Source organism: Streptosporangium sp. NPDC020145 (assembly GCF_040631275.1).
Classification (GTDB): domain Bacteria; phylum Actinomycetota; class Actinomycetes; order Streptosporangiales; family Streptosporangiaceae; genus Streptosporangium.
This window is the reverse complement of record NZ_JBEXZT010000006.1, coordinates 56,895-281,520: the sequence shown is the minus strand read 5'-3', so window position 1 is coordinate 281,520 and position 224,626 is coordinate 56,895. Positions and strand designations below refer to the sequence as shown.

212 protein-coding genes, 1 tRNA gene, 1 pseudogene and 1 riboswitch (2 of these 215 only partly in view) are annotated in these 224,626 nt (G+C 71.2%); of the genes and pseudogenes, 113 read left to right on the top strand and 101 right to left on the bottom strand.

Going from position 1 to position 224,626, the window contains the following annotated elements; all coding sequences use genetic code 11:
- Both cseB and ABZ463_RS14715 read right to left on the bottom strand, forming a co-directional pair.
- Positions 1-185, bottom strand: partial view of a two-component system response regulator CseB gene (gene cseB / locus ABZ463_RS14720; RefSeq protein WP_362776271.1) — the 5' end (the start) only. It extends 481 nt beyond the left edge of the window; the window shows 185 of its 666 coding nt (coding positions 1-185); the start codon lies at positions 183-185; its stop codon lies off the left edge, out of view.
- Between the two features lie 29 nt (positions 186-214).
- Positions 215-919, bottom strand: a complete 705-nt coding sequence (locus tag ABZ463_RS14715) for a DUF2306 domain-containing protein (protein WP_362776269.1) — start codon at positions 917-919, stop codon at positions 215-217.
- Positions 920-1,234: 315 nt separating this feature from the next.
- Here ABZ463_RS14715 and ABZ463_RS14710 point away from each other — a divergent pair, with 315 nt between their 5' ends.
- Positions 1,235-2,014: a TetR/AcrR family transcriptional regulator gene (locus ABZ463_RS14710; RefSeq protein WP_352011820.1), complete on the top strand. Its 780-nt coding sequence runs from the start codon at positions 1,235-1,237 to the stop codon at positions 2,012-2,014.
- A 105-nt stretch (positions 2,015-2,119) separates the two neighbouring features.
- Positions 2,120-4,267: an NB-ARC domain-containing protein gene (locus tag ABZ463_RS14705; RefSeq protein WP_362776266.1), complete on the top strand. Its 2,148-nt coding sequence runs from the start codon at positions 2,120-2,122 to the stop codon at positions 4,265-4,267.
- Position 4,268: 1 nt separating this feature from the next.
- Here ABZ463_RS14705 and ABZ463_RS14700 read toward each other — a convergent pair whose 3' ends face one another.
- Entirely contained in the window at positions 4,269-5,948 is a 1,680-nt protein-coding gene (locus ABZ463_RS14700) for a translation initiation factor IF-2 (RefSeq protein WP_362776262.1), read from the bottom strand.
- 276 nt (positions 5,949-6,224) lie between these two features.
- On the opposite strand from ABZ463_RS14700, the gene ABZ463_RS14695 reads away from it, so the two are divergent.
- The 3 genes from ABZ463_RS14695 to ABZ463_RS14685 all read left to right on the top strand — a co-directional run bounded on the left by ABZ463_RS14695 (position 6,225) and on the right by ABZ463_RS14685 (position 8,450).
- Positions 6,225-6,572, top strand: coding sequence for a cupin domain-containing protein (locus tag ABZ463_RS14695; RefSeq protein WP_352011823.1), 348 nt, complete (start codon positions 6,225-6,227; stop codon positions 6,570-6,572).
- Positions 6,573-6,668: 96 nt separating this feature from the next.
- A complete protein-coding gene (locus ABZ463_RS14690; protein WP_362776260.1) occupies positions 6,669-7,088 on the top strand; it encodes a YciI family protein in 420 nt (139 codons plus the stop codon).
- A gap of 84 nt (positions 7,089-7,172) precedes the next feature.
- Positions 7,173-8,450 (top strand): DUF6596 domain-containing protein, encoded by a 1,278-nt coding sequence (locus tag ABZ463_RS14685; protein ID WP_352012081.1) that lies wholly within the window; start codon positions 7,173-7,175, stop codon positions 8,448-8,450.
- Between the two features lie 19 nt (positions 8,451-8,469).
- On the opposite strand, the gene ABZ463_RS14680 is transcribed toward ABZ463_RS14685, so the two are convergent.
- Positions 8,470-9,696, bottom strand: coding sequence for an amidohydrolase family protein (locus ABZ463_RS14680; RefSeq protein WP_362776258.1), 1,227 nt, complete (start codon positions 9,694-9,696; stop codon positions 8,470-8,472).
- Positions 9,697-9,840: 144 nt separating this feature from the next.
- On the opposite strand from ABZ463_RS14680, the gene ABZ463_RS14675 reads away from it, so the two are divergent.
- A complete protein-coding gene (locus tag ABZ463_RS14675) occupies positions 9,841-10,296 on the top strand; it encodes a MarR family winged helix-turn-helix transcriptional regulator (RefSeq protein WP_352011826.1) in 456 nt (151 codons plus the stop codon).
- 96 nt (positions 10,297-10,392) lie between these two features.
- On the opposite strand, the gene ABZ463_RS14670 is transcribed toward ABZ463_RS14675, so the two are convergent.
- From ABZ463_RS14670 to ABZ463_RS14660, 3 genes and pseudogenes are all read right to left on the bottom strand, one after another.
- A complete protein-coding gene (locus ABZ463_RS14670; RefSeq protein WP_362776255.1) occupies positions 10,393-10,662 on the bottom strand; it encodes a hypothetical protein in 270 nt (89 codons plus the stop codon).
- A gap of 22 nt (positions 10,663-10,684) precedes the next feature.
- Positions 10,685-10,855: pseudogene (locus ABZ463_RS14665) on the bottom strand (RNA-guided endonuclease TnpB family protein); the annotation flags it as partial.
- Positions 10,856-11,048: 193 nt separating this feature from the next.
- Complete coding sequence (locus ABZ463_RS14660) at positions 11,049-12,146, bottom strand: aldo/keto reductase (RefSeq protein WP_352011828.1); 1,098 nt, start codon at positions 12,144-12,146, stop codon at positions 11,049-11,051.
- 126 nt (positions 12,147-12,272) lie between these two features.
- Between ABZ463_RS14660 and ABZ463_RS14655 the strand changes: the two genes are divergently transcribed.
- The 5 genes from ABZ463_RS14655 to ABZ463_RS14635 all read left to right on the top strand — a co-directional run bounded on the left by ABZ463_RS14655 (position 12,273) and on the right by ABZ463_RS14635 (position 16,640).
- Complete coding sequence (locus ABZ463_RS14655; protein WP_362776253.1) at positions 12,273-12,878, top strand: TetR/AcrR family transcriptional regulator; 606 nt, start codon at positions 12,273-12,275, stop codon at positions 12,876-12,878.
- A 110-nt stretch (positions 12,879-12,988) separates the two neighbouring features.
- Complete coding sequence (locus tag ABZ463_RS14650; RefSeq protein WP_352011830.1) at positions 12,989-13,381, top strand: nuclear transport factor 2 family protein; 393 nt, start codon at positions 12,989-12,991, stop codon at positions 13,379-13,381.
- 1 nt (position 13,382) lies between these two features.
- Positions 13,383-14,894, top strand: coding sequence for an aldehyde dehydrogenase family protein (locus ABZ463_RS14645; RefSeq protein ID WP_362776251.1), 1,512 nt, complete (start codon positions 13,383-13,385; stop codon positions 14,892-14,894).
- Between the two features lie 40 nt (positions 14,895-14,934).
- Entirely contained in the window at positions 14,935-16,146 is a 1,212-nt protein-coding gene (locus tag ABZ463_RS14640; RefSeq protein WP_352011832.1) for an acyl-CoA dehydrogenase family protein, read from the top strand.
- A complete protein-coding gene (locus tag ABZ463_RS14635) occupies positions 16,143-16,640 on the top strand; it encodes a flavin reductase family protein (protein ID WP_362776248.1) in 498 nt (165 codons plus the stop codon). The genes ABZ463_RS14640 and ABZ463_RS14635 overlap by 4 nt, the downstream gene beginning before the upstream one ends.
- A gap of 251 nt (positions 16,641-16,891) precedes the next feature.
- Here the strand turns inward: ABZ463_RS14635 and ABZ463_RS14630 are convergent, their stop codons facing one another.
- A complete protein-coding gene (locus tag ABZ463_RS14630) occupies positions 16,892-18,076 on the bottom strand; it encodes a transposase (RefSeq protein ID WP_362776246.1) in 1,185 nt (394 codons plus the stop codon).
- 179 nt (positions 18,077-18,255) lie between these two features.
- Between ABZ463_RS14630 and ABZ463_RS14625 the strand changes: the two genes are divergently transcribed.
- Complete coding sequence (locus ABZ463_RS14625; RefSeq protein WP_362776244.1) at positions 18,256-19,302, top strand: LuxR C-terminal-related transcriptional regulator; 1,047 nt, start codon at positions 18,256-18,258, stop codon at positions 19,300-19,302.
- A 24-nt stretch (positions 19,303-19,326) separates the two neighbouring features.
- Here ABZ463_RS14625 and ABZ463_RS14620 read toward each other — a convergent pair whose 3' ends face one another.
- Positions 19,327-20,307: a WYL domain-containing protein gene (locus tag ABZ463_RS14620; protein WP_362776242.1), complete on the bottom strand. Its 981-nt coding sequence runs from the start codon at positions 20,305-20,307 to the stop codon at positions 19,327-19,329.
- A gap of 107 nt (positions 20,308-20,414) precedes the next feature.
- On the opposite strand from ABZ463_RS14620, the gene ABZ463_RS14615 reads away from it, so the two are divergent.
- Positions 20,415-20,810: a RidA family protein gene (locus ABZ463_RS14615; protein ID WP_352012082.1), complete on the top strand. Its 396-nt coding sequence runs from the start codon at positions 20,415-20,417 to the stop codon at positions 20,808-20,810.
- A 97-nt stretch (positions 20,811-20,907) separates the two neighbouring features.
- Here the strand turns inward: ABZ463_RS14615 and ABZ463_RS14610 are convergent, their stop codons facing one another.
- Positions 20,908-22,341, bottom strand: a complete 1,434-nt coding sequence (locus tag ABZ463_RS14610) for a M4 family metallopeptidase (RefSeq protein ID WP_362776240.1) — start codon at positions 22,339-22,341, stop codon at positions 20,908-20,910.
- Between the two features lie 389 nt (positions 22,342-22,730).
- Here ABZ463_RS14610 and ligA point away from each other — a divergent pair, with 389 nt between their 5' ends.
- Both ligA and ABZ463_RS14600 read left to right on the top strand, forming a co-directional pair.
- Complete coding sequence (gene ligA, locus ABZ463_RS14605; RefSeq protein ID WP_362776238.1) at positions 22,731-24,827, top strand: NAD-dependent DNA ligase LigA; 2,097 nt, start codon at positions 22,731-22,733, stop codon at positions 24,825-24,827.
- A 180-nt stretch (positions 24,828-25,007) separates the two neighbouring features.
- The gene (locus tag ABZ463_RS14600) at positions 25,008-25,823 is read left to right on the top strand and encodes an inositol monophosphatase family protein (RefSeq protein ID WP_362776236.1); all 816 of its coding nucleotides are present in this window, start codon (positions 25,008-25,010) and stop codon (positions 25,821-25,823) included.
- A 240-nt stretch (positions 25,824-26,063) separates the two neighbouring features.
- Here the strand turns inward: ABZ463_RS14600 and ABZ463_RS14595 are convergent, their stop codons facing one another.
- Positions 26,064-26,489 (bottom strand): low affinity iron permease family protein, encoded by a 426-nt coding sequence (locus ABZ463_RS14595; protein ID WP_362776234.1) that lies wholly within the window; start codon positions 26,487-26,489, stop codon positions 26,064-26,066.
- A 166-nt stretch (positions 26,490-26,655) separates the two neighbouring features.
- On the opposite strand from ABZ463_RS14595, the gene ABZ463_RS14590 reads away from it, so the two are divergent.
- Positions 26,656-27,828: a hypothetical protein gene (locus ABZ463_RS14590; RefSeq protein ID WP_362776232.1), complete on the top strand. Its 1,173-nt coding sequence runs from the start codon at positions 26,656-26,658 to the stop codon at positions 27,826-27,828.
- A 58-nt stretch (positions 27,829-27,886) separates the two neighbouring features.
- Here ABZ463_RS14590 and ABZ463_RS14585 read toward each other — a convergent pair whose 3' ends face one another.
- Both ABZ463_RS14585 and ABZ463_RS14580 read right to left on the bottom strand, forming a co-directional pair.
- Positions 27,887-28,246, bottom strand: coding sequence for a ferredoxin family protein (locus ABZ463_RS14585; protein ID WP_362776230.1), 360 nt, complete (start codon positions 28,244-28,246; stop codon positions 27,887-27,889).
- 19 nt (positions 28,247-28,265) lie between these two features.
- Positions 28,266-29,258: an NAD(P)/FAD-dependent oxidoreductase gene (locus ABZ463_RS14580; protein WP_352011843.1), complete on the bottom strand. Its 993-nt coding sequence runs from the start codon at positions 29,256-29,258 to the stop codon at positions 28,266-28,268.
- Positions 29,259-29,490: 232 nt separating this feature from the next.
- On the opposite strand from ABZ463_RS14580, the gene ABZ463_RS14575 reads away from it, so the two are divergent.
- From ABZ463_RS14575 to ABZ463_RS14560, 4 genes are read left to right on the top strand one after another with little or no spacing between them, the layout of a single operon-like run.
- Positions 29,491-30,663, top strand: a complete 1,173-nt coding sequence (locus ABZ463_RS14575) for a Rieske 2Fe-2S domain-containing protein (protein ID WP_362776227.1) — start codon at positions 29,491-29,493, stop codon at positions 30,661-30,663.
- 9 nt (positions 30,664-30,672) lie between these two features.
- A complete protein-coding gene (locus tag ABZ463_RS14570) occupies positions 30,673-31,620 on the top strand; it encodes a hypothetical protein (RefSeq protein WP_362776225.1) in 948 nt (315 codons plus the stop codon).
- Entirely contained in the window at positions 31,617-32,495 is an 879-nt protein-coding gene (locus tag ABZ463_RS14565; protein WP_352011846.1) for an alpha/beta hydrolase, read from the top strand. The genes ABZ463_RS14570 and ABZ463_RS14565 overlap by 4 nt, the downstream gene beginning before the upstream one ends.
- A gap of 21 nt (positions 32,496-32,516) precedes the next feature.
- Positions 32,517-33,374 carry an alpha/beta hydrolase gene (locus ABZ463_RS14560; protein WP_362776223.1) on the top strand — a complete coding sequence of 286 codons (858 nt, stop codon included), beginning with the start codon at positions 32,517-32,519 and terminating at the stop codon, positions 33,372-33,374.
- A 4-nt stretch (positions 33,375-33,378) separates the two neighbouring features.
- Here ABZ463_RS14560 and ABZ463_RS14555 read toward each other — a convergent pair whose 3' ends face one another.
- The 5 genes from ABZ463_RS14555 to ABZ463_RS14535 all read right to left on the bottom strand — a co-directional run bounded on the left by ABZ463_RS14555 (position 33,379) and on the right by ABZ463_RS14535 (position 38,871).
- Positions 33,379-34,167: an IclR family transcriptional regulator gene (locus ABZ463_RS14555; RefSeq protein WP_352011848.1), complete on the bottom strand. Its 789-nt coding sequence runs from the start codon at positions 34,165-34,167 to the stop codon at positions 33,379-33,381.
- Positions 34,168-34,255: 88 nt separating this feature from the next.
- Positions 34,256-35,584, bottom strand: a complete 1,329-nt coding sequence (locus ABZ463_RS14550) for a hypothetical protein (protein ID WP_362776221.1) — start codon at positions 35,582-35,584, stop codon at positions 34,256-34,258.
- A 460-nt stretch (positions 35,585-36,044) separates the two neighbouring features.
- Positions 36,045-36,824: an ABC transporter ATP-binding protein gene (locus ABZ463_RS14545; protein WP_362776413.1), complete on the bottom strand. Its 780-nt coding sequence runs from the start codon at positions 36,822-36,824 to the stop codon at positions 36,045-36,047.
- Positions 36,824-37,735 carry an iron ABC transporter permease gene (locus ABZ463_RS14540; RefSeq protein ID WP_362776411.1) on the bottom strand — a complete coding sequence of 304 codons (912 nt, stop codon included), beginning with the start codon at positions 37,733-37,735 and terminating at the stop codon, positions 36,824-36,826. Before ABZ463_RS14540 ends, ABZ463_RS14545 begins: the two co-directional genes overlap by 1 nt.
- Before the next feature lie 149 nt (positions 37,736-37,884).
- Entirely contained in the window at positions 37,885-38,871 is a 987-nt protein-coding gene (locus tag ABZ463_RS14535; RefSeq protein WP_362776219.1) for an ABC transporter substrate-binding protein, read from the bottom strand.
- A gap of 192 nt (positions 38,872-39,063) precedes the next feature.
- A riboswitch (cobalamin riboswitch) is annotated at positions 39,064-39,190 on the bottom strand.
- Positions 39,191-39,328: 138 nt separating this feature from the next.
- On the opposite strand from ABZ463_RS14535, the gene alaS reads away from it, so the two are divergent.
- Positions 39,329-41,974 (top strand): alanine--tRNA ligase, encoded by a 2,646-nt coding sequence (alaS, locus tag ABZ463_RS14530; RefSeq protein WP_362776217.1) that lies wholly within the window; start codon positions 39,329-39,331, stop codon positions 41,972-41,974.
- Positions 41,975-41,989: 15 nt separating this feature from the next.
- On the opposite strand, the gene ABZ463_RS14525 is transcribed toward alaS, so the two are convergent.
- Positions 41,990-42,727 carry a class I SAM-dependent methyltransferase gene (locus ABZ463_RS14525; RefSeq protein ID WP_362776216.1) on the bottom strand — a complete coding sequence of 246 codons (738 nt, stop codon included), beginning with the start codon at positions 42,725-42,727 and terminating at the stop codon, positions 41,990-41,992.
- A 105-nt stretch (positions 42,728-42,832) separates the two neighbouring features.
- On the opposite strand from ABZ463_RS14525, the gene ABZ463_RS14520 reads away from it, so the two are divergent.
- Complete coding sequence (locus ABZ463_RS14520) at positions 42,833-43,120, top strand: winged helix-turn-helix domain-containing protein (protein WP_362776214.1); 288 nt, start codon at positions 42,833-42,835, stop codon at positions 43,118-43,120.
- On the opposite strand, the gene ABZ463_RS14515 is transcribed toward ABZ463_RS14520, so the two are convergent.
- The 16 genes from ABZ463_RS14515 to ABZ463_RS14440 form a co-directional block, all read right to left on the bottom strand.
- Positions 43,080-43,841, bottom strand: a complete 762-nt coding sequence (locus ABZ463_RS14515; RefSeq protein WP_362776212.1) for a metallophosphoesterase family protein — start codon at positions 43,839-43,841, stop codon at positions 43,080-43,082. The genes ABZ463_RS14520 and ABZ463_RS14515 overlap by 41 nt on opposite strands.
- A gap of 138 nt (positions 43,842-43,979) precedes the next feature.
- Complete coding sequence (locus ABZ463_RS14510) at positions 43,980-45,197, bottom strand: ATP-grasp domain-containing protein (protein ID WP_352011857.1); 1,218 nt, start codon at positions 45,195-45,197, stop codon at positions 43,980-43,982.
- 5 nt (positions 45,198-45,202) lie between these two features.
- Positions 45,203-46,000, bottom strand: coding sequence for an inositol monophosphatase (locus ABZ463_RS14505; protein ID WP_362776210.1), 798 nt, complete (start codon positions 45,998-46,000; stop codon positions 45,203-45,205).
- Between the two features lie 7 nt (positions 46,001-46,007).
- A complete protein-coding gene (locus ABZ463_RS14500) occupies positions 46,008-47,249 on the bottom strand; it encodes a hypothetical protein (protein ID WP_362776208.1) in 1,242 nt (413 codons plus the stop codon).
- The gene (locus tag ABZ463_RS14495; protein ID WP_362776206.1) at positions 47,246-48,400 is read right to left on the bottom strand and encodes a hypothetical protein; all 1,155 of its coding nucleotides are present in this window, start codon (positions 48,398-48,400) and stop codon (positions 47,246-47,248) included. The genes ABZ463_RS14500 and ABZ463_RS14495 overlap by 4 nt, the downstream gene beginning before the upstream one ends.
- Complete coding sequence (locus ABZ463_RS14490; protein ID WP_352011861.1) at positions 48,397-49,470, bottom strand: amidohydrolase family protein; 1,074 nt, start codon at positions 49,468-49,470, stop codon at positions 48,397-48,399. Before ABZ463_RS14490 ends, ABZ463_RS14495 begins: the two co-directional genes overlap by 4 nt.
- 51 nt (positions 49,471-49,521) lie before the next feature.
- Positions 49,522-50,361, bottom strand: a complete 840-nt coding sequence (locus ABZ463_RS14485) for a nucleotidyltransferase domain-containing protein (protein ID WP_362776204.1) — start codon at positions 50,359-50,361, stop codon at positions 49,522-49,524.
- Entirely contained in the window at positions 50,358-51,194 is an 837-nt protein-coding gene (locus ABZ463_RS14480) for a hypothetical protein (protein ID WP_352011863.1), read from the bottom strand. Before ABZ463_RS14480 ends, ABZ463_RS14485 begins: the two co-directional genes overlap by 4 nt.
- A complete protein-coding gene (locus tag ABZ463_RS14475; protein ID WP_352011864.1) occupies positions 51,191-52,459 on the bottom strand; it encodes an MFS transporter in 1,269 nt (422 codons plus the stop codon). Before ABZ463_RS14475 ends, ABZ463_RS14480 begins: the two co-directional genes overlap by 4 nt.
- The gene (locus ABZ463_RS14470; RefSeq protein ID WP_362776201.1) at positions 52,456-53,178 is read right to left on the bottom strand and encodes a class I SAM-dependent methyltransferase; all 723 of its coding nucleotides are present in this window, start codon (positions 53,176-53,178) and stop codon (positions 52,456-52,458) included. Before ABZ463_RS14470 ends, ABZ463_RS14475 begins: the two co-directional genes overlap by 4 nt.
- The gene (locus ABZ463_RS14465) at positions 53,175-55,130 is read right to left on the bottom strand and encodes an alpha-hydroxy-acid oxidizing protein (RefSeq protein ID WP_362776199.1); all 1,956 of its coding nucleotides are present in this window, start codon (positions 55,128-55,130) and stop codon (positions 53,175-53,177) included. The genes ABZ463_RS14470 and ABZ463_RS14465 overlap by 4 nt, the downstream gene beginning before the upstream one ends.
- Complete coding sequence (locus tag ABZ463_RS14460; protein ID WP_352011867.1) at positions 55,127-55,717, bottom strand: thiamine pyrophosphate-dependent enzyme; 591 nt, start codon at positions 55,715-55,717, stop codon at positions 55,127-55,129. Before ABZ463_RS14460 ends, ABZ463_RS14465 begins: the two co-directional genes overlap by 4 nt.
- A 7-nt stretch (positions 55,718-55,724) precedes the next feature.
- On the bottom strand, positions 55,725-56,252 hold the full coding sequence (locus ABZ463_RS14455) for a thiamine pyrophosphate-binding protein (protein WP_352011868.1): 528 nt from the start codon (positions 56,250-56,252) through the stop codon (positions 55,725-55,727).
- A 61-nt stretch (positions 56,253-56,313) separates the two neighbouring features.
- A complete protein-coding gene (locus ABZ463_RS14450; protein WP_362776196.1) occupies positions 56,314-57,432 on the bottom strand; it encodes a GNAT family N-acetyltransferase in 1,119 nt (372 codons plus the stop codon).
- Positions 57,417-58,172, bottom strand: a complete 756-nt coding sequence (locus ABZ463_RS14445; protein ID WP_362776194.1) for a YqcI/YcgG family protein — start codon at positions 58,170-58,172, stop codon at positions 57,417-57,419. Before ABZ463_RS14445 ends, ABZ463_RS14450 begins: the two co-directional genes overlap by 16 nt.
- A complete protein-coding gene (locus tag ABZ463_RS14440; RefSeq protein ID WP_352011871.1) occupies positions 58,165-59,052 on the bottom strand; it encodes a nucleoside-diphosphate kinase in 888 nt (295 codons plus the stop codon). The genes ABZ463_RS14445 and ABZ463_RS14440 overlap by 8 nt, the downstream gene beginning before the upstream one ends.
- 509 nt (positions 59,053-59,561) lie before the next feature.
- On the opposite strand from ABZ463_RS14440, the gene ABZ463_RS14435 reads away from it, so the two are divergent.
- The 4 genes from ABZ463_RS14435 to ABZ463_RS14420 all read left to right on the top strand — a co-directional run bounded on the left by ABZ463_RS14435 (position 59,562) and on the right by ABZ463_RS14420 (position 62,804).
- On the top strand, positions 59,562-60,050 hold the full coding sequence (locus tag ABZ463_RS14435) for a hypothetical protein (RefSeq protein WP_352011872.1): 489 nt from the start codon (positions 59,562-59,564) through the stop codon (positions 60,048-60,050).
- Between the two features lie 42 nt (positions 60,051-60,092).
- Entirely contained in the window at positions 60,093-61,295 is a 1,203-nt protein-coding gene (locus ABZ463_RS14430) for a cytochrome P450 (protein ID WP_362776191.1), read from the top strand.
- A gap of 137 nt (positions 61,296-61,432) precedes the next feature.
- A complete protein-coding gene (locus ABZ463_RS14425; RefSeq protein WP_362776189.1) occupies positions 61,433-61,849 on the top strand; it encodes a DUF2795 domain-containing protein in 417 nt (138 codons plus the stop codon).
- Positions 61,850-61,895: 46 nt separating this feature from the next.
- Positions 61,896-62,804, top strand: a complete 909-nt coding sequence (locus tag ABZ463_RS14420) for a glycosyltransferase (RefSeq protein ID WP_362776187.1) — start codon at positions 61,896-61,898, stop codon at positions 62,802-62,804.
- A 25-nt stretch (positions 62,805-62,829) separates the two neighbouring features.
- Here ABZ463_RS14420 and ABZ463_RS14415 read toward each other — a convergent pair whose 3' ends face one another.
- The 3 genes from ABZ463_RS14415 to ABZ463_RS14405 all read right to left on the bottom strand — a co-directional run bounded on the left by ABZ463_RS14415 (position 62,830) and on the right by ABZ463_RS14405 (position 65,183).
- Entirely contained in the window at positions 62,830-63,783 is a 954-nt protein-coding gene (locus ABZ463_RS14415; RefSeq protein ID WP_362776185.1) for a glycosyltransferase, read from the bottom strand.
- On the bottom strand, positions 63,780-64,340 hold the full coding sequence (locus ABZ463_RS14410) for an HAD-IIIA family hydrolase (RefSeq protein WP_352011877.1): 561 nt from the start codon (positions 64,338-64,340) through the stop codon (positions 63,780-63,782). Before ABZ463_RS14410 ends, ABZ463_RS14415 begins: the two co-directional genes overlap by 4 nt.
- Before the next feature lie 87 nt (positions 64,341-64,427).
- Positions 64,428-65,183 carry a glucose 1-dehydrogenase gene (locus ABZ463_RS14405; RefSeq protein ID WP_362776183.1) on the bottom strand — a complete coding sequence of 252 codons (756 nt, stop codon included), beginning with the start codon at positions 65,181-65,183 and terminating at the stop codon, positions 64,428-64,430.
- Between the two features lie 79 nt (positions 65,184-65,262).
- On the opposite strand from ABZ463_RS14405, the gene ABZ463_RS14400 reads away from it, so the two are divergent.
- Entirely contained in the window at positions 65,263-65,880 is a 618-nt protein-coding gene (locus ABZ463_RS14400; RefSeq protein ID WP_352011879.1) for a TetR/AcrR family transcriptional regulator, read from the top strand.
- Positions 65,881-65,893: 13 nt separating this feature from the next.
- Here the strand turns inward: ABZ463_RS14400 and ABZ463_RS14395 are convergent, their stop codons facing one another.
- Positions 65,894-66,337, bottom strand: a complete 444-nt coding sequence (locus tag ABZ463_RS14395) for a DUF6098 family protein (RefSeq protein ID WP_362776181.1) — start codon at positions 66,335-66,337, stop codon at positions 65,894-65,896.
- Between the two features lie 378 nt (positions 66,338-66,715).
- On the opposite strand from ABZ463_RS14395, the gene ABZ463_RS14390 reads away from it, so the two are divergent.
- On the top strand, positions 66,716-67,300 hold the full coding sequence (locus tag ABZ463_RS14390; protein ID WP_362776179.1) for a hemerythrin domain-containing protein: 585 nt from the start codon (positions 66,716-66,718) through the stop codon (positions 67,298-67,300).
- Positions 67,301-67,401: 101 nt separating this feature from the next.
- On the opposite strand, the gene ABZ463_RS14385 is transcribed toward ABZ463_RS14390, so the two are convergent.
- Positions 67,402-68,613: a hypothetical protein gene (locus tag ABZ463_RS14385; protein WP_362776177.1), complete on the bottom strand. Its 1,212-nt coding sequence runs from the start codon at positions 68,611-68,613 to the stop codon at positions 67,402-67,404.
- A gap of 282 nt (positions 68,614-68,895) precedes the next feature.
- Here ABZ463_RS14385 and ABZ463_RS14380 point away from each other — a divergent pair, with 282 nt between their 5' ends.
- Positions 68,896-70,149, top strand: coding sequence for a PP2C family protein-serine/threonine phosphatase (locus tag ABZ463_RS14380; protein WP_352011883.1), 1,254 nt, complete (start codon positions 68,896-68,898; stop codon positions 70,147-70,149).
- Positions 70,150-70,156: 7 nt separating this feature from the next.
- Here the strand turns inward: ABZ463_RS14380 and ABZ463_RS14375 are convergent, their stop codons facing one another.
- On the bottom strand, positions 70,157-70,816 hold the full coding sequence (locus ABZ463_RS14375; protein WP_352011884.1) for a DUF2071 domain-containing protein: 660 nt from the start codon (positions 70,814-70,816) through the stop codon (positions 70,157-70,159).
- Between the two features lie 88 nt (positions 70,817-70,904).
- The gene (locus ABZ463_RS14370) at positions 70,905-72,482 is read right to left on the bottom strand and encodes an enolase C-terminal domain-like protein (protein ID WP_362776174.1); all 1,578 of its coding nucleotides are present in this window, start codon (positions 72,480-72,482) and stop codon (positions 70,905-70,907) included.
- 178 nt (positions 72,483-72,660) lie between these two features.
- On the opposite strand from ABZ463_RS14370, the gene ABZ463_RS14365 reads away from it, so the two are divergent.
- Entirely contained in the window at positions 72,661-74,424 is a 1,764-nt protein-coding gene (locus ABZ463_RS14365) for a thiamine pyrophosphate-dependent enzyme (RefSeq protein WP_362776172.1), read from the top strand.
- Positions 74,425-74,554: 130 nt separating this feature from the next.
- Here the strand turns inward: ABZ463_RS14365 and ABZ463_RS14360 are convergent, their stop codons facing one another.
- Positions 74,555-74,698 (bottom strand): hypothetical protein, encoded by a 144-nt coding sequence (locus ABZ463_RS14360; protein ID WP_362776170.1) that lies wholly within the window; start codon positions 74,696-74,698, stop codon positions 74,555-74,557.
- 203 nt (positions 74,699-74,901) lie between these two features.
- Here ABZ463_RS14360 and ABZ463_RS14355 point away from each other — a divergent pair, with 203 nt between their 5' ends.
- The gene (locus tag ABZ463_RS14355) at positions 74,902-75,069 is read left to right on the top strand and encodes a hypothetical protein (RefSeq protein ID WP_362776168.1); all 168 of its coding nucleotides are present in this window, start codon (positions 74,902-74,904) and stop codon (positions 75,067-75,069) included.
- A 123-nt stretch (positions 75,070-75,192) separates the two neighbouring features.
- Complete coding sequence (locus ABZ463_RS14350; RefSeq protein WP_352011889.1) at positions 75,193-75,402, top strand: hypothetical protein; 210 nt, start codon at positions 75,193-75,195, stop codon at positions 75,400-75,402.
- Positions 75,403-75,470: 68 nt separating this feature from the next.
- On the opposite strand, the gene ABZ463_RS14345 is transcribed toward ABZ463_RS14350, so the two are convergent.
- Both ABZ463_RS14345 and ABZ463_RS14340 read right to left on the bottom strand, forming a co-directional pair.
- Entirely contained in the window at positions 75,471-76,910 is a 1,440-nt protein-coding gene (locus tag ABZ463_RS14345) for a nitronate monooxygenase (RefSeq protein WP_362776166.1), read from the bottom strand.
- A gap of 44 nt (positions 76,911-76,954) precedes the next feature.
- Positions 76,955-77,446: a hypothetical protein gene (locus tag ABZ463_RS14340; RefSeq protein WP_352011891.1), complete on the bottom strand. Its 492-nt coding sequence runs from the start codon at positions 77,444-77,446 to the stop codon at positions 76,955-76,957.
- A 348-nt stretch (positions 77,447-77,794) separates the two neighbouring features.
- Between ABZ463_RS14340 and ABZ463_RS14335 the strand changes: the two genes are divergently transcribed.
- Together ABZ463_RS14335 and ABZ463_RS14330 are read left to right on the top strand one after the other, a co-directional pair.
- Positions 77,795-80,428, top strand: a complete 2,634-nt coding sequence (locus ABZ463_RS14335; RefSeq protein ID WP_362776164.1) for a multicopper oxidase domain-containing protein — start codon at positions 77,795-77,797, stop codon at positions 80,426-80,428.
- Positions 80,425-80,862, top strand: a complete 438-nt coding sequence (locus ABZ463_RS14330; RefSeq protein WP_352011893.1) for a hypothetical protein — start codon at positions 80,425-80,427, stop codon at positions 80,860-80,862. Before ABZ463_RS14335 ends, ABZ463_RS14330 begins: the two co-directional genes overlap by 4 nt.
- 73 nt (positions 80,863-80,935) lie before the next feature.
- On the opposite strand, the gene ABZ463_RS14325 is transcribed toward ABZ463_RS14330, so the two are convergent.
- Complete coding sequence (locus tag ABZ463_RS14325) at positions 80,936-81,256, bottom strand: helix-turn-helix transcriptional regulator (RefSeq protein WP_362776161.1); 321 nt, start codon at positions 81,254-81,256, stop codon at positions 80,936-80,938.
- 69 nt (positions 81,257-81,325) lie between these two features.
- Here ABZ463_RS14325 and ABZ463_RS14320 point away from each other — a divergent pair, with 69 nt between their 5' ends.
- The 11 genes from ABZ463_RS14320 (at position 81,326) to ABZ463_RS14270 (ending at position 95,213) form a co-directional block, all read left to right on the top strand.
- Entirely contained in the window at positions 81,326-82,459 is a 1,134-nt protein-coding gene (locus ABZ463_RS14320; RefSeq protein WP_362776159.1) for an NADH:flavin oxidoreductase/NADH oxidase, read from the top strand.
- Positions 82,460-82,839: 380 nt separating this feature from the next.
- Entirely contained in the window at positions 82,840-84,600 is a 1,761-nt protein-coding gene (locus ABZ463_RS14315) for a TauD/TfdA family dioxygenase (RefSeq protein ID WP_362776157.1), read from the top strand.
- A 29-nt stretch (positions 84,601-84,629) separates the two neighbouring features.
- On the top strand, positions 84,630-85,877 hold the full coding sequence (locus ABZ463_RS14310; protein ID WP_362776155.1) for an ATP-grasp domain-containing protein: 1,248 nt from the start codon (positions 84,630-84,632) through the stop codon (positions 85,875-85,877).
- A 2-nt stretch (positions 85,878-85,879) separates the two neighbouring features.
- On the top strand, positions 85,880-87,052 hold the full coding sequence (locus ABZ463_RS14305; RefSeq protein ID WP_352011898.1) for an MFS transporter: 1,173 nt from the start codon (positions 85,880-85,882) through the stop codon (positions 87,050-87,052).
- 177 nt (positions 87,053-87,229) lie between these two features.
- Complete coding sequence (locus tag ABZ463_RS14300; protein WP_362776153.1) at positions 87,230-88,477, top strand: ATP-grasp domain-containing protein; 1,248 nt, start codon at positions 87,230-87,232, stop codon at positions 88,475-88,477.
- Entirely contained in the window at positions 88,474-89,700 is a 1,227-nt protein-coding gene (locus ABZ463_RS14295; protein WP_362776151.1) for a SidA/IucD/PvdA family monooxygenase, read from the top strand. The genes ABZ463_RS14300 and ABZ463_RS14295 overlap by 4 nt, the downstream gene beginning before the upstream one ends.
- A complete protein-coding gene (locus ABZ463_RS14290; RefSeq protein WP_352011901.1) occupies positions 89,697-90,029 on the top strand; it encodes a cupin domain-containing protein in 333 nt (110 codons plus the stop codon). Before ABZ463_RS14295 ends, ABZ463_RS14290 begins: the two co-directional genes overlap by 4 nt.
- Positions 90,029-91,120: an FAD-binding oxidoreductase gene (locus ABZ463_RS14285; protein ID WP_362776148.1), complete on the top strand. Its 1,092-nt coding sequence runs from the start codon at positions 90,029-90,031 to the stop codon at positions 91,118-91,120. The genes ABZ463_RS14290 and ABZ463_RS14285 overlap by 1 nt, the downstream gene beginning before the upstream one ends.
- Positions 91,117-92,763, top strand: a complete 1,647-nt coding sequence (locus tag ABZ463_RS14280) for a class I tRNA ligase family protein (protein WP_352011903.1) — start codon at positions 91,117-91,119, stop codon at positions 92,761-92,763. The genes ABZ463_RS14285 and ABZ463_RS14280 overlap by 4 nt, the downstream gene beginning before the upstream one ends.
- 27 nt (positions 92,764-92,790) lie before the next feature.
- The gene (locus ABZ463_RS14275; protein ID WP_362776146.1) at positions 92,791-94,005 is read left to right on the top strand and encodes a hypothetical protein; all 1,215 of its coding nucleotides are present in this window, start codon (positions 92,791-92,793) and stop codon (positions 94,003-94,005) included.
- Positions 93,996-95,213, top strand: a complete 1,218-nt coding sequence (locus tag ABZ463_RS14270; protein ID WP_362776144.1) for an MFS transporter — start codon at positions 93,996-93,998, stop codon at positions 95,211-95,213. Before ABZ463_RS14275 ends, ABZ463_RS14270 begins: the two co-directional genes overlap by 10 nt.
- Here the strand turns inward: ABZ463_RS14270 and ABZ463_RS14265 are convergent.
- Positions 95,161-98,064, bottom strand: coding sequence for a BTAD domain-containing putative transcriptional regulator (locus tag ABZ463_RS14265; protein ID WP_362776142.1), 2,904 nt, complete (start codon positions 98,062-98,064; stop codon positions 95,161-95,163). The genes ABZ463_RS14270 and ABZ463_RS14265 overlap by 53 nt on opposite strands.
- A 556-nt stretch (positions 98,065-98,620) precedes the next feature.
- On the bottom strand, positions 98,621-99,910 hold the full coding sequence (locus ABZ463_RS14260) for an MFS transporter (protein ID WP_352011907.1): 1,290 nt from the start codon (positions 99,908-99,910) through the stop codon (positions 98,621-98,623).
- Between the two features lie 143 nt (positions 99,911-100,053).
- Between ABZ463_RS14260 and ABZ463_RS14255 the strand changes: the two genes are divergently transcribed.
- From ABZ463_RS14255 to ABZ463_RS14245, 3 genes are all read left to right on the top strand, one after another.
- The gene (locus ABZ463_RS14255; protein WP_352011908.1) at positions 100,054-101,046 is read left to right on the top strand and encodes an Lrp/AsnC family transcriptional regulator; all 993 of its coding nucleotides are present in this window, start codon (positions 100,054-100,056) and stop codon (positions 101,044-101,046) included.
- Positions 101,033-102,331 carry a M20/M25/M40 family metallo-hydrolase gene (locus tag ABZ463_RS14250; protein WP_352011909.1) on the top strand — a complete coding sequence of 433 codons (1,299 nt, stop codon included), beginning with the start codon at positions 101,033-101,035 and terminating at the stop codon, positions 102,329-102,331. The genes ABZ463_RS14255 and ABZ463_RS14250 overlap by 14 nt, the downstream gene beginning before the upstream one ends.
- A 162-nt stretch (positions 102,332-102,493) precedes the next feature.
- Positions 102,494-103,489: a DMT family transporter gene (locus ABZ463_RS14245; protein WP_362776139.1), complete on the top strand. Its 996-nt coding sequence runs from the start codon at positions 102,494-102,496 to the stop codon at positions 103,487-103,489.
- Positions 103,490-103,494: 5 nt separating this feature from the next.
- Here ABZ463_RS14245 and ABZ463_RS14240 read toward each other — a convergent pair whose 3' ends face one another.
- From ABZ463_RS14240 to ABZ463_RS14225, 4 genes are all read right to left on the bottom strand, one after another.
- On the bottom strand, positions 103,495-103,953 hold the full coding sequence (locus tag ABZ463_RS14240; RefSeq protein ID WP_352011911.1) for a hypothetical protein: 459 nt from the start codon (positions 103,951-103,953) through the stop codon (positions 103,495-103,497).
- Position 103,954: 1 nt separating this feature from the next.
- Complete coding sequence (locus ABZ463_RS14235) at positions 103,955-106,381, bottom strand: molybdopterin oxidoreductase family protein (protein WP_362776137.1); 2,427 nt, start codon at positions 106,379-106,381, stop codon at positions 103,955-103,957.
- A gap of 324 nt (positions 106,382-106,705) precedes the next feature.
- Positions 106,706-107,179 carry an OsmC family protein gene (locus ABZ463_RS14230; protein WP_352011913.1) on the bottom strand — a complete coding sequence of 158 codons (474 nt, stop codon included), beginning with the start codon at positions 107,177-107,179 and terminating at the stop codon, positions 106,706-106,708.
- A gap of 31 nt (positions 107,180-107,210) precedes the next feature.
- On the bottom strand, positions 107,211-108,821 hold the full coding sequence (locus ABZ463_RS14225) for an FAD-dependent monooxygenase (protein ID WP_362776135.1): 1,611 nt from the start codon (positions 108,819-108,821) through the stop codon (positions 107,211-107,213).
- A gap of 179 nt (positions 108,822-109,000) precedes the next feature.
- Here ABZ463_RS14225 and ABZ463_RS14220 point away from each other — a divergent pair, with 179 nt between their 5' ends.
- On the top strand, positions 109,001-109,693 hold the full coding sequence (locus ABZ463_RS14220; protein ID WP_352011915.1) for a helix-turn-helix domain-containing protein: 693 nt from the start codon (positions 109,001-109,003) through the stop codon (positions 109,691-109,693).
- Positions 109,694-109,875: 182 nt separating this feature from the next.
- The gene (locus ABZ463_RS14215) at positions 109,876-111,057 is read left to right on the top strand and encodes a homogentisate 1,2-dioxygenase (RefSeq protein ID WP_362776132.1); all 1,182 of its coding nucleotides are present in this window, start codon (positions 109,876-109,878) and stop codon (positions 111,055-111,057) included.
- A 124-nt stretch (positions 111,058-111,181) separates the two neighbouring features.
- On the opposite strand, the gene ABZ463_RS14210 is transcribed toward ABZ463_RS14215, so the two are convergent.
- The 6 genes from ABZ463_RS14210 to ABZ463_RS14185 all read right to left on the bottom strand — a co-directional run bounded on the left by ABZ463_RS14210 (position 111,182) and on the right by ABZ463_RS14185 (position 116,974).
- Complete coding sequence (locus tag ABZ463_RS14210) at positions 111,182-112,231, bottom strand: branched-chain amino acid ABC transporter permease (protein ID WP_362776130.1); 1,050 nt, start codon at positions 112,229-112,231, stop codon at positions 111,182-111,184.
- A gap of 73 nt (positions 112,232-112,304) precedes the next feature.
- Positions 112,305-113,204 (bottom strand): branched-chain amino acid ABC transporter permease, encoded by a 900-nt coding sequence (locus ABZ463_RS14205; RefSeq protein ID WP_352011918.1) that lies wholly within the window; start codon positions 113,202-113,204, stop codon positions 112,305-112,307.
- 11 nt (positions 113,205-113,215) lie between these two features.
- On the bottom strand, positions 113,216-114,025 hold the full coding sequence (locus tag ABZ463_RS14200) for an ABC transporter ATP-binding protein (RefSeq protein ID WP_352011919.1): 810 nt from the start codon (positions 114,023-114,025) through the stop codon (positions 113,216-113,218).
- Positions 114,022-114,825, bottom strand: a complete 804-nt coding sequence (locus tag ABZ463_RS14195) for an ABC transporter ATP-binding protein (RefSeq protein ID WP_352011920.1) — start codon at positions 114,823-114,825, stop codon at positions 114,022-114,024. The genes ABZ463_RS14200 and ABZ463_RS14195 overlap by 4 nt, the downstream gene beginning before the upstream one ends.
- Positions 114,822-116,084: an ABC transporter substrate-binding protein gene (locus tag ABZ463_RS14190; protein ID WP_352011921.1), complete on the bottom strand. Its 1,263-nt coding sequence runs from the start codon at positions 116,082-116,084 to the stop codon at positions 114,822-114,824. The genes ABZ463_RS14195 and ABZ463_RS14190 overlap by 4 nt, the downstream gene beginning before the upstream one ends.
- A gap of 233 nt (positions 116,085-116,317) precedes the next feature.
- A complete protein-coding gene (locus ABZ463_RS14185) occupies positions 116,318-116,974 on the bottom strand; it encodes a peroxiredoxin-like family protein (protein ID WP_362776126.1) in 657 nt (218 codons plus the stop codon).
- Positions 116,975-117,153: 179 nt separating this feature from the next.
- Here ABZ463_RS14185 and ABZ463_RS14180 point away from each other — a divergent pair, with 179 nt between their 5' ends.
- From ABZ463_RS14180 to ABZ463_RS14165, 4 genes are all read left to right on the top strand, one after another.
- On the top strand, positions 117,154-118,296 hold the full coding sequence (locus ABZ463_RS14180; RefSeq protein WP_362776124.1) for an alpha/beta fold hydrolase: 1,143 nt from the start codon (positions 117,154-117,156) through the stop codon (positions 118,294-118,296).
- Positions 118,293-119,378, top strand: coding sequence for a mandelate racemase/muconate lactonizing enzyme family protein (locus ABZ463_RS14175; protein WP_352011924.1), 1,086 nt, complete (start codon positions 118,293-118,295; stop codon positions 119,376-119,378). Before ABZ463_RS14180 ends, ABZ463_RS14175 begins: the two co-directional genes overlap by 4 nt.
- Positions 119,379-119,407: 29 nt before the next feature.
- A complete protein-coding gene (locus ABZ463_RS14170; protein ID WP_352011925.1) occupies positions 119,408-120,364 on the top strand; it encodes an MBL fold metallo-hydrolase in 957 nt (318 codons plus the stop codon).
- 284 nt (positions 120,365-120,648) lie between these two features.
- Positions 120,649-121,203, top strand: coding sequence for a hemerythrin domain-containing protein (locus ABZ463_RS14165; protein ID WP_362776121.1), 555 nt, complete (start codon positions 120,649-120,651; stop codon positions 121,201-121,203).
- Positions 121,204-121,300: 97 nt separating this feature from the next.
- Here ABZ463_RS14165 and ABZ463_RS14160 read toward each other — a convergent pair whose 3' ends face one another.
- Together ABZ463_RS14160 and ABZ463_RS14155 are read right to left on the bottom strand one after the other, a co-directional pair.
- Positions 121,301-122,440 carry an ROK family protein gene (locus ABZ463_RS14160; RefSeq protein ID WP_352011927.1) on the bottom strand — a complete coding sequence of 380 codons (1,140 nt, stop codon included), beginning with the start codon at positions 122,438-122,440 and terminating at the stop codon, positions 121,301-121,303.
- 243 nt (positions 122,441-122,683) lie between these two features.
- Positions 122,684-123,844, bottom strand: coding sequence for an ROK family transcriptional regulator (locus tag ABZ463_RS14155; RefSeq protein ID WP_352011928.1), 1,161 nt, complete (start codon positions 123,842-123,844; stop codon positions 122,684-122,686).
- 276 nt (positions 123,845-124,120) lie between these two features.
- On the opposite strand from ABZ463_RS14155, the gene ABZ463_RS14150 reads away from it, so the two are divergent.
- From ABZ463_RS14150 to ABZ463_RS14135, 4 genes are read left to right on the top strand one after another with little or no spacing between them, the layout of a single operon-like run.
- On the top strand, positions 124,121-125,521 hold the full coding sequence (locus ABZ463_RS14150) for an extracellular solute-binding protein (RefSeq protein ID WP_352011929.1): 1,401 nt from the start codon (positions 124,121-124,123) through the stop codon (positions 125,519-125,521).
- A 15-nt stretch (positions 125,522-125,536) separates the two neighbouring features.
- Positions 125,537-127,357: an ABC transporter permease subunit gene (locus ABZ463_RS14145; RefSeq protein ID WP_362776117.1), complete on the top strand. Its 1,821-nt coding sequence runs from the start codon at positions 125,537-125,539 to the stop codon at positions 127,355-127,357.
- On the top strand, positions 127,354-128,181 hold the full coding sequence (locus tag ABZ463_RS14140; protein ID WP_362776115.1) for a hypothetical protein: 828 nt from the start codon (positions 127,354-127,356) through the stop codon (positions 128,179-128,181). Before ABZ463_RS14145 ends, ABZ463_RS14140 begins: the two co-directional genes overlap by 4 nt.
- Positions 128,178-128,945 carry a 3-oxoacyl-ACP reductase family protein gene (locus ABZ463_RS14135; RefSeq protein ID WP_352011932.1) on the top strand — a complete coding sequence of 256 codons (768 nt, stop codon included), beginning with the start codon at positions 128,178-128,180 and terminating at the stop codon, positions 128,943-128,945. The genes ABZ463_RS14140 and ABZ463_RS14135 overlap by 4 nt, the downstream gene beginning before the upstream one ends.
- A gap of 122 nt (positions 128,946-129,067) precedes the next feature.
- Here ABZ463_RS14135 and ABZ463_RS14130 read toward each other — a convergent pair whose 3' ends face one another.
- Complete coding sequence (locus ABZ463_RS14130) at positions 129,068-130,855, bottom strand: ATP-binding protein (protein WP_362776112.1); 1,788 nt, start codon at positions 130,853-130,855, stop codon at positions 129,068-129,070.
- Complete coding sequence (locus ABZ463_RS14125) at positions 130,852-131,538, bottom strand: response regulator transcription factor (protein WP_362776110.1); 687 nt, start codon at positions 131,536-131,538, stop codon at positions 130,852-130,854. The genes ABZ463_RS14130 and ABZ463_RS14125 overlap by 4 nt, the downstream gene beginning before the upstream one ends.
- Positions 131,539-131,628: 90 nt before the next feature.
- On the opposite strand from ABZ463_RS14125, the gene ABZ463_RS14120 reads away from it, so the two are divergent.
- From ABZ463_RS14120 to ABZ463_RS14110, 3 genes are all read left to right on the top strand, one after another.
- The gene (locus tag ABZ463_RS14120) at positions 131,629-132,405 is read left to right on the top strand and encodes a L,D-transpeptidase (protein WP_362776108.1); all 777 of its coding nucleotides are present in this window, start codon (positions 131,629-131,631) and stop codon (positions 132,403-132,405) included.
- A gap of 30 nt (positions 132,406-132,435) precedes the next feature.
- Complete coding sequence (locus ABZ463_RS14115; protein WP_362776106.1) at positions 132,436-132,699, top strand: hypothetical protein; 264 nt, start codon at positions 132,436-132,438, stop codon at positions 132,697-132,699.
- Positions 132,700-132,882: 183 nt separating this feature from the next.
- Positions 132,883-133,926 (top strand): hypothetical protein, encoded by a 1,044-nt coding sequence (locus ABZ463_RS14110; RefSeq protein ID WP_362776104.1) that lies wholly within the window; start codon positions 132,883-132,885, stop codon positions 133,924-133,926.
- Positions 133,927-133,972: 46 nt separating this feature from the next.
- Here the strand turns inward: ABZ463_RS14110 and ABZ463_RS14105 are convergent, their stop codons facing one another.
- Positions 133,973-135,277: a M14 family zinc carboxypeptidase gene (locus tag ABZ463_RS14105; RefSeq protein WP_362776102.1), complete on the bottom strand. Its 1,305-nt coding sequence runs from the start codon at positions 135,275-135,277 to the stop codon at positions 133,973-133,975.
- Positions 135,278-135,358: 81 nt separating this feature from the next.
- Between ABZ463_RS14105 and ABZ463_RS14100 the strand changes: the two genes are divergently transcribed.
- The gene (locus tag ABZ463_RS14100) at positions 135,359-135,970 is read left to right on the top strand and encodes a TetR/AcrR family transcriptional regulator (protein WP_352011939.1); all 612 of its coding nucleotides are present in this window, start codon (positions 135,359-135,361) and stop codon (positions 135,968-135,970) included.
- A gap of 62 nt (positions 135,971-136,032) precedes the next feature.
- A complete protein-coding gene (locus ABZ463_RS14095) occupies positions 136,033-137,457 on the top strand; it encodes an MFS transporter (protein ID WP_362776099.1) in 1,425 nt (474 codons plus the stop codon).
- 92 nt (positions 137,458-137,549) lie between these two features.
- On the opposite strand, the gene pruA is transcribed toward ABZ463_RS14095, so the two are convergent.
- Together pruA and ABZ463_RS14085 are read right to left on the bottom strand one after the other, a co-directional pair.
- Positions 137,550-139,175 (bottom strand): L-glutamate gamma-semialdehyde dehydrogenase, encoded by a 1,626-nt coding sequence (gene pruA, locus ABZ463_RS14090; protein WP_362776097.1) that lies wholly within the window; start codon positions 139,173-139,175, stop codon positions 137,550-137,552.
- Positions 139,175-140,101, bottom strand: a complete 927-nt coding sequence (locus ABZ463_RS14085) for a proline dehydrogenase family protein (protein WP_352011942.1) — start codon at positions 140,099-140,101, stop codon at positions 139,175-139,177. The genes pruA and ABZ463_RS14085 overlap by 1 nt, the downstream gene beginning before the upstream one ends.
- Positions 140,102-140,194: 93 nt before the next feature.
- Between ABZ463_RS14085 and ABZ463_RS14080 the strand changes: the two genes are divergently transcribed.
- Complete coding sequence (locus ABZ463_RS14080) at positions 140,195-141,262, top strand: helix-turn-helix domain-containing protein (RefSeq protein ID WP_362776095.1); 1,068 nt, start codon at positions 140,195-140,197, stop codon at positions 141,260-141,262.
- 76 nt (positions 141,263-141,338) lie between these two features.
- Here the strand turns inward: ABZ463_RS14080 and ABZ463_RS14075 are convergent, their stop codons facing one another.
- The gene (locus ABZ463_RS14075) at positions 141,339-141,803 is read right to left on the bottom strand and encodes a MarR family transcriptional regulator (RefSeq protein ID WP_352011944.1); all 465 of its coding nucleotides are present in this window, start codon (positions 141,801-141,803) and stop codon (positions 141,339-141,341) included.
- Positions 141,804-141,860: 57 nt separating this feature from the next.
- On the opposite strand from ABZ463_RS14075, the gene ABZ463_RS14070 reads away from it, so the two are divergent.
- A complete protein-coding gene (locus tag ABZ463_RS14070) occupies positions 141,861-142,277 on the top strand; it encodes a glyoxalase/bleomycin resistance/extradiol dioxygenase family protein (RefSeq protein ID WP_362776092.1) in 417 nt (138 codons plus the stop codon).
- 10 nt (positions 142,278-142,287) lie between these two features.
- Here ABZ463_RS14070 and ABZ463_RS14065 read toward each other — a convergent pair whose 3' ends face one another.
- The 3 genes from ABZ463_RS14065 to ABZ463_RS14055 form a co-directional block, all read right to left on the bottom strand.
- Positions 142,288-142,905, bottom strand: coding sequence for an FMN-binding negative transcriptional regulator (locus tag ABZ463_RS14065; protein WP_362776090.1), 618 nt, complete (start codon positions 142,903-142,905; stop codon positions 142,288-142,290).
- 94 nt (positions 142,906-142,999) lie between these two features.
- A complete protein-coding gene (locus tag ABZ463_RS14060) occupies positions 143,000-144,151 on the bottom strand; it encodes a glycosyltransferase (protein WP_352011947.1) in 1,152 nt (383 codons plus the stop codon).
- Between the two features lie 148 nt (positions 144,152-144,299).
- Complete coding sequence (locus ABZ463_RS14055) at positions 144,300-146,159, bottom strand: SpoIIE family protein phosphatase (RefSeq protein ID WP_362776087.1); 1,860 nt, start codon at positions 146,157-146,159, stop codon at positions 144,300-144,302.
- A gap of 133 nt (positions 146,160-146,292) precedes the next feature.
- Here ABZ463_RS14055 and ABZ463_RS14050 point away from each other — a divergent pair, with 133 nt between their 5' ends.
- Positions 146,293-146,997: a GAF and ANTAR domain-containing protein gene (locus ABZ463_RS14050; protein ID WP_352011949.1), complete on the top strand. Its 705-nt coding sequence runs from the start codon at positions 146,293-146,295 to the stop codon at positions 146,995-146,997.
- 30 nt (positions 146,998-147,027) lie between these two features.
- Here the strand turns inward: ABZ463_RS14050 and ABZ463_RS14045 are convergent, their stop codons facing one another.
- Positions 147,028-147,399, bottom strand: coding sequence for an STAS domain-containing protein (locus ABZ463_RS14045; protein WP_352011950.1), 372 nt, complete (start codon positions 147,397-147,399; stop codon positions 147,028-147,030).
- A gap of 191 nt (positions 147,400-147,590) precedes the next feature.
- Between ABZ463_RS14045 and ABZ463_RS14040 the strand changes: the two genes are divergently transcribed.
- Positions 147,591-148,367: a SigB/SigF/SigG family RNA polymerase sigma factor gene (locus ABZ463_RS14040; protein WP_352011951.1), complete on the top strand. Its 777-nt coding sequence runs from the start codon at positions 147,591-147,593 to the stop codon at positions 148,365-148,367.
- A 121-nt stretch (positions 148,368-148,488) separates the two neighbouring features.
- Positions 148,489-148,944 (top strand): ATP-binding protein, encoded by a 456-nt coding sequence (locus ABZ463_RS14035; RefSeq protein ID WP_352011952.1) that lies wholly within the window; start codon positions 148,489-148,491, stop codon positions 148,942-148,944.
- 237 nt (positions 148,945-149,181) lie between these two features.
- On the opposite strand, the gene ABZ463_RS14030 is transcribed toward ABZ463_RS14035, so the two are convergent.
- The 4 genes from ABZ463_RS14030 to ABZ463_RS14015 all read right to left on the bottom strand — a co-directional run bounded on the left by ABZ463_RS14030 (position 149,182) and on the right by ABZ463_RS14015 (position 151,131).
- Positions 149,182-149,355 (bottom strand): hypothetical protein, encoded by a 174-nt coding sequence (locus ABZ463_RS14030; RefSeq protein WP_352011953.1) that lies wholly within the window; start codon positions 149,353-149,355, stop codon positions 149,182-149,184.
- A gap of 3 nt (positions 149,356-149,358) precedes the next feature.
- The gene (locus ABZ463_RS14025) at positions 149,359-149,925 is read right to left on the bottom strand and encodes a hypothetical protein (RefSeq protein WP_362776083.1); all 567 of its coding nucleotides are present in this window, start codon (positions 149,923-149,925) and stop codon (positions 149,359-149,361) included.
- Positions 149,926-149,931: 6 nt separating this feature from the next.
- The gene (locus ABZ463_RS14020; RefSeq protein ID WP_352011955.1) at positions 149,932-150,537 is read right to left on the bottom strand and encodes a hypothetical protein; all 606 of its coding nucleotides are present in this window, start codon (positions 150,535-150,537) and stop codon (positions 149,932-149,934) included.
- Between the two features lie 171 nt (positions 150,538-150,708).
- Entirely contained in the window at positions 150,709-151,131 is a 423-nt protein-coding gene (locus tag ABZ463_RS14015; RefSeq protein ID WP_352011956.1) for a hypothetical protein, read from the bottom strand.
- 99 nt (positions 151,132-151,230) lie between these two features.
- On the opposite strand from ABZ463_RS14015, the gene ABZ463_RS14010 reads away from it, so the two are divergent.
- Positions 151,231-151,307: transfer RNA gene (locus ABZ463_RS14010), tRNA-Pro, on the top strand.
- Positions 151,308-151,490: 183 nt separating this feature from the next.
- Entirely contained in the window at positions 151,491-151,871 is a 381-nt protein-coding gene (locus ABZ463_RS14005; RefSeq protein WP_352011957.1) for a peptidase inhibitor family I36 protein, read from the top strand.
- A gap of 134 nt (positions 151,872-152,005) precedes the next feature.
- Here ABZ463_RS14005 and ABZ463_RS14000 read toward each other — a convergent pair whose 3' ends face one another.
- From ABZ463_RS14000 to ABZ463_RS13950, 11 genes are all read right to left on the bottom strand, one after another.
- Positions 152,006-153,601 carry a helix-turn-helix domain-containing protein gene (locus tag ABZ463_RS14000; RefSeq protein ID WP_362776079.1) on the bottom strand — a complete coding sequence of 532 codons (1,596 nt, stop codon included), beginning with the start codon at positions 153,599-153,601 and terminating at the stop codon, positions 152,006-152,008.
- A 55-nt stretch (positions 153,602-153,656) separates the two neighbouring features.
- Positions 153,657-154,805, bottom strand: coding sequence for an ABC transporter ATP-binding protein (locus tag ABZ463_RS13995; protein ID WP_362776077.1), 1,149 nt, complete (start codon positions 154,803-154,805; stop codon positions 153,657-153,659).
- Positions 154,802-155,833: an ABC transporter ATP-binding protein gene (locus ABZ463_RS13990; protein ID WP_362776075.1), complete on the bottom strand. Its 1,032-nt coding sequence runs from the start codon at positions 155,831-155,833 to the stop codon at positions 154,802-154,804. Before ABZ463_RS13990 ends, ABZ463_RS13995 begins: the two co-directional genes overlap by 4 nt.
- A gap of 5 nt (positions 155,834-155,838) precedes the next feature.
- Positions 155,839-156,747 carry an ABC transporter permease gene (locus ABZ463_RS13985; RefSeq protein ID WP_362776073.1) on the bottom strand — a complete coding sequence of 303 codons (909 nt, stop codon included), beginning with the start codon at positions 156,745-156,747 and terminating at the stop codon, positions 155,839-155,841.
- Positions 156,744-157,751, bottom strand: a complete 1,008-nt coding sequence (locus ABZ463_RS13980; RefSeq protein WP_352011962.1) for an ABC transporter permease — start codon at positions 157,749-157,751, stop codon at positions 156,744-156,746. Before ABZ463_RS13980 ends, ABZ463_RS13985 begins: the two co-directional genes overlap by 4 nt.
- Before the next feature lie 65 nt (positions 157,752-157,816).
- Positions 157,817-159,481, bottom strand: a complete 1,665-nt coding sequence (locus ABZ463_RS13975) for an ABC transporter substrate-binding protein (protein WP_362776070.1) — start codon at positions 159,479-159,481, stop codon at positions 157,817-157,819.
- A 2-nt stretch (positions 159,482-159,483) separates the two neighbouring features.
- Positions 159,484-160,404, bottom strand: coding sequence for a hypothetical protein (locus tag ABZ463_RS13970; protein WP_362776068.1), 921 nt, complete (start codon positions 160,402-160,404; stop codon positions 159,484-159,486).
- On the bottom strand, positions 160,401-161,321 hold the full coding sequence (locus tag ABZ463_RS13965) for a hypothetical protein (RefSeq protein ID WP_362776066.1): 921 nt from the start codon (positions 161,319-161,321) through the stop codon (positions 160,401-160,403). Before ABZ463_RS13965 ends, ABZ463_RS13970 begins: the two co-directional genes overlap by 4 nt.
- Position 161,322: 1 nt before the next feature.
- A complete protein-coding gene (locus ABZ463_RS13960) occupies positions 161,323-162,213 on the bottom strand; it encodes a polysaccharide deacetylase family protein (RefSeq protein ID WP_352011966.1) in 891 nt (296 codons plus the stop codon).
- A 22-nt stretch (positions 162,214-162,235) separates the two neighbouring features.
- Positions 162,236-162,835: an isochorismatase family protein gene (locus ABZ463_RS13955; protein WP_352011967.1), complete on the bottom strand. Its 600-nt coding sequence runs from the start codon at positions 162,833-162,835 to the stop codon at positions 162,236-162,238.
- A gap of 30 nt (positions 162,836-162,865) precedes the next feature.
- Positions 162,866-164,053, bottom strand: coding sequence for a four-carbon acid sugar kinase family protein (locus tag ABZ463_RS13950; protein ID WP_362776063.1), 1,188 nt, complete (start codon positions 164,051-164,053; stop codon positions 162,866-162,868).
- A 74-nt stretch (positions 164,054-164,127) separates the two neighbouring features.
- Here ABZ463_RS13950 and ABZ463_RS13945 point away from each other — a divergent pair, with 74 nt between their 5' ends.
- Positions 164,128-164,364 (top strand): hypothetical protein, encoded by a 237-nt coding sequence (locus ABZ463_RS13945; protein ID WP_362776061.1) that lies wholly within the window; start codon positions 164,128-164,130, stop codon positions 164,362-164,364.
- Here ABZ463_RS13945 and ABZ463_RS13940 read toward each other — a convergent pair.
- Positions 164,345-164,932, bottom strand: a complete 588-nt coding sequence (locus tag ABZ463_RS13940) for a helix-turn-helix domain-containing protein (protein WP_352011969.1) — start codon at positions 164,930-164,932, stop codon at positions 164,345-164,347. The genes ABZ463_RS13945 and ABZ463_RS13940 overlap by 20 nt on opposite strands.
- Before the next feature lie 138 nt (positions 164,933-165,070).
- Between ABZ463_RS13940 and ABZ463_RS13935 the strand changes: the two genes are divergently transcribed.
- The 8 genes from ABZ463_RS13935 (at position 165,071) to ABZ463_RS13900 (ending at position 173,828) form a co-directional block, all read left to right on the top strand.
- Complete coding sequence (locus tag ABZ463_RS13935; protein WP_352011970.1) at positions 165,071-166,477, top strand: MFS transporter; 1,407 nt, start codon at positions 165,071-165,073, stop codon at positions 166,475-166,477.
- A 360-nt stretch (positions 166,478-166,837) separates the two neighbouring features.
- Positions 166,838-168,127: a helix-turn-helix transcriptional regulator gene (locus tag ABZ463_RS13930; protein WP_362776057.1), complete on the top strand. Its 1,290-nt coding sequence runs from the start codon at positions 166,838-166,840 to the stop codon at positions 168,125-168,127.
- 14 nt (positions 168,128-168,141) lie between these two features.
- The gene (locus tag ABZ463_RS13925; RefSeq protein WP_362776055.1) at positions 168,142-168,876 is read left to right on the top strand and encodes a toll/interleukin-1 receptor domain-containing protein; all 735 of its coding nucleotides are present in this window, start codon (positions 168,142-168,144) and stop codon (positions 168,874-168,876) included.
- A complete protein-coding gene (locus ABZ463_RS13920; protein ID WP_362776053.1) occupies positions 168,873-170,846 on the top strand; it encodes a hypothetical protein in 1,974 nt (657 codons plus the stop codon). The genes ABZ463_RS13925 and ABZ463_RS13920 overlap by 4 nt, the downstream gene beginning before the upstream one ends.
- Before the next feature lie 36 nt (positions 170,847-170,882).
- Positions 170,883-171,902, top strand: a complete 1,020-nt coding sequence (locus ABZ463_RS13915; RefSeq protein ID WP_352011974.1) for a hypothetical protein — start codon at positions 170,883-170,885, stop codon at positions 171,900-171,902.
- A 22-nt stretch (positions 171,903-171,924) separates the two neighbouring features.
- A complete protein-coding gene (locus tag ABZ463_RS13910; RefSeq protein ID WP_362776051.1) occupies positions 171,925-172,353 on the top strand; it encodes a hypothetical protein in 429 nt (142 codons plus the stop codon).
- A gap of 82 nt (positions 172,354-172,435) precedes the next feature.
- Entirely contained in the window at positions 172,436-173,098 is a 663-nt protein-coding gene (locus ABZ463_RS13905) for a phosphoribosyltransferase (protein ID WP_362776409.1), read from the top strand.
- Between the two features lie 40 nt (positions 173,099-173,138).
- Positions 173,139-173,828: a dienelactone hydrolase family protein gene (locus ABZ463_RS13900; protein WP_362776049.1), complete on the top strand. Its 690-nt coding sequence runs from the start codon at positions 173,139-173,141 to the stop codon at positions 173,826-173,828.
- Positions 173,829-173,838: 10 nt separating this feature from the next.
- Here ABZ463_RS13900 and ABZ463_RS13895 read toward each other — a convergent pair whose 3' ends face one another.
- Entirely contained in the window at positions 173,839-174,546 is a 708-nt protein-coding gene (locus ABZ463_RS13895; RefSeq protein ID WP_362776047.1) for an SDR family oxidoreductase, read from the bottom strand.
- Between the two features lie 307 nt (positions 174,547-174,853).
- Between ABZ463_RS13895 and ABZ463_RS13890 the strand changes: the two genes are divergently transcribed.
- Complete coding sequence (locus ABZ463_RS13890) at positions 174,854-175,381, top strand: MarR family transcriptional regulator (protein ID WP_362776045.1); 528 nt, start codon at positions 174,854-174,856, stop codon at positions 175,379-175,381.
- A gap of 80 nt (positions 175,382-175,461) precedes the next feature.
- Here ABZ463_RS13890 and ABZ463_RS13885 read toward each other — a convergent pair whose 3' ends face one another.
- From ABZ463_RS13885 to ABZ463_RS13870, 4 genes are read right to left on the bottom strand one after another with little or no spacing between them, the layout of a single operon-like run.
- A complete protein-coding gene (locus ABZ463_RS13885) occupies positions 175,462-176,175 on the bottom strand; it encodes an ABC transporter ATP-binding protein (RefSeq protein WP_352011979.1) in 714 nt (237 codons plus the stop codon).
- Positions 176,172-177,890, bottom strand: a complete 1,719-nt coding sequence (locus tag ABZ463_RS13880) for an ATP-binding cassette domain-containing protein (RefSeq protein WP_352011980.1) — start codon at positions 177,888-177,890, stop codon at positions 176,172-176,174. The genes ABZ463_RS13885 and ABZ463_RS13880 overlap by 4 nt, the downstream gene beginning before the upstream one ends.
- The gene (locus ABZ463_RS13875; RefSeq protein WP_352011981.1) at positions 177,877-178,734 is read right to left on the bottom strand and encodes a branched-chain amino acid ABC transporter permease; all 858 of its coding nucleotides are present in this window, start codon (positions 178,732-178,734) and stop codon (positions 177,877-177,879) included. The genes ABZ463_RS13880 and ABZ463_RS13875 overlap by 14 nt, the downstream gene beginning before the upstream one ends.
- Positions 178,727-179,932 carry an ABC transporter substrate-binding protein gene (locus ABZ463_RS13870; RefSeq protein ID WP_352011982.1) on the bottom strand — a complete coding sequence of 402 codons (1,206 nt, stop codon included), beginning with the start codon at positions 179,930-179,932 and terminating at the stop codon, positions 178,727-178,729. The genes ABZ463_RS13875 and ABZ463_RS13870 overlap by 8 nt, the downstream gene beginning before the upstream one ends.
- Positions 179,933-180,410: 478 nt before the next feature.
- Between ABZ463_RS13870 and ABZ463_RS13865 the strand changes: the two genes are divergently transcribed.
- From ABZ463_RS13865 to ABZ463_RS13840, 6 genes are all read left to right on the top strand, one after another.
- The gene (locus ABZ463_RS13865) at positions 180,411-180,770 is read left to right on the top strand and encodes a BlaI/MecI/CopY family transcriptional regulator (RefSeq protein ID WP_352011983.1); all 360 of its coding nucleotides are present in this window, start codon (positions 180,411-180,413) and stop codon (positions 180,768-180,770) included.
- A 220-nt stretch (positions 180,771-180,990) separates the two neighbouring features.
- On the top strand, positions 180,991-182,010 hold the full coding sequence (locus ABZ463_RS13860) for a hypothetical protein (RefSeq protein ID WP_352011984.1): 1,020 nt from the start codon (positions 180,991-180,993) through the stop codon (positions 182,008-182,010).
- A 125-nt stretch (positions 182,011-182,135) separates the two neighbouring features.
- Complete coding sequence (locus ABZ463_RS13855) at positions 182,136-182,954, top strand: phytanoyl-CoA dioxygenase family protein (protein ID WP_362776041.1); 819 nt, start codon at positions 182,136-182,138, stop codon at positions 182,952-182,954.
- A gap of 742 nt (positions 182,955-183,696) precedes the next feature.
- Positions 183,697-184,962 (top strand): extracellular solute-binding protein, encoded by a 1,266-nt coding sequence (locus ABZ463_RS13850; RefSeq protein WP_352011986.1) that lies wholly within the window; start codon positions 183,697-183,699, stop codon positions 184,960-184,962.
- 81 nt (positions 184,963-185,043) lie between these two features.
- Complete coding sequence (locus ABZ463_RS13845) at positions 185,044-185,949, top strand: sugar ABC transporter permease (protein WP_352011987.1); 906 nt, start codon at positions 185,044-185,046, stop codon at positions 185,947-185,949.
- Positions 185,946-186,827 (top strand): carbohydrate ABC transporter permease, encoded by an 882-nt coding sequence (locus ABZ463_RS13840; RefSeq protein ID WP_352011988.1) that lies wholly within the window; start codon positions 185,946-185,948, stop codon positions 186,825-186,827. Before ABZ463_RS13845 ends, ABZ463_RS13840 begins: the two co-directional genes overlap by 4 nt.
- Positions 186,828-186,908: 81 nt before the next feature.
- Here the strand turns inward: ABZ463_RS13840 and ABZ463_RS13835 are convergent, their stop codons facing one another.
- Positions 186,909-187,874 (bottom strand): NADP-dependent oxidoreductase, encoded by a 966-nt coding sequence (locus ABZ463_RS13835; protein ID WP_362776035.1) that lies wholly within the window; start codon positions 187,872-187,874, stop codon positions 186,909-186,911.
- Positions 187,875-188,072: 198 nt separating this feature from the next.
- Between ABZ463_RS13835 and ABZ463_RS13830 the strand changes: the two genes are divergently transcribed.
- The 3 genes from ABZ463_RS13830 (at position 188,073) to ABZ463_RS13820 (ending at position 190,437) form a co-directional block, all read left to right on the top strand.
- Complete coding sequence (locus ABZ463_RS13830) at positions 188,073-189,002, top strand: Ppx/GppA phosphatase family protein (RefSeq protein ID WP_352011990.1); 930 nt, start codon at positions 188,073-188,075, stop codon at positions 189,000-189,002.
- A 37-nt stretch (positions 189,003-189,039) separates the two neighbouring features.
- The gene (locus ABZ463_RS13825) at positions 189,040-189,855 is read left to right on the top strand and encodes a DUF1206 domain-containing protein (protein ID WP_362776032.1); all 816 of its coding nucleotides are present in this window, start codon (positions 189,040-189,042) and stop codon (positions 189,853-189,855) included.
- A gap of 141 nt (positions 189,856-189,996) precedes the next feature.
- Entirely contained in the window at positions 189,997-190,437 is a 441-nt protein-coding gene (locus ABZ463_RS13820) for an ATP-binding protein (RefSeq protein ID WP_352011992.1), read from the top strand.
- A 4-nt stretch (positions 190,438-190,441) separates the two neighbouring features.
- On the opposite strand, the gene ABZ463_RS13815 is transcribed toward ABZ463_RS13820, so the two are convergent.
- Positions 190,442-191,719 (bottom strand): M20/M25/M40 family metallo-hydrolase, encoded by a 1,278-nt coding sequence (locus ABZ463_RS13815; protein WP_362776030.1) that lies wholly within the window; start codon positions 191,717-191,719, stop codon positions 190,442-190,444.
- 91 nt (positions 191,720-191,810) lie between these two features.
- On the opposite strand from ABZ463_RS13815, the gene ABZ463_RS13810 reads away from it, so the two are divergent.
- Both ABZ463_RS13810 and ABZ463_RS13805 read left to right on the top strand, forming a co-directional pair.
- The gene (locus tag ABZ463_RS13810; RefSeq protein WP_362776028.1) at positions 191,811-192,197 is read left to right on the top strand and encodes a hypothetical protein; all 387 of its coding nucleotides are present in this window, start codon (positions 191,811-191,813) and stop codon (positions 192,195-192,197) included.
- 1 nt (position 192,198) lies between these two features.
- Entirely contained in the window at positions 192,199-192,792 is a 594-nt protein-coding gene (locus tag ABZ463_RS13805) for a helix-turn-helix domain-containing protein (RefSeq protein ID WP_362776026.1), read from the top strand.
- Between the two features lie 193 nt (positions 192,793-192,985).
- Here ABZ463_RS13805 and ABZ463_RS13800 read toward each other — a convergent pair whose 3' ends face one another.
- Positions 192,986-193,633, bottom strand: coding sequence for an NAD(P)-binding domain-containing protein (locus ABZ463_RS13800; RefSeq protein ID WP_352011996.1), 648 nt, complete (start codon positions 193,631-193,633; stop codon positions 192,986-192,988).
- Positions 193,634-193,699: 66 nt separating this feature from the next.
- On the opposite strand from ABZ463_RS13800, the gene ABZ463_RS13795 reads away from it, so the two are divergent.
- The 7 genes from ABZ463_RS13795 (at position 193,700) to ABZ463_RS13765 (ending at position 198,411) form a co-directional block, all read left to right on the top strand.
- The gene (locus ABZ463_RS13795; protein WP_362776023.1) at positions 193,700-194,065 is read left to right on the top strand and encodes a helix-turn-helix domain-containing protein; all 366 of its coding nucleotides are present in this window, start codon (positions 193,700-193,702) and stop codon (positions 194,063-194,065) included.
- Positions 194,066-194,185: 120 nt separating this feature from the next.
- On the top strand, positions 194,186-194,812 hold the full coding sequence (locus tag ABZ463_RS13790; RefSeq protein WP_362776021.1) for a hypothetical protein: 627 nt from the start codon (positions 194,186-194,188) through the stop codon (positions 194,810-194,812).
- Positions 194,809-195,111 (top strand): transcriptional regulator, encoded by a 303-nt coding sequence (locus tag ABZ463_RS13785; RefSeq protein WP_352011999.1) that lies wholly within the window; start codon positions 194,809-194,811, stop codon positions 195,109-195,111. The genes ABZ463_RS13790 and ABZ463_RS13785 overlap by 4 nt, the downstream gene beginning before the upstream one ends.
- Before the next feature lie 12 nt (positions 195,112-195,123).
- Positions 195,124-196,008, top strand: coding sequence for an ABC transporter ATP-binding protein (locus ABZ463_RS13780; RefSeq protein WP_352012000.1), 885 nt, complete (start codon positions 195,124-195,126; stop codon positions 196,006-196,008).
- 63 nt (positions 196,009-196,071) lie between these two features.
- Positions 196,072-196,812, top strand: a complete 741-nt coding sequence (locus tag ABZ463_RS13775; protein ID WP_362776018.1) for an ABC transporter permease — start codon at positions 196,072-196,074, stop codon at positions 196,810-196,812.
- 437 nt (positions 196,813-197,249) lie between these two features.
- On the top strand, positions 197,250-197,438 hold the full coding sequence (locus tag ABZ463_RS13770; RefSeq protein WP_352012002.1) for a hypothetical protein: 189 nt from the start codon (positions 197,250-197,252) through the stop codon (positions 197,436-197,438).
- 649 nt (positions 197,439-198,087) lie between these two features.
- On the top strand, positions 198,088-198,411 hold the full coding sequence (locus ABZ463_RS13765) for a hypothetical protein (RefSeq protein ID WP_352012003.1): 324 nt from the start codon (positions 198,088-198,090) through the stop codon (positions 198,409-198,411).
- Between the two features lie 74 nt (positions 198,412-198,485).
- On the opposite strand, the gene ABZ463_RS13760 is transcribed toward ABZ463_RS13765, so the two are convergent.
- The 3 genes from ABZ463_RS13760 to ABZ463_RS13750 form a co-directional block, all read right to left on the bottom strand.
- On the bottom strand, positions 198,486-198,962 hold the full coding sequence (locus ABZ463_RS13760) for a hypothetical protein (protein WP_362776015.1): 477 nt from the start codon (positions 198,960-198,962) through the stop codon (positions 198,486-198,488).
- Between the two features lie 109 nt (positions 198,963-199,071).
- Positions 199,072-200,184 (bottom strand): DUF5925 domain-containing protein, encoded by a 1,113-nt coding sequence (locus tag ABZ463_RS13755; protein WP_362776013.1) that lies wholly within the window; start codon positions 200,182-200,184, stop codon positions 199,072-199,074.
- Positions 200,185-200,230: 46 nt separating this feature from the next.
- Complete coding sequence (locus ABZ463_RS13750) at positions 200,231-201,736, bottom strand: serine/threonine-protein kinase (protein WP_362776011.1); 1,506 nt, start codon at positions 201,734-201,736, stop codon at positions 200,231-200,233.
- 46 nt (positions 201,737-201,782) lie between these two features.
- Between ABZ463_RS13750 and mtnA the strand changes: the two genes are divergently transcribed.
- From mtnA to ABZ463_RS13685, 13 genes are all read left to right on the top strand, one after another.
- A complete protein-coding gene (mtnA, locus tag ABZ463_RS13745) occupies positions 201,783-202,763 on the top strand; it encodes an S-methyl-5-thioribose-1-phosphate isomerase (RefSeq protein ID WP_362776009.1) in 981 nt (326 codons plus the stop codon).
- Between the two features lie 153 nt (positions 202,764-202,916).
- Complete coding sequence (locus tag ABZ463_RS13740; protein WP_352012008.1) at positions 202,917-203,696, top strand: N-acetylmuramoyl-L-alanine amidase; 780 nt, start codon at positions 202,917-202,919, stop codon at positions 203,694-203,696.
- Positions 203,697-203,893: 197 nt separating this feature from the next.
- The gene (locus tag ABZ463_RS13735) at positions 203,894-205,660 is read left to right on the top strand and encodes a methylmalonyl-CoA mutase subunit beta (RefSeq protein WP_362776007.1); all 1,767 of its coding nucleotides are present in this window, start codon (positions 203,894-203,896) and stop codon (positions 205,658-205,660) included.
- Entirely contained in the window at positions 205,657-207,837 is a 2,181-nt protein-coding gene (gene scpA / locus ABZ463_RS13730; protein WP_362776005.1) for a methylmalonyl-CoA mutase, read from the top strand. Before ABZ463_RS13735 ends, scpA begins: the two co-directional genes overlap by 4 nt.
- Entirely contained in the window at positions 207,821-208,798 is a 978-nt protein-coding gene (gene meaB, locus ABZ463_RS13725) for a methylmalonyl Co-A mutase-associated GTPase MeaB (RefSeq protein ID WP_352012011.1), read from the top strand. Before scpA ends, meaB begins: the two co-directional genes overlap by 17 nt.
- 414 nt (positions 208,799-209,212) lie before the next feature.
- A complete protein-coding gene (locus tag ABZ463_RS13720) occupies positions 209,213-210,595 on the top strand; it encodes a cytochrome P450 (protein ID WP_362776003.1) in 1,383 nt (460 codons plus the stop codon).
- Positions 210,592-211,491: a terpene synthase family protein gene (locus ABZ463_RS13715; protein WP_362776001.1), complete on the top strand. Its 900-nt coding sequence runs from the start codon at positions 210,592-210,594 to the stop codon at positions 211,489-211,491. Before ABZ463_RS13720 ends, ABZ463_RS13715 begins: the two co-directional genes overlap by 4 nt.
- A complete protein-coding gene (locus tag ABZ463_RS13710) occupies positions 211,488-213,278 on the top strand; it encodes a prenyltransferase/squalene oxidase repeat-containing protein (protein ID WP_362775999.1) in 1,791 nt (596 codons plus the stop codon). The genes ABZ463_RS13715 and ABZ463_RS13710 overlap by 4 nt, the downstream gene beginning before the upstream one ends.
- A 279-nt stretch (positions 213,279-213,557) precedes the next feature.
- Entirely contained in the window at positions 213,558-216,029 is a 2,472-nt protein-coding gene (locus ABZ463_RS13705) for a nitrate- and nitrite sensing domain-containing protein (RefSeq protein ID WP_362775997.1), read from the top strand.
- Between the two features lie 98 nt (positions 216,030-216,127).
- Positions 216,128-216,556 (top strand): roadblock/LC7 domain-containing protein, encoded by a 429-nt coding sequence (locus ABZ463_RS13700; RefSeq protein ID WP_352012016.1) that lies wholly within the window; start codon positions 216,128-216,130, stop codon positions 216,554-216,556.
- Positions 216,553-216,942 (top strand): DUF742 domain-containing protein, encoded by a 390-nt coding sequence (locus tag ABZ463_RS13695; RefSeq protein WP_362775994.1) that lies wholly within the window; start codon positions 216,553-216,555, stop codon positions 216,940-216,942. The genes ABZ463_RS13700 and ABZ463_RS13695 overlap by 4 nt, the downstream gene beginning before the upstream one ends.
- The gene (locus ABZ463_RS13690) at positions 216,923-217,552 is read left to right on the top strand and encodes an ATP/GTP-binding protein (protein ID WP_352012018.1); all 630 of its coding nucleotides are present in this window, start codon (positions 216,923-216,925) and stop codon (positions 217,550-217,552) included. Before ABZ463_RS13695 ends, ABZ463_RS13690 begins: the two co-directional genes overlap by 20 nt.
- 491 nt (positions 217,553-218,043) lie before the next feature.
- A complete protein-coding gene (locus tag ABZ463_RS13685) occupies positions 218,044-218,775 on the top strand; it encodes a UDP-galactose-lipid carrier transferase (protein ID WP_362775992.1) in 732 nt (243 codons plus the stop codon).
- 135 nt (positions 218,776-218,910) lie between these two features.
- Here ABZ463_RS13685 and ABZ463_RS13680 read toward each other — a convergent pair whose 3' ends face one another.
- From ABZ463_RS13680 to ABZ463_RS13665, 4 genes are read right to left on the bottom strand one after another with little or no spacing between them, the layout of a single operon-like run.
- Positions 218,911-219,534: a hypothetical protein gene (locus tag ABZ463_RS13680; RefSeq protein ID WP_352012021.1), complete on the bottom strand. Its 624-nt coding sequence runs from the start codon at positions 219,532-219,534 to the stop codon at positions 218,911-218,913.
- Positions 219,521-221,095: a VWA domain-containing protein gene (locus ABZ463_RS13675; RefSeq protein WP_362775990.1), complete on the bottom strand. Its 1,575-nt coding sequence runs from the start codon at positions 221,093-221,095 to the stop codon at positions 219,521-219,523. The genes ABZ463_RS13680 and ABZ463_RS13675 overlap by 14 nt, the downstream gene beginning before the upstream one ends.
- Positions 221,092-222,246: a toxic anion resistance protein gene (locus tag ABZ463_RS13670; protein ID WP_352012023.1), complete on the bottom strand. Its 1,155-nt coding sequence runs from the start codon at positions 222,244-222,246 to the stop codon at positions 221,092-221,094. The genes ABZ463_RS13675 and ABZ463_RS13670 overlap by 4 nt, the downstream gene beginning before the upstream one ends.
- 2 nt (positions 222,247-222,248) lie before the next feature.
- Entirely contained in the window at positions 222,249-223,442 is a 1,194-nt protein-coding gene (locus ABZ463_RS13665; protein WP_362775988.1) for a hypothetical protein, read from the bottom strand.
- A gap of 131 nt (positions 223,443-223,573) precedes the next feature.
- Here ABZ463_RS13665 and ABZ463_RS13660 point away from each other — a divergent pair, with 131 nt between their 5' ends.
- Both ABZ463_RS13660 and ABZ463_RS13655 read left to right on the top strand, forming a co-directional pair.
- The gene (locus ABZ463_RS13660) at positions 223,574-224,179 is read left to right on the top strand and encodes a phosphatase PAP2 family protein (RefSeq protein WP_362775986.1); all 606 of its coding nucleotides are present in this window, start codon (positions 223,574-223,576) and stop codon (positions 224,177-224,179) included.
- Positions 224,180-224,231: 52 nt separating this feature from the next.
- On the top strand, positions 224,232-224,626 hold the 5' end (the start) of the coding sequence (locus ABZ463_RS13655; protein WP_352012026.1) for a hypothetical protein. The gene runs 577 nt beyond the window's last position; only the first 395 of its 972 coding nucleotides appear in the window; its start codon is at positions 224,232-224,234; the stop codon falls past the right edge of the window.

The window sequence follows — 224,626 nt, the reverse complement described above, 5'->3', positions numbered from 1 at the left end:
CCGATGCCGTCGAGCCCGGGGAGCATCACGTCGAGCACCAGCAGGTCGTGGTCACCGGCCAGGAAGGACTCCAGGCCGCCCAGGCCGTCCGAGGCGGTGGCCATGCGGTAGCCGTACCGCTCAAGGGCCATCGAGACGCCTCTGCGGATCACGTCGTCGTCCTCGACGAGCAGGATGGAGGTCACGATGTACCTTACGCCTCGGACCGCCCTGTTCACCGCCGCAGCGGGTCGCGGTCGGGGAGGCCTGCCGACGCTGCTCGGCGGGCCGGCGACGCCAGTGTGCGCTGGATGATGAAGTACTCGGCCACGACCACGTTGACCAGGATGGACGCCCAGCCACTGGCGTCGTAGATCTCGTCGAACGGCAACGAGACGAACGACTGCTTCAGCTGCAGGCCGACGGCCAGATAGACGCGCAGGGAGACGGCGGCGAAGGTCAGGGCGTAGTTACGGATCATCCAGATCCGATGCAGTTGCACGTCGCCGCGGCGAATGCTCCGGTACGCCTCGGCCAGCGTGTACAGCCAGGCCGCGACGAGCAGGTAGAACGCGACCTGGATCGAGAAGCCGCTGAGTGAGAACGTCGCGGCGAACGCCGCCGCGCCGGAGGCGATCAGGACGGAGATCATGTAGACCCGGCCCATCACCCGGTGCAGCCCGGGCCTGCGGACGCGCGGCCAGGTCATGAACTGCAAGGGGCCGATGATCAGAGCAAGACCGCCGGGAACGGCGTGCACGGCGAGGGATAGGTAGTGCAGCGCCACGTTCGGGTCGATCGGCACGCTGCTGTCGGCCGGGTTCCCCGACAGGTAAGGGGGCACCGCGTAGGCGGTGATGCCGATCGCGGACACGGCCATCAGCCCCCACAGTGCCCACCACCGGCGGCGGCTGGTCCTGGGGGCGGGCGAGGCGGTCATAGGGGTACTCCAATACCGGTGGACGAGTGGGCCTGCCGACGGGGTTCGGGTCCGGCCGGACGGATATCGCGTTGAGGACGGCGCCGCCGCCCGGATGCCTCTTCGGCGGAGCGCTCCACCACATGTCCGGCACCGCAGGGGCGGCGGATCCCGGCGTCCCGGGTCGGTGCCGGTCACCACCCCTCCTGTGGGCTGGGCCGTTTCCCGTGGGCGTTCATCACGCTAGTGAGCGGAAAGAGAATTTGGCAGTGTTAGATTTTCCGAACGGGGCGCGGTTTCCTTGGAGCAGTGAAGGGGATGCCGTACGGTCACCGCATGACATCCGACGAAGCGGCTACCGACGTACCGCCACTGCGCCGGCGGCGCCGGGCCGTCGCCGTCCAGGAGATCGTGACCGCCGCCGAGCGCCACCTCACCGAACACGGGCCCGCCGCGATGTCCCTGCGAGCGGTCGCCCGAAGTCTCGGAATGACCGTGCAGGCGCTCTACCACTACTTCCCGAGCCGGGACCACCTCGTCACGACACTCATCGCCAAGGCGTACGACGACCTCGCCGACGCCGTGCAGGGTGCCGTCGACGCCGCCCCGGACAGGACGACGGTGCCGCGTGCGGTGCTGGCCGCCGAGGGCTACCGGCGCTGGGCCATGGTCAATCCCGAGCGGTTCCAGCTCATCTACGGAACGCCGCTGCGGCACTACGAGGCGCCTGCCGAGGGGCCGACCACCCAGGCCGTCCGTCGGATGAGCGCCATATTCATGCGTGAACTGTTCGGTGAGTTCTCCACGGAGCAACTGGCCGCGGCCGACACCCCGGAACTCTCACCTTCGTTCAGGGCGCACCTGGAACACCTGCCCCCGGACGGCCTCGGAGCCCTGCCGCCCCCCGCGGTGTCCCTCTTCCTGGACGCGTGGGGGCGCATGCACGGTCTCGTGGCCCTGGAGGTGTTCGGGCACACCACGTTCATCGGCGCCCACCAGGCCGAGGTCTTCCACGTGGCGATGCGGAACATGTGCAGAGACGTTCACCGCCGGATTCCGGCGGACCGGGCCGGTCTTCGAGAAGCGGGAGACGCACGGCAGGCTTCGAGGCCCTGAGCCACTCGTGAAGTGGCGTCGTGGTTGCGATCATTTACCCCAGGCGTGTTCCCGGTGGCGGGCCGCCGTCCGAAGTGTGACCAGACCTGAGGCGGTTGCTTGAGCATGGTGATCGAATCCGATGACGAGCGGTCAGGGGCGGGCGGGACGCGCAACGAGCTTTCCGGCCAGGTCGCGGGCAACGTCGTGCAGGCCGGAGTCATCCAGCACCTCACGTTCGCGGCCCAGGAGCCGCCCGTCGCCGAGATTCCCCGGCAGCTGCCTCCCGAGCCGCGCGACTTCGTCAACAGGGTCAGGGAACTGGACGAGCTGGACCGGCTCCTCGACGAGGGCGGTGACGGTTCCGCGCCCCTGGTGGCCGTCGTGAACGGCCTCGGCGGGGTGGGCAAGAGCGCGCTGAGCCGCCGCTGGGCGCACCGGGTGCGTGAGCGGTTCACCGACGGTCAGCTCTACGCCAGCCTGGGCGACCTGCGTCACGGGGGCGGGGTCGCGGTGAGCGACGTGCTCGGCGGTTTCCTGCGGGCCCTGGGCGTCCGCGAGGCGGGCATCCCCGCCGACCCGTCCGAGCGGGCGGCCCTGTTCCGCTCCAGGACCGCCGACCTGCGGCTTCTCATCCTGCTCGACGACGTCGAACACGCCGCCCAGGTGACGCCGGTGCTTCCGGCGTCCGCGAGCGGCGTCGTGGTGGTGACCAGCCACAGCAGACTCGGCGAGCTGGTCGTCACCGGCGCGGTCCCGGTCCCGCTCGCACCACTCGACGAGGAGCAGGGGGTACGGCTGCTCGCGGGCGTGCTCGGTGAGGAGCGCGTCCACGCGGAACCGGAGGCCGCCGGGGAGCTGGCGCGGCTGTGCGGAGGGCTGCCGGTCGCGCTGCGGGTGGCCGCCGCCCGCCTGGCGCAGCGGCGCGGACGGCCGATCGCCAGGCTGGTGACGGAGCTGACCGACGAGCGCCGCAGGCTGGAACGCCTGGCGGTCGGGGGGAAGACGATCGTGGAGGCGGTGTTCGAGACGGCGTGCCGGGCGCTGCCGCCTGGGGCGGGACGGCTCTACCGGCTGCTTGGCGCGGTCCCGGTCGCCGACCTCTCGGTCCAGGCCGTGCAGGTCGTGGCGGGAACGGGGGAGCGGGAGACGGAGGAGTCGCTGGAGCTGCTCCTTGAGGCCAACCTCCTTGAGGAGACCGCGCAGGAGCGTTACCGGTTCCACGACCTGGTCAGGCTGCACGCGGCCCGGCTCGCCGAGCGGGAGGAGGCCCCCGGGGAGCGGGAGGCGGCGCTCGGCCGGATGGCCCGCTGGTACCGGGCGTGCGCCATGGCGGCCGACCGGACGGTCACGAGGTCCCGGCTGCGTCTTGCCCCCGTCCCCGAGCCGGTCGAGCCCGAGGTGACGTTCTCCTCGGCGCGGCAGGCCCTGGACTGGCTGGACGGTGAGCGCGGCAACATGCTCGCCGTCCTCCGCCTCGCGGAGCGGGCCGGATGGGACGACGTCGTCTGGCAGACGGTCGAGGCGCTGTGGGTGCTGCACCACAGCCGCAAGCACTACGCCGACTGGATCGAGGCGGGCAGGCTGGGCACCCTGGCCGCGGGCCGCCTCGGGAACCGGGCCGCGGAGGCCCGCATGCGCAACCAGACGGCCAGGGCGTTCGTCGAGCTCGGCGAGCTCGGGCCCGCGGACGAGGAACTGCGCCTGGCCAGGTCACTGGCCGTGGAGTCCGGCGACCGGCGGCTTGAGGCGGCGGTGCTCGAGTCACTCGGCCAGGTCGAGCTGGCCCGAGGGGCCTTCGACGCCGCGATCGGGCACTTCACCGAGGCCCTGGTCGTCAACGAGGCGCTGGGCAGGACCCGGGGCGCGGGGCTGCAGTCCTACCATCTCGGCCTGACCCACACCGCGGCGGGCCGCCCCCGGGAGGCGTTCGAGGCGTTCGAGCGGGCCAGGGGGCTGATCGGGGCCGAGGACGAGACAAGCCAGGCGAAGATCGACATCGAGCTGGGACTCGTCCACCGGATGCTCGGCAGGCCGCAGGAGATCGTGGGGAGGGTGACGGAGGCGGCGCGCACCATGCGGGCCAGGGGAGTCCCCCTCAAGGAGGCCAGGGCCTGGGAGATCCTGGCCGGCCTCACCGCCGACCTGGGAGACGAGCGGGGCTCGGAGGAGCACCTGCGCCGGGCGATCGCCGTCTACCTCGACCTGGGGAAGACGGCGAAGGCCGACGAGCTGGGCGGACGCCTGCCCCCTCCGGCCCCGGAGGACTCCTGACTCACGGCCGGACGGGGGTGACGTCGACGCGACCCTCGACGGCTCCGAGCCGTAGCCGCAGCACGGACGGAGGCTCCCCGGCGCGGCGCTCGGAGACCAGCCAGCCGTACAGCGCGGAGGGCAGGCACGAGACGTCCGTCACCTGGGAGGTCTCCGGCAGACCGAGGACGAACTCCCGCCCGTCACGCCGCAGGACGACGTGGACCCGGCGCCCGTCGACGACCGCGGCGGCCAGCGCGCAGCCCGGGTGGCGCCGTACGGCCTCCCGCGCCCACTCCGGTGAGCCGTCGCGGTGCACGATGACGGCCGCGCTTTCCAGCAGCCGCCGGTTCAGCTCCTCGGCGTCCACGGTGAGGTGCGTCTCGCGTGGCTCCCCGTCGAGGGGGCGGGTGACGGCCGCCGGGAAACGCCGCATCGTCACGGCCCCGTCCTCGCCGGCCCACGTCTCCACCAGGAACGAGGCCGGAGCCGGCTCCGCCCCGTACGGCTCGGCGAACGGCACCCCCGGCGCGGAACCGGGCGGATGGGCGAGGTCCATGAGCCGGTAGGCCACCTCGCGCAGCGACTCGCCCGCGTGGCCGAGGTTGCCCAGCGTACGGCCCGTCACGCGGTCGTAGGCCCCGGGCACGTGCGCGGAGAGGGCCTCCTCCACCTGTTCGAGCAGGCCGCGGCGCCGGTCGAGCCGGGGCAGGACCCCGCACAGCTCGGCGGTCGGGGAGGACGGGTCGAGCTCCTGCGCCTCCCGCCCCGAGGAGGCCAGCAGCACCGGCCGCCCGAGCGCCGCCCCGTAGAAGGTGACCGACCCGTGGTCGCCGACGACCACGTCCGAGGCGATCAGCGCCGCCTGCCACCCCCGTTCCGGGGGGATCACCGTCAGGCCCGCGCTCCGCTCACGCGCCAGCCACAGCCGTAACTGCAGCTCGCCGTGGTGGAGGGGGATGTTCGGATGCGTCACAAGCGCCACGCGGTACTCGTCGAGGGGAAGCTCGGCCAGCAGACGGGGCAACACGTCGCCGTTGGCCCCGTACAGGGAGTGCTCACCCCAGGTCGAGCTGACCAGCACCAGCCTGAGACCGTCGGGAACGCCGAGCGCGCGCCGGTAGCGCCTCCTGCGCGGCAGGTGCGCGACCAGCCGGTCGAAGGACGGGTCCCCGGTGACCGTGGCGACGGTCACGGCCTCGGGGCAGTAGCGCGCCAGGCGTCCCAGCTGCTCCTGGTGGGACAGGGCGATCGCGGCGGGCACCACCCGGCCGTCGCGGACCAGCTGGCTGCGCGCCAGGCCCGAGACCTCGGGGCCGTAGCCGTTCCCGGTGCGCAGCAGGCGGTTGTGACCGGCGCCGTGGGGCATCAGCAGCAGCGGGGCGTCGATCCGGTGCAGGTCCCCGTTGGCGCTGGCGGACAGCGCCAGGTCGAACCGCGTCGCCACCGCCTGCGCCCACGGGATGGTCCTCGCCCCCGCCGCCCGCAGGTAGACGTCGAGCCCGTCGTCGAAGGCCGACCCCTCGACGGTCGTGAACAGCGTCCGGACACGCAGGTCGGAGCCGAACATGGGCAGCACGTCGAGCAGCCGGCCCGCCGAGGTCATGTTCCTGGCCACGGCCAGGACGCTGCGGCGGGTGCGGACGGTGCCCCAGGTGCCCGCCGGAGAATCCCCCGCCCACGGCCGGTCCTCGCCGCTCACGATCCTCCGACCGGGTAATCCAGACACTCGGGCCAGCAGTGATTTTCAACGAGCATGTACCATACCGCCTGATCCTTCGGCGCCGGAAACGAGAAGAGTTCCCGCCGCCAAGCGGTTTCCCCTTTTCCGTGAACACGCTTCCCGGCGCCATATGAATGGCAGGGAAAAGAACCGCGGTTCCGGAGCGCCCGGATATGTGGCCGAGGAAGGGGGGAAGTACCGTCTGCGTGGGAGATCGGACGCCCACCGCCTCGTCCGTACCGTTCAGGGGAACGAATGAACAAGCTGTCATTGACCGCACTGGCCTCCCAGCAGCTCGACCTCGCCCGTGCCGCGTCGAGCGGGCGCAGCGCGCACACCGTGTACGGCGGGCACGAGCACTCCCTCCGCCAGACGCTGATCGCGCTCGACGCCGGACAGCGGCTCGGCGAGCACGAGAACCCCGGTGAGGCCACCGTGCACGTCCTGCGCGGGCGGGTCCGGCTGAGCGCGGGCGACGACTCCTGGGACGGTTCGGCCGGTGACCTGCTGATCGTGCCCGACGCCCGGCACGACCTTGAGGCGGTCGAGGAAGCCGTCGTCCTGCTCACCGTCTCCCTCAGCCGCCAGGGCTGGGACGCCTGAGAAAAAAGTTCGCCCGCCGTGTCGATCCGCCGTCACGCCGTTCGACCTGTGGGTGAGAGGGCCGAAGGACGGCCCCGACAGCGGAGGAGACCGGAGATGGCGAAGTACATGCTGATCATGAGGGGCACGGACGAGAGCCTCGCCGAGATGATGAAGACGCCCTTCGAGGAGATGCTCGAAACGGTCGGGCGTTTCAACGACGAGTTGATCAAGGCGGGCGTGCTCGTCGCCGCCGAGGGCCTGGACGACCCGGCCCAGGGCGTGGTCGTCGACTTCAGCGGACAGACGCCGGTGGTCACCGACGGCCCGTACGGCGAGACGAAGGAGCTGTTCGGCGGCTTCTACCTGATCGACGTGGCCTCCAAGGAGGAGGCGGTCGAGTGGGCCAGGCGGATCCCCATGATGGCCGGCGCCAAGTGTGAGATCCGCCGGGTGCCCGGCATCGACGAGTTCCCCCAGGACAACGAGTGGGTCGCCAAGGAGCGGGAGTGGCGCGAGCGGACCGGCCAGCTCTGACCGCCGGGACGGGCCCAGAAGACGAGCGCGGCAGGCGAGCACGGAAGACGAGCACAGAGGATGAGCGCGGAAACAGCGGAAACAGTGGGTGAGCCGGTACGGCGGGCCGTCGAGGCCGTCTGGCGGATCGAGTCGGCCAGGATCGTCGGCGCGCTGGCCCGCTACACCGGTGACTTCGCGCTGGCCGAGGACGTCGCGCAGGAGGCGGTCGCCGAGGCGCTCGTCGCCTGGTCGCGCGACGGCACGCCGGACAACCCGGTGGGCTGGCTGCTGACGACCGCGCGGCGGCGCGCCATCGACGGCTTCCGCCGCGGGGCGGCGCTGGGCGAGCGCTACGCCATGCTCGCCGGGCAGCTCACCGAGGGGGAGGCCACCTCGGGCGCGCGGGTCCCGCCGGACCGGGACGACCTGCCGTGGGATCCAGAACGGATCGACGACGACGTCCTGGCGCTGATGTTCGTGGCCTGCCACCCGGTGCTCTCCCCGGAGGCACGGGTGGCCCTGACCCTGCGCGTGGTCGGCGGCCTGTCGAGTGAGGAGATCGCCAGGGCGTTCCTGGTGCCCGTGCCGACGGTCCAGGCGCGGATCACCCGGGCGAAGAAGACGATCGCTGCGGCGGCGGTGCCGTTCGAGCTGCCGCCGCCGGAGGATCGGCGCGAGCGGCTCGGCGGCGTCCTGGGCGTGCTCTACGTGATCTTCACGGAGGGCTCGACGGCGACGGCCGGTGACCACCTGTTGCGCACCGACCTCGCCTACGAGGCGATCCGCCTGGCCAGGACGCTGACCGCGCTGCTGCCCGCCGAGCCGGAGGCGCACGGGCTGCTCGCCCTGTTCGAGCTCACGGCCGCGCGTTTCCCCGCGCGCACCGGCCCCGACGGGGAGGCGGTGCTCCTGGAGGACCAGGACCGGCGGCTGTGGGACCGTTCGGCGATCCGCCGGGGACTGGCCGCCCTCACCCGCGCGGCGGGGGCCGGGCGAGGGCTCGGGCCGTACGGGCTCCAGGCGGCGATCGCCGCCTGCCACGCGTCGGCCCCCTCGGTGGCGGAGACCGACTGGAGACGGATCGTGATCCTCTACGAGGCGCTCGGCCGGGTGGCGCCCTCACCCGTCGTGGAGCTCAACCGCGCGGTCGCCGTCGCGATGGCGGACGGGCCGGGGCAGGCGCTGGGCATCGTGGACGACCTGGCCGTCGCCGGCCGCCTGCCGGGTTCGCACCTGCTGCCGGGGGTGCGCGGCGAACTGCTGGCCAGACTCGGCAGGGCCGCCGAGGCACGCGCGGAGTTCGAACTGGCCGCCCGCCTGTGCGGCAACGTCCGCGAACGGTCGGTACTGCTGCGCAAGGCGGCGGCGCTGCCGGGGTGACCCGGTCCGGCGGGGGCGCTCAGGCGGCCAGCAGGGTGCCGCGGCGCCAGACGGCGCGGATGTCCAGGGTCGCGGAGATGTCGGTCGTGGGGTCGCCGTCCACGAGGAGCAGGTCGGCGCGGGCGTCCACGGCGATCCTGCCCCGGTCGGTGAGGCCGAAGCGGCGTGCCGTGACGCTGGTCGCGGCACGCAGGGCCTCGACGGGCGTCAGTCCGGCCTGGACGAGGTAGCGCAGCTCACGGTGGAGGCTGGCGCCGTGGGCGACACCGCCGAGGAAGGGCAGCGGGAAGGCGGCGTCGGTCCCGGCGAGGATGTCCACGCCCGCGGCGCGCAGGGCGCCGACCGTGTCCAGGACGTCCTCCAGCCTGCCCTGGGGGTAGCGGCCGTAGCAGCGGCGCAGCGTGGTGAGCCAGGCCTCGTCCAGGCGGGAGCCGACGCGCGGGTCCTCGGCGAGGTCGGCGCCGGTGATCCCCGTCATGGAGGCGTTGAGGACCACGCAGGGGACGACGAACGCGCCGGAGCGGGCGACGAGATCGATGATCTCGTCGTCGTGCGGCCGGTCCATGAACAGGTGGGCCAGGCCGTCGACGCCCGCCTCGACGGCCATGCGCGTCGCCTCGACGGTGAGGACGTGGGCGAGGGTGAGCATCCCGTGCCGGTGGGCCTCGGCGACCCCGGCGTTCAGGGTCGCCTGGTCGAGCATGGGCAGGCCGGGGTGGCCCTCGACCGTGCCGTCGTCGACCATGAACTTGATGTAGTCGGAACCCGTCTCGACGAGCTTCGGCACGAAGTCCCTCGCCTCCTGAGGGGTGGTCGAGAGCGGCTTCACCGGGGCCTGGCCGCCGGTCGGCCCGCCGGCGGGGCCACTGTCGCCGAAGTGTGTGCCCGGTGGGAACAGCTCGCTGGGGTGGCCGCCGGGCGGGGTGATGGCGAACCCCGCGGAGCGCACGTCGGCGAGGGCGTCGTCGCCGTCGAGGCGGGCCCTGTTGGGCTTGGTCCACAGCCCCTGCATCTCCAGTTCGGTCGTGACCCCGAACCTCAGCGCGAACGCCAGCGCCTGCTCGGAGGTGTGGACATGGGCGTCGATCAGGCCGGGCAGCAGCGTGCCGCCGCCCGCGTCGACGACGTTCGCCCCTGCGGGCACGTCGCCTCCGACGGCGGTGACGACCCCGCCGTCGATCACGACGGTGGTCTCCCGCAGAACGTGTTCGCCGTCGAAGACGCGGGCGTTGGTCACGGCGGTCATGGGCACTGTGCCTCCCTGGGCGGTGCGGACGGTAGGGGCGGTCCGGGTGCCGCCCATGCCCAAGAAAATACATGACTAATGACATGCATGTGCGTGTCATAAAGCATATGTATGTTTGTTTGTCGTGAAGGTTAGGATGTCTCCATGACCAGCGGTGACGACATGACCCCGGAGGAGGAGGCCCTCCTCGACGGCATCGGGCCCATCTTCGCCCGGCTGCGGCGGCGCGTGCCCGCCTCACGCAGGGACGCCTCCCGCAACCTGGTGCTCAACATCGTCGCCGACAGCCGCGACGAGATGACCGTCGGCGGCGTCGCCGAGGAGCTCGGGGTCGACCAGTCGGTCGCCAGCCGCATGGTCTCCGACTGCATCTCCTCCGGATACCTGCTGCGCGCCGCCTCACAGGAGGACGGCAGACGGACCGTGCTCAAACTCACCCAGCAGGGCGCCGACCTGCGCGAGTGCTTCGCCAAGGGGCAGCGCGAGGCGTTCGAGCAGATCACGGAAGGCTGGCCGAGGAGGGAACGGCTCCAGTTCGCCAGGCTGCTGCTCAGATACGTCGAAGACGCGGCCCTCCTGCGCGAGCGGGAGCGAACCTAGGACCTGTCTGGCAATTCGAAGTCGCGGAGCCAGAGCATGACAGACGCCAGGGTGACGCCTGTCAGGTAGCGGGCGGCCAGATCCACGGACCCCTTGTCAGGAGGCGGGGTGGTCGGAGCTGAGGGTGAGGTCGCGCCAGGTGTCGAAGGTAGTCCTGAGGGTGCCAAGACGGGCGGAGGCCACGTCGTAGGCGGCCCTGCCCGGCAGCAGGCGCAGCGGTGGCCGCTCCGACCCGACGGCGGTGATGATCGCCTCGCTCGCGCGGACCGGGTCGCCGGGCTGCCTGCCGTACGTGGCGAGGGTCGAGGCCCGTCGCGCGCCCGCCGTCTCCGCGTAGTCGTCGATGTGGACGCCGGACTGACGCATGGAGGGGCCCGACCAGTTCGTCCGTGAAACGAACCGTCTGTCGGCTGTCCTTCCTCGACCGGAACCGGGGCGGTGCGATCTTTCGCCCCTTGCGCTTGCCTGTGACCGAGGAGAAGAAGTTGCGGTAGGCGGCGTTCAGGTCCGCCAGCGCCTGCTGCAACACCACGGCCGAGACCTCGCTCAGCCAGGCACGCGACCCGGCGGCGAGTGCCGTACGGTATGCCCGCGTCCTCGGGGCTCAGGCGCTCGCGGCGGGCGCGCAGGAACCGGCCGAGCGGGTTGTCCCGGGCCGTGGCCGCGCCCGTGGTCTCAGGGTCCATGCCTTCGAGGCCAGGCCCTGCGCCGGGGCTGAAGGGGGGCCGTGCCACTCCCCACCCTGACGGGCGTCAGGCCACCCAGTTCCGTACGGCGGGGGCGTATCCGGCGGGCTTGTCCCCGACCTTGACCCCCGGGCTGACCAGATTGCCCTGATACTCCGGGGTGAACATGCCGTAGACCAGCGGGGGCGTCACGGCGCTCGCCTCGTCGAGGACGGCGCGCAGCTCCGGCGGGATCTCGAAGCCGAGGGCGGCCATGGTGCCGTCGAGCTGCCGCACGTCGCTCGCCCCGACGATCGCCGAGGCGATCCCGGGCTGGGTGGCGACCCAGTTGACGGCGACCTGGGCCGTCGTCACCCCGAGCTCGGCGGCGACCTTCTCGGCCGCCGTCAGGATCCGCCACTCCCGGTCCGTCCACGACCGCCAGGCCGAGCCCGAGCGGTCGAGCCTGCCCGGCCCGGTCAGACCCTGTCCGTCACGCCGGTACTTGCCGGTCAGGAAGCCGCCGCCGAGGGGGCTCCACGCCGTGATGCCGACTCCCAGGTCGCGTCCCATCGGGACGTGTTCGAACTCGATCGCCCGGTCGATGAGGGAGTAGGGCAGCTGCACGCAGAGCACCGGAGGGAAGGCGCCGGTCTCGGCGAGGGTCTGGGCGCGGGCCGCGTACCAGGCGGGCACGTCGGACAGGCCCGCGTAACGGATCTTCCCGGCCCTGGTGAGGTCGTCGAAGGTCCGCATGACCTCCTCGACGGGGGTGATCCGGTCCCAGGTGTGCAGCAGGAACAGGTCGACGTGGTCGGTGCGCAGGCGGCGCAGCGACGCCTCGACCGCCCTGATCATGTGCTTGCGGCCGTTGCCGCCCGCGTTCGGGTCTCCGGGCTCGACGCTGTTGGTGAACTTGGTGGTGAGCACCACCCTGTCGCGCACCCCGGCCTCGGCGATGAGGTCGCCGAGGATGGTCTCGCTCTCTCCGGCGGTGTAGAAGTCGGCCGTGTCGATGAGGTTCCCGCCCGCCTCCAGGTAGCGGCGGAAGACGGGGCGGATCTCGTCCCGGGCCTTGCCGTACGCGGCGTGGAAGCCGCCGGTGCCGAAGTTCATCGTGCCGAGCGCGAGCCTGCTGACCCGCAGCCCGGAACGTCCGAGCAGGTAGTACTGGTCGAGAGACATGGGGGTCCTTCCCGTTCTGAGATGGGCGGGTGGGTTTCGCGACCCACCTTGCGCGGCATAAAATGGACTGTCAAGTCCAAAACTGGCGCGATAATATGGACTGAAAAGTCCAATCTGGAGGTGGTCATGCCCACGCTCACCCGCAAGGGGGCCGCGACCCGGCGGCGCATCCTGGACGGCGCCGCCGCGCACATCCGCGAGTTCGGCGTGGCCGCGACGACCCTCGACGACGTGCTGGCCAGGACCGCCACCAGCAAGAGCCAACTGTTCCACTACTTCCCCGGCGGCAGGGAGGAGCTGCTGCTGGCCGTGGCGCGCCTGGAGGCCGACCGGGTGCTTGAGGACCAGCGGCCCCAGCTCGGCGACCTCACCTCCTGGCCCGCCTGGTGGTCGTGGCGCGACACCGTCGTCGAGCGTTACCGCAGGCAGGGCGGCCTGTGCCCGCTCAACGCCGTCACCTCGCACCTGGGCGAGGGCACCCCCGGCGCCCGCGCCGTGGTCACCGGGCTGATGGGCCGCTGGCAGGCCGAGCTCGCCGCCGGAGTACGGCACATGCAGGGCGCCGGCGAGATCGACCCCGCCGTCGACCCCGACCGCGCCGCGGCGGCCCTGCTCGCGTGCGTCCAGGGCGGAGTGCTGATCCAGATGTCCACCGGCGAGACCACCCACCTGGAGGCCGCCCTCGACATGGGCATCGCCAGCCTGCGCGCGGGCTCCTTCCCCGCGAACTGACGGGCATCCCCCGAACAGGGGACGCCCGCGAACCCCGTCCCGGCGGGATGTGGCCGCCCGCGGCCGAACCTACGTTGAGGGAAACGCACCCCCCTCACCAAGGAGTAACCGTGGGTTCGCACAACAGCGTCACCGAGCTCAACGAGTTGTTCGTCGAGGCAATGAACGCCGGGGACCTCGACCTGGCCGTGTCCTGCTGGGACGAGAACACCGTCTTCCAGACCGCGCCGGGGACGGAGCCCGTCCGAGGGCTGCCCGCCCTGCGGGAGGCGCTCCAGCGGTTCATCGACACCAAGCCCCACCTGACGATCGAGGAACTGCACCGGGTCGAGGCGGGGGACGTCGCCCTGGTCGCGCTCAGGTGGCACCTCACCGGGACCGGTCCCGACGGGGAGCCGATCGAGATGGGCGCCGTGGACAGCAACGTCTTCTGCCGCCAGGCCGACGGCACCTGGCGCATCCGCATCGACAACCCCTTCCACTCCCAGCACATCGGCTTCTGACATGACCACGACCGAAGCCACCACGGCAGTCACGGCCGGCCGGCTCTCGCTGGCCGCCCCGCAACCCCTGCTGATCGGCGGCGAGGAGGTCGGGGCCGCCCGGACCTTCCCCGCCGTCGACCCCAGCACCGGCCGCGTCTGGGCGCAGGTCGCCGAGGGTACGGCGGGCGACGTGGACCGCGCGGTCGCCGCGGCCAGGAGCGCCTTCGACACCTGGCGGCGGACCTCGCTCGACACCCGGCAGGCCCTGCTGTGGGCCGTCGCCGAGCGGCTGACCCAGGACGCCGGACGCTGGCCCGCCCTGCTCGCGACCGAGAACGGCAGAGCCATCCGCGAGGGCGGCCTGATCGACGTGCCGACGGCCGCGGAGATCTTCCGGTTCTTCTCCGGCGTCGTCCGCGACCTGCACGGGCGGACCGTGCCCTGCGGCCCCGGCGCCCACGTCTCCACCACCCCGCGCCCGCTCGGCGTCGTCGCCGCGATCGTCCCGTGGAACTCGCCGCTGATCTCGGTCGCGCACAAGCTGGCGCCCGCCCTGGCCGCGGGCAACACCGTCGTGGTGAAGCCGTCGGAACTGGCCTCGGTCAGCACGGTGGAGTTCGTCCGGCTCGTGCAGGACCTGTTCCCGCCCGGCGTCGTCAACGTCGTCACCGGGTTCGGCCCCGAGGCCGGGCACGCGCTCGTCTCCCACCCCGACGTCGCCAAGGTCAGCTTCACCGGCGGCACCGAGACCGGGCGCCGCATCCTCGGGGGCGTCTCGGAGCGGCTGGTCCCGGCGCTGATGGAACTGGGCGGGAAGGGGGCCATGGTGGTCTGCCCGGACGCCGACCTCGACACCGTCACCGAGGACGTGCTCACCGGCGTCTTCGCCGCCAACGGCGAGGTGTGCTTCGCCTCCTCACGGCTCATGGTGCACCGGGACCGCCACGACGAACTCCTCGAAAGGGTCGTCGCCCGCGCCGAGTCGATCGTCGTCGGCGACGCCCTCGACCCGGCCACCCAGCTCGGCCCGCTGGTGACGGCCGGGCACCGCGACCTGGTCGCCGCCAGGGTGCGGGCCGCGCTCTCCGAGGGAGCGGGGCTCAGGGCGGGCGGGCACGTCCCGGAGATGTCCGGCGAGCTGGCCGGGGGCAGCTACTACCGGCCGACCGTCCTGGCCTCCCCGGACGGCACGACCAGCGCCTCGTGCGAGGAGTTCTTCGGCCCCGTGCTCACCGTGGAGTCCTGGACCTCGGAGGAGGAGGTCGTCGAACGGGCCAACAGGGTCGCCTTCGGGCTGGCCAACGGGGTGTGGAGCACCGACCTCGCCCAGGCCTACCGGCTGGCGGACCGCCTCGACTCCGGGATGGTCTGGATCAACACCTGGTTCGCGACACCGCTCGGCCAGCCGCAGGGCGGCGTCAAGGCCAGCGGCTTCGGCAGGGAGGGGGCCACCTCGACCCTCCTGGAGTACACCTCGACCAAGGTCGTCCACGCCAGCCTCGACACCGCCCGTCCACCGATGTGGACCTGAGACCCTTCAGAACAGATCGACCAGGAAGACAGGCACCACCATGCGCTTCGACCTCGACGAACACAGCGCGCAACTGGCCGAGCTCGGCGCGAGACTCGCCGCCGGGTTCGCCCCCCACGCCGGGGAGCACGACCGCGACCGCAGCACCGCGACGGAGAACCTCGCCAAACTGCGCGAGGCGGGCCTGTACGGCGTCGCGCTCCCGCGCGACCTCGGCGGCCTCGGGGCCAGGACGACCCAGTGGCTGGCCACCGTCGAGGCGCTCGCCAAGGGCGACGCCTCGACCGCGCTCGGCTTCAACATGCACTACGTGGCCACCCGCATCATCGCCACACTCGACGCCGTACCGGCCGACGCCAGGAAGCGGGTGGCCGACCTGGTGGTCCGGGACGGCGCGCTGATCTGCGCGCCGCTGTCCGAGCCGTCCGCGTCGAGCCTGCTGCCCGCCACCTACATGCCCACCCTCTCCGCGCGCCGGGTGCCCGGCGGCCTGGAGGTCAGCGGCACGAAGATGTTCGCCTCCCTGTGGGAGGCCAGCGACTACGCCTTCATGTTCGCCCACCCGGAGTGGGCGGACGACCCGACCCACGTGGTCGGCTTCCTGATGCCGACCCGCCAGGACGGCGCGATCACGGTCACCGACGACTGGGACACGCTGGGCATGCGCTCGACCCGCAGCAACCAGGTCCGCATCGACGGGGCGTTCGTGCCGGACGACCTCGTCCTGTGCGAGTTCGGCGACTTCCTCGGCAACTGGATCGTGGCCCAGGCCCATATCGCGTGGGGCGGCTACACCGGCGTCTACCTCGGTGTCGCCGAGGCGATGGCGGAGTGGCTGCGGAACGCCCTCGGGACGCGCACGGCCAAGGGCCACGCCCAGCCGATGGGCTACCACCCGACGATCAGCACCGCGATGGGGCACATCGCGGCCCAGATCGAGGCGGCCAGGCTGATGATGTACCACGCGGCCTGGGAGGCCGACGAGAACAGCGGGCCGAGCCTGAACACCTGCGCCGCGTTCCTGCGGGCGAAGCTGATGGTCGGCACGGCGATCCACACGATCTCCACGCTCGGCACGACGGCGGGCGGCCTCAACTCGCTGATGCGGGCCAAGGGCTACGAGCTGATGCTGCGGGACGCCATGACCGGCCCGATCATGCCGCCGAACGCGCTGGCATGCGCGGAGATGGCCGGTCTGATCTCGATGGGGCTCGACCCGGGCCAGGCACCGGCCCTGCGCACGGCGTCATGAACGGGGCCACCTCGTGCGAGCCGTCGACCGAGCCGACTCCCGAGGCCTTCAGATCGGCGTGCGCCCAGTTCCCCACCGGGGTCGTGGTCGTCACGACGACCCTGGACGGCACGCCGTACGGCAGCACCGTCAACGCCTTCACCTCCCTCACCCTGCACCCGCCCCAGGTGCTGGTCTGCCTGGCGGCGACCTCCCGCACCTGGTCGGCGATCGAACGCTCCGGGGTGTTCGCGGTGAACGTGCTCTCCTCGGGGCAGGCGGCCACGGCCCGGCTGTTCGCCTCGAAGGACTCCGACAAGTTCGAGCACGCGGACCACGTCCCCGGCGCGGTCGGCGCGCCGCTGCTCGCCGGGACCACGGCGAGCTTCGAGTGCCGCCTGGCGGGGACGCTGCGCAACAACTCACACTGGATGCTCATCGGGCGGGTGGTCTCACTGGCCGCCGAACCCGAGCGTGAGCCGTTGCTCTTCCTCCACGGCCGTCTGGCCGGATGACGGCCCCGGCGGACCCGGCCGGACAGCGGCTCGGCGGACCCGGCCGATGACGGCCCGCCGGACCCGGCCGGATGGCGAGCCGCCGGGCGCGGGTCCGCTGAGCGGACCCGACGCTTGGCGGCCACGGCCGTCCTCCTGGAAGGTGGGAGGAAGCCGGTCCGGGCGGGACGCCTCGGCGGGCCGCCCGGCCGAGCGTGTCGAGAGTGGAGCACGTCGTGACTCCTCCGTTCCCTGAAGGAAGCGGCTTCTCGCTAAGCCGCTTCCGCGGCCTGGCGAAGGGCAAGCCCTGCCCTCAAGACGTTGACCGCCGCGTTCACATCGGCGTGCGCGGCATGCCCGCACTCCCGGCATCGGAACTCGGTTTGGGTGAGGCGGTTCTCCGCAGCGCGGTGCCCGCAGGCGGCGCAGGTGCGGGAGGTGTGGGCGGGGTTCACCGCGATCAGCTCTCGACCGGCGCTCTCAGCCTTGTACGACAGAATCGTCAGGAACACCCCCCACCCCGCATCCAGAATGCTCCGGTTCAGCCCGGACTTGGCGGCGATGTTCCGTCCGGGCCGCTCGACCGTGCCCGAGGCCGAGCGGGTCATGTTCGCGATCCGCAGGTCCTCGTGCACGATCACGTCGTAAGTGCGGACCAGGGCGAGCACGGCCTTGTGCCCGTGGTCGAGGCGCTGACGGCGGACCTTGCCGTGCAGGGCGGCGACCCGCGCGACCGCCTTACGGCGCCGCGTGGAGCCTCTCTTCTTACGGGCCAGTGCCCGCTGAGCCTGCGCGAGACGATCGGCGGTCGCGGCCAGGTGGCGCGGGTTGGCGACGTGCTCGCCGCCGGAGGTGGTCACCAGCGAGGTGACGCCCATGTCGATGCCGACCGCCGTGCCCGTGGCGGGAAGTGGTTCGGCGGGCACGTCGTCGCACGACAGCACCACATACCAGCGGTCGCCCTCCCGTTTGACGCCGATCGTCTTCACGCGGCCCTTGACCGGCCGGTGCCGGTGCGCCCGGACCTGCCCGACACCCTGAAGGCGGACATAGGTGGCGCTGGGGTGTCCGGGCTGGGAGTCCCACCGGCAGCCGTCACCGTCCCTGGGCCACTCAACGGTGTCGAACCGGCCCCGCCCCTTGAACCGCGGGAAACCGGGCGTGCGGCCTGCTTTGACGCGGTCGAAGAACGCACGGAACGCCTTGTCGAGCCGTCGAAGGGTGGCCTGCTGGGAGGAGAAGGACCAGGGCCCCTGCCCGTCCGGGTCGTCGGCGCGGATGTGCTTCAGTTCGGCCGACTGCTCGCCGTAGCGGATGTTCACGCCCGCCTTGGCATAGGCGGTGCGGCGATGCTCCAGAGCGGCGTTGTACAGGACCCGGTGATCGTCCAGGCACGCCGCCAGCGCGATCTCCTGGTGGCGGGTGGGACGCAACAGGAATTTGAACGATCTGCGCACACCCCACCCCCATCACGTTCGGTAACTAAACCGTCACGATATCGGCCGGCACCGACAAAACCAGGAAGGACATCCGCGATGCGCGGACCAGGCGGGTCACTGCACGCCCGGGCCTTGGCGGCCCTCCCGCTCCCGATTCCCCCGTCACCTAAAGGCGACAGTCCCCTCGGGAGAATCTGATGGGCAGTCCCGCCGCCGATCCGGTCCGATCGCTGCCGCCCGCGCTCGTCGCCGAGCTGGTCGCCTCGCCCTCCCTCGACCGGCTGCTCGACCGCTTCCTCGACTTCCTCGAAGAGGCGCCGGGCAGGTTCGGCTCCTTCGCCGCGGGCGTCTACGTGCACGACAACGTGACCGGGCGCCCCGCCGCGGCCAGGGTGCGGGGACTGGGCGACTACTACGTGCGCAGCTACGAGCGCCACGGCCGCGACCGGGACCCCGTCGTCCAGCGAGCCCTGCGCGAACGCCGGGTGTGCGACAGCGACTCGCTGATGCCGAGGGAGGAGTGGCTGAAGCTGCCCATCGTGCACGACGTGTTCGCCCCGCACGCCATGGCGCGGGTGCTGTGCGCCCCGTTCGTCGTCGGCGCCGAGGTGGCGGGCACACTGAACCTGGCCCGGCGGGACGGGCAGCCCGAGTTCACCGAGGCCGACCGCGACGCCGCCCACGTGGCGGCCATGGTGCTGGGCATCGCGGTGTCCGCGGTGCGGGAGCGGTCCTCGATCGAGCGTGAACGCCACCAGCTGGCCGAGGCGCTCGACCGGTGCGGCACGCCGGTCGTGCTGACCGACCTGGCGCTGGCGCGGCGCCACCTCAACGCGCCCGCCCTGTCCCTGTTCGCCAGGCTCGGCGATGCCCGCCCGGAGGTGGAGCGGCTGCTCGACTGCGACGGGGACAGGACGGTCGTCTCCTGGAGCGCGGACGGCGCCCTGGAGACCGGGCCGCACCTCACCGTCACCTCGCAGCGGCTGCCCGGCCAGCCGGACGTGATCGTCTCGGTCATCACCGTACGGGACGGTACGGCGCGCCTGGTCGCCCCGTACCGGCTGGCGTCCCTCACCCCGCGCGAGGCCGAGATCGCCACCCGCGCCCTCACCGGCCGCAGGGACGGTGAGATCGCGGCCGAGCTGTTCATCAGCCCGCACACGGTCAAGCACCACCTCAAGTCGATCTACGCCAAGCTCGGCGTGCACACGCGCGCGGAACTGCTCGACCGCCTGCTGCGCTGAGCCCGCCGTACGGCCCGGCACCCGTCAGTCCTCGGGGCGGTCCTCGTAGCGGGTGGCGATCGCGGTGGCGCGCTCGCGCAGCCAGGCGCGCAACCACCGCGGGGCCAGGGCCTCGGCGTCCAGGGCGAGCTGCCACAGTGCCCACTTGGCGTGTCTCGCGTCCTGGAAGGTCACCTCCATCCGCAGCAGGCCGTCCGGGTCGGCATCCTCGGCGAGGACGGCCAGCGCGGTGCCCACCAGCTCCTCCCGCCTGGCCGGGGCCAGCCGTACCAGTACGGCGACCTGGTCGCCGCCGGCGCGGAACCGCGTGCCGCGCTCCTGCCAGGCCCGGTCCAGATCGACCCGGTCCGGCCGCCGCGCGGGCTCGGCGAGCCTCTCGGCGGCCAGGACCCGGGACAGCCGGTAGGTGCGGTCGGCGCCGGACCGCGTGGCCAGCAGGTAGCCCTGGTCGCGTACGGTGACCAGGCCGATCGGATCGACGGTGCGCCACCTCGGGGCCTGGCCGACGGCCGCGTAGTGGATGCGCAGCCTGTGCCCGGCGAGCACCGCGCGCCGGATCTCGGCGACCACGGCGTCCGGCACCTCCTCGGCGACCGACCGGCGCGAGAGGAGGTCGGTCTCCGGGTCGATGAGCAGCCGCTCGGCCGCCTCGGCCGCGATGCCCTGATGACTTTCCGGCAGCGCGTCGATCACCTTGAGCATCGCCGAGGCGAGTGCGGAGCCGAGGCCGAACGCCTGCGCGCCGCGCCGGGACCCGGCGATCAGCAGGGCGAGGGCCTCGTCGTGGTTCAGCCCGGTCAGCTCGGTCCGGAAACCGGGCAGCAACGAGAACCCGCCGTGCCTTCCGCGTTCGGCGTAGACCGGGACACCGGCCGCCGACAGCGCCTCGATGTCGCGCAGCACGGTGCGGGTGGACACCTCAAGCTCGCGGGCCAGCGCGACCGCGGACAGCCGGCCGTGCCGCCGCAACAGCAGCACCAGCGAGACCAGCCGATCGGCACGCACGCAAAAACACTACTGGAATACACGACACAAGATGTCGTGATTTGCCGGGAGGCTTGGTGACATGGCCATCAGGCCGATGAATGTAACCGAATGGAGCTGACATGGCAGTGGAGCGAACGGCGGTCAACCCGTGGGCGTGGTCGACGGAGCTGGGATACAACCAGGGGGAACTCGTCTCCGGGCAGACCCGGACCCTGTACTGCGCCGGGCAGACCGCGATGGGCGGCGACGGCAGGCCCCGGCACGCCGGTGACATGGCGGCGCAGCTGGCGCTGAGCCTGGACAACCTGGAGGCCGTGCTCGGCGAGGCGGGCATGTCCCTCGCCGACCTCGTCCGGCTCAACGTCTACACCACCGACGTGGACCGGCTCTTCGAGCACTACGGCGTGCTGGCGTCGCGGCTGGGTGCCGCCGGGGTGGCGCCGTCGACCACGATGCTCGGGGTGACACGGCTGGCGATCCCCGACCTGATGGTCGAACTTGAGGGAACCGCCGTCGCCTGAGGCACCCGTGCGACACCACCGGAGTGTCCCGGCGGCCGGAGGGGCGGACGGTCTCCGCGTCCGCCCCTCCTCCGGCCGCACCCGTGGCGGTCGTTCGTCAAGGCGTCGCCTGATCGCCCTCCCCCATGACCGTGAGGGTGAAATGGGCCGTCTTGGCGGAGCCGCCGGAGGTGGCGACGAAGGTGATGGTGTGGGTACCCAGGGGGGCGCCGGCCGAGACGTTGATGGTCGCCGTGATGGTTTGACCGGCCTGGACGATGTTGACGGTCGTTCCCGCGGGGGTGCCGGTGGCCGACAGGGTCACCGGCTGGGCCATGTCGGGAGACAGCCTGATCTGGACGGTGGTGGACCCGCCGGGGCTGACCGTGGCCGAGGGCGGGTCGACCGTGATCCCGCTGGGATAGGGGGAGGGCGGGGGAGTGGGCGTCGAGCAGGTCGGCTCGCCGGCCTGGGCGGGGACGCGGATGGCGGTCCACGCGGCCTTGGTCGCGTTCATCTCGGGGCAGCCGTAGAGGTTCTTCGCGGCCAGCATGGTGGCCACGCGTGCCCTGCCGTACGACCAGCCGAGGGACTTGCGCTGGATCCCCTGATAGAAGATCCGGGCGGCCTTCTGGATGCCGACGCCGGTCAGCGTGGACGGGCCCGCGCAGACCGGGCTGGCGGGTTTGCCCGGCGGGTTGGTGCCCTCGGCGAGTAGGTAGAACCAGTGGTCCTGCGGTCCGCCGTCGGCGGGCGGGATCATGGAGAGGGGGTAGCAGTTCCGGTTACCCGTCAGTGAGGGGTCGTACATGTTCCTGAGCGGCCCACCGCCCACGATGTTCACCTCCTCGCCGATCAGGTAGTCCGGTTCGTCCAGGGCAGGGGGGTGGTTGGCGTAGTGCTCGGTCAGGGTGCCGAAGATGTCGGCGGCGGACAGGCGGAGGGACTGCGCCTCCGGGCCGTTGCCGTCGTCGTAACCGGTTTTGGCGTAGACGGCCAGGCCGTAGTGGTATCCGACCAGGTCGAGTGAGGTGAGCTGGTCGGTGCGGGCGCTGTTGTGGCCGAAGACGGCGCGGGCGCCGTCCCAGTAGGCGTTGACGTCGTTCAGGCCGACGGAGGCCGGGTAGGAGTGGCCGGCTCCGTCGACGCCGTTGCGTCCCAGCCAGTCACGCAGCATGTCCCAGTGCTTCTGCGCGGCGAACATGACGTCGACGCAGGCGGTCTCCAGACTGGTGCCGGTTCCGTCGCCCCAGGTGTCGGTCGGCTTGGTGAGGACGGGGCCGTTGAGACGGCCGCAGCTCAGACCGGGGCGGGTGGGGTCGTTCAGGGAGTACAGGCCCCCGGAGTACGTGGTCTGGACGGCCACCGGGTTGCCGTTGAAGTGACTGTTGCCCGAGCCCAGGAGCGCCCGGCCGGCCGTTCCCGCACCGCTGTGCACCGTGGCGAGCCGGGGCGCCGTGCTCGTGGTCTCCGCCCCGTTCACCGGCGCCGTCGTGCCCATGGTGACGACCGTCATGAGAGCGAACGCTCCCAGCGTGGTTTTGAGGTTCATACGCGATGACTCCTTGTCCGCAGGCGCAAGGAGCCGTGGCCGGCCAGGGCTGCCCCAACGGTGCCATCGACATGGGGGGCGGAGAACCCTACAAATCCTTATATTTCGGGCGTATGGCGTGCATAGCGCTCCCGGTGGGCGCACGGGCCAGGGACCGGAAAACACGTTCCGGTCCCGAGGGGGTCCTCGTGGCCCCGGCCGTGAATCGACGGGGCAGGGCCTGACGTGCGCGCGCAGGGAACCGGCCCGGCTTGGGCCGTCCGGCCTTCCGCGAGGAGCACGTGGGCTCCGCGTGATCGTTCGGACGACGCGCACGGCCGGTTGACCACCCCTGTTCACCGCACGCTCGCGGTCCGGAGAATGTCGGTTCCGTTCGACAGGATGTCCTCATGAGCGACACGCCTCCTCTCACCGTCCCCGCTGACCGGGCCGCCTACGCCGCGGCGGTCCAGCTGGCGGTCGACGCCGCCGCCGCCTACTACGGCGACGGCACCTCCTCCCTCGACGACGACGACTACGACCGGCTGGTCCGCGGCATCGAGGCCTACGAGGCCGAGCACCCGGGCGACGTGTCGCCGGATTCGCCCACGGGAAAGGTCGCCGGAGGCGCCGTCGTCGGCGACGTCCCGCACAGCACCCCGATGCTGAGCCTGGACAACGTGTTCTCCGCCGACGGCCTGGCCAAGTGGGCCGCCGGGCTGGAGCGCCGCCTGGGCCGTCCGGTCACCGCCTGGAGCGTGGAGCCCAAGCTTGACGGCCTGGCGATCTCGGCCCGTTACCGCAACGGCCGCCTGGTCCAGCTCATCACGCGCGGCGACGGCACGGCCGGGGAGGACGTCAGTCACGCGATCGGGACGGTCGTCGGTCTGCCGGGCACGCTCACCGAGCCGGTCACGGTCGAGATCCGCGGCGAGGTGATGATGACCGCCGCCCAGTTCGAGGCGGCGTGCGCCAAACGTCAGGCCCACGACGGCACCACGTTCGCCAACCCGCGCAGCGCGGCCGCCGGCACGCTGCGGGCACAGGACCGGCCGTATGTGTGCGAGCTGACCTTCTTCGGCTACGGCGCCCTGCCGCTGCCGCCCGGTGACGGCTCCGAGGTGGCCGTACGGCTACGCGAGCTGCCGCACAGCCGGATCATGGGCCTGGTCGCCGCGTGGGGCGTGCAGACCACCGCCGCCACGCCGGTCGCCGGCGTCACGGCCACCGGCGTCGAGGAGATCCAGGCCCGCGTCGAGCAGATCGCCGCCCAGCGAGCGGATCTGGCCTTCGGCATCGACGGCATCGTGATCAAGTGCGACCTCGCGGAGGACCAGGCGCAGGCCGGGTTCAGCTCGCGCGCTCCCCGGTGGGCGGTCGCCTACAAGCTGCCCGCCGTCGAGAAGATCACCAAGCTGGTCGCGGTGGAGTGGAACACCGGCCGTACGGGCATCATCGCCCCGCGCGCGGTGCTGGAGCCGGTCGAGCTCGACGGGTCGATCGTCACCTACGCCACGCTGCACAACCCCAGCGACATCACCCGGCGTGGTCTCATGCTGGGCGACTCGGTGACCGTCTACAAGGCCGGAGACGTCATTCCGCGGGTGGAGGCGCCGGTGGTGCACCTGCGCACCGGCGACGAGCAGCCGATCGTCTTCCCCGAGACGTGCCCGAACTGCGGAGACGTCATCGACACCGGTCAGGAACGGTGGCGATGCGTGCGGGGCAGGGCCTGCCGGGCGCTGGCCCCCATCGCCTACGCGGTCGGCCGCGACTGCCTCGACATCGAGACCCTGGCCGAGTCCCGCATCGTCCAGCTGCTGGACGCCGGGTTCATCGCCGACTTCGCCGACCTGTTCCTCCTGACCCGCGACCAGGTCCTCACCCTGGAGCGGATGGGGGACACCAGCACCGACAAGCTGCTGGCCGCCATCGAGACCGCCAAAACCCGGCCGCTCAGCAGGGTGTTCTGCGCACTGGGCGTTCGCGGCACGGGCCGGTCGATGAGCCGCCGGATCGCCCGGCACTTCGCCACCATGGAGGCCGTTCTCGCCGCGTCCGCCGAGGACCTGCAGGCGGTGGAGGGCATCGGCCCGGAGAAGGCCCCGGTCGTGGTCGCCGAGCTGGCCGAGTTGCGTCCGCTGATCGACAAACTCATCCAGGCAGGGGTGAACATGGTCGAGCCCGGCGTCACACCGGCTGTGGCGGTCGACGGGGCGGGCGACGGCCAGGAGGACGAGAAGGGCGAGGGCTCCGCGTTGCCGCTGGCCGGGATGACGGTCGTGGTCACCGGCGCGATGAGCGGTCCCCTGCAGGACCTGTCGCGCAACCAGGTGAACGAGCTCGTCGAACGGGCGGGAGGCAAGGCGTCGTCCGCGGTCTCGGCCAAGACGTCGCTGCTGGTCGCCGGAGACAAGGCCGGGTCCAAGAAGGCCAAGGCCGAGGGCCTGGGCGTACGGATCGCCTCACCGGAGGAGTTCGCCGCACTCGTCGGCGCGTTCCTGTGACATCCTCCCCCGCCTGAAGGACGGGGCGTCCACGCTGCGGGCGCTCGGCGATCGAACACCGTCCTTGGCCCGGAAGAGCCACCTGCCGTCGACCGTCCACGGCCTTGTCCGGTGGCGGCCGGCCGCAGGGGTGACGTCCGATCCGGCCGACGGAGACCGGCTCCCGGTACCCTGCACGGCGTGATCGACTCCAACGCGGGTCCCGACGACGCCGAGGTCGCGATAGCCGCGGCGTGTGCCGGCGCCGACGTGGTGCGTGGCCTGTACGGCCGGCGGCTCGCCCGCATCGACAAGGGCGCCGGAGACTTCGCCACGACCGCCGATGTGGAGGCCGAGAAGGCGATCCTCCGCGTCCTCCGTGCCGCCCGGCCCGATGACGCGGTGCTCGGCGAGGAAGGCGGGCGGCAGGGCGCGGCCGGCGCCGAGCGCCAGTGGTTGGTCGACCCCTTGTGCGGCACGCTGAACTACGCCGTCGGCGGCATGCTGGTGGCGGTCAACGTGGCGTTGCGCGACGGGGCGGCGGCGGTGGCCGACCCGTTCGGCGGCGAGGTCCTCTTCACCGACGGCGAGTCCGCCTGGACGCGGCACGACGGAGCCGACGCGCGGCTGGTGCCCACTTCCGCCAGCCGGTTGGTGGACGTCAACCTGGACCCGCCGTTCCCGAGCGCGCCCGGGTTCCGGGCCGTTGACCTGCTGGCCCACGCCGAGTTCGCCGAGCGGTTCCGGCCGAGGGTCGTGTCCACGACGCTGGCGTTGGCCTGGGTCGCGGCCGGCAAACGCGCCGCGTACGTCACCGACGGTGGTGACCTGTCCGGGAGCGTGCACTTCGCCGCCGGGATCGCCGTGTGCCGGGCCGCCGGTTGTGTGGTCACCGGGATCGACGGCGCCCCGATCGGGCGGGCGGGCCGCGGGCTTGTGGTGGCCGCCGACGCCGAGGCCCACGGGCTGCTGATGTCGATGATCCACGGCCGAAAAAAGGAGAGGCCGCTCTCCTGATCGGCCGCCGCGATCGCTCGGCCGGCCCGATCGCTCGGCCGCCACGATCGCTCGGCTGGCCCGATCGCTCGGCCGCCGCGATCGCTCGGCTGGCCCGATCGCTCGGCTGGCCCGATCGCTCAGTCGCCATGATCCGAAGAGGTGTCTGCCGGAGATCGGCTACGCCACGACGCCGGCGGGCGTCGTCGTGATCGGCCGGTGTCGGCGCTCGCCACGGTGCGTGAGAACCGCGGGCCGGGATCAGGTGCCTTCCTTGTTCTCCAGGCCGACGGCGGCACGCAGCTCGCGCATGTCCTCGTGCAGCTGCTTCAGCTGCCGGTCGGCGGCGACCTGCTTCATCAGGTCGGCCAGCGCGTCGGCGATCGCGTTCAGCTTGTGCTGCAGGGCCTCATCGGCCCGCCTCTGCGTGTTCTGCAGCAGGGCCACCAGCAGGAACGTCACGATGGTGGTGGCCGTGTTGATGATCAGCTGCCAGGTGTCGACGTCACCGAAGAGGAAGTACGACGGAGCCCAGACCAGGACCAGCAGCACGCACATCGCAAAGAACCAGGCGCCGGAGACGAAGGCGGCGGCCTTGGTGGCGAAGCGGTCGAAGAACGACAGGCGGGCGTTCACGTCCGTCGGCATGGTGGCCGTGTCGCCGCTGCCGGAGTGATGTGTCGTCATCGCCGCCCCCTTTACTCCACCAAAACGCGAGAAAGGACAGCTATCCAGGAGAACGTTCTGGAATCATCGCCGTCCGTAATTTTTATGTGGTGCTTCGCGCCGGTCACCGCCACCGCCGCCTCACCGGACGAACAGCATCCGATCGGGATGCGTAGGCTTCTGCTCCATGGCACGGTTCCCGCGCAATTCGCTCGTGATCGGGTCGCTGGCCGTGCTCGCGGTGCTGGGCGTCGCCGCGGCGGGATGTTCGGGCGGCGGCGCCGCGGACTCGCGGGGCGCCTCGGGGAGAGCACCGGGGCACGGCACTCCGGCCGAGGGAGACCCGCCCCTGTCCGCGGGAGTGTGGACCGAGACGGTCCATGGAGGCTCCGAGGTGACCAGGGTCGTCGCGGTCGCGCCCGGCGAGGCGTGGGCGGTGGGTACCGACGGTGAGCCCGTCGGCCCGTACGGCGGCAGCCTGTGGCGCTGGGACGGACACGAATGGCGGTCCACCCGCCCGCCGAGGACCCTGCGGTATCCCACGGTCGTCTCCGGAACGGCCGCGACCAATGTCTGGATCTTCGACCAGGACGCGGACATGTGGCGCTGGGACGGCCGCCGGTGGACAAGCCGGGGAAGACCACCCTGGCCGCGCTCGGCCCGCCTGAACGACGCCGTCGTCGCCGGTCCCGAGGACGTGTGGATCGCCGGCGGCCAGATCACCGGGACACGGCAGAATCCGCGCTGGCGCCCCCTCCCTCTCGCGCACTGGTCTCCGTCGGGCTGGGCCGAGGTTCCTGTTTCCTCGGCCTCGTCCGTGAAGAGATTGAGCGCGGCGGCCCCGGACGACCTGTGGGCACTCACCCGCGATGATCTGGGGGAGGTCTCCGCGATCGAACGCTGGGACGGCCGCCGCTGGAGAGCCGTGCCCGCACCGCCGTCGCTCAGCGGTGCGAAGGCCTCGTTCCGCGACGTCGTGGCGGTGTCGGCGCGGGAGGTCTGGGTCGCGGGCACGATCATGCGGCCGGGCCGCCGCCAGGCCGCACTGCTGATGCGCTGGGACGGCAGCCGATGGGACCTGCCCGGCGGCGTCCCGGAGGAGGCGATCTCGTTCGGATCCGTGGCGCCGGACGGCCATGGCGGGGTATGGCTGGGCGCTTCCAACTACGCCTACGACGAGCATCGCATTCTGCTCCACTTCGACGGCCGGTCCTGGACCCGCGAGAAGGCGCCCAAAGCCAACAACGCACCCGAGGTGTTCGACATGGCCAAGGTCCCCGGGGGAGACCAGGTGTTCGCGGTCGGTGGCAGCCCCTCCCACGACGAGGACAGCAGGGGATGGGTCTGGACGAGGCGCTAGCCTCGGCTGAGGAACTGCTCGTCCGGCCCCGGCCACCGGCTCGGCGGGCCCGGGCGGGTCACGGAAGGCCGCCGTTTCGCTTCGGGTGCGCGGCGACCAGGGGGGTGTCCACGCCGATCTCGCCGGTCGGCAGCGCGCCGCCGGGGTCGCCGAGGGGCCGGTCACGGCCGGGCAGCACCTCAAGGAAGAAGGCGCGGGAGTCCTCAAGGTGGGCGTTCAGCGTCTCGTCCCCTCGGGCGCGCCGATCCACGACGATCGCGGAGACGGGGCACTCGACCTCGCACGCGCCGCAGTCGATGCACGCGCTCGCGTTGATGTAGCTCTTGCGTTCGCCGACATATATGCAGTCGACGGGGCAGACGTCGACGCAGGAACGGTCGAGGACGTCGATGCAGCCGGGGCCGATCACATAGGTCACGGTGGTGTCCTTTCGGGGGTCAGGGGCCGTCGGTGGAGTGGCCGGGGAACAGGGACAGGCCGGGGTCGAGGTCGACGGCCACGTGGTTCACGGCGGTGGCGGCCTCGCCGAAGCCGACGGACATCAGCCGCACCTTGCCCTCGTAACCGGCCAGGTCGCCCGCGGCGTACACCCTGGGCAGGTTGGTCCGCATCGACCGGTCGACGGCGACCGTGTGCCCCCGCAGGGTGAGCCCCCAGTCCCGCAGCGGGCCCAGGTCGCTGACGAAGCCGAGCGCGGCGATCACGTGGTCGGCCGCGACGACCGTCTCCTCGCCGGAGCGGGCCCGCAGCCGTACCTTCGCCAGGCGGCCCGCGGTGAGGTCCCCTTCGAGCGCGGTCACGCGTGTCTCGGTGTGGACGCGCGCCCGCCCGGCCCTGACGCGGTCGAGGGTCGCCGCGTGCCCGCGGAAGACGGCCCCCCGGTGCACGAGGGTCACCGAACGCGCGATCGGGCCGAGCGTGTCCGCCCAGTCCAGGGCGCTGTCGCCGCCGCCGACGACCACCACGTCCCGGCCGGTGTGCGCCCGGGGGTCGGTCACGAAGTACGACAGGCCCGTGCCGAGCCACTCCTGGCCGCACTCCAGCGGGCGCGGGGTCGGTGTGCCGATCCCGGAGGTCAGCACGACGGCGCGGGCGTTGACGACCGTGCCGTCGTCCAGCGTCACGACCGGCTCGCCGTCGCGGTGTTCGAGCCGTACGGCCCGCCTGCCCATGAGGCGGGTCGCGCCGAAGGCCGAGGCCTGCTCCACCAGGGCGGCGACGAAGTCCCTGCCCCTGACCGCGGGGAGGGCGGCGACGTCGCGGATCTCCTTCTCCGGATACAGGGCCGTCACCTGGCCGCCCGCCTGCGGCAGGGCGTCGACGACGACGGTGGACAGGCCGCGGAACCCGGCGCAGTAGGCGCCGTACAGTCCCGCAGGTCCCGCGCCGACGACGAGGACGTCGGCCGAGACGGGTGTGGGGGTGCTCACCACGGGCTCCCTGGGGGTCGGTGCGTTCTCGCAGCAGAACGTAGGCCGGGCACCCCGGTCAGGTCCCGCGGCGGGGACCGCTCACCGGACCGCCGTGCGCTTCGCCGCGCGGTCCGCTGGGTGAACCGGGTTCCTTCCCCGGGCCCCGGGCCGGATGGTCTGCTCCCGGCACCGGCGTGAGGCGACTGGAGCAGACATGACCGAAACCGTTGATCCAACCGTGAATCCGACCGTGAGTCCGGCGAGGGGGCACCGCGCGGGCAGGCTGCCGGGCCGTCAGGACTGGTCGAGCTGGCCGCACTACCAGGCCGCGGCGGCGGGCTTCCGCGGCTACTGGTACCCGGTCTGCTTCTCCTCGCAGGTCGGTGAGAAGCCGCGCCCCGTCACCCTGCTCGGCGAGCGCCTGTTCGTCATCCGCGACCGGGGCAGGGTGTACGGCATGCGGGACCGGTGCCCCCACCGGGGGGTTCCGCTGAGCCACGGCGACAAGCAGTTCCCCGGGACGATCTCCTGCGTCTACCACGGATGGACCTTCGACCTGGAGACGGGCGTCCTGAAGGCCGCGATCACCGACGGCCCGGGATCGCCGATCTGTGGCAAGGTCACCCAGCCGACCTACGACGTCGAGGAGCGCCTGGGCCTGGTCTGGGTGTACGTCGGCGACGGCGAGAGGCCGCACCCGATCGACGAGCAGCTGCCGGAGGAACTGGTCGGCAACCCGGCGGTCGTGGGCCAGCGGATCCAGGCGCGCGCGGGCAACTGGCGGTTCGCCTGCGAGAACGGCTACGACGAGGGGCACGCCAAGTATCTCCACCGCACCGCGCTGTGGCGGCTGTTCAAACCGATGCCGGTCTGGAACACCACGAGCATCGTCAGGCGCGGACGCTGGATCTACCGGGTGCAGCGGGAACAGTTCTGGGAGGCGGACTTCCCCGGCCTCGGCAGGTGGTCGGGGACGGCGTGGTACAAGGCCCGCCCCCCGAGGACGGTCCAGAACATCGGCAACACCGCCTCGCACCGCCGGGTCAACCCGACGATCGCGGCCCAGGAGTTCCCCGGGTTCGCCTCGGTCGGCATGCCGGGCGTCCTGCGGATCGTCTACCCGACCTTCATCCACTACGAGTTCTACGTGCCGGTCGACGCGGAGAACCACCTGTACGTCGGCATGCTGGCCGACTTCAGCAGGGGTGTCCGGGCGCTGCCGTTCTACGCCAAGTATCTCGGCGCGGTGCGCTGGCTCTTCCACGGCCAGTTCTCCGGCCAGGACAAGTGGATGGTCGAGGTCACCGACGCGCCGCCGGAGAAGCTCTACCGCCCCGACGACTCCCTCCTGCGGTGGCGCAAACTCGCCGAGGACACCACCGAGGAACGCCTCGAACGGCTGCGCGCAGGGAACACGGACTGAGGGCCGGATATGTCCGACATCGTGCTCGGGGTCGGGGCGTCCCACTCGACCCTGATGAACACGCACTGGGACCGGGTCGTGCACACCGACCGGGCCGAGGCCTTCCGCGACGCGCTGGAGACCGCCAGACACCAGGTGGCGCTGGCGCGCCCCGACGTGGTGGTGATCGTCGGGTCGAACCACTTCCGCGGCCTCTGGCTGGACCTGGTCCCGGCCTTCACCGTGGGCGTCGGCGAGGTCGTCGCCACGGGGGAGGCGGGCACCCCCAAGGGGCCCCAGCGGACCGACCCCGCCTTCGCGCGGGCGCTGGCGGCCGACCTGGTCGAGGCGGGCACCGAGGTGGCGATCTCGGCCCGGCTGCAGATCGACCACGGGCAGTCGCACGCGATCCAGTACCTGCTCGGTGACCTGGAGGTGCCGGTCGTCCCGCTGGTCGTCAACGTCTTCGCCCGGCCGCTGCCCACACTGGCGCGCTGCGTCCGGCTGGGGGAGAACCTCGCCGGGGCCGTGGGGCGGATCACGGGGGACCGGCGCGTGGTGGTGGTCGCCTCGGGCGGGCTGTCCCACCGGCTGCCGTGGCCGAGCGACTGGGCGGACCCCCGGGGCGACGACGAGGCCTTCCTGGTGGACGCATGGACCAACGGGCGGGGCGAGTGGGAACGCTACGACAGGCGGCGCCGGGAGATCATCGTGGCCGCCCGCCCGACGATCTTCCCCGAGTTCGACCGGGCCTTCCTCGACGACCTCGCGGGCGGCCGTCTGCGCCGTTACGCCTCGCTGACGACCGCCGAGGTGGAGGAGGCGGCGGGCAACGGCGGCCAGGAGCTGCGGACCTGGCTGGTGATGGCCGCCGCGCTCGGTTTCGTGCCGGGCACGCCGCTGGTCTACGCGCCCATGCCCGAGTGGCTCACCGGGATGGGCGTGGCCGTACTCGACCCCGCGGGAGGTCACCGATGACCGGCACGCCCTCACCGGCGGCGGGCGTCCCGCCCGAGAGCCGCTTCGCCGACGCGGACGGCGTCAGGTACCACTTCCACGAGCTGGGGGAGGGGCCGGACACGATCTTCCTGCACGGCGGTGGCCCCGGGTGCACCGGCTGGAGCGACTTCGGGCCCGTCGCGCCGTACTTCTCGGCCGGCCGGAGGTGCCTGATCGTGGACATCCTCCAGTACGGCAAATCCGAAAAATGCCGAATCAGTGGGCCGATGTGGGACTTCCATGCCGCGAAGACCGTCGCGTTCATGGACGTCCTCGGCGTCGAGAGGGCCGACTTCGTCTGCAACTCCTGGGGCGGCACCATCGCGCTGTGCCTCGCGGCCCGATACCCCGATCGTGTCCGCTCCCTCGTGGTGACCGGCAGCATGCCCGTCTTCTACGGTCCTCTGGCGCCCCTGCCGGAGCGCGGGCACCGGGGCCGCGCCGCCCGCGACGTCTACTACGGCGGGCGGGGACCGACCCGGGAGAAGATGCGCGAGCTGATCACCCGGCTGGAGTGGTACGACGCCGCGCGCCTGCCCGAGGAGACCGTGGACATGCGCTGGCGGCAGAGCCTCGACCCCGGGGAGCGCGAACTCGCCGCGATGACGGACTCGCCCCGGGGCGACTGGCAGGACCTCACCGCCGAGCTCGGGCTGGTCGAGGCGCCGGCGCTGTTCATCTGGGGACGTGAGGACGCCTTCCTCACCCCCGACTACCCGCTCATGCTGTCGCGGATGCTCAGGCGCGGAAACCTGCACGTCATGGACCACGTCTCGCACCACCTGCAGGAGGAACGGCCCGCCGCCTACCACGCCGTCGTGGACGGCTTCCTGCGATCCGTCGACCACCCCTGAACGACCATGGAGGAGAACCCCATGACCACCACCATCTGGACCGAACTGACCGGTCTCGACTTCCGGGTCACCACCGTCGACGCCGGGGGCGTCCCCACCCGCTCCCTGCAGGCGGGGACCGGTGAGCCGGTGATCTTCCTGCACGGAACCAGCGGCCACCTGGAGGCCTTCGCCCGCAACCTCGGCGCCCACGCGGACCGCTACGCCTGTCACGCGATCGACATGCTCGGCCACGGATACACCGGCATGCCGGACTACCCCTACGAGATCCCCCGCTACCGCGACCACCTGCTCGCCTACATGGACGCGGCCGGGATCGAGAGCGCCCACGTCGTCGGAGAGTCCCTCGGCGGCTGGGTCGGGGCGCGCACCGCGATCGACGCGCCCGGGAGGGTGGCCTCCCTGCAGCTGCTCTGCGCCGGGGGCACCGTGGCCAACCCGAAGGTCATGGAGCGCATCCGCACCTCGACCAGGCAGGCGGTCACCGGTGACGACATCGACCTGACCAGGCGGCGGCTGCGGCTGCTGATGGCCGACGCGAAGGACGCGACCGAGGAACTGGTCGCGGTCAGGCACGCCGTCTACCACCGGCCGGGCTTCGCCGCCAACATCGGCAACCTGCTGTGCCTGCAGGACATGGAGACCCGGCTGCGGAACATCCTGCGCCCGGAGGACCTCGCCAGGCTCGACGTGCCGACCCTGATCGTGTGGGGCCGTGACAACCCCTTCGGCGAGGTGCCGGAGGCGGCCGCCATGCACAGGGCCATCGCGGGCTCGGAGCTGGTGCTGTTCGACGAGTGCGGCCACTGGCCCCAGCACGAGCAGGCCGTACGGTACAACGCGCTCAGCCTCTCCTTCCTCGGAAAGCACCCGATCTGAGCGGTCAGCCCGTCGCCTGGAGCGTCCTGGAGACACCGAGCGCCGCGGTGCGCAGCGCGGCCGTGAACCGGCCGTGGTTCATCCTGAAGGTGGGCGCCGTGATCGACAACGCGCCCGCGAGCGCGCCGGTGTCCCCGAAGACGGGCACGGCCAGGCTCGTGTAACCGAGCCTGGTCTCCTCGGCCTCGACCGCGAGGTGCTCCGCCCTGACCCTGGCGATCTGGGCCTGGAGCAGCCCCGGCTGGGTGATCGTCCGGTGCGTCATGGGGGTGAGGCCGCGCCGTACGACCTCGTGGAAGAGGGCCGGAGGGGAGAAGGCGAGGATCACCTTCCCGGTCGCGGTGCAGAACAGGGGGAGCCGCCCGGCGACCCGGGACTGCTTGCGCAGGCCCCGGTGCACCATGAGCTTCTCGACGTACAGCACGTCGAGGCCGTCGTGGATGGCGAAGTGGACGGTCTCGTGCGTGGCGAGCAGCAGATCCTCCATGTACGGCAGGGCCGCCTCCCGCAGGATCCGCTGCCTGGGCACCCGCTGGCCGATCTCGAAGAGCCGCAGCCCCAGGCGGTAGTGGCTGCCCGCCCGTTCGAGCACTCCCCAGCCGAGCAGCTCCTGGGCGAGCCGGTGCACACTCGCCTTGGCCACCCCGGTGCGCCTGACCAGCTCGGACAGGGACAGGGCGTCGTCCTCGGCCGTGAAGGCCTCGATGATCAGACGGGCCTTGCCCAGGACGGAGTTCATCGCCTCGGCGTTGCCCGGCGTCGATCCGGCGCGGGCGAACGGGAGCACCGTCATCGCAGGGACCTCCCAGGTGGTTCGGAGACCTGTGAGGAGTAGTTTGGTGCGTTCCATTCGAAATAGCTACCCTCTGTGACCGATGTGGTCATATGCCCACCTCCGTGCGGGACCTGGTGACCGTGTTGACGGCGACGCGGACCAGCAGCCGGGTGAGCCGCTCCATCTCCCTGACGTCGGCGGTGTTCATCCCCAGGGAGAAGTCGAGCCCGGCGATCTTGGGCATGCCGATCCGCACGGTCGGCACCCCCCGCCCCCGCAGGATGTTGGCGTCGGTGGCGCCGCTGTTGCCGAGGGCCACCTCGTGCGGACGCCCCTCGGCGGCCTCCCAGGCGGCGACGGCCTCCCGGGCCACCCAGCCCCCGGGGTCGGAGGCGGTGCCGGGTACGGCGAGCACCATCTCGAACGTCACCGGGGCGCCGGGCAGTTCGGCGCGGATCTCCTCGATCGCGGCGCCGAACTCCCGCTTGGCCTCCATGGGGGTCGTGCGCGGGCTCAGCCGCAGGTCGACGAGCAGCCGGCACACGGCCGGGGTCACCGCGGCCCGGTACGGCCAGCCCCCCTCGATCGCGGCGACGACGCCCTGCGGGGCGACCGTCCCCTCGGTGTGCCGCTCGGCGTACCCGGCGAACCACCGCTCAAGCCGTACGGCCACCTCGCCCGCCCTGGCGACCGCGTTCTCGTACGGCAGGCGGTGCCGTGAGCCGGCGTAGGTGTGGACGCCGTGGACGACGACCTCGAACCAGGCCAGCCCGACCTCCTCCCAGGAGACCGTCCACCCCGGCTTGGCGATCACCGCGAAGTCCGCCCAGAACCCCTGTTCGAGCAGGTAGGAACAGCCGACCCCCTGCCCGACATTGCGCCGTCCGGCGCCGGGCGCCGCGTTGGCGGGCATGCCGCCCGACCCGAAGGCGACCAGCAGGTCCCCGGCCAGCGGCAGCCCGGCCCGGTGGACGGCCTCGGCGGCCATCAGCACGCAGGCGGCGTGCCCCTTCGGGTTGCCCGCGCCGAGCCCGGTCACCAGGTCGCCCTCGACGCGGGCGGCGGGGCGCATGTCGGGGCGCAGCGCGGGGCCGATCCACGGGACGTCCTCGTCCTCGCGGCCGGTGGTCAGCGTGTCGATCGGCGCGTACAGCATGAGGTCGGGGCCGCCGCCGTCGCCGCGCAACCGGCCCCACGCGTTGGCCTGCCGGTCGTCGAGCGGCTGGACGGCCGCCGTGACACCGGCGGCGGTCAGGGTGGCGGCGATGTGCTCGGCCAGGGGACGCTCGCCGCCGGTGGGGCTGGGGATGTCCACCAGGCCGCGCAACAGCTCCCGCAGCCGGTCACCGGTGACGTGCCGCCAGGCCGCGGCGACCAGGTCGTGCCGGTCCCCGTCGAGCCCGTCGAGTCCGGCGAGCCCGTCGGGCGCGTTCACCGGTTGATCCGGCGGACCTGGGTGTTGACCCGCCTGGCGAGCAGGCGCCACAGCGGCGGCAGCGCCGCGACGACGGCCGCGCAGACCAGCAGGACCAGCAGGGGACGTGGCATGGGGATCTCCTTGACTCGTCCCGCGTGGAGCCCCGGCGCGTGGCCGGGGGTCCCACGCGGGAGCCGTTTCCGCCCTGCCGAGATGATCCGCCGGCCGGAGGGGAACCGCCCATGGAAACGTCCCGCTCAGCGGGACGCCCACACGGAATCGGCGTACGGCGACGCCATGGTGGACCCCTTATCCCGAAATTGAAAGGCGGCGTCGTTCTCCGTACGGGCGCCCCTGTCACGTGGTGAGCTGTTCGAGGAAGGTGAGGGCGAAGAACGCCTCGACCTCCTCGCCACGCTGGCCGTCCCCGAGACCGTCGGCCACACCGTCTCACTGGGCTACTGAGGCGCGGAGCCCCTCACGGCGCGTCCCCCTCGGTGATCAGCGTCACCTGGGGGACCCCCGTCCTCGGATGCGCACCGACTTCGGCGTCCACCCGGTAGACGTCCCGCAGCAGCTCAGGCGTCAGCACCTCGCGCGGGGTCCCGAGCGCCACGATCGCGCCGCCGTCCATGACGCACAGGCGGTCGCAGAACGCGGCGGCCAGGTTGAGGTCGTGCAGTGCGATCACCGCGGTGATCCCGAGCCCGCGCACCAGGCGCAGCGCGTCGAGCTGGTGGCGCAGGTCGAGGTGGTTGGTCGGCTCGTCCAGCACCATCACCTCCGGCCGCTGCGCCAGCGCCCGGGCGATCAACACCCGCTGCCGCTCCCCGCCGGAGAGCCGGTCGAAGGGCGCGTGGGCCAGATCGGCCACGTCCAGCCGCTCCAGCGCCTCGGCGACGATCGCCCGGTCGGCGGGGGAGTCACCGTCGAAGGCCCGTTTGTGCGGGGTACGTCCCATGGACACCACGTCGTGGACGCTCAGCCCGAAGTCGCCGCCGCCATCCTGAAGCACCGCGGCCAGCCGGCGGGCCAGCCATCTGCCCGGCATCCGCCACACGTCGTGCCCGTCGAGGAGCACCTGCCCGGCGGTGGGGCGCAGCACCCGGTAGAGGGTCCTCAGCAGGGTCGACTTGCCCGCGCCGTTGGGCCCGGCCAGGCCGAGCACCTCACCGGGGGCCACCTCGAACGTCACCGCGCGCACCAGGTCCCTGCCGCCGATCCGCATCGAGACCTCCCGTACGGCCAGAGCGCCCATCAGGTCCTCCTGCGCATCAGCCACAGGAAGAACGGCCCGCCGACCAGCGCCGTGATGATCCCCACCGGGATCTCCTCGGGGGTGATCAGCGTCCTGGCGACCAGGTCGGCCGTGATGAGGAACGCCGCCCCGAGCAGCGCCGTGGCCGGAAGCGCCCGCCGGTGGTCGGCCCCGACGAGCAGCCGTACCACATGGGGCATGATCAGCCCGACGAACCCGATGGCCCCGCTGACCGCGACGACGGTGCCGATCACCATGGCCACCAGCACGAACAGCGCCGCCCTGAAGCGGTGCACGTCCAGCCCCAGGGAGGCGGCTGCCTCCTCCCCGGCCAGCAGCAGGTTCAGCGGGCGTGAGACGCCCAGCAGGACGACGGTGCCCGCCGTCACGGCCGCCGCGGGCACCCACACCGTCGTCCACGTCGTCCCGGCGACGCCGCCGAGCATCCAGCGGACGGCCGACTGGGCCCGGTGCGGGTCGTCGGAGGTCACCACCAGGAAGCTGGCCGCCGCCGAGAGCACCTCGGCCGTCGCCACCCCGGCCAGCACCAGCCGTACCGTGGTCATCCGCCCGCCGGACCGGGCCAGGAAATAGACCGTGACCAGCGCCGCCAGCGCCCCCGCGAACGCGGCGACCGGCAGTGAGAACGGTCCGAGGAAGGTCAGGCCGAACACCGTCACGCTCACCGCGCCCACACTGGCGCCGGAGGAGACGCCAAGCAGCATCGGATCGGCCAGCGGGTTGCGCACCAGCGCCTGCAACGCCATCCCGCAGACCGAAAGACCGGCGCCGATGACCCCGCCCAGGATCACCCGCGGCAGCCGTACGTCCATGACGACGGTCTCCCTGACCGGGGACCAGACCGGTTCGGCCAGCGCGGGGTGGAGGCGGTGCAGCAGGATGCCCCACACCTGTTCGGCGGGCAGGCTGATCGAACCGGCCGCGACCCCCGCCGTGACCGCCCCGCCGAGCAGCAGCGCGCACAGCGCGAGCGTCAGCGGGTACGGCAGGCCGGGGCGCCGGGTGACGGGCGTCGTCCGGGAGAGCCCGGTCAGGCCGCTCACTCGAACCGGTCGGGGTGGATCTGCCGGGCCAGCGACTCGACCGCCGACGGCGCCCGGACCCCGAGCACGACCGACGACAGCGGCAGCACCGCGAACCGCCTGTGCCTGATCGCCGGAACGTCGGCGAGCGCCGGGTTCGACAGCAGGAACCTCTTCTTGTCCTCGACCTTCTCCTCGCCGTAGTCGTAGACGACGATCCAGTCGGGCGCGCGCTCGGCGACCTGCTCGAACGACACGTCGGCCCACGTCTTGTCCACGTCGGTGAAGACGTTCCGCGCGCCCGCCAGCGTGATGATCTCGTCGCCGACGCCCTTGCCCCCGGCGGTGAAGGCGGTCTTGTCGCCGCTGTCGTAGACGAACAACCTGACCGGCTCGACGTCGGCGAGCCTCTCCCTCACCCGCGTCAGGGGCTCGTGCAGCCGGGTGATGAGCGCCTCGGCCCGTTCGCGCACGCCGAAGATCGTGGCGACGTTGCGGATCTCCCGGTCCATCAGGTCCATGTTCACCGGGCCTGACGGGCACTGCTCGACGTTGAGGTAGGTGTCGATCCCGGCCTTGCCCAGCGCGTCGCGGCCGCGGCCCTCCTTCTCGTCGAAGGCGCTGGAGAAACCGCCGTAGACGAAGTCGGGCTCCTCGGCCAGCAGCGCCTCGTAGGAGGGGTACTGCCTGGAGAGCACCTTCACCCCGTCGTAGGCGGCCTGGTACTCGGGCAGGACCTTGTCGTCGAGATATCCGGTGCCGGCCATCGACCCCTGCAGTCCCAGCGCCAGCATCACCTCGGTCGCGTGCTGGTTGAGCGAGACCGCCCGCCGCGGCGGGCGGTCGTAGGTCGTCCTGACGCCGCAGTCGTCGAGGGTGACCGGGAAGCCCGCGACGGCCCCGGCAGGGGCTTCAGCCGGGGCTCCGGAGGAGGCGCCGCAACCGGCCAGGAGCACGGCGCAGGACAGGGCGAGCAACAGGGACAGGGGACGTCTGACCGTCACGGACGGTTCCTCTCACGGGATCTGCACCATGGGACGGCCCTGCCGGAAGGTCACGGAACCGGCCAGGAGGTCGTCTCCGGGCACACGCCGGCGCGGAGGGCTCGTGCGGTCGTCGCCACGCGAGGTCATCCATCGGCCGACCCGCTCCTCTCCGGGGAGATCCGCCCCAGTTCGTCGAGGAGGCGACCGCGTGAGTCTCCTGGCTCTCGGGTCGATGCTCGCCCCCGTCTTCCCACCCCGCAGGGGGCGGTGACCTCGTGGGGGTCCGCTCGCCGATCACAGTGGCGGGACCGCGCCGGATTCGCACCGGCTTCCTCGTCCGCGCTCGCCTTCGCCGGTCATCATTGCACGAAGCCGTTGATGCGCTGAAGATGGCCTCCGGTTCCGGCGGCGGCTGTACGATGCCTTGTTGCAACAAATTTGCAATTGCAAAGTCTGGCGGTATTCGGGAGGGCAAGTGCGGACGGCGGAGGTCAAACGGCGGTTCCTTGAGCACTTCGCGGCGGCGGGGCACACCGTGGCCGCCAGCGCGCCGCTGCCCGCCGACGACCCGACGCTGCTGTTCGTCAACGCGGGCATGGTGCCGTTCAAGCCCTACCTCCTCGGGCAGCGGACACCGCCGTCCCCCCGGGCGGCCAGCGTGCAGAAGTGCATCCGCACCCTCGACATCGACGAGGTCGGCAAGACCACCAGGCACGGCACGTTCTTCCAGATGAGCGGCAACTTCTCCTTCGGTGACTACTTCAAGGAGGAGGCGATCAGGCTCGCCTGGGACCTGACGGTCAAGCCTCGGGCCGAGGGAGGCTACGGCCTCGACCCCGACCGGATCTGGGCCACCGTCTACCTGGACGACGACGAGGCCCACGCCCTGTGGCGGGACGTGATCGGCCTGCCGGAGGCCCGCATCGTACGGCGCGGCAAGGCCGACAACTTCTGGTCCATGGGCGTCCCCGGGCCGTGCGGGCCCTGCTCCGAGCTCTACTACGACCGTGGCCCGGCCTACGGGCGAGAGGGCGGGCCCGAGGTCGACGAGGACCGTTACCTCGAATTCTGGAACCTGGTCTTCATGCAGTACGAGAGGGGCGAGGGCGTCGGCAAGGAGGACTACCCGATCCTCGGCGAGCTGCCCTCCCGCAACATCGACACCGGCATGGGCCTGGAACGCATGGCGGCGCTGCTCCAGGGTGTCGACAACCTCTACGAGACCGACGAGACCCGGCCCGTCCTGGACGCCGCGGCGGCGCTGACCGGAACCAGGTACGGCGTGCGCTCCGGGCCGTCCGCGGCCGAGAGCCACCCCGACGACGTCCGGCTCCGGGTCGTCGCCGACCACGTCCGCACCGCGCTCATGCTGATCGGCGACGGCGTCACCCCCTCCAACGAGGGACGTGGCTACGTGTTGCGCCGGATCCTGCGCCGGGCGATCCGCGCCGTCCGGCTGCTCGGTTACGAGGACCCGGTCCTGCCCGAACTGCTGCCGGTGGCCCGCGACTGCATGGCGCCCTCCTACCCGGAGCTGGCCGCCGACTTCGACCGGATCTCGGCCTACGCCTACGGCGAGGAGGAGACCTTCCGTTCGACGCTGCGCCAGGGCAGCGCGCTGCTCGACCGGGCCATCACCCGGACCGGGGAACGGCTGCCCGCGGGCACGGCCTTCAAGCTGCACGACACCTACGGCTTCCCGATCGACCTGACCGTCGAGATCGCCGCCGAACACGGCCTCGACGTGGACGTCACCGGGTTCAGGGAGCTGATGGCCGAGCAGCGGCGCCGCGCCCGTGAGGACACCCGCGCCAGGAAGACCGGCCACGCCGACACCGGACTGCACCGCGCCCTCCTCGACGAGCACGGCCCCACCGACTGGCAGGCGTACACGACGCTGACCACCGACTCGACGGTCCTGGCCGTGCTCCGCGACGGGGCGCCCGTGGCCACGGCCGTCGCGGGCCAGATCGTCGGCGTCGTCCTCGACCGCACCCCGTTCTACGCCGAGTCCGGCGGCCAGGAGAGCGACGCGGGAACCCTGCACGGCCCGAGCCTGTCCGCCGAGGTGCTGGACGTGCAACGCCCCGTCCCCGGGCTGGTCGTGCACCAGGTGCGCGTCCTGGACGGGGAACTGGCGCCGGGACAGCCCGTACGTGCCCAGGTCGACCCCGAGTGGCGCGCGGGCGCCCGCCAGGCCCACTCGGCGACCCACGTCGTGCACGCCGCGCTGCGCGCCACGCTCGGCCCGGCCGCCCTGCAGTCCGGCTCCTACAACCGGCCCGGCCACCTGCGCCTGGACTTCTCCTGGCGCGGCGCCCTGCCCGCCGGAGCCCGCGGGGAGATCGAGGACGCCGCCAACGTCGCGATCCGCGGGGACCTGCCGGTCGAGGTGCGCCACATGCCCCTTCGGGAGGCCCGTGAGATCGGGGCGCTGGCGCTGTTCGGCGAGACCTACGACGAGACGGTCCGGGTCGTCGAGATCGGCGGCGCCTGGTCACGGGAGCTGTGCGGCGGCACCCACGTCGACCGCTCCTCCCAGATCGGCGGCGTCGCCGTCACCACCGAGTCGTCGGTCGGCTCGGGGCAGCGCCGCATCGAGGCCGTCACCGGCATCGAGTCCTTCCGCTACCTCGCCCGCGAGCGCGACCTCGTCTCCCGGATCGCCGAGCAGTTCAACGCCCCCCGCGCGGAGGTCGCCGACCGGGTCGCCGCCCTCGCCGAACGCCTCAGGGAGAGCGAACGTGAGACGGCCAGGCTCCGCGACCGGCTCCTGACCGTCGAGGCCGGTCAGGTCGCCGCGACCGCGACCGTCCACGGCGACGTCCTGCTGGCCACCGGCACCACGGAGACCGACGCCCGTCTCCTGGCGGAGCGCGTCGGCACGGCGCTGCCCGAGGACCGGCCGGGCGTCGCCGCGGTGCTGTCAGGAACGGCCCTCGTGGTCACCGTGAACGCCGCGGGCCGTACCCGGGGACTGGCCGCCGCGGACCTGGTCAGAGCGCTGCCCGAGGGCCGGGGCGGCGGCAACGCCGAGACGGCCCAGGGCCGCAGGCCCGCCGACCCGGACAAGGCCCTGGCCGCCCTCGCCGCCCTCCTCACGGACCGGACGCCGGCGTGACCGGACCGCCCCGGCTCACCCGGCGTGTTCGTAGACGCTGACGTGCCGCCGGCTCGTGGCCGTGTACGGCTCGTGTTCCCAGCCTCCCCAGCGCTCGCGCAGCCGGAGACCCGCGATCCGGGCCATGAGGTCGAACTCCGGCGGATGGGCCAGGCGGAGCCTGATGGGACTGAGGACGATGCCCTCGGCGCTGATCCTGACGTGGTTCTCGTCGAGGATCTGCGTCACCGGGTCGTAGCGGCACACGTCCAGGCCGACGTGGTCGACCCCGACGTGCTCGGCGTCGACGTACTGGTGACGAGGGCGCGCCGGGGCGGTCGGTATCCGGCACTCCACGACGAACACCCCGTCCTCGGCCAGGTGCCGGGCCGCGTTCTCGAAGCAGCGGACCTGGCCGTCCTGGGTGAGGAGGTTGCCGATCGTGTTGTACACCAGGTAGACCAGGCCGTAGCGGCGTCCGGTGGTGACGGTGGACATGTCGCCCATGGTCACCTCGATCAGGTCGCCGCCCGGCTTCTCGCGCATCCGGTCCACCATGTCCGGTGAGAGCTCGACGCCGTCGACCCGTATCCCGCTTCCGGCCAGCGGCAGGGCGACGCGGCCGGTGCCCACCGCGAACTCCAGTGCGTCGCGCCCGGCAGCGAGCCCGGCCAGGAACGCGACCGTCCGCTCCTCGTCACCACGGGTGTCCTCGGCGTCGTAGCGCATGGACACCTCACGGCCGAAGCTCGTGCGCGGATCGAACCCCTCCATGTCCTCTTCCTCTCGCTCGGTCCGGCGCTCCCCGCCCCGGAGGAGCCCACGTGAGAAGTCCACGCCACCCGGCGCGAACGGCCAAGCAACGCAGGGTGGGACTTAATGGGATCGGCTCCACCCCCGGACGCCACCGCCCTGGCGGCGCTGCTGGGCGCGCCCAGGGCCACGTTGCTCGGCCTGCTTGAGGAGCCGTCGCCGACGGTCGAACTCGCCCGCCGCATGGGGGTGACCCCGAACGCCGTCTCCCAGCACCTGCGCGTGCCGTACGGCACCGGCCTGGTCACCCGGGTCCGTGACGGGCGGCACGTCCTGTACCGCAGAAGTCCCCTCGGTGACCGGCTGGTGGCGTTCAACAGGCCGTACGGCCGTCGCGCGGGCCGAAGGCGGTGACGGCCTCGGCGTCCGTCGTGACGGCGTGGATGTAGTGCTCGGCCCACGAGCGGCAGTCGTGGTAGCCCGACCTGCGCACCACGGACTCCACGGCGTCGTCGAGGTCGAACGGGGTGCGGCGGATCTGGACCTGGCCGTCGCGCAGCAGCAGCCAGTGACCGCCGGTGCGGCCGTAGGGCATGCCGATGCTTCCGGCGTTCACCACGAGACGCTCGTCCACGAGCCGCATGTACGGCATGTGCGTGTGCCCGCACACCACGGTGCGCACGTCGCCGGGCAGGTCGGCGAAGACCTCCGCCCAGCGCTCAAGCCGGGTGTCGACCAGCACGACCTCGTTGTCGTCGCGCGGGGTCCCGTGGCAGAAGACGACCTTGCCGAAGCCCTCGACCTCCATGGTGACCGGGTGGGGCAGGTCGGCCAGGAGCTTGACGTCCTCGTCGCGGAGCTGCCGCGCGGCCCACAGGTCGATCTCCCAGGCGTCCTCGACGCCCTCTCCCCGCGCGAACGCGACCAGGTCGCGGTCGGCGTTGCCGCGCACCAGGACCGCCCTGTCGCCCAGCTCGCGGAGCCGGTCGAGCACCTCGACGGGCTGGGGGCCCGCGGCGTGGTCGCCGGTGACGACGATCCTGTCGGCGGTCATCACCTCGGGTTCGGCGAGCACGGCCTCAAGCGCGGGCAACACCCCGTGAATATCGGACAGAACAGCGACACTTGCCACCATCGAATGTCCTTTCTGGCCGCGTCGGGTACGGGTCTCAGGTGCTTTTCTACACGGCCGCCGCGGCCGGTCGCCAGCGGACCGGCCGACCGGCCGGAAAAAGCCCTGAACGACACATGTGACGATGATTTATCGGTGGAATCATTCTGTTGTCACCAGACGATATTCGGACAGCGCGTTTTCCATGCGCTCCCTGACCTCTTTCGAATCCCTTCCCGCTATGTGCAGATATCCGGTGCAGGCGTTCGAGGCGCGCGCCGGTTCGAGACGGTCGCCGACCGAGGCCGTGACCTCGCCGGAGATGACCCCGGGAAGGGAAAGAAGGTCTTCTATGGGGGAGATGTCCAGCACGCGGCCACGGCGGGCGGGAAGGAGAAGATCCCCGACCGACCTGTCGAGGGTGTACGCCAGTTTCGGACGCCGTCCCACATAGACGTCCGCGACGGCGGCCAGCATGTCGAACCCGTGGGAAAGGCCGTGGTTCTCCGGCAACCAGGCCCCGCTCAGCCGCGCCGCGATCTCACCCATGACGTGGGAACCGTCCGGCCGGAGAAAGAACTCCGCGTGGAGATAACCGTCGCGATAACCCAGCGCGTCGGAGATCCGCTGCGCCACCTTCCTCGGGTCGAGGGGCTTGGGCTCCGACGGCGCCAGGGTGATGTCGGCGTTCATCGCGCCCTCAAGCGTCTCCAGCATGGGGGCCGGGTTGACGGCGACGAAGGCGTCCTGGACCTCGCCGCGGTGCACGAGGGCGCACAGCTGGTGCTCGGTGCCCGCCACGTGTTCCTCGACGATCCACCGCCGCCGGGGCCGTACCGCCATGATCCGGGCGGCCGAGGTCATCTCGTGGGAGTGGAACCTCCAGACGTCCACGCTGGAGCCGGAGACGGCCGGTTTCACCACGACGGGCCATCCGTGCCGGTCGGCGAACGCCCGTACCTCCTGCGCCGAGGTGACGGCGCGCCAGCGCGCCGCGGGCAGCCCGGCGGCGGCGAACAGCTCCTTCATCGCCACCTTGTCCGTGACCAGGCGGACCTGGTCCCGGGTCATGTGCGGCAGCCCGGCGAACGCGGCGAAGCGGTGCGTCAGCGGCTGGAGCGTCTCGTCGGGGTTGCAGAAGTGGGTGGGGACGGCCCCGAGCCCGGCGGCCCACTTCTTGTAACGGGTCACCTCCCCGGCCAGCGGCCGGTCCTCGTCGATCACGAAACAGGGCACGCCGTCCGGCACCGTACCCGCCGTGGCCCCTGTGCACAGCAGCACCGTGCCGATGTCCGGCCGCTCCAGCAGGTGACGGGTGAAACGCCGCCTGCGGCTCGTCACGAGCAGCAGCACGGGCCGCCCGGCGCGGGTGTGGGCCATTCCCGTCACCCCACCACGTGGCGGTGCTCGGTCAGGAGGCCGAGCAGCGCGCGCACCACGGCCGGTTCCCCGGCGATGTCGATCCGGGTGCGCCGCAGGGAGCGGCCGCGTGTCACGGTGCCGCCGCCCGCGCGGACCAGGCCGTGTCCCGCCGCCGTGTCCCACCACGGGAGGGCGACCGCGATGTGGGCGTCGAGGGTCCTGGCCGCCACCCTCAGCAGGTCACAGGCCGCCGAACCGGTCCGCACCACCTGGTAGCGCCTGCCGACGAGCCGGAGGATGCCGTGGGCCTCCTTGAGCTCCTCGGCCCCGTACGGCAGCGCCACGGCGACCCGGACGTGCCGCTCCGCGGGGCCCGGCGACCGGGTGAAGCTGCCGTCGAGCGAACCGTCGAGCGTCGCCATCCACTGCCCGTCGGCGGGCCGGACGATGACGGAGGCCAGCCAGCGCTCGCCGGAGACCGCCGCGACGCTCACCGCGTAGTGGGGCGAGGCCCGCACGAAGTTGGCGGTGCCGTCGAGCGGATCGACGATCCAGGTGACCCCGGAACGCCCGGCCTGGTAGCCGGACTCCTCGGCCAGGACCGCGTCGTCCGGCCTGGCCGTGCGCAGCAGGTCCATGATGACCGACTCCGACCTCAGGTCCGCCTCGGTCAGCAGGTCCTGCTCGGTGCTCTTGCGCGTGACCCGGTAGGTCTCCCGCGCGGTGTCCTCGATCTCCGCCGCCGCGCGCCGGGCCACGACGAGAGCGAGCCTTTCGATGTCCAACCCGGTGTCCAACCCGGTGTCCGACTCGGTGTCCAACGCCGTCTCACCTCCGCTCCTGGCCGCGCAGCCGCCTCAGCGTCAGCTCGATCACCTCGTCGAGCCGGGCCTGGACCTGCGCCTCCGTCTCACCGCGTACGGTCACCGTCACGGCCGCCTGATTCCACGCCGCGGGCCGCGGCATGACGTCGCCGACCTGGAAGCGCAGCTGGGTGTCGATGATCCAGTCCTCGGCCGGGGGCGTCAGGTCCGTGTCGAGCCGTCCTGCGGGGGCGTAGACCAGCGCGTAACCGGTCAGGTGCGGGGCCGGGTCAGGGGGCCGGGGAACCTCAAGCCCCAGCTGGGAGCGGATGACGACCTCGTCGAGGTTGACACCGGTCCGGGACCGGAACCCCGGGATGATGCCGCCGCCGCCCGCGCGGCCGCCGATCTCACAGAAACAGACCTCGTCCCCGGAGCCCCCGGAGTCCTGAGTGAGGAAGACCTCATGGTGGGTGACGCCGCTGAAGTCGGGGTAGCAGGCGAGGACCCGGCGGTTGAAGGCGAGCAGCCGATCGAGGGTCGCGCCCGGCCCGACGGCCACGTCGCGGAACGCCTCCAGGCGGCGGTAGGACGTCGTCTCCTCCACGCTCCGCCCGGCCACCGCGGCGAGCGGCACCCCGTCACGGACGACGCTGTCGATGTGGAACAGCCGCCCGTCGACACGTTCCTCCACCTCGTAGCGGGCCAGCTCGTCCTTGGAGGTCGTGGCGGCGAACCGGCGGACGTCCTCGGCGTCGTCGAGGAAGACGATCCCGGCGGAGCTCTCCCCGCGCCGCGGTTTGGCCACCACGGCGCCGTGCCTGCGCAGCAGCTCCAGGGCGTTCGCCTCGGTGAAGGGAGCGAAGTCGGGGACGCGCACGCCGCGCTCCCGAAGCCGCTCCTTCATGACCACCTTGTCCCGGTACCCCAGGACCTGGTGCTCCGTCGGGCCGGGCACGCCCAGCCGGTCCCGCATCCTGGCGGCGGTCAGCAGCAGGCCCTCGCTGATGGCGACGATCCGCTGGGTCGGGCGTTCCGAGACGCCGTCCAGGAAGTGCGCGGCGGCCTCAAGGAGGGTCTCGTCACCGCGCGGGACGCCGACGACGCCCGCGAGTTCGTCACCGCGGGCCTGGTCCAGCTTGCGGATGTCGGTGACGAGCCGGACGCGGTTGCGGGAGGCGGGCAGGAAGGCACGGCCGTCGGTGTCCCGGTAGTACCGGTAACCGATGTGGTCGAGGACGAGGGTCTGTACCGGCTCATCGCTCATCGTCGGCTGTACTCCGCGTATCGGGCGGCGAGTTCCGCCGCGGCCTGCCCGGCGTCGTCGAGCGCGAGCTGCTTGCAGTGGTATCCGAGCTCCGCCCGCATGATCTCCGTCGACTCCTCGGTGAACTCCACCAGGCCGTCGGCCCCTATCCGGGCGATTCCGTCGTGACGCTGGCCGTCGAGGTTGATCTCCACGGCCTCCTTCTCCGACAGCCGGGGCGGCAGGTCGAGCTCCGTGCCGTCCGGGGTGATCCTGACCGGGTAGCCGCCGGGCAGGCCCGCCCAGCCGGGGGCGTGCACCTCGGCGCCGGTGCCGGTGGCCAGAGGCTCCAGCACGCTCAGGGCCGACGCCGCGGTCATGACCTGCCCCTCCCGGCCGCCGGTACGGCGGTACTGCGTACGCATCAGGGCGAACATGACGTCCTCGGGAGGCAGCGCCGCCGTGACGTCGGCGCCGTCCCGCCAGAACGTCAGGTGGTAGGCGGCGCCGCCGCCGTCCCCGGTCCGGGAGAGCCGGTGCCCGACGAAGTGGTGCGCCACGAAACGCGGCCGTACCTCCTCCGGCGGGCAGCCGAGGTGCCGGGCCGCGATGACCCGCAGCGCGGGGACCGAGTTGGCCACGTTGCCGATGCCCAGGTGGGGGCTCAGCCCCACCCCGGCGAGCGCCGGGTGCACGGCGTCGGGGTAGGCCGCGTTGACCACGACCGCCGGACTGCCGGCGAGCCGTACGGCTCTCATGAGGCCGAGCACCGGGGACAGGTGCATCGGGAGCCAGGGTCCGAAGCGGGCGGCGCCGACACGGGCGAAACGGTCCCGGGGCAGTTCGGAGAGCACGTGCCAGGACTGCAGGCTGGCCGCGGCGAACACGATGTCCGGGGCGAACCCGGCCAGGGCCTCCGCCGTGCGCGCGGTGTCGTCCAGGTCCGCCACCAGGGGCTCGACCGGCCAGTGCCTGCCCAGCTGGGCGGCCGAGAGCGCCACCATGTTGGCCGTACGGACGACAGCCTCCCCATCACGTCCGAGGATCGCGAGACGACGGGGGGACGGCGCGTTCGCCAGCCCGTGCAGCACCCGTACGGCGAGGTCGCCGCAACCGGCCACCAGGACACGGACGGGGCGGTCCCCGGCGGGGACGAGGGGCGGGGGCGTCATCGCGGATCACCCGCCGCCCGCCCGACCAGGCGCGGGACGAACCGCGAGGTGTTGGCGGCCAGCAGGTCAGGGGGGCAGAGGCCCGAGAACTTCGCCAGCCAGCCACCGGACTCCACGGTGTCCCAGTGGGGGTAGTCCGAGCCGAACAGGATGCTCTCCGCGCCGAGCTGACGAGCGGCCCACAGCACGTGCTCCTCCCCGGGGTCGGGCACCACGGCGAAGTGCTCGCGGAAGGTCTCGACCGGGTCCGGCACGTCCCCCGCCAGCCGCCTGGTGTGGCTCGCGAGCCGTCCGAGCACGCTGGGAATCCAGGCGATGCCGGACTCCAGCATGACCACCCGCAGGCCGTCGGGCAGCCCGTCGGGGCGGGTGACCAGGTCGGCCAGCGCGATCATCTGCTCGCCCATGTGCCCGAAGGCGTGGGTCATCGCGTAGTCGTCGTAGGCGTCCGCCAGCGGCGACCACTGGTGGCAGCCGGTTCCGCCGTGCACGGCCAGCGGGAGCCGCAGCCGCGCCGCCGTGCCGAGCAGCGGGGCGAGGTCCGGGGAGTTCAGCCGCGCCGTGGCGGTGCGGGCGGTCGGCCGTACCACGACGGCGACCAGGTGCGGGTCGTCGGCGTACCCCCGCAGCGTCTCCTCGCTCCACTTCGGGTCCTCGGCGGAGGCGAGGAAGGCCCACTTCAGGGTCAGGCGGGACCGGGCGCAGGCCCGCGAGGCCAGCCGGTTGTACCCGTCGAGCAGGCGCAGGCGCGTCTGCTCGTCCTCGACGGCCTGTACCGACAGGCCGACGAACCCGGGCTGGAGGACGGCCGCGGCGATGCCGTGTTTGCCGGTGAAGGCGGCCCTGTCCTCGTCCTGGCCCGGCCCGATGAGGTGGCCCAGGCCCTTGGGGTTGCCGTGCCCGGGGCCGCTCGGCTTGGGGAAGACACGGTCTCCGAGCCGGAGCCGTGTCACCCCCGCCTCGACGACCACCTCGGGGCGTTCGGCGGCGGTGAACCCGATGTCCTCCCAGATCTCGGGAAGGTGGTCGGTGAAGTGCGTGTCACAGTCGTACAGTCCGGCGTCGGGCACGAGATCTCCAGCTTCTGTGGTCGCGGGTCGTCGATGTGCTTTTCGCGGGCATCACTCGACTCCCATGTGCCGGCCCTGGGCCAGCCATTCGAGCCCGTCCTCCGGGTCGAGGGCCATGTCCCCGGCGATCCGGTCGACCGAGGCCGTGGTCATCAGGCCGGCGGACAGGTCCTCAAGGCCGCGGCGGGCGCCGTCGGGCAGCGCGCCCGGTTCGTCGAGCAGGCGTTTCGTGATGGGGTACCAGTACCCCCGGCCGATGAGCCGCGCGTGCGCGAGGGAGGTGGCGGCGGCGAGCACGTGCCCCAGGGCGCCGATCGTCTCTCCCGCCCTGACGTGGTCGGTCGCCAGCAGCAGGCAGCACGCCGCGCGCCCGCGCCACCAGGCGGCGGCGTTGTCCCGCAGCGCGACGGGGCAGGGGGGCCGCCCGACCTCACCGTGCACGGAGACCGAGAGCGCGGCCTCGCTCAGCAGGATGTAGGACGGCACACCGCTGTGGATCTTGGGGTAGGAGTGGACGAGGAAGGCCCCCCTGTCCGCCCGTTCCCGCTCGGCCTCCAGGTTCGCCAGCGGGCGCAGGCAGACGTCGATCCTGGGGGAGACCGGCACCGAGAACTCCGACTCCTGGAACGGGTGGCCGAGGTTGGCGGTGACGAGCTCGACCGGCTCGCTCCCCGAGGGGAGAGCGGGCAGCAGGCGGCGCAGCTCCGCCTCGGAGGGCACCTCCTCGACGTAGACGAGGATGTCCCAGTCACTGTCCGGGCTGGTCGGCCTGCCGCGGGCCCGTGAGCCCGCGATCCGGACGGAGCGGACGACGGGCGAGCCGGCGAGGCCGTCCACGACCTGGCGGACGACGGGCGGAAGCGCGGGGACGTGGGAGGCCGGCGTGGTCACGGACGCCCCCCGAGCCCCTGACCGCGCAGGTAGCGGGCCGCGGTCGCGCCGTGCTCCGTGCCGGGCAGCCAGTCCAGCAGGCCCGCCGCCAGCTCCTCGATCCGTGCGAAGAGCTCGGGTACGGCCGTCATGTCCCGGCGCAGCAGGGCGCCGGCCTCCACGAGCAGCCGGGGCCTGTCCACGGCGGCCGACAGGTCCGCGGTGAGGTGCCTGCCGAGGTTCTTGACCTCGTGCAGCACACGGTCGTCGGCGGCCAGGGCGCTGACGAGCAGGTGCTCGACCGCCAGGCGCAACTGGACCGAGGCGTCGAGCGGCAGCCCGTCGGCCTGGGCGGTCGCGGCCTTGCGATGGAAGTGGAGCGCGGTCAGGTAGGTGGTGGCGCAGTGGAACGCGGGCAGCCACCCCAGCTCCATCCGTTTCCGCCAGCGTTCGACCGTCTCGTCCCCGTGCAGGACCAGGCCGCCCCGAAGCCGGGACAGGAGCCTGATCTCCAGCACGTCGAGGACGGGCAGCTCCAGATCCGGGGTGCCCGGGTCCCCGACGCGGGACATCCCGGCCGCGAGCTCGGCCAGGCCGTCCAGCGGACGCAGCACCTCAAGGCTGATCACCGGGTCGCAGGAGTAGATGTGGTTCAGGCACAGGCTCATCGGCCGCACCACGCACGGCGTGCCGTCACCGGGTGGCGCCCAGCCGTACGGCGCGTCCACCACCAGCACGTTGACGTTGGAACCGCGCATGGCCACGCCCTCGGCCGTGGAGCCGGCCAGCACCACGCCGCAGCCGTCCGGCCAGGAGAAACGCCGTGCCAGCGCCTCAACGAGTGTGTCGCTCATACACCCCTCACCTCCGGCATCCGCCGGGCCGACTTGACGATCAGCATCGCCGGGACACAGACCAGGCCGCCCACCGCGGCCACCAGCAGGGCCGTACGCGTGGACGTCGTGTCCGCGAGCGCCCCCGCGACGGAGTACGAGATGGGCACCAGCACCTGGGACAGGGCCCAGTCGATGCCGAACACGCGCGCCACCTGGTCGCGTGGCACGGCGCTCTGCAACAGCGCCCCCCACAGGACCGTCGAGACGGCGAGCGCCGCGTTGATCACGAAACTGCCGGCCAGCGCGGGCCACGGCGACGAGTGGACGGCGAATCCCGCCAGGCCGCCCGCCATCACCCCCCACGCGAGGTAGAGCAACGGCAGCGTCCGCCTGTCGAGTGGCCTGCCTCCGACGAGGAGGGCGCCCGCGACCTGGCCGACCCCGCCGACGGCCAGGACGAGGCCGTACATCTCGGCGCCGCCGCCGACCTCGTTGCGCAGGACGTAGGGGACGAGCACGTTCCACGGCCCCATGACGCAGACGACCGCGACCGCGCCCGCGGAGAAGGCGTAGAGCAGCCAGCGGTGCCTCCACGCGTAACGCCAGCCGCCGAGGCCGTCGGCCAGCAGGTTCGCGCCGTCCCCGGGGCCGGGATCCCGCTCGGCGCCGACCCGCAGCAGGAACAGGAACGAGACGACGAAGGTGCCCGCGTCCAGCAGGAGCACCCAGTCCGCGCTGTAGTTCGCCACCAGGGCGCCGCCGGCCACCGGGCCGACCAGCCGCCACATCAGGGGCCGGATGGCCTGGTCGGCCGAGTTGGCGCCCACCAGGTGCTCGGGAGGGACCAGGGACTGCACCATCGTCGCGAAGGCCGGGACGAAGACGGCCTCGGCGGCGGAGAACAGGGCCAGCCCGCACAGAAGCAACCAGCCGTTGAGGAGACCGGCCATGCCCAGCAGGCCGAGGGCCGCCAGCGTGACCGCCCGGCAGAGGTCACCGGCCAGCATCACCCGCCGGGCGCCGAAACGGTTCACGAGCGCCCCGGCGACCAGCGCGGCGGGCAGTGCCGCCAGGGCCATCACCACCCCGATGGACGCCAGCGCCGTCGCGGTGTTGCTCATGGAGAGCACCAGCCACGGCAGCGCCACGAACATCATGCCGTCCCCGAGCAGCGAGACCGCGAACCCGGCCCACAGGTACCTGAAGTCCCGGATCCGGAAGGGCCGCAGCTGCGGCCGGTCCGCCATCCGCGACAGCAGGGTGGTCCTGGGCTCCCGGGTCATCCGCGCTCCGGCCCCGCGGGCGTCTCGAACAGGCAGTGCCAGTGGAAGGACCCCGGCGCCGAGTGCTCCGCGTCGTGGATCGACAGGGGTTCCGCGGGCCGGTTCAGCGTGACCAGCCCGGCGGCGTCGCAGTAGAAGTGCGGGTGCACCTTGTCGTCGTCGGCGTCGGGCCGTACGAAGGTCCCCTCCGCGACCTCGACGCCCTGCCCGTAGCCCCGGTTGCGCCGCGACAGCATCGTCACCTGGTAGAGCCCGCCGGGCCGCAGCACCCGGTGGATCTCCTGGACGGTCGCCCGCACCGCCTCCGGGTCTCCGTGGTAGATCGCGTTGTAGGCCAGCACGTAGTCGAAGTGGCCGTCGGGGTAGGGGAGCCGGTTCATCTGGCCGATCCGCAGGTCCACGTCGACCCCGGCCTGCTCGGCCGCCGCGCGTGTGTGCTCGACGGCGGTCGGGCTGGCGTCGACGGCCCAGCAGCGGAAGCCGGACCGGGCCAGGAACACCGCGTGCCTGCCGACCCCGCAGGCCAGGTCGAGCACGGTCCGCGCCCGCCGTTCACGCAGCAGGCCTACGGTGCCGGCGACCCAGGGGTCGACGGTCGACCAGTCGGCACGCCCGTCGCCGGTCCGCCACACCTGGTCCCAGTGCTGGTGGGCCGTGGTGCTGGCCGTAATACCGACCGTGGTGCCGGCCGTGGTGCCGCTCGTCTGTCCCTGGTTCACGCCCACTCCCGCACCCCGATCAGTTCCCGGTCGAGGCCGTCGACGGCGGGGGCGCCGAGGAGGGCCATCGTGTGGTCGAGTTCCTCGGTGAGGGAACGCAGGACGCCCTCAACCCCCTCCTGGCCGCGCGCCGCCAGCCCCCACAGCACGGGACGGCCCACCAGGACGGCCCGCGCGCCGAGCGCCAGCACGGTCGCCACGTGTGCCCCGGTGCGCACCCCGGAGTCGAACAGCACGGGCACCCGGTCGCCGACCGCCGCCACGACGGCGGGCAGCGCGTCCGCCGCGGCCACGTGCCGGTCGGACTGACGGCCGCCGTGCGTGGACACCTGGATCGCGTCCGCGCCTGCGTCCACGGCCCGCCGGGCGTCCTGGGGGTGCAGGACGCCCTTGACGACGAGCGGGAGCCGGGTGCGGGAGCGCAGCTCCGCGAGGTCCGCCCAGGAAACGGCCGGATCGGGGAACAGCTCGGCGACCAGACCGGCGGGGGTCAGGGAGGGGTCCCGGCGCCGCCGGTGGGCGAGCAGGTCGACGAAGCACGGGTCCTGGACGATCGCAGGCGGCGCCGTGTCGAACCGCCGGAACCCGTTGCGGGCGTCGCGGCTCCTGCGGCCGACCAGCGGGACGTCCACGGTGCACACCACCGCCCTGGCGCCCGCCTGTTCGGCCCGGCCGACCAGGGACCAGCTCACCTCGCGTTCCCGCAGCAGGTACACCTGCTGCCACAGCCGGTCCGGGGCGGCCTCGGCCACCTCCTCGACCGGGCGGGAGCTGAACATGGACAGGGTGAAGCCGAGCCCCAGGGAATGCGCGGCGGCGGCCGTGGCCACCTCGGCCCGGGGGTGGCACAGGGCCTGCAACCCCATCGGGGTGACCAGGAGCGGCGCGGAGAGCGGGGTGCCCAGCAGCTCGGTCAGGGTGCTGCGGGTGGAGACGTCCCGCAGCACACGCGGTGTGAGCGTCAGGGCGTCCAGGCGCTCGACGTTGCGCCGCATCCCCGACTCGTCCCCGGCGCCGCCCGCGCAGTAGTCGAAGGCCGCCTCGGTCATCCTGACCCTGGCCGTCTCGACGTCGGAGGGGCGGGCCGCGCGCTCCTCGATCCGGGGCCGGGGCTCGGGAACGGGGACGCCGGTCGCGGGCGGCGGGTCGGTCGCGTGGCCGTGTTCGGCAAGCTCGAACAGCCGCTCGACCCCGGCGAGGTCGGGAAGGACGTTCTCCAGACGCCGCGAGGCCATCAGGTCGCGCAGCACCCGGGAGGTCTGCGCCACCAGGTTGCGGATGACGACGTTGGCGAAGATCACGGTCACCGGGCCGTGCGCGGCGAAGGCCTCGGCGTCCACGCCGGGCAGCACGGTGGGGGCGAGCACCATGGGCCGCAGCGGGGCGATCCGCTCGACGACGGGGAGCAACTGGTCGGCGCTGGCCCGGTTGGCCTGCGCGAACAGGGCGTCCGCGCCCGCCGCGGCGTAGCGCCGCAGCCGCCGCACCGCCACGTCGGCCCCGTGCCCGGCGACCAGGGCCTCGGTCCTGGCGATGACCTGGATGGAACGGCGGGCGGCCACCATGGCGGAGATCCGCTCGGCGAACGCCTCGGCGCCCAGCAGCTCCCGGCCGCTGAACCGGTCGTCGAGGGAGTTCCGCTTGGGGAAGACGTTGTCCTCGACGCAGATGGCGGTGGCGCCCGCCTCCTCGTAGAGCTTGGTCGCGAGCACGGCGACCTCGTCGCTGCCCCTGCCGGTGTCGGCGTCGACGTAGATCGGCAGGGACGTCACGGCCCGCACCGAGCGGACGATGGCGGCCACCTCGGTGACCTCCAGGACCTCCCGGTCCGGGACACCGCGGCTGGCGGACATCTCAAGGCTGCCGAGCCACAGGACGTCGGCCCCGGCCTCCTCCGCGAGCAACGCGGTGATGGGGCTGTGCACGCCTATGCCGATGCGTAACTCGTTCATTGGGCTGTCTCCTGCCGGGAAACGTCTTCACGGAACCGCGCGATGAACCTCTCGGTGATCTCGGCCGGGTGGAAGGGGACCCGGGGCGGAGGCGGGCCGCCGTCCGTCGCGACGAGGACGTGGACCAGGCCGACGTGCCCTCCGCCGACCGCCGCGGACAGCGCCAGGGAGAGCGCGTCGCCCTCGGCCACGGAGACGGCCGTCGAGTACCCGCAGGCCTCGGCCATCTTGACGAAGGAGAACCGGGGCGCCGGTGACCCCTGCCCGCCGGTGCTCTCGTACATCCCGTTGTCCAGCACCACGTGGACCAGGGGGCCGGTGGCGGCCGCGGCCAGCGGCGCCGCCGACAGCCCCATGAGGGTGTTCCCGTCGCCCTCGACGGCGAAGGCCACCGCCCCGGACAGCTTCGAGAACCCGACGGCCATGGGGAGGGCGAGCCCCATGCTGCCCATCATGTAGAAGTTCTCCGCCCGGTCGGAGAGCGCGTACAGCGCGCGGGGGATGAGCCCGTTGCCGGTGAAGACCGCCGCGTCCGCCGCGTCGGCCGCCCGTGTGACGCGGGTGAGCGCCTCGCCTCTGGTCAGCATCCGCCGCTCACGCCCCTTCCGGCGCGCACAGGACGGCGACGGGGATCCGGGAGGAACGCGCGGTGCGCAGGGCCGCGCGCAACCGCTCCGCCACCTGCGCCGGGTCGGCCAGCCGGCAGCGCAGTACGGGGATGCCCAGCGCGTCCAGTACGGCGGGGGCGGGCCCGCCGATGACGTTGTGGTGGGGGACGTCCCGGCCGTCGTGCCCGGCCCAGGAGACCATCAGCACCAGAGGGACGCGGTAGACGAGCGCCAGGCTGGTCAGCGCGTCGACGCACGTCCCGAGCCCGGCGCTCTTCATGAACACCAGGGGTGTCGCGCCCGCCAGGTACGCGCCCGCCGCGAGCGCGACGCAGTTGTCCTCCCGCGTCCCGGGCAGGTAGCGGTCGGCGGCGCGGGGGTGTTCCGCCAGCCCGCTCAGGAAACCCGCGAGGTGGGAGTCGGGCACGCCGGTGATGAAGTCGTATCCGGCCGCGAAGACCTCCTCGGCCAGCACGGGAGTTCGCTCGGTTTCTCGCGCGGCAATGACATCCAAGTCTGCGTCTCCAGTTCGCCGTGCACTCGCTGTGCTGTCGGGGGGTGCTGCCGGGTGGTTCTCAGGGCGGGTCGTCCCGGCGTGCGGCACGTTCGATCCACGGGGTGAGTCCTCCGCGGAGGTCGGTGACCCAGATGTCCCGCCTCGCCCCGTGGCATCCCCGCCACTTCTTGCTCCGCTCGTAGCCCAGCCCGTAGTCGATCGTCCGTACCCCCTCCTCCCGCGCGGCACGGACCGGGGTGTAGAACATCACGTCGAAGTAGGTCCTGCGGCAGGCCGGGTTCTCGTAGTCGAAACCGCACCAGAACACGTGCCACTGCTCGCCGTACCGGATGAACAGGCTGAACGCCAGCAGTTCGTCGCCGGCGGAGCGGCTGTGGAACAGCCGGAGGCGCTGCGGCGGGAAGAGCGAGGTGAGCCGCTCCAGCCTGGACCACTCGGTCTCCGGCGTGCTGTACCCGCCGTACTTCCCGACGAGGTTCATCCGCAGGCGGATCTCCGCCGCGCCGGGGACGTCCGCGGGCGCCGGGGCGGTGCGCACTCCGGCGCGGGCGAGGTCGCGAAGGTCCCACCGCACCTTCTGGCGGCTGGTCTTGGGGAGCCGGGCGACGTACTCGTCGAACCCGCCCCGCGGCACGTCGAGGACCGACCGCACCGTGCCGGGGATCCGCGACCACGCGGGGGAGGCAGAAAGCGCCGAGCACAGCGCGGGACCCGCCGCGTACAGCACCGCCGCGCAGACCGCACCGGCCTCCCGCGCCCACGCCGTGACGGCGGCCAGCAGATCGCCGACCCGCTCGGGTGAGGGGCCGCCGGGGCCGACCACGCCGGCGTCGTAGCCGGGCTGCACGATCGCCAGGAACGGGAAGCAGAGCGAGCGTTCCGGGGCCTCGCCGGGCGGGCGCCGCTGGTCGGGGAAGACGGGCGGATCACGCCACATCAGCTCGTGGAGGTTGAACGACTCGTAGCAGTCCGGGTCCTCGATCAGGTATCCCGTGGTCGCGGCGAGGGTGACGCCGTCGCGCACGAGCCGGAAGTAGTGGCCCCGGCCCGGCGGTCTGTCCCCCATCATCTCCAGCCACGCGGGCGAGGTCAGGAAGGTCAGGTCGGGCCAGCGCGGCGGCAGGACCTCGTCGACGACGAGCCGCGCCCCGTCCCCGGCCCTCAACGCCGCTCCCATCGGATGGGGCACCCGCCGGTCAGCGGCCGTCCGTCGATCTCGGGAAAGTACTGCTTCCACTTCTCGGCCGTCGATCCCAGGCCGTCTCCGGCGTCCGAGAGCAGCGGAACGTCCTCGTACCGGGACAGGCTCCGGCGGATGCGCCGTTTGGCCGCGCGCCCCGCCGCCGTCGAACCGCCGATGTTCCCGAAGACGCTCCGGGACTGCATCGCGATGAGGAGGCACTGCCCCAGGGCCCGGCTGCGCCGGGGGCCGTAGGCCGGGCACATGCCGAAACCGAAGAGCCGTTCGCCGCCGAAGTTGAAATCCCATTTCGGGTCGTCGGGGTCGTCGGGAACGTCAGGGGGGCGTGGTCCTCTGTCAGACGAATGCAGGCCGGAAAGGACCTTCCAGAAAAGGGCGCGGTACCCTGCGAAGTCGCGTTCGCCGGACGGCGGGCCGACCATGAGGAGGAACGAAAGACGTTCTTCGGGGGAACCGCGCTGGATCCCGATGAAATGCGCGAGGTCGCGGGCCACGGCGGCCACCTCGCCGGAGAAGTCCCGGCGCAGGTTCATGAACGTGTAGTAATTGTTTCCCGCGGCTTCGCCGATGGCGCCGAAGTGGCAGGGGTAGGGAAAGGGATGGGTGGAGAGCAGGGCGTCACGGATTCGCCGCCGTTCCCGGGAGACCCATTCGGGGGAGTCCTCCGGCGGTTCCTGGGCGCTCGTCCACATCCGTGCGGAGGCGCTCTCACCCACGCGCGTCACCGCCCGCGACCGGGTCGGGATAGGCCACCGGCGGGAAGTACTGCGAGGTCGCCAGGACGGCCCTGGACCAGGGGTCGACCCTGATTCCGTAACCCTGGAGCGCGGTCCACAGCCGGTCGGTGTCCAGCGGTGGCCCCTCGGGGGTGAACGTGGAGCCCAGGGCCCGGCGCAGGAGCAGGTCGGCGGAGCCGTCCAGGCTCTTCGCGACACGGGCGACGAGCTCGTCGTCGAGCGGGGTCTTTGGCGTCCCGGCGAGGTCGTGGGCCACGGAGGCGGCCTCGGAGTCCGGTAGGAGCTCCCACAGGTGGGCGATCAGGACCCTCCTGAACTGGTCTCTCACCTGCAGGAAGCCGCGGTTCTCCCCGGTTCCCGGCGCTCTGTCGAGCAGGGAGGCGAGGGTGCGGGCCCCCGGCGTCGCGAGCTGGGCGTGGCTCTCCGGCAGCTCGCCGCGGCCGAGGTTGCCCCACTCCCTGACGAAGAACGTCCGCCAGTCCAGTTCGGCCTCCTGCGGGCTGTCCGAGGCGTGCAGCAGGCCGAGGATCGTGTTGACCGCCCCGTAGCGCAGCCGCAGGGAGGAGGGGGAGGCCCGTTCGAGCGGTCCGGAGCCCTTCATCTCGGTGAAGCGCCGGTGGATGTCGGGCCCGCCGGTCAGCAGGAGCGCCAGTGAGGGCCCGAGCCGGTACAGCGCGTCGATCGCGCGGTACCGGTAGGTCCCGAAGTGGATCCTCCTGAGGGCCAGGTCGTCGTAGATGACGTCGAGCAGGAGACTTCCCGGCTGGACGACCCGTGCCGCCACCTCCTCGCAGCCGGCGTTCAGCACGTCGTCCACGATTCGGCGCCCGAGCCCGCGAATGAAGGAATCGGGGCTCACGACGACCACAAGATTACGGGACCAGTCCACGGCCTTTCACCTCTCGTACGCTCAATAGAATTTCAAGAGGTTGTGCAGTGTTTCCGGACGGGCGGGAAATGAGGGTCGCGCGTCCGTTTGTCATCTTTCCGGAAACGCGGAGGGAACCCTTCCCGAGAACCGTTCCGCTATAAGGAAAGCACTGTCCCGCACGCCTGGCTGAAAAACGGCTCCCGGTGCGAGTGAATATGTTCGACTTCAAGAGCATGCGACATGTCAAGAAAGCGCGTCAACCGTGAACGGGCGATTGACGCCACGGGTCCGGCCGGTCCGGCTCGTCCCGTGTGTGACGGATGTCTCCGTTCGCGGGTGGGACCTGGGGTTTCGCGGATCATGTCCCGGCCCGTCGCGCATCCGGCGGATGAAGTGTGATCTACGTCACTCATGGAGCCCGGCGGGTTCCGGCGGAGGGTGGACGCGCGGTCCTTCACTCCCGCCGGAAAGAGGCGTACACTTCGTAAAGTACGTACTTGACGTTCATTGCGGAGTTGGCGCTTGTGGACCCTTCGGAGACCGAGTTCGTCGATCGCATGGGGCTGATCATGGAGCGTATGGGCAGGACGCGCACGATGGGCCGCCTGCACGCGTGGCTCATGATCTGCGACCCGCCCGACAGGTCCCTCACCGAGCTGGCGGCCGAACTGGGCGTGAGCAAGACCGCGGTCAGCACGGTCGCCAGGCAGCTGGAGCTGAGCGGGATGGCGGAGCGCGTTCCGACCGCCACCCGTGAACACCGCTACCGGACGGCCAGCGGCGAGTGGGCCGAGATCGTGCGGGCCCAGCTGGCCGCCGTCAGGCAGAGCCTCGACACGCTCGACCTCGGACTGTCGATCGTCGGCGACGACCGGCCGGACCAGCGCGCCCGGCTGAAGGAGACCCGGGACTTCTACGCCTTCGTCCTGCAGGACGCGGACGGGATGCTCGAGCGCTGGAAGGAGTACCGCGAGAAGACGTCCTGACGTACCGCATCAGGCAGAGGGATCCTCAACCAAGGAGAGGCGATGTCAGGCATCGTCGAACGGTACGACATCCCCAAACAGCACTTCTGGCTGCACGGGCCCCGATCGGGCCCGGCGGTCGAGTTCGACAGCCGGACCGGGCTGTGGAACGTCTACGGATACCAGGAGACGCACGAGGTCTTCAGCGACCCCGCGACGTACTCCTCCGACACCATGCGGGTGATTCCCCAGGAGATGTCGTTCGGCGAGGAGTTCTCGCTGGACGGCTTCATCACCCAGATCGACCCGCCGGAGCACGGCAAACTGCGCAAGCTGGTCAGCAACGCCTTCACCAGGAAGGTCGTGGCGGACCTCGAACCGAGGATCGCCGCCCTCACCAACGAACTGCTCGACGCGGCACGTGAGCAGGACCGCTTCGAGCTCGTGCGCGACCTGGCCTATCCGCTGCCGGTCATCGTCATCGCCGAGCTGCTCGGCGTGCCCAGCGGCGACCGCGCCCTGTTCAAGCAGTGGGCCGACGCGCTGTTCCAGCGTGACGCCGAGATCTCGCTCAACCGCTCGGAGGAGGAGCGCAAGGCGGACGTCGCGGCCACGTTGAAACCGTGGCGGGAGATGACCGCCTACCTCGCCGCCCACGCGGCCGAACGCAGGCGGCAGCCGCGCGCCGACCTGCTCACCAGGCTGGTCCAGGCCGAGGTGGACGGCGAACGCCTGCCCGACGACCAGGTGGTCAACTTCGCGATCATCCTGCTGCTCGCGGGACACATCACCACGACGATGCTGCTCGGCAACACGGTGCTGTGCCTGGACGCCTTCCCCGAGCAGCAGGCCAAGGTGCGCGCCGACCGGTCCTCGATCCCGGCCGTCATCGAGGAGGCGATCCGGTACATGACCCCCTTCGCCCTTCTCGGCCGCGCCACCACCCGGGAGGCCGAACTGGGCGGCGTGACGATCCCGGCCGACAAGATGGTCATGGTCTGGCTCGCGGTGGCCAACCGGGACCCGCGCCAGTTCCCCGATCCCGGCGTCTTCAACCCGGGCCGTGACCCCAACCCGCACCTCGGGTTCGGCCGGGGCATCCACTTCTGCCTGGGCGCGCCACTGGCCAGGCTGGAGGGACGGGTCGCGCTGGACATCCTGCTCGACCGCTTCGAAACCCTGCGGACCGACCCGGACGACCCCGTGCTGTTCATCCCCACCCCCTCTCTGACGGGGGTGCGCCACCTCCCGCTCATCCAGGGATAGGCACCGTACGGCCGCCCCTGGAGATCCGTCTCCGGGGGCGGCGCCTGTCCCGGCCACGCCGCTCGGCGGTCCGGTGGTGGGTAGCCGCCGGCATACGGGGCAGGGGCAGGAGTATGAACTCGGAAGGGGGACCAGAGATGGAACGGGGAAGCACCAAGCACGGTCCGCGGCTGGACGACGAGCAGAAACACGAGGCTCAGGGCATCGTCCAAGGAGGAGAGGACAGCAGCGTCGAGGAGTGGAAGGAGCCGGAGCCCCTCGACGCCCCCGGCGAGAGGGATCTGGCCCCGGGGCCCCGGCCACCCGGGCACGAACCGGGCTCCCCGGAGGAGATGACCCCGCAGGAGGTGGACAGCCGTAGCGTCCTGGCCCGCTGGATCAGCGGCACCCACGCGTTTCCCGCCGACCGCGCGACCCTGCTGGCCCGCGCCGAGGCGCAGTCCGCGCCGGATCCGGTGCTCTCCGCCCTGCGGGCGCTGCCCGACCGGACCTTCGCCAACGTCGAGGAGATCGCCGAAACGCTCGGGTTCGGCGGTGGGGAGCAGCGGGACTGACCGGCGGGTACGGCCCCGCCGTACCCGGGAAGGGGGCCCGCCGGAGATGGGCGACACGACGCCGGAGAGGAACGGGGCGGACGGGCCGAGAGTGACGGTCGTGGTCGCCAGCCGCGACCGCCGCGCCGAGCTTGAGCGCTCCCTGCCTCGCCACGAGGGGCCGGTGATCCTGCTGGACAACGGCTCGGCCGACGGCAGCGCGGAGATGGCACGACGGCGCCTCGCGCACGTGCGGGTCGTCGAGCTGGGACGAAACCTGGGCGCGCCCGCCAGGAATCTGGGGGTACGGCTCGCCGGGACGCCCTACGTCGCCTTCGCCGACGACGACTCCTGGTGGGCCGAGGGCGCCCTGGAACGGGCCGCCGACGTGCTGGACGCCCATCCCCGGCTGGCGGTGCTGGCCGGGCGCGTCCTGGTCGGCCCCGAGGGCCGGCCCGACCCGGTCTGCGCGGAGATGGCCGCCGGTCCGCTGGGTGCGGAGCCGGACCTGCCGGGGCCGAGCGTGCTGGGTTTCCTGGCGTGCGGGGCGGTGGTACGGCGGGAGGCCTACCTGGCCGCCGGAGGCTTCGACAAGGTGGTGTTCTTCTTCGGGGAGGAGGAACGCCTGGCCCTGGACCTGGCGGCGGCCGGATGGGGACTGGCCTATGTCGAGACCGTGGTCGCCCACCACCATCCCTCCCCGGCGCGGGACCCCGGGGGCAGGCGGGCGCTGGCCGCCCGCAACGCCGTCCTCACCGCCGTCATGCGGCGGCCGTGGCCGGTGGTCGCGCGTGCGGTGTCGTCGGCCGCGCGTGGCGGGCCCGCGGGGCTGCGGGGAATCCGGGACGCCGTGGGAAGGCTGCCCGCCGCGCTGGCGAGCCGCCGGACACTGCCGCCGTGGGTGGAGGCGGCCCGTGACTCACTGGAACGACCCGAACGGCGCCATGACCGGCCACGGGAGACCGGGGGCGCCTGAGCCCCACGCACGCCCGCGGGGCCCCTCAGGCCGTTCGCGTGAGCAGGAGGTCCCAGTCGGACAGGAAACGGCCCAGGCCGTACCGGGCGAGGGCGGCACGCCTGGCGGCCTCGCCCGTCCGCCTCGCCAGGGCGGCGTCGGAGGCGAAGGACTTCAGGGCGGCGGTCAGGGTGGCGACGCGGGTCGAGATCACCCCCGCTCCGGCGGGGACGGCCTCCACGGCCTCCGTGGTGGCCAGCGCCACGACGGGCATGCCGAGCAGCATGGCCTCGATGAGGGACAGGCCGAGCGAGGTCCACCGGTAGGGGTGCAGGTAGACGCGGCGCCGGGCCAGTTCGGCGTGCATCGCCCGCTGGGGAAGGTCCTCGAACGTCCCGGCGGGCACCCCCAGTGCCTCCGGCAGGCCGGTGGTCCGCATGCCGAAGACGTCGAGCGGTACGGTCGCGGCGAACAGAGGGAGCAGGTCGGTCCCGGCGACCCGCTCGCGCCTGACGGGCTCGTTGACGACGACCCCCGCACGCGGTAGCTCGCCGGTGTAGCGGTGACCGGGGTCCACGACGCCGTGCTCGATCACGTGTGTCGGCGCCCGGCCGCAGTCCCAGAACAGGTCGTTGAAGTGGGTCACGTGGACGACGGGGACGCCGGACTGCCCGGCGAGGGGATGGCGGGTGCGCGGGACGTCGCCCACGGGGGTGTTGTGCTCGACGTAGACGGCGGGCACGTCCCGCCCGGGACGGCGGCCCAGCCAGTCCTCGGCGAGTTCGAGCTCGTGCGGCCGTTGCAGGACGACCAGGTCGACCTCCTCCTCGCGCAGCCGGTCCCAGGAGACCTCGTGCACCGGATCCGGCCAGGGGTAGGTCCGTGCCCGGCCACGTCCGTCGGGGCCACGGTCGGGCACGAGCGGCACCAGGTAGTCGTGGTCGCCCTGGACGAACGCGGTGGTCCAGGAACCGTGCACGTGCCACAGCAGGATTCTCATGTCGGTTCCCCGGGGTCGGTGGACGTGTCAGGAGGCGGGCGCAGCGCCCGTTCGACGGCGCCGGGGAGATCGGCGGCGACCTCGGGCGCCGCGGCCACCTCCTCGGCAAGGGTGACGGGGGTGGGGACGAGGATGCCGCGGGCCCCGGCGGCTCGGGCGGCCTCCACGTCGCGCCCGATGTCCCCGATGACCACGCAGTCGCGGACGTTCACCCCGAGGACGGCCGCCGCCCGAAGGACGAGCCCGGGAGCGGGCTTGCGGCAGCCGCATCCGTCGTGCTCGCCGTGGGGGCAGACCGCCCACACGTCGAACGGGCCGAGGATCTCCTCGACGCGGGCGTTCACCGCGCGCAGTTCCCGCGCGCCGATGAGTCCCCTGGCCACCCCCGACTGGTTGGTGACCACCCCGACGGGCACGCCCGCCCCGCGCAGCCGGGCGAGCGCCCGCCGGGCCCCGGGCATCGGCCGTACCCGGTGCGGATCGGCGTTGTAGGGGACGTCGACGATCAGTGTGCCGTCACGGTCGAACAGGACGGCGGCTGGGCGAGGGACGGTCAACGGCACCTCCGAGGACGGACTCGCACGAGAACCTCCCCGCGACAGGGCCGTGCTCTACCCCCGAACAGGTCAAGCAAACGATGCCCTTCACAGGCCGGAGCCGCCCGTGGCGTCGACGACCCGGCCGCTCACCCAGCGGGCGTCGTCGGAGGCGAGGAAGGCCACGATGTCCGCGACGTCCTCGGGGGTGCCGACCCGGCCGAGCGCCGACAGGGCCGCGGCCCGCTCCCAGGCCTCGGGATCGGCGCGCAGCCAGCCCGCGTTGACGTCGGTGTCGATGATCCCCGGTGCGACCGAGTTGACGGTGATCCCGCGCGGGCCGAGCGCCTTGGCGAGGTTGAGGGTGAAGGTGTCCAGCGCGCCCTTGGTCGAGCTGTAGGCGATGATCTCGGGCAACGCCATACGGGCCGCGCCGCTGGAGACGTTGATGATCCGGCCGCCGTCGTTGAGCCGGGGCAGCGCGTGCTGGACGACGAAGAACGGTGCGCGGACGTTCACCGCGAACACCTTGTCGAACTCCTCCTCGGTGAGGGTAGCGATGCCGGCGCTGCGCCCGATGCCGGCGTTGTTGACCAGGATGTCGACCCGGGCGTCGCCGGTCACGGCGTCGAAGGCCGCCCACATGGCCTCGGCGTCGCCGTGCTCGCCCAGTTCGGCGCGGAGGGCGAAGGCCCGTCCGCCGTCCTTCTCGATGCTCTCGACGGTCTCCGCCGCCGCCGCGCCGTCCTGGGCGTAGGTCAGCACGACGGTGGCCCCGTCGCCCGCCAGCCGTCGCGCGACGGCCCGGCCGATACCCCGGCTGCCCCCGGTGACCAGCGCGACCTTGTCCGTGAGACGTCCCATGACGAAACTCCTTTGTTGAGTGATTGCTCAAAAAATACGGTAGCACGGATTATTGAATGAGTGCTCTAGAATTTGTGTCATGACCGAGAGCCGCCGGGGCCGCCCCCGCACCTTCGACCGTGACGAGGCGCTGGCCAAGGCCGTCCGCCTGTTCTGGGACCGCGGCTACGAGGCCACTTCGGTCAGTGACCTGACGGAGGCGATGAACATCAGGCCCGCGAGCCTCTACGCGGCCTTCGGTGACAAGAAGTCCCTGTTCAAGGAGGCCGTCGTCGCCTACCAGAGGGCGGCGCCCGCCACCTTCGCGAAGATCGCCCTGCGTGAGGAGCGCACCGCCCGCGGCGCCTTCGCGCGCATCCTGCGCGAGGCCGCCGAGGCCTACACCGACCCGTCCCACCCGGCGGGCTGCCTGATCATTCGCTCGGCGACCAACGTCAACCCGAGGGACGCCGACATCGAGGCCTTCCTCCGCGACATCCGCAACGCCAACGTCGCCGTCTTCACGGCCCGTCTCGACGAGGCCGTCCGCGCGGGCGAGTTGCCGGACTCCGTCGACACCCGGGCCCTGGCCCGGTACTTCGGAGCCGCTCTCCAGGGTCTGTCACAACAGGCGGCCGACGGCGCGACCGCCGCCGACCTGCGCCCGGTGGCCGAACTCGCCATCGGAGTCTGGCCGGCGCCACCGGAGGCTCCCTGAGCGGCCGCAGGCGCTACGTGGAGTCCTGGCCGACCTGGAAGCACCGCCGGTAGCGGCGTTTCGCCTCGGCGATCGCGCTCTCGCCGATCCACGCCACCGGTACGGTGTCCACGACCAGAGGTTCGTGGTCGGGGCCGGAGGCGACGACACGTCCCTCCAGCAGCCACGGGCGACGGCGCTCCTCCTGCCCCTCGTCCAGGTCGCCGTACTTGCAGAGCCGCCGTGCGATCCAGTCCTCGGCGGGCCTGGTCCACCACGGCTCCGGGCCGATGGTCGTGACCGACAGGCCGGGCAGGTCCACGTCGGCCTCGTAGTCGCGGCTGCTCTCCTCGGCGTCACGCTCGGGCCCGTGAGAGTAGCGGACGAACAACCCCGGACGTTCGGTGACCAGGTCGACCAGCTCGCGGAACGTCCGGACGACCGGAAGGCCGGCCCGCGAACCGGCGGATCGCCTCATACCCCTGGTTCCCGCCGCGGTACCCGGCGTCCCGCGGACGGTTCTCCGCCACCGGGGACGTGTCCGGTCCGCGCCGCGCGAACGGTGGTCTCCTGAGGGTGGCCCATCGACGTCTCTCCTCCCCATGGATACCGGCACTACTTTCCGGGTGCTGGGGGCGATTAACCACTTCCAGTCGATCCTTGCGGCAAAGGTTGACAAATGCCGTAAGTCGCCGAGTCGCCCGCCGGGCATGCCCGCCACCCCTCATGAGCCTCCGCCCGGACCCTTTTCCTGCCCGTCAGGCCGTGGATGGAGAGGTTTTCCACGCGGCGCGGGCGTGCCGCAGATAAGGGGAGCGGGTGGGGGTACGGCCAGCCGTACCGAAGGGAGAGTTCTATGAGCCAGGCTCAGACCATCCCCGAGCTCATGGGGGAGAACGACGTGATCGACCTGCTGCTGCGGCAGCACGCCCTGATCCGTGACCTTTTCGACGAGGTCGAGCGGGCGGCCGAGGGGGAGCGGGACGAGCCGTTCCGGCGGCTGGTGCGGCTGCTGGCCGTACACGAGACGGCGGAGGAGGAGGTCGTCCACCCGTACGCCCGCCGTAAGATCGACGGCGGTGAGGAGGTGGTCGAGGACCGGCTGGCCGAGGAGAACGAGGCCAAACGGCTGCTCACCCGGATGGAGAAGGCGGGGACCACCGATCCCGCCTTCCCGGCGAACCTGACCACGCTGCGCGAGGCGGTGACCGCCCACGCCCGTGCCGAGGAGCGGTACGAGTTCGTCAGGCTACGGGCGGAGACCACCGAGGCGGAACGGCGCGCGATGGCGGCCGGAGTGAAGGCGGCCGAGGCGATGGCGCCGACCCACCCGCATCCGGGCGTGGAGTCGGCGGTCAAGAACCTGCTGGTCGGCACCCCGACCGCGATCATGGACCGGGTTCGTGACGTCATCCGTGACGCCATGGGTGGAAAGGGCTGACGCAACGGCGCCGCCGTTCGGAAAGATCCCTCCGCCGCCACGGTCCCGTGATCACCGGGCCGTGGCGGCGGAGCCCCGGACGTCCGGTGCGGAGGTCCCGCTCAGCCGAGCCTGCGGCCGGCGCGCAGACTGGGCACCGGGTGCGGTCCCTCGGTCTCCAGCCGGTACTCCTCGCCGGACTTGGCGCGGTTGTCGTCCATGACGATCTCGCTGGGCGGCCGCTCCCCGCCCATGATCTCCTCCTGCCACCTCTCGAAACGCTCGTGCGCCTCCTGGACGTAACCGGTGCCGAGGGTGGTGTAGTCGATCTGGGTGGCCAGCAGTTCGCGCAGGTAGGCCTTGTTCGGCTCGAAGGTCACCGGTGCGGGCAGCGCGGGGGCGACGACCTCCTGGGGGTCACGGCCGTCGTGCCGCTCGAACAGCTCGGCGGCGATGCGCAGGTGTTCGAGCTCCATGTTCAGGTGCAGTTCCCAGATCGCCTTGACCCTGGGGTCGGACTCGGTCTCCATGAACGAGTGGTACAGGTAGCACTCGTTGTACTCGTGGTTGAGCAGCATCTCCCACCAGGTCTCGCCGGGATCGACCAGGGACTCGTAGTGGGTGACGTGCTCCTCCTCGACCAGCCCGATCTCCTGGTAGAGCCGGCGGGCGATCGGCTCCATGTAGGTCGGCCCGACGTTCATGTAGAAGTTCATGGTCTGCTGCTCGGCGGACATGATGGTCAGCGCGTGCAGCTTGGAGATCGGCGCGGCGGCGGACCTGTCGTACGGCTCGCGCAGATTGTCGATCGGGTGCCGGTGGTGCAGGTAGGTCGGTCTGCCCGGCATGACCTCCGTCAGGTTGTCGACGATCTTCTCGGCCCTGCGGTGCTCGATCATCTCGTACAGGTTGGCGTAGCGGTACAGGTGATCGAAGTCCTCAAGCACGCCGAACTGGTAGGCCTGCTTGAGGTAGGGGTCGGGTTCGGATCGGGCCACCCAGGCGGTCAGGTCGACCGCGACCTGCTCGTAGGCGATGGTGGTCTCCAGCACCGAGGCGAGCCCCGGCAGCAGCCAGTTGACGGCCTTCTGCTGCTGGGCCTCGATGTAGCGGACCTGCGCCAGCTGCTGCTTGACCGCCGGGTCCGGGCAGTGCCGGGAGAACTGGTGGCTGAACAGGATCGCCTCGACCTCGATGCCGTTCATCGTGATGATCCGGCACCGGGTGTACGGGTCGGTGTGGTCGGGGTCGATCGGCGTCACGTCCAGTTCACGCCAGTTGCGTAGCTGCCGGTCCAACGGAATGCCGCGTTCCCGCAACGGATTGAAGGACATCTCGTCCCTCCTCTGTAGGGTGTGAGGCGCGCCCTCCATACCCTCCCGATGAGGTGTCAACCGGGCGGTGTCCTTCCTTGGGGAACGGACCCGGCTCTCGTGACCCGGTCTTACACCGGCCTTGCCGGACGCGTCCGGCAAGGCGTGCGACCTTCGAGGGCGACGTTGCGTTCCCCGGAATCCGGGAATCCCGTCTTTAGTGATGATTAACGACAAGTCGCTCGGGGTGGGGAGGCGCCACAGGCTGACGCGGCCGGCCACGATGCGGACAGGGGGTGGCCGATGTCCTCCTCACGCGATGTCACGGGGATGCTGACCGGCCTGCTGGAGGCCAGTCATCTGGCGGAACTGGAGCGCCTGCCGTTCCTGGTCAGCGAGTACGCCGCCCGCGCGGGACTTCGGGAGGTGGCGATCTACCTGGCCGACCTCCAGCAGACGGTGCTGCGGCCCCTGGCCGGGCCGGAGGAGGCCGGTGGGGAACCGGAGGAACTGCGCATCGACGCCACCCTGGCCGGGCGCGCCTTCCAGGAGGTGCGCCCGCTGGCCAAGGCCGGCGCCGACGGGCGGGCGGACCACTGGTGGGTGCCGGTGCTGGACGGCACGGGACGGCTGGGCGTGCTGCGCGTCCGGCCGCCGGAGGACGACCAGGCGGATCGGGACGCCATGCGGCATCTGGCCTCGATGGTGGCGTTGCTGCTGGTCAGTTACCGCGAGCACAGCGACTCCTACGCCCGGTTGGTGCGCACCCGGCCGATGAACGTGGCCGCGGAGATGCAGTGGAACCTGATGCCGCCGCTCACCTTCGCCAACCGCCGGGTCACGGTCAGCGCGGTCATGGAACCGGCCTACGAGGTCGGCGGGGACGCCTTCGACTACGCCATCGCCGGTGAGACCCTGCATCTGGCCGTCTTCGACGCCATGGGACACGACACCTCGGCGGGGCTGACCGCCAACCTCGCGATGGCCGCCTGCCGGAACCACCGCCGTCAGGGCATGGGACTGGCGGACAACAGCGAGGCGATCGAACGTGTGCTGATCGGCGAGTTCGGCAGGACCACCCGGTTCGTCACCGCGATCATGGCCGACCTGGACATGACCACCGGCCTGTTCGGCTGGGTCAACCGCGGCCACCACCCGCCGGTGGTGATCCGCCACGGTCGCTGGGTCACCACCCTGCGGTGCGTCCCGGCCCACCCCATGGGGCTGAACCTGAACCTGCCGGTCACCTCGTGCCGGGAACAGCTGGAACCCGGGGACCGGGTGCTGCTGTACACCGACGGCATCACCGAGGCCAGGGGCCGTACCGCCCAGGAGTTCGGGCTGCAACGGTTCGTCGACTTCGTCGTCCGTCACGACGCCGCGGGCCTGCCGGTGCCCGAGACGCTGCGCCGCCTGACCCACGCCGTGCTGGACTACCACGGCGGCCGTCTGCAGGACGACGCCACCGTCCTGCTCGTCGAGTGGCACGGCACGGAGGGCCGCCGGTACGACGGGCCGGAGGGCCTGCGTTCCGCGCTGACCGGTGAGCGCGCGTGAGCGGCCGTCAGGACAGGTTCCACATCCCCACCCGGACCCGCACCCCCGAGGAGGCGTGCAGGAGCGGATCACCCTCGGGGGAGGGAAGGCCCCCGGCCCGCAGGAGGTCCTGGTCGAGACGGACCAGGCGGGCGCGGCGCAACGGCCACGGCCGGTGCTCGACCTCGGCGTGGGCAGGCCTGCCTCCGACGACGGTGAACAGCCGGTAGCGCTCGGTGAGGAAGTCGGTGAGTTCGTCCCGCTCGGTGTCGAGCAGCGGGGCGCCGAGTTCCACGTCGGCGTCGCACCGGGCGCCCGCGGGGCCGATCAGCCGGCGCCGGCAGCGGTAGGCCCGCCGTTCCCCCTCGACGCGCACGGACATGTCGGACCAGTGGTAGGGCAGCCCGTAACCGGCCCTGCCGCCCAGGGCGGGAAGGAGCCGCCCGGCGTCCAGCGACAGGAACCACAGGCCGCGGCGCCCCCGCGCGTCCCGCACGTAGGTGCGCACGTTCGTCTCCGGGAACCGCGACAGCCATGGCAGGGCCGGTGTTCCGGGCACCCGTACGTCCTCCATGAGGAAGGGCGTCAGGCCGACCCACGCCGAACCGTCGAACTCCTCGGCCGTGAGCCAGCCGGGAAGCAGCGCCTGGACCTGGGCGGGGGAGTAGCGCCAGTGGATGAAGGTCATCTGGGACCACCCGTGGTACATCACCGGCCGGGTGATCCGTGGAGGCTGTGTCGTCCGCATCCTGTATCGCTACCCAGGAGCGGCCGGTTCAGGGGTGTTTGAGAAGGTCGATGACCGCGCGTTCCGCCGCGCCGTGCGTGGCCGGGCCGTCGGCCTCGCCGAGGTCGGTCAGCGCCCGGTGGATGGTCCTGCCCCGTTCGTAGGCGGTGACGACGCGGGGGTCGACATAGGAGGCGCGGGCGACCGCGGGGGTGTTGCCCAGGTGCCCGGCGACCTCCCGCATGACACGGGCGACGGCCCTGCGGCGCCCGGCCCGGCTGCGGACCCGCCGCGAGACCGCCAGGCCGACGGCGGCGTACACCGTGGCGTGCCAGGTACGGAAGTCCTTGGCGCTGACCTCGGTCTCCATGCGTTCACGCAGGTAGGCGTTGATGTCGTCGCTGCGGACGTCGACCCAGGAGCCGTCGTCCTCGTAGCGCAGCAGCTCACCCTTGGCGCCGGTTCCGCGCAACGCGGTGACGACCTCGCACACGTCCGGATCGTCCAGTTCGACCTCGCGCAGCCTGTTGCCCTTCGCCGGGTAGCGGAAGGAGACCCGTCCGCGTGAGCAGGTCACGTGCTCCATCCGCATCGTCGCCAGCCCGAAGGACTCGTACGCCTCGCCGCCCACCCGGAACAGCCCGATGTCGAGCATGCGGGCCGCGGCGGCCAGCACCCGCTCGCGCGTCAGGCCTGGCTGGTCGAGGTCGGCCTGCACCTTCTTGCGGAAGTCCGGCAGCCTCTCCGCCAGCTCGGCGACCCGGGCGAACTTGAGCCGGTCCTGCTCCTCACGCCAGACGTCGTGGTAGCGGTACTGCCGCCGCCCGGCCGCGTCGGTGCCCACGGCCTGGATGTGGCCTTCCGCGTCGCGGCAGATCCACACCTCCCGCCAGGCGGGTGGCAGCGCGAGCGCCCTGATCCTGGCGAGCGTCCCACGGTCCCTGACCGGGCGCCCGTCGGCGTAGGCGTAGGAGAAGGAGCGCCCGCGGCGTCTGCGGGTGATGCCGGGCTCGGCCGGGTCGCTGTGGCGCAGTTCGTGCATGCCGTTCCCACTACCCCGGGAGCGGCTCTCATCCAGATGGCGCGTGTTCGGTGTGGACAGCGCGACATGCAGGTGCAGCTGCGGCGCGCAGTGGCCGGAGACCTGCAGGTTCCAGGCGGCGGCGACCGTCGCGGCGCACCGCCACCGCGGGAGGCCGCCGCAGCGGGTGACGTCGGCCTGGAGGCAGTCGACGGCACCGGCCATGCGCCGGAAGTAGCGCAGGTCGTAGCCGTACTCGCCCGCGGCGACGTCGGCCTGTACGGCCTCGCGCACCCGGCGCAGCCCGGAGAGGTCGTCGGAGGAGACCGGCTCCTCGAACCAGCGCACGTCCCACTCCTCAAGCTCGGCGGCGAGCCGGATCGCCTCCTTGGCGGTGTAGGCGCCGTTGGCGTCGACGTACAGCTCCGCCTCCGCGCCGATCGCCTCACGTGCCCGCCGTACCGGACGGACGTCCCTGCCCCGCCCTATCTTGAGCTTCACCCTGGGGATGCCGTCCCGGTGGACCCAGCCGCCGAGCTGCCCGGCCAGTTCGGCGTCGGTGGGCACGGTGCAGACGGCCGCGGTGATCTCCTCGACCGTGGTCACGGCGTCCTCCTCTCCGCCGGTTCCGGCCCGATCGTGGATCCGGCCGGTGGGGGAGTCCGGACGCCCGCCGTTGTTCCCGGTGGGCGCGCGCAATCCTATGTCCGAGTTGTCATGCTTTGTCGTTTGATGTGCCGGGGTGGGGGTAGGGCGGGCCCTGACCTGCGGATCGGGGGACGCCATGCGCGAGATCGTGGGAGAGAGCCTCGCCGAACGGCTCATCGACTGGGGCGTCGACACCGTCTTCGGACTTCCCGGGGACGGCATCAACGGCCTGATGGAAGGCTTCCGGCGCCACCAGGACAAGCTGAGGTTCCTCCTGGTGCACCACGAGGAGGCGGCGGCCTTCATGGCCACCGGATACGCCAAGGCGACCGGCAGGCTGGGGGTCTGCGTGGCCACGTCGGGGCCGGGAGGCATCCACCTGCTCAACGGCCTCTACGACGCCAAGCTGGACCACGTGCCGGTGCTGGCGATCACCGGAATGCAGGAGACCTCCCTGCTGGGCAGCCACTACCAGCAGGAGGTGCACCTGGACCGGCTGTACCAGGACATCGCCGGATACAACCTGATGATCACCAACCCGCAGCAGATGCCGGGCGTGGTCGACCTGGCGATCCGCGAGGCACTGGCCGGGCGGACCGTGTCGCACCTGACGTTCCCCAACGACATCCAGATCGCGCCGGTCGAGCAGGACCCCTACCGGCACCCCGCGCCGGGCGCGCCGCCGTCGAGCCTGCCCACACTCGACCGCCCGCCGCCGCCCCCCGAGGAGGAGGCGCTGCGCGCGGCGGCACAGGTGCTCAACGCCGCGAGCAAACCGGTGATCCTGGTGGGCGCCGGGGCCCTGCACGCCCGCGACGAGGTGATCGCGGTCGCCGAGAGGCTCGGCGCGCCGGTGGTGAAGACCCTCCCGGGCAAGGCGGTGGTCCCCGACGACCACCCGGTGACCACCGGGGGCATCGGGCTGCTGGGGACGAAACCCAGCGAGGAGGCCATGGAGGAGTGCGACACGCTGCTCATGGTCGGCACGTCCTTCCCCTACGGCAAGTACCTCCCCGAACCCGGCAAGGCGCGGGTGGCGCAGATCGACGTCGACCCCGCGCTGATCGGGCTGCGGCTGCCCGTCGAGGCGCCGGTCGCCGCCGACGCCAAACTGGCGCTGCGGGCGCTGCTGCCGCTGCTGACCGGGACGGACGGCTCGTTCCTGGCCAGGTACCGGGGTGAGATGGACTCCTGGCGGGCGAGGATGGCCGCGTTGTGCGACGCGAGCCGGGAACCGATCGCCCCGCAGTACCTCATGGGATGCCTCGACGAACTGGCGGCCGAGGACGCGATCCTCACCTGCGACTCCGGCACGATCGCCACCTGGGCGGCCAGGCACTGGACGATCCGCGGCGACCGGCGCTTCTACCTGTCGGGCAACCTGGCCACGATGGCGCCCGGCCTGCCGTACGCGATCGCCATGCAGCACGCCTTCCCCGGGCGGCAGGTGATCGCCTTCGTCGGGGACGGCGGGTTCGCGATGCTGATGGCCGAGTTCCTCACCGCCGTACGGCACGAGCTGCCGATCAAGGTGGTCGTCAACAACAACAACGCCTACGGGCAGATCCTCTGGGAGCAGATCGTCCTGGGCTACCCGGAGTACGCGGTACGGCACCGGCAGCCCGAGGCGGACTTCTCCTCCTGGGCCCGGGGCTGCGGCGCCTACGGTGCGAAGGTCACCGCCCCCGGTGAGGTGGCAGGCGCCGTGCGCGAGGCACTCGCCCACCCCGGCCCCGCCCTGGTGGACGTGGACGTCAACCCGAACGAGCCGCCGATGCCGGGGAAGGTGAGCTACGAGCAGGCCAAGCACTTCACCGAGGCCTTCCTGCGCGGTCAGCCGCACAAGGTGGCCACCCTCGCCACCGTCGCCCGCGACAAGATCAGTGAGCTCAGGTCATGACCGCCCAGGTGGTCCTGCCCGGCCCCGTGACACGCGTTCCGGCCCTCGCCGTCGACGTCGCGGCACTCGAAGGCGACCTGTCGGCGGAGGTGGACGGCGAGGTCCGCTTCGACGCCGGATCCCGCGGCGCCTACTCGACGGACGCCCCGAACCACCGGCAGGTCCCCATCGGCGTCGTGGTGCCCAGGACCGTCGAGGCCGCCGTCGCCGCGGTGGCCGCCCACCGGCCGGTCACGGCGGCGGTCGCCCCGCTTCGAGTGCGGTCGATCGGCACACGCGCGGCGCGGCCGTGTCAGACGAGGGCCGTAGGACCTCCGCCCAGGAGGGTAGACGGGAGATCATCCGGCGGGAGGAACCGGGAGCGCGATCACCGGCCGAGAATCAGCAGTGCGGCACCGGAGATCATCGGGGCGTCCGGTGACCGCAGCCACAGAATCCGCACGCCGCGTTCTTCGCGTATCCAGCACAGGAGTCCACGTGACCCGTCTTCGTCCCGCGTTCACCGTCGTCGCCGTCACGCTGTCGGCCGTGGCCTTCGTGGGGGCACTGTCCCTCCCGGCCCAGGCGCAGGCCCAGCCTCCGCAGCCCTGCACCACCGGCCCGAACGGCCCCGCCTGCCACGCGCCCGGCGTCGACCCCAAGTAGCCCGGCCGGTCCGTTCCTCACACACAGGTCAGGCACGGCTCAGCCGGGGCACGGGCCCCTCGCCCGGGTCCGCCGGAGCGCCGTGCCGCCTGTGACCCCCCACCCCGGAAAGGAACCCGCACCATGCGTATCCGCCCCCTGATCGCGGCGGCCCTGGTCACCGTGTCCACCACGGCCACGCTCGCGATCTCCGCCGCACCGGCCGGCGCCGGCACCGACTGCGTGCAGGCGGCCAACTACGCCTACCAGCTCTGGCGCTCCACCGGCATGGGCGAGCTCGCCGCCGCCGAGCGGGCGAGCGCCACCTACAACGCCTGCGTCCAGATGACCTGATCGTGCCGGGGCGGGTGAGGCGACCCTCACCCGCCCCGATCACCCCGGCGTCCGGGATGTCCGGGATGTCAGCCCAGGCCGCCCTCGGACTCGTGAAGAAGGTGGGCGACGACGTCCGCGGCCGTGTAGTCGCCGGGCAGGTCACGCAGGAACCCGAGGTCCTGGCCGAGGGTGAGCAGGGCGGGCTCGGCGTAGCCGTCGAGGCGGCGCTGCCCGAGCCCGATCGCGCTGACGAGCCCGTTGCACAGGCACCTGCGGCCGGCCGTGTCGCTCTCCGGCCGGTTCTTGCGGACGTAGGTCTCGACCGGCTCCGCCGGGCAGCGGTAACCGACCTCACCGTCGGCCTTGAGGTACGGCGCGCGCAGGTGCCCCATGTCGCACAGACGCGGCCGGGCGGCGTAGACGTCGGGGTCGGCCACGGTGCCGGGCAGGGAGGCGACCTTGAAGGGGAACCCGGCCGGTGAGGCGCCGGGGTCGTTGCGGACCGGCAGGGTGCCGCCGGAGGCGGCGTCCAGCAGACGGCGCCGGAGCGTCTCCTCAAGGCCGGACTCCCTGCACAGGGCGAAGGCCGTACCCACCTGGACGCCGGTGGCGCCCGCCCGCAGCGCCCGCGCCAGCCCTCGCCGCCCTGCCTGGCCACCGGCCAGCCAGAACGGCAGCCCGAGTGCGGCGATCCTCCCGGTGTCCACCCGGTCGCGGGGACCGTAGAGAGGTTCGCCCTCCTCGTCGAGACGGAGCCTGCCCCGGGGCGGGGCGCTGTGGCCACCGGCGACGGGACCCTCGACCACGAACCCGTCGGGCCGTGTCTCGGGCCTCCTGGCCAGATAGACGGCCAGCACGTCGGAGGAGACGACGGCCAGGAGGCGGGGGCGTTTGAGCGGGGGCGGCCTGAGGGGGCCGTACAGGGCGGCGGGGTCGACGCCGACGGTGTGCCGCCGCCCGGACTCGGCCCCGGCGACGGTGACCGAGATCTCGGCGGGCCGGTGGGCGGAGAGGGCGTCGAGCAGGCCGGGGATCTCCGAGGGGATGCCCGCGCCCATGAGCACGTAGTCGACACCGGCGAGCATGGCGCCGTAGACCGCCGCGGGCGTGGCCAGCTGGATCTTCTCCAGGTAGTTGACGCCGACCGGGCCGTCGTGACCTTCGCGGGCCAGGAACACCTCGGCGAAGTTGGCGGCCACGGTCAGTTCGGTCCGGCCGGAGTGCGGGCGCAGCCCGAGCCTGGGCACCGGCCGGTACGGCTCGCCGGGCAGGATGCCGCCGGGCACGTGGTAGCGCCTCCAGATCCGTTCCGCGACCTCGGGGAAGGGGAAGGCGTCCAGGGCGCGGCGCAGGTCACCGCCCGGATCGCCCTGTTGCAACCGGCGGGCCAGCACGACGTCCAGGGCGACGCCGGACACGACACCGAGCTGCCCGGTGGTGGAGACGGCCCGCGCCAGCCGCCATCCGGACACGCCGACCCCCATACCGCCCTGGATGATCGTGGGAAACGCGGTGTCGAGCGGCAAGACGGGACCTCCCGGTCGTCGGTGTCTGGAACGGGGCGCGGCGGTCATCCGCCGGAGGACATCACGGCGCCCACCGTGACGAAGGCGGCGCCCGCGCCCATCAGGACCGCGCCCAGGCCGACGGTCAGGGAGGTGATCTGCCAGGCCTGGTAGGCCGTCATCAGCGAGGCGCGCAGTGTCTCGCCCATGAACGCGGTCTGGCGCAGCGCGGCGAGGGAGTCGTCCTGGCCGCCGGCGGCGTGCAGCTCCGCGGTGACCTCGGAGTAGGTGCGGCCCCGTGTGGCGTGGCGCACGTTGCCGCCGATCATGTCGGCGAACGCGCGGGCCTGGACGCCGTTCTCCACCGGGTGCCCGGCGTACGCGGTGAGCTCCGGAGGCAGTCCCTTCTCCGGGAAGGTGATCCGCTGCCGGGAGAGCTCGTCGCGGATCTCGTCCCTGCCCCGCAGGCCGCGGGCCGTCATCACGGCCCCGGCCGTCAGGGTGGTGACGCCGACGGCGCCAACCAGCGTCGCCGCCAACCGGCGCGGGTCGTTCATGGGGGTCTCCTTCGTCGTGACGGCAGGGGCTCTGTCAGGAGTTTTCGGCGGCGGGCGGGGCGCGATGAAGGGGCGCAGGCCCCTGCTCGGCGGGCCGAAAGTCCCAAATCCCGGTAAAGGAGCGGCCGGAAGGACTTTGGTCCCACGGGTGATGGTCCTTGAGCCCATGCTCGCCACCGTCCTGAGGATTTACCGTGAGGTGAATTCAGCGCCCCGTGACATCCGGCGGAGGAGAACGGCCATGTCCGCGGAACCGGCGAGGGCGGAGTCCTCGGACCCCCTCCCCGCGCCCGCGTCCGGACGCGCCGTCACGCCGGTGCTCCGGCCGCCGAGGGAAGGGCGACGAGGGTGACACCGGTCGAGGTTCGCATCGAGAAGAGACCGCCGTCAGGACCGGGCGAGCCCGTACGCCGCCGCGGACCGTGGCACCTGCGGGCCAACGCGCTCGTGGTGGCGTGGCTGGGACTGACGGTCACGGCCGCGCTGACGGGGGAGGCGCTGCCCGCGCCGCGCTGGCTGCTGGTCCACGTCCTCCTGCTCGGCGCGGTCACCACGGCCATCCTGATCTGGAGCGAGCACTTCACCGTGGTGCTGCTGCGCGCCCGCACACCGGACCCGCGTCTCGGCCTGACCCGGCTCGGGCTGCTCAACGCCGCCACGGTGGCCGTGCTGTACGGCGTCTCGGCCGGACCGGTCGCGGTGGCCGTGGGCGGGGCGGCCGTGATCGTGGCGGTCGTGCTCTGGCACGCGGCCACGCTGGTACGGCTGGCACGCGGCGCGCTGCCCGGCCGGTTCGGCCATGTCGTCGCCTGGTACGTGTGCGCGGCCGGGGCCCTGGCGGCCGGAGGCGTCCTCGGCGGGCTGCTGGCCGCGCAGGCCGGTCCCGGTGTTCCGCACGAGAGGATGCACGCGGCGCACGCCCAGGTGAACCTGCTCGGCTGGGTCGGCCTGACCGTGCTCGGCACGTTGTTCACGCTCTGGCCGACGGTGCTGCGCACCCGCCTGTCCGAGCGGACCCGCGGGGCCTCCTCCGCCGGGCTGAGGCTGGCCGTGCCCGGCCTGGCGCTGCTGACCGGCGGCCTGCTGGCGGACCTTCGCTGGGTGGCGGCGGCCGGGCTGGCGGCCTACGCGGCGGGGACGGCGGCGGCGCTGGTGCCGCTCGCGGAGGCGGTGCGTTCCCGCCGTCCGCACACCGGCGCGGCCTGGACGATGGGGGCCGCCGTCGTCTGGTTCGAGATCGCCCTCGTGATCGACGTGGTGATCGTCGTCACGCGGCCGACCGGCGAGGTGGCCGGGGCGCTTGAGCCGCTGCTGCCCCTGGTGCTGGCCGGGTTCGTCGCCCAGGTGCTGCTCGGTTCGCTGCTGCACCTGCTGCCCGCGGTGCTGGGCGGCGGCCCGGCCCGGTTCAAGGAGAACGCGGCGTTGCTGGAACGCGGCTGGGTGGTACGGCTGGCCGCGTTCAACCTGGGCACGCCGCTGCTCGCGCTTCCCGTGCCGCGTCCGCTCGCCGTACTGGGCTGGGCACTGGTGCTGGCCTCCGGCTCGGCGTTCGTCGTGCTCGCCGCGCTCACCCTGCTGCGGGCGGCCACCCCGGCCACCGCGCCCACCGCGCCCGGCACAGGAAAAAGGCGCGGCGTTCCCGCCCTGGCCGGGGTGGCCGCCGGATGTCTGCTGACGGCCGCCGCGGTCGTGGTGGCCGTCGACGGCGGGTCCGGTCCCGCGACGACGGTCGTCGCCACGGGCGCCAGAACGGTCGAGGTGACGCTGTCGGGGATGCGCGTCCGGCCCGCGGTGATCGAGGCCGCTCCGGGCACCGTGCTGACGCTCCGCGTCACCAACGCCGACGCCCAGCGCCACGACCTGCGGCTGGCGACCGGTGAGCGCACCCCGACGCTGGCGGCGGGGCAGAAGGCCACGCTGACGCTGAAGCCGCTCGGCGAGGCGGTCGACGGCTGGTGCACCGTGGCCGGGCACCGGGCCGCGGGAATGACGATGCGGATCATCCCCTCCTCCGTCCCCGTCGTCTCCCCGGAGGCCGCGCGGGCCACGGGGCCAGAACACGGTGAACACGGCGGGGCGGGGAACGGCATGGGGGACGGCACACCCCTCCTCGACCTCGCCGCGCCGATGTCACCGGGCTGGAGGCCGTACGACGCGGCGCTCGGGCCCGCGCCGGGCGGCGGCGAGCACGCCGTGGAGATCCGGGTGGACGACAGGGTCGTGCGGGAGGTCGCGCCGGGGGTGCGGCAGCGGGTGTGGACGTTCGACGGGACGGTTCCCGGGCCGGTTCTGCGGGGCAGGGTCGGCGACGTGTTCACGGTGACGTTCGTCAACGGCGGGTCCATGGGGCACGGCATCGACTTCCACGCCGGTGCGACCGCTCCCGACGGGCCCATGCGCACGATCCAGCCGGGTGAGCGGCTGACCTACCGGTTCCGCGCCGACTTCGCGGGAGCGTGGCTGTACCACTGCTCGACCATGCCCATGAGCCAGCACATCGCGAACGGCATGTACGGAGCCGTGATCATCGATCCGCCGGACCTGGCACGTGTGGACCGTGAGTATCTACTGGTCTCGGGGGAGCTGTACCTGGGGGAGCCGGGCAGTGAGGCCCAGGTCGTCAAGCTGCGCGAGGGCCGCCCCGACGGGTGGATGTTCAACGGGACCGCCGCCGGTTACGACCACGCCCCGCTGGAGGCCAAGGCCGGTGAGCGGGTGCGGATCTGGGCGGTGGCGGCCGGGCCGAACTCGGGGACGGCGTTGCACGTGGTCGGGGCGCCGTTCGACACCCTCTACGAGGAGGGGTCCTACCGGCTGCGCGCCGGGGACCCGGGCGGCGCGCAGGTGCTGGACCTGGCCCCGGCGCAGGGAGGCTTCGCCGAACTGGTCTTCCCCGAGCCGGGTACCTATCCGGTGGTGGACCACCTGATGCGTAACGCCGAGGCCGGAGCGCACGGGCTGTTCCGGGTGAGCGCGTCATGACGTGGTGGACGGTGGTGCGCTTCGCGCACGTGCTGTCGGCGGCACTGTGGGTGGGCGGGCAGCTGACGGTCTCCCTGGTGCTGCTGCCCCTGGCCCGGCGGCTGCTGGACGCGGAACGGCGTGGCCGGGTGCTGACCGCGGTCGGCCGCCGCTTCGGGATGTTCACCGGCGCGGTGTTCCTGCCGGTGCAACTCGGTACGGGCGTCGCCATCGCCTGGCACAAGGGCGTCACCTGGGCCTCGCTGGCCGAGCCCGGCTACGGGCGGATCCTGGCCGCGAAGCTGGCGTTGTTCTGCGCGGTCATGGTCGCGGCGGCCCTGCACGGATGGGCCGTGCGCGCCGGACGCCCCTCCTTCGCGCGAAGCATGGCGGTGACGGCGCTGGTCGGCTCGGTCGGCGTGGTGCTGCTGGCCACCGCCCTGCCCGCCACCTGAGCCCGTCTCCCCGGGTCCGTCCTTCCCGGGTCCGTCCTTCCCGGGTCCGTCCTTCCCGGCAGGGCGGGGACGGTCATCTCCGCGGTCGTCTGGTGGCCGCGGAGACGACGCTGTCGAGCAGGCCGGGGAAGAGCTCGTCGAGGTCGGCCCTGCGCAGAGAGTTGATCTTCGAGGTGCCCTGGTAGACCTGGTTGATGACCCCGGCCTCGCGCAGGACGCGGTAGTGGTGCGTCCCGGTGGACTTGCTGACGGCGAGGTCTATCTCCGAACAGGCGGCTCCGTTCTCCGTCGTGGCGAGGAAACGCACCACCTCCAGCCGCATGGGGTCGGAGAGCGCGTGCAGCACCGCCTCCAGCCGGATCTCCTCGACGTCCGGGTGCTCCAGGACTCTCATGTGTGTCTCCCCTCCGCGTTCCCCTCGATATTACGTCACTTGTCGTACTACGATGAATCTCGTACTACGATGAACGTCGTACAAAACGCCGAACCGGGAGTCCCCATGCTGTTCGACCCCATCACCCTGCGCTCGCTGACGATTCCCAACCGCGTCTGGATGGCGCCGATGTGCCAGTACTCGGCCGCCACGGACGGCCCCGAGGCGGGAGTGCCGCACGACTGGCACCTGTCCCACCTGGCGGCCCGCGCGGTGGGCGGCGCCGGGCTGATCCTCACCGAGGCCACGGCCGTCTCCCCGGAGGGCCGGATCACCCCCGCGGACCTGGGGCTGTGGAACGAACGCCAGGAGCGGGCGTTCACCCGGGTCACCCGGTTCCTCCAGGAGCACGGCACCGTACCCGGCATCCAGCTCGCGCACGCCGGGCGCAAGGCGTCGACGGACCGGCCGTGGCGCGGAGGCGGACCGGTCGGCGTCGCCGACGGCGGCTGGCAGCCGGTCGCGCCGAGCCCGATCCCGTTCGCCGAGAACCATCCCGTGCCGAGGGAGCTGACCGTGGAGGAGATCCGGCGCGTCGTCGACGACTTCGCCCAGGCGGCCCGGCGTGCCCTGCGGGCGGGCTTCCAGGTCGTCGAGGTGCACGGCGCGCACGGCTATCTGATCGGGGAGTTCCTCTCCCCGCACAGCAACCGCCGTACCGACGCCTACGGTGGCTCGTTCGGCAACCGCATCCGTCTCGCGCTTGAGGTCGTCGAGGCCGTGCGCGCCGTCTGGCCGGAGGAACTCCCCGTGTTCTTCCGCGTCTCGGCCACCGACTGGCTCACCGAGAACCCCGAGGACGAACGCGAGGGGTGGACCGTCGAGGAGACCGTGCTCCTGGCCGGGGAACTGCTCTCCCGCGGCGTCGACCTGCTCGACGTCTCCAGCGGCGGGAACGCGCCCCGCGCGAGGGTCCTCACCGGTCCCGGCTACCAGGTGCCGTTCGCGGCCCGGGTCCGCGCCGAGACCGGCATGCCGGTGGCCGCCGTCGGCCTGATCACCGAACCGCGTCAGGCGGAGGAGATCCTCACCTCCGGCCGGGCCGACGCCGTACTGCTCGGCCGCGAACTGCTCCGCGACCCCCACTGGCCCCACCGGGCCGCCCGTGAACTGGAGCCCTCCTCGTCCCTTTCCTGGCCCGAGCAGTACGGCTACGCCGTCTGACCGGGCCGGCGCGTGCGCACCGGCCACCGGCCCCGGTGTGCGAAAGCCCACCGGTGCTCGGGGCTGGACGTTTCTGTGAAGTCCTCGCTCTTTCCCGGGAATCTCCGTGGAACGGCGAGACCACCCGAAGGCGAAAAAGACCGGGGGCGAGGGGAACGCCGTTTGCTGTGACTTTCCGTTATGTCATCTGCCTCACCGTGACGGCGTTTCCGGTCCGTGGCCGGCGATTGAAGGGAAAGGCTGTGTGAACGGCGCGTCCTCGGGTACTCGCGTCGAAACGTCAATGCAGCTCGCGGGGTCTTATACAGGAAATATACGGACTCTGCACAAGGCTCTCCTAGGGTTTCTCAAGCCTGCAACCGAACTGGGGGAGAATGGTCATGCTGGTAGGTGTAGACGTTGTGCACGCCTCCGTCTGGTCGCTCGATTTCCATCGGAAACCGGGACCGGGGCGGCCTGCTGATTTTTCCGATCTCGGTGTCATCGGGCCGGTCACCGAACTGGTCGACGTATGCTTCGGCGACACCGTCCACTCTCTGGAGCTCGGCTGGGACGAGGCGGCCCTGAGAGAGCTGGACCTTCTGGTGATCCCCGCCGCCGGGGGAGACGGCGCGTCGTTCACCGAGGCCGAGTGCCGGCTCCTGGAGACGTATGTGCGCGAGGGCGGGTCGGTTCTGATCCTCGGTGACGGCGAAGGCCGGTCGGCCACGTCCGGCCACCACCCCTTCGGGATCACCGTGAACGGCCTGCTTCCCGGAACACGCGGTGATTCGCCTGACTCGCACCTCCTCACCTACGACTTCACGGTCGAGGCGAACAGCACGCATCCGGCCGCCCCGGGAGTCGGCGGCGTGCACCTGTACCGGCCGAAGGGCGTGGAGAGTTCCCTGGTACAGCTGGTCCCGGTGGTGGAGTACGACGGCCACACCCTGCTCGGAACGGCGCAGTACGGCGCGGGCCGGATCGCGGTGATCGGCAACGCGGAGATGTTCGCGCTGCCGTTCCTCGGCCGCGAGGACAACGCCCGGCTCCTGCTGTCCCTGCTGTCGTGGCTGTACCGCGGTGAGGCCGTCCAGCACATCGACCAGAAGGTGCTGCACGTGGTCGACGAGCACCGGTTCACCACCCGCACCCTTCCGCAGGGGGAGAACCTCAAGGAGGAGCCAGGGCCGCACGTCGTCGACGCGCGTCCCTACGCCCACCTGCTGGCGAGCCTGGCCGACGGATATCTGCCCGATTCGCGGGAGGACCAGGAAGCGTTCCTGGCCGAGGCCGAACTTCGCTTTCACGAGTTTCCCCGGGTGATCCGGCACGCCCTCGCCAGGTTCCGGCGGAACAGCACCGACAGCGGCGTCCTGCTCATCAGAGGACTGCCCGTCGACCCGGATCTCCAGCCCACGCCGGCGAAACCGGCCGAACCGTTGCCCAGGCCGACGCCGATGAGCGAACTGTGGCTGGCCGGATTCGCCCAGGCGCTGGGCGAGCCCATCGCCTATGTTCAGGAGAAGCAGGGACAGCTTTTCCAGAACGTGGCTCCGACGAGGCACAACGCGGAGAAGCTCTCCTCGGAGAGTTCCTCGTTTCTTCTGGACTTCCACACCGAGGCGGCCTTTCACCCCTTCATGCCGGACTACGTGCTGCTGCACTGCCTGCGTCCCGACCATGAGCGCTCGGCCAAGACGATCAGCGCGAGCCTGCGCATGGCGGTGTCGCGACTGAGCCTGCGCGAACGGGCGATCCTCAGCGAGCCGATGTTCCAGACCGGTATCGACTACTCCTTCGGCAGCGCCAACGGCCAGAAGGGCAACGGTCCGGTGCTCCGGGTTCTGTACGGAGACCCCTTCGACCCCTACATCACGGTGGACCCGGACCTGATGGTCGGTCTGACACCCGAGGCCGACGCGGCCCTGAAGCGGCTGCACGTCGCGCTGAACGAGGTCAAGCAGTGGGCCCGGCTGGACACCGGCGACCTACTGATCATCGACAACAGGCGGACCGTCCACGGGCGGTCCGAGTTCCAGGCCAGATACGACGGCCTCGATCGATGGCTTCAGCGAGTGTGCGTGGTCCGCGACCTCGTGCCCTCCGCGGCGCACCGCAGGCTCCGCCGCCGTGTCATCGAAACCGCCTTCGCCGTCTGATGGACCTCACGGGGAGAGACTTTCCAGATATGCGTGATCTATCGTTCGCCCGGGTGCTGGTCGTGGAACCGGTCTCTTCCGGAAACGCCCTGGTCACAGCGGCGCGTGACCTCGGCCTGCAGGTCGTCGTCGCGTCCTACGACGCCGACGACCGCACGCTTCCCGATGAGATCCGCGCGCTGGCGCACGCCGTACTCGTGGTGGACACCAACGACCAGGCCGCACTCGAGCAGGCGGTGCTCGACATGCACAGGGACGCCCCGTTCTCGGCGGTCCTGGCCGGTTGTGACTTCCACGTGCCGGCGACCGCCAGACTGGCCGCGGCTCTGGGGCTGACCGGACTGCGGCCGGAGACGGTCGAGGAGGTCAGGGACAAGGTGCTCATGCGGGCGCGTTCGGCCGAGGCGGGCCTGCGGACCCCCAGGTTCGCCCAGGTGACGTCGCTCACGGAGCTGGAGCAGGCCGCGGAGCACGTGGGCTACCCCTGCGTGATCAAGCCGGTCGGCTCCTCGGGAAGCATCCACGTCAGCCGTGCGAACGAGTGGGCGGAGCTGCGCGCGGCCTTCGATCGGCTCTCCGCCGACCAGAGCCTCGACCTGGGCAGGCCGCTGGAGCACCGGGTCATCGTCGAGGAGTACATCGCGGGGCCGGAGTTCAGCGCCGACGGGTACGTCGCGGAGGGCCGCACGACGGTCGTCGCGCTCACCCGGAAACTGCTGGGACCGGAACCCGCCTTCGTGGAGATCGGACACCTGACCCCCGCCGACGAGAGCGTGGAGGTGACGGCCCAGATAGAGAAGTACGTGCGTGCCGTCGTGGACGCGGTGCACCTGACCGTCGGCGCCTTCCACTGCGAGCTGAGGATGACCCCCGACGGGCCGGTGCTGATCGAGATCGCGGCCCGCCTCCCCGGAGACCGGATCGTCGATCTGGTTCACCTCGCCACCGGCGTCAGCCTCCCCAAGGCGATGATCGCGGCGCATCTCGGATGGACGCTTGAGGACGTCGGGGCCATCGGCGTGCCACAGGCGAAGAACGCCGGAATCCGCTTCTACCTCGCCGACGGTCACCACGCCTACCGGCGGTTGAACGGATGGGACGATCTCCTCGCCCTGCCGGAGGTGCTGGAGACGAAGCTCACGATCGCCGCCGGGGAGCCGATCCCGGAGCCGGGAGATTTCCGCTCCAGAATCGGACACGTCATATTCACCGCCGACTCCTTCCAGGAGGCGACGGACATCTGGCAGGCGGTTGGCAGAGCCGTCACGGTGGAGTAGGCATGCTGTTCTATCTCGCGCTCCGCGGGGTCGGCTGGCTGGCCAATCAGACGCTCCAGTTCGTGGTGCCACTCATGATCTACCGGATGACGGGCAGCCTGATGTGGTCGGGCGTCGCCCTGTTCGTTGAGTGGACGCCCAGGCTGGTCGCGCTGCCCCTCGCCGGCTACCTCGCCGACCGGTTCGAGAGCCGCCGAATCCACATCCTGAGCGATGTGGTGCGCACGGCGGTCGGGGCGGGGGCCGTGGCCGCCGTCGCCCTCATGCCGGGGAACGCGGGAGTGGCCCTGGTCGTTCTGGCCCTCGTCGCGGGCGCGGGGTTCGAGCTGACCTTCGTGGCCGGTGAGAAGGCGGGACTCTCCCTGGTCTCGGCCAAGGAGATGCCCCGCCTGCAGACCATGCTGAGCGCGATCGAGCAGAGCTGCATTCTCATCGCACCGGTCCTCGGCGGTGTCCTGCTGCTGGTGGGGACGACCGCGACGGTCGCCGTTCTCACCGTGCTCTTCGGGACGAGCCTGCTGCTGGCCCGGAACATGAAGCCTGCGGCGGTGGTGGCCGCGAAGCCGCCGCCGGTGATGGCCGGGGTACGCCAGGTGATCGCCAACACGCTCCTGCGAGACGTGGTGGCCATCACCATGGTGATCAACCTGATGCTGGCCCTGCTGCTGGCGGCCGCGCCGGCCCTGGTGCGGCACCACTACGGGGTGGACGAGGGGCGACTGGCCCTTGTGTACACCGGAGCCGCCCTGGTCGCGCTGCTCGTGCTGGCCCTGCTCACCCGGTTCATCCGGAGGTTCGGCCTTCTGATCGCCGGAGCGGCCAGCGCCCTGATCCAGTGCCTGGCCTTCCTGGCGATCGGCGCGTCCAACGAGTTCGTCGCCTTCGTCGCGATCGTGATGGTGTTCATGGCCGCCGACGCGGCCTTCAGCGCCTTCATCAGGACCGTCAGGGCCCGGGCCGTCCCGGCCGCCGAGTTCGGCAGCACCGCCGCCGCCATCTCACTGCTCAACTGCGTGTCGATGCCGCTGGCGGGCGGGCTGCTCGCGGTCACCGGCGCGTCCGTCGACCCCGTGCACCTGTTGACGATCACCGGTGGCCTGGCCCTCCCCGTGGTCGTCGGGCTGCTGATCCACCTACGAGCCGCCACCCGCACGAGAACGGAGGTCATGGCATGAACGCCTTGTCCGCAGGCCTCCCCCAGGGCATCGAGAGCCGCGCCGCGCGTCGTCCGCGTCCTGGAGCGCCCGCGGACCCGCAGGCCTCCGAACCCGTCGGGCCGAGGCCGTTCGCACCGCTGCGAAGCAGTCGTAAACCGGTGATCCTCACAGCTTTTCCCTGAAGGGACCGTGCAGATGACTGATCTAGACGGATTATCCGTTCTCATCGTGGAACCGGTCTCGGGCGGCGCGGCCCTCGCCCGGGCCGCGCACCGCCTCGGTGCCAGGGTGGTGACGGCTTCTCAGGACGCGGGTGACTGCGAGATACCCGCGAAGCTCAGGGAGATCGTCGATGAGGTCCTGGTCGTGGACACCAACGACGAGGCGGCTCTGGCCGAGGCGGTCACCCGGCTCCACCGCCGCAACCCGTTCGACGCGGTGCTGCCCGGCTGCGACTTCTACGTGGCGACGGCGGCCAGGCTCGCCGCGCGGCTCGGCCTGCCGGGCCTGCCGGTGGAGACGGTGGACTCCGTACGCAACAAGGCCCTCATGCGGGAGAGCGTCACGCGCGCCGGGCTGCGTTCGCCGCGCTTCGCCGAGGCGGACACGACGGACCGGCTGAGAAGCGCCGCCGAGCACGTCGGATTCCCGTGCGTGATGAAGCCGGTTGAGTCCTCCGGGAGCATCCATGTGAGCCTGGCGCGGGACTGGCCACAGCTCCTGAGGGCGTTCACCGAGCTCGCCCAGGACGAGACCCTCGATCTCGGACGCCCGATGGGGCACCGGGTCATCGTCGAGCAGTACGTCCCGGGCGAGGAGATCAGCGCCGACGGCTACGTCGCCGACGGGGTGACGACCGTCGTGGCCGTCACCCGGAAGGTTCTGGGGGCCGAGCCGAGATTCGTGGAGCTCGGCCACCTGACGCCCGCGGACCTGCCCGGCGACGTCACGGACCAGGTGAAGGCCTACACCGAGGACGTCGTCCGGGCGCTCAACGTCACAGCGGGTCCGTTCCACTGCGAGCTCAGGCTCAGCGACCAGGGGCCGGTACTGATCGAACTCGGCGCGCGGCTGCCGGGGGACGGCATCCCCGAACTCGTCAAACGGGTGACCGGCGTCGACCTGACGCTGATCATGCTCGCCGCGGGACTCGGAGCCGACCCCCGGCGGCTGGGGGCCTTCGGCGAACCCGTCGCGGCGAGCGCGGCGGTCCGGTTCCTCACCCTCCCCGAGGGGGACTCCTACTCCGGCATCAAGGGCTGGGACGAACTGTCCGACCTGCCGAACGTCGTCGAGACACACGTCGCCATCCCGCCCGGTGTCCCCGTTCCCGAGGTCCGGGACTGCCGGTCACGCCTGGCGCACGTCCTCTACACGGCGGACTCCCACCGCGCCGCGCTGGCCTTCTGGGACTCCCTCGACGAGAGGGTGGTCATCCAGTGACCGCCGCCGAGCCGTACGACTACGCGGCCGTCGGCATGGGGCCGGCCAACCTGAGCCTCGCCGCGCTCGGAGAGCCTCTCCCGGACCTCAGGCCGATCCACCTTGAGGCCAGGGAGAGCACCGCCTGGCACCCGGGGCTTCTGCTGCCCGAGGCGACCCTGCAGGTCTCACCGTTGAAGGACCTGGTCACCCTGGTCGACCCGACCAGCCGTTTCTCGTTCCTGGCCTTCCTCGCCCAGGAGGACCGGCTCTACAGGTTCCTCACCGCGCGCTTCCCCGCCGTCCACAGGACGGAGTTCAACCAGTACCTCCAGTGGGTCTCCCAGTCGATTCCGTCCATCGAGTACGGAACCCACGTTCAGGACATCGACCTCCGCGACGGCCTCTTCCGACTCCGCTCCGAGCGGGGGGAGGTCCTCGCGCGCAACGTCGTGCTCGGCACCGGCCCGGTCCCCAGGATCCCGCCGCACCTGCGCAGCCACCTGTGCGCCGACGTGTTCCACGCGGGGGAGTTCCTCCTGCGCGAGCGGACGACCGCTGACCGGGACGTCACGGTGCTCGGCGGAGGCCAGTCCGGCGCCGAGATCGTACGGCACCTGATGCGGCTGGACAGGGTCCCGCGGAGCATCACATGGATCACCCGGCGGCCGGGGTTCCTGCCGCTGGACGACTCCCCGTTCACCAACGAGTACTTCTTTCCCCAGTACGCCCGCGAGTTCCACAAGATGCCGGGGGAGCGCAGGCGGACCCTTCTCGCGGAGCAGAAGTACGCCAGTGACGGAATCGACACGGCGACCCTTGAGGACATCTACCGGGAGCGTTACCGGCACGAGTACATCCTGGGCCGCAAGGACTGGATCCGTCTGATGCCCGGGATGGAGGTGACCGGCTGCACCCGCCTGCCCGACGGATGGGGACTGACCGTCGAGGGCGCCGAACCCCGCGTTGTGACGACCGACGTGGTGATCCTCGCGACCGGCTACGAACACCGCCTCCCGTCCTGCATGGACACCCTCACCCCGCGGTTGTCCACCACCGGGGGGACTCCGGACGTGGGGGAGGACTTCTCGCTCCGGCTGGACGGTGACGTCAGGGGCAAGGTCTACGTCCAGAACGGCGCCCAGCACGCCTGGGGGATCGCCGACCCCAACCTCAGCCTTCTGGCCTGGCGCAGTGCGGTCATTCTCAACGACATCCTCGGATATCGGAGGTACAACACATGAGCCTCCCCCGAGTCGGGCTCCGTGCCCTGCCCGCGGAGTTCCCCGCGCTTGAGGAGTGGGAGATCCCTCTCGACGAACTACCGGGCGACCGGCCGTTCAGCATGGCCCGCTTCACCGTCGCCCCCGGAGGACGGACACCGCCCGACAGCCACGCCGTCACCGAGATCTGGCTGCTGCTCGACGGCAGGGGGACGCTCCACTACGGAGGCGTTCCGCACGAGGTGGGCGCGGGCGACGTCGTGGGGTTCGCGCCCTTCGTCGAGCACATGTTGCTGGCCGACCGCGGTACGCCGGTGTCCGCGCTTTCCATCTGGTGGCGGAGCAGCTGATGGGGAGGCCGGAGAAGGAGTTCGACCTCGCGATCATCGGTTCCGGGATCATCGGGGCGATGATCGGCCATCTCGCCGCGGAGGGGAACCCGGGGCTCCGGGTCCTCACGATGGACGACGGCAACACCGGCGCCACGCACCTGTCAGCCGGACTGGACGTTCCCACGGGACACACTGCCGGGCAGCGGGCGTTGGCCGCGCGGGGATCGGCTGTCTACGCCAGGCTGAGGGCCGAACTGCCCGCACTGCCGATCCGGCCGGTCGACACCTACTGGATGATCGACAAGGCGAACCTCCACAGGCTGCGGGAGAGCATGGCCGGTCCCCGCCTGATCGAGGCCGACGCGGAGCGGCGGGACTGGCTGGCCGGAGTCCTGCCCGGACTGCGAACCGCCGACCGGCTGCTGCTGCGCTCCGACGGGGGCGCCCACGCCGACGTGGGACGCCTGGCGGGACGACTGCTGGACGAACAGCGGCGGCGCCCGGGGAGCGAGGTGCGCGGTGGTTCGCCCGTCACCGGTGTACGGCCCCGCGACGGCCGCTACGAGCTGACCCACGGCGACGAGGTGTACGCGGTCGCGGGAAGGGTCGCCGTGGCGACCGGGGCGCGGGCGCCCTGGGGGCCGTTCGGTGACGTGGCCCGGGCGCGGGGGCTCCGAGTCAAGAAGGTCGCCGCCCTCCACCTCGGCGTACGGCCACCGGACGACGCGCCGGTTCTCGTCTTCGACGACCACGACGCCTTCCTGCTCCCCGTGCACGAGGAGGGGTACTGGCTCCTCAGCTTCACCTCACGGCATTGGGACCTCTCTCCGGGCGACGGCCCGCCGGACCTGAGTCCCGAGGACCGGGCGACGGCGGCCGGCGTCCTCGACGCGTACGTCCCCGCCCTGGCCGCGGAGACCTGCGGTGGCCGGGCCTTCTACGACGGTTACACCCCGGACCGGATGCCGCTGGTCGAACCGGTGGACGGATGGCCGGGCGTCGTCCTCGCGCTCGGCGGCAACGGATCGGGCTACCGGCTGGCCCCGGCCATCGCTGAGCGCGCACTGGAACTTCTCAGTCTCGACACACGTAAAGGCGACCGTTCGTGACCGTGCCAACCGAGGGTCTGATCAGGACCTCGAAAACCGCTCACCCCAGGCACTACCTGCTGGCTCCCTCCGAGCCCACTCCGAACGGGCGCCTGCACCTCGGCCACATCGCGGGGCCCTTCCTGCGTCTGGACATGCTCAGCCGCTTCCTGCGCATGCGCGGTGACCTGCCGCTGATCATCACCGGGAGCGACGTCTACGAGCCGTACATGACGTTCAAGGCCGTGGCCGAAGGACGTTCCGAAGCGGAGATCGCGGCCGAGTACGACGCGCTCATCGCGCAGGACCTCAGCGCCGTGGACATCGGCGTCGACCAGTTCATCAACCCCTGTGAGGACCCCTGGCGGAAGGTCTTCGAGGAGGAGGTCGACGCCTGCGTGCGGCGGCTGCGCCACCGGGGAGCGGTGGTCGAGCAGCGGGAACGCGTTCCGTACAGCCGCTCCGCCGCGCGGTACATCGTCGGGCCATGGCTTACGGGCGGGTGCCCGGACTGCGGGAGCAGGGTCTCCAGCTACTTCTGTGAGACGTGCGGCGGTCATTTCCGCCCGGAGAACCTGCTGGAACCGCAGGGGCCCGACGGCGCAGGCCCACTCGAATGGCGGGAGATCTCCTCACTCTTCCTCAGGGTCGCGGAGCCGGAACCGCTCCGGCGCCGGATGGCGGAGATGCGGGTGCCGCCGCGTTTCCAGGAGGCGGTCGAGCGTTTCCTGGCCCGCGAGGGCGGTACGGTCCGCCTGAGCGCGCCCCAGCAGTGGGGTGTGGCCCTGGAGGGAGGCGTGCCCGGCGTGCCGCGCACGCTCTTCTCGTACGCGGGGATCTTCATGTTCGCCAGGCTCATGGGCGCCGTCCACGGGGAGATGAGCGGGACCGGGGTCAACGCCTTCGATCCAGGCTCCGGGGTCACCACGGTGACCAGCTTCGGTATCGACAACGTCATCCCCACCATGGTCTGCATCGTGGGGACGGCGCTGCGGCACGGCGACATGAAGGGCTACGACCGCGTTCTGGTCAACGACTTCTACCAGCTCGAAGGGGAGAAGTTCTCGACGAGCCGGGGACACGTCATCTGGTCCGCCGACATCGCGCGGGCCCCGCGGATCAGCGCGGACGCCGTACGGTACTTCCTGGCCGGGACGAGACTGGAGGAGGGGCCCGAGAGCATGGAGCCCCGGTCCTTCGTCGAGGTGAACAACACGCGGCTGGCCGGCCGGTTGACGTCCCTTGTCCGTGCCGCCTCGGCGGTGTCCGCCGACGTCCTTCCCGAACCCATGGGGCAGGATCGGCTGGCCCGGCTTGAGGAGCTGTTACGCCGGCAGGAAGCGGCTCTGGACGGGTTGGTCATCGCGACGGCGGACGCCGTCGCGGCGTTCGACCTCTGGTGGCGGGAGACGCCCGGCGAGTGGGGTTCTGCCTCCCAGGCCTACTGGTGGCTGAAGGGCGTGGCGGTCCTGGCCTTCCCGATCATGCCGCGGCTCGGCCGGCGGTTGTGGGAGTCGCTCGGGGGCACGGGCGAACCACGCCTGGCGGCCTTCCTGGAGCCCACCCGGCCGCGTGCGAGCGGTGGGCCCGGTGGCTTCGAGCCGATCACGCTGGGTGATCTGGTGTCCGTCCTGCCTGTCTCGTCGCGTCATGTTCCGGCCTGACGCTCGCCATCGAGCAAGGAGAGCAATGTGAGAGTCCTCGTCGTGAACCGGTGGGACGATGAGTTCTCGGCCTACGGCGACTACGTCGACCACCTCCGTCACGAGGTGTGTTACGTGACCGTGCCCACGCATCTGCCGTGGATTCCGGAAGAGGCGCGGCACGTCACCGTGCTGGACGGTCTCGACGACGAGGCTGAGGTGGTCGCCGCGGCCCAGGCCGTCCAGGAGGCCTGCGGAAGGTTCGACCTGGTCCTCGCGCTGTCGGAGTTCGACCTGACCACCGGTGCCCGCATCCGGGAGGTCTGCGGTGTTCCAGGAGACGACTCCTCCCAGGTACGGCGTTTTCGCGACAAGGTGACCATGAAAACCGTCCTGGCCGACGCCGGCGTACGGGTCCCGCGTTTCGCGACGGTGAAGTCACCCGCCGATATCGGGGAGTTCCGGCGACGCGTGGGCGGGCCCGTCGTCGTCAAACCGCGCGCGCAGACCGCGAGCAAGGGCTGCCACATCGTTCACAACTCCTTCGAACTGTCGGAGGTTCTCACGGAGCTCGAACGGTCCGGCCACGACGACTACGAGGTCGAGGAGTACGTCGACGGCCCGATCTGGCACGTCGACGGGATCGTCGAAGCCGATCGGTTTCTTTTCGCCCGCGCGTCGCGCTACGTCAACACCTGCTACGAGTACAGCCGTGGCACGCCGCTCGGGTCCGCCGTGCAGGAGGGGCCGGTGGCCGACGCCATGCTCGCCTTCACGCTGCGTTGCCTGACCGGGCTCGGTCTTCACCGTTCGGCGTTCCACCTGGAGATCATCGAGTCCGCGTCAGGGCCGGTGTTCCTTGAGGTGGCGGCACGGGTGGGCGGTGGCGAGATCGCGTTCGTCCTGCGGGACGTCTACGGGGTGGACGTCGTCGGCGACTGGATCCGGCTGCAGCTCGGAGAGCGCCCGCAGACCATCGGCGTTTCGTCCGAGAGCCGGGAGATCGCTGGATACCTGCAGGTTCCCGGCCCCGCGGGACACCGGTTGCTGTCGCGGCCCTCCCTCGCCGGGACGATCGAAGGACTGTACGGCGAGGACCTCCTCGAACCCGGCCACCGCTTCGACGGCCCGTCCGGTGGTGAGGAGCTTCTCGGCCGTTTCCGCTACCGTGCCGGGACCGTCGCGGACGTCGAGTCGGCGATCAACGCCACCCTGGACGCCTTCGTCTGCGTCACGGAACCGGTGCAGCGGTCATGCGTGTGATCTCCTCGCCGCTGGCTCCCTACGCGCGGGTGCTCGCGGTTCCCGGCGCCAGGGGGATGGCGGTCTCGGGGGTGCTGGCCAGGCTCCCCGTGGCCGTCATCGGCGTCAGCATAGTGATCATGGTCGCCGCCCGGTACGGTTCCTACGGGCTGGGCGGTGCCGTCACCGCGACCCAGACGCTCTGTTATGCCGTCTTCGGGCCACCGCTGTCGCGAGCGGCGGATCGCCTGGGGCAGCGCCGGGTGGTCGTGCCGGCGTCGCTGGCCGCCGTCACCGGGCTGACGGGCCTGGTGGTCTGCGGTTCGCTGCGAGCGCCTGCCTGGACGCTCTTCGGCTGCGCCGCGCTGGTCGGTCTGATGCCCAACGTCGGCTCCATGGTGCGTGCCAGGTGGGCTCACCTGCTGCAGGGAACCGATCGGCTCCACACCGCGTACGCGATGGAGTCCGTGGTCGACGACCTCATCTTCATCGTGGGACCGGTGCTCGCGGTCAACCTGTCCCTGGTGGCGGGAGCCGAGGCGGGGCTCGTGGCGGCGGCCGTGCTGTTGTTCACGGGATGCCGGCTGCTCGCCTCGCGGACAGCCACCGAGCCGCCGGTCGCGACCGTCTCCGAACGCCGTGGCGGCGTGCTTCTCAAGGCGCGGGGGCTGTGGGCCGTGGTCGCCGTCTGCACGGCGATGGGGGGTCTTTTCGGGTCCGTTGAGGTGGCCGTCGTCGGCTTCGCCACCGAACACCGTCAGACCGTGCTGGCGAGCTGGATTCTCGCGCTTTACGCGCTGGGGAGCGGGATTTCCGGCGTCCTCTTCGGCAGGCGCCGGCTTTCCTGGAGCGTCCCCAGGCAGCTGACGGCCGCGGCGATCCTGCTGACGCTGACGACGGCGCCCATGCTGGTGACGGACAACCTCTACGTCCTGGGCGGTGTGCTCCTGGTCTCCGGGGCCGCGTGCGCGCCGATCCTCATCCTCGCCACCGGCCTGGTCGAGCGGCTGGTTCCCCCGGAGAGGCTGACCGAGGGGATGACCTGGATCAGTACCGGTCTCGGGGCCGGGGTGGCGCTCGGCGCGCCGATGGCGGGATGGACCGCGGACGAGTACGGCGGTAACCGGGTTTTCCTGACGCCGCTCCTCTGCTGTGTCGTCGTCGCACTCGCCGCCGTCATGGGAACGCGTCGTCTTTCCGCGGCACAACACCCAGCTCCCGGAAGATGACGCCCGCGATGTGGAACTGCCCTGCCGCCTCGGCCGCCCGGCCACGGGCGTGGGCGAGTTTGCCGAGGTACTGATGGATCTCCGCTTCGACGATGCGCTCGTTGGTGTCCTCGGCGTGCGTCAGCGCGAGGGCGAGCGTCTGACCGGATTCCTGGAGCCGCCCCATGGCCGCCTGCGCCCGGCCCAGTCCGTAGAAGGCGTAGGCCATGCCGACCCGGTCCCCGATGGAGCGGCAGAAGTCCAGTACGGCCTCGAAACGGGGGACGGAGGCCTGCGGCCGTTCGCATTCCACGTCAAGTTCTCCCAGCCGGTAGTTGATCTGCTGGACGAGGCGGGACGCTCCGGCCTGTTCGGCCGCGCTCAGCGCTCGTTCGAAGTGTTCCCGGGCTCGACAGTGCTCGCCGAGCTGGGTGTGTATCTGCCCGATCTGCCGAAGGGCGAGTGCCTGGTTTCCCAGGTCACCCAGATCGTTCAGGACGGTCACGCTGTCCTGCGCCCGCCGCAGGGCCATGTCGAGCCGCCCGCCCAGCCGGTCCAGTGCGGCCAGCTTCAGCTGGGCGAGGGCGTGGGCGTGCCTGTCCTGCAGACCGGTGAGGATGCGCGCGGCGTCCTCCAGGAAGTCGACCGCCCTGCGGTGGTCGTGAAGCCCCAGGCTCAGCTCGCCCAGCTCGGTCAGGATGACGGCCTCCCCGCGCGGATTGCCGGCGGCCCTCACGGTGGCGAGCGCGATCTCGTGCATGTGCTGCCACTCGTCCAGATGACGGCGTACCTCCAGAAGGGGAGCCGCCGTCACCGCGATGTCCCAGCACAGCTCGTCAAGGCCCAGCGCCGCCGTCTGCTGCACCGCGGCGGAGATGTTCGTCAGTTCGGTCTCGCACCACGCCACGGGATCGGTGACGATGTCGTCCAGCACCTCGGGGCCGACCTCCCAGCGGGGGGCGTTACTGTGCACCACCAGGTGGTCGCGGCCCGCGAGGAGCGTGTGGGCGTGTTCCGTGACGGTCAGCAGCGCGCCGAAGGCGCGTTGCAACGCCTCCCGGAGATCGTCGGGCGCGAGCTCCTGCTGGGCGCGCTCACGCGCGAAGATGCGGATCAGATCGTGCAGGCTGTAGCGGACCCGCCCGGAAGGAGTGGTCGCGGTGTTGACCAGATGGCTGTCCACGAGCTGGTCGAGGAGGTCCTCGGCCTCAAGGAACGAGCTGTCCAGCAACGTGACCGCCACCCACTCCTCAAGGTCCACGGCGTCCAGGGCCCCCAGGAGCATGAGCAGGAGACGTGCTCGCGGCTGCAGCGCCCTGTAGGAGACCATCAGGTTGGCCCGTACGTCGAGCTCTCCGTGGACGAGTTCGTCGAATCGCCGGTGCTCGTCGGTGAGCCTGCTGACCATCCGGGCCAGCGACCAGTGCGGCCTGGCGGCGAGACGGGCTCCGGCGATTCGCAACGCCAGCGGATGCCGTCCGCAGAGACGGGTGAGCGCGAGGCTCGCCTTGGAGTCGGCGTCCATCCGGTTGGAACCGACCATGTGCCGCAGGAACCTGAGTGCCTGGTCCTCGGTGAAAGGCTCCAGTTCCAGCAGGCGCGCTCCGGGGATGGCGGTGAGCCTGCGTCTGCTGGTGACCAGCATGGCGCATCCGCCCATGCCGGGTATGAGAGGCATCACCTGACTCTCGTCGCCGGCGTCATCGATGATCAGCAGGACTCTCCGGTCGGAGAGTATCGCCCGGAGCATGCCCCCACGCTCGTCGTGGTTCTCCGGAATCCGGGTGTCGGGTACCCCGAGGGCGCGAAGCATGCTGGCCAGCGCGACCTCGGGCATCGTCCGGTGCGTCGTCTCGGCGCCGCGCAGATGGACGTAGATCTGACCGTCGGGAAACCTGTTCCGCAGACGGTTGGCCATGTGGACCGCCAGGGTGGTCTTTCCCGCGCCTCCGCGTGCGGACACGACAACGATCGGAGGCGTGCCTCCAGGAGAGCCGGTCAGCCACTCGGACAGCAACGCGACCTCCTTGTCCCGGCCGGTGAAGTCGGCGGTGTCCGCGGGGACGATGTTGCGAGGGGGTGACGTCACGACGGGCTCCGCAGGCTCCGCCTCCGCCAGGGAGCCTCCGCGCAGTACCAGTTGTTCCAGTTCCCGTAGTTCCTGGCCCGGTTCGATGCCGAGCGATTCGATGAACAGCGCCCGTGTCTCCCGGTACACCTCCAGTGCCTCCGCCTGCCGGTCGGCGCGGTAGAGGGCCTCCATCAGCTGGGCGCGCAGCTTTTCGCGCAGGGGGAAGTCTTCGATGAGCTGGAGAAGGATCGGTATCATTTCCGCGTGGTGCCCGAGTTTGATCTCCAGCTCCACCCACCGGTGAGCGGATCTGAAACGTTGCTCCTCCAGGACCGCGGCCTCGGTGCGGAGCGGGCCGCTGGCGTGAAGCCCTGAATAGGCTGGGCCGCTCCACTTGTCCAGTGCCTGCCGGAGCAGGTCGGCCGCCCGCCTGATGTCCCCCTGTTCGATGAAATGATCACTCTGGGCGGTCAGCTCGGCGAAATGCAGAACGTCGATCTCGTGAGGCTCCGCCCGCAGCAGATATCCGCGCGACATGCGCGCCACCCTCTGCGGATCGCCGAGAAGCTGCCGCAGGCTGCGTATGTAGGCGCGGAGGTTCGCGGCCGCCGACGGCGGGGGATTCTCCGGCCACAGTCCGTCGATTAAATGACTGTCCGAAACCGCCTTGTTCGGCTGGCTCAACAGCAGGCCGAGGGTCGTCTGCAGTCTGGTGCCGCGCAGGGGGACACAACGGCCGTCGACCGTCAGCTGGAGAGGCCCCAGGACCTGGAACAGGAGGCGAGGGGGGAGGTGATCCACTGCCGAAGCCGGAGGCGACCCGTCGACGGCTCTTCGATGAATCTCATCATCCACCATGATCCATTCCATGACGAAGGCCCCAACGGGGCGTCAGACATAACTGTCGGACGAGTATGTATATCTCATGCGGGATTTTCGGGCGGAAAACCTTCTAGGATGCGGTCGGGCTTTAATCAGCCAAGTGCTCAACTTCTCTACGAACCCCGTCTCCCGACATTGTAGGTCGTCTGTTGATTGGTTATGGGTTGGTAGTTTCGGTGTTTATTTGCTGATTTCGGATGGCCTATGGCGTGTCATCCGCTGCGGTACGCCCTGTCTGATCCGGGCGGAGACGACTACTCCAGGTGAGGGGGAGCGGCGCGGACGGCAGGGGGTGCTGACCTACGCCCGCGCCGGGCGGCTCCGTTCCCGTGGTGGCACGCGCGCCCGGCGTGCTCGCCTCGGCGTTCCTGGGAACGCGCCGCCCCGGCACGCGCGGTGGCCCGGAGGCGCCGCTCGCGGGTTCGGGTCAGTCCGCGCTCGTACCGGGCCTACCGGGCCACCAGGGGCGGTTCACTCAGTCGAGCACCGTGTCCCTGGTCTCGCGCATGCGGATGTAGACGACGGTGGAGACAAGAGTGAGCGCGCTGGCGTACCAGCCGAAGACCTGTCCGTGCCCCCCGTCGGCGAGCATCGTGGCGACGTACGGTGCGGTGCCGCCGAACAGCGCCACGGTGAGCGCGTAGGGAAAACCGATGCCCGTCGTGCGGACCTTCGAGGGGAACAACTCGACCATGACCGCTGAGCACACCGAGGTGTAACCGGTCAGCAGCACCATGGCCACGCACGAGATGAGCAGCAGATTCCAGAAGGAGTCCTGCAGCATGCCGAGCATCGGGACCGTCAGCACGGTGAAGCCCGCTCCGAAGACGACGAGCAGGGGCTTCCTGCCCACGCGATCCGCCAGCAGCCCTCCGAGGGGCTGGATCGCCGTGAAGAACACGAGCGCGATCGTGCTCACCGTGAGCGCCCGCGCCGGGTCCGCGCCTGCGGTGATCGTGGCGTACGTCGGCAGGTATATGGACCAGGTGTAGAAGCTGACGGTGGCTCCCGCGGTCATGCCGACGATGAGCATCGACTCCTTGGGATGCCTGCGAAGGAAGTCGAAGAGTCCCGGCCTGTCCACGGCGCCCTTCCTGATCGCCTCGGCGTGGACGTACGTCTCCTCGGCTCCGTATCGGACCCACAGGCCGAGCAGGGAAAGCAGCGCCCCCAGGGCGAAGGCGAGCCGCCATCCCCAGGAGGACATCTGGTCCATGGAGAGCATGTTGCCGAGCAGGCTCGCCACGCCGGCCGCCATGAGCTGGCCGAGGTTGGAGCTGAAGTAGCTGAAGCTGGAGAACAGCCCGCGCCGGCCGGGGGGTGCCGACTCCACCAGGAACACCGACGACACGGCGAACTCGCCGCCCACGGAGAATCCCTGGACCAGGCGTATGACGATCAGCAACAGCGGGGACAACAGCCCGGCCTGTGCGTAGGTGGGCAGAAGGACCATCGCGAGCTGGCTCACGCCCATGAGTGCGACGGTGAGGGTCATGGCCGGGCGCCGGCCGGCGCGGTCGGCGATCGCACCGATGGCGAGGCCGCCGATCGGGCGCATGACGAAGCCGACCGCGAAGACGGCGAAGGCGCTGAGCAGGGGGACGAGGCTGTGCCCGGTGTCGGGGAACACCTGATCCGCGAAGTAAGTGGTGAGAAACGCGTACGCCAGCCAGTCGTACCACTCCACCAGGTTTCCCGCTGAGGTGGACAGTAACTGGCGTGTGCGGCTGCGGAGGGTGGGAGTGACCGCGGAGTCGACCGTCACCACTGAACTCCTTCGTCGTCTGACGGCTGGCTGTATGCCGAGAAGTTTGCACCTGATGACATATTGAGGCAAGGAGTGGTATTAATGTTTACGAAAGCGCTATATTGAGGTTCTGGATGTTAGATTCCGACATACTTGATGAATTGGATCGTCGTCTCGTCGCGGCGCTGCAGATCTCACCCCGGGCCACCTGGGGGGACCTGGGGCGGGTGCTCGGTGAGAACGAACGCACGGTGGCGCGGCGCGTGCAGCGCATGCTCGCCGTCGGCGCCATCCGGATCACGGCCACCTACGACGACCTGCGCGCCGGTGTCGGCAGCCCCGTGCACGTACGCGTCAGCACGGAACCGGGATCGGTGGACGCCACGGCCCGTGTCCTGGCCGCCCGGCCGGACGTACGCGGGGTCTTCGCGATCACCGGGGCCGCCGATCTGTGGTGCGAACTCGTCGCCTCGGGAGAGGGTCCGCTGCGGAACCTGCACGGGATCCTCGCCGACGAGATACCGGCCGTCCCCGGGGTACGGGCCACCGAGGCACAGGTGGTGCTCAGGACGTTCACCACGGTCGCCGACTGGCACGCCCCCCTGCTCAGCGAGCAGGAGTGCGCCGCGGTGGGGGCCCTGGGCGTCCCGCTGCTCGCCGAGCTACCGGATCGGGTCGACTTCGGGGGCGTCGACCGCCAGGTGGCGGAGATGCTCGTGCGCGACGGCCGCATGAGCTACACCCAGATCGCCGACGAACTCGGCATCTCGGTACCGACCGCTCGGCGTAAGGTGACCTCGCTGCTGGAACAGCAGATGGTCCACCTGCGCGTCGAGGCGGAACCCGCGCTGCTCGGCCTGCGCGTCGAGGCCCAGCTCGGCCTGGAGGTGCGTCCCGCCGGCCTGGACGAGGTGGGGAGGGCGCTCGCCCGCCATCCCGGAGTCCGCTACTGCGCGGCCATCGCGGGCAGTCATGATCTCCTGGTCGAGGTCTGCCTGGCCCACGAGGCGGACCTGTACAGATTCGTCACCCGGGTCGTCGGAGGACTGACCGACGTGGTCGATGTGGACATGGCGTTCATCACCCGGGCCTACAAACGAGGGCACCTGCCGAAGGACGGCCTTCTGACAAGGAGTCCGCATGACGGTCCTTGAGGACGAGACCGTACGCATGTGCGCCGAGCTCATCCGGATCGACACCAGCAATCTCGGCAGCGACGGCCCCGGCGAACGCGAGGCGGCCGAGCTGGTCATGCGGTGGCTCGGCGAGGTCGGCCTCGACCCCACCTACATCGAGAGCGAGCCTCGCCGGGGCAACGTGATCGTCCGCATGAGCGGGACCGTGCCCGGGCTTCCCGCGCTGCTCGTGCACGGGCATCTCGACGTCGTCCCGGCCGACCCGCGTGACTGGACCGTGCCCCCGTTCGCCGGTGAGGTGATCGACGGCTGGATATGGGGCCGCGGGGCCGTCGACATGAAACACATGGACGCGATGATGGTCGCCGTCGTGCGCGACATGGTGCGCAGGGGAATCCGGCCGCGGCGGGACCTGGTCTTCGTCTGGCTGGCCGACGAGGAGGCCGGCGGGGACCACGGCGCACGGTTCCTGGTGCGCGAGCACCCGGAACTGTTCGAGGGATGCGCGGAGGCCATCGGCGAAGTCGGCGGTTACTCCGTCTCGATCGCCCCCGACCTGCGGCTCTACCTGGTGGAGACGGCGCAGAAGGGGCTGGCGTGGATTCGCATGCGCGCCGAGGGCCAGGCGGGTCACGGCTCCATGATCCACCCGGACAACTCGGTGACGGAGCTGGCGGCGGCCGTGAGCCGGATCGGCGCCCACCACTGGCCGCAGCGGCTGACCCCCACGACCCTCCGCATGCTCAAGGAGATCTGCCACGCCTGCGGCGTGCCGTTCGATGAGGACGACATCGACGGTGTCCTCGGCAAACTCGGGCCGACGGCCCGTTTCATCGGGGCCTCGCTGCGCCACGTGGCCAATCCGACACAGTTCCACGCCGGGTACGCCACGAACGTCGTGCCCGAACTGGCCGTCGCCGAGATCGACGGGCGTTTCCTTCCGGGGCTGAAGGACGACTTCCTCGACACGCTCCACCGGCTGGCCGGGCCCCGGGTGTCCAGTGAGCGCATCGACTTCGAGGAGGCGGTGGAGGCTCCGTTCGACACCCCGCTGGTCGAGGCCATGCTGGGCGCGCTCAGGACCGAGGATCCACAGGGGCGCGTCGTGCCCTACTGCCTGTCCGCGGGGACCGACAACAGGACCTTCCATCGGATGGGGATCCACGGGTACGGGTTCGTCCCTCTGCGGCTCCCGCCGGAGATGGACTTCGCCGCCATGTTCCACGGGGTGGACGAACGTGTTCCCGAGTCCGCGCTCCGCTTCGGCGTGCGTGTCCTGCATCATCTGCTCTCGACCTACTGACGTCGCGGGGTCCGGCCGCCGGGGCGCGCCGTCCCGGCTCGTCCGCGGCTCGCGCGCCCTGGACCGGGCCGCCGGAGCGAGAGCCGCCTGGCATGATCCACTGCTGGGGCGAAGCCCCGGAGATCCCCTGGCAGGCTCAGCAAGACGAAGGAATTCAGCCACGTGAGAACCCCCAGCGGCGGTCAGGCCGGGACACGGAGCAGACGTGTCGCCGAGCTCGGGCTCGTCGGCGTCGCCCTCTGTTTCGGCCTGACGTTCACCGTGACCCAGGACGCCATCCGGGACGTTCCGCCGTGGTCGTTCATCGCGCTCCGGTTCCTGTCGGCGGCGGCCGTACTGCTGGTGCCCTACGGCAGGGACCTGCGGCGGCTACCGGCGGCCGGCTGGCGGGCCGGTCTCACGCTGGGGGCCCTTCTCACGGCCGGGTACGGTCTCCAGACCGTCGGACTGGCCTACACGACCGCGTCCAACTCCGGATTCATCACCGGCCTGTCCGTGGTCTTCACCCCGATCCTCGCCTGGCTCGTGCTGCGCCAGGCGGTCAGCGGCCGGGTGTGGGTGTGCATCGCCCTGGCCGCGTGCGGGCTTCTGCTCCTGTCGGGGTTCGGCGGCGCCTGGAGCCCGGTCGGCGACGCCCTCACGCTGGGCTGCAGCCTGGGCTTCGCCGCGCACATCATCGTCACGGACAGGACCGTCCGCCGTTTTCCCGTGGGTTCCATGGTCGTCGTGCAGCTGGGCGTCTGCGGGATCGCCGCGCTCGCGGTCGCCTCGGCCACCGGCGGGCTTGTCACACCGACGGCCACCGACACCTGGTGGGCCATCGCCTTCACCGCGGTGGTGGCCAGCGCCCTGGCCTACTTCGTCCAGTCCTACGCGCAGCGGCACACCTCACCGGTGCGCACGTCCCTGCTCCTGACCACCGAACCCGTCTTCGCGGGGCTGTTCGGCTTCTGGCTCGCCGGTGACCGGCTGACCGTCGTCGGATGGTCCGGCGCGGCGCTCATGCTGCTGGCCGTACTCGCGGCCGAGAACGGCGGCGCGTCCGCCCGCCTGCTCCACGCGCTGCGCACGCGGCGGCCCACCGTGCGGGGGAGGACTCCGGAACCGGCGTCACGAAGCGAGTCCTCCCAGGACGCGGGCGGAGCGGCGCGGCGGTAGGCCGCTCACGAGGCGACCACCAGGGCCTGGGGGGCGGCCTGCTTCATGCGGGTGCGCAGCCACAGCAGCTGGACGGCGGTCTCCTTCTCGCAGACCTCGACGACGCCGAGCAGGTCCTCGTCCCGCGCCCCCTGCGCGGCCTGACCGATCAGGGTCCAGGAGATGTCGCACTCGGCGGCCATGAGGTAAAGGTCGTGCAGGTCGCGCAGCAGTCCCAGGCCGCCGGTGCGGGTGCCGGAGAACAGGGTGGCGTGCAGTCTCTCGGGCTCGTCGGGAGCCTTCTCGGAGTAACGCCGGGCGAAGGGCGCCAGCCTGCGGGCGTGCTCGTCGCACTGCCCGGCCAGCCGCTCGCAGACGTGATGGACGTCGGGCTCGTCACGATGGCCCCGCCCGACCTCGCGGAAGGCGTCCGCCAGCTCGGTCTGCGACCTGTGCAGCAACCCAAGATAGTGCGCCAGGTGCATGTCACGCCTCCTCGACGCGTTCGCGGACCTGCGCGGCGGGCCCGCCCCTCGTGGCCGGGACCCGTGGGTCGGCGGGGACGACGCCGACGGTGGGGGCGGCGGAAGGCACCCCGCCCCCGGAGGAGACCCTGGTCACCCGGACCGCGGCGACCTTGAAGATCGGCTGCTTGGACACAGGGTCCCAGCCGGTGAGCGTCAGCTCGTTGGCCGCGCGGGGGGCCTCCCCGCCGGGGCCGGGCTCGCCACGGTCCCAGTAGCCGTAGTGGAACGGCACGAACACCACCCCGGGACGGGTCCCGCACACCCTGGCCCTGGCCTCCAGCGCCCCCCGGGGAGACTCCACACGAACCAGGTCCCCCTCGGCCACCCCCAGCGCGGCGGCGTCACCGGGGGCGATCTCCACCCAGCATTCGGGGGCGGCGTCGTTCAGCTGGGGCGCGCGGGCGGTCTTGGTGCGGGTGTGGAAGTGATAGACGGTGCGGCCGGTGGTCAGCAGCGTCGGATGCTCCTCGCTCGTCACCTCGGGGGAGGGCTGGTACGGCGCGGCCCGCAGGAACGCCCGCCCCCGCGGTTCCATGGCCCGGTGGCGTTCCTCGTCGTAGGCGGCGCCGGTGAGCAGGTCGTGCCCGTAGTCCTCGCAGTAGCCGGGGTCGGTGTTGAAGCGCCCGCCGGTGTAGAGCCTTTCGGTGCCGCGCGGAGCCGAGGGCGTGCACGGCCACTGGACACCGCTTCCGCCGCGCAGCAGCTCGTAGGTGATGCCGGTGTAGTCGCACGGACGCCCGGCCGAGCACGCCTTCCACGCCTCGAACGCCGACTCGGGATCGTGCCATTTGACCAACGGCGCGCCGTCCTTGTCGCGGAAGTCCATCCGGCGGGCGTAGTCGAGGAAGATGTCCAGGTCGGAGCGGGCCTCGCCGGGCGGCTCCACCGCCTTGTCGGCCAGGTGGACGGTACGGTCGACGCTGGTGAACGTGCCCTGTTTCTCCCCCCAGGTGGCCGCGGGCAGCACCACGTCGGCCAGCATCGCGGTCTCCGTCAGGAAGATGTCCTGCACGACGAGGAACAGGTCCTCCCTGGAGAGGATCCGGCGGACGCGCGCCAGGTCGGGCAGGGAGACGGCGGGATTGGTCGCCGAGACCCACAGCAGCTTGATCGAGCCCTGTTCGGCGTAGCGGAAGACCTGCATGGCGTGCGTCGGGGGAGCCCAGTGCGGGATGACCGAGGGCTCGACGTTCCACAGTTCGGCGAGCTGCCGAACGTGCTGGGGATTGTCCCAGTTGCGCATCCCGGGCAGGTCGCCGTCGGCCCCGGTCTCGCGGGTGTTCTGCGCGGTCGGCTGGCCGTTCATCTGGTAGAGCCCCGCTCCGGGGCGGCCCAGCATGCCGCGCAGCAGATGGATGTTGTTGACCTGGCAGGCGGCGGCGGTGGCCTGGTTGGACTGGTAGAAGCCCTGCAGCACCGTCGACAGCAGCCTCCTGGAGGACCCCAGGATCTCCGCGGCGTGCTCGATGGAGCGCACCGGCACGTCGCAGATCTCCGCCGCCCATCCGGGCGGGCAGTCCCGCACGACCCGGCACAGCTCCTCGAATCCGATCGTGTGCGAGCGGACGTACTCCTCGTCGTACCACCCCTTGTCGATCAGCCGGTGGATCAGGGCGTTCATCAGCGCCATGTTCGTGCCGGGCCGTACCGCCAGGTGCACGTCGGCCTCCCGCGCCACCGGCGTCTCCCGAGGGTCGACGGCGATCATGGCCGGGGGCCGGGGGCCACGGCGCCGGTCCAGCATCCGCATCCACAGCACCGTCTGCGTCTCGGCCACGTTGTGCCCCCACAGCGCGATCGCGTCGCAGTGGTCGACGTCGGTGTAGGAGCCGGGCTGCCCGTCGGTGCCGAAGCTCTCCTTCAGCGCCGCGGCGGCGGTCGCCGTGCACAGCCGGGTGTTGCCGTCCATGTGCGGTGTGCCGATCCCGGCCTTGCCGATCACGCCCAGGGTGTAGTACTCCTCCAGGAACAGCTGGCCACTGGTGTGGAAGCCGAAGTGGCCCCAGCCACCCGGTCCGTCGAGCAGTTCCCTTGAGCGGGCGACGATCCGCCCCATCGCGGTGTCCCAGTCCGTCTCGACCAGCCGGTCGCCCTCACGTACCAGGGGACGTGTGAGCCGGTCGGGGCTGTTTGCGGCCTGCCAGCCGTACAGGTCCTTGGGGTCGAGCCGCCCGTGGTTGACCCTGTCGCCCGCCCGGCCGCGTACTCCGACGATCCGGCCTCCGGCGACGGCGATGTCCATCGCGTCGCCGTTGGAGTGCAGGATCGAGGCGGCCTGCACCCACTTCTCGACGTCCTTCTCCTGGACGCCCTCCTCAAGGAAGGCGTCCACCCGCACCGGCCAGGCACTGTGCCGGCCCGGATCGCCGGGCAGCAGGGCGCGCACGCCCTCGGGAAGCGAGGCGGCGATCCGCTCGGCCGCGCCAGGAGGGCCGTACGGAGTACGCGCCCCCCACGGGTCGGTGATCCGGTCGGTCGTACCGGCGGCTCCCTCCAGGAGGACGCGACATGGGGACGACAGATGCGCTACCCCGCCTGGCGCCCGTCACACGACGTGCTCAACGCGAGACGCACGTGGCGACCGGCACGGGGCGGTCCGCACAGTGGTCTGGAACCCCAGGTCGGGAGGGTAACGGCACTCCGTCCATCCGCCGCTCCGCAGGCCCGGCGCCGCCGCCCGGCGGCCCGGGATCCGGAGGGAGAGGTGGGCTCAGACGGTCTCCAGGGTGGTGGTGATCTCCACGCAGCCGCCGATGGTTCGCGCGATGGGGCAGTGCCGGGTGTGCCGGTCGTGGGCGCGTGCCACCTCGGCGGGGTCCACCCCCTCGGCCAGGCGTACCCGGTAACGCACGTGGACGGCGGCGATCCGCAGCACCCCGCCGTCGTTGACGATGGTCCCCTCGGCCTCGGACGTCAGCGCGCCGTCGGTGGTCGGCTGGCCGAGCTGTCCGAGCATGCCGGACAGGGTGCCGGTCAGGCATCCCGCGGTGGCGCCGACCAGGTAGTCCAGGGTGGTGGCGTGCGGCTCGATGGTGTCGAGCGGCACCTTGTAGTGTTCGGCCACGCCGCCGTGCATGCCCATGGGCACCTGCCCGTCCAGGGGAACGGTGACCAGCTTGGTGCGTCCGGGCGCGGCCTCGACGCTCACCCGGGAGGTCTCGACGACGGCGCTGCTGTCGATCATGGTGCTGCTCCTTGTTGGGGCGGGATGGTGGTCAGCCGGCGGCGTTGGACGCCTCGGCGGTCAGCGCGCCGAAGTCGACGGGGGTGCCGTCCAGCGGGACGACGGCCGCCACGTAGCAGTCGGGGCGCACGAGGTAGACGACATCCTGCTCGCCGGCGTAGATGTCCCACATCTTGTCGGACAGCACGGTGAGCGTGCCGGGGCCCGCGGGCGCGGGGGCCAGGACGCGGCGCCGGACCCAGGCGGGGGCGGGGACGGCGTCGAGCGCGGCGCTCAGCCCGGGGGTGAGGCCGTCGCGACCGGGTACGGCGAGCAGGGTCAGCGACCCCGCCGTGATGGCGCGCAGCGTGGTCGCGCGGCCGCCCTCGGCGCAGCGCAGGTCGGGCAGCGGCGCACCCGGCCGTACCCGGGGAGAGGACAGGACGGTCGGCGCGGTCAGCGGCGAGTCGTAGTAGGGGAAGGGTTCGTACAGCCTGCCGCTGTCCACCCGGTGGGCCTGACCGGGGTCGTCGGCGGCGGCCGCGAGCGCGGCGTCGCGCTCGCGGCGGCCCGGCTCGCCGTCGGGGGTCATGAACTTCATGGAGGCCCCGGTCAGCTCCAGGTTGTGGTCGGCCGCCGCCGCCCGCTCGGTCTCGTAGCTGTCCAGGAGCGCGTGCCCCGCCTTGCCGTTGAGCACGAGGCCGAGCTTCCAGGCCAGGTTCTCCGCGTCCTCCATGCCGCTGTTCATGCCGCGGGCGCCGAACGGCGAGACGACGTGCGCCGCGTCGCCCACCAGGAACGCGCGGCCGCTGCGGAAGGCCGAGGCCCTGCACTGCTGGAAGGTGTAGGTGTTGCTGCGGACCACCTTCACCGGGTGGTCGCCGATCACGGTGGCGATCCGCGCCCGCACCCGCTCGGGCTCGGTGAGGACGTCGGCGTCGGCGTCCAGCGGGATCTGCCAGTCCAGCCGCCACAGTCGCCGGCTCACCCCGTGCATGAGCACGATCCCCTCGGGATAGAAGGGCGGGTTGAACCACAGCCGCCGCTCCCGCCTGAACGGCAGTTCGGCCTCGAAGTCGGCGACGAGGAAGCGTCCTTTGGTCTGCCAGCCGTCGAAGGTGATGCCCAGGCGGCGCCGTACGCCGCTGCCGATGCCGTCGGCCGCGACGAGGTAGGCGCCGGTGTGGGTCTCCGGTCCTTCGGGGCCGTCTGCCGTGACCCGCACGCCTGAGTCGTCCTGCTCGAAGCCGGTGACCGTGCGCTCCAGCCGGATGTCCACCAGACCGGTCGCGAGCGCCGCGTCGTGGAGCATCTCCTCGATGCGGAACTGCGGGAAGTTCACGAACGGCGGGTAGATCTCCTCGCCGTGCGGCGGGAACCTGAGCTGGAGTATCTCCTTGTCGCCGTAGTATGTGCGGCCCAGCGACCAGCTCATCCCGTCGTTGACGATCTCGTCGGCCACGCCGAGACGGTCGTACAGCGCGAGGATGTCGCGTTGCACGGTGACGGCTCTGGACTGCCGGCAGCTCGGCTGGTCACGGCGTTCCAGCACCACCGAGCGCACGTTCTGCCTGGCGAGCAGGATCGCGGTGGCCATGCCCACGGGCCCCGCGCCCACGATCACCACGTGCGGGAAAGAACCTGAGCTGTCCGGCAGAGCCATCGCCACCTCCGAAGTGACCGATATCCGGTTACTGCGACCGTATATTGGTCATAGATTGCCCTGTTTGCGGCGGGACTTCAAGAGGGGCGACGGGATGCGACGCGAATCGATGTTGGCGTGCGAGCGGGGGAGGCGCGATAATCGCTCGTGTAGCCCGATTTTCGACTAGGAGTGAGACCGTGACCGAGGAACCGGCCAGATCTGGCGAAATCGCGCAAACGCTCGATCGGGGGCTGCGCCTGCTGGAGATCCTCGCGGAGGTGGACCAGGGGTTGTCGCCGACCGAGGCCGCCGCCCGGCTCGGCGTCCACCGCTCCATCGCCGCCCGCCTGCTGGCGACCCTGCTGCACCGTGGATTCGTCCGGCGCAACCGTGAGGGACGTTACCTGCTGGGCATGGGGCTGTTCACCCTGGCGCGCCAGGTCTCACAGAATCTCATGGTGGTCGCGGGGCCGTTGCTCACCGAGATCGCCGAGCGGCTCGACGCCACCGCCGTCATGCATGTCGCCGACGGGGACGGGGCCGTCACCCTGGCCTCGGTCGAGCCCAAGCGGGCCAGTTTCCACATCGGCCTGCGCACCGGCTCCCGGCATCCGCTGGGCACCGCCGCCACCGGTATCGCCATCCTGGCCGGGCGTCCCCCCGAGCCCGGCGAGAGCGACAAGGTCAGCCACGGGCGAAGCCGGGGGTACGTCGTCACCACCGGCGAACTGGTCCCCAACTTCACCGGCATCGCCGCCCCGATCGTGGTCAACGGCTGGTGTGACGCCAGTGTCGGTGTGGTGATCCCGAAGGAGCGCAAGCACGACGAGAAGGTTCTGGCCGGCGAGGTGATCGCCCTGGCGGGGCGCATCGCACTCGGCCTGACCTGACCTCCGGCCTGCCCTGACGCAGGCGCGACGGCCCCGGAGCCCCGAGCGGGCACCGGGGCCTTTCGCATGTCCGGGCGATTGACAACCCTCTGTCCGTGCGCAAGGATCGCCGATATACGGTCTATGTAACCGATAATAGAACGCCAACAGAGCGCAGGGCTCGACCCCGGATTGAGGTGGGCATGGTCTACTACAGGCGTCTTGGCGAGGTGCCACGTAAACGGCACTCCCAGTTCCGCGGCGCCGACGGCGCCCTCTACCACGAGGAGATGCAGGGCGAGGAGGGGTTCAGCTGGACCCAGTCGTTCCTGTACCACCGCAGGATCCCGACCGCCATCACCGCGGCGGAGAGCCATGCCGACGACGGCGGGCCGATGCGGCCCAACGATCCGCTGCTGCCACGGCACCTGCGCACCCACGCCTTCGAGCCGGGCGGGGACCCGATCCTGGGCCGGCGGGTCCTGATGGGCAACTCCGACCTGACGATCTCCTACGTCGCCGCCGACGCCGACAGCCCCCTGTACCGCAACGCGGTCGGCGACGAGCTCGTCTACATTGAGGCGGGTTCGGCCGTGCTGGAGTCCCCCTACGGCCGGATGGAGGTCGGCGACGGCGACTACGTCGTCATCCCCACCTCCACGACGCACCGCTGGCGGCTGCTCGGCGGCGAGCTACGGCTGTTCGTGGTGACCGCGTCCGGCGGCGGGCACATCAGGCCGCCCAAGCGGTTCATGTCGCCGTTCGGGCAGTTCCTGGACGGCTCGCCGTACAACGAGCGGGACATCCGCGGCCCCGAGGAGCTGACCTCCGCCGACGGACCGGCCGAGGTGTACGTCAGGCACCGGCGTGGCGTCACCCGCTACACCTACGCCTACCACCCCTTCGACGTGGTCGGCTGGGACGGCTACAACTACCCCTACGCGCTGTCCATCCGTGACTTCACCCCCTCGACCGGCGCGCTGCACCTGCCGCCGCCCACCTACATCACCTTCGAAGGGCCGGGCTTCGTCATCTGCTCCTTCGTGCCGCGCATGTACGACTACCACCCGGACGCGGTGAAGGTCCCCTACAACCACGCCAACGTGGACTCCGACGAGGTGCTGTTCTACTGCGGCGGTGACTTCATGAGCCGTGCGGGCACGGGCGTCGGCATGGGGTCCATCTCCCTGCACCCCGCCGGTTACATCCACGGCCCGCAGCCGGGCAGCGCGGAGAAGAGCATGACGGTGACCAGGACCGAGGAGTACGCGGTCATGGTGGACACCTTCAAACCGCTCGACCTCGGCCCCCACCTCGACGAGGCGGAGGACCCCGGCTACGCCTGGTCGTGGGCCCGCGGCGCCGGCGTCGACGTCGGCGGGTGAAACGCCCGCCTTCCCGCTCAGAAGGGCCCCGCGACCACGTCGCGGGGCCCTTCTGAGCGGGAAGGCGGTCATGATGCCCCCATGGGCCCGTCATGAGGGCGTCATGACGGGCCCATGAGGGCCGTCACGACGGCGCCGCGTGGTCGGCCGGGACGGGACGGCGGGACGTCAGCGCCTTACGCGCCCGGGTGGCCAGCGCGGCCAGCCCTCTGGGCTCGTAGAACAGGATGACCACGATCAGCCCGCCGTACATGATCTGCGCGACGTAGGCGGGCCCGAAGTCGGACACCGCGCCGCCCATGCCCGGGATCGCGTCGCTGTAGCGCTGCAGGAGCAGCGGCAGCGAGGACACGAACGCCGCGCCCGCGATGGCTCCCGCCACCGACGCCTGCCCGCCGATCACGACCATCGCCAGGTACTCCAGCGACAGGAACAGGTCCCAGTACTCGGGCACCACCCGCTGGAACAGCAGGGCCAGCAGCACGCCGGCGAGTCCCGCGTACACACTCGACAGGGTGAAGGCGACCGACCGGTACCACGCCACCCGCACGCCGAGCGCCGCCGCGTGCACCTCGCCGTCGCGGACCGCGGCGAACGCCCTGCCCACCCGGCTGCGCAGTACCAGCACGGCGAACACCGTGGTCAGCACCAGGATGATCAGGGTGACGTACCACCCGCGCTCGGCCTGGCGCAGCGGCACCCCGAGCAGCGAGAGCTCGGGCTCGGCGCCGAGCACCTGGAACGAGCCGACGGTCAGCTCGGGCACGTTACGCCCGTTGTAACCACCGGTGAGCGGCTCGGCGGTGAACAGCACGTGCTGGCCGATGAACACCAGCGCCAGCGACGCGACCCCCAGGTAGATGCCCTTCAGCCGGCCGGCCAGCGGGCTGAAGGCCAGCCCCGCCAGTCCTGCCAGCGCCACCGCGATCACCGCGGCGGGCAGGCTGGGCAGGCCGAGCCCCCAGGAGCCCTCCTTCGCCGGTGAGCCGAGCCAGATGTACCCGTAGGCGCCCACGGCCAGGAAGAACGAGTGCGCGAGGGAGAGCTGACCGACCCGGCCGACCAGGATCATCAGCCCGACCGCGCCGATGGCGGCGGCGAAGGCGAAGGAGCCCAGATTGAGCCAGAACCGGTCGGCGTACAGCGGGATGGCGAGCAGGACGACGCCCGCCACGACCGCGACCGGCGTGCGCCACCGGACCCCCGCGCGCGCACCGCGCCGTGTCTCCTCTGATGTGTTCGCCGGCTTAAACACGGACGGCCTCCCGTATCCCGAACAGCCCGGCGGGCCTGATCAGCAGCACCACCAGCATCAACACGTACGGCGCGGCCTCCTCGAACCCCTGGCCGAGGAACGTCAGGTACTCTCCGTACCCGCGGACCAGGACCTCGCTCAGCCCGACCAGCAGCCCTCCGGCGATGGCGCCGGTGGTGGAGTCCAGGCCACCGATGATCGCGGCGGGCAGCGCGCGCAGCGCCACGGCCTCGACCGAGGTGTCCAGGCCCGGGCTCGGATAGGCCACGATGAACAGCCCCGCGCACACGGCCAGGGCACCGGCCACGGCCCACGCCGTGGCCGAGACCCGGCCGAGCCGGATGCCCATCAGGGACGCCGTCTCCGGGTCCTCAGCGGTGGCCCGCATCGCCACGCCGAAGTCGCTGCGGTGCAGCCACAGCTGGAAGAGCACCAGCAGCAGCGCGCCGACGACCAGCGCGGCGATCCGCGCCTCGGCGACGCCGATGCCCAGGAACCGCACCACGGCGTTGCCCCACGGGTCACCGGTGGTGAGGATCTGCGAGCCGATCCGCCGGTCGGTCTCGGTCAGCAGCACCACGTCGAGGCCGATGGTCATGATGCTCGCCGCGACCACCGCGTGCGTCTTGCGGAACCTGCTGACCAGCAGGCGGTCGATCAGCACGGCCAGGACCGCGGCCGCGGCCACGCCCAGCGGGAGCGCCACCCAGAACGACAGCCCGTGCAGGGTGTACGCGCTGGCCAGCACGTACGTGCCGAACATCAGCAGGCTCGGCTGGGCGAAGTTGACCACGCTGGAGGACTTGTAGACGACGACGATGCCCAGGGCGACGAGCGCGTACACGGCACCGAGTGACGCGCCCTCCACCAGCATCGAGAGAAGTTGTGCCATGAAACCGGCTCCTAGGATGGCGGCTCGGACTCGGAACGTTCCTTTTCTGCGGCCCTGCCGAGGTAGGCGGCGATGACCGCCTCGTGCGCGGTCACCTGGTCGGGCGGCCCGGTGAGCACGACCTGACCGAAGTCGAGCACGGTGACCTGCTCGGAGATGCCCATCACCAGCCCCATGTCGTGCTCGACCAGCAGGACCGTGATCCGCTGTTCGGCGGCGATCCTGCGGATGGTGTCGCGGACGGCGATCTTCTCGTGCGTGTGCATGCCGGCCGCCGGTTCGTCGAGCAGCAGCAGCCGCGGCTCGGTGGCCAGGGCGCGTGCGATGTCCACCCGCTTGGCCTCGCCGTAGGGGAGTTCGGCCGCGGGCAGCGCGAGCAGGTGGTCGACCCCGAGGAACTCGGCGACCTCGCGTACCTTGGCCCTGGCCTCCCGCTCGGAGCGGCGGGCATGGGGAAGGCGCAGCCCGGCGCCGAACACCCCGCCCCTGCCCAGCCGGTGCCGGCCGAGCAGCAGGTTCTCCTCCACGGTCAGCCCCGCGAACATGGACGCGTTCTGGAACGCCCGGCCGACTCCCAGGCCGGTGACCCGATGCGGGGCGAGCCCGACCAGTTCGCCGCCGTCCACGAGCACGCTGCCCCGGGCGGGTTTGTAGATCCCGGACAGCACGTTGAACAGGGACGACTTGCCCGCTCCGTTCGGGCCGATCACCGCGTGGATCGTGCCGGGTTCGGCGGTGAAGGTGACCCCGTCGAGCGCCGTCACCCCGGCGAACCTGACGGTGACGTCGCTGACCTGCAGGCGGGCTCCGGGTGCCGTCATGCCGTCCCTCCCTGTGCTTCGGCGGGAATCGTGGCCGCGTCCTCCTCGTCGGGCTCTCCTCCCAGGTACAGGCGGCGCACCCGGTCGTCGCCGCGCAGGCGTTCGGCCGGGCCCTCGATCGCCACCTCGCCCACGGCGAGCACGTACGCGTGGTCGGCGAGCTCCAGTGCCACCGCCGCGTTCTGCTCGACGACGAGCATCGCCGTGCCCTGCCTGTGGATCTCGCGCAGCAGGTCCACGATCCTGTCGATGATCTTGGGTGCGAGTCCCAGGGACGGCTCGTCCAGGAGCAGCAGCCGGGGCTCGGCCATCAGGGCCCGCCCGATGGCCAGCATCTGCTGCTCGCCGCCGGACAACAGGCCCGCGGTCTGCCCCCTGCGCTCGCCGAGCACGGGGAACAGCTCGTACACCCGTTCCAGGTCGCCGGGCCGCCTGCCCTTCGGGTTGCCGTACCTGCCCGCGCGCAGGTTCTCCTCGACGGTCAGGCGGCCGAACACACGACGTCCCTCGGGGACCTGCACGATGCCGGACTTGACCCGGCGCTCGGCGCCCACACCGTCGATGCGGGCGCCGGCGAACGTGATCTCACCGCCGGTCATCCGGCCGGCCTGGCCGGCCAGCACTCCGGAGACGGCGCGCAGCAGCGTGGACTTTCCCGCGCCGTTGCTGCCGAGCACCGCCACGATGCCGCCGTGCGGGACGTCCACGCTGACGTCCCGCAGGGCGGTCACCGCGTCCCCGTAGCGGACCCCGAGGCCGCGCACCGAGAGCAGCGGATCGTCTGTGGCCCGAGCGGTCATCGCGCCTGGAACTTCGCCGTGTCCGGACCGGTGTAGCCGCTCTGGACCAGTTCCAGCCCGCCCTCGGCGCTCTTGGACGGCTTCATGACGAAGGTCTTGGTGGACGGCGAGACGCCCGGCTTGGAGAAGTCCAGCGGCACGGTGGTCTGCTGGGTGTCGTAGACGCCCTTCTGCCGGAAGGCCTTGGCCAGGCCCTCCCTGGTGAGGTCCTTGTTCTCGCACGCCTGGGTGATGGCCTGGTCCATCACGCTCGACGCCGCGTAGCCGAGCGTCACCCACAGGCTGGGTGTGATCGACTTCTCGCCGGACTTCGCGTACAGGTTCCTGACCTGCTCGGGGCCGGGGCCCTCGCCGGCGAACGGCGCGGCGGAGCTGACCACGAGCATGTTCTTCTCCATGGCCGCTCCCGCGCCGGTGGTCAGCGACTCGGGGGAAAAGCCGGGGGAGGCCGCCACGATCGGCACGTCCAGGCCCTCCACGTCGGCGACGGCCACCGCGGAGGAGACCTGCCGTCCTGACGCGCTCAGGAACAGCGCCTTGACGCCCTCCCCGGCCATCTGCTTGACCTGCCCGGAGAGGTCGCTGACCGTCGGGTCGATCTGCTGGCTGACCACGGAGATGCCGTTGGCCTCGGCGGCGAAGGTGGCCCCCGCCAGGCCGGGCTCGCCGTAGTCGCCCTTGAGGTGGATGTAACCGATCTTGTCGCCCTTGGCGAGCTTCTTCTGCTCGATCAGGTAGTCGACCGCGTTCACCATCTCGATGTCGTACGTGGTGCCGGGGATGATGATCGATTCGCTGTCCTTGACGCTGGGGGACCAGCCCATGGACACCGCGAGCATGCGGTCCTGCTCCAGCTTGGGCAGTACGGCGAGCGTGGTGGGCGAGCCGACGGTGATCTGCAGGGCGAGGACCTGCTGCGACAGGTCGGAGTACAGGGACACCGCCTTCTGCGGGTCGTATCCGTGGTCCCGGGTCACCAGGTTGACCTTGCGGCCGTCACAGACGCCGCCCGCGGCGTTCTTGGCGTCCCAGTAGAGTTTCACGCCCAGGTTCTGCTGCTTGTCGATCGCGGCGAACGGGCCGGTGACGTCGGTGAGCAGACCCAGGTTGATCGTGGAGCCGTCCACACCAGGCCCCGTGGGCATGCCACCGGAGGTGTCGGAACTGGTCTGCGCCTTGGTGGAACAGGCGGTCACGGTGGTGATGGCGAGAGCCGCGGCGCCCAGCGCGGCGGCCATGCGGAGCGTGTGGGATGGCATGCGTCCCCTTTCGTGCCGGTACGGGTCCGCGTCCGTCGGAAACGCGTGGCCGCAGGCAGTAGAGATCACGTTGTGGTCGATGGGGAGAGAACGGCCCGCAACCGATATTCGGTTAAACCGTTCGACTATCGTGCTGTGGCCCATCTGGTGTGTCAAGAGGGTGGCCGAACGGCAACAGGAATGATGCGGGGCGGTGAAACGGCCGTCTCACCGCCCCGGGGGAGGGGAGGTGATCAGCCGGCGGACGCGCGGATCTCGCGCACGGCCCGCAGGGCGTCGGCGGGCTCCATCCGTGTCCGGTAGTTCATCGTCACGTGCCGGGCCCGCACCACGCCGGAGGGGTCGAGCACGAACGTGGCGGGCACGGGAAGGCTCCAGCGGCCGTCGGGCTGCTGACGGGCCAGCGCCGCCGCGGTGACGTCCAGCAGGTGCGGTTTGATCTCCTCGGGCAGCTCGAACCGCACCCGGTAGGCGGTCATGACCTCCTGGTCGGCGTCGGAGAGCACGTCGTAGGCCAGGTCGTGCCTCTCCTGCATCGACAGCGCGTCGTCGGGCAGCTGCGGGCTCACCGCCACCAGCCGTGCCCCCGCCTCACGGAACTCGGGCAGGGCCGCCTGGTAGGCGGCCAGCTCAAGGTTGCAGTACGGGCACCATGAACCGCGATAGAAGATCAGGACGACCGGTCCCTCGGCGAGCCGGTCGCGGAGCCGTACCTTGGCTCCCACCGCGTTGGGCAGCGTGAAGTCGGGCGCCTGCTCTCCGACCTTCACCCCGGGGACGAGGCCGGCGGCCTCGATCTCGGCGAACGCCTCGTTGATGGCGCGTTTGGCCTCCTCGGGCCGTTGGACCGATGCGGCCTTGGCCGCGAGGATCTCGTTGAGCGATTGCACCGGCGCCAACTCCTTGACCGTTATTCGGTTGCGATGTTCGTTTTTTGTGCACTTCGGTTACGTGCATCCTCGGAACCCGGTCGCGCCCCTGTCAAGACGTGAGGGTGTGCGCTAGGGTGAGCGATACCGATATATGGTGACAGTAACCGTTAATCGAACGCGGGTGAGGTGGTCAGGACATGGCTGAGCGGGAGCTGCTCACCGTTCCCATCGGGACGGCGGCCGCGGCCTCGGAGGTCTACTCGGGCGTGGCCCGGATGGCGGGAGTGCTGTGGTGCTCCCGGGTCCGCGCGAACCCCGGCCGGCGCGCCGACACCGCCGTGGTGGTGGTCCACCCCTCCTCCAACTTCCTCGGGCACTACGCGCTCGGGGCGTGGGCCGAGCGCGGGGTCGACGCGGTGGCCATGACGACCCGCTACCTCGGCAACGACTCGGTGCTGCTGCTGGAGAACTGCGTACTCGACATCGCCTCCGTCGTCGGCCACCTGCGCGCCGAGGGGTACGAGAAGGTCGTCCTCGTCGGCAACTCCGGCGGCGGCGGGCTCGTCGCCCTCTACCAGGAGCAGGCGCGCAACGCCACCATCACCTCCGCGCCATACGGCGGCGGCCCCGACCTGACCAAGGCCCACCTGCCGCCCGCCGACGCCCTGGTCATGCTGATGGCCCACCCCGGCCGGGCCAACCTTCTCGTCGAATGGCTCGACCCCGCGGTACGCGACGAGGACGACCCCTTCGACCGCGACCCCGAACTCGACATGTTCGCCGCGCACAACGGCCCGCCGTACGGGGAGGAGTGGCTGGCCCGCTACCGCGAGGCGCAGCGGGCGCGCAACGAGCGGATCACCGACGCGGTCGTCGCCCGGCTCGACGCGCTCACCGAGCGCGCCGGAGGCAGGGTCACCGACCTGCCCATCAGGATCCACGCCACCTGCGCCGACCCGCGTAACGTGGACCTGTCCATCGACCCGTCCGACCGCGCGCCGGGCACCCTGTGGGGGGAGCCCTACGAGGCGAACCTGCGGCCCACCACCCTCGGCCACCTGACCAGCCTGCGCTCATGGCTGTCGCAGTGGTCCATCCGCACCTCCAACGGCGACGGCCCCGCCCGGCTCGCCACCGTGGACGTCCCCGTGCACGTCATCTACGGCACCGCCGACCAGGCGTGCTTCCCCTCCCACGCCCGCCAGCTGTACGAGGCGGTGCCGCACGACAACAAGACACTCACCGCGGTGGAGGGCGGCCGTCACTACCTCAACGGCCAGCCCGAGCTCACCGCGGTCATGGCCGACGCCCTGATCGGCTGGATTGGAAAGGTCCTGTGAACCGTCCGACGATCGCCGACCTGAGCACGGCCTGGGTGCGCGTCCCGCTCGGCGCGGGACGCGGCGGCTCCGGCGCCACCCGGGTCGACCTGCTCCACGTCACCCTCACCGACGACGAGGGCGCCACGGGCACCGGCTTCACCTACGCGCTGACCGGCGGCGCCGAAGCCCTGTACGCCCTGCTCACCGGCCTGGTCAAGGAGATGGCCGAGGGCACCCCCCTCGACGCCTGGCCGCGCCGCTGGCACGAGATCACCGCCGCGACCCGCAGGCTGGGCAGGGGCGTCGCGCTGCCCGCGCTTTCGGCCGCCGACATCGCCGTGTGGGACCTGCGCGCCCGCCGCGCCGAGCTGCCCCTCTACCGTTACATCGGCGCGCACACCGACACCGTCCCGGTGTACGGCAGCGGCCGCTCAACCCACGCGATGACGGTGGACGAGCTGATCGAGGGCTCCCGCCGGTACGTCGCCGAAGGTTACGACGCGGTGAAGCTGCGCGTGGGCGCCCGCCGCGCCGAGGAGGACGTGGCGCGGGTGCGCGCCGTACGCGAGGCGCTCGGCGACGACCTGCGGATCATGGTCGACTGCAACGAGCGGCTCGACCTGCCCACCGCGGTGTGGCTCGGCCGCCGCCTCGACGACCTCGGCGTCTACTGGATCGAGGAGCCGCTGCCCTCCGACGACCTGGCGGGGCACGCCCAGCTCGCCGCCCGTCAGGGCGTCCCCGTCGCGGTCGGCGAGCACCTGCACGGCCGGCACGAGTTCGCGAACTACCTGCGCGAGGGCGCCGCGTCCGTGCTCCAGCCCGACGTGCCGCTGTGCGGGGGCGTCACCGAATGGCTGCGGATCAGCGCGGTGGCCGAGGTGTTCGGCGCCGTGCTCACCCCCCACTTCCTGCCGGAGCTGCACATCAACCTGGCGGCGGCCGTACCCAACTGCGCCTACGTCGAGCACTTCCCGCTGATCGACGAGGTGCTCGCCGAGACCCTGCCGGTCAGCGGTGGTGTGGCGGCTCCGCCGGACCGTCCCGGCCACGGGATGTTGTGGGACGGCGCCGCGCTGGACCGCCTCCGGCACGCCTGACGAACCACCACGACAAGAAGGAGCACACCGTGTCCAAGCCATTCGCCTCCACCGGCGACACCGAGGAGAAGCCCGAGATCCTGGAGGTCCTCGCCGACGGCGTGTACGCCCTGACCACGGGCGGCGACCCGAACGTGGGCGCCATCGAGGGCGAGGACTTCCTGGTCTGTTTCGAGGCCCGTGCCACCCCCGTGATGGCCAGGCGCTGGCTCGCGCAGCTGCGTCAGCACACCGACAAGCCGGTCAGGTACCTGGTCCTGTCGCACTACCACGCGGTACGCGTGCTCGGTGCCGCCGGGTTCGACGCGCAGGAGATCATCACGCACACCGAGACCAGGCGGCTCATCGTCGAGCGCGGCAAGGAGGACTGGGACGTCGAGTTCGGCCGGATGCCGAGGCTGTTCGCCGGTCACGAGACCATCCCCGGCCTGACCTGGCCGACCCTCACCTTCGACGACCACATGTCGATCGAACTGGGCGGCGACCGCGGCACCGTCGAACTGGCCTGGGCGGGCAACGCGCACACCTCCGGTGACATCTACGCCTACGTGCCCAAGTCGAAGGTCCTTTTCGCGGGTGACCTGGTGGAGAACGGCTCGGCCGTCTACACCGGCGACGCCTACCACCGGGAGTGGATGACCACCACGCTCGACCGGGTCAAGGCCCTCGACGTGGAGATCCTGGTGGGCGGACGCGGCGAGATCGCCCATGACCGTGCCGCCTCCCAGCGTGCCGTCGAGCTGACCCGTGACTTCCTCAGCACGCTGATGACCGCCGTGGAGAAGGTCAAGGAGGGCGGCGGCACGGTCGAACAGGCGTACGTGGCGGCCCGCGAGGCCCTGCTGCCCGTATACGGCGGCATGCCGGTCTTCGAGCACGCCATGGTCTTCGACACCTGGCGCGCCTGGGAGGAGCTCGACGGACAGGCCCCCGGCATCTGGACCCCGGAGCGTGACCGCCAGGTCTGGGACCGCCTCACGGGCTGAGCGCCGCCCGGCCGGTCGGACTCCGGCACCCCGGCCGGTCACGACCTGGGACGTGGCCCGTGAGGGTGCCGGTACGTCCGGCCTCAGGAGACGGCGGTCCGCCGCGGACCCGGCCGAGTCCGCGGCGGAGCACGTGGACCGCTGTCTGAAGGAGCACACCGCGTGGCCGGGTTCCGGAGGTTTCAGGAGGCGACGGCGGGTAGGGGCGGAGCCGGTTGAGGCGATCAAGAAAGCCGATCGCCGGGTGTCCGCCAGGGCCCGTTCCTGAGACCGAGGAGACGAACATGCCCCAGAACGTCATCGACCTGATCATAGCCGACCACCGCGACGTCGAGACGATCTTCGAGAGGCTGAGGAGCCAGCCGGAGAACCGGCCCGCCCTGGTGGCGGAGCTGGCCGCGAAGTTCGTCGCGCACGCCCGAGCCGAGGAGACCCGGGTCTACCCCGAACTGGCCAAGGCAGATCCCGGTGAGCGCGGCGAGGTCCGCCACGGGATCGGGGAACACCACGAGGCCGAGGAACTCCTGGCCGCCCTCATGGAGGCCGACCCCGACCGGCCGGAGTTCACGACCGCGCTGGAGCGGCTGGTCAAGGCGGTCGAGCATCACGTCGAGGAGGAGGAGAGCGACATCCTCCCCGCCATGGCCAAGGCCCTCTCCGCCGACAGGCTGGCCGCGATGGGCCGGGCCTTCAGCCAGGCCAAGGCCGAGGAACTCGCCAAGCCGCCCAGGCCGAAGGGCCGCACCAAGGAGGAACTGGTCGAACAGGCCAGGAAGAAGGGCGTCGAGGGCTACGGCTCCATGACCAAGGACGAACTGCTCGCCGCCCTCGGAGGCTGAGGCGTCGGCGAACGGTCCGCGCCCCCTACGGCTTCCCGGCGGTCGCGGGCCGTACGGCGCGCGGCCGTCCTCGTGGGTCCGGTCCCGGGAGGCCGCCTCAGGGGGTGAGCTGGAGGAAGTGGGAGAGCACGAGCCCGGCGGCGCCGAGGAGGGTGGAGTCGTCGTGCAGGGCGGAGAACGCGATCTGCGGCTGGCTGCCCGGATGGGCGGCGGTGCGCTGACGTACCTGCCGCTCGATCTTGCCGCGCAGCGCCTCGCCGCCCGCGACCACGTCGCCGTGCAGGATGAACAGGCCGGGGGCGAGGATCTGCTGGATGTTCGTGATGCCGACGGCGAGGTTGTCGACGTACCGGTCGAACAGTTGCGCCGCCCCGGGGTGGCCCTTGGCGGCGAGGCGGGTCAGCGGCCCGACCGTCAACGTGGGCGCCGAGGGCAGATTGAGCCGGGCCGCCTCCTCGCGTAACCAGCGGTGTGTGGCGATGGTCTCCCAGCAGCCGCGCTGACCGCAGTGGCAGGGGAGGCCGTCGACCTGCACGATGCTGTGCCCGATCTCGCCGCCCGCGCCGCCGGGCCCGCGGTGCACCGAACCGTTCAGCACCAGTCCCACGCCGAGCGCCTCTCCGGCGTAGAGCGAGGCGAAGGTGGACAGGCCGCGTCCCTGCCCGAACCAGCGGTCACCGAGAGCCTGGACGCGCGGGTGCAGGTCGACGTAGACGGGCAGGCCGGTGCGGTCGGCGATGAGCGGGCCGAGCGGCAGGCCCGCCAGACCGGGAGCCAGGTTGACCTGCACGATGGTGCCGCTGTCGGTGTTGACCATGCCGCCGACCGCGATGCCCACGCCGAGGGCGGCCGGCCGGTTCGGGGCGAACAGCTCCTCCAGCGCGTCGGCGACCGCGCCGACGACCAGGCCGGTGTCGTGGGTGTCCGCCGGATACTCGCGTCTCGCCGTGGTCAGGATCGTGCCGCCCGCGCTGACGAGCGCGGTCTCGACGTGTCCGGGCAGCAGGTGGACGGCGGCGATGGGAGGGCTGTTGGGAGAGAACCACAGCGGGCGCGACGGTTTGCCGCCGGCCGCGCTGCTGGGCTGGGGGTCGCCCTCGGCCAGCATCTCGCTGTCGATCATCGGCTGCACGATGGAGCCGATCGTCGCCCGGCTGACCTCGGTGAGCCGGGCCAGGTCGGCGCGGGACAGCGGGCCGACGTCGTAGAGCGCCTGCAGCACCCGGGCGCGGTTCACCTGGCTGACCGTGTTCGGGGAGATCAGCGGTGAGTAAGGCCGGGGCGGCGGAGCAGGTGTCTCCGGGCGCGTCCAATCCGACGGCACGCTACAGCCCCTCTCGATCCAGACGGAATACCCAATGCGGCGTGCCCAGGCAGGGCGTGGTCGTGCGTGATCTTTCCCCCGCCTCAATATACGGCTCGCGCCGGTGGCCGTTGTGACACGTGATCGCTGGCATGTGCTCCTCCTCCGGGCGCGGGTTCAGCCGACGAGCGGGAAGGATCGGGACAGCACCAGACCGGCTGCGCCGAGCAGGGTGGTGCGGTCATGAGCGGGGCCGAAGGTGATCTGCGGTCCGGCCGCCGACCGCGCGGGAAGGCGGCTGCGTGCCTGCCGCTCGACGCGGCCGCGCAGCGCCTCGCCACCGGCGGTCACGTCGCCGTGCAGGATGAACAGGCCCGGGGCGAGGATCTGCTGCAGGTTCACCACACCGAGGGCGATGTTGTGGGCGTACCGCTCGAACAACTCCCTGGCGTCGGCGTCGCCCGCGGCCGACAGGCCGGCCAGCAGCGCCGTGGTCATCGCCCGCGCGGCCGGTAGGCGCAGCCGGGCGGCCTCTTCGCGCAGCCAGTCGCGTGTGGCGACGGTCTCCCAGCAGCCGCGCTGGCCGCATCGGCAGGTTCGTCCACGGATGTCCACGACGGTGTGCCCGACCTCGCCGCCGGCCCCGGCGGGTCCGCAGTGGATGGCGCCGTTGAGGAACAGGCCCGCGCCGATCGCCTCACCGATGTAGATGGAGGCGAAGGACTGTTCGCCTCGGCCTGGACCGGACCAGCGGTCGCCTATGGCCTGGGCCCGGGGGTGCAGATCGAGGTGGACCGGCAGGCCGATCCGCTCGGAGACCAGAGGGCCGAGCGGAAGGCCGGAGAGCTCCGGCATCAGGTTGCAGGCGACGATGGTTCCGCTGGTCGACTCGACGATGCCGCCGACCGCGATGCCCACGCCGAGGGCCCGGGCCGTGCTTCCCGCGAGGACCGCGTTGAGCTGGTCGACCACGCAGTCGACCACCGTGGCGGCGGGGGCGGTGGCCCGGAAGCGCCCGCTGGCGACGGCCAGGATCCCGCCGTCCGCCCTCACCAGCGCGGCCTCCACCCAGCCGGGCACCAGGTGCACCGCGGCCAGGGGCGGGCTGTCCGGAGCGAACCACAGCGGACGGGCAGGCTTGCCGCCGGGGGCGGCGCCGCGTTGTGGTTCGCCCTCCACGAGCAGCCCTCCCTCAAGGAGGGGCTGCACGATCGATCCGATGGTGGCCCGGCTGACTCCGGTCAACCGGGCCAGATCGGCCCGGGACAGCGGACCGAGGTCGTGAAGCGCCTGCAGTACCCGGCCCTGGTTGACGCGCCCGGCCTTGACCGCGGTCATCAGGACGGTCGGCTGCCCGAACCGGGGGGTCTCGCTAGGTGGCCACACCGCACTACCGCTCTCACTAGGTATGTACGGGATTCTGACATACCGGTTCGGGTGAGGGCGACATGGATCCGTAACTCAAACGATCTACCTGATGTGTTGACACCTAAACCATCTAATACGGCAGACCGAAACCTATTGACAGGGGTGGGTATGTAGTTACCCTTAACTAACCTCGCGACTCTGATCCACCCCCGGCGAGGTAGAGCTTCAAGCAGGAAACGGTGTGACATGAGAGTAAGGCGCAGGGCTCAGCTGTTCTCGCTGGTGAGTGCGTGCACGGTGCTGGCGGCCACGGGTTGTGCGGCGGGTGGCCCCTCCGCCTCGGGGGCCGCCCTCGACCAGGCGAGCTGCGACAAGATCACGAGTGGGGCGGCGGCCGGCGCCGGCGCGTCGCCGAAGCGGCCGGGCGGAGACGGCCGGAGCCTCCACGTCCAGCAGGCCTCGCTCAGAACCGGGCTGCCCAAGACCGCGGCGAGCGGCAAGACCATCAACTTCGTCGGCGGCGCCTACACCGGGACCACCGAGGCGTACTGGAAGGACCTCGCGGGCAAGTTCGAGGCGGCCAACCCGGGATACAAGGTCAACATCCGGATCATCGACTGGAACAACATCGACCAGCAGGTCAGCACGATGATCCAGACCAAGCAGTATCCGGACGTCCTCAACCAGAACAAGTTCTCCGGATGGGCCGCGAACGGACTGCTCCAGCCGATCGACTCACTGGTCTCCCCGGAGGTCGGGAACGACTTCATCCCGTCGTTCAAGGAGAACAGCTTCTACAAGGGCAGCCAGTACGGCCTGCCTCTGATCGCCAGCACCCGCGCGCTGTTCTACAACAAGGACATCTTCGCCAAGGCCGGGATCGACAAGCCCCCGGCCACCTGGGCCGAGTTGGTGGCCGCGGCGCAGAAGATCAAGGCGGCCGGGTACACCGGGTACGGCCTGCCGCTGGGCGGCGAGGAGAACCAGGGCGAGTGGTCCCTGTGGATGTGGTCCAACGGCGGCGACTGGAAGTCGAACGACCAGTGGAGCGTCAGCAGCGATCGGAACGTCGAGAGCCTGAACTTCCTCAGCTGCCTCGCCAACGTCTACCAGGTGACACAGCCGAACCCGGGTCAGACGAACCGCACCGACGGGGTCTTCCGGCCGTTCGCCAACGGTCAGACGGGCATGATCATGGGTGCGAGCTTCGCTCCCAGCCTGTTCAAGCAGTGGAACTCCACCGTCGACTACGGCATCGCCCCCATCCCGGTGAACAAGGGCACCAAGCCGTTCACCCTGGGGGTGCAGGACTATCTGGTGTCGTTCAAGAACCCGGGCAACACGGAGGCCGTGTCGAAGTTCCTGAACTTCTTCTACCAGACCGACAACTACGTGCGCTTCCTGACGAGCCAGGGCTTCCTGCCGACCACAAAGACGGCGTCCGCCGCCCTGAAGGACGAGCCCGATTTCGCGCCGTACCTGGATCTGCTGCCGATCGCGAAGTTCTACCCGTCGACCGACCCCGGCTTCCCGAAGGCGCAGGGCACCCTTGAGGCGCAGCTCGGCACCGCGCTGACCCCCGGTGCGGACACCAAGTCGGTTCTGGACCAGGTCCAGACCGCGGCGACGCAGGGCAACGGCGGCTGAGCCGTGACACCGAGGATGCGGCACCGCACATGGCGGTCGCTGGCCTGGATCTCGCCGAGCGTTCTGCTCATCATCGCGGTGATCACGCTGCCCGCACTGCGCATGGTGTGGACGTCGCTGCAGCTCACCGACGAGACCGGGGTGAGCCACGGGTTCGCCGGGCTGGCCAACTACCGCCGCCTGCTCGCCGAACCGGCGCTGGTCAACGTCCTGAGCAACACGGTGGTGTGGGTGCTGCTCGTGGTCGGCGTGTCCATCGTCGCCGCGCTCGGCCTGGCACAGCTGCTGAACAAGCGGTTCTTCGGGCGGCGCCTGGTGCGCTGGGCGCTGATCGTGCCGTGGGCGACCTCGCTGGTGATGACCTCGACGGTGTGGCGGTACATGCTCGAAGGCGGCAACGGGATCGTCAACCGGTTCCTGATGGACCTCGGCGTGATCAGCGCGCCGATCGGCTGGTACCAGGATCCCCGGTACGCCTTCTGGTCGGTGGTCGGGGTGGGAATCGTGGTGACCATCCCGTTCACCACCTATGTTCTGCTGGCCGGGTTGCAGGCGATCGATCCGCAGGTGTACGAGGCCGGAAAGCTGGACGGCGCGGGGCCGTGGAAGACATACCGATACATCACCCTGCCGCTGCTCCGCCCGGCCCTGGTGATCGCCACGATCCTGGTCACCATCTACGTGTTCAACTCGTTCCCGGTGATCTGGGTCATCACCGGGAGCAACCCGGGGAACTTCTCGGACATCACCCTCACCTGGGCGTACAAGATCGCTTTCCGGCAGCAGCTGAACACCGGGGAGGGAGCCGCGCTTTCGGTGTTCAACGTCCTGATACTCATCGTCGTGGTGCTGCTGTACCTGCGTGCGGTCAACGGTGACAAGGAACGGCAGACGTGGCTGGGCCGCGCCTGGGCGGCGCTGACCGAGCGGCTGGGCCGGCGATGGAGCCGGCGGCCTCCGGCGGGCCCCGTCCCGGTGGTGGCGCCCGGCCGGGCGGACCGGGGGGTGTGGCGGCGGGTGCGCCCGGTGGCGCTGCCGCTTGCCGGGCTGGTCGTCGCGGCGTTCTTCCTGGCCCCGTACGCGGTGATGTTCCTGGCCTCGTTCAAGGACGGCGCCGACCTCTACGCGGTGCCCGCCACCTACCTGCCGCAGCACTGGGAGTGGAGCAACTGGGTGAAGGTGTGGGACGTGCTGCCGCTCACCATGTTGCTGCGCAACAGCCTGATCATCGCGGCCGCCTCGACCGCGCTGGTCATGGTGATCGCGGTGCCGGCCGCGTACTACACCGCTCGCAACCGGTTCACCGGCAGGACCGGTTTCCTGAACCTTGTGCTGATCACGCAGGTCCTCGCCCCGGTCGCCCTGGTCGTCGGCATCTACCAGGAGGTCGTCTACGTCGACGGGGTCAACCAGTACTGGGCGATCGTCGTGGTCAACGCGGCGTTCAACCTCGCCTTCGTCACCTGGATCATGAACGGCCAGTTCGCCGGCGTCGACTTCGCGATCGAGGAGGCGGCCATGATGGAGGGGCTCGGGCCGATGCGCCGGATGCTGCGCATCATGCTGCCGGTGGTGCGCCCGGGGCTGGTGACCGCGCTGGTCTTCACCTTCATCCAGGTGTGGAACGAGTTCGTCATCTCGCTGACCGTCTTCAACGACCCGACCCATGAGCGGGTCACCCTGCCGGTCGGCATCCAGCAACTGGTCGGCCTCAACCAGACCAACTACCAATACCTCTTCGTCGCCTCGCTGATAGCGACGGTGCCCGTCGTGGTGCTGTTCATCACCGTCGAGCGGCATCTGGTGGGAGGACTGACCGCGGGGAGCGTCAAATGATCGAACTGACCGCCGGGGCCGCCGCCGTCCGGGTGGACCCCGAAGACGGCGGCCGCCTGACCTCCCTGCGAGTGGGCGACGCGGAGCTGCTGGGCGCCGGTGGCGCGGGCCCCGCCGGCCTGGACCGGATCATGTACGGCAGTTTCCTGATGGCGCCGTTCGTCGGCCGGTTGGAAGGGGCCCGGTTCACCTTCGCCGGGCGGGAGTGGACGGTACCGGCGAACCTCGCCCCGCACGCCCTGCACGGTCTCGTCTTCGACCGCCCCTGGACCGTCGACGGCACCGCGACCCTCGGAGCGGCCGTCGGCATCGAGCTGGACGGGCGATGGCCGTTCGGCGGCGCCGTACGGCAGGAGTTCGAGCTGACGCCGGACGCGCTGACGGTACGCGCCACGGTGACCAACGAACGCCGCGCCATGCCGGCGATCGTCGGTTTCCACCCGTGGTTCGCGCGCAGGATCGACGGCGGGCCGGAGCTCGCCTACCGCTTCGAACCCGGTCTGCGCTATGTCTGTGACGAGGACGGCATCCCGCGGCATCTGTCCGCCTCCACCGGCCCGCGGCCGTGGGACGACTCCTTCACCGCCGTCGCGAGCCCGCCGGTCCTTCGCTGGCCCACGCTTGACCTGACCGTCGCCAGTGCGGCCGGTCACTGGATCGTCTGTGAGACCAAAGCCGACGCCGTCTGCGTCGAACCACTGTCCGGGCCGGTCAACGGCCTGAACACCGACCACTACCAGATCGTCGAGCCCGGAGCACCGTTGCGTTTCTCGATGACGCTGCACTGGACCGCACGACAGCCAACCGACAGGAAGACGACATGACCGTCTTGGATTCGTTCTCGTTGCAGGGCAAGGTGGCCGTGGTCACCGGAGCCAGCCGTGGCATCGGCCGGGCCCTGGCCCAGGCACTGGGTGAGGCGGGGGCGGCGGTCGCGGTGACCGCCCGCACCGTCGAGGCCGCCGAGCGAGCGGCCGGTGAGCTCCAGGCGTCCGGGATCACCGCGTTGCCCGTCGGTCTTGAGGTGACCGATCCGGTCCAGGTCGATCGGATGGTCGAGCTGGTCGGCGAGCGGCTCGGCCCGATCGACGTACTGGTCAACAACGCCGGCATCAGCATCGGCCGGGCGGCTCTGGACACCCCCGACGAGCTCTGGCGCGAGGTGCTGGCCACCAACCTGGACGGGGTCTGGTACTGCAGCAAGGCGGTCGGCGCGCGGATGGCCGAGCGGGGCGGCGGAAGCATCGTCAACATCGGCTCCATGTCGGCCATGATCGTCAACCGGCCCCGGTGGCAGCCCGCGTATCTGGCCTCCAAGGCGGCGGTGCACCAGCTGACCAAGGCTCTGGCCGCCGAGTGGGCACCGTACGGGATACGGGTCAACGCGCTCGCCCCCGGTTACATCCTCACCGAGGCGTCCCCCGTGGACCAGCCGGAGTACCGCGAATGGTGCGTCGAGCCCGCCGCGATGAAGCGGTACGGCCTGCCTGAGGAACTCGGCCCGGCGGTGGTCTTCCTGGCAGGCCAGGCCTCCAGCTTCATGACGGGCTCGGTGGTGGTGATCGACGGCGGATTCACCCTCTTCTAGGAGCGGCGGAGGCTTTCCAGGAGCGGCGCAAGCGAGCGGACAACGAGCGGCATGGCGCAGGAGGCGCCGGGGACTCGGATCCGGGAGCCACGGGCGCCGCGTACGCCCCCGGCGGCGCGGCGTCACCGCGACGGAAGACGCAGGGCGAACGTCGTGCGGACGCCCGGCACGCTGGCGACCGTGGCCGTGCCGCCGTGCGCCTCGGCCAGGTTGCGCACGATGGCCAGTCCGAGCCCGCTGCCGCCGGTCTGGCGGTTACGGGACTTCTCCGCCCGCCAGAACCGGTCGAAGACATGGGGGAGGTGCTCGGCGCCGATCCCGATCCCCGTGTCGGTCACCTCGACGACGACCTGGTCGCCGTCCTGACGGGCGCCCAGCGTGATGTGCCCGCCACGTGGGGTGTAGCGCAGGGAGTTGGTCACCAGGTTGCCGACGGCCTGGCGGAGCCGTACCGGATCCGCGGTCAGCGGGGGGTCGCCGGTGACCGTCGTGGTCAGCGTGAGCCCGGCGGCCTCGGCCCGGCCACGGTGGGCGGTGGCCACCTGGTCGAGAAGGTCGCCGAGGTGGACGGGCTCGACGTGCAGACGGAGTTTGCCCGCGTCGGCGAGGGCGAGCTCCTGGAGGTCGTCGACGATGTGCTGCAACAGCAGGGTCTCCTCGACCAGTGAGGCGATCAGCGCGGGGTCCAGCTCGGCGACGCCGTCCTGGGCGGCCTCCAGCCAGCCTCTGAGGTTGCTCAGCGGTGTGCGCAACTCGTGGGAGACGTCGCTGACCATGGCCTTGCGCTGCTCCTCCATGCGCTGGAGGTGTTCCGACATCTCGTTGAACGCCGTGGCGAGCTCGCTGATCTCGCCGGTGGTCCTGACCGTGACGCGGGCGGAGCTGTCCCCGTCGCGCATCCGCTGCGCGGCGTGGGTGAGCGCGTTGACCGGTCTGACCAGGCGTCTGGCCGCCATGACGCTCACGCCCACGGTCAGCACGAGCACGAGGAGGGCGGCACCGGCGATCGAGGGCAGCGGGATGCGCTGGCCGGAGCCCTCGGCGGGGGAGCCGATGTACAGGTACGCCGCGGGGGCGACGTAGGGATCGAGCTGTTGCCTGCGGGCGGTGACGATGCAGGAGGAGATCGTCTGGTCGGGTTCGGCGGCCGGCTGTCTCTCCTGGGAGACCCAGGTGAGGTCGAGGCCGACCGAGCCCTTTTCCTCGCTCTTGCCCTTGAGACACCTGCCGACCAGGAGGTTGAGCTGTTTCAGCGCGGTCTTCTCGCTGCGCGTCGGCCTGCTGAGGGCGGTGGCGTCGCAGGGGCCCATCACGGTGGGAGCCTCGGTCGGGGCCGGTCTCGGCGCCGGGGTCGGCTCCCGACCGCCCCCCTGGCCGAGCGGCGTGACGACGGGCCTGCCGGAGTTCGAGACGTCCACCCGTACGGCCTGCCCGGTGCGGCCCGCGCAGGCGGCGTAGGTGTCGGCGGCCTTCCTCAGCCGGGCGCGATCACGGGCCGACAGCAGGAAAGGACCCACCGCGCGTGGGTCGATACGGTCCTTGGCCGCCTCCGGTACCAGGGTCACGTCCACGGCCAGCGGGTCGACGACGGCCGAGACCCTGGCGGGCAGCGCGGTCCCGGTGGCCGCCGAGTCCGCGATGAGGGCGCCGTTCTCGGTGACCAGCGCGATACGGCGGTTGTTCTGGGCGGCGAGGTCGCGCAGGGTCGTGGCGACGCCCGACCAGTCCGAGTGACGGGAGGCGTAACCGAGAAGGCTGTTGTTGATCCGGGCGTCGCTGGCCAGCGTCTGGCCCTGCTCCTGCCGGATGGCGCCGGAGGTGCTGCTGGCGGCCAGCCACGCGGTCGCCGTGATCGAGCAGACCGCGACGACGGCGGAACTCGTGAGCAACCTGGCGAACAACGACCTCATGCGCGGGTCAGTTTGTAGCCGACGCCGTACACGGTCAGCAGCCGGACCGGGCGGCGCGGGTCAGGCTCGATCTTCTTGCGCAGGTTCATCACGTGCACGTCGACCGTGCGTTCGGTGATGAACCTGTCGAAGCCGTGGACGCGCTCAAGCAGCTGCTTCCTGGTGAACACCCGCTCCGGCTCGGCGGCCAGCGTCTCGATGATCCGGAACTCGACGGGTGTGCAGTCCACCGGTGTGTCCGCCGAGGTGACGACGTGCCTGACCGGGTCCACGAGGAGGTCGCCCGCCTGGAACACCTGCCGGTCGGCGCCGTGGGACCTCCCGGTGCGGCGCAGCAGGGTCCGCACGCGGGCCATCAGCTCACGCGGGCTGTACGGCTTGGCGACGTAGTCGTCGGCGCCGAGGTCGAGTCCCAGCAGCAGGTCGTCCTCGGTCGACCTGGCGGTCAGCATCAGGATCGGCAGGTCGGACTCGGCACGCAGCACCCGGCAGACGTCCAGCCCGTCGACCTTCGGCATCATCACGTCGAGCACCACGAGGCCGGGATCCGTCCGCCGTGCCTCGTCGATGGCGGAACGACCGTCGTGCACGACGAGGACCTCGTGGCCCTCCTGCTCCAGATACCGGCTGAGCAGTTCGGCCTGCTTGGGGTCGTCCTCGGCGACCAGCACGTACGCGCACATGGGCCGAGGTTATGCCCCTGCCGGGGGTGCATATGGGATTCGCATGACAACCAAACAGGTTTCACACATTCTCTCGCCAAGCTGCGGCAGGTGAGAACCAACCTGCTTCGCACGGCCGCCGCGGCGGCACTCGCCTTCCTGCTGACCGGCTGCGCGGGCGACACGAGCAGCGCCGTACGGCCGGAAACGGCGAGCGGAGTGAACCGTGCCACACGGTCCGAGCCGATGGGCGACGTGAGCCGTGCCACACGGCCCGGACCGGCGGGCGGTGTCAGCTCGAAGATCGCGAGCGTCAGGGGATCCCGGATCACGGTCTACGGAGCCAAGGAGGGGGCGCGGACGAGGACGATCACGAGCCCCAACGACTACGGCGCGACGCGTGTATTCCTGGTGGAACGTGACGAGGGCGAGTGGCTCCAGGTACTGCTGCCGATCCGGCCGAACGGCAGCAAGGGCTGGATCAAGGCCGCCGACGTGACGCTCGCGGAGACCGCCCACCGGGTGGAGATCGATCGCGGGGCGTTCAGGTTCACGGTCTACGACGGGGACAGGGCCGTCAGGACGGGCAGGGTCGCGACGGGCGAAGCGGGCACACCGACGCCGCCGGGCCGGTACTTCCTCACCGAGCTGGTGAGGCCCGTCGACCAGGACGGGGCCTACGGCGCCTACGCCTTCGGGCTGAGCGGCTTCTCACCGGTGCTGAGGAGCTTCGCGGGAGGCCCGGGGCAGCTCGCGATCCACGGGACGAACAAGCCTTCGGCCATCGGTACGCGGGCCAGTCACGGCTGCGTCCGGGTCAGCGACGACGACATCACCTGGATGGCGAAGAACCTGGCGATCGGTACTCCGGTCGTCGTACGGGGCTGAGGCCCGACTCGAAATGAACAGGGGAAACCTATGAAGATCAAAGCAATGCTCGTGGGCATCGGCGCGGCGCTGGCCCTGACCGCGGGTCTCGGGGGCCTCGCGGGCACGGCCGCGGCCGACCAGAAGCCGTCCGTCACGTCCGCCCCGGCACCGGCCAAGGAGCGGCCCACGTCCGCCCCGGTACCGGCCGAGGACCGGCCCACGGCGGCTCCGGTGCCCGCCGACGAACGGCCCTCGGTCAGGAAGGCCGGTCCGCAGGAGCCCGTCGTCGTCAGGCCGTCCTACACCGGCTGACCGAAGCGCGGCGCCGCGGCCACCGGGCCGGCGGCGCCGCGCCCCGGCGTCCGCGGGTCCCGCCGCTGACCCGGCGGCGCCGCCGTACCCTCCCCGGCAGGCCCGATGCGGGCCCTCGCCGTCCGGTCGCGCCCCGTCGGCATGCAACTTTTCTCCAGGAATGCGCGTCTCACCCTTATGGGATTGTTGTTTCGCGGCACCGCTGCAGTCGTCGCCCTCTTCGTCGCCGCGGAGCCGGCCGTCGCCCACGCCGTGGCGCCGGCCGGACAGTGGAGTGTCGTCCACGACGACCGCCGCGCCTCCTACGACGCGGTGACGGTGACGCCGGGCGGGGCGGTCTGGGTCGCCGGGACGAGGGGCTCGGAGCAGCTCCTGCTGAAGGGCGGCCGGTCCGCCTTCAAACGTGTCACCGGGCCGGGCTTCCGGGTGAAGCGGCTGGCGTCGGCCTCCGACACCAGGGTCTGGGCGTTCGGCGCGTCGCGATACGCCCGGTGGGACGGCAGGCGCTGGCAGGTCAGGCCGTGGAGCCACGGCCGGGTGGACCGGGCCTACTCCATCGGGGAGAACCTGTGGGTCGTCGAGAACACCAACGTGTTCCCGAAGGCCGGCGCCGCCGGGTGGAAGGCGCGGTCCACACTGCGGCGCCTGGCCGGGTCGGTGTGGCGTAAGGTCCCCACGCCGATCGTGGTCAAGGGACTCGACGGCTCGTGGGCGGCGGGCTCGGCGCGGGGCACGGCGGCTCTGGCCCACTGGACCGGTAAGGCCTGGCGCGCGGTCGAGCTTCCTGCGCTCCCGACCGCGCGTCCGGGTCAGATCTCGGAGCTGACGGATGTCGCGATGGACGGCGAGACCGGCCGGGTGATGGCCGTCGGCTGGGCCGCCTGGCCGTGCGGCGGTGCGAAGTTCTGCGGGGAGACCCTGCTGCTGTCCGGCTACCCGGGCAGCTGGAACTTCGAGGTCCGTGGCGAACCGGGCATCCAGCCGCGCGCCCAGGCCGAGCCCGACGGCAGAGGCGGGGCCTGGGTCGTCTACGACGACAAGGGCGGAGGCAGCGCGTTCCTGCACATCGGCGTCGACGGCGTCGAGCCGGGCGTCTTCCCGGCGCCGCCGAACCGGAACGCGTCCGTCCGCGACCTCGCGATCCAGCTGGAGAGCGGCGGTTCCGGCTGGGCGGTCGGCGCGGCGCCCTCCGGCCGTGACGGCCTGATCTGGGCCTACCGCCGCTGAGCTTCTCGTACCGGCCGGCGGCCCGGAGGGGACTCCGGGCCGCCGGTCACCTCGCCGACTCCGCCGCGAGCAGGGCCGCCCCGAGCTGTACGGCGACCAGCGCGCGGATCGGGATCGGGGTGGCCGTCGCGTCGGCTTCGGCCTCGGTGAACCAGGCGTCGAAGAGCGCCTTCACGCGGGCGCGCTCGGCCCGGATGGCAGGGGTCACGTTTCCCGCGGCGATCTCGGCGTCCAGCAGGCGCAGGCATGTTCCGCCGTACCTCAGCCGCATGCTGTGCGCGACCTGCCGGCTGCCGACCACCTCGGCCACCGTGGCGGGCCGGTCCGCGCCGGGCAAGGAGTCCCACTCGGAGAGGAAGTCCTCGTAGGTGTCGAGGAAGTCCTGCAGGGCGCGGCGGAACGGTGAATGCACCGTCAGGTCCGCCCTGACCGCCGACATGGACCGCGCCAGCTCGGTGATGAGTGCGCGCTGCGCGGTGAGACCGGCCTGGAGCGTCTCGCCGTACCCCTGGCCGGTCGGGGTCTCGTCGGCGACGCGGGGGTCGGCCCAGTAGGGCAGCTCGGTCACCAGGTGCAGGGCTCCGAAGCGTTCGGCGTAGTCGACGCTTCCGCCGCCGATGCCGTAGACCGGCCCCAGCTCGGCGCCTCTGGGGGTCCGGTAGGCGGCGGGGCCGATCGGGACGGCACTCGGCACCTCGGGCGGCCCCATGTGCAGGGGCAGTCCCTGGGCGGTCGCGATGGCGGTCAGGCGGGCGGCGAGCGCGGGGTCGTCCTTGCTGAGGTAGTAGAACGCGCCTTGGAGCTCACCGTTGTGCAGGGAGTAGACGAAGGTGGGCCTGACCTCGTCCATCAGCCGCATCAGCGCCTCGGTCTCGGGCAGCGTGCGGTCGAAGAAGTAGTCCTCGCCGGTCAGCGGGAAGGTCCACTCGACCTGGTCGGCCTCGGCGGGGCGGTAGAAGTGCTCGGCGTAGGCGCGGCGGTCGCTCGGCCGGGTGTACCAGCCCTCGTTGAGCCGGGCCCCGTCGGGGTCGACACACGGGATGAGGTGCCAGCGGTAGCCGAGGCCCTCGCGCAGTGAGGCGTCCTCGACGAGCTGGCGCAGCAGGTTGCTGACGGTGAGCGAGCCGATGGGCTCGTTGGGGTGGGGGCCGCCGATGATCACGGCATCGTGGGGGCCGGAGCCGACGGTCGCCACACGCAGCGGTTCACCCAGGCGGGAGGTGCCGATGCGGCGCAGCCGTACCAGGTCGGGGTGGGCGGCGGCGAGTTCGTCGAGTTCGGCGTGCATCCGGTCCACGGTCGGGAACGCGGTGTAGTCGGGCACCCGGCTCATGTACAGGTCGACGTTCATCTTCGGCCTCCTGATAATCTGGATTATTCTAGTAAACCAGATTATTGTTTGCCGGACAGCAGACGAGGAGAGGTCGACGCCATGCGGCTGACCAGGGCGGAGAGCAAGGCGGCAAACAGGCGCGCGCTGATCGACGCGGCGCGTGAGGTCGTCGGGAAGGAGGGCTCACAGGCGAAGCTGGAGCACATCGCCGAGCTGGCCGGCCTGACGACGGGGGCGGTCTACTCGCTGTTCGGCGGCAAGAACGACCTGATGGTCGCCATGGTCGAGGACTACACCGGCCCGCTCGACCTGCGGCAGATCGAGGCCTGCGGCCCGGGGCTGTCACTGGAGGAGGTCGTGGCGGAGGTCGCCCGCCGGTTCCAGCGGATGTCGGCCGATCCGGACGCCGTGGGAAAGCTGCTGTTCGAGACGCGCGTGCTCGACCTCGTGCTCAACGACCCGGAGCTGCTGGGCAAACTCAACGCCTCGATCAGGTCGACCGAGGTCGGCCTCGCCGCGCTGTTCACCGGCCGCGGGCACGACGGGGCACCTGTCACGGAGAAGCAGGCCGTGCGCCTGGCCCGTGCGCTCAAGGGCCTGCTGTCCGGGCTCGGGCAGAGCGTCGTGCTCGGTGTCCACGAAGGCTCCGAGGAGTTCTTCGTCGACGCCGCGCACGCCCTGATCACGCCGAAGGTGCTCGGGCCCGCCTAGCCGGGCCGCGGGTCGGGGAACGCGCGGCCGTACACCAACCCCCCCACCCGAAAGGCACGACCATGTCCCGATCCGGCTTTGGCATCATCGGCGCGCCGGTGTTGTTCATCGGCGTCTTCCAGTTGCTGGAGATGATGCTGTCGCCGGCCCTCCCGCTCATCCAGCGGGAGCTGGCCGCCTCACCCACCGAGATCGCGTGGATCTTCACGGGCGGGCTGATCAGCTCGGCGATCAGCACCCCGATCGTCGGCCGCCTGGCCGACACCTACGACAAACGCGCCCTGCTGCTCACCCTGATGGCGGTCACCGGCGCCGGAGCCCTCGTCTCCGCGCTGGCGCCCAACGCGCTCGTGCTGATCTGCGGCCAGGCGGTGCAGGGCGTCTGGCTCGGCGTGCTGCCGCTGACCGTCGGCCTGTTCCGCGACACCCTCGCACCCGAGCAGGGCGCCACCGGCAACGGCCTGGTCATCGGCGTCGGAGCCCTGGCCAGCGCGCTCGGCCTCGTCCTCGCCGGGCCGCTCACCTCGGCACTGGGCTACCGGTGGCTGTTCCTGCTGACCCTGGCCGGTGCGCTGGTGGCGGCGCTGTGGGCCTGGCGCACGGTACCGGCCACACCCCGCGCGGCCTCCGGGAGCGTCGACTGGGCGGGCGGGTTGCTGCTCGGCGGCGGGCTCGCCCTGCTCATGCTGGGCCTCACCACCTCCGCGAGCTGGGGCTGGGCGGCCCCCGCCACCGTTGCCCTGCTCGCGGCCGCGGTGCTGACGCTGGGCCTGTGGGCGGCCGTCGAACTCCGCTCCGGCGACCCGCTCGTGGATCTGAGGCTGCTGGCCGGGCGTTCCCCGGCCGGGGTGACCGCGATGGGGTTCGTGTTCGGCTTCTCCTCCTTCGGGCTGGCGGTCGCGCTGCCGATGATGTTGTCGCTGCCCGTGGAGACCGGCTACGGCCTGGGCGCCGACACCCTGCGGATCGGCCTGTACATGTTCCCGCTGGGCGTCGCGGGCACCCTGGTCGCGCCGCTGGTCGGGCCGATGACCAGGTTGCTCGGGCGGCGCGCCGTGCTGGTGCTCGGAAGCGGGCTCGTCCCGGCGGGCACCGCCATGCTCGCCTTCTGGCACGCCTCCCCGTGGCAGATCGTGGCCGGGGTGACGGTCGTGGGACTGGGCGTCTCCATCGGTCTCACCTCCGCGCTCAACGTCGTGGCCGCCGACGTGCCCGCCGACCGGGCGGCCGGGGTCAGCGGCGTGGTCTTCGTCGCCAAGAGCGTCGGCGGCACCTTCGGGGCGCAGCTCGGCGGCATGGTGCTGGCGTCAGGCGCCGTCGCGGGGGTCCCCGCGGAGAGCGGCTTCCTCAAGACCTACCTGCTCTCCGCGCTGCTCGGCCTGCTCGCCGTCGGCGCGGCCCTGGTGATCCCCGCCGCCGCGCGGCACACCCGGGACGGCCACCCGGATCCGGGTCCGACGGCGAAGGCCGCCGCCCCCCGGGGATGAGAACCTCGCAACGGCCGCCTGCGGGCTTACGAGGACGAAGACGGCGCCCGGGACTCGGATGGTGGGTCCCGGGCGCCGTCTCGTGTGAAAGGTCAGCCCTGGTGCGGGTAACGGTGGTCGGTCGGGGCGACGAAGGTCTCCTTGATCGTGCGGGCGTTCACCCAGCGGATCAGGTTGAAGATCGACCCGGCCTTGTCGTTGGTGCCCGAGGCGCGGGCGCCGCCGAAGGGCTGCTGGCCGACGACCGCCCCGGTCGGCTTGTCGTTGACGTAGAAGTTGCCCGCCGCGAAGCGCAGGCGCTCGGAGGCAGAGGCGATCGCGTAGCGGTCCTGGGCGATGACCGAACCGGTCAGCGCGTACGGCGAGACGCTCTCCATCTGGTCGAGGACCGTGTCGAAGTCGGCGTCGTCGTAGACGTGCACGCCGAGGATCGGCCCGAAGTACTCCTTGACGAAGATCTCGTCGGTCGGGTCGCCGGAGACCAGGACGGTCGGCTTGACGAAGTAGCCGGTCGAGTCGTCGTAGGAGCCGGTCAGCACCTCGATCGAGTCGAGTTCGCGGGCCCGGTCGATCGCGGCCTTGTGCTTGGCGAAGGCCCGCTCGTCGATGACCGCGCCCATGAAGGTGGACAGATCGGCGGCCACGTCGCCGATGGTCAGCGACTCGGCCCTGCCGACGAGGTCGTCACGGATCGCCGCCCAGACGGACCGGGGGACGTAGGCGCGCGAGGCCGCCGAGCACTTCTGCCCCTGATACTCGAAGGCGCCCCTGACCAGCGCGGTGGTCAGCACCGCCGGGTCGGCGGAGGGGTGCGCGAGCACGAAGTCCTTGCCGCCGGTCTCGCCGACCAGCCGGGGGTAGGACCGGTAGGAGGCGATGTTGGTGCCGACCGTCGCCCACAGGTGCTGGAAGGTCGCGGTCGAGCCGGTGAAGTGGATGCCCGCCAGCTGCGGGTGGGTGGTCGCGACCTCGGAGACGGCGGAGCCGTTGCCGGTCACCATGTTGATGACACCGGGCGGCAGGCCCGCCTCCTCCAGCAGGCGCATGGTGAAGTGCGCGGCGAACTGCTGGGTGGGGGAGGGCTTCCAGACGACGACGTTGCCCATCAGGGCGGCCGACGTCGGCAGGTTCCCGGCGATGGCGGTGAAGTTGAACGGCGTGATGGCCAGGACGAAGCCCTCAAGCGGGCGGTACTCCATCCGGTTCCACACCCCGGGCGAGGAGGCGGGCTGGTCGCTGTAGAGCTGACGCGCGTAGGCCACGTTGAAGCGCAGGAAGTCGATCAGCTCGCACGCCGAGTCGATCTCGGCCTGCTGGACCGACTTCGACTGGCCGAGGATCGTGGCGCCGTTGAGCGTCTTGCGGTACGGCCCGGCCAGCAGGTCGGCCGCCTTGAGGAAGATCGCGGCCCGCTCGTCGAACGACAGGGCCCGCCAAGCGGGAGCGGCGGCCAGCGCGGCGTCGATCGCGGCCCGCACGTCGTCGGCGGTCGCCTCAGCCGTACGGCCGAGCACCGAGGCGTGGTTGTGCGGCTGGACCACGTCGAGGAGGGCGCCACCGCCCATCCGCTGCTCGCCGCCGATCGTCATGGTCAGGTCGAGCTGGGCCCCGGTCAGCTCCTTGAGGCGGTTCTCCAGTGCGGAGCGTTCCGGGCTTCCCGGGGCGTAGCCGAGGACGGGCTCGTTGACCGGTGCCGGGACGTTGGAGATGGCATCCATCATTTGCCTCCAAGGGCGCGAAGGAAGAAGGCGATGTTGGCCGGGCGTTCGGCGAGGCGGCGCATGAAGTAGCCGTACCAGTCGTCGCCGTAGGGAACGTAGACGCGCATGGTGTGCCCGGCGCCGGCCAGGGCCTGCTGCTTGTCGGTGCGGATGCCGTAGAGCATCTGGTACTCGTAGCCGCCCCGTGAGCGGCCGAAGCGGTCGGCGAGCGTCTCGGTGATCGAGATCAGCCGGTCGTCGTGCGTGGCCACCATGGGGTATCCCTGCCCGGCCATCAGGATCCGAAGACAGCGGACGTAGGCCTTGTCGACCTCGCCCTTGTCCTGGTGGGCCACCGAGGCGGGCTCGGCGTAGGCGCCCTTGACCAGACGGACCCGCGACCCCTCGTGGGACAGGTCGCGGCAGTCGTCCTCGGTGCGGAACAGGTAGGCCTGCAGGGCGACCCCCGTGGACGGGAAGTCCCCGCGCACCGCCCGCAGGATGGAGAGGGTCGAGTCGACCGTGGTGTGGTCCTCCATGTCGAAGGTCACGCTCGACCCCACGCCCGCCGCGGCCTCGCAGATGCGGCGGGCGTTCTCCAGGGCGATCTTGTCACCGTCGGCGCCGAGCGCCTGGCCGACGGCGGAGAGTTTCACGGAGACCTCGGCGCGGGAGCCGAGATCGAGTTCACGCAGCGCGTCGAGCAGCACGACATAGGCGTTGGCGGTCGCGGCCGCGGCGTCGGCGTCCCGGGTCTCCTCGCCGAGATGGTCGATGGTGACGGCGAGATCGGCGTCGGTCAGCCGCCGGATGGCCTTGACGGCCTGCTGGACGTCCTCACCCGCCACGAAGCGGTCGACGACCTTGCGGGTCAGCGGAACGCCGGAGACCGCGCGCCGTACCAGCGGCATCCGCGACCCGGCGAGAAGAAGGGAACCGAGCATGCTTCTAGACTAAAACGGACGTTCCGTCAACCCCATGTGCATCTGCCACGACCGGTGTGATCGTATTTCATACAGATGTACAACAATGGGGGAGTGCTACAGGAGACAGTCGACGAGATCGCCGACCGGGTCGGGGCCTCGGCCACCATCGAGGACCGCTCGCTGCAGCTTCTCGCCTACGCCGCGCAGAGCGGTGACATCGACACGGTCCGCCAGGAGTCGATCCTGCGCCGCCGCGCGACCTCGGAGGTGCGTGCCTACTTCGAGGGGTACGGCATCGCGGGCGCGAAGGGGCCGGTGCGCATCCCCGCCGACGCCGAGCTCGGCGTGCTGGCCAGGGTCTGCGTGCCGCTGCGCTACCACGGTGTGACCTACGGCTACCTGTGGCTGCTCGACGACGGCACCCTCGACGACGGTACGCTCGCCTCGATCTCCGGCCTCGTGGCCCAGGCCGCCGCCACGCTCGCCCAGGACGCCCGCCGCCGTCAGCACCTGGGCAGGAGTCTGCGGGAGCTGTTCTCCTCCGACGCCGAGGAGCGCGCGCAGGCGCTGGCGCGGCTCGACGTGACGGGCCCGGTGACGGCGGTCGCGGTCAGGACCTCGCCCGACCGGGTGGCCGCCCTCTGGACGCTGCCGAGGACCGTGCTCGCCGACCCGGGGCCGCTCACCTCGGGGGAACCCGCCGCCGCCCTGCTCGTCCCCTCGGGCCAGGCGATCGAGCTGGCGTCGAGGGTCCAGGGCATGTACGGCACGGCCGCCGGGGTGGGCGGTTCGCGGGAGGACCCGGCCCAGGCCTGGCGGAGCTGGCAGGAGGCCGTACGGGCGCTCAGGGTCGCCGGGCGGGTGCCCGAGTTCGCCCCGGTCGCGGCCTGGTCCGGGCTGGGCGTCTACCGGATGCTCACCCGCCTGTCCCGGGCCGAACTGGGGGAGCTGGCAGGGGAGGTCACCGGGCTGCTCGGTGATGCGGACGCGGCCAGGACCGTCGAGGGGTACCTCGACCGGGCCGGCCACGTCCAGGAGTCCGCCGCCGCGCTCGGCGTGCACCGCCAGACGCTCTACTACCGTCTGGGCAAGGCCGAGCGGCTCACGGGCCGTGACCTGGCCGACGGACAGGAACGGCTGCTGGTCCACCTCGCCCTCAAGGCCGCCCACCTGCTCTGAGCTCCGGACCCCGCCCACGGGAGGGGGTCGAGCCGCGACCCCGGACGGCCCGCCCCGCCACCGGGCCGGGCCCCGCTCACAGGAGGGCGTCGAGGGAGCCCGAGCGCACGTGGCCGTGGAGCAGGCGCAGCAGTGAGGCCCACCGCTCCCGGTCCTCCTCGCCGAGCGGTGCCAGCAGGGCCTCGCGCACCCGCAGTTCCTCCCGGCGGGCGCGTTCGAACACCTCCCGCCCCTCGGGCGTCACGGTGAGCAGGTAGCGGCGGCGGTCGGAGGGGTCGCGTTCCCGTCCGGCCCATCCGGCCGCCACGAGCCGTTCGGCCATGTCCACCATGTCGCTGGGATCGACGCCCAGAAGGGCGCCCGCGGCCCGCTGCACGATGGGTCCGTGGTCGGTCAGGACCGCGAGCACGGCCACGTCCCAGCGGTTCAGGCCCAGCTCGGCGAAGCGTTCCGTCAGCCGTCTGCGCACGGCGAGGGCGAGGTTGGACAGAACGAAGACGTCCTGCTCCAGGAGGCTCTGGGAGAAGGGTGGAACTGTCATGCCCATACCGTAGGATAGTTCCAATCATTGGTAGTTACCAACGAATGAGGCACGACCATGGACGCACTCCATCCGCGACTGCTCGTGGATGACTTCCCCGGGACCTTCCGCTTCTACCGGGGCCTTCTTGAGGGGGTCGCCGGGGCGACCCCGGCCAGGGGCGCGGAGGAGGGTCCCTACGCCAGCTGGGACCTGGACGGGCAGACCCTCCTTTCGCTGTACGACCGCGCGGCGATGGCGGCCGACGTCGGCGCCCCCGCCCCCGCGCCGCGATCCCCGGGGCAGGACGTGACGGTCCTGGTGCTGCGGGTGCCCGCGGGCGAGGGTGTCCTGGAGGCCGCCGCCGAGACCGGTGAGCGCCACGGCGGCACCCTCGTGGCGGCCGCGCGCGCCCTCCCCGGCTGGGGGCCGACACTGCGCGCCGCCCACCTGCGTGACCCCGAGGGCAACCTGGTCGAGCTCCAGTCGTACTGACCGGAGAGGGTCACCCGAGTCCGCGCAGGAGGCGGGCGCGAGCGGGGGCGTCACCGGGGCCGCCCCGCTCGGCCAGCCGCTCGGCGACGTGGCGGCGGTGCGCCTCGTCCACGTTGCCGCCGTACTTGAACTTGCCGACGACCTCCCTGATCCTCAGCCGCAGGCCGAGGATGCCCCTGAGGCGGCGCCCGTGCACGGACGGGTCCGCGAGCGCGCCGTCCGCCTCAAGGCGGGCGAGCTGGGTCCTGAGGATCTCCGCCTTCTCCTCCGCGCCGGAGACGATCTCGGCGTCGCAGACGAGCTGGACGGCGGCGTAGTAGGTGGTGGGGACGCCCATGCGGGGGTCCTCCCCGTCCTCGGGCAGGATCTTCCACGCTCCGGGGACGTAGGCCCAGTCGCCGGCGACGGAGAGCACCACGGCGGGGTTCTCCTCGACGGCGGCCCAGATCGGGTTGGGCCTGGCCAGATGGAGCAGGACCGTGCGCTCGCCGGTGAGCAGGAACTGGGTCGGCACGACCACCGGGACCTCACGCCCCCGCCCGGCGGCGATCAGATGGCCGAACTCGTTGGCCCTGACGAACTCCAGCGCCTCGTCCTCGGTCGCCGCGTCCCATGGATGAATCAACATGCGGATAAACGTATGCCTATCCAATGGGCGGGGCAAGAAGGGCCGGGACCCTCCCCCTCCGGAGGTTCCCGGCCCGTGCCGTACGGCGGCGGCCTCAGCGCTGGACGGCCATCGCGTTCTCGTAGACCTGGACCAGCTCCTGGCCGATCCGCTCCCAGGAGTAACGCGAACGCGCCCGGTCCGCCCCCGCGAAACCGATCGCGGTGCGGCGGGTCGAGTCGGCGAGCAGCTCACGGGTGAGGCGGGCGGCCTGCGCGGGCCGGTCGGCGGGCACCAGCAGCCCGGTCACCCCGTCCACCACCGAGTCCAGGTGGGCGCCGACCGCGGAGGCGACGACCGGGACGCCGCACGCCATGGCCTCGATCGCCACGACCCCGGACGGTGCCTCCCGGGGCAGCGAGACGACCACGTCGGCGCTGCGCATCAGCTTGGGGATCGAGGAGTGCGGCACCTGGCCCAGCAGGGTGACACGGTCCTCGACGCCGACCTCCTTGGCCAGCAGCATCACCCGGTGCGCGTCGGCGTCGTGCTCCAGGTCACCGGCCGGGGATCCGCCCGCGACGACCAGCTCGGCGTCGGGGATCCCCGCCAGCGCGCGCACCGCGGTGTGCACGCCCTTGTACGGGCTCAGCGGCCCCACGTGCAGCAGCCGGGGCCGGGTGCCCCTGGCCGCCGCCGGGCCCTGGCGCCGGAAGCGCTCGACGTCGACGCCGCAGGGGATCACCGCGATGTTGCGGCGCGGCACGCCCATGCGGATCAGCGTCGACTCCTCGTCGCCGCACCCGGCGATCACCACGCTCGCCCGGCGGCCGATCGCCCGCCGCAGCTTGACCTTCCTGGCGTCCTGGCCGTCCTCGCCGCCGAAGGTCTGGGTGAACGGCACGCCGAGGCCGCTGGCCCCGGCGATGGCGGCCAGCCCGCCGGTCCAGGAGTGCGCGTGGATGACGTCGGGGCGGTCCTGGCCCCAGCGCCGCATGAGCTGCTCGCCCAGGTCGGACAGGTAGGGCAGCAGGCCGTCCTCGGGGAGGTCCTGCGCGGGGCCCGCGGGAAGGCACTCCAGCGTGACGCCGGGGGAGAGGCGGACCTTCGGCCTGTCGGCGTCGGAGTGCCTGCGGGTGTAGATCGTGACCTTGTGCTCGCGGCCGAGCTCACGGGCGACGGCCATCAGGTAGGCCCGCTGCGAGGCGAGGTCGTCCTTGCCCTGGGGGGCGGAGGGAGTGTCCGAGGAGACGAATGCGATGTTCACGGCACACCTCTGGGAGGAGATAGGCATGGAAAAGCCTGGAATCCTTCAGGGGTGCCTGCTTCTTAGGCACTCATCTGCGACGCCCATCACCATACCCAACTCCCAGACTCGGGCAAACCTCTGAATTGCCCTGAATTCCATGGGGTTGTCATACGACGCGCAGTGCGAGGATCACGATCTCGTCCCACACCCGGCCGCCGGAGAAGGCGTGCCGGTCCTCCTCGACCGCCTTGACCACGGTCGCGGGCGCCTGACCCGCGCAGCGCGCCAGCACGTCCGCCAGACGGGTCTCACCGTAGGCCTCCCCCTGGTCGTTCTGCGAGGCGACCAGCCCGTCGGAGTAGAACACCAGGGTCTGGCCCGAGGTCAGCGTGATCTCCTCGGTGAGGATCTCCGCCTCCGGGGCGATGCCGAGCGGCACGCCTCCTCCCGCGGTGAAACGCACCCCGCCGTCCGCCTGGAGCAACGCCGCCGGGTGGTGCCCGGCCCCGGCCAGCATGATCCTGCGGGCCCTGACGAACCCCGCGACGGCCATCACGAACATCCCGCTGTTCTGCGCGACCAGCGCGTGGTTCAGCCTGCGCATGGCCTCGACGGGGTCGGACTCCCACACGCTCAGCACCCGCAGCCCGTTGCGCACCATGGCGGTGACGGAGGCGGCCTCCTCGCCCTTGCCCGCGGCGCCCCCGAGCGCGAAGCCCCACCCGTCCCGCACCGGGAAGACGTCGTAGAACTCGGCGCCGACCGGGCTCGACCCCGCGTGGTAGATCGCCGCCGCCTCGACCCCCGGGATGTCCGGCAGGTTCTTGGGCACCACGCTGGTGCGCAGCGCGTCGGCCGCCTGGGAACGGGTCTGGAAACTGCGCCTGGCGCGCAGCGCGAGCCCCAGGTGAGCGCCGATCTCCTCCATCAGCCCCAGGTCGGCCAGGGAGAACGGCTCGCGGTCGCGCAGCCGTACCAGGGTGAGGGCGCCCAGCGCGCCCGCCTCGCCCTGGATCGGCACGACCAGCAGCGAGGCCGCGCCCATGACCCGCAGCAGCGGCGGTCCGCCGGGGACCTCGCCGAGCAGCGACTCGTCCTCAAGCATCTCGTGGACCACGCCCGAACCCCCGGTCAGCACGTGGGCCACGGTGGGCGCGGCCAGCGGCGTCAGCCCCTCGACGAGGCGGACCAGCTCGGTCACCGGCTTGTCGCTCGGCCCCAGCACGACCGCGCGCCTGGGCACCCCGTCACGGACCACGTCGGCGATCACCCAGTCGGCGGTCTCCGCGGCCAGCAGCCGCGCCGCCCTGGTGACGGTCACCGGCTGGCGCAGGCTCTCCTCGTCGAGCAGCAGGCGGGTCATCCTGGCCAGCAGCTCCTGGCGGCGCGCGGCGGCCATGACCAGGGACGCGTCCGAACGGTCGACCGGCCCCGGGGGGTCGCCCGCGACGTGCGCCTCCAGCGGCAGGATCACGACCGCGGTCATCTCCTGCGGCTCGCCGGGCATGGTCAGCCGGATGACCGCCAGCTGCACCGTGTGCGCGCGGCCCTGGTGGGTCAGCCGGGTCTGGAACGTCGCGCTCTGCCCTCCCTGCTGCACGGCCGTCAGGTGCGAGCGGAAGGCCGCCCGCCGCGAGACGTCGACCAGCAGCGGGAAGGACCGGCCGATCAGGTAGCCCGCCGGGCTGCCCAGCATCCGCGAGGTCTCCGCGCTGATCCGCCTGACCACCCCCGAGGCGTCGAGCACCACGACCGGCACCGGGAAGGAGCGGAAGACCTGCCGCAGCAGCTTGAGCTCCCGCTGCGAGCCGCTCTCCCGGTCGCCGGAGCGTCTGGGCGCCTTGCGCAGCTCACGCAGGGCCGACTCCAGCAGCTCACGGGCGGTGTCGAGCTCCGCCAGGGCCGCGTCGAGTGTGGACCGGGGGTCGGCGGGGTAGGCGGACCTAGCCTCGCGCAGGGAGGAAACCCTGGAGGCGAGCGCGCTCAGCGCCTGCTCCAGCGTGTTGAGGCCAATGGCGTCGGTCAATGCTCGTCCTCGTCGGCGGCCGGGGACCGGGCGGTCCCGTCGTAGACGGTACGTCACCCGGCGGGGTCGGATCGATGCGCGGTCGGATAGTGATTAAGTTAGCGAAACAGATAGGGGGACCCGCACCATGGACATGGTCACTCCCATTCTCGCCCGTGACCTCGCCGCCCTCGGCAGGGTCAGCGAGGAGACGTCGAGTGAGAGCGTGCTGCGCGGGCTGACCACCACGCTCGCGGGCGGGGTCCCCGGATGCGCGGGCGGCTCAGCCGAGCTGTGGCGGGGGGAACGCGTGGTCGTCTCCGCCTCGCACAGCGAGCTCATCCTGCTGGTCGACAGCGAGGCCGACCTGGGGGAGGGGCCCTCCGCGGAGGTCCGTGAGACCGGCCGCCCGGTGATCGTCCAGGACGTGCTGCGCGACTCCCGCTGGCCCGCCTACGCCGGGATGGCGGTCCGCTGCGGCGTCCGCACCGTGCTGTCCATGCCGATCACCGTCGAGCGCTCCGTCCTGGTTCTCGGCCTGTACGGCGTGCTCCCCGGGGTGTTCGCGGCCAGGAACGTCCCCCCGCTGGCGGACATGCTCGCCGAGCAGGTGACCGTGGCGCTGGCCAACATGTGGGACTACGACGAGGTCAGGACCGACGCGGCGCAGATGCAGGAGGCGCTGGCGGGCCGGGCGGTCATCGACCAGGCCAAGGGCATCATCATGAAGTCCAGTGGCTGCTCGGCCGAGGCCGCCTTCGACGAGCTGCGCAGGATCTCCCAGCACCACCAGGTGAAGGTGGCCGACCTGGCCAGGCTGCTGGTCGAGGAGCACCAGCGCAACCAGCGCTCCTCATGAGGCCCCAGGACCCGCGACGGCGGGGAACCCTCAGCCGAACGCGGCCAACGCGTCGTCGACCGTGTCGTAGAGCGGCAGCCGCTGGGCCAGCCCGGTGATCCACATCACCTTGGTCTTGGCGTACTCGACGCCGATGAGCGCGAACCTGACCTCGGCGTTCGTGCTGAGCTGCCAGTGATGGACGATCAGGCCGAGGGCGCGGGAGTCCATGAAGGTCACCCCGCTCAGATCCAGCGCCATCTCGGGGCCGTGCTCGCTCACCTCGGCGGCCAGGTAGTCGGCGAACTGGTCCCTGGTCGTCGCGTCGAGCAGGCCGGTCACCCGGATCACGTTGATTCCGCCGACAAGCGCCGACGTCAGGGTCAGCGCCGCCGCTCTCTCACCGTTCTCCGACACCGTCACTCAGGTCCTCCTAGCCCGTTCGATTAGCAACCTTACTGTTACCTGCGGGCGAGCAATACTCCCGGAATCGGGGTAATACTAGAACCGAGGTCCAGCAGAGGGCCTCGCCTTGAGAAACGTCGAGGCGATGCCGTCTGCCCGGACACTGTTCCGCGTGTGGCGTCGCTCGACAGTCCCACCAGGGAGCAGCGATGTCTGTCCAGGCCCTCGAAATCACCGAGATGACCGCCGAGGATCTCCTCGCCGAGATGGCGCTTCCGGAGGTCTCCGGCTACCGCGCCGAGCGGCTGCGCGAACGCCTCGTCGAGATGCACCGGCCGCTCGCCATGGAGATCGCCCGCCGCTACCGCTACCGCGGCGAACCGCTCGAAGACCTTCTGCAGGCCGCCTACGTCGGGCTGATGAAGGCGATCAACGGATTCGACCCCACCCTCGGCCACGCCTTCCGCGGCTACGCGGTGGTCACGATGACCGGCGAGGTCAAGCGTCACTTCCGCGACCGCACCTGGGCGATCCGGGTGCCGCGCGTCTACCAGGAGCGCAGGGCCGAGCTGAACCGGCTGGTCGCCGACCTCAGCCAGGACCTCGGCCGTTCCCCGACGGTCGCCGAACTCGCGGCGAAGATGAACATCTCCGAGGAGGACGTCCTGCTCACCCTGGACGCCTCCGCCGCCTACAGCGCGCTGTCGCTGGACGCGCCGCTCGGGGCGGACGACGACGCCGCCGCGCTCGGCGACGTCATCCCCGACCAGGACGACGCCGTGGGCATGCTCGTCGACCGCGAGGCGGTCATGCCGCTGATCGACAAGCTGCCGCCGCGGGAGAAGAACATCCTGCTGCTGCGCTTCTTCGGGAACATGACCCAGGCGGAGATCGCGGCCGAGTTCGGAATCTCCCAGATGCACGTTTCCCGTATCCTGCGGAAGGTTCTGGACCGGCTTCGCGCCGACCTGGTCGCCGAATGCTGAATACACCGGCCCTCATCGGGCACCCAAACCGGCGACGGAGCGATGTGGCATAGGGTGCGGTTGAAATGATCCCCAGGTGCTGAGAAAGACGGCGCGGTGGGACAGGGGAGGCGGATCTCGCGTGAACGAGGACGGTGTTCGTCCGGCTCGCTTTCTGGCGAGCGGCGACCGTTCCCGGCTTCCCCCCGCCGGAGCCCCCGTGGCGGAACTGGCCTTCTGCCTGCCCGACCTGCCCGACGTGCGGGACTTCGCCGCCGTGCAGGCCGTACAGGGCGGGATGGCCCGCGAGAGACTGGCCGACTTCCTCGTGGCGGTGAACGAGGTGGCCACCAACGCCGTCACACACGGTCACCCCACCGCCAAGGCCGTGATGCGGATATGGTCCACGGGCCGCACCCTCGTCGTCGAGGTGCACGACGAGGGGCGGTGGACCCCCGAGACGCCCCCCGGCGAGACGGCTCCCGCCCCCTACGCCACCAGCGGCATGGGCCTGTGGGTGGCCCGGATGGTCAGCTCCGACATCAAGTTCGAGACCGGGGCCGCGGGCACGTTCATCACGATGTCCTTCAAGGTCTGAGGCGGCTTCCGGCCGCGCCCGGTTCAAGGACTGACTTCCTCCGCGCTCATCCCGGCCCTGCTCGTTCAGGGCCCTTAAGGGGCCCGTCCAGAGGCCCGCCTCCGGGTACGGCGTCGGCTTCGAGAACCCCGCAAAGGCCGTTCACCCGCGCGACTGTGCGCGGGTCCGGCGGGGAGAACATGCCCGAGCCCGTGGTCCCCGGACGACCGGGGACCACGGGCTCGGGCACTCGGCGGGTCAGCGTCTGCGGCGCCAGGTTCCGCCCGCCGTTCCCACCCCGCCCTGATGGAGCGCGAGAAGCAGCAGGCCGCCAAGGATGAACGTGGTGCCGGTGATGCCGCCGATCCTGGTGTTGATCAGGTCGAGCAGCAGGCCGAGACCGAAGACGACGGCGGCGGCGATCGCCAACATACGTCACCTCCTCCCGGCGGGCAGGCCTTCGGGGCTTCCCGCGGACGACATGTCGAGCAGCCGGTCGAGCAGCGCGCGGTAGTCGCGCAGGGCCGTGCGCAGGTCCTCGGTGTCGCTTCCCCGTGCCCCCTCGGCGTTCTTCCAGCGTTCCCGCAGGCCGGCGGAGCGGGCCTCCAGCGCGGCGCGCAGGCGGTCGCCGACCTCGGCGACAAGGGAGTCGGCACGCTCGACCGAGTCACGGGGGTCGTCGACGAAGCCCGCCTGGACCTCCTGCCAGCGACGCCGTACCTCGTCGGGGTCCTGGTCGAGCAGCGCGCCCTCCCGAGGGGCCCCTTCGGCCCGGGTCCGGGGTGCCTCCGAGGCGGGGTGGCCGGCCTCCGGTGAGAGGTCGGCCGGGTGGGCCGGGTCGGGCGTGTCACCGGTGAGGGGACGGCCGTCCGTGCCGGGGAGTCCTTCGGGCGTCCGGAACACGGAGGTCACCTCCTCGGCGCGCTGGGAGGGGACGCCCGCCGTCTCACCGGCGCCTCCGTGGACGAGACGGTCCTGGTCGTTTCCTGATCGGTTCTTCATCTCAGATCACTGTCCTCGCACGTCGCGTCGGGCGGTCTGGTCCTGGGGAGTCCGCACGGCCGGTCGCGTCGAACGGCCGTCGGGGGTTTCGAGCAGTTCCTCGAACAGGACGCGGTAGTGCACCATCGCCTGCCTGAGCTCCTCGGTCGAGGCCTCCTGGTGCGCGGCCCTGCCGCTGATCGCGTGGGCCTGCCGGTAGTGGTCGAGGGTACGGCCGTGCGCGACCGACAGGTCGGACAGCCGCTGCTCGAAGTCCTCGGTCGGGTATCCCCGCTCCGCCATCACCGAGGTCACCAGGTGGTCGGCCTCGGTCACGGCGAATCCGGGGGCGTCGACGAAGCGCTCCTGGACCTCCATCCACTTCCTGGCGTAGCCGTCGCGGGCCTGAGGGGCGAGCGGGCGGATCTCAAGGCCGCTGAAACGCTGCTCACGCGCCAGAAGCTCCTGCTCGGCCTCGCGCCGGTTGTCGCGTTCCCGTACGGTTCTGTCGTATTCGGGGCCGAATCGATCACGAAGTCGGTGCCGGCGCCGCTGCTGCAGTACGGCGGAGCCGACTGCGATGACCGCCACCACCGCGACCACGATCACGACCACCCAGATCACGGTGGACATGTCTGCCTCCGGTTGTGTAAGCGTCTGTCCCCGTGCGCTGCCCCAGGGATTCACTCCAAAACCGGCCACTGTCGCTAGTGATTCGTCGCAGAAAACACGTTTTATATGGATTTATCGGGCAGGTAGGACTGTTCCGTGCCGGTCGCCGGGAGAGCGGTGATCCGGGCGTCGTCAGGTGTCGAGGGCCGCGCGCGCCTCGGCGGAGAGCCGTCCGACGAGCGAGCCCTCCGGGGACGCGGGCACCTCGGTGAAGCCCGTCTCGGGGTCGTAATCGACGTCCAGCCCCGCCGCGACCAGCCGGTCCGCCCAGCGCAACGCCGTGTTGCGCTTCTCCACGGGGATCGCGCGCCCCTGCGCGATCGACGAGAGGTTGCGCAGGTTCGTCGCGGGCCCGGACTGGCCGTGCGCGCGCTCCAGCTTCCACGGGATGGCCCGCGAGTGGTCGAGCATCGGCTTCGACAGGCCCGCGGCCCGTTTGGCCTGCAGGACCCCCGATTCGCTCACCCCGAAGTGGGCCGCGAGCTCGGCGTTGGACAACCCCTGCCCGGCCAGCCGCCGCAGTTCCTCATGGTCGATCAGCGCCTTTCGCCCCACCCGTAGTCAGCCCCTCACCCGTCCACGCTCGCTTTGAGTGCGCGATCCCGTCTGATCTCAGGTAAGCTACCTGATGTTCAGCCCACAGGGCCGACAAACCGGGACGTAGCGCAGCTTGGTAGCGCACTTGACTGGGGGTCAAGGGGTCGCAGGTTCAAATCCTGTCGTCCCGACCAGGTTTCCACTGGTCAGCGAGGGTGTCTCTCACATGGGAGGCACCCTTTTCGCGTACTGAGGTACCAACTGAGGGCTGGCCGGGAGGGCACAACAGTATTCACTGTCTGCTGTCGAACGGCTACTCATTGCTATGAAGGGTGGCGTCTGCATCCCGCCGACACCCCCCCCAGCAAGGAGTGACCATGAACAGGTTCACCCGATGGGCGGCGCTCACGGCCGCCGCCGTCACCGTCAGCACCGGACTGGCCATGCCCGCGTCCGCCGCGACGGCCCCCGCCACCCAGGCCACCACCGCCCGGGACGGCTTCGTCTGCCCGCTGATCGCCGCGGTCTGCGCCTTCTCCCAGCCCGGAGGCGTAGGCCGGCGCGTCATACTCGTCAACGGCCGCGCACGCATCGTCCCGCCCCTGCGCAGTGCGGCCAACAACTCCGCGGAGTTCTGGTGCTTCTACTCCGAGCCCGGCTTCAGGGGCGAGCGGCGCGAGGTCTCCGCCGGGGAGACGGTTGAGGACTTCGGCTTCGCCGTCAACTCCGCCAAGCCCGGGCTGTGCTCCGAGCAGTAGATCCACCTTCTCCGGCGCGGCGCCACAGACCGGACAGGCCGTGGCGCCGCGCCCCGGGGAACGACCGGGGAGGAACCGCCGAATCCGCCGCGGCGTCGCCGAGTCGTTCTCATGAGTGCCCGGGTGATCCCCGGCTACATCGTGCGATGGATCGGCCGGGGGTCGGAGGCCCGAGGGCGCCCTGCGTCCACGGCACCGCGCTCGTGGAGGACCGTGCGACGTTGCGGATCCCGGGCTGACTGCGGGCGTACCGGCTGGCACACGGCGCGATCCACGCGGACGAGACCGGCGTCGGCCTGCGCCGTCTCGCCGTGCACGGCGGCCCGCGGAACGCCGGGGCCGCCGGGGCCGCCGGGGCCACGGTCCGATAGCCGCTCATGTTCGTCGTCGCCCACCGGTTCGTCCTCCGGCGTACCGCCCGGCCGGGCGGGCACACCGTGCGATTCCCCGCGTGCCGAAGCGGGAGGGGAGGGGCTCGGCCGCGGAGCGAGGCGGCCGGGTGGCTCTCGTCCGGCCGTCGTCCGGCTCGCGACGATCTCCGCGGCGAGAAGGCCGGCGTGGACCTCCAGACGGCCCGCGCCGCTGAACAGGTCCACCCCCAGCCTCGCCTCGACCTTCCTGATCCGGTGGTAGACGGTCGCACGGTGGAGATACAGGTCCGCCGCGACCTGCTTGACGTTCCCCGCCGTGGTCAGGAACGTCCTGAGGGTCCGGACGAGGTCCTCCGCCGACTCGTCTTCGAGAAGCCGTCGCAGGGACGGGCTGATGAAGTGGCACATGAGGACGTCCGTGGGCACCGCGGCGAGCCCGCGCATGTGCGCGGTTCTCTCCCAGTGGACGACCTGGTGCTTCCAGCCCATGCCCTCGGCCAGGTCCAGGCTCTGCCTGGCCTGCCAGACGGCGACGCTCGCGCGATCGGTCACGATCGTGCTGACGGCGACGAGCCACGGGAGGTCGGTGCCGTTGCGCCGGGACCGGAAGATCAGGTCGACGGTCTTCGTCGCGAGCCGCCCCGGCAGGGTCGTCTGGACGTCGCGCGGGTGAGGCGCCAGCAGCGCGAAGCTGACGGAGCCGCTGAACGCGATGAGGCACCGGTCACGGAGATGGTCCTCGGCGAAGCGGTTCATGACGGCGGTCAGCCGTCGTTGCGCCGCCGATCCCGACGAGTCCGGGTCAAGCACCGCGGGCATCGAGAGCGCGAGGCAGACGAAGGTACCGTCGTGCAGCAGCCTTCCGCCGCCGATGGCCTGGCCCAGCAGTGAGTCCAGCCCGTCCAGGTCTCCCGAGGCGAAGGCCCGGCCGACGTGGTCGTCCGCCCATTCGGGCGACACGAGCAGCCCGGCCGCCTCCAGCGAGCAGACGGTGGCCTCCGCGATCCGTCCCACGCTCTCGATCCGCTCGGGGGAAAGCGGCCCTCTCACGCAGGTGATCCAGAGCAGCAGCGACGGCGCCGAACCAGGTGATCGCACCGGGATCACCAGCATCAGGGGCATCCCGAGGTCGGCGCCCCCGCCGATGTAGACGGGTTCGGAGATCAGGGCCACCGAGCGCGCGCTCAGCCCGAGATGCCGAGGCGAAACCGCCTCGGCGAGGTGCTCGTCCGCGGAGGAGCTCGGCATCGACCGGGCGATCCGGTTCAACTGCACGTCGGTGACCTCGACCGGCACGTCCAGCGACGCGCCGAGAGAATGCACCAGCTCGTGGAGGTGCTGAGTGAGGACGCCGTTCACGCCGCCCCCTTCCGCCGGAGAGCCTTCCGTTCCGCTCTGACCGCCGGCACAGCGATCAGCTCCCGCCGGTCGCGGGCGGGGTGCCGGACGCCGATCTCGACGACGCGGCCACACCGGCGGACAGGGTGGCGTCGACGCGGGTCGACCGCGTCGGCCGGATCGCACCGTCGTGGATGCCCTCCGCCCAGTGGCAGGCGACTCGATGGGCGGCGGTCGTCCCCGGAACCTCGATGGCCCGCAGCTGCGGGCGCTCGGTGTCGCAGCGGGTCTGCTGCCTCCACGGGCAACGGGTGCTGAACCGGCATCCGGGCGGCGGGTCCGCCGGGCTGGGCAGATCACCGTGGAGCAGGATCTGCTCGCGAGAGTCCTCATACCGGGGGTCGGGCTGCGGTACGGCGGACAGCAGCGCCCGCGTGTAGGGGTGCAGCGGCTCGGCGAACAGCTCCGCGGTGGGCGCCTCCTCCACCATCCCGCCGAGGTACATCACCCCGATCCGGTCGCTCACGTGCCTGATCACGGCGAGGTCGTGCGCGATGATCAGGTAGGTCAGTCCGTACGCGGCCTGGACGTCCTCAAGGAGGTTGATGACCTGCGCCTGGACCGACACGTCCAGGGCGCTGACGGGCTCGTCCGCGACGATCAGCTGCGGCTCGACCGAGAGCGCCCTGGCGATGCCGATGCGCTGACGCTGCCCTCCGGAGAACTCGTGCGGGTACTTGCGCAGCGCCGTCCGCGGCAGTCCGACCGAGTCGAGCAGTTCGTCGAGACGCCCGGAGACGTCTCCCTTCGCCAGCCCGTGCGCGGCCATCCCCTCACGGAACATCTGCTCGACGCTCTGCCGGGGGTCCAGGCTCCCCAGCGGATCCTGGAAGACCATCTGCATGTGGCGGCGCTGGCGGCGCAGCGCCTCACCGCGCAGCGACCGCAGGTCGACCCCGCCGAAACGGATCTCTCCCGAGGTCACGGGGGTCAGCTGGAGCACGGCGCGCCCGAACGTCGACTTGCCGCACCCCGACTCCCCGACCAGGCCGTAGGTCTCCCCGCGTGTGATCCTCAGGTCGACGCCGTCGACCGCGTGGACGTGGCCGACGGTCCGGTCGACGAGCGTCCCCCGGCGGATCGGGAAGTGGACCTTGAGGTCGCGGACGTCGAGGAGAGGCTGCTCCTCGACGTCCGGTCGGGTCGGAACGGCGGCCGTCGTCATGGAGTCTTCTCCTTCGCCACGATGATCGGATCGGGCAGCGGGTGGTGGCAGCGCGATCGCCGCTCGCCGTCGGCCGACCAGGCCGGCTCCTCCCGGAAGCAGAGGTCGGTGGCGACGCGACAGCGCGGCGCGAAGGCGCACCCCTGCGACCAGGGTATGTTGTCGGCGACAGAACCCGGGATTGGGTGCAGCCGATTCTCCCCGTCGTCCAACGACGGCACGGACTCCAGCAGCCCCCCGGTGTAGGGATGCCGGGGCGCGTCGAACAGCGAATAGCGGTCCGCCCGTTCGACGATGCGTCCGCCGTAGAGCACGTTGACCGTGTCGCACAGGCCGGCGACGACGCCGAGGTCGTGGGTGATCATGATCAACGAGGTGCCCGAGCCGATGACGAGCTCCTTCAGGAGCGCGAGGATCTGGGCCTGGATCGTGACGTCCAGCGCCGTGGTCGGCTCGTCCGCGATCAGCAGCCGCGGTTCGCAGGCCAGGGCGATGGCGATCAGCACGCGCTGACGCATGCCACCGGAGATCTGGTGCGGATACTCGTGCATCCGCCGGGCGGGATCGGGGATGCCGACGCGTTCCAGCATCTCCTGCGCCCGCCGCGTCGCCTGGGACCGGTTCGCCCGGCGGTGGCGCCGGATGACCTCCGTCACCTGCACTCCCAGCGGCACGACGGGGTTCAGCGAGGACAACGGGTCCTGGAAGATCATCGCCACGTCGGTGCCACGACGGTCGCGCAGCTCCCGGTCTGGCAGTGAGAGCAGGTCCACGCCGTCGAAGAACGCCCTGCCGCTGACGCGGGTCCCCCGGCGGGGCAGGAGCCCCATGACGGCGAGCGAGGTCACGGACTTGCCGCAGCCCGACTCGCCGACCAGGCCGACGACCTCGCCGGGACGGACCTCGAACCCGACCCGGTCCACGGCGGTGAAGGGCTCCTGGCCGGGCCGCGAGAAGGTGACCGACAGGTCTTCGACCACCAGCAGCGGGTCCGCTCCGTGCCGGGCCCCGTGCGCACGCGCGTTCATCTCCGTCACCTCCGGGTACGGGGGTCGAGGGTCTCGCGAAGCGACTCTCCCATCAGCGTGAAGCCCAGGGCGACGACGATGATGCACAGCGCCGGGTAGATCGCGAGGTGCGGGAACGAGTTGAAGTACTGCTGCGCGCCGCCCAGCATCTGCCCCCACTCCGGCCGGCCGTCGTCGGGGTTGCCCAGCCCGAGGAAGGACAGGGCGGCGGCGTCGAGGATGGACACGGCCAGGCTGAGGGTCGCCTGCACGATCACCGGCCCGAGCGCGTTGGGGACCATGTGCCGGAACACGATGGCCCCCGGCTTCACGCCCAGCGCCCGCGCGGCCAGCACGTGGTCGGTGTCGCGCTGCACCAGCATCGATCCGCGCATGAGCCGGGCGAAGACCGGCACCTGCACGATCGCGATGGTGAGGATCAGGGTCCACTCGCTGGGGTGGGCGAACAGCGCCGCGATCGAGAAGGCCATCAGCAGCGACGGGATCGCCAGCATCACGTCCACCGCCCGCATCACGAGCATGTCGACCTTGCCGGCGAACACGCCCGCGACGAGGCCGAGCGCGATGCCGCCGACGAAACCGCCGAGTGTCGCCATCACCCCGACGACGAGGGTCTGCTGGGCCCCGGCGACCAGCCGGGACAGCAGATCACGACCGGCGGGGTCCCCGCCCAGCGGGAACCCCTCCTGCGGGAGCGGAACGGGGTTCGACTGGGCGCGCACCTGGTCGAGGAGCAGCGGGGCGGCCGGGTCGTGCGGCGCCAGCACCGGCGCGGCGATCGCGACAAGGACGAACACGAATGTGATCACCGAGCCGATCAGGAACGCCGGCTGGCGCAGCAGCCGCCTCAGGGTCTGCGCGCCCGGTCGTGCGGTCGCGGTACGGCGGCGCGGAACGGCCGGGGCGGTGGTCACGGCGTCCTCACTCTCGGGTCGCACAGCGCGTAGGCGATGTCGACGACGATGTTGATGACCAGGTACAGGACGGCGGCGATCATGATGAGGGCCTGCAGTACCGCGTAGTCGCGTGTGGAGAAGGCCAGTGCCATCGACTGTCCCAGCCCGCGGTAGTTGAAGACGGTCTCGGTGAGCACGGCTCCGGCGAACAGGCCGCCGGCCTGCAGCCCGATCACCGTGATCACCGGCAGCAGCGAGTTGCGCAGCACATGGCGCCCGGCGACCGTCGGGTTCCGCAGACCCTTGGAGTTCGCCGTGCGGACGAAGTCCTGCTGGAGCGTCTCGGCGACGGACGCCCGGGTCAGCCGGAAGATCACGGCGAAGGGGATGATCGTCAGGGCGATCGTCGGCAGCGTGAGGTAGCGAAGGCTCTCGACGAACGCGGCCCCGCTCCCGGCGAGCAGCGAGTCCAGGAGCGTCAGCCCCGTCGGCGTCGGTATGGATCCGCTCAGGTCGGCCCGTCCTGACGGCGGCAGCCATCCCGCGCGGACGGCGAAGACGTACTTGAGGACGAACCCGGTGAAGAAGACCGGTACGGCGAGGCCGAGCACGGAGAAGCCGAGGAAGGCGACGTCGAACACGCCGCGTCTCGTCGCCGCCCAGTAACCGGCGGCGACGCCGAGCACGGCGCCGACGACCAGTGCGCACAGGGCGAGCTCGATCGTGGCGGGCGCCCGGGTGAGGAGCACCTCGGTGACCGGCGCGCCGCGCCAGACGCCCGTCGACACGCCGAGGTCACCGGTCCAGAACCGCCCCAGGTAGCGCAGGTACTGCGTCCACAGCGGCGCGTCCAGGCCGAGTGACTCGACGAGCTTCGCGCGGTCCTGCGGGCTGGCGTTCTCACCGAGCAGCGCGTCGAGCGGTCCGCCGGGGAGACTGCGCAGCCAGGCGAACAGGATCGCCGTGAGGGCGACGAAGGTCACGACCGCCTGGAGTGTCCTTCGGAGGATGAACCGGAACATGTCTATCCAATCGGTGCGGGCGCGCGCCTGCTCGCGCCTGCGCGCGGCCCGCACCCCGGGTGGAGCTATTCGCCGAAGGTGGCCGTGGCCAGGGGCTCGCCGCCGACCGGGCTGGTGACGATGCCGCGCACGCTGCCGTGGAGAACCAGGGCGGAGGGGCTGCTGGCGATCGGGATCGACGGCAGCCAGTCCTCGGACATCTTGCGGTTGATCTCGAGGTACATGCCGACGCGCTTCTGCGGATCCGGCTCGCTGTCCGCCTCCTTGAGGTCGTCGACGAGTTCCTGGCCGAAGCCGAGAAGGCCGGTGTCGAAGGCGTTGTCGGTGGCGCCGAACAGGATGCCCAGGAAGTTCTGGGCGCTGTTGTAGTGGCCCGTGGTGCCGAGCAGGTAGACCGGAGCCTCGCCCGCCTCACGACCGCTGAGGTAACCACCGGCCCACGGCTTCGCGACCGGTTCGATCTGGATGCCGACCGCTTCGAGATCGGCCTTGATCAGGTCGAAGAAGCGCTTCGGCTCGGGCATGTACGGGCGCGTGACCTCGGTCGGGTACCACAGCTGGATCTTGAGGTTCGGCACACCGGCCTCGGCGAGCAGGGCGCGCGCCTTGTCCGGGTTGTACGGGTATCCCTCGACGGCGGTGTCGTAGCCCTCGACGGAGCGGGGGACGAACTGCGTCACGGTCTCGGAGCCCTCGGGCAGCAGCGTGTCGACGATCTGCTGCTTGTTGATCGCCCAGGCGATGGCCTGACGGACGCGGAGATCCTTGAGCTCGGGCACGGTGGTCGCGTTCAGGCCGAGGTACATGACGTTGAACGGCGGCCGGGTGACGACCTGGAACCCCTGGTCCTTCAGGCTCTGCCAGTCACGAGGGGCCGGCAGGTCGTAGGCGTGGATGGTGCCGGCCTCTAGCTCCTGTCGGCGGGCCGTCTCATCCGGGATCGTCCGGAACTCGACGCCAGTGATCTTCGGCGCCTCGCCCCAGTACTTGTCGTTGCGCGCGAGCTTGACCGTACCGGTCGAGTCGTCGTACGAGACGAAGGCGAACGGGCCGGTTCCCGTCGGGTGCAGGCGGCCGTACTCAGGGAAGGCGAAGCCCTCGCCCTTGGCCTCGACCCCGTTGGCGTTGTACTTCTCCATCGCCGCCGGGCTCGACATGGCGTAGGTGCCGTGCGCGAGGATGGTGGGGAACTTCGAGCTCGGATTGGTCAGGCGCAGCACCACCTTGGACTTGTCCTGCGCCTCGCATCCGGCGTACAGCGAGGGAGTCTTGTCGCCCTCGAAGCCTCCGAAGTCGTTCACCCAGGTGTGGCTGACCGCCGAGGTGCGCGCGATCTTGGGCTGCCGGTACCACCGTTCGAAGTTCGCGCAGACGGCGGCGGCGTCGAAGGCCGTGCCGTCATGGAAGCTGACGCCCTCGCGGAGCTGGAACGTCCACTGCTTTCCGTCCTTGCTCTGCTCCCATGAGACCGCCAGGCCGGGCGCGGGGTCGGCCGTGCCCGGCTTGAGGCTGAGCAGCCCTTCGAACATCTGGTTGTTCACCCGGGCGGACTCCCCGTCCGAGGTGTAGAACGGGTCGAAGAGCGACGGAGCGCCCGCGGCGCCGAACACGAGGACCTTGGAGCCCGATCCGTCACCGGTGCCCTTGGCCGGAGTGCCGCTCTCCGATGAGCACGATGTCAGGAGCATCACGCCGGCGACCGCGATGACCCCGGTCTTCTTGAACTTCATTGTCACTCCTGACCTTGGGGGTGGGGGAGGGGGAGCTGAGCGCCGTAGAACCAGAGGCGGGAGAAGCCGCCGTCGGGCAGGGCGCGTACGCGGACCCGCCGCGCGTCGGTTGAGGGGAGCTCGACGGCGGTCGTCGCCCCGGAGGTGATCTCGAAGGTTCCCAGCGCCGCCCAGCCGGACGCGTCGTCCGCCCGCGCCTCGACGGTGATCCGAGCCGCGCAGTTGCCGCGGAACGGTGTGGCGACGACCTCCAGCGTCCGCAGCCGGACGGGGTCCGGCCAGGAGAGCTCGACGAAATGCCGGTCGGCGTCGGACCGCCGGGGGGTCTCCCAGCCGTCGTGCGTGTTCCTCGGCATCGCGTGAGAGATCACCGACCACGGCTCCCCGAAGGAGCCCTCGGAGGCGCGCACCCGGCATCCGAGCCGGATGTCCGACAGGCGTACGCCCTCCGGCGGGCGGCTGCGGGAGACGTCGACGACGCCGTGCGCGCGGAAACGGGCGACTCCTCCGTCGGGGAAGATGCGCAGCCGGACGAAGGAGGCCGAGCGTCCGGTGTCGGCGACCGGGTACTCGTTCACGGAGTTCGGCCGCACCTCGGCGTCGGCGAGGACCTCCTGCCACGGGCCTTCGGCGGAGTCGGAGACGTCGACGCCGATGCTCCGCGGGGCGTTGAAACGGAACCCGGTGGTCTCCAGTTCGACCTGCTCGATCCGGCCCGGATGGGCGGCGCGGATCACGACCCAGTCGTGGCCGGGGTTGTGCCTGCGGCTCTCCCATCCGTCGACGTCCGCTCCGCGCAGTCCGTAGGTGCCGGGGCGCTGCGGCGGGGTGGACAGGAGCAGGGCGTCGGCCGCGCCGAAGAACTCGTCCGAGCAGTCCACCACGGATGCCCCGAGCTCACGGGCCAGCAGGTTGAGGGTCATCGCCGGTCTCCTTCTTCGTGCCGTGCCTCGCCGTCCAGGTGCGCGACGACATCCGTGCCGCGCGCCCACCACAGGCCGTCCATGCCGCGCAGGGCGCGCAGCGTCTCGCGCAGGTGCGCGAACCGGAACGGCTGGCCGATGAGCCAGGGGTGCAGCCCCAGCACCAGCGTCCGGGTGCGCGGCGCGTCCTCCTCGAGCAGCCGCCGTGCGGACACGGTGACGTCGTCGGCCCACCTACCGATCGGCGTGCCGCGCTTGAGGTGGGAGAACACGTCGTCGAGGTGGATGTTCACCGGGATGTCGACGATGTCGCCGCGGGACGTGGCCAGGATGTTCGGCGCCTCGTCGTTGGGCCAGTCGGCGGTCCAGCGGATGCCGAGGCCGGCGAGATCCTCCAGGGTCGTGGTGGACTGCGCGTAGTCCAGGCCGCTCCAGCCGGTCGGCCGGACGCCGCAGGCCTCGGCCACGGCGTCGATCGACTCGGCGAGGTAGGCGCGCTGCTCCTGGGCGCCCATCCCGTCGTGCAGGATGCCGGCGCCGTCAAGCCCGTGCGCCGCGAACTCCGCGCCGGACTCGGCGACGCGCTCCACCAGGCGGGTACGGTGCCGGGCGGAGAAGGCGTCGATCGCGACCGTCGGGGCGATCTCCAGCTCGTCGAGGAGGTCGAGGACGCGGAACGCGCCGACCCGCAGCCCGTACTCGTGCTGCGAGGTGGAGTGCACGTCCATGATCTGCGGGTACGGGCCGCGCATCGCCACGCTCGACGGCGGGAGGCCGGGTGCGGAGCCGGGGAGCGCGGGCACGTGGTCGAGGTGCATCAGCACGACCACGGCCAGGCGCGCGCCGCCGGGCCAGCCGCGGTTCGGAGCGAGGCGGGACCCGCCCTCGGCCTCGTGCAACGGTCTCACGAGCTGCATGTCAGCACCATCCGATCGCGTCGACGTGGGCGGCGATCCGCTCCGGGGTGGTCCACCAGATGTCGTCCTGCGAGCCCAGCCGCTCGAACATCTGCGCCAGGTGGCCGATCCGGTGTGGAATGCCCATGTACAGGGGGTGGAGCGCGATCGTCATGACGTACGCGGTGTCGCGTTCGCGGGCCTCGGCGGAGAGCACCTCGTACTGGGACTGGACGATCTCGGCGAAGTAGTCGCTGTCCAGACCGAACATCGGCGACCCGGGGAAGAGCAGCGCGTCGTTGACCTCGCGGGAGTAGGGAACGCCGACCAGCCCCCCGCCGCTCGGCCCGTCGAGCCGGAACGGCTGGTCGTCGACGAACCAGTCGGTCGTGTAGGTCATCCCCGCCTCGGCCATCAGCCGGTAGGTGGCCGGGGTCGCGCTGAACGAGGGCCCCAGCATCCCTCGCATGCGGTAGCCGGTGAGCTCCCGCACGGTGGAGACGGTGTAGTCGTAGAACTCGCGCTCCGCGCTCTCGGACTCGCCGAACAGGAGACGGCTGTTGTAGGTGCCGTGGCTCATGAAGCTCCACCGCCGGTCGACCATCGCCTCCGCGATGTCGGGGTACAGGCGCAGCACCTCGCAGTTGAGCGAGCAGGTGACCTGCACGGGGGAGTCGTCGAGCACCGGCAGCATCCGCCAGAAGCCGACACGGTTGCCGAAGTCACGGAACGCGTAGCCGACGATGTCCGGCTTCGCCGGCACGCGGTAGAAGTAGTCCCGGTGCGGGTTCGTCGGCGGAAGATACTCGTAGTGCTCGATGTTCATGACCACGTTCACGGCGACGCGCTTGCCGTCGGGCAGGGGCAGGCTCTTCCGCCGGTCGAGGGGCCGATAGCTGAGGAACTCGTCCATCTTGGTTCTTTCCGTATTCGCTTCAGGGCACGGTCGCGGGCTGAGGGGCCAGCGCCTCGACGACCTCGTCCAGGCCGCGGACACGGCCGAGCTGCGGGAAGACCGCGCGCACCGAGTGATGGTGCTGCTCGGCGGTGTAGGCCGACATCGCCTCGGGGACGAAGACGACGTTGTAGGCGTGGTCGTAGGCCGCGCGGGCGGTCCCCTCGACGCCGAATCCGGTGGAGATCCCCGCCATGATCACGGTGGTGACGCCGCGCCGGCGCAGCTGCAGGTCGAGGTCGGAGCCGTGGAAGGCGTTCCAGCTGCGCTTCACGATCACCGGCTCGGTGGGCAGCGGATCGACGCCGGAGAGGAAGTGGTCCCAGCCGGGCCGCCGTACCGGACGTGCGGGACGTTCGACGTCGGTGAGCAGCTTGCCGCCGAGTGAGTCACCCTCGTCCGGCAGGAAGCTGGTGCGCACGTGCACGACAAGGCCGCCCGCGTTCCGGGTCGCGTCGATCAGCCGAATGCAACGTTCCAAGACGTCCTCAACGGGGTGCGGGTGCACGGGGTGGTCGGCGTTGGAGCCCTGCAGGTCGATGAGGACGAGCGCGGTGCGCAGCGGATCGAGGTGGGTCACACGATGTCCTTTCATGGGATGTGAGCGGGATCAGGCCCCGAGGATCTGCCGGGTCATGCGAAGCAGGGTCTCCTCGGAGCCGGTCCCGGTGGCCTTGCAGAGCAGTCGCAGGTCGTCGAAGTCGCCCCCGGTGATACGGGCGGTCGGGCACAGCGGCTCAAGTTCGAGCCCGGCGCTCAGGCTCGTGCCGCCGAGCTGCTGGACCAGTGCCGTGGTCGTCAGGCCACCGCTGACGACCACGCCGAGGCACTTGTTCTTGCCGTGGGCCGAGGCGTCGAGCAGGCCGCGTACCGCCCTGGCGAGCTGTTCGGCGACGACCCAGCGGTCGGGGTCGTCACGGTCGGTCTCGTGCAGGGCGAGGATCCGATGCGAGGCGAGCACCTCGTGCGCGGCGGCCGTCCCCCAGCTCGCGGCTTCGGCGGCGGTGGTGATCAGCGCACGGGAGCCGTAGGCCGCTCCGAGCCTGCGCAACTGCGCGAGGTCGGTTTCGTGGTTGCCGGGGGTGACGACGACGACGAAACCGTCGCGGCCGAGGTCGGGGTAGAACCTCAGCCAGCCGCCGGTGCTCGCGGTCGCGACGGCGTGCCCCTCCTCGCGAAGCCGGGTCGCGGCCTGCGCGGCGGTGCCGAGGTGCGCCTCGACCGTGCCGTCGAGGACGAACCGCCGGATGCCGCGGGCGCAGGCCTCAAGAATGCGCGCGGTGACGGCGTCGGCGCCCTGGTCAAGGGTCGTGAGCCCGATCAGTTCGGCGTTCTCGGTGCGGATCGCGGACCGCACGTCGACGTCGAGCCCGGCGCCCACCGGCATGGGGGCGAGCAGGTGGCCGTCGACGCAGACACGGCCGGCGGTCGGATAGGCCGGGACGACGAGAAGGATGCCGTTCTCGTCCTGCCCCGCGTCGATCCCGGCGACCAGCGCGTCCGGAGAGCCGCGCAGTTCGGCGTTGAGCTTCGCCTCGACCCGCTCGCAGCCGTGGTCGTCGAGCCAGGCCGCCCACTCGCGGATACGCGCCTCCGCGGCACCCGCGGCGTGGTGCAGGTCGAGGTCGACGACGATGGCGTCCGCGTCGGAGACGACAGCTGCGGGGTGACGCACGATCACCGGGTCGAGCCCGCGCTGGCGCAGCCGGCAGGCGACCGCGACGGACCCCTGCAGGTCCTCCGCGAGGATGCCCATGGCCGGTGCACGAGGGGGACGCGGCAGCTTTGAGGGGGCCATCGATGGGGGTTCCGTTCTCGACGTCGGCAACTCCCCCGAGAGTATTGAGCCGATGACCGGCAGTCATTCGACGAATGTCGCACGTTCCCCGGCAGGGCCGGGGCGGGGAGCGGAGCCGCTCCGACCTGGCCGGTGACGCCCCGGCGACACGGGCCGGTCCGCGTCGTTCCTCCGAGGTCTCGTGCGCTACGCCGTACGGCCGGGAGCCCGGCGGCGGCGAGGCCGTCCGTGTGGTCGCGGACATGGACGAACGGACCGCGCCTCGACGCGCGGGCGCGGTCCCGCCGAAGGTCAGGACTCGCGGGTGGTGATGCCCTCCAGCGCCAGGCGGAGCAGGCGTGCGCTGGCGTCCCCCCGGGAGACCGTCTGCTCGCGCACCCAGGCGACGCCGCTGAGAAGGTCGAACAGCTCCCCGGGGGTGAGGTCGGCACGCACGTCACCTGCCGTCTGGGCGGCGCGCAACAGGTCGGCGCCACTGCGGTGCATCGCGGCGCACATGGCGTGCGAGGGGGTTCCCTCGTCGTACATGCTCCGGGTGAGGATGCCGACGAGGCCGCGGAAGGTGCTGAAGTGCACGACGGCCTCGCTCATCCACCCGGTCAGCGCGTCGAGCGGGTCCCGCTCCGAGGCCAGCCGTCCGGCCTGGGCGACGAGGTTCTCCAGGCCGTCACGGGTGGTGGCCTCGACGAGCGCGGCGCGGGTGGGGAAGTGGCGGTACAGCGTGCCGATCGCCACTCCGGCCTGGCTCGCGATCTCCTCCAGGGAGGCGTCGGAGCCGGAGGCCTCGAACGCCTTGCGCGCCGCGGCGAGGATGGCGTCGTAGTTACGCTGCCCGTCGGCCCTCCTCGGGCGCTGGGCGATGTATGGCCTGTCGTCCACCGGCTACCTCCCGCTTGACAACCTGAGGAACCCTCAGTTTGAATGCTGCCGCCTAACCTGAGATCGCCTCAGTATAGGCATGCCCATTAACCTGAGGGTGCCTCACTGTGCGCCCCGCCGGTGAACCGTGGAGGTTTCATGACCCAGGAAAGCGTCCCGGCCGGTCTCCCGCGGAGCGACAGGGCGTGGGCCCTCGTGCTCACGGCGATCGTCGGCGCCGAGTTCATGCTCCAGCTCGACGGCACGATCGTGAACGTCGCGCTTCCCGCCCTGCAGTCCGATCTCCACCTGTCGGTGTCCGGAGGGTCGTGGGTGCCCAACGGCTTCCTCCTCGCCTTCGGCGGCCTGCTGCTTTTCGCCGGCCGCCTCGGCGACGTGCTGGGACACCGCAAGGTCTTCCTCGCGGGGATCGCGCTGGTCGTGGTGGCCTCGCTGGTCGCCGGTCTCGCGCCGAACCTGGAGGTGCTGCTCGCCGGCCGGGTCCTGCAGGGCGCGGGCGCGGCCATCGCCGGTCCCACCGGCCTGGCGCTGCTCGCGATCGTCTTCCAGGGGGAACGGCAGCAACGGGCCCTCGGCCTCTACTCCACCGTGACCGGCCTCGGAGCCTCAGCCGGGATGGTGCTGGGCGGAGTGCTGACCTGGGCGGGGGACTGGCGCTGGAGCCTGCTGGTGAACGTGCCGATCGGGCTGGTTCTCATCGTGATCACCGCCAGGGCGCTGGGCCTGCGCGACGAGCCGACCCGCTCCCGCCCGCTCGGGCTGCCCAGTGCGCTGCTGAGCACCACGGTCCTCGTCACCGCCGTGTACGGCATCGTGCACGCCGCCGAGAGCGGCTGGGGCGACCGCTGGACCCTGACGGCCCTCGGCGCCGCAGCCGTGCTGGTCGTCGTCCTGCTCCTGGTGGACCGGCGGGCCGCGGAGCCGCTGCTGCCCGTCGCGGTCCTCACCGGGCGGGACCGGGCCGGAGCCTTCCTGAGCCTGCTGCTGCTCGCGGCGGTCCTCACCGGCTTCCTGGTCTATCTGGTCCAGTATCTGCAGGGGGCGCTCGGCTTCGACGCGCTGCGCAGTGGCCTGGCCATCCTGCCCTTCGGCCTGGCGCTGCTGGCCACGACCCAGCTCCTCACCGGGCGCATCGCCGCGTTCGGCCTCAAGACGCGGGCGCTCGCCGGTCTCGCGGTCGTGCTGGCCGGGGTGGCCTGGCTGACCCGCCTCGACGGTGGCGGCGCCTACGCGAGCGACGTGCTCCCGGCCCTCGTGGTCACGGGACTCGGCGTCGGCGTGGCGATCGTCCCGCTCAACATGATCGTGCTGAGCACGGCTCCGAGCGAGTACGCCGGGGTCACGGCGGGGGTGCTGCAGACCGCGCTCACCGTCGGCGGCTCACTTGGCCTGGCCACCCTGCTGATCCCGCTGACCCAGGGGACCGGGGACGTCGCCCGGACCATCTCGTCGGTGTTCGTCTGGGCCTGCGGCGCGCTGGCCGTCGCGTTGCTCCTCGCCCTGACCCTCTGGGGCCGCCCGAAGACCTCCGGCCCGAAGGACTGAGGGACACCATCTTCAAGAGAGGGCGGGACGACGGTGGTCGCCCCGCCCTTCTGCGTTGGACTGCCGCCCGGTGGCCATACGGACTGTCGCCGGGCCCGTCGCCGTCCCGTGAACCCTCCTTTCGCTGAGCCGTACTCCTTGACGGGTGCTGAGGGGATCCGGCAGCTGCATAGTAAAAATCAATCAGCTGCAAATCAGGAAATATGCGCATATAGCCGCTCGACAGAGGGCGGTGTTTCCCATTCGATTCGAAGTGGAAACGGGAAACACCGGTACCGGCCTTGTCGGTGGCTCTTCGGCTGCCGCACCCTTGCGAGTGGTGAATCACGGCCGTCCGGGCAACCCTCGACGGAGGTTCGTGTGGTCCAGCAGCGAATCCGATTCGGCGGAGAACTCCGGAGAAGGCGTCTCGCCGCCGGTCTCACTCTCAGTGATCTGGCCGGAATGGTCCATTACAGCAAAAGCCAGCTGAGCAAAGTCGAACGAGGACTCAAGGCGCCCAGCCGTGAGCTGGCACGTCACTGCGACAGCAAGCTCAACGCCGGAGGCGCGCTCGCCTCCCTGGTTCGTGAACGGTCCTCAACGACGGGGATCGCGGAGGTGGGCGATGACAGTGAGGAGGTGTGGTTGATGCAGTTGTCCGAGGACGGGCGGAACCTGTTCCAGCCGGTCAGCAGAAGACAGATGATGGCGGCGGGCGCGGCCTCGATCGCCGGGATGAGCATCGGCGGGCATGGGGCCTCCTCAGCGACGGAGGAGATGACGCTTCTCGGCGCGTCCCGGTCGCTGTTCGATCAGTACCGGCAACTCGGTCAGACGGTCAGGCCCGGTCTGCTGCTCCCCGTGCTCATCGCGCAGACCGGCACACTCAGGGAACTCGCCGCCACCGCGGGTCCGCGTACCCGCCAGGGGCTGTTGAGACTTGGTTCCCGGTACGCCGAGTACGTCGGCTGGCTGATGCAGGAGTCGGGGAACGAGGAGGCGGCCCTGTGGTGGACGCGCCGTGCCGTCGATCTGGCTGCGGCGGGTGGCGACCGCGACCTCGCGGCCTACGGTCTGGTGCGCCGGGCATTGGTCACGCTCTACCGGCAGGACGCGGGACAGACCGTGGAACTGGCGCGGCAGGCGCAGGACGACGGGACTCCGCCACGAATTCGTGGACTGGCCGCGCAGCGGGAGGCGCAGGGGCACGCGCTCGCGGGTGACTACGACGCCTGTATGCGCAGTCTGGACAGGGCGCGGGCGTTGCTCGCGAGTCATGTGCCGGATTCGGACACCCCTGTTATCGGCACGACGAACCTGCCCGACCCGGCTGGGATGATCACCGGTTGGTGCCTGTACGACCTGGGGCGTCCCGAGGAGTCGGCCGAGGTCATGGACAGGCAGATGGCGCAGGTTCCTGTCCACGCCGTACGCACCCAGGTCCGTTACGGAGTGCGCCGCGCCCTCGCCCACGCCGCAGCCGGCGAGATCGATCACGCGTGCGACCTGGTGGCTGGGCTGCTCGGCAGCGCCGTCACGGTGAGCTCGGCCACCATCACCGCCGACCTGCGGGCTCTCGGCCGCACTCTGGCCCGTCACCCGCGCAATCCATCGGTTCGCGCTCTGGCTCCCGAACTCAACATCGCTTTGCAGATCGACGTTTCCTAGAAAGGGCAATCACCATGCACGAGGTATTCGTCAACTATCGAACAGGAGACGGCGACAAGAGTGCCGTCGTCATCGAGCAGGAACTCAACAACCGTTTCGGAGAAGGGACGGTTTTCCGTGCGGGAACGTCCATCAAATCCGGCGAGCGCTATCCGGAGAAGCTGATCAACGGTGTGAAGCGCAGCTCCGTCCTGCTCGCCGTCATCGGCCCGAACTGGATTCACCACCCCGCACTGCACGACGAGGACGACTGGGTCCGCAGAGAGATCGTCCAGGCACTCGCGGACGGAATCCCGGTCATACCGCTTCTCGACGGCCGCAGGACCGAACGGCTGAAGCGCGGTGACCTGCCGAAGGAACTGGCCGTGCTGGCGGAGCACCAGTCGCTCCCGATGGACCTGCACCAGGACGTGCGCTCCAGCCTCGAACGTCTCGCCGACCGGATCGTGGAGTGCGTCCCGTCACTTGGCGCACCGCCTCCGGGAGCCGCCGAGACCCCTGGCTCCGTGAATAACTCGATGGCGGACGTGTACGGCACGGCCGTCCAGGCCCGCGACATCACCGGTGACGTGGGCACCGTCATCAAGGGGAACCACGGACCGGTCCACACGGGCAAGGGAAACTTGAACGATCACCGCAACTCCCCGAACTTCTTCGGAGATGGGGCCACGTACGTCAAGGGCGACAGCCGTGGAGGAATCCACCACCGCTTCGACGGTTCCCGTAAGGATGAGGACGACAACCGTTGAGCGATCAGTTCCACTCTTTCGTTTCCGGCACGGGACCGGTCCACACTGGAGTCGGGAACATTTACGCGTTCATGAACTCCGTGCTTACCGACTCCCGAGGCAGGACTCCGCGGGCTCGTGCCCTCGACGAGCTGGTGTGGCTCAGGTCGCGGTTCATCCTGCCAGGGGGATACAACAGGGCTCGGGACATCTTGGAGTCCCACAACGTCGTCTTTCTGGACGGGGCGCCGGGCAGCGGGAGAAGCACCGCAGCGTGGATGCTGCTGTACGGGCATCATTCGGGCTCAGAGACGTTCCATGAGCTGTCGTCGAAGACCGAGGACGAGACCCGGCGTCTGGACCCCGACCACGTCGAGGAACGCGGCTTGTTGTCGCTGGACCTGTCAGATGTGGAGGAGCGGGACTGGCGTGGCATCCAGGAGGACCTCTATCCGCTGATCAAGGCCGTACGGGAACGTGCGGCTCGGTTGGTGGTGGTGTTTCCGCAGGACAGAGTCAGGGCCGAGGAGTTCCGGGCGGATCTCGACCGGTACCGCGCCGGGATCACCCGCCCCCCGGCCAGAGAGGTTCTGCGGCGCTACCTGCGAGAGGGTGGTATCCCGGGGATGGAGATCGACTTCTCGTTTCCCGAACTGTCCGCCGTCCTGAGCGGGGAGCGTGCTATGCGGGACATCGCGAGGTTCGCCCGGATCGTGCTGGAGGCGAAGGAACGATCACGGGAAGGAGAAGGATTCGCCGCCTGGTGTGAGAGCGCACTCGCGGTGATGACCGGAACGGGCAAGCAGATCGCCGGCCTCCTCTCCAGGACACAAGGAGGGCCGCAGCGTGCGCTGTTGCTGACCACGGCCATGCTGCACGGCGCACACGCCGATGCCGTGCACCATGCCGCCGCCTCTCTGCTGCGTATGGCCGGGCATCCGGAGGATGAGCGTAAGTTGCTGGAACGAGAGGATCTCGCAACGCGGCTACACGGCATCGATGTGCAGCCCGACGCTTCAGGCAGGGTGTGGTTCACGGGAGTCGAGTACGACTCCGCGATTCGTGCCCACTTCTGGAAGCAGGTTCCCGAGCTTCGTGTGCATCTGCGTGATTGGGTGGGAAAAGCGATCAAATCAAACGATCTTAATGAGCAAGATCGCGACAGGCTGGTTCAGCGATTCGCCGAGCAGTGCCTGCATGACAGATACCGGCCGCTACTGGTCGATGCTGTGTATCGCTGGGCCACGGCCTCGGCGGACCCCCGGAGGCTGTGGGCAGCCGCCATAGCTCTTGAGAAAGGGCTCAAGGAGAAGAAGCACGGTCGGTTTTTCAGGAAACAGATCTACGAATGGGCATGCAACGGTCAGCTGCCTGGAGCGTTCGTTCAGATGCTCGTTGTGACGTGCCGTGACGTCATCGCCGTACACCATCCGGACCAGGCCGTGGTCCGCCTTCACCACATGGCCAGACGGGAGCATACGACCAAGACCGCTCGGAACGCCCTCGTGGAACTGGTCCGGGAGAAGGCTCAGTTGCACCGCCTCATGCTGGACAGGCTCAACTACCAGCTCGCCGTGGAGCCGGAGAAGAAGAGGCGGTATCCGGCCGACATCGACCTGTTCCTGGAACTCGCCGCCCCGGCGTCGCTGACGGACCCCAGGGGCCGACGTCGGGCACCGATCACAGAAACCGTCGTAAGGGGGTGGTTGACGGGCTGCTGGGGAGCCGTCTTCAAGTGCCCACCCGACCTGTGGAGTCCTCGGATGCGTGACTGGCTTGTCGAGGCCTCGCGGGATGAGCGGCACCGTGGCTTTCTCCTCGACACGCTCGTGGAAGGCGGGGACCAGCACATGGACGTCCTGTCCCGTCTGTACACCACCGCACGAGACCTGGCCTCGACCTCCCCGCCGGAAGAGCGGGAAGACCGGACTCTTCTCGTCAAGCTCGTCCGGCGAAGGATCGACACCGTCATCGGCATTCCGGGCGCGTGAGACGTCACCGGAACGAAGGATCAAGGAGACAACGTCATGAATTCCGGCCGCAAGATGGTGACGGCCTACTTCACGGTTTTCTGCGGGCTGCTTCTGGCGGGTCTTGCCCTGTTCGCCCCCCTGCCTCTGTGGGCGTGGCCGGCGCTGGCCCTGCTGGTCGCCGTGGCGGTTCTGGTCGTCCGGGCCATCGTCCGTCCACGGGATTCCGGGTGGCCGGAACCGGAGCCGCTGGTGATGCCGGTGATACCGGTCGAACGAGAGGGCCTGCAGGAGGTCGTCCTGCCGAGCTGCGAGCCAGACTACGACTTCCGGTTCTCCGCGACCGTCCGCTGGCGTCTCGTCGGCCCGGAGCGCGATGCGCCGACCTTCGGTAATCCGGGTGCCCTGGCAGTCAAGGCGATCCTGGAACGTGCCAGGACGGTCACCGAGGAGAGGCGGCCGGAGCGGGTCTCGCTCGTCCAGCACGAGCTGAACGCCGTGCTCGGCACGATGGAACCGATCATCGGAGGGCGGCTGGAGGCGATGGCCGAGTCGGTCGCACTCACCCTCTCCGAACAGGACCAGAAGCGGCTGGACAGGCTCGCCGTGGTGCGTAAGAAGGAGGCGGTCTGGGAGCACGAGAGAAGATACGAGCGGAGCAGACGGGAGTATCTCGGCGGGGACGTGCTCAAGGACACCGGAAGTGCCGTGGTCTGGTGGCTCGCCAAGAACGACGACCAGGTGCAGAAGACGGTGGAGGACATCGAACTGCTCGCCAGGCTCACCTCGGCGGCGAACAACGAGAATCTGTCCCAGCTCTTCCAGCATCTCGCCTCCTCTCCAGCGGGAGGCGGGACGGCGGGTGACCACTTCGAGGGCTTCCTGCAGGCGATGGGACTTCCCGAGGGGGAACCGCAACGGGCCTTGTTCGCCCGGCACGTGATCGAGGTCGTCTCCAGGCACGGCAGGCAGGACGTGGCCGACGAACTGGAACGCCGGTTCGACACTCCGGCGACCTCGGCGCCCGACGACCCCGGTTCCGAACCGGATCCCGGGGATGAGGAACCGGGCTTCTGACGACCGACCCGTGGAGGCGGATATGGAGGCCGAACTCGTGGCGCTGGCGAGCGCGGGGGCGGCGACGCTGGTCGAACTGATGATCTCCGACTCGTGGACACAGGTGAAGGACGGAGTCGCACGTCTCCTCGCCCGTGACGGTGAGACCGGGCACATGACCCGGCGACTGGACGCCTCAAGGGAAGAGATCGCGGCCATCGGCGAGACGCGCGACGCCGTCGAGGCGGACTGGCGGGCCAGGTTGTACGGCATGCTGCGATCCGACCCGGCCCTGGCCGAGGAACTGCGTCGGCTGCTCGGGGCCCCGGAACGGTCAGGTGATGTGCACAACGTCGTCAGCGGCGGCGTGCAGTACGGCCCGGTGATCCAGAGCGGGAGTATCTCCGGTCTGATCTTCCATGACCCCGACCGCAGGTCTCGCAGGGGTAAGGGGAAGCCGGGCGAAGGGTAAAACTCGTGGAACGTCCTTGGTTTGGAAAAGGTCGTTCCTCGGTGGTGGGCATAACCCGTGGAGGAGACGAAGGGTGGCCGTCATGGCGGAGCGGGTGTTCGAGGACCGGCGGGACGCGGGCCGTGTCCTGGCCAGGCTCCTGGAGCACTACCGGGGCAGGCCCGACGTCGTCGTCCTGGGCCTTCCCCGGGGTGGTGTGCCCGTGGCCTACGAGATCGCCGTGGCCCTCGGGGCGCCGCTCGACGTCTTCGTCGTCCGCAAGCTGGGGCTCCCCGGCCACGAGGAGCTGGCGATGGGGGCGATCGCCGGGGGCGGGGTCGTCGTGCTCAACGAGGACGTCGTCCGGAGGGCGGGTGTCTCGCCCGAGACGTTGCGGGAGGTGACGGCCGGCGAGCGCCGGGAGCTCGTCAGGCGGGAACGGGCCTACCGGGAGGGCGGCGCCCCGCTCGACCTCATGGGCAGGACCGTCGTCGTGGTCGACGACGGGCTGGCGACGGGGGCGACCATGCGCGCCGCCGTGGCGGCGCTGCGCCGCCACGAGCCCGCCGGGATCGTCGTCGCCGTCCCGACCGCGCCGGAGCCGGCCATCGGAGAGCTGCGTGAGTCGGCCGACCAGGTGGTCTGCGCCTCGACTCCGCCTCTCTTCTCGGCCGTCGGGTTCTCCTACCGGGACTTCGAGCAGACGACGGACGAGGAGGTGCGGGACCTCCTGCGCGCCGCGGCCGCCAGGCGGGTGCGGGCGTGACGGGGCGGTCGAGGAGGACAAGAGCGGGCAAGGGGGAACGGTGAACGCGGTCAGGATGAACCTGGAGCGGTTGGAGATCCCGGCCGCGGACGTCGTGCTTGAGGCCGACGTCGTGGTGCCCAGGCCCGCGAGCGGGGTCGTGCTCTTCGCGCACGGCAGCGGCAGCAGCCGTCACAGTCCCCGCAACCGCTACGTGGCGGGCGAGCTCAGGAGGGCGGGGCTGGCGACGGTTCTGGTCGACCTGCTCACCCCCCTTGAGGAGGAGGCCGACCTCAGGACGGGGGAGTTCCGCTTCGACGTCGGCAGGCTGGCCGTACGGCTCGCCGCGCTGGCGGGGTGGCTGGCGCGGCACGAGCCGACGGCGGGCCTGCGCGTCGGGCTCTTCGGCGCGAGCACGGGGGCGGCGGCCGCGCTCGCCGCGGCCGCCGCCAAACCCGGCCTGGTGAGGGCGGTCGTGTCCCGGGGCGGGCGGCCGGACCTGGCCGGTGAGGCGCTCGCGGCGGTCCGCGCGCCCACGCTGCTCATCGTCGGGGAACGCGACCAGGCCGTCATCGAGCTCAACCGCGACGCTCTGGCGCGGCTGCCGGGGCGGACGGGGCTTGAGATCGTGCCGGGGGCCACGCACCTCTTCGAGGAGCCGGGGGCACTGGAGAGGGTCGCGGCCCTGGCGGGGGACTGGTTCCTGCGTCACCTGCAGGGGAGCCCGCAGGCCCCGCAGGCCGGGGGCTGAGGGACGGGGATCAGGCGGGGAAGGTCGAGGTCGCCAGGCCGCCGAAGTCGAGGACGTGCGCGGTGCCGTTGACGCCCCTGGCCGCGGGGGAGGCCAGGTAGAGGATCGCGCGGGCGACGTCCTCGGGCCGCAGCACGGGACAGTCGAGCTCGTCGAAGGCCTCGCCGAGGTCGCCCCTGGCCATCGGGGTGTCGACGATGCTCGGGCAGACGCAGTTGACCCGGATGCCGTCGGACGCGAAGTCGACGGCCAGCGCCTTGGTGAGCATCAGGACGCCGCCCTTGGAGGCGCAGTAGGCGGCCATGCCGGGGGCGGCGACGAAGCTGGAGTCGGAGGCCACGAACACGATCGAGGGACAGGAGCTTCCGGCGAGAGCGGCCGCGGCGTGCTTGGCCAGCAGGAACTGCCCGGTGAGGTTGACCTCCAGGGTCCTGGCGAAGTCGTCGCGGGCCGTCAGCCGCGCGTCGGTGCCCATGGGGCCGGAGATCCCCGCGCAGCCGACGACGACGTCCAGGCGCGACGGGACCGCGGACCGTACGGCCTCCTCGTCGGTGACGTCCCCCTGGATCCAGGTGACGTCCAGGCCGTCCGGCCGGGGCGCCCGGTCCAGGACCGTCACGGCCGCCCCCTCGGCGAGGAGGGCGTCCACGGTCGCGCGGCCTATCCCGCTGGCTCCGCCGGTGACCAGGGCGGAAAGACCGGACAGTCCGAGATCCATCAAGGACTCCTTGCTATGTGCCGAAATTTCGGATATCTCGCCCGGCAGTGGACGGCGGGCAATTCATTTGCTTCCGTACGATAGATGGGGGGCGGGTGAGGCACAAGCCATGCGTCCGGGGTAACCGTGGGACGACGTGGTGATTTACCGGAAAATCAGGCCTGTGATGCCTTGTTCCCCGTGACCTCCCTGAAATATGGTTCGGGACCAAACCCTTGTTGTCCGGATATTTCCGGCGGTTGGTCTCCCGCTCGGGTGCCCCCGGAAAGAAGCCGCGGCGAGCATGATCGTAGGGTGGAGCGGAACAGTGAGGGAGCGCCGCACCGAGATGACGGGACACCACACCCTGCGCAGCACGGAAGAGGCCGTCGGCGATCGGCTGGGCGGCCTCGACCTCGACTTCGAGGCGATGTGGGCCGTCTCCAACATCTACCGGGCCTCGACCGCGATCCGTAACCACCTCGAACAGACGGTGCTCCGCGACACCGGCCTCACCTGGACCGGGTTCGTCGTCATGTGGGTCGTGTGGATCTGGGGGGAGAGCGAGACCCGGTACGTCGCCAAGGAGGCCGGCATCGCCAAGGGCACCCTCACCGGCGTCCTGAAGACCCTGGAGTCCCACCGTTACGTACGGCGCGCGCCCAACCCCGCCGACAGGCGCCGGGTGATGGTCACCCTGACCCCTTCGGGCGAACGCCTGATGCGGTCCCTCTTCCCGCAGTTCAACCGGGAGGAGGCCTTCGTCGTCAAGGAGCTCGACAGTCGGCGGCGCCGCGCCCTGGCCGCGAGCCTGCGGGTGGTGGTCCAGCATCTGGAGGGAACCGCGCGCCCCTGACCCCGCCCGGCCGGGGCGCATGAGGCCGGGCGGGGAGCCCCGCCGCCCCGGGGCACCGGAGCGGCGGGACGCCGGGGGCGTCAGGAGCCGGACGGAGGCGGCTCCCCGAGATAGGCCGCGTGCAGCCGTTCGGGAGCCGAGCGCAGCCCGGCGGCCGGGCCCGAGTAGGTCAGCGTGCCGCCGGCGAGCACGTGCGCGGTGTCGGCGATCTTCAGGGCCAGTGTCGCGAACTGCTCGACGAGCAGCACCGCCACCCCGGAGGCGGCCAGGTCCCGCACCACGGGCAGCAGCCGCTGGACGATCACCGGGGCGAGGCCGAGCGACATCTCGTCGATCAGCAACGCCGACGGCCTTGCCGCCAGAGCCCTGGCCAGCACGAGCATCTGCTGCTCGCCTCCGGACAGCAGTGAGGCGGCCACGTCGAGTCTCTTGTGCAGTTCGGGGAACAGCTCAAGGGCCTCGTCGATCACGCGGGGGCCGCGCCGTACCACCAGGATGTTCTCCGCGACCGTCAGGTCGGGGAAGACCGTACGGCCCTGCTCGACGTGGGCGACGCCCGCCCTGGCCCGGGCCACCCGGTCCAGGGCGTTGAGGCGCCCGCCGTTGAGGGAGACGGTGCCGCCGGTGATCGGGATCACGCCGGAGATCGACTCCAGGAGCGTGGTCTTGCCCGCGCCGTTCGGCCCGAGCAGCGCCGTCACCTCCCCGGCGGGCGCGGTGAGCGAGACACCCCTGACGATCGGGGCGCCGCCGCGTGCGACGGTCACGTCGTCGAGAACCAGGCTGGAGGTCATGCCAGCGCCACCTCGTCTCCCAGATACGCGCGGGCGACCTCGGGTCTGGCCAGCGTCGTCGCGGGCGGCCCGGCCGCGATCACCTCGCCGAAGTCGAGCACCACGACCTCCGCGCAGGCCCGCCGTACCATCTCCAGGTCGTGTTCGATCAGCAGGACCGAGGCGCCGAACCTGCCGGGCACCTCCGTGAGGCGTTCGGCGAGCTCCATGGACTCGGCGTGGGCCAGGCCCGCGGCCGGTTCGTCGAGGATGATCACCTTGGGCCGGGAGAGCAGCGCCCCGGCGACCTCCAGCAGCCGCCTGCTGCCCACGTCCAGCTCGCTGACGTGCCGGTTCAGGGCGCCCAGGTTCAGGAAGCCGGCCATCTCGTCGAGTTCGGCCGCGCTCACCCGGCGGTGCGCGGAGAAGCGCAGGAAACCCGCGACGGTGAGGCCGGGCGGGACCCGGTCCTGCTGGAACGTACGGCGCAGCCCCGCGGCCGCCCTGCGGTGCACGGGCAGGCCGTCAAGGCGCCGCCCGTCGAGCGTGACCGAGCCGGTCGCGCCGCGGACGAAGCCGGTCACCGCGTCGGTGAACGTCGACTTGCCCGCGCCGTTCGGGCCGATCAGTCCCATCACGGTCCGCTCGGGCACGACCAGGTCGACCCCGGAGAGCGCGGTGACCCGGCCGTAGGAGACCGACAGGCCCTCGACCACCAGGACGGGCCGCTCGCCCCGCTCGGGCGTGACGCCCGAGGCCCGGTGGGACGTACGATCGCCGGGTTCCCCGGACACGGCGGCGGCCCTGCGGCGCCGGAAGCGGCGCACCAGGTCCTCGCTCATGCTGAGGCCGGTGGACAGCGTCTGCACGGCGCCGACGGCGAACAGCAGGCTGCCCCAGTCCTGGGGGACGCCCAGGCCACGGAGGATCTCCGGGACGAACACCATCAGGACGCCTCCCGCGATGGCGCCGCCCGCGTACTCGCTGCCCGCCATGACGGCCACGACCAGCAGGATGAGGGAGTCCACGGTGTCGAAGTTCTGCGCGGTGACCACGCCGATCTGCCCGGCCAGCACGCCTCCCGCGATGCCGCCGAAGAAGGCGCTCAGCGCGAACGCGGCCAGCTTGGCGCGCGGCACGCTCATGGCCGCCGCGGCCGTGGCGCGCTCGGAGAAGCGCAGCGCCCGCCACGCCGTGCCGTACCGGGTGCGGCCGAGCAGCCGCACCGCGACCGCGCCCGCCACGAAGAGCAGGGCGGCGAACACGAAGTAGGCGGTGTCGGTGGCGATGAAGGCGGGCCTGAGCACCTGCTGGAAGGTCGTCGCGCCGGGGAAGCCGGCCGCCGCGATGATCACGTCGGCCGCGGCGGAGAAGCCGAGCGTCACCACGGCCAGGTGCACCCCGCGCAGCCGCAGCGCGGGCAGGCCGAGCAGGACGCCCAGCGGTACGGCGGCGACACCGCCCAGCAGGATCCACAGGACCAGACCGCCGGGCGCCGCCAGGACGTTCAGCTCGCAGACGACCCAGGCGCCCAGCGCCATGAACGACATCTGGCACAGCGAGATCATGCCCGCGCGGCCGGTGACGATCCCGAGCCCGCTCAGCGAGATCGCCGTCACCAGGGCCGTCGTGCCCAGGAAGAGCCAGTACTGCGGGACGAGGGCGGCCAGCACGGCGATCGCGGCGAGCGCGCCGGCGAGCTGGGCCGCGGGCCCGGTCATCTCAACGCGCCGCATCCCACACCTCCCCACGCTGGGACCACAGCAGGATCGCGAGGATCGCCACGAAGGGGACCACGTCGCGGAACTCCTGAAGCTGACTGACGTGCGCGAGCGCCCCCTGCAGGGCGCCCAGCGCCAGACCGCCGACGGCGGTGCCGACCAGGCTCCTGAACCCGCCGACCAGGGCCGCGGCGCACGCCGGGATCACCATCAGGCCGAGGGAGAGCTGGTCGCTGTTCTGCTGCGGGGCGACCACCAGCAGGACGGCGGTGGCCAGCAGGCCGGTCACCGCCCACAGCCCGACGCCGAGCCTCCTGCTCGGGATGCCCATCAGCTCGGCCGTGGTCGGCCGCTGCGACAACGCCCGCAGCCGCAGGCCGACCGCGGTCCTGGCCAGGAACACCGACACGCCCGCGGTGATGAGCACCGCCGCCGCCACGCAGACCGTGGCCGCCTGGGTGATGGTGACACCGCCGACGGTGGCCAGCGGGCCGCCCAGGACACCGGGGATCTGCCGGGGGTCGGTGCCGAAGACGAGGTACTCCGCGGCGAGCAGGCCCACGAGGTAGGCGATGGCGATCGCGGAGCGCTGGTCGGTTCCGGCCTCGGCGAACCAGCGCCCCATCATGTAGCCGAGCGCGGCGGCGACCAGCGCCGACCCCGCCAGGCCGATGAGGACCGCCACGGCGTACGGCACGCCGCCGTCGGCCAGAACGGACATCGTGTAGACCCCGACGACGCCGATCGCCGCCTGGGCCAGGTTGACCACCCGGCCCAGGCGGTACATCAGGGTCAGGCACAGACCGAGGACGGCGTAGGCGCCGCCCGCGGTCAGGCCCGCGATGGCGCCCTCAAGCATTGGGCAGCCGGATCCAGTCCGGGGTCATGACCTTCCAGGAGCCGTTGTCCGGCTGGACGAACTTGGCCGCCCGGTTGGAGGAGTGCGCCTGGTCGGGCCCGAAGGCGTACGGCGTGCCGACCATGGGCGACTCGATCGGCGTGAGCGCCTTCAGCGCCGCGGTCACCGACTCGCGGGTGATGTCGCCCTTGATGCCCTTGAGCGCGGTCACCAGGTTCGTCGCCGCCAGGTAGCCGCCCTCGGCGAAGGAGGTGAGCGGCACCTTGTTCTGGGTCATGAGCTCCCGCCAGTCCTTGGTGGCCTCGGAGGAGGTGTCGGAGTAGGGCTCGAACTCCGACAGGGCCACGACGTCCTTGCCCGCGTCGCCGAAGGCCTTGACCGCGGCGTCGGTGTAGGTCGAGGTGAGCACCAGCCACTTGATGCCGGAGACGCCCTGCGCCTGGGCGGCCTTCACCCAGCCGACCGACATGGGCTCGGTGCCGTTGAAGACGACGCCCTTACAGCCCGCGTCCCGCGCCCGCAGGATGTAGGGGGTGTAGTCGGTGGTGTTGCCCGACAGACTCCGGTCGTTGATGAGCAGCTGCTTGCCGGTGATCTTCGACCACTGCTCGACGGCGCCCTTGTAGGCGTCGGAGGTGCCGCCGAGGATCACGAAGAAGCCGCACAGCTTGTCGATCTTCAGGACCTCGGAGGCGTGGTAGAGGGTGACGGTCGTGCCGAGGAAGGGGCCGGTGTTGACCGGGGAGATGGCGGGGGAGGTGAAGCAGCCGGGGTCGATGCCGGTCCCGGAGATCGAGGAGATCCCGGACTGGGCGTAGAAGGCGCCGTTGACCTGGCAGTCGAGGAGGCTGGCGCCGCCCGCGAGCGCCACGGCGCCCTTGTTCTGGATGAGGTCCCTGGAGGCCTGGGCGGCCGTGCTCGGGTCGCCCTTGTCGTCCACGCTGACGTAGGAGATCTTGCGGCCGTTGACGCCGCCCTCGGCGTTGACGCGGTCGAAGACGGCCTTGGCGGCCTGGGAGGCCTCGGGGAAGGCGGCGGGGCCACTCAGCGAGCTGATCGCTCCGACGACGATGGGGTCGGTGGACGTGGCGCCCTTGGCGTCACCGGGACTCCCCGTGTCGCCCGAACCGCACGCGGCGGCGCTGACGGTCAGGAGCGCGATCGCTCCCGCCGCGAGGCCCTTGGAGATCTTTCCCATGGGACGGTGCCTTTCATGAGGTGGGGGGTCTTGCGATCGGCGGCGGCGTCGGGGGCCCGCCGTCCGGGATCGTTGGGACGGTGGGCACGTCGGACGGTCCGGCGGATCCGCCCGGATCGGCATCCGGTCGTGGGCGTGGGACGCCGGTCCCCCTGGTTCGCCACGGGTCTCACACGGTTCGAGGCAGGATCGGCTGCCGGCGTCGTGGTTTCCGGCACCCCGGGATCGGGGGTGAGGCGCATCGAGACCTCCTGCGGCGAGGAACACTCAATGTTTGGTCCCAAAACATATGGCGCTCACCCCCGGTGAACAAGTCACATCAATGTAAAGAGTGAGGATTTACTTTGGCTCCGTATGATCTTGGGGGAGTGGGGCGCTTTCGAGTCGTTCGTCCCCTTCGGTGGCCGGGTGAGGATCTACGACGCCGGGTAGCATCGGACGATCCGCGGACGGAGCGGATAGAGGGGAGCCGCACGCGATGCGCGGTCTGGGGGACCTGGAGTCCGTGATCATGGAACGCCTGTGGTCGTCCCGCAGGCCCGCGCCGGTCAGGGACGTGCTTGAGGACCTCCGCGCGGAACGGGAGATCGCCTACACCACGGTCATGACCGTGATGGACAAGCTGCACACCAAGGGCCTGCTCCGCAGGCGGATGGTCGGCAGGGCCTACGTCTACGAGACGGTCGCCAGCAGGGAGGCCTACGTCGCCGACCTCATGCGCGACGCCCTGGCCTCGGGCGGCAACCGTACGGCCACGCTGGTGCACTTCCTTGAGCGGCTCACCCCGGAGGAGTCGGCGGCGCTGGGCGCGGCGCTCAGGGTGTGCCCCCTGGAGTAGCGGGGCGGACCTACTACCTCAGGTAGGAGAATATCCCGATTTCGGGGCGCGAGAGCGCTGGAACGGTCCTCGGAAGAGGGGTTGGGCGCCTGATTTGGCATGCCCGGCCTGTTCGGTGCACCATCTCCTACTATCGTCCATCGGATGGGAGGCGACGCCTCCGAAACCCCTCCACATCCGTGGGAAGGGGCCCTGGACGCCCCTCCCGGCGGGAGGGCCGGTGCGAAGGAGAGACGTGGCGGCGCTGTCCCGTTCAGGCCGATGGCGGGGCGCGTTCAGGGGGCTGACCGCCTCGGCCGCCGTCCTCGTGCTGTGCGCCGTACCCCAGGCCGAGGGCCACGCCGCGCCGAAACCCACCGCCAAGCAGCTCCGTGCGGAGCTGGCACGGCTCCAGAAGCGGTCCGAGTCCATGATCGCCGAGTACTACACGGGGCGGGTCGCGCTGCAGAAGGCCGAGAAGGCGGAGAAGGCCGCCGCGGGCGAGCTGCGGCGGGCGCAGACGGACTTCGACCAGGCCGCGCGGGAGGTCCGCACACTGGCCGCCCAGCGCTACCGCACCGGCATCCCCGGGACGCTCCCGGTCCTGATGAGCGCGGGCGATCCGGCGGACCTGCTCAACCAGATGGCCCTCATGCAGCAGATCATGGAGGGCCGGGACGCCAGGCTCAACGGGTTCTCCCAGGTCAGGGACACCTACCAGCGGGCGAAGGCCTCGGCGGAGCAGCGCGCGAAGGAGCTGCGCGACTCGCTGAGGAAACTCGGCGAGCAGAAGAAGCGGACCCTGGAGCTGATCGACACGATCAAGGACAGGATCGACCGGCTCTACCCCACCCCGGGCACCAGGAGGGCCGACGGCAGCTGGGTCCCCCAGCTTCCCTCCGGCCCCGACAACATCACTCCCCGGATGCGCCTGGTCCGCCAGCTGGTCGCGCAGCGCTTCAGCCCGCACTTCGGCATCGGCTGCTACCGGGTGGACGGGGGCATCGCCGGAGGCGGGGAGCACCCGCTCGGCCGCGCCTGCGACTTCATGATGAGCTCGGGCGGCTCCATGCCCAGCGCGGGCAACGTCAAGCTCGGCGACGAGGTGGCCGCCTGGGCCATCGAGAACAAGGACCGCCTCGGCGTCAAGTACGTCATCTGGCGCCAGCGCATCAACACCGGCTCCGGCTGGCGTGGCATGTCCAACCGGGGCGGCGTCACCGCCAACCACTACGACCACGTCCACATCTCGGTCTACTGACCGCTCGCCCCCGGCCGGGGCGTCAGGTGAGGTCGAGCACCTCCTCGCCGTGCAGGCGGTGCCGCCGTACGGCGTGCCCGTAAAACGGGTTGCCGCGACCGTGACCGGGTGACCAGCATGGGGACGTGCTCACCGACGTTCAGGTGGAGGCCTTCGTCGAGGACGGTTTCGTCCGGATCGAGGGCGCCTTCCCCCGCGAGACCGCCGAGAGATGCCGCGAGATCGTGTGGCGGGACCTCGGGGCCGACCCCGCCGCCCCGGCCACGTGGCCGGGGCCGGTCGTGGCCCGCCCGGACTACGCGCAGCCACCGTTCAGGGACGCGGCCAACACGCCGCGCCTGCACGCCGCCTTCGACGCGCTCGTGGGCAGGGGGCGCTGGGTCCCCCGCGCCACCCTGGGAGGGTTCGTGATCCGTTTCCCCGGGGGCGAACCGGCCGTCGTGGACGGATGGCACGTCGACGTGAGCTTCCCCGGCCCCGGCTCCGTCCCGGGCGACTACCTGACCTGGCGGGCGAACGCGGCCTCCAGGGACCGCGCGCTGCTGATGCTCTTCCTGTTCTCGGACGTCGGGGAGACGGACGCGCCGACCCGGCTGCGCGCCGGTTCCCATCTGGACGTGGCGCGGCTGCTCGCCTCCGAGGGCGAGGACGGCCTCGACGCCGTGGAACTGGCCCGGCGGGCCGAGGCGGCGAGCCGCGACCGCCCGGTCGTCCAGGCCACCGGCGGCGCCGGTGACGTCTACCTGTGCCACCCGTTCCTCGTGCACGCCGGGCAGCCGAACCGCGGCCGGAGCCCGCGCTTCCTGGCCCAGCCGGGGCTCAGCCCGGCCGGGCCGCTCCGCGGGGACGGGGCGGAGAGCGGCCTCTCACCCGTCGAGACCGCCATCAGGCGGGGCCTCGAACGGGGACACGGCGCGGGGACGTCAGGGACCGCCGGGGGCTGAGACCACACCGCCCGCGACGTCCAGGTTCGTGACCGCGTGCGGGTGGGGCGGAGAGCCCTGACGGCAGGGCCCTCCGCGTGAGGTTCGCCGCTCCTGGGACCAGGGGACGGAGTGGCGACCCGCTCGGGTGTCTCGTCCCCGCGCGGGCCGTACCGGTTCCTGTGGGCGGGGAAGGTGGTCCAGACCACCCCGAAACGTGAAGGCCGCCTCCGGGTCCAGGTGGGGAACGGCGCACGTGGAAACGGTTCTCCCGGCGGGAACGGCGGCCGATGCCGGTTCCGGCTCGGCGGAAAGGGACGCGGGAGCGGCCGGTACTTCCAGGCCGGTACGCCCGGCGGACCAGACATGGTGGCCCACGATTCCACGGATCTCTCCAGCCGACTTACTAAGGTTCGTAGTTCTTCATCGAACCGGTCGGCAACGTAACCCCAGGTGAACCGCCACTTCTTAAGCGGAGATGCCTCCTACCGGTAATAGTGAATCCGGTCGTCGCCGTGAGAATCCGGTACGGACCGGTGGCGCGCTCTCTCGATCGGCGTTGTCAAACCGATATCAACCGGTATAGACCAGTCCTATAGGACGAACCTACTCTGGTCCGCACCACGGGAAAGCCCGGAGCTCCGCGACCCACAGGCCGCCACCGGCTCTCTTTCGAGCATTCCAACCCGCCGGGTGAACTCCGGCGGCCCCCCAGCTGGTACGGACCGGCTCCGATCGTCTGAATATCAAGGTGGTAATTCACGTGAACAAGAGGCTCGTCGGTGCGCTGACGCTCGGTCTGTCCGCGGCACTGGTCATGACCGGCTGCGGTTCGACGCAGAGCGGGAGCGACGGCGGTGACAAGGCGGCCGGTGGCGACGTGACGCTGAAGCTGGTCGCCGCCGACTACGGCGACGGCCCCACCGCCGACAACAGCGGTGAGAAGTTCTGGAAGGGCGTCGTCGACGGCTTCCAGAAGGCCAACCCCGGCATCAAGGTCGACGTCCAGGTCATCAACTGGAACGACATCGACAAGCAGGTCGCGACCATGGTCCAGAACGGCCAGGTGCCCGACATCCTGCAGACCGGCGACTACTCCGGCTTCGTCAAGGACGGCCTGCTGTACAAGACCGACGAGGTCCTGTCCCCGGCCACCTCGGCCGACCTGCTGCCCAAGTTCGCCGACTTCGGCAAGGTGGACGGCACCGGCTACGGCATCCCGTTCGTCTCCTCGGCCCGCGCCCTGTTCTACAACAAGGACCTGTTCACCAAGGCCGGGATCGCCGAGGCGCCCAAGACCTGGGACGAGCTCAAGGCCGCGGCGGAGAAGCTGAAGAAGGCCGGCGTCAGCCAGCCGTTCGGCCTGCCGCTGGGCAACGAGGAAGCCCAGGCCGAGTCGTTCCTGTGGTTCATGGGCAACGGCGGCGGCTACAAGGACTCCTCCGGGGCGTGGGCGGTCGACTCCGCCGCCAACGTCGAGGCCCTCCAGTACGTCAAGGGCCTGGTCGACGCGGGCCTGACCAGCCCCAACCCCGGCACCAAGAACCGCAAGGACGTCTGGGCGGACTTCGCCGCGGGCAAGGTCGGCATGGTCAACGGCGGCCCCATGTCCATCCCGATCTTCGAGAAGGGCGGCCTGACCAACTTCGGCGTCGCCCCGATCGCGGGCAAGACCGCGGCCCTGGACACCACGCTCGGCGTCGAGGACTGGATCATGGCCTTCAACAAGAACGGCCACCAGGAGCAGATCAAGAAGTTCTTCGACTACTTCTACTCCGGTGACGCGGCGCAGAAGATCAGCGACACCTACAAGCTGCTGCCGGTGACGAAGTCCGGCATCGAGAAGCTCTCCTCGGACGAGAGGCTCAAGCCGTTCCTGGACGCGCTGCCCAACGCGACGTTCTACCCCTTCCAGGACCCCAAGTGGTCCGAGGTGAACACCCAGGTCAAGCAGACCATCGGCGGCGCCGTCAGCGGTGACCCGAAGGCCGTGCTCGGCGCGATCCAGAAGGTCGCGACCGCGGGCTGACCCTCACCCCCGGGTACGGCGCGCCCGCCCGTCCTGCCGCGTGGCGGGCGCGCCGTACCAGTCCATCCGAAAGCAGGACTCATGCAGCAAACATCCGCGCGAGGCGGAGCGCTGCGCGCGCTCGCCCCGCTGGCCTGGGTCGGCCCCGCCGTGGCGCTGATCGCCGTGGTGGTCGTCTGGCCCGTCGTGGTGATGGTCCAGTCGTCCTTCCTGAAGATCAGCCGTTTCGGCGTCGTCCAGGGCGGAAACGGGACGGGCAACTACGACAAGCTGTTCGCCGAGCCCGACTTCGGCGGGGTCATGGCCAGGAGCCTGGTGTGGGTGGTCGCGGTGGTCGCGCTGACCGTGCTCGTCTCCCTGGCGCTGGCCCAGCTGTTCAACCAGCGCTTCCCCGGACGCCGCTTCGCCCGCTGGGCGCTGATCGCGCCGTGGGCCGCCTCCGTCCTGATGACGTCGATCATCTTCAAGTGGATGCTCGACCCCGAGGTCGGCCTGATCAACATGCTCAGGCGTGACCTGGGGCTGCTGGACGCCCTCGGCGGTGCGGACGCCGACCCGCTCGGCAGCGCGTCGGGCGCGATGCCGTGGCTCATCTTCGTCGCGGTCTTCGTCTCCGTCCCGTTCACCACCTACGCGCTGCTCGCGGGACTGTCGGCGATCCCGGCCGACGTCTACGAGGCGGCCAAGATCGACGGCGCCTCGAAGCTGCGGACCTACTGGTCGATCACGCTGCCGCTGCTGCGGCCCGCCCTCACGGTCGCGGCGCTCATCAACGTGATGAACGTCTTCAACAGCTTCCCGATCATCTGGGCCATGACCCACGGGCAGCCGGGCTACTCGACGGCGACCTCGACCATCTTCATGTACATCCTCAAGGGATCCGACATCGGCGAGTCGGCGGCCATGTCCGTCGTCAACTTCGGCATGGTGATCGTCCTGACGATCGTCTTCCTGAAGGTCAGCAAGTGGAGGACGGCACCCGCATGACCCTCACCCAGAACGCGCCCTCGGTCGCGGAGAAGACGACGGCCCCTGTCGCGGCGCCGCGCTCGCTCCCGTCCGTCAAGACCGTCGTCATCGCGGCCAGCGCCTACCTGATCGCCTTCGTCTTCCTCTTCCCCTACCTGGTGATGGTCCTGACGGCGCTGCGCCCGCAGGGGGAGCTGCGCCAGGCGACCTACCTGCCGCAGCGGTTCGAGTGGTCGAACTTCACGAACTTCTGGACCGGCGGCCTCGCCCAGAACCTGGGCGTCACCCTGCAGGTCGCCGCGGGCTCGACCGTGCTGGTGCTGCTGGTGGCGCTGCCCGCGGCCTACTACACCGCGCGGCACGACTTCAGGGGCCGCACCGCGTTCATGATCCTGGTGCTGATCACCCAGATGTTCCAGCCGACCGCGATGCTGGTCGGCATCTACCGCGAGTTCTTCCAGTTCGGGCTGGTCGACTCGGTCTGGGCGCTGATCCTGGTCAACGGCGGCTTCAACCTCGCCTTCGCGGTGTGGATCCTCAACGCCTACTTCTCCTCGATCCCGCGTGAGCTGGAGGAGGCCGCGTTCATCGACGGCAACGGCCGCTTCGGCGCGCTGTTCCGGGTCACCCTCCCGCTGGCCATGCCCGGTGTGGTGACCGCGCTGATCTTCACCTTCATCGCGGCCTGGAACGAGTTCGTCGTCGCCCTCACCCTGACCACCACCCCGGGCAACCAGCCCCTCACGGTCGCCCTGAACTCCTTCATCGGCCAGTACCAGGTGGACTGGCAGAACCTGTTCGCGGGTTCGGTCATCGCGACGATCCCGGTCATCATCCTGTTCGCGCTCATCGAACGGAAGGTGGTCGGCGGTCTCACCGCCGGTTCCATCAAGTGACCCGCCCGGGCCCAAGCGGTGGGGGCCCGGTGGGCGGCGGTCCCGTGTCGAGTCGCTCCGGCACGGGACCGCCCGGGACGCTCAGGGGGCGGTGACGCCCAGGACCAGCTTGCCCGAGGTACGGCCCGCCGCCAGCCGTTCGTGGGCCTCTGCCGCCCGGTCGAGGGGGAAGACCTCCTCGACCTCGACGGTGAGAAGGCCCGAGTCGGCCAGCTCGCCGATGCGCGCCAGCGCCGTGCCGTCCGGCTCGACCAGGAACCCCGTCGCGCGCACACCGCGTGCCGCGGCCGACTCGGCCAGTTCGGGCGAGACCCCGGAGGGCACCGCGACCAGCAGCCCGCCGGGACGCAGGACGCCGAGGGAACGGGTGCTCGTGGCGTCGTACCCGTCGCCGACCAGGTCCACCACCAGGTCCACCTCGCGCACCACCTCCTCGAACCGGACGGCCGTGTAGTCGACGAGTTCGTCGGCGCCGAGCCCGCGCAGCCAGTCGTGCTTGGCCGCACGGGCCGTGCCGATCACGTACGCCCCCAGGTGTTTGGCGATCTGGACGGCGAAGTGGCCCACCCCGCCCCCCGCCGCGTGGACGAGCACCCGCTGCCTGGGCCGCAGGTCGGCGGTGTCCACCAGGACCTGCCAGGCGGTCAGCGCCGCCAGCGGTACGGCCGCCGCCTCCTCGTGCCCCAGGGAGCGGGGCCTGCGGGCGAACTGCCGCGAGGGGGCCGTGACGTACTCGGCGTAGGCGCCCGCCTGGCGGGGGAACCACGGCATGCCGTACACCTCGTCGCCGACGGCCAGGGTGTGCACGCCGTACCCGATCTCCTCGACGACGCCGCAGACGTCCCAGCCGAGGACGAAGGGCGGGGCACCCAGGACACCCGCCATGCCGCCGCCCGCCCTGGTCTTGGCGTCGACGGGGTTCACCCCGGCGGCGACGACCCGGACCAGCACCTCGGTCGGCAGGGGTTGTGGCCTGTCCAGCAGGACGGGGCGCAGCACCTCGGGGCCGCCGAAGACGTCCTGGCTTACGGCGCGCATGGAAGTCATGTTCTGTCTCCTCCTCGGTCGTGGCCGCGGGGCGGCGCGGCGCGGCAGAGGGTAACCCCGCCCGCCGGGCCCGCGCGGGCGCCTTGTCCTTTCCGGGAAACCTCCGGCACCTTTCGTTCACGGACTGTTCAGGAGAGCGTTCCCGGGAACCGGGGTAGACCGGATCTTCCGGTTATGGAGGGGTAGTAACTTCGACGCATGCGACTGGGCGTTCTCGACATCGGTTCCAACACGGTTCATCTCCTGGTGATGGACGCGCACCGGGGCGCCCGGCCGCTCCCCGCCTACTCCCACAAGGTGGACCTCCGGCTCGCCGAGTACATGGAGGACGGCGAGCGGCTCTCCGAGGAGGGCGCGGCGCTGCTGCGCGGGCACGTCGAGGAGGCGCTGCGCCTGGCCGAGGACAAGGGCGTCGAGGACCTCATGGCGTTCGCGACCTCGGCGGTCAGGGAGGCGGTCAACGGCGAGGAGGTGCTCGCCGACCTCAACGCGCGGGCCGAGGTGAACATCCAGGTCCTCTCCGGTCAGGACGAGGCGCGGCTGACCTTCCTGGCCGTGCGGCGGTGGTTCGGCTGGTCGTCGGGGCGGCTGCTGGTGCTGGACATCGGCGGGGGCTCCCTGGAGATCGCCTCGGGCATCGACGAGCAGCCGGACGTCGCGATCTCGCTGCCGCTCGGGGCGGGCAGGCTCACCCGCGACCGCCTCAGCGCCGACCCGCCCTCCCAGGAGGAGATCAGGGCCCTGCGCAGGCACGTGCGGGCGGAGATCGCCCGCAAGGTCGGCGACGTCGCCAGGTACGGCAGGGCGGACCACGCGGTGGCGACCTCGAAGACCTTCAGGCAGCTGGCGAGGATAACCGGGGCGGCCCCGTCGAGTGAGGGGAACGTCCGCCGGGTGCTCAGGCACACCGAGCTGGTGGAGTGGACCGGAAGGCTGGCCGGGATGGACCCGCGCGCGCGGGCGGGCCTGCCGGGGGTCTCCGAGGGACGGGCGCCACAGCTGCCCGCGGGGGCGATCGTCGCCGACGCCGCGATGGACCTGCTGGGGGTGGGGGAGCTTGAGGTGTGCCCCTGGGCGCTGCGCGAGGGCGTCATCCTGCGCAGACTCGACACGATGCCCGAGATCTGAGGTTTACCGGCTCTTCGTCGGGTAGGAGCGCGCCTTCATGAACAGCGCTCAGGTACAAGGCGCCGCCCGCAGAGCGGCCGGCAGCCGGACTCTGGAGAGACTGACCCGCCTCGGGCTCGCCTGCCGTGGCGTCCTGTACGGCCTGATCGGCTTCCTGGCCCTGCGGATCGCCTTCGGCGGCGGAAGCGGGGGCAAGGAGGCCGACAAGACCGGGGCGGTCGAGACGGTCGCCGAGCAGCCGTTCGGCACCGTGCTGTTGTGGCTGATGGTCGCCGGCTTCGTGGCCCTGACCCTCTGGCAGATCTCCGAGGCGGTCCTCGACCGGGGCGGGAAGGTCAAGGACCGGGCCGAGGCGGTCGCGCGGGCGGTCACCTACGGGCTGCTGGTGGCGACGCTGCTCGGCCTGCTGCTGAGGGGCGACCCGGGCAGCTCGTCCGACGACAGCTCCAAGGACCTGACCGCCATGGCGATGGACCTGCCCGGCGGGCGGGTCCTGGTCGGCGTGGTGGGACTCGGGGTGGTCGCGCTCGGGGCCCACTGGATCCACAGCGGATGGAAGAGAAAGTTCCTTGAGGACCTGCCCACCGGGGAGGTGCCGCCGGGCGTGCGGCGCCTGGCCGAGCGGCTCGGCACGGCCGGATACCTCGCCCGCGGCGTGATCGCGGTGGCGGCCGGGGTCTTCGTCGTCCAGGCCGCGATCACCTACGACCCGGAAAGGGCCAGGGGCGTCGACTCGACGCTGCGCGCGCTGGCGGACACTCCGGCCGGGCCGTGGCTGCTGGGCGTCGTGGCCTTCGGCCTGCTGCTTTTCGCGGCCTACTGTTTTCTCCAGGCGCGCTGGCACCGGCTGTGACGTACGGCCACGCGCCTCGGCGCCGCCGTGGCAAGCCCCACCTACCTATCCGGTAAGTCACCCTATTGGTGCTTTTCCATGACATCGCCCTGTCCGGGTCCCGCGTCCTTCCATGGAGGCGGATGGCATCGGGAGGGCCATATGGATTTGTCGGAGCGCGACGGCGGTGAACGGATTCTCCACCTGGAAGGGTCCCCCGACCAGGTGGGGAGGGCCAGAAAACTGATCTCGGCGGCTCTCGGCAGGGACCACCCCCTCCACGACGACTGCGTGCTGCTCACCAGTGAGATAGCCACCAACGCGGTCGTCCACTCCAGGTCGGGGGACGGCGGCATGTTCACCGTCACCGTCACCCACTGGGCGGGCGGCGTGCGGGTCTCCGTCCAGGACGACGGCTCGGCCGAGGTCCCCTGCCTGTGCCACACCCCCGCCGACGCCACCGGGGGGCGCGGCCTGCCGCTGCTTGAGGCGCTGTCCCACAGCTGGGGATTCACCCGGGAGGCGGGGACGAACCTGGTCTGGTTCGAGCTCGTCCTGGAGACCGCCGGGGTGCCGGGGGACAGGCTGGCCGCCGTACGGTGAACCCTCAGACGGAGGGGGAGGCCAGTAGCCGGTCCAGCACCCGGACGCCGAACTCAAGCCCCTCGACCGGGACGCGCTCGTCCACCCCGTGGAACATGCCGAAGTAGTCAAGGTCGGGGGAGAGCCGCAACGGCGCGAAGCCGTACCCCTTGATGCCGATCTCGGCGAAGGACTTGGCGTCGGTGCCCCCCGACATCACGTACGGCACCGGCCGCGCCTGTCCGTCCTCGGCGAGGATCGCCGCGCGGAGCAGCTCGAAGAAGGGCGCGGCCGGCGAGGCGTCCGGCGCCTCCTCCAGGCTGAGGAACTCGCGGGTGATCCTCGGCCCGAGCAGCCGGTCGATCGTCTCCAGGAACTCCTCCCGGTATCCGGGCAGGAACCGCCCGTCCACGTGGGCGGTGGCGGTGCCGGGGATCACGTTGACCTTGTAACCCGCCTGGAGCATCGTCGGGTTGGCCGAGTTGCGGATCTGCGCCGCGAACAGCGTGCCCGCCCGGCCGAGCCGCTCAGCCTCCTGTTCGAGCCGGTCGCGGTCGATGCGTTCCCCCAGGATCTCCTCAAGGCTTGTGAGCAGGGCGGCGACGCCGGGCGTCAGCCGTACCGGCCAGCGGTGGGCGGCGAGCCTGGACAGGGCGTGGCACAGCTCGGCGACCGCGTTGTCCGCCGGAGGGCGGGAGCCGTGGCCCGTCACGCCGTCCGCGGTCAGCCTCATCCACGCGGTGCCGCGCTCGCCGACCGCGATCGGGTAGACGCGCCGCCCCCGCACCTCGACGCTGTAGCCACCCGACTCACCGATCGCCTCGGTGCAGCCGTCGAACAGCTCCCTGCGCCGCCGCACCGCGTACCGCGCGCCGTACTCGCCGGTCGCCTCCTCGTCGGCGAGGAAGGCCAGCACCATGTCCCTGGCCGGCCGCACGCCGCGTCTGGCCCAGTCGCGGACCAGGGCGAGCGTCATGGACAGCGTGCCCTTCATGTCGACCGCGCCCCTGCCCCAGACGCAGCCGCCGGTGATCTCCCCGGAGAACGGGTGGATCCGCCAGTCGGCGGGCTCGGCGGGCACCACGTCCAGGTGGCCGTGGACCAGCAGGGCCTCGGGCGAGTCGCCGGGAATCCTGGCGACCACGCTGGTCCTGCGGCTGGCCGACTCGAAGACCACCGGCTCGATGCCCACCTCGGCCAGCAGCTCGGCGACGTACTCGGCCGCGGGCCGTTCCCCTGCGCCCGGATTGGTGGTGTCGAACCTGATCAGGTTCGAGCAGATCGACGAGACCTCGCCAGTCATGGAACACGCCCCCCGCAAACCGACTGATCATGGGTGCATACCCACGGTGACGTCTTTGCATCTTGTTATCCACGCGTATAAATTTATCCGCATGGATAACAAAGTGTGGAGTCTGGTCAGGGCGCTCTTCGTCGCCGTGCTCGTCATCTCCGTCGCGGCACTCGGGACGGCCGCCGTCGTCGGCGGCAACTGGGTGGTGTGGCTGCGCGGCGCCGCCGTCGCGGTCGCCTCCGCCTGGCTCGTCGTCCTCGCCGGGCAGGCCGCACACGGCAGGCGGTCGGCCTACGTGCGCATCCGCTTCGTCACCGTCGCCGCGCCCGTCGGAATCGTGCTCATCATCCTCGCGCCGGACAGCGGCTACCCCGGCTGGATGAAGGTGGAGCAGGGCGTGATCGGCGTCCTGGTCGCCGTCGTCGCGTTCACGATCAACCGCCGCGCCGTGCGCGAGGCGTTTCCGAAGCGTGGCAGGCTGAGGTGACATGGAGATCGCCAGAACCCGCCGGGCCGCGGCCACCGAGGCACGCAGGGCCCAGATCGCCTCCGCCACCATCGCGGTGCTCGCCGAGCGCGGCTACGCGGAGACCACCTTCGAGGCCATCTGCGAGCACGCCGGGCTGAGCAGCAAGAGACTGATCTCCTACCACTTCTCCACCAAGGAACAGCTCTTCGAGGCCGTCGTCGGCCAGGTCACCGCCGACGCCGCCGCCTTCATGCGCCCGCGGCTCGACGCCGCCACCGGGGCCCGCGCGCTGCTTGAGGCCTACATCAGGGCGAACATCGCCTTCGTCGCCGCACACCCCGGGCACGTGCGCGCGATACAGCAGATCGTGTACAACCACGTGCCCGTCGGCGGCCGGGAGTACGACGCCGCGATCGGCAGACTGGTCGCGCTGTTCGAGGACGGGCAGCGCGCGGGAACGTTCAGGGCGTTCGACGGCGAGCTGATGGGCACGGCGCTGCGGTCGGCCATCGACGCGACGGCCGACCGCGTCGTCAACGGCCACGACGCGGACCACTGCGCCGACGAACTCGTCGAGATCTTCGACAGGGCGACACGGGCCGAACCCTCGTGAACCCCTGTTCCCGGGCGGCAGCCCGGGCCTCGGCCGGATCGTGATCACTGTCAGCGACACGCACTTCGGCGACCTCAGGCACAACCTGGGCAGGGTGCCGGGCCCGGTCCGGAGGTCCCCGGACGCTCTGGCCGGCCCGGGTTCCTTTGACGTCACCGTGCCGCGGCCGGGTGTGGCGCCGGGCCGGGCGGGTTCAGGCGTGGGAGCCGGAGTGTTCCATCGGCGGCGCGATCGCCTGGGCGTCCACCCCCTCGCCGACCCAGAGCCCGATCAGGAAGGCCGCGGTCGCCTCAAGCAGGCCCGCCCGTTCCAGCCCCCCGCCGTCGAACGGCTCGCAGCCCAGGTCACGTACCAGGCTCCGTACGGTCTCCAGCGCCTGCGCGTCGTCACCGCAGAGCGGGACCGCCAGCGGACGGCCGCCGAAGACCGGAGGGTCCAGGTGCCACACGCTCCGGTGGCAGAGGTTGAACGCCTTGACGACGCGCGCGCCGGGCGCCGCCGCGGCCACACGCTCGGCGGCGGAGGGGCCGCCCGCGGTCTCCAGCAGGAAGCCGGGGGCGACCGGGTTGGTGCAGTCGATCAGCGTGCGGCCGTCCAGGACGCCGGCCAGGGCGGAGACCACCTCGGTGGCCGCGCCGTACGGCACCGCAAGCAACACCGCGTCCACGCCGTGCCAGGCCGCCCGCCGGGGGTCTCCCGCGCGTGCGCCGATCCTGTCCGCGAGGGCCGCCGCACGGCCCTCGTCCCGCCCGCCGACCAGCACGTCGTGCCCGGCGCGCGCCCACCTTCCGCCCAGGGCCTCCGCCATGCCGCCGGTGCCCACGATTCCGATCCTCATCATGTTCGTCCCTTCCTGTGGTCGGACCCGGGTACGACGTTAGGCAGCCGATCGGGCACCATTTGGTGCGTGTCCGCCGACCAGGGGTTCCTCGCCGACTGCCGGGCCAGGCTCGCCTTCGACCTGCTGGCCAACACCTGGAACGCCGTGGTCGTCTGGGCGCTGCGCGAGGGCCCGGTACGGCCCGGCAGGCTGCGCGAACGAATCGGCGGGATCAGCCCCAAGGTGCTCACCGAGACCCTGCGCAGGCTGGAGTTCAACGGCCTGGTCGAACGCCGGGTCCACCCCGGCGCACCGCCCCACGTCGACTACGGTCTCACCGACCTCGGCCGGAGCCTGCTGCCGCCGATAGAGGCGTTCGGCCTGTGGGCCGTCGAACACGGCGACGAGGTCATGCGCGCCCAGGAACGCGTGGAGACCCGCGACGGGTCCTGAAACGGAACCGCGGCTCATGGTCGCCGGTCTCGCGGCGCAACCCCCTTGAGTTTGGATCGCAAGCTGGTTTACAGTTCAAACCAGAGGTTTACGGTTCAAACTAGTTTGAGGAGCAGGGGGATGGATCGGCTCGACGACGACGACCGGCCACTGAGTCCGGAGGAGATGCTCCGCCTGATCGAGGAGCAGCAGGCCACGACGACCAGGCGGCTCGGCGGCGACCCGCTGCTGACCCACACGCCATGGGGGATCACCTGGTTCGCCGGGTTCGGCGCCCTGTTCCTGAACTACGCCTACGGCCTGCTCTCCCGGAGCACGGCACTGGCGGTGCTGTTCGCGCTGATGATCCTCTCCATGGCGACCACCCTTTTCGCGCAGCGGACGGTCAGCGGCCAGGTGAGGGGAGAGGCGGCCGACCGGGGCATGATGTACGGCATCTCCTGGTCGTTCGGCTTCGCCTGCGTGGTCGCGATCTGCGTCAGGCTCTCGCTCCTGCTGCCCTCCGAGGAGTCCGGCCTGCTGTGGGCGGTGACGTCCATGACGGTCGTCGCCGTCCTCTACGCCGTGGGGGGCGCGCTGTGGCGGGTGCGGACGATGTTCTTCCTCGGCGCCTGGCTCGCCGCGCTCAACGTGGCGGGTGCCATCGCGGGACCGACCGTCCACGCCCTGCTCATGTCCGTCGGAGCCGGTGGAGTGTTCACCGTCGTCGGAGTGGTGCAGCGGGCGCGGCAGCGGGGCGGGGCATGACGGGACCGCGCGAGCTAGACCCGGTCATCCACGCCCAGGCCAGGCTCCGGGTGGTCGCCACGCTCAACACGCTGGGCGAGGCCAACCAGATCACCTTCCCGGGGCTGCGGGAGCTGCTCGGGATGACCGCGGGAAACCTGTCCGTACACCTGGGGAAGCTGGAGGAAGCCGGTTACGTGGAGATCGTCAAGACCCACCGGGGGCGCACCCCGACGACCTACGTCGCTCTGACCCGGCGGGGGCGCCGGGCCTTCGAGGACTACACCGCCGCCATCCGTGAACTTCTCGACCTGTCCTAGGAGGGGACCCCAATGACAGAGATCCTGGCCCGCGCCGTCGAGGTCACCCGTGCCTACGGGGCCGTCACGGCGCTCGACCGCGTCAGCCTGGACATCCGCGCCGGTGAACTGGTCGGGCTGCTCGGTCCGAACGGCGCGGGCAAGTCCACGCTGGTCAACCTGTTCGCCGGGCTCAGAAGGCCGACCTCGGGAACCGTCGAACTGCTCGGCGGCTCACCGCTCGACCCGGCCAGGCGCCGCGGCATCGGCGTCACCCCGCAGGAGACCGGCCTGCCGCCCGCGCTGCGGGTCGGCGAGTGCGTCGACTTCGTGGCCGCCCACTTCCCCGGCGCGGTGAGCAGAGGGGAACTGCTCGAACGCTTCGGCCTCGTCGACCTGGCCAGGCGCCAGATCGGCGGCCTGTCCGGCGGGCAGAAGCGGCGTCTGGCGGTCGCGCTCGCCTTCACCGGAAACCCCCGCCTGGTCTTCCTCGACGAGCCGACCACCGGTCTCGACGTCGAGGCCCGCCACGCCCTCTGGGGGGCGGTCAGGGACTTCCACGCCGGAGGCGGGACCGTGGTCCTGACCAGCCACTATCTGGAGGAGATCGAGGCCCTGGCCCAGCGGGTCGTCGTGATCGGCGAGGGCCGGGTGCTCACCGACGACACCGTTGGGGCGGTGCGCGGCCTGGTGGGCGTCCACCGTGTCACGCTGACCGTCTCCGAACCGCCCGCCCTCGCCGGAGTCATCGGTGTCGAGCGAGAGGGCGACCGTACGCACCTGCTCACCTCCGACGCCGACGCCCTGGTCCGCGAGCTGGTGCTGAGCGGCGTCCCCTTCTCCGGCCTTGAGGTCAGGCCGACCTCCCTTGAGGAGGCCTTCCTCTCCATCACCGGCCGTGAGCCCCAGGCCGCCTGAGGCCGCCCCTCGCGGCCCGACCCCCAACGGACCCCTCCCACCGGACCCCGACAGGAGCCCGTGATGTCCCTCGTCCTCACCCACACCCGCTACCAGTTCCTCGAAACCGTCCGCGTGCCCATGACGGTGATCGGAAGCTCCGTCTTCCCCGCGCTGTCGATGCTGTTCTTCGTGGTGCCCTTCGCCGGGGACGACTCGGTCGCGGCGACCTACGCGACCGGCGCGATGCTGGTCTTCGCGGTCATGTCCTCCTGCCTGTTCACCTACGGCATCGGTGTCGCCGAGGACAGGGCCCAGCCGTGGGACCCCTACCTGCGCACCCTGCCCGCCGGGCCGCTGCCCCGCTTCACCGGGCGCATCCTCACCGTCATGGGCATCATGACGATCGCGGTCATCCCCGTCCTGCTCATCGCGGCCTTCCTCACGGAGGCGACGGTGACCCTCGGGCAGCTGCTGCTCGGCCTGGCCGCGCTGCTCCTGGGGTCGCTTCCCTTCACCCTGATGGGCCTGTTCATCGGCTACGCGCTGCCGTCGAAGGCCGCCATCGTCGTGGCCCAGGTGGTGTTCTTCCCGATGGCCGTCGGCGGCGGTCTGCTCACCGGTCCTCCCAGCACCGCCCCGGCGTTCATCCAGGCCGTCGCCCCCTACCTGCCGACCAGGGGCGCGGTCGAGCTGGTCTGGGCCGCCAGCACGGGCTTCTCGCCCGCCCCGCTCTCCCTGGCGATGCTGGCGCTGTGGGTCGCGGTCTTCGCCGGCCTGGCCGTGTGGGCCTACCGCCGCGACGAGGGGCGCCGCTTCTCCTGAGCTCACCCGAGAGACCTTGGAAGGAGCCCTCACCCGCCTCACAGGGGCAGGCGGGGACCGCGACGCCGGAGAAAGTCCCCGGTCTCGCGTAACACGATGTCCGCGAGGGCGGAACGGCCCGGGCCAGGTGGCCCGGGCCGTTCCCGTGTCCGGGAAGGGGAGTGTTTCCGCAGGTCAGCTCGTGGCGCTCCTCGGTCGCCGCCACCACCCGAGCGCTCGCGCTCCACCTTCTCAAAGCGGGAGTCTCTGGTTTTGTCCTGTTGTGCCGACTTTTCGGGACCCGTCCTGTACATCAGGCGCTGTCGCTCGTTTCCTGGGCCCCGTGGATTTCCCCCACACGAAGGTGGCTCTGTGTAGCCGACGGTTACGGTTCGTGTTTAATGGGGTGGCTACCACTTGAGGTGGATCGACAACTCCAGGAAAGAGGAGAAAGCATCGTGCGCCGCATCGTCATCGGGTTCGCTGCCGCTGGGATGGCCGTCTTCGGCATGCTGGCGGCCACGGCGGCACCGTCAGCCGCCGACCCCGCACCGTCCAATGGGCTCGGCGTTCTTGAGTCCAACTCAAACCCATGCGTAACGGCTAGTAATACAGGAATCCTCACCGCCATCCTGAAGAAGTGCTGACCGTGCCGGCTTGACCGTGGGTCCGGCAGCCGTAGCCGGTGATCGAGATCGATGGTGTCGTTGGGAAGCCGGATCGCCCGGGGTGGTCTGCCCTGGGCGACCCGGCTTCTGAGCGCTGTCCCAGGCGGTTCTGCACGGCTGTCGATGAACCCGGGTTCCGATGTCACGGGCCGGCGCCGGCCGGTAAGCCGGCACGTGTCCGGCTCAGGTGACGATGCGGCCCGCGAAAGCTCTTGACCTGGGATTTCCTGCCTTACCTCCGCGCTTCCCCTGGCCGGCCCTCCTCGGCCGTCGCCGTTACCCGCACGCCTTTCGCCTCTCTGGCGAAGCCGGGCTGCCTGCGAATGCTCACCTCGCTGCTCGCCCTCATCTCGGGGTGCCGGTCGGGCCGGTGCCGCTGGCCGTGCTCGGGGCCGGGCCCGGCGGCCTGGCGCTCGGCGTCCGCGCGATGCGGCGCGGGACCTGCCCCCGACCGGCATATCGGACGATATTCCACGCCTTATTTCACCATTTTTAGGCATATAACATAATCGCATATGTCAGGCTTTTCTTGTCTCTTTCCTAGGTCAAAGATAACTTTTGTCGCGCACCTCTGTGCGGGCGTCCCGCCCGCGGTCCACCCCTCGCTTCCCATCGGAGGTACCAGCGCGTGATCACCAGAAAGGCGGCCGTCGCCGCCGCGGGCGTTCTGGCCTTGGGAGGACTGGTGTACGGCCATCCTCCCGCCCAGGCCGGAACCTCCGGTCTGTCCGCCCCCCTGGCGACCTGCCGTTCCTACACCAACGACGCCAGGACCATCGGGTACGGCGGCTGCACCATCATGGACGGCTGGGAGCGCTGGCGGCTCGGCGTGCGGTGCACGACCGGCGGCGCCGACTACCACTCGCCCTGGCAGTACACCTCGCACACGAAGAGCTATCGGTGCCCGGGAGGCGGCAGGGTGACCGGTGTCTGGACCGACAGCGAGTCCTGAGCCCGGAATTCTCCCCGAACGGTCCGAGGTGATTCACGGCATATTTCATGACATATGCAATATGCCGTGAAATCTCAGGGTGAGCAGAGCGTTCTCTCGATGGCCGTCAGGACGCGCTCCGCCTTCCGGGAACCGGTCACGACTGTTTCGCCGAAGCGGGCGCGTACCCGCCGTCTCGCCTCCGCCCGATCCGTTCCCTCCGCCAGGTCCCGGCACGAGGCCAGCGCCCGGCCGACCGGCTCCCCCCGGCCGGGCGCGGCGCCGAGCGCGGGATCGATCTCCCGCAGGGCGCCCAGCAGCGCCCGGACCCGGCGCGCGTCGGGGGACACGCCGACGGACGTCCCCGCGGACGGCGGGCCGGGCGCGGGGGTGGTGGGAGCAGGGGTGCTCGCCTTGACGGCGTTGTGCGCCCTGCTGATCCGGTCACCGACGGCGCCGATCCCGGCGACCAGGGCAAAGCCTGTCACGGCCGTCAGCACCAGCGCCTTCAGCGGGCTGTGCCGCTTCGGCCCCCGGTCACGGCCGGGGGAACGTTTGCCGAGAGTGCCCATCCACCGGACAATAACGGCGCGTCCCTCGTGGAGCGACATCCTGTCACATGCGGGGAACGACCCGGGAGACCACACGATCTCCCGGGTGCGACGCCCGCGGACACAGCCCTCAGAGGTACAGGCCGATGCTCTCCGGCTCGGCCGGGGCCTCGCCCACCCCGTCACGCAGGGCGAACAGCTCGGCGAGGGTCGCGCCCGACACCGGGACGCCCTCCGCGGTGCCCAGCCACCCGACCGCCTCGTCGTGCGGAAGGGCGCCGACCTCAAGCTGGGCGAGGCAGCGGCCCGGGCGGACCACCGCAGGGTGGAGCCGGGACAGGCTCTCGTTGGTCGTGATCGCGACCAGCACGTCACGGCCGTGACCGAGCAGGCCGTCGGTCAGGTTGAGCAGCCGGGAGAGACCCTGCCCCGTCACCTCCTTGGCTCCGGCCCTGATCAGCTCGTCACAGTCCTCAAGCACGAGGAGGCGCCACTTCTTGCCGCCCTCGTCGTCGGAGTCTGAGCCGACCGCGACCTCCATCAGATAGCCGGGGGAGTTGAACAGCCGCTCCGGGTCGAGCACGCAGTCGACCTGGCACCAGGAGCGCCACTCACGGGCGAGCGTGCGCAGCAGCGTCGTCTTCCCGGTGCCGGGCGGTCCGTGCAGCAGGACCAGGCGGCCACGCACGTCGGCGGGGGTCAGGGCCATCAGCCGGTCCAGCGGGCCGCGCAGGGACCGGGAGTAGTTGCCGCCGATCTCCGCCCAGGGGACGGCGGTGATGGGCTTGCCGGAACGGCGGGCGCCGTGCGGGCCCTGCCACCAGAAGCCCATCTCGACGTGGTCGCTCTCCGGTACGGCCTCCCGCGCGTCCTTGACCGTCTCCTCGATCACCGAGCGGGCCAGCCCCTCGTCGACCGCGGTGACGCTGACCAGCGCGGAGCGGTTGCGGTAGCGGACGACCCGCAGCGTCCAGCCCTCCCCGCGGATCAGCCGGGACTCCCGCCCGTCGTCCTCCCGCGCGACCCGCACCAGCGTCCCCGTCGCCGGGGCGAGCGGGGCGTCGGCGCGGATCCGTTCCAGTTCGGTGGTGCGCGACCACGGCTGGGCGCCCGTCGCGAACGGCGACAGCGCCAGGGCGTCGATCACGTCGACCGCCGAGTCGCCGTCGTCGAGCCAGATGCTCATCGGTACTTCCGCCGGGTGCGGCTCCGGAGTGATACTGACCTCCCTGAGAACGGACATGTCGGCAATGATCCCCTTCGCGGCCATCCGGGTCGAGGGATTTACCTCACTTCCTGGACAGCACGCCGTCGTAGGTGGTGCCGAAGCCCATGCCGTCGGTCCAGTGGTAGGCCAGCCGTCCGCCCTTGCCGGTGAGGGTGAGGTCGCCCGGGACGCACTGGAGGACGTCGTGGACCTTCAGCTCGAACCCGAGGGCCTTCCCACTGGTTCTGGTGAGCGCGAGGGTGCCCGAGCACCCCGAGGTCGGCTCGGTCCACGAGCCCGACGTCTTCCCCTGGGCCAGGACGATCGTCACGTCGTGCTCGCGGAGGGGGAAGGGTCCGCTCTCCGTCGGCTTGATGTGCCCGGACCAGGTCCCGGCGAACGCGGCGGGGACTCCGGCGCCTCCTGGACCCGCCGAGGACTCGGGGACCGGCTCCCCGGTGTCGTAGACGTCGCCGGGCAGGTCGTCGTACTCCCCCCGGGGTTCGTCTGAAGGGGAGGCGGTGGCGCCCGCGGGCGTGCCCGTCACGCGGGGGCCGCCCGTCGAGGCGGGGACCGAACCCGGCCCGCCGGCCAGGTACCAGACCGTGACACCCCCGGCGGCCACGAGCGCAACGGCGGCCAGACCGGCGCCGAGCACGGTCCCGGAACGCCGCCGGGACGCCTGGGTGCGCAGGTCCGCGCCGCCCTCACCGGTGCTCTCCCCGGCCTTCGCCCCTCCGGTGGCCTCTCCGGTCACCGCCCCGCCCACCGGCTTCCCGGACGGCGGAGCCTGCCCGCCCGGATCGACGAGGCTCACCATCAGGGAACGGGCGGTGGGCCTGCGCGCCGGGTCCTTGTCCAGGCACGCGCCGATCAGCCCGGCCAGCCTGGCGGGCAGTACGGAAAGGTCGGGCCGGTGGTTGAGGATCCGGTTCAGCACGGCGGGCAGTGTGTCGGCCCCGAACGGCGAACGCCCGCTCGCCGCGCACAGCATGGTGGCCGCCCAGGCGAACACGTCGGAGGCGGGCGAGGCCGGGGAACCGCCGATCTGCTCGGGCGCCATGTAGGCCGGGGTGCCGACGATGCCCGAGGTCATCGTCGCCGCGCCGTCCGCCCTGGCGATGCCGAAGTCCACGACCCGGGGGCCGTCGGGACCGAGCAGCACGTTGGCCGGCTTGAAGTCCCGGTGCACGACCCCGGCCGCGTGGATCGCCGCCAGCGCGGTCGCCGTGCCGACCACGAGCCGCTCCAGTTCACCGCCCCGCAGCGGCCCGCGCTCCCTGATCCGCTGCTGCAGGGACGGCCCGTCGACGAACTCGCTCACCACGTACGGCCGGGGCCCGTCGACCGAGGCGGCCAGCACGCGGGCCGTGCAGAAGGGGGCGACGCTCTCCAGCGCCGACAGCTCCCTGGCCAGTCGCGCGCGGGTCTCGGCGTCGGCGCCGAACAGCAGCTTGACGGCGACCTGCTCCCCGCCGGGCGTCTGCCCCAGGTAGACGACGCCCTGGCCGCCCTCGCCCAGCCTTCCGGTCAGCCGGAAGGCGCCCAGGCTGCGGGGGTCGTCCTGGGACAGGGGGGTGGTGCTCACGGGGCAAGGCTAGCGATGCCCGCCTGATATAGGCATATTTTGAGACATGCGGACGATCGACTGGGTGGACGACGCCATCGAACTCGTGGACCAGACGGCGCTTCCCGACAGATGCGACATGCTCAGGATCGGCACGGTGGACGAGCTCATCGGGGCCATCCGGCGGCTGGCCGTACGGGGCGCGCCCGCGCTGGGGGTCGCCGGGGCGCTCGGGGTGGCACTCGCCGTACGCGACGAACCCGACCCCGTGGCGGTCGCGACCAGGCTGCGCGCGGCCAGGCCGACCGCGGTCAACCTCGCCTGGGCCGTCGACGCCGCGCTCGGCCATCTGGACGGCGGGTTCGAGGCGGTCCTCGCCCACGCCCTGCGGATCAGGGACGACGACATCGCGGCCTGCCGCGCGATGGGGGAGCGGGGCGCCGACCTGGTGCGCGAGCTCACCGGGCGTGACCGGGTGCGGATCATGACCGTCTGCAACACCGGAGGCCTGGCCGCGGTCGAGCGCGGCACCGCCCTCGGCGTCGTGCAGACCCTGCACGAGCGGGGACGGCTGGCCGAGGCGCTGGCCATGGAGACCAGGCCGCTGCTGCAGGGCGCCAGGCTGACGGCCTGGGAGCTGGACCGGATGGGCGCGCCGTACCGGCTGATCGCCGACTCGGCGGGACCGTTCCTGCTGGCCAGGGGGTACGCGGACGCGGTGCTCATCGGCGCCGACCGGATCGCCGCGGATGGCGACACGGCGAACAAGATCGGCTCGTACGCCCTGGCCCTGGGCGCCCGCCGGGCGGGTGTGCCGTTCGTCGTCGTCGCCCCGGAGAGCACCGTCGACCCCGCCACCCCGACCGGCGCCGGGATCGAGATCGAGGAACGCGACCAGGACGAGGTGCTCGGCGTGCGCGGGACACGGCTCGCGCCCGCGGGGGCCCGCGCGGCCAACCCGGCCTTCGACGTCACCCCGCACGATCTGGTCACGGCCATCGTCACCGAGCGCAGGGTCATCCGCCCTGACCTGGGAGAACGACCCTGAATGGGTTTGGGGGGCTTTCTATGGGTAGGCGAGGGTGATCGGTCGCCAGAGTCCCGTTTCTTCAGGAGATCAGTTCGTAAACCACGGGATCAGGCGAAGCGTCAACGACTACGCTCCGATTAACCCCCTGTACCCAAACCGTGGAGAACCCTCGTGGCCATCGATCTTGTTACCCGTCGAGAGTGGGGTGCCCGGGAGCCGCGCGGTTCCTACGGCAGGCTCACCTCGACCAAAGGAGTCAAGGTCCACTACACCGGCGGCCAGGTGAGCCCGGGCATCGTCGACGACCACGCCAAGTGCGTCGCGATGGTCAGGTCGATCCAGAACTTCCACATGGACGGCAACGGCTGGATCGACATCGGCTACTCGATGATCGCCTGCCCGCACCGCAAGGTGTTCGAGGGCCGTGGCCCCGGTCACCTGCCCGCGGCCAACGGCGCCGGTCTCAACAGCGCCCACTACGCCGTGCTCGGCCTGGTCGGCAACGCCGGTCTGGTCCAGCCGACCGACGACACCCTGAACGCCATCCTCGACGCCGTCGACTACCTGCGCCTCAAGGGCGGTGCCGGCAGAGAGATCAAGGGCCACCGCGACGGCTACTCGACCGACTGCCCGGGAGACGCGCTGTACGCCTGGGTCAGGAGGGGCGCCCCCCGCCCCGGCGGCGGCCAGACCCCCGGCGAGCCCCAGGAGCCGTCCCCGCCCGCCTTCCCCGGCCGCGTCCTGAAGTACCCGCCCCTCCTGGAGGGGGAGGACGTGCGCACCTGGCAGGCCAAGATGAAGGCCCGAGGCTGGGACATCGACGTCGACGGCCTGTACGGCGAGCGCTCCCGTGAGGTGTGCCGCGCCTTCCAGACGGAGAAGAGCCTGCCGGTCACCGGCGCCGTCGACCGCGCCACCTGGGACGCCACCTGGAAGGCCCCGGTCACCTGATCCGCCCTGGTGGGCATCCGGCCCACCAGAAGGCCCCGCCCTCCCGGCCCCTCCGCCGGGAGGGCGGGGCCTTTCCTCGTGTGACCCCGGGTAATCCCAGGCCGGCGAGGCCGTACGCCTCGGCCGTGAGCGGGAGCCCGCCGTTCGGGACCGGGGGGAGGGAAGGCGGTTTGGCGGGTGGGCTTACTATCCGGTTCATGACGGTGCCGCCTGAGGAACTTCGAACGGCCGACGGTTTCCCGCCGACCACGCGGGAGCGGTGGCGTGAGCTCGCGCTCGGCGTCCTGCGCAAGTCCGGGATCGAGACGGACTCACCGGAGGAGGCGCTGTCCTCCACCACCTACGACGGCGTGACCATCGCGCCGCTCTACGACTCCTCCGACCTGCCCGGCGACCCGGGCCTGCCCGGTGCGGCGCCGTACGTCAGAGGGGCCCGCCCTGTGGGGGGCTGGGACGTCAGGCAGCGCCACGAGGTGGCCGACAGGGAGGCGGTCCTGGCCGATCTGGAGAACGGCGTCACCTCACTGTGGCTCACGCTGGAGCCGGAGGACCTGCCGCGTGTCCTCGGCGAGGAGATCTACCTGGACCTGGTCCCGATCGTCCTGGACGCCGGGGAACGCACCGCGGAGGCGGCCGGGACACTGTTCGCGCTGGCCGAACGGCGCGGCGTCGCCCGGGGCGGCCTGACCGGGAACCTGGGGGCCGACCCGGTCCGCGACCCCGCGACCGCGGCCGAACTGGCCCGGCGCTGCGCGGCCGACTTCCCCGGGCTGCGCGCGGTCGTGATCGACGGCACGCCGTACCACGACATGGGGGCAGGCGACGCCGAGGAGCTCGGCTGCGCGACGGCGGCGGGGGTGGCGGCCCTGCGGATGCTGACCGGCGCGGGACTGCCGGTCGAGGAGGCGTTCGGCCAGCTGGAGTTCCGCTACGCGGCGACCGCCGACCAGTTCCTCACCATCGCCAAGCTCCGCGCCGCGCGCCGGGTCTGGGCGCGCGTCGCCGAGGTGTGCGGGGCGGTGGAGAACGCGGGGCAGCGCCAGCACGCGGTGACCGGCTCGGCGATGATGACGGTCCGCGACCCCTGGGTGAACATGCTCCGCACCACACTGGCCTGCTTCGCGGCCGGGGCGGGCGGGGCGGACGCGGTGACCGTGCAGCCGTTCGACGCCTGCCTGGGGCTGCCCGACGCCTTCGCCCGCAGGATCGCCCGCAACACCCACGCGCTGCTCGTCGAGGAGGCGGGGACGGCCAGGGTGACGGACCCCGCGGGCGGGTCGTGGTACGTCGAGCGGCTCACCGAGGACCTGGCGGGCAAGGCCTGGGAGTGGTTCCAGGAGATCGAACGCGCCGGGGGCATGGCCGTGGCCGTGGAGTCGGGGCTCGTCTCCGGCCGGATCGCCGCCACCTGGCGTGAGCGCTCCGGCAACATCGCGCACCGCCGCGACCCGATCACCGGGGTGAGCGAGTTCCCCGACCTCGGTGAGCGCCCGCTGAGCAGGCCGCCCAGACCGCGTCCCCGGGCCGGTGTCCGTTACGCCCAGGAGTTCGAGGCGCTGCGCGACCTGGCGGACGCCCAGGAGATCAGGCCCGCGGTGTTCCTGGCCGTCATCGGCCCGGTCGCCGCGCACACCGCCAGGGCCTCCTTCGCGGCCAACCTGTTCAACGCCGGGGGCGTCGCGGCCCTCACCGCCCCCGTGCCGCCGGGAGGCACGGTCGACCCGGCCGCGATCGCCGCGGCCTTCGCCGCGAGCGGCGCCAGGATCGCCTGCCTGTGCTCAAGCGACCGGCTGTACGGCGAGCACGCCGAGGCCGTGGCCGCCGCGCTGCGCGAGGCCGGGGCGGTGAAGGTGTGGCTGGCGGGCAGGGGGGACCACGTGGGCGTGGACGCCACCGTCCACGCCGGGTGCGACGCGCTCGGCGTGCTCCACACGATCTTCGACGACCTGGAGGTGGCTCGTTGATTCCCGACTTCTCCGGAATCGGGCTGACCGGAGAGCCCGCGGCGCCCCCCGACCGGGAGGGCTGGGCGCGGGCCGTACGGCGGGCGACCGGTCAGAACCCGGACGAGCTGACGTGGCGGACGCCGGAGGGCATCGACGTCAAGCCGCTGTACACGGCCGACGACCTCGACGGGCTCGGCTTCCTGGAGACCTACCCGGGGGCGGTGCCGTACCTGCGCGGGCCGTACCCGACCATGTACGTCAACCAGCCGTGGACCGTCAGGCAGTACGCCGGGTTCTCCACGGCCGAGGAGTCCAACGCCTTCTACCGCCGCAACCTGGCGGCCGGGCAGAAGGGACTGTCGGTCGCCTTCGACCTGGCCACCCACCGGGGCTACGACTCCGACCATCCGAGGGTGGCCGGGGACGTGGGCATGGCGGGGGTCGCCATCGACTCCATCTACGACATGCGGCAGCTGTTCGACGGCATCCCCCTCGACCGGATGAGCGTGTCGATGACCATGAACGGCGCGGTGCTCCCGGTGCTCGCGCTCTACATCGTGGCCGCCGAGGAGCAGGGGGTGGCGCCGGAGCAGCTGGCCGGGACCATCCAGAACGACATCCTCAAGGAGTTCATGGTCCGCAACACCTACATCTATCCGCCCGCTCCGTCGATGCGGATCATCTCCGACATCTTCTCCTACACCAGCGAGCGGATGCCGAAGTTCAACTCCATCTCGATCTCCGGGTACCACATCCAGGAGGCCGGGGCCACGTGCGACCTGGAGCTGGCCTACACCCTGGCCGACGGCGTCGAGTACCTCAGGGCGGGCACCGCGGCCGGGCTCGACGTCGACAGGTTCGCGCCCCGCCTGTCGTTCTTCTGGTGCATCGGCATGAACTTCTTCATGGAGGTCGCCAAGCTCCGCGCCGCCCGGCTGCTGTGGGCGCGCCTGGTCTCCGGGTTCGGCGCGGAGAACCCCAGGTCGCTGTCGCTGCGGACCCACTCGCAGACCTCCGGCTGGTCGCTGACCGCCCAGGACGTCTTCAACAACGTGGTGCGCACCTGCGTCGAGGCGATGGCCGCGACCCAGGGGCACACCCAGTCGCTGCACACCAACGCCCTGGACGAGGCGCTGGCGCTGCCGACCGACTTCTCCGCAAGGATCGCCCGCAACACCCAGCTGCTGCTGCAGCAGGAGTCGGGCACCTGCCGGGTGATCGACCCGTGGGGCGGCTCCTACTACGTCGAGCGGCTCACCCACGAGCTGGCGGTCAGGGCCTGGGGGCACATCCAGGAGGTCGAGGCGGCGGGCGGCATGGCCAGGGCGATCGACCAGGGCCTGCCCAAGCTGCGCATCGAGGAGGCCGCGGCCCGGACCCAGGCCCGTATCGACTCCGGGCGCCAGCCGGTGATCGGCGTCAACAAGTACCGGCCCGACGCCGAGGAGCCCATCGAGGTCCTCAAGGTCGACAACAGCGCGGTGCGCGCCCAGCAGCTCGGCAAACTCCGCAGGCTGCGCCAGGAGCGCGACCCGGCGCGGGTCGAACGGGCCCTTGAGGCGCTGACCAAGGGCGCGGCCGGGGACGGCAACCTGCTGGCGCTGTCCATCGAGGCGGCGCGGGCCATGGCGACGGTCGGGGAGATCTCCGACGCGCTGGAGAAGGTCTTCGGCAGGCACGCGGGCCAGATCCGCACGATCTCCGGTGTCTACCGGCAGGAGGTGGGTCCGGGAGTGGACGAGGTCCGTACGGCCTGCGCCGAGTTCGAGCGGCTTGAGGGGCGCCGCCCCCGCATCCTGGTCGCCAAGATGGGCCAGGACGGCCACGACCGAGGGCAGAAGGTGATCGCGACGGCCTTCGCCGACCTGGGGTTCGACGTGGACGTCGGCCCGCTGTTCCAGACGCCCGAGGAGGTCGCCCGCCAGGCGGTCGAGGCCGACGTGCACGTGGTCGGGGTCTCCTCGCTGGCCGCCGGGCACCTGACGCTGGTGCCCGCGCTGCGGGCGGCGCTGGCCGAGCTGGGCGCGGAGGACGTCATGATCGTGGTCGGCGGGGTGATCCCGCCGGGAGACTTCGAGGCGCTGCGCGCCGCGGGGGCCTCGGCGATCTTCCCGCCCGGGACCGTGATCGCCGGGGCCGCCGGGGAGCTGCTGGCCGAACTGCGTACCCGGCTCGGCCATGTCCAGGACGGTTGAGGACTACGCCCGGGGGGTCAAGGAGGGCTCCCGGGCCTGGATCGCCAGGGCGATCACGCTGGTCGAGTCGAGCAGGCCCGACCACCGGGCCATGGCCCAGCGGCTGCTGGTCGAGCTGGCCCCGCTGGCGGGCAGGGCCCGCCGGGTCGGGGTGACCGGGGTGCCCGGCGTGGGCAAGTCCACCTTCGTCGACACGCTCGGCACCCTCCTGACCGGCAGGGGGCACCGGGTCGCGGTGCTCGCCGTCGATCCGTCGTCGACCAGGACCGGCGGCAGCATCCTGGGCGACAAGACCAGGATGTCCAGACTGGCGGCCGACCCGGCCGCCTTCATCCGCCCGTCCCCGACCTCGGGCACGCTCGGCGGGGTGGCCAAGGCGACCCGTGAGGCGATGGTCGTGGTCGAGGCGGCGGGCTACGACGTCGTACTCGTCGAGACGGTGGGGGTCGGCCAGTCGGAGACCGCGGTCGCCGACATGGTGGACACCTTCCTGCTGCTCGCGCTGGCCAGGACCGGCGACCAGCTCCAGGGCATCAAGAAGGGCGTGCTGGAGCTGGCGGACGTGATCGCGGTCAACAAGGCCGACGGGCCGCACGAACCGGACGCCAGGAGGGCGGCCAGGGAGCTGGCCGGGGCGCTGCGGCTGTTGCGCTCCGAGCGCACGGTGCCCGTGCTGACCTGCAGCGGACTCGAAGGCGCGGGGATGGAGGAGCTGTGGCGTCAGGTCGTGGCGCACCAGGAGGCCATGGAGGTCTCGGGCGAGCTGTCCGCCCGCCGCCGCGCGCAGCAGGTCGGCTGGACCTGGGCGCTGGTGACCGAACGCCTGCTGGCCGGGCTCCGCGGGCATCCGGAGGTGGCCGCGATCGCCCCGGAGGTCGAGCGGCTGGTGCAGACGGGGGAGCTGACGCCGTCCCTGGCCGCCGACCGCATCCTGGACGCCTTCGGGCACCGGCCCGCGTGACCGCGCGAGGTCATGTGATCCCGGTCACGCTGAGCGACCACAGGTGGGAACTGATTTGCGAATTCTGCCCACATTACATGAATCCTTGCTTAAGAAACTGATTCATTACAGTTATGGTAAAACGATTATTTGGCTGCGACCTTGATCGCCCACTGCCAATCATGTGATACTTCGCCCAAAGGGTTGTGAAAGGCGTATTAAAGCCCTTTAGTCATGTGAGCGTGAGAAGGCGCATGGTGAGGCGCGGGAAGGACACAGAGGGGCCGCCGGTCGACCGGCCCTGACTGTTTCCCGTGTGGGACGGGTCACACCGGAGTGATCGCGGTCCCTGATTGCGTTCGACCGCCCCGGCATCGCCGCGGGCGGCGGTCACGCTGCGTGTGTTCGCGTCAGGCGAGGTGGGAGAGCGTAGCAATGTCGATCGACGCGACCGCGGGAACATTCCGGCGGAGCAGGACCGTCCCCGTTCACCGTGCCCTTCCCGGGCTGATGAGGGACCCGGTGAACGCCCTGGCCGAGATGGGCAGACGGGCGAAGGGCGAGGTCGTCCGGCTTGACCTCGGGCTCTTCCGCCCCTATCTGGTCACCCATCCCGACCACGTCCAGCGGGTGCTGAGAGCCGAGTGGACCGGCTACCGCCGCGACGGCATGTTCTGGCGCCCCCTGCGCCGCATGACCGGTGCCAGCGTCCTGGGCGAGGACGAGCCCTGGGAGTCGAGCAGGAAGGTCCTGCAGCCCCTCTTCACCAGGCGCTACATCGCCACGCTCGCCGGGGAGATGGCGAAGGTGATCACCGGCTGTGTCTCCCGCCTCGACGCGTACGTCACGTCGGGACGGCCCGTCGACATCATGGAGGAGATGTCCAGGATCGTGAACAGGGCCGTGATCCGGGTGCTGTTCGGCGACCGGATCACCCCCGAGGAGGGCGAGCTCCTGGCCCCCGCCTACGACACGGCCGCGACCTCGATCAACTTCCGGCTGCTCATGCCGTTCATGCCCTACTCGGTACGGGTCCCCGGCGACCGGGCCTTCATGAGGGCCGTCAAGACGGTGGACGACGTGGTGTTCCCGGTGATCCGCCAGGCGCGGGCCGAACACGGCGACGGCCACGACGTCATCTCCGCGCTCTGCCGGGTCGGCCAGGAGGACGGCGGCGCGCCGCTCGACGACCAGCAGATCCGCGACAACCTCGTCAGCGTCTACGGCGCGGCCTCGGAGTCGACGGCCATGACCCTGACCTGGCTGTGGCCGCTGCTGGAGGCCCACCCGCACGTCGCGGCCAGGCTCCAGGAGGAGATCGACCGGGTCGTCGGCGCCGGCCCCGTGACGCCGGAGCACCTGCCCGAGCTGCGCTACACCGGCATGGTTCTGCAGGAACTGCTGCGCCTGTACCCGGCCGGCTGGATCTTCCCCAGGATGGCCGCCAGGACCGCCGAGCTGGGCGGGACGCGGATCAAGGCGGGCGCCCAGGTGCTGATCAGCCCCTACGCCACCCACCGGCTCGACGAGTTCTGGGAGCGCCCGCTCGACTTCGACCCGGAGCGCTTCGCGCCCGGCGCGCGGGACGGCGCGCACCGCTACTCCTACTTCCCCTTCGGCGGCGGGCCGCACCAGTGCCTGGGCAAGCACCTGTTCCACGTCGAGGCGCCCCTCATCGTGGCCGCCGTGCTGAGCCGCTTCCGCCTCCAGGTCGCGGCGGGGCCGTACACCCCCTTCCCCGCGGCCTCGCTCAGACCCAGGGAGAAAGTGATGATGAACCTTCTCCCGCTCAGGCACGCCCCCGGCGCGGCGGCGTGACCCGCACGGACGCCGCACCCCGGCCCGAGGCCGCGGAGTGCGGGACGATCTGCGCCGTCGCGGGCCGGGCCCAGCGGGACATGCGCGAGTGGGCCGAGGCCTACCCCGGCCTGTTCTCCGCCAAGCCGTTCGACGCGGCCCTCTACAGCACCCTGTCGCTGGCCATGGCCTTCAGCGGGCCCTGGTTCACCGCCGAGCAGCTGCGCATGGCCAACAAGGTCTGCCTGTGGGCCTTCGGCCTCGACTGGCTCGTCGACTACGTCGCGACCTCCCCCGAGGAGGTGGAGGGCGTCGTACGGCGCTGCCTGGAGGTGGCAGGCGGCGCGGCGCCGGAGGACGGCGACGACCTCACCCTGATGCTCGCCGGGATCCGCGACGAGCTGGCCGCCTCGCCCGCCCACCCCGTGCTGGGCCCGTTCTGGCGCGCGGAGCTGGGGCGGATGCTGGAGGCGATGCTGCGCGAGGCCCGCTGGAAGGCCGACAAGGTCACCCCCGGGTTCGACGACTACCTCGGCAACGCCGACAACCTCGGCTTCTGCTTCGCCTTCGCCGCCCACTGGCTGTACACCGCGGGCTCGGCCGAGAGCCCCGTCGAAGGTCTCGGTGAGATCCTCGACGAGGTCGCGGAGGCGTCGAGATCGGTGCAGCGGGTGATCCGCCTCATCAACGACCTGGGCACCTACGAGCGCGACGTCGTCTGGGGCGACCTCAACGCCCTGCTGCTCGGGCCGGAGCGCGCCGAGGTCGAACGGCGGGTCGCCGAACTGGCCGCGCGCAGCCGCGAGCTGATCGCCCCGCTGCGGGACAGGGCCCCCGAACTCGCGGGCTACCTGGAGCGGCAGATGGACTTCTGCGCGGGCTTCTACCAGGTCACCGACTACTGGGGTGCGCTGTGACCGTCGAAGACCTGCGGGTGCCCGGTGCCGTACCGCAGGGCCGGAACACGACGCCGGAGCCGGGCGCTCCCCCCGAGGAGAGCCGGGTGGCCGCGGCCGCGGCCGAGCTGGTCGCGAGCCTGACGGCCGAGCCGTGGGGCCAGGTCTCCGTCTCGGTCTACGAGACGGGACGGCTGGTGAGCCTGGCCCCCTGGCTCACGGGCCACGCCGAACGCGTGCGGTTCCTGCTCGCCGCCCAGCGTCCCGACGGCGGCTGGGGCGCCCCCGGCGGCTACGCGCTGGTGCCCACCCTCGCCGCGGTCGAGGCGCTGGCCGCCGAACTCGGACGTGTCCCCGGCGCCTCGGGGACTCCCTTCGCGGACGAGGCGGCGGTCGGCGGAGCCGTACGGCGTGGCCTGGCCGCGCTGCGCCGCTGGGCCGGTACGGAGCCGGGAGCGGGCCGGGGCGGTGATCCACGCGTCCCCTACGACCTGCGGGAACTGCCGGACATGCCGGCGGTCGAGCTCATCGTGCCCGACCTGCTCGCCCGCCTCAACGGGCACCTGGCGGCGCTGGAGGAAGGGGAGCCGCTGCCGCCTCCCCGGGGCATGAACGGCGGGAAGCTGGCGCTGGTCAGGACCGGGCTGGCCGCGGGTGCCGCGGTCCCGCAGAAGATGCTGCACGCGCTGGAGGTCGCCGCGGAGGCGGCGTCGAAGGCCCCGGGAGTCGTCCCGACGCCCCTCCGCGAGGGGCGGGCCGCCGCGATCGGCGCCTCGCCCGCCGCGGGCGCCGCGTGGCTCGGCGGCCCGGGGGAGGACTCACCCGTGCGCCACTACCTGGAGGCGGTCGTGGACCGCTACGCGGGCCCGGTGCCCTGCGCGGCCCCCGTGACGGTCTTCGAGCGGAGCTGGACGCTGAGCTGGCTGCGGCGCGCGGGCGTCCCGGTGACAGTGCCGGAGGAGCTGACGGCCGGGCTGGCCGCCGCCATCGGCCCCGGCGGCGTCGCCGCGGGCCCGGGGCTGCCGCCGGACGCCGACACCACCTCCGTCGGCCTGTACACGCTGGCGCTGCTGCGCGCGCCCCGGGAGCCCGACGCCCTGTGGGCCTACGAGACCGAGACCCACTTCTGCACCTGGCAGGGGGAGGAGGGGGCGTCGCCGACGGTCAACGCGCACGTGCTGGACGCCTTCGGCGAGTATCTGCGGCTGGCGGGCACCGGCGGGCGGAACGCGCGTTACGCGGCGGCGACGGGCAAGCTGTCGGCCTGGCTGCGCGGGCGCCAGCTACCCGACGGCAGCTGGCTGGACCGCTGGCACGTCTCGCCGTACTACGCGACCGCCTGCTGCGCCCTGGCCCTCGGCGAGTACGGCGGCGCGGAGTCGGCCGACGCGGTGCGCGGCGCCACGCGCTGGCTGCTGGACACCCAGCGTGAGGACGGCTCATGGGGCCGCTGGACGGGAACGGCGGAGGAGACCGCCTACGCCCTGCAGACCCTGCTGCTGACGCCTGCCGCCCTGCCGGCCACGGAAGAGGCCCCAACAGAAGCCACGACAGGGGCCGCAACAGGGGCCACAGCGGGGGCCACAGAGGGGGCCACAGAGGGGGCCGCGGAGGAGGCCGTCGAGCAGGAGCGCCGCGCGGCGGCCGTCGAGCGCGGGCACCGCAGGCTGCTGACCATGGTGACCGGGTTCGGGGAACCGCTGGACAGACCCGCTCTCTGGCACGACAAAGACCTTTACTACCCGGCGGCGATCGTCAGGGCGGCCGTCCTGGGCGCCCTTCACCTGGCGCGTCGCCACCGTCCGTGACCTGCCGTGGCACACCGGTCACGGCAGGGCGGCCCGGCCGGCGCGTCCCTGACAGCGGACGGTGACCGGAATTCAACGCAGAATATTGATCTGCGAAAAGGACAGAAGCCCACATCTGGTCAATGTTGCCTTGAGTGTAATTGGCTATATTGCTAAGGTTCTCCGGGTGCCATGGCCGGATGCCGTCGTCCGGCGCAATGTGGCGTCTATTCCTTCACACGTATTTATCGTCGTGAAACGATAATGTGACTTTCTCTCACTTTTGCCGGGATGGGTGCTATGCGCTTGCGCAATGCGCGTTTGCGGACCAAGGTCACGGCACTGCTGGTGTCACTTATCGCGCTGTGGGCCTTCACCGCATGGGTCACCGTACGTGAGGGCTTCAACATGCTGGGCGTGGCCAGGCTCGACGCGAGCGTCGCGGAACCGAGCGAGAAGCTGCTGGTCGAGCTGCAGAACGAGCGCAGACTCAGCCTGATCTACCTCGGCACCTCGGGCTCGGCCCGCCAGCAGCGCGAGACCCTCAGCGCCCAGCGCAGACGCACCGAGGACGCGGTGGCCAACTTCAGGGCCCTCGCCCAGGGCGGCGACGTCCAGTGGCTCGGCGGCGACGCCCTCAACCGGCGCATCACGGAGACCGTCCAGAGACTCGACGGCCTGCGGCAGGGCCGCAAGGCCATCGACGCGGGCACCATCGACCGGCTCAAGGCGGCCGACGTCTTCACCGACGTCGTCGACTCCCTCTACCGGATCTACGACTCCATGGCGACGCTCGACGACGCCGCCATCGCCAAGGACACCCGGACGGTCATCGAGCTGAGCAGGGCAAGGGACCTTCTGGCCCTGGAGGACGCCGTCGCGGCGGGCGGCCTGACCGCGGGCCGCCTGACCGACGCCGAACGCGCCCTGTTCGCGCAGACCGTCGGCACCCGGCGCTTCCTCTTCCAGGACGCCCTCACCGAGCTGCCCGCCGCGGACCGGGCCATCTGCGACAGCCTGATCGGCAGCGAGCCCTTCACCCGCATGCGCGTCATGGAGGAGCAGCTCATGCGGGGCGGCGCGCCCGCCCCCACCGAGCCCGTCGACGCCCGGCAGTGGGCCGCCTCGACCCAGGTCGTGCTGGCCAAGTTCCAGGAGGTGGTGCTGAGCGCGGGAGACGGCGTCGTCCAGCGGGCCACCCCCGTCGCCACCGGCGTGATCGTACGGCTCTCGCTCGCGGGCGGACTCGGCCTGCTGGCCGTCATCGCCTCGATCGTCCTGTCCATCACCACCGCACGGACCCTGGTCCAGCAGCTCGACAAGCTCAGGGTCGCCGCCTGGGACCTGGCCAACGAGCGGCTGCCCTCCGTGGTCGAGCGCATCGGCCACGGCGAGGACGTCGACATCGCGGCGGAGGCGCCGCCGCTGGAGTTCGGCAACGACCAGATCGGCCACGTCGGCCAGGCCTTCAACGCCGTACAGCGCACCGCCGTCAAGGTCGCGGCCGAGCAGGCGCAGCTACGGCGTGACATCGCGGACATCCTGCGCAACCTAGCCCGCCGTACCCAGTCGCTGGTCCACCGGCAGCTGAGTGTCCTGGACATCATGGAACGGCGGGAGGACGATCCGCAGGAACTGCGTGACCTGTTCCGCCTCGACCACCTGGCGACCCGCATGCGGAGATACGCCGAGAACCTCCTGGTGCTGTCCGGGGCCGCCCCCGGACGCGCCTGGCGCGACTCGGTGCCGATGATCGACGTGGTCCGCGGCGCGCTGGCCGAGATCGAGGACTACACCCGGGTCGACGTGCTGCCGCTCGGCGAGGTCGCGCTGGACGGGCGGGCCGTCGGCGACGTCATCCACCTGGTCGCCGAGCTGGTGGAGAACGCCGCCGCCTTCTCCCCGCCCTACACGACGGTGCAGGTCAGCGGATACTCCGTGGCCCACGGGCACGCCCTGGAGATCGAGGACCGGGGCCTGGGGATGAGCCAGGAGGACATCGACGCCGCCAACGAGCGGATCGCGAACCCGCCGGAGCTCAAGCTGTCGGGCAACGCCCGCCTCGGCCTCTACGTGGTCAGCCGCCTGGCCGAACGGCACGAGATCCGGGTGACGTTCAAGGCCTCGCCGTACGGCGGCACGACGGTGGTGGTCCTGCTGCCCCAGGAGCTCATCAAGGAACAGGCGGAGCGGGAGCAGGAACCCGCCGTCGCGGTGCCGCAGCCCCGCACGGTCGGCGTGGGAGGCCCGGGAGGCCTGGGAGGGCCGCTGGCCCAGCCGGCACCGCACGCCGGACCCCGCGCGGCGACCCAAGGCGGGCCCCAGGGAGGGCACCAGGCAGCGCCTCAGCCGCCGCAGGGGCCACGGAACCGGGGCGCTGATCCGCTGACGGGCACCGGCCAGGACGGCGCCGGGCGGCGCGAGACGCGCCCGGTCACCCACAGGAGGATCTTGGGAGGAGTGCAGGAGCCCCAGGTGGGCGAGGGTGGTCCCGGTACGGCGCTGCCCCCCGTCCTGCCTCCCCCCGACACCAGCCACACGCCCGGCGGCCTGCCGCGGCGCGTGCCGCAGACGCACCTCGCCGCACCGCTGCAGGAGGACGAGCCCACGCCGCGGGGGCCGGGCACCGAAGATCCGGACGAGCGTTCCCCGGAGATGATCCGCACGGCCATGGCGTCCTTCCAGGACGGCACCCGCCGGGGACGTTCGGACGCGGCACAGCTGCTCGACAAGGAGGATGACCGCGCCGACGGGGGCGGATCCCGCGGGTGAGAACCGGGACCGTCCCGGATCTCCGCCGCGCCGATCCGGTGCAGACGGGCCGCCAGAGACACACGATCGAACGCCCACCGGCAGAAAGAGGACTACGAGTGGTGCAGGGAACAGGATCTTCCACCGACCTGGCCTGGTTGCTGGACGATCTCATCGAGCGGGTCGGAGAGGCCGAACACGGCATCGTCTTCTCCACCGACGGTCTGTTGCTGGCGACCTCGGCGGAGTTCGACCGGTCGGACGCCGAACACCTGGCAGCCGTCGGATCGGCGATCCAGAGCCTTGGCAAGGGCGTCAGCGACCGGGTCAACGGCGGCGCGGTACGCCAGACCATCATCGAGATGCGTTCCGCCTACCTGATCGTGACCGCGGCGGGCCAGGGCGCCTGCCTGGCGGTGCTCTGCACGAACGAGGCCGACGTGGGCCTGGTGGCCTACGAGATGGCCATGCTCGTCGCGCGGGTCGGCCAGTACCTCATCTCGCCCGCCAGAACGGCGGAGCCGGTCAAGGACGACGTACCACGATGAACGACCCCTTCGAGGAGCCGCCCGACACGCAGTGGGTGGGTGACGATGCCGGGGCGATCGTCCGGCCGTACATCCTGACCCGCGGCAGGACGGAACCGGCCAGCGGCAGATTCGACCTCGTCACACTGGCGGTGGCCGTCAGGGCCCTGTCGCAGCGGGACACCGGGCTCGATCCTGAGTGTCTGGCCATCGTGCGGCTCTGCCTGCAGCCGCAGTCGGTCGCAGAGATCGCCGCGCACATCAACCTTCCGGCGGGCACGGTCCGTGTCCTGCTGGGCGACCTGCTCGACCAGGGCTACATCGCCCTGCAAGAGCCGCATTCGGAGACCGACATGCAAGACGAGAGGCTGTACAGGGCGGTGCTCGATGGACTCCGTGCGCTCTAGCCGCGACGCGGGCCGGATCAAGCTGCCCAGGGCGATCAAGATCCTGGTCGCGGGAGGCTTCGGCGCGGGGAAGACGACCCTGGTCGGCTCCGTCTCCGAGATAGCGCCGCTGAGCACCGAGGAGACGCTGACCAACAGGGGCGTCGGCATCGACGACCTGTCCGGCGTCGAGAGCAAGCGGACGACCACGGTCGCGATGGACTTCGGCCGCATCACCATCGGCGACGCCTACCGGCTCTACCTCTTCGGCACCCCCGGCCAGGAGCGGTTCTGGTTCCTCTGGGACGAGCTGGCGCTCGGCGCGCTCGGCGCGGTCGTCATCGCCGACACCCGCAGGCTGGCCGACTGCTTCCCCTCCCTCGACTACTTCGAGCGGCGCCAGACGCCCTTCATCGTCGCGGTGAACTGCTTCGACGACTCCCGCCGCTACGACCTGGAGGAGGTACGGCTCGGCCTCACCCTCCACGAGGACATCCCGATCGTGATGTGCGACGCCAGGCAGCGGGAGTCGGGCAAGGAGGTGCTGATCGCCCTGGTCGAGCACGCGATGCGGACGCGTCTCGGCGCGACGGTCGGAGGGGACCTTCACGGGGGCGCGGTCTCCCAGTGAGGGATCCCGCCGGGCGCGCCGTACGGCCAGGTGCGGCACCGGCGGTCCCGGTCGCTAGTGTGGCCTCCGTCAGTCAGGGGCGGAGTGCTGAAGGCCAGGCGAAGCGGACTTTCCGACAGGGCGGAACGAGAAAAGTCGATCGCCACTGGGGCGGACTGGTGTTTGGTAGCCTCCTCACGTTGGGTACCGCCGGGCGGGCGGGAACGGGGCCGGAAGGCTCGAAAGCTTGTGGAGACTCGGTAAGACCATCTCGGTGGCACAGGTCGTTGAAGCAGGAAGCCACAGAAGTGTCGTATATACGGCACAGGCTGAATCTCCGGTGTTCGTGTCGGAGAGCACGTCAATTCGTGTTCAACGCCAAGGGGCACGGTACGGCCACCGTCCTCGCCTGCGCAGACTGTGCGGACGGTGGCCATGAGCAGGCGACCTTCAAGATCACCGTCACCTGAGGCGGTGGCGGTCCCGCCGCCTTCGATGCCAGGCTTGGGGCCATGAACCACCGTTTGTCCGATGTCGATCTCTCCCAGAAGCTCTCCAAGAAGGAGGCCACGGAACGGCTCGACGCCGCCCTCGAACGGCTGCTGCGGCTGAGACTCATGCTGGGCGGGCAGATCGGCGAGCGCCGCATCGGCCCGCCGGTGTGCGTGGTGTTCGAAGGCTGGGACGCCTCGGGCAAGGGCGGGGCCATCAAACGCCTCGTGCGTCCCCTCGACCCCCGGCACGTACGGGTCGCCCAGTTCGCCGCGCCGACCTACGACGAGAAACGGCACCACTTCCTGTGGCGGTTCTGGCCGGTGCTGCCCGGCTGGGGAGGGATGACCGTGCTCGACCGCTCCTGGTACGGGCGGGTGCTGGTCGAGCGGGTCGAGGGGTTCGCCACCGAGGAACAGTGGTCGCGGGCCTACGACGAGATCGTGGAGTTCGAGCGGTCCCTCGTCGCCGAGGGCATGATCATGGTCAAGTTCTGGATGCACGTCTCGCCGGAGGAACAGCTACGGCGCTTCGAGGACCGGGCGGGTGACCCGCTGCGGGTCTGGAAGCTGACCGACGAGGACTGGCGCAACCGCGAGAAGCGCCCGCAGTACGAGGCCGCCGTCGAGGAGATGCTCGCCCGCACCGACCGGCCCCGCGCGCCCTGGCACGTCGTCCCCGGCGACGACAAACGACTGGCCCGCGTCGTGGTGGTGGAAACGGTCTGCGCCGCGATGGAGAAGATGCTGTGACATCCGCCCCGCCTGGCGGCGTCGCGGGCCTGGGCGCTTTCGGGCCGGTGCTTTCCCTCGCCGCTCACCCGCTTCTCTCCTTCGCTCCTCGGTCCAGGCACCGACGCGCCCAAGCCGAAGCGCCTGGCCGGAGGACTAGAGATCCAGCTCTGAGGAGGTGAAGCGGTCGCGGAGGAAACGGCCGTGGTCTCTCAGGGCCTGGTCGTCGCCCCTGTGCACGGCCTGGGCCACCTCGCCCAGTTTGGTCTCCAGCAGGCCGAGCTGGGCGAGCAGTTCCTCGTGGGCGCTGCGTTCGCGTTCCGAGCGGCGGCTCAGCGCGTAGGAGCGGGGCAGGTTGGCGTAGGCCTCCAGGCTGGAGGGCAGATAGTCGCGGATCGTCTGGGAGACGACGTGCAGGTGGTCGGGGGAGGTGGTCAGCGCCTCCGCCCGGCCGAGGACGCCGTCGAGCACCTCGGCCAGGGCGCCGACCCTGGCCTGCACGTCCTCGGGAAAACGCGCCGAGCCGCGCACCTTCCGCCGCAGCGCCTCCAGGTCGGTCCTGAGCAGGCCCGCCTCGACCTCGGCGTTGGAGACGGCCAGCCTGATCCGCTCCGGCGGGGCCAGCAGCGCGCCGACGCCGTACAGACCGGCGACGACCAGCGGCCAGAACGCGCCCGCCAGGCCGAGCAGGTGGGCGCCGAGACCGGCCAGGGCCAGGACGCATCCGGTGATGTTCCTGGTCGAGCCGAGATACCTCAGCACCCGCTCACTGGTAGCCACGGATCTCCTTGAACGCCGCGGCCAGTGACCCGTCGCGGGCGTCGAAGACGGCGCCGCCGGTCAGCGTGGCGATCTGCCTCATCTCCTCGACGTCGCTGTCGCCGAACAGCACCACGAACGTCCTGGTCCGCCGCTGCTCGCCGGGCAGCGCCCGGTAGAAGGCGGCGAAGTCGTCGTAGGAGATGCCGTCGGTGTTCTCGCCGTCGGTCATCAGCACCACCGACGTGTAGTGCCCGTCGCCGGCCGTCGCCGCCTGCTGGTACGCGGTGCGCAGCCCGTCGAAGATCGCCGTCCCGCCCTCGATCCGCAGGCCCTGCGCGTAGGACTTGATCTCGTTGAGGACCGGCTGCGGATTCCCCTCCGGGAGGGTGAACGACTTCGGCTGCCCGACCGAGCCGCTGAACGGGATCATGATCACGTTCTCCCGGTCGCGGAAGCGGGAGAACGTGCCGGAGGCCGAGGTGTCGGCGCCGGTGAGGGTGACCAGCGCCCGGCGCAGGTTCTCGATCCTGTCGCCCTCCATCGACCCCGAGACGTCCAGCACGAACAGGGCCCGGGAGGGGACGCGCGCCTCGTCGAGGTAGGCGGTGATCAGCCCGTCCGCGGTGCTCCTGCGGTTGGGGAAGGGCAGTTCGAGCAGCGGCGCGGTGCCGAACTCGGGGCCGGGCCGTACCTGTGGCACGGCGGGCCGCCTGTGGGTGGTGGTCATGATCTGCCGCTGGGTGTCCGGGGTGCGCAGCCAGGAGGTCAGCCTGCCGTACAGCTCCCGCTTCTCCTGGGTGGCCGAGGCCAGCAGGGTCAGCGGGTAGTCCGCGGTGACCACCCCGTCGCTCGGGTAGATCAGGCTCATCCCCTTGACGCCCAGCAGCACCGACTCGTAGTTCACCAGGCCGTCGACCCCGCCGTCCCTGGCGTAGGCCTCGGCCAGCCAGCCGGAGGAGCCCGAGGTCAGCCGCTGGGCGGAGAAGAACTGCTTCAGCTTGGGCGTGACCGCCGTGACCTGCTCCGGGCTCAGCGCCTCCCCGGCGTCCGACAGCGCCGCGGCCACCCCGACAAGCGCGGAGAATCCGGAGTTGGACGAGGCCGGGTTGGTCATGCCGAAGGTGAAGCGTCCCTGCTGGGCGGCGTCCGCGATCTGCTGCCAGCTGACCGGTCTGCCCTCCCAGCCGAGTTCGCGTGCCTTGGCCGTCCTGAGGCCGAGCAGCACGGGGGAGGACATGATCCTGGTCTCGGTGGACAGGCGGCCCTTGGCGCCGTCGATCAGCGACAGGTAGCGGTTGGAGGAGAACCAGATCGCGTCGTAGGAGCCGTCCGCGTCGCCCCTGGCCACCTGCTCGGCGCCGTCCAGGGTGCCGGCGTAGGAGATCCGCACCTTCACCCCCGAGTTCCGCAGCATCGGTTCGAGGTCCTTGACCTCGCTTCCCGCCAGCACCCTGAGGACGTCGGGGCCGTCCTCGACCTCGTCGCCCGTTCCGTTCGAGCACGCCGCGAGCGCGGTCACGCAGAGCAGCGCGAGCGCCACCGTCAACCGGGCCGTACGACGGCCTGCGAGACGCCTCATCGGGCCCCCTCGGCGCGCTCAAGGTAGGTCCTGGCGTGCGCCAGCTCGGTGTTCAGGCTCTCCACGGTGGTCGCCATGCTCTCCACGGCCTGCGACCTGAAGCCGTCGATCATGTCCATGGTCGCGTAGACGTTGTCGAAGGCCCTGCGCAGCACGTCCATGTCGACGACCGTCGAGGCCGCCTGGTTCTGGATCGCCCCCGCCTGGGTGCGCAGCATCTCACTGGTGGCCAGGATCAGGTCGCCGGTCGTCGCGTTGAGCGCGGTGATCTGGTCGAGCACCAGCTTCTGGTTGGTCAGCGCCTGGGCGACGGTGACCGCGGTGCGCAGCGCGGCGACCGTCGTGGTCGTGGCGCGGTCGACGCCCTTGCTGAGTTCGAGGTTGTTCTTGCGGACCAGGTCGAGGGCCAGATACCCCTGAACGGAGACCGCGAGCTGGGTGAGGATGTCCTGGTGCCGCTGCCGTACGGTGAACAGGGCGTCAGAGCGCAGCGCGGTGGCCTTCTCCGGGTCGGAGGCCTCCAGGACGAGGACGCGCCCCTCAAGCTCGCGGTCGAGCTCGGCGGCCATCACGGCGTACTCCTGCAGGCGGGTCATCGTCTCCCACAGGTTGGCCTTCTCGCCCTCGATGGCGGCGTTGTCCTTCAGCAGCTCGTCCTGACCGGACTTCAACGCCCTGATGATGTCGTCCAGGTGCTGCTGCGCGGAGCGGTACCTGGCGAAGTAGTCGCGCAGCCGGTCGCCGAACGGGATGAGCCCGAGCAGCTTGCGCGGGCCGCTCGCCGCCTGCCTGGGGTCGAGGTCGACCACCGTACGGCGCAGCGCGACCAGCCGGTCGGCCACCCGGCCCTGGGCGTCCGCGCTCTCGCCCTTGGCCGAGGCCAGGGCGGTCACCGGGCGCTTGAGCATCCGGTTGGCCGTCTGGGAGGCGGAGCGGATCTCGCCGTCCCCCATGGAGGAGATGTCGTTCACCTTGCGGGTGAAGTCAGGGGCCCTGTGGTCGAGTGCGGCCAGTTCGTCGGCGAACCGCCGCGCCTTGGCGGCGAGCTCGTCCGCGCGGCCCTCGGCCAGCGGCAGCATGGTCGCCGCCGTGGACGGGGAGACGGCCGTGACCGGGGCCGGGGGGGTGAGCACCAGTTCGTTCTCGGCCACCTTCAGCGCACTCCTTCCGAGGTTTTTTCCGGCGCTTTTTCCAGCGCTTTTTCCGGGGCTTCCTGACGTCCCGGGCTGCCCGGGTTTCCCTGCTGGGGCACGGCGCCGCTGGCGTACAGCCGGTCGATGTTCGTGATGAGCCCCTCCAGGTGCTCGTAGGTGGGGGGTTCGACCACGTCGACCAGGTCACGCGCCGCCGGGGCGCCGGACTTGGCGACCAGAGCGGTGAAGGCCGCGGGGTCCGCGGTGCGGAAGCCGTACCTGGCGGCCAGGCCCCGCAGTCCGGGGTCCTCGGTCAGCAGCTTGCCGACCCGCGAGCCGTCGGCGGTGAGGGGCACCAGCGTGTGCTTGCTCAGCACGGTCGGCGACGGGTAGAGCAGCCGCATCCCGGGTTTGATCGAGCCGTCCCCCGCGAAGGCGTGGGAGAGGTACTGGGCTTCGTAGATCATGACCATCGGCGTCTTGCCCGACCCCATGACCAGGTAGTCGTCGAAGGGGGCCTCGGAGGAGGCCTGGGAGTAACCCTGGTCGAGGAAGATCGGCGCCACGGTCCTCGCCACCCCGGTCACCTGCGCGGTGCTGTTGACCACGTCCTCGCCGTTGGCGACGTAGCTGGTGATGGCCAGGTACATGGCCGCCGAGTTGGAGGTCCTGACGTCGGTCGTGGTCAGCAGCACCCGTTTGCGCGCCGGATAGGCGGTGTTGCCGGGCAGCTTGTCCCAGCGGGTGCCCTTGGCGGCCAGGTCGAGATACTTGGCGACGTCGAACACCGGGTAGCCGTGCCCTGAGTCACGCACCAGGCCCGCCTTCGTCAGCAGGTCGGCGATCGGCTGGAAGGTCGCGATGACCATGGGGGAGTAGAAGGGGGAGAAGACGGCGGAGACCCCGCGGTCCTTTCTGATCTTCTCGGCGGCGGGAAGGCTTGAGGGAAAGGCGAACGCGTAGCCGTCGAGTTTGACCTCGGTGGCGATCTGCCGGGAGCCCGCGGTGTCCACCTCGACCCGCAGGCCGTGTTTGGCGAACGCGGCACGGACCTGAGGATCCTCGAAGAAGGGCTTCTTCTCCGAGCCGATCACCCCGCGCACCGTCACCAGGCCGCCACCTGGGCCTTCGTCGTTCCTGTTGCCCAGGACGACGGCCACGACGACCGCGGCGCCGAGCAGCAGCGCGAGGACGACACCGATCGACCGTTTCATTCCACCCCATTTCTACAAATAGCATCTCTTGTTGGAATTATCGGAGGAGGGGAAACGAACGCGCGCCGGATGCCGGGGTATGCATGAGAATTAAGAGGCCGTTCATTCTTTCGTCATCTGGAAAGGCCGTCATGCGACTGAGATCCCGGCTGGGCGCACTGGACCGGCGGGTGTTCGCGGCGGTCGCGGACGCCAGGCTCCCCGGCCTCGAACGCCTCCTGCCCGCCCTGTGGCGGGCGGCCGACCACTCGCTGCTGTGGGCGGGGGTCGCCGGGGGATGCGCGCTCAGCGGCCGTGCGCCGCTGCGCCGCGCGGCCACCCGGGGGCTGCTCGCGATCGGGGTGGCCAGCCCGACGGTGAACCTGGTCTGCAAGCGGTTCTTCGGCCGCTCCAGGCCCTCCCTGGAGGGCTTCCCGCTGGCCCGGCTGATCAGGGTGCCCGCCTCGACCTCGTTCCCGTCCGGGCACTCGGCCTCGGCCGCCGCCTTCGCCACCGCCGTGGCGATGGAGGCTCCGCTGCCCGTCGCCGCCCCCGTCACGCTTCTCGCGGCGGCGGTCTGCTTCTCGCGGGTCTACACCGGCGTGCACTACCCGGGCGACGTGTTCGCGGGGGCCGGGGTCGGTGTGGCGGCCGGGGTGCTGACCCGGCGGCTGTGGCCGGCCGTACGTCTGCTGAGGGCCGCGCGCATCAGGGGAATGGCCCCAGGAAACGCCGTAAACGAGGCGGAGGATGACTGATCGGGTTTTTCACGTTTGACGGGTCGTGACAGGCCCGGCGATAGTTGGGCAGGTGACTGCCCCCCGACTGATCTCATGCGCCGTGGTCACCACGATGGCCCTGAGCGCCTGCACCACCGTAAGCTCGAACGATCCCGTGGTCGGCGGCCCGACCGCCGGCGGTGTGGTCGGAGAGGGAACCGGACCCGTCGTGGGATCGGACCCGGCCACCGCGCCGACGGTCGTCGAGCTCACGGCCGACGCCTACCGCGCCGAACTGAACAAGGCGCGCGGCCCCATCAGGGACGCCATCAGGAAACTGAACGACACCGGAGGCAAGGGCCTCGGCGAACGGCTCGAACGGACGGTCTCCACGATGGAGAGCGCCGTCTCGGGCCTGGAGGCCCTCGTCCCGCCGTCCGACGTCAAGGTCCAGCACGGCAACTACGTGGGCGCGCTCAGAAGTCT

Excerpts from the sequence above, each read along its gene's own strand:
- ABZ463_RS14715 (WP_362776269.1), bottom strand. The coding sequence starts at position 919 with ATGACCGCCTCGCCCGCCCCCAGGACCAGCCGCCGCCGGTGGTGGGCA.
- ABZ463_RS14710 (WP_352011820.1), top strand. The coding sequence starts at position 1,235 with ATGACATCCGACGAAGCGGCTACCGACGTACCGCCACTGCGCCGGCGG.
- ABZ463_RS14705 (WP_362776266.1), top strand. The coding sequence starts at position 2,120 with ATGGTGATCGAATCCGATGACGAGCGGTCAGGGGCGGGCGGGACGCGC.
- ABZ463_RS14695 (WP_352011823.1), top strand. The coding sequence starts at position 6,225 with ATGAACAAGCTGTCATTGACCGCACTGGCCTCCCAGCAGCTCGACCTC.
- ABZ463_RS14690 (WP_362776260.1), top strand. The coding sequence starts at position 6,669 with ATGGCGAAGTACATGCTGATCATGAGGGGCACGGACGAGAGCCTCGCC.
- ABZ463_RS14680 (WP_362776258.1), bottom strand. The coding sequence starts at position 9,696 with ATGACCGCCGTGACCAACGCCCGCGTCTTCGACGGCGAACACGTTCTG.
- ABZ463_RS14675 (WP_352011826.1), top strand. The coding sequence starts at position 9,841 with ATGACCAGCGGTGACGACATGACCCCGGAGGAGGAGGCCCTCCTCGAC.
- ABZ463_RS14670 (WP_362776255.1), bottom strand. The coding sequence starts at position 10,662 with ATGCGTCAGTCCGGCGTCCACATCGACGACTACGCGGAGACGGCGGGC.
- ABZ463_RS14660 (WP_352011828.1), bottom strand. The coding sequence starts at position 12,146 with ATGTCTCTCGACCAGTACTACCTGCTCGGACGTTCCGGGCTGCGGGTC.
- ABZ463_RS14655 (WP_362776253.1), top strand. The coding sequence starts at position 12,273 with ATGCCCACGCTCACCCGCAAGGGGGCCGCGACCCGGCGGCGCATCCTG.
- ABZ463_RS14645 (WP_362776251.1), top strand. The coding sequence starts at position 13,383 with ATGACCACGACCGAAGCCACCACGGCAGTCACGGCCGGCCGGCTCTCG.
- ABZ463_RS14640 (WP_352011832.1), top strand. The coding sequence starts at position 14,935 with ATGCGCTTCGACCTCGACGAACACAGCGCGCAACTGGCCGAGCTCGGC.
- ABZ463_RS14635 (WP_362776248.1), top strand. The coding sequence starts at position 16,143 with ATGAACGGGGCCACCTCGTGCGAGCCGTCGACCGAGCCGACTCCCGAG.
- ABZ463_RS14625 (WP_362776244.1), top strand. The coding sequence starts at position 18,256 with ATGGGCAGTCCCGCCGCCGATCCGGTCCGATCGCTGCCGCCCGCGCTC.
- ABZ463_RS14610 (WP_362776240.1), bottom strand. The coding sequence starts at position 22,341 with ATGAACCTCAAAACCACGCTGGGAGCGTTCGCTCTCATGACGGTCGTC.
- ligA (WP_362776238.1), top strand. The coding sequence starts at position 22,731 with ATGAGCGACACGCCTCCTCTCACCGTCCCCGCTGACCGGGCCGCCTAC.
- ABZ463_RS14595 (WP_362776234.1), bottom strand. The coding sequence starts at position 26,489 with ATGACGACACATCACTCCGGCAGCGGCGACACGGCCACCATGCCGACG.
- ABZ463_RS14590 (WP_362776232.1), top strand. The coding sequence starts at position 26,656 with ATGGCACGGTTCCCGCGCAATTCGCTCGTGATCGGGTCGCTGGCCGTG.
- ABZ463_RS14570 (WP_362776225.1), top strand. The coding sequence starts at position 30,673 with ATGTCCGACATCGTGCTCGGGGTCGGGGCGTCCCACTCGACCCTGATG.
- ABZ463_RS14565 (WP_352011846.1), top strand. The coding sequence starts at position 31,617 with ATGACCGGCACGCCCTCACCGGCGGCGGGCGTCCCGCCCGAGAGCCGC.
- ABZ463_RS14560 (WP_362776223.1), top strand. The coding sequence starts at position 32,517 with ATGACCACCACCATCTGGACCGAACTGACCGGTCTCGACTTCCGGGTC.
- ABZ463_RS14555 (WP_352011848.1), bottom strand. The coding sequence starts at position 34,167 with ATGACGGTGCTCCCGTTCGCCCGCGCCGGATCGACGCCGGGCAACGCC.
- ABZ463_RS14545 (WP_362776413.1), bottom strand. The coding sequence starts at position 36,824 with ATGGGCGCTCTGGCCGTACGGGAGGTCTCGATGCGGATCGGCGGCAGG.
- ABZ463_RS14525 (WP_362776216.1), bottom strand. The coding sequence starts at position 42,727 with ATGGAGGGGTTCGATCCGCGCACGAGCTTCGGCCGTGAGGTGTCCATG.
- ABZ463_RS14520 (WP_362776214.1), top strand. The coding sequence starts at position 42,833 with ATGGGATCGGCTCCACCCCCGGACGCCACCGCCCTGGCGGCGCTGCTG.
- ABZ463_RS14515 (WP_362776212.1), bottom strand. The coding sequence starts at position 43,841 with ATGGTGGCAAGTGTCGCTGTTCTGTCCGATATTCACGGGGTGTTGCCC.
- ABZ463_RS14510 (WP_352011857.1), bottom strand. The coding sequence starts at position 45,197 with ATGGCCCACACCCGCGCCGGGCGGCCCGTGCTGCTGCTCGTGACGAGC.
- ABZ463_RS14500 (WP_362776208.1), bottom strand. The coding sequence starts at position 47,249 with ATGAGCGATGAGCCGGTACAGACCCTCGTCCTCGACCACATCGGTTAC.
- ABZ463_RS14495 (WP_362776206.1), bottom strand. The coding sequence starts at position 48,400 with ATGACGCCCCCGCCCCTCGTCCCCGCCGGGGACCGCCCCGTCCGTGTC.
- ABZ463_RS14480 (WP_352011863.1), bottom strand. The coding sequence starts at position 51,194 with ATGAGCGACACACTCGTTGAGGCGCTGGCACGGCGTTTCTCCTGGCCG.
- ABZ463_RS14475 (WP_352011864.1), bottom strand. The coding sequence starts at position 52,459 with ATGACCCGGGAGCCCAGGACCACCCTGCTGTCGCGGATGGCGGACCGG.
- ABZ463_RS14465 (WP_362776199.1), bottom strand. The coding sequence starts at position 55,130 with ATGAACGAGTTACGCATCGGCATAGGCGTGCACAGCCCCATCACCGCG.
- ABZ463_RS14460 (WP_352011867.1), bottom strand. The coding sequence starts at position 55,717 with ATGCTGACCAGAGGCGAGGCGCTCACCCGCGTCACACGGGCGGCCGAC.
- ABZ463_RS14450 (WP_362776196.1), bottom strand. The coding sequence starts at position 57,432 with ATGGGAGCGGCGTTGAGGGCCGGGGACGGGGCGCGGCTCGTCGTCGAC.
- ABZ463_RS14430 (WP_362776191.1), top strand. The coding sequence starts at position 60,093 with ATGTCAGGCATCGTCGAACGGTACGACATCCCCAAACAGCACTTCTGG.
- ABZ463_RS14425 (WP_362776189.1), top strand. The coding sequence starts at position 61,433 with ATGGAACGGGGAAGCACCAAGCACGGTCCGCGGCTGGACGACGAGCAG.
- ABZ463_RS14420 (WP_362776187.1), top strand. The coding sequence starts at position 61,896 with ATGGGCGACACGACGCCGGAGAGGAACGGGGCGGACGGGCCGAGAGTG.
- ABZ463_RS14415 (WP_362776185.1), bottom strand. The coding sequence starts at position 63,783 with ATGAGAATCCTGCTGTGGCACGTGCACGGTTCCTGGACCACCGCGTTC.
- ABZ463_RS14405 (WP_362776183.1), bottom strand. The coding sequence starts at position 65,183 with ATGGGACGTCTCACGGACAAGGTCGCGCTGGTCACCGGGGGCAGCCGG.
- ABZ463_RS14400 (WP_352011879.1), top strand. The coding sequence starts at position 65,263 with ATGACCGAGAGCCGCCGGGGCCGCCCCCGCACCTTCGACCGTGACGAG.
- ABZ463_RS14395 (WP_362776181.1), bottom strand. The coding sequence starts at position 66,337 with ATGAGGCGATCCGCCGGTTCGCGGGCCGGCCTTCCGGTCGTCCGGACG.
- ABZ463_RS14390 (WP_362776179.1), top strand. The coding sequence starts at position 66,716 with ATGAGCCAGGCTCAGACCATCCCCGAGCTCATGGGGGAGAACGACGTG.
- ABZ463_RS14385 (WP_362776177.1), bottom strand. The coding sequence starts at position 68,613 with ATGTCCTTCAATCCGTTGCGGGAACGCGGCATTCCGTTGGACCGGCAG.
- ABZ463_RS14380 (WP_352011883.1), top strand. The coding sequence starts at position 68,896 with ATGTCCTCCTCACGCGATGTCACGGGGATGCTGACCGGCCTGCTGGAG.
- ABZ463_RS14375 (WP_352011884.1), bottom strand. The coding sequence starts at position 70,816 with ATGACCTTCATCCACTGGCGCTACTCCCCCGCCCAGGTCCAGGCGCTG.
- ABZ463_RS14365 (WP_362776172.1), top strand. The coding sequence starts at position 72,661 with ATGCGCGAGATCGTGGGAGAGAGCCTCGCCGAACGGCTCATCGACTGG.
- ABZ463_RS14350 (WP_352011889.1), top strand. The coding sequence starts at position 75,193 with ATGCGTATCCGCCCCCTGATCGCGGCGGCCCTGGTCACCGTGTCCACC.
- ABZ463_RS14340 (WP_352011891.1), bottom strand. The coding sequence starts at position 77,446 with ATGAACGACCCGCGCCGGTTGGCGGCGACGCTGGTTGGCGCCGTCGGC.
- ABZ463_RS14330 (WP_352011893.1), top strand. The coding sequence starts at position 80,425 with ATGACGTGGTGGACGGTGGTGCGCTTCGCGCACGTGCTGTCGGCGGCA.
- ABZ463_RS14325 (WP_362776161.1), bottom strand. The coding sequence starts at position 81,256 with ATGAGAGTCCTGGAGCACCCGGACGTCGAGGAGATCCGGCTGGAGGCG.
- ABZ463_RS14320 (WP_362776159.1), top strand. The coding sequence starts at position 81,326 with ATGAACGTCGTACAAAACGCCGAACCGGGAGTCCCCATGCTGTTCGAC.
- ABZ463_RS14315 (WP_362776157.1), top strand. The coding sequence starts at position 82,840 with ATGCTGGTAGGTGTAGACGTTGTGCACGCCTCCGTCTGGTCGCTCGAT.
- ABZ463_RS14310 (WP_362776155.1), top strand. The coding sequence starts at position 84,630 with ATGCGTGATCTATCGTTCGCCCGGGTGCTGGTCGTGGAACCGGTCTCT.
- ABZ463_RS14305 (WP_352011898.1), top strand. The coding sequence starts at position 85,880 with ATGCTGTTCTATCTCGCGCTCCGCGGGGTCGGCTGGCTGGCCAATCAG.
- ABZ463_RS14300 (WP_362776153.1), top strand. The coding sequence starts at position 87,230 with ATGACTGATCTAGACGGATTATCCGTTCTCATCGTGGAACCGGTCTCG.
- ABZ463_RS14290 (WP_352011901.1), top strand. The coding sequence starts at position 89,697 with ATGAGCCTCCCCCGAGTCGGGCTCCGTGCCCTGCCCGCGGAGTTCCCC.
- ABZ463_RS14285 (WP_362776148.1), top strand. The coding sequence starts at position 90,029 with ATGGGGAGGCCGGAGAAGGAGTTCGACCTCGCGATCATCGGTTCCGGG.
- ABZ463_RS14270 (WP_362776144.1), top strand. The coding sequence starts at position 93,996 with ATGCGTGTGATCTCCTCGCCGCTGGCTCCCTACGCGCGGGTGCTCGCG.
- ABZ463_RS14250 (WP_352011909.1), top strand. The coding sequence starts at position 101,033 with ATGACGGTCCTTGAGGACGAGACCGTACGCATGTGCGCCGAGCTCATC.
- ABZ463_RS14240 (WP_352011911.1), bottom strand. The coding sequence starts at position 103,953 with ATGCACCTGGCGCACTATCTTGGGTTGCTGCACAGGTCGCAGACCGAG.
- ABZ463_RS14230 (WP_352011913.1), bottom strand. The coding sequence starts at position 107,179 with ATGATCGACAGCAGCGCCGTCGTCGAGACCTCCCGGGTGAGCGTCGAG.
- ABZ463_RS14225 (WP_362776135.1), bottom strand. The coding sequence starts at position 108,821 with ATGGCTCTGCCGGACAGCTCAGGTTCTTTCCCGCACGTGGTGATCGTG.
- ABZ463_RS14215 (WP_362776132.1), top strand. The coding sequence starts at position 109,876 with ATGGTCTACTACAGGCGTCTTGGCGAGGTGCCACGTAAACGGCACTCC.
- ABZ463_RS14205 (WP_352011918.1), bottom strand. The coding sequence starts at position 113,204 with ATGGCACAACTTCTCTCGATGCTGGTGGAGGGCGCGTCACTCGGTGCC.
- ABZ463_RS14200 (WP_352011919.1), bottom strand. The coding sequence starts at position 114,025 with ATGACGGCACCCGGAGCCCGCCTGCAGGTCAGCGACGTCACCGTCAGG.
- ABZ463_RS14195 (WP_352011920.1), bottom strand. The coding sequence starts at position 114,825 with ATGACCGCTCGGGCCACAGACGATCCGCTGCTCTCGGTGCGCGGCCTC.
- ABZ463_RS14190 (WP_352011921.1), bottom strand. The coding sequence starts at position 116,084 with ATGCCATCCCACACGCTCCGCATGGCCGCCGCGCTGGGCGCCGCGGCT.
- ABZ463_RS14180 (WP_362776124.1), top strand. The coding sequence starts at position 117,154 with ATGGCTGAGCGGGAGCTGCTCACCGTTCCCATCGGGACGGCGGCCGCG.
- ABZ463_RS14165 (WP_362776121.1), top strand. The coding sequence starts at position 120,649 with ATGCCCCAGAACGTCATCGACCTGATCATAGCCGACCACCGCGACGTC.
- ABZ463_RS14155 (WP_352011928.1), bottom strand. The coding sequence starts at position 123,844 with ATGACCGCGGTCAAGGCCGGGCGCGTCAACCAGGGCCGGGTACTGCAG.
- ABZ463_RS14150 (WP_352011929.1), top strand. The coding sequence starts at position 124,121 with ATGAGAGTAAGGCGCAGGGCTCAGCTGTTCTCGCTGGTGAGTGCGTGC.
- ABZ463_RS14145 (WP_362776117.1), top strand. The coding sequence starts at position 125,537 with ATGCGGCACCGCACATGGCGGTCGCTGGCCTGGATCTCGCCGAGCGTT.
- ABZ463_RS14140 (WP_362776115.1), top strand. The coding sequence starts at position 127,354 with ATGATCGAACTGACCGCCGGGGCCGCCGCCGTCCGGGTGGACCCCGAA.
- ABZ463_RS14135 (WP_352011932.1), top strand. The coding sequence starts at position 128,178 with ATGACCGTCTTGGATTCGTTCTCGTTGCAGGGCAAGGTGGCCGTGGTC.
- ABZ463_RS14130 (WP_362776112.1), bottom strand. The coding sequence starts at position 130,855 with ATGAGGTCGTTGTTCGCCAGGTTGCTCACGAGTTCCGCCGTCGTCGCG.
- ABZ463_RS14125 (WP_362776110.1), bottom strand. The coding sequence starts at position 131,538 with ATGTGCGCGTACGTGCTGGTCGCCGAGGACGACCCCAAGCAGGCCGAA.
- ABZ463_RS14115 (WP_362776106.1), top strand. The coding sequence starts at position 132,436 with ATGAAGATCAAAGCAATGCTCGTGGGCATCGGCGCGGCGCTGGCCCTG.
- ABZ463_RS14105 (WP_362776102.1), bottom strand. The coding sequence starts at position 135,277 with ATGAACGTCGACCTGTACATGAGCCGGGTGCCCGACTACACCGCGTTC.
- ABZ463_RS14100 (WP_352011939.1), top strand. The coding sequence starts at position 135,359 with ATGCGGCTGACCAGGGCGGAGAGCAAGGCGGCAAACAGGCGCGCGCTG.
- ABZ463_RS14095 (WP_362776099.1), top strand. The coding sequence starts at position 136,033 with ATGTCCCGATCCGGCTTTGGCATCATCGGCGCGCCGGTGTTGTTCATC.
- pruA (WP_362776097.1), bottom strand. The coding sequence starts at position 139,175 with ATGGATGCCATCTCCAACGTCCCGGCACCGGTCAACGAGCCCGTCCTC.
- ABZ463_RS14085 (WP_352011942.1), bottom strand. The coding sequence starts at position 140,101 with ATGCTCGGTTCCCTTCTTCTCGCCGGGTCGCGGATGCCGCTGGTACGG.
- ABZ463_RS14075 (WP_352011944.1), bottom strand. The coding sequence starts at position 141,803 with ATGACAGTTCCACCCTTCTCCCAGAGCCTCCTGGAGCAGGACGTCTTC.
- ABZ463_RS14070 (WP_362776092.1), top strand. The coding sequence starts at position 141,861 with ATGGACGCACTCCATCCGCGACTGCTCGTGGATGACTTCCCCGGGACC.
- ABZ463_RS14065 (WP_362776090.1), bottom strand. The coding sequence starts at position 142,905 with ATGTTGATTCATCCATGGGACGCGGCGACCGAGGACGAGGCGCTGGAG.
- ABZ463_RS14050 (WP_352011949.1), top strand. The coding sequence starts at position 146,293 with ATGGTCACTCCCATTCTCGCCCGTGACCTCGCCGCCCTCGGCAGGGTC.
- ABZ463_RS14040 (WP_352011951.1), top strand. The coding sequence starts at position 147,591 with ATGTCTGTCCAGGCCCTCGAAATCACCGAGATGACCGCCGAGGATCTC.
- ABZ463_RS14030 (WP_352011953.1), bottom strand. The coding sequence starts at position 149,355 with ATGTTGGCGATCGCCGCCGCCGTCGTCTTCGGTCTCGGCCTGCTGCTC.
- ABZ463_RS14025 (WP_362776083.1), bottom strand. The coding sequence starts at position 149,925 with ATGAAGAACCGATCAGGAAACGACCAGGACCGTCTCGTCCACGGAGGC.
- ABZ463_RS14020 (WP_352011955.1), bottom strand. The coding sequence starts at position 150,537 with ATGTCCACCGTGATCTGGGTGGTCGTGATCGTGGTCGCGGTGGTGGCG.
- ABZ463_RS14005 (WP_352011957.1), top strand. The coding sequence starts at position 151,491 with ATGAACAGGTTCACCCGATGGGCGGCGCTCACGGCCGCCGCCGTCACC.
- ABZ463_RS13995 (WP_362776077.1), bottom strand. The coding sequence starts at position 154,805 with ATGACGACGGCCGCCGTTCCGACCCGACCGGACGTCGAGGAGCAGCCT.
- ABZ463_RS13990 (WP_362776075.1), bottom strand. The coding sequence starts at position 155,833 with ATGAACGCGCGTGCGCACGGGGCCCGGCACGGAGCGGACCCGCTGCTG.
- ABZ463_RS13980 (WP_352011962.1), bottom strand. The coding sequence starts at position 157,751 with ATGTTCCGGTTCATCCTCCGAAGGACACTCCAGGCGGTCGTGACCTTC.
- ABZ463_RS13975 (WP_362776070.1), bottom strand. The coding sequence starts at position 159,481 with ATGAAGTTCAAGAAGACCGGGGTCATCGCGGTCGCCGGCGTGATGCTC.
- ABZ463_RS13970 (WP_362776068.1), bottom strand. The coding sequence starts at position 160,404 with ATGACCCTCAACCTGCTGGCCCGTGAGCTCGGGGCATCCGTGGTGGAC.
- ABZ463_RS13965 (WP_362776066.1), bottom strand. The coding sequence starts at position 161,321 with ATGCAGCTCGTGAGACCGTTGCACGAGGCCGAGGGCGGGTCCCGCCTC.
- ABZ463_RS13960 (WP_352011966.1), bottom strand. The coding sequence starts at position 162,213 with ATGGACGAGTTCCTCAGCTATCGGCCCCTCGACCGGCGGAAGAGCCTG.
- ABZ463_RS13950 (WP_362776063.1), bottom strand. The coding sequence starts at position 164,053 with ATGGCCCCCTCAAAGCTGCCGCGTCCCCCTCGTGCACCGGCCATGGGC.
- ABZ463_RS13945 (WP_362776061.1), top strand. The coding sequence starts at position 164,128 with ATGTCGCACGTTCCCCGGCAGGGCCGGGGCGGGGAGCGGAGCCGCTCC.
- ABZ463_RS13935 (WP_352011970.1), top strand. The coding sequence starts at position 165,071 with ATGACCCAGGAAAGCGTCCCGGCCGGTCTCCCGCGGAGCGACAGGGCG.
- ABZ463_RS13925 (WP_362776055.1), top strand. The coding sequence starts at position 168,142 with ATGCACGAGGTATTCGTCAACTATCGAACAGGAGACGGCGACAAGAGT.
- ABZ463_RS13915 (WP_352011974.1), top strand. The coding sequence starts at position 170,883 with ATGAATTCCGGCCGCAAGATGGTGACGGCCTACTTCACGGTTTTCTGC.
- ABZ463_RS13910 (WP_362776051.1), top strand. The coding sequence starts at position 171,925 with ATGGAGGCCGAACTCGTGGCGCTGGCGAGCGCGGGGGCGGCGACGCTG.
- ABZ463_RS13905 (WP_362776409.1), top strand. The coding sequence starts at position 172,436 with ATGGCGGAGCGGGTGTTCGAGGACCGGCGGGACGCGGGCCGTGTCCTG.
- ABZ463_RS13895 (WP_362776047.1), bottom strand. The coding sequence starts at position 174,546 with ATGGATCTCGGACTGTCCGGTCTTTCCGCCCTGGTCACCGGCGGAGCC.
- ABZ463_RS13885 (WP_352011979.1), bottom strand. The coding sequence starts at position 176,175 with ATGACCTCCAGCCTGGTTCTCGACGACGTGACCGTCGCACGCGGCGGC.
- ABZ463_RS13880 (WP_352011980.1), bottom strand. The coding sequence starts at position 177,890 with ATGCGGCGCGTTGAGATGACCGGGCCCGCGGCCCAGCTCGCCGGCGCG.
- ABZ463_RS13875 (WP_352011981.1), bottom strand. The coding sequence starts at position 178,734 with ATGCTTGAGGGCGCCATCGCGGGCCTGACCGCGGGCGGCGCCTACGCC.
- ABZ463_RS13870 (WP_352011982.1), bottom strand. The coding sequence starts at position 179,932 with ATGGGAAAGATCTCCAAGGGCCTCGCGGCGGGAGCGATCGCGCTCCTG.
- ABZ463_RS13865 (WP_352011983.1), top strand. The coding sequence starts at position 180,411 with ATGCGCGGTCTGGGGGACCTGGAGTCCGTGATCATGGAACGCCTGTGG.
- ABZ463_RS13845 (WP_352011987.1), top strand. The coding sequence starts at position 185,044 with ATGCAGCAAACATCCGCGCGAGGCGGAGCGCTGCGCGCGCTCGCCCCG.
- ABZ463_RS13840 (WP_352011988.1), top strand. The coding sequence starts at position 185,946 with ATGACCCTCACCCAGAACGCGCCCTCGGTCGCGGAGAAGACGACGGCC.
- ABZ463_RS13835 (WP_362776035.1), bottom strand. The coding sequence starts at position 187,874 with ATGACTTCCATGCGCGCCGTAAGCCAGGACGTCTTCGGCGGCCCCGAG.
- ABZ463_RS13830 (WP_352011990.1), top strand. The coding sequence starts at position 188,073 with ATGCGACTGGGCGTTCTCGACATCGGTTCCAACACGGTTCATCTCCTG.
- ABZ463_RS13825 (WP_362776032.1), top strand. The coding sequence starts at position 189,040 with ATGAACAGCGCTCAGGTACAAGGCGCCGCCCGCAGAGCGGCCGGCAGC.
- ABZ463_RS13820 (WP_352011992.1), top strand. The coding sequence starts at position 189,997 with ATGGATTTGTCGGAGCGCGACGGCGGTGAACGGATTCTCCACCTGGAA.
- ABZ463_RS13815 (WP_362776030.1), bottom strand. The coding sequence starts at position 191,719 with ATGACTGGCGAGGTCTCGTCGATCTGCTCGAACCTGATCAGGTTCGAC.
- ABZ463_RS13810 (WP_362776028.1), top strand. The coding sequence starts at position 191,811 with ATGGATAACAAAGTGTGGAGTCTGGTCAGGGCGCTCTTCGTCGCCGTG.
- ABZ463_RS13805 (WP_362776026.1), top strand. The coding sequence starts at position 192,199 with ATGGAGATCGCCAGAACCCGCCGGGCCGCGGCCACCGAGGCACGCAGG.
- ABZ463_RS13800 (WP_352011996.1), bottom strand. The coding sequence starts at position 193,633 with ATGATGAGGATCGGAATCGTGGGCACCGGCGGCATGGCGGAGGCCCTG.
- ABZ463_RS13790 (WP_362776021.1), top strand. The coding sequence starts at position 194,186 with ATGGATCGGCTCGACGACGACGACCGGCCACTGAGTCCGGAGGAGATG.
- ABZ463_RS13785 (WP_352011999.1), top strand. The coding sequence starts at position 194,809 with ATGACGGGACCGCGCGAGCTAGACCCGGTCATCCACGCCCAGGCCAGG.
- ABZ463_RS13780 (WP_352012000.1), top strand. The coding sequence starts at position 195,124 with ATGACAGAGATCCTGGCCCGCGCCGTCGAGGTCACCCGTGCCTACGGG.
- ABZ463_RS13775 (WP_362776018.1), top strand. The coding sequence starts at position 196,072 with ATGTCCCTCGTCCTCACCCACACCCGCTACCAGTTCCTCGAAACCGTC.
- ABZ463_RS13760 (WP_362776015.1), bottom strand. The coding sequence starts at position 198,962 with ATGGGCACTCTCGGCAAACGTTCCCCCGGCCGTGACCGGGGGCCGAAG.
- ABZ463_RS13755 (WP_362776013.1), bottom strand. The coding sequence starts at position 200,184 with ATGTCCGTTCTCAGGGAGGTCAGTATCACTCCGGAGCCGCACCCGGCG.
- mtnA (WP_362776009.1), top strand. The coding sequence starts at position 201,783 with ATGCGGACGATCGACTGGGTGGACGACGCCATCGAACTCGTGGACCAG.
- ABZ463_RS13735 (WP_362776007.1), top strand. The coding sequence starts at position 203,894 with ATGACGGTGCCGCCTGAGGAACTTCGAACGGCCGACGGTTTCCCGCCG.
- meaB (WP_352012011.1), top strand. The coding sequence starts at position 207,821 with ATGTCCAGGACGGTTGAGGACTACGCCCGGGGGGTCAAGGAGGGCTCC.
- ABZ463_RS13720 (WP_362776003.1), top strand. The coding sequence starts at position 209,213 with ATGTCGATCGACGCGACCGCGGGAACATTCCGGCGGAGCAGGACCGTC.
- ABZ463_RS13705 (WP_362775997.1), top strand. The coding sequence starts at position 213,558 with ATGCGCTTGCGCAATGCGCGTTTGCGGACCAAGGTCACGGCACTGCTG.
- ABZ463_RS13695 (WP_362775994.1), top strand. The coding sequence starts at position 216,553 with ATGAACGACCCCTTCGAGGAGCCGCCCGACACGCAGTGGGTGGGTGAC.
- ABZ463_RS13690 (WP_352012018.1), top strand. The coding sequence starts at position 216,923 with ATGGACTCCGTGCGCTCTAGCCGCGACGCGGGCCGGATCAAGCTGCCC.
- ABZ463_RS13685 (WP_362775992.1), top strand. The coding sequence starts at position 218,044 with ATGAACCACCGTTTGTCCGATGTCGATCTCTCCCAGAAGCTCTCCAAG.
- ABZ463_RS13675 (WP_362775990.1), bottom strand. The coding sequence starts at position 221,095 with ATGAGGCGTCTCGCAGGCCGTCGTACGGCCCGGTTGACGGTGGCGCTC.
- ABZ463_RS13665 (WP_362775988.1), bottom strand. The coding sequence starts at position 223,442 with ATGAAACGGTCGATCGGTGTCGTCCTCGCGCTGCTGCTCGGCGCCGCG.
- ABZ463_RS13660 (WP_362775986.1), top strand. The coding sequence starts at position 223,574 with ATGCGACTGAGATCCCGGCTGGGCGCACTGGACCGGCGGGTGTTCGCG.